Below are 226,448 nucleotides of genomic sequence, written 5' to 3'. Positions count from 1 at the left end.
CACCGACACCCGACACCACCGACCACGCCGCGGACACGGCACACCCTGGGGAGCGCGACTTCGCGTGCCCGGCAACCCGGCCCGCGCATCGCGGAACACCGCGCTTGGGAACCGGCGCGCGCCCACGTGTTGTCGACTCGACCCACCTCACGTGAGGCCTTGGCCCCCGCGGCAGCCGGACGATTCGCCGCCGCCGCAGGCTTTACGCCCCTCACCGGGAGGCAGTTCCAGTCGTTCCAGGATCGAACCGGTCACGATCGAGCGGATCGCGGAGTCGGGCCGGCATCCCGCCAACCGGTGCCGCAGCGCGAACCGTAGTCCGGCCCGGCAGCGGTTTTGTCCCGTGCCGTAGCGCGTCACCCGCAAGCCCGCAGCCGGCCACCGCGGGTCAGCCTCGTCCATGTGGGCTATGTCTTCGCCCGAGGCGTGCGGCCGGCATGCACGTGGGCGCGCGCGCCCTGCATGTCGAACAGGACGAGAAGTTCCACCGCTCCGCCATCCGCGCTTCGCAGCCAATGCGGCAAAGAGGTGTCGAACTCGGCGGCATCGTCCGCTTTCACCGTCAGGTCACGCTCGCCGACCACCAGTCGCAGAGTGCCGTTGAGTACGTACAGCCACTCGAAGCCCTCGTGAGTCTGCAATGTCGGTTCGAGTGGCTCCGGCCGTGCCGGAATGATCATCTTGAAGGCTTGTGTTCCGCCCGGCCGCCGGAACAGGGGTACGAACGTCATCCCGAACCGCCGGATCGGCTTCAGGTGGATTCGGGGGTCGCCGGCGCGCGGGGCGCCCACGAGATCGTCCAGCGGGACGTCATAGGCATCGGACAGACGCAGCAGCAGTTCAAGGGTTGCCCGGCGCCGGCCGCTCTCCAGGCGGGACAGAGTGCTTTCGGACACTCCGGTGGTCACGGACAGATCAGCGAGGGTGATATCGCGCGCGTGCCGAAGCGCACGCAGTCGCGGTCCGACCGCGTCAAGCACGTCTTCCATTGCAGAGTCCATGTGACCAGCTTGCCAAAACGGCAAGGATCGGCGCCACCTTGTGACCCGTCGGCTGAGACTGGCCACACGGAAACAGAGGGGAAGGAACCCAATGGAGCGCTCCGACGCGGCAACGTACTGGGACAAGGTGTACGCAGAGCGGCCCGCGTCCGCTGACCCGCAGCCGAACGACCGTCTCGTCGAGACAGTCACCGCACTGCCCCCAGGGGACGCGCTGGACCTCGGATGCGGTGGCGGCGGCGACGCGCTGTGGCTCGCGTCCCGGGGCTGGCGGGTCACCGCCCTCGACGTCTCGGCGGTGGCGACCACGCGGCTCGCCCGGCAGGCCCGCTCGCGCGGCCTGAGCGATCGGATCACCGCCAGGCAGCACGACGCGAGCGCCTCGCTGCCCGGACTGCGATTCGATCTGGTTACCGCCCACTACTTCCACACCCCCTACGCGCAAGACAGGACCGCCATCCTCCGGTCCGCCGCCCACCTGCTGCGTCCGGGCGGACGGCTCCTGGTTGTCGATCACGGATCGACAGCGCCGTGGTCGTGGAATCAGGACGCGGACCTGCGGTATCCGACTCCTCAAGAGGTCGCGGCACCGATGTGCCTCTCCCCTGCCGAGTGGACAGTCGAACGCGCAGACACGCCACGCCGGATGGCGGTCGGCCCCGACGGGCGCACCGCCGAGGTCGTCGACCACGTCCTGCTCATCCGCCGGACCGCGTGATACCGCCCCGACAAGCGCCACACAAGGAGAACGCCGTGCCCACAGCCTCCCGCCGCAATGACACCCCGCCGCCCCGCACCGCGAACAGCGAGGCCGACGTCCTGCGCGGATTCCTCGACTACCTGCGTGCCTCGGTCGCCACGAAAGTCGACGGAGCCGCAGAACCTCGGGTCCGGACACCGGCAGTGCCCTCGGGCACGAGCCTGCTCGGCCTGCTCAACCATCTGATCGCCGTGGAGAACGTGACGTTTCTCGGCGAGAAGGTCACCGACTGGCAGGCGACATTCCGGCCTGCCCCTCAGGACAGCGTCGCCGACGTCGTCGCTCGCTACCGGGCAACCGTCGACCGCGCGAACAAGGTTCTCGACGAATGCACCGATCTCGGCGCGCCACTCCCCCGGCCGGGGCGTTCAGGCCCGTCGCCGAGCATTCGCTGGGCACTTACCCACATGATCGAGGAAACCGGTCGCCACGCGGGTCACGCAGACATCCTCCGCGAACTCGCCGACGGCAGCACCGGGCGCTGAGCCTCAGTGACTCAAGGCGCCCTGCGGCGCGGTGGGCGCCGGCATCCGCGCTACCGTTTCCGTCATGTCCCGATCCATCGCATCCGAGCGCTCCCCCGTCACCGCGGACGACCTCGACCGCGCCGTCCAACTCGCCGTCGCCACGCTCCGGGAGGCGCCTGCCGCCGCCTGGGAGAGCAAGGCCGGCTCACTGACCTGGGACTGCTGGGAGACCGTCGAGCACCTCAGCGACGACCTCTTCGCGTACGCCGTCCAGCTGGGCCCCCGGACACCACCGTTGACGGGCAACGTCCCCTATGTGTGGGCGAGCCGTCGGCCGGGCGGTCCCTCGAACGCCGTGCACGCCGACCACGCGGCGGGCCCCGCCGGGCTGTTGCAGGTGTTGGAGGCCAGCGGCGCGCTGCTGGTCGCGATGGTGCGCACGTCGCCGGCGGACGTCCGCGCCTATCACAGCCACGGGGTGTCCGACCCGGAGGGCTTCGCGGCGATGGGGGTCGTGGAGACCCTCGTACACACCCACGACCTGGCCGAGGGGCTCGGGCTCGGCTGGACGCCACCCGCCGACCTCTGCGCCCGCGTGCTCGCCCGGCTGTTCCCGGACGCGCCTTCGGCCACCGACCCCTGGCCCACCCTGCTGTGGGCCACCGGCCGCGCCGAACTGCCCGGGCACCCGCGGCTCACCACGTGGCGCTGGTACGGCGCGCCCCTCGCCGAACAGCCCGCCGCCGAGGGCTAGTGCCGCGCCCTAACGGCGGCGCTTGGACAACAGCAACCGCCAGGGCAGCGCGAGCCCTTCGAGCTTGACCTGCATCGACATCTTGGACGAGCCGGCGGCCCGCTCGGAGAACACGATCGGGATCTCGCGGATCCGGGCGTCGAGGTGCCGGGCCCGCCACTTCATCTCCACCTGGAAGGCATAGCCGTTGGAGCGGATGGTGGACAGGTCGACCTTGCCGAGCGTGTCCGCCCGCCACGCGACGAACCCGGCCGTCGCGTCCTTCAATCCCAGGCCCAGCAGCACCGAGACGTAGAGGTTCGCACCCCGGGACAGCAGCCGACGCGGCCACGGCCAGTCCGCGTCCAACTCGCCGCCCTCGGCGTACCGGGAGCCGATCACCACCTCGGCACCGGCGTCCAACGTGGCCACCATGCGCGGCACGGCCTCGGCGGGATGGGACAGGTCGGCGTCCATCTGTACGACGATGTCGCAGCCCAGGTCGAGGGCGGTCTGCATGCCCACCACGTACGCCCGGCCGAGTCCGTCCTTACTGGTGCGACGAACCACGTGCACCCGCCGACCGTCCGGCCAGTCCGCGCCGGCCTGCTCGGCCAGGTCCGCCGTACCGTCCGGACTCCCGTCGTCCACCACGACCACCACCAGATCGGGCAGTGGCAGCTCAGCCAGCCGACGCAACGCCTCACCGATCGTGGCGGCCTCGTTGTACGTGGGCACCACAACGCCCACTCGCGCGCGAACAACTTCCATCGCCGCCTGATCCTCCCCGTCGACCATCACAGCGAACGATGATCACACGCCGCGACGCCTCCCGCACCCGCCCACGCCCTGAGGAGTCGCAAATCTCGAACGAATCGGATCATTCCGCCACAAGGACAGCACCCGCGGGGATAGCGTCGACTACGCCTCCGGCGTGGCGGGGGCGCCGCGGGAGATTGGCGGTGGCCGGGCACCGACACTCCATGACCGGTTGTGGAGGGAGAGTCGTGTCCGTACGACGTGTGCAACAGATGCCGACAGCTTCGTGGCTACTCGGGTATCTCGGCCGCGAGATCCGGGTCCGCCGTGAACTCGGCGGCCTCACTCAAGCCGACTTGGGTGAACGTACCTACTGTTCACCGAAATTGATCAGTGCCATCGAATCCGGTGTGCGCGTTCCCCAACCCGCGTTCATCAGCCTGGCCGATTCGGCGCTCGCCGCCGACCACGCCCTCGTGCGGCTCTGGCAGGAGATGACGGACGGCAGGGTGACCACGCCCTTCCAGTGGTACTTGCGTCTGGAGGAACAAGCCACGCGGGTCTGCCATTTCGAACCCCAGCTGATTCCGGGTCTACTACAGATCGAACGCTACGCCCGGGCCTCGTACGAGATGCACCAGCCCCCGTTGTCCAAGGAGCGCATCGACGAGCTGGTCGAGAGGCGGATCGCTCGGCAGGACGTCCTGACGCGGGAGGACGCGCCGGAGGTCTGGATGATCGTGGACGAGGCGGTCTTCGGGCGTTGGCCGAGTGACCACCACGTCGTCAAACCGCAGCTTGAGCACATGCTCGCAGCGAGCAAGTTGCCGAACCTGACCTTGCAGGTCGTTCCCTTCGTGCAAGGCCACTACTCGGCGATGCAGGGCGTCATGACGCTGCTGGCGTTCGAGGATGGGGACGACTGTGGATATGTCGAACCGGTGTCAGGTGGTCAGATCATCTACGATCCGACAACGGTCGCAACCATGCGGCGCAGGTACGATCTACTTCGGGCGGAAGCTCTGCCGCCCGCTGCGTCCGCACGTCTGATCCACTCGCTGCTGGAGGACTTGTGACCAACATCCGTTACAGCCAGGCGCCTTGGCGCAAGTCGTCATACAGCAGCAACGCCGAAGAGAGCACCTGCGTAGAGGCCGCCCCCCTCCCCCGCACCGTCGCCGTACGGGACAGCAAGCTCGCTCGCAGCCCCATCCACGAGTACGGCACCGCGTCGTGGGCGGCGTTCCTCGGGGCACTCAAGTCCCAAGCCTGACCGCCGACAACGCCCAACTCCCGGCCGACGCCGCCCCGTTCGCGGCGGCGTCGGCCGTTTCGCCGCCGGTCCCATGATCGACGAACGCCCTTGCCTGCACCGGGCGTTCGGCGTTCGAGCGGGCGGGTTACGGGTCGGCCGCGATCGGGGAGTCGTTCGGATTCGTTTCCGCCGGGTGGGTGAAGGGCGGCCTGGGCTCGGTGTCGTCGGGCTGAGGGGGCCGTATGGGAGACGCCGAAATCGCTTGTGGATGCGCCGACTTCGGGCAGATCCCCGGGGCGATCGCCCAGTGGTGGATGAATGCCCTGGCGTGGATCGGAATCGCGGCCGTGGTCTTGCTCGCGGCCGGGATCGTGTCGATCTGGGCGGGCGGCCCCGTACTGGGACTGCTCGACCGCCTACGAGGCGTCGAGGACGAACCCCTCGACGACGAGATCGACGACCCCGAAGCCCTCCTGTCCTTCTTCACCTGGCACGACCCCGAACCCGATCCCGACCCGGATTCCCGCCCCTGACCGGCGCGAGCGTGAACGCGCCGGTCGCTACAGCCTCGCCCTGCCCTGCCCGGTGCGGTGCCGTCACCGCTGGGGAGTACCGGCGGTGGCGTCGGCCCGCTGCCTGTGGAAGGTACGACGGTAGGCGTCAGGGGGCACGCCGACGGTGCGGTTGAAATGTCGGCGAAGCGTCGTCGCCGTGCCCATGCCGGTGGCCTCTGCGATGGCGTCCACGCTGTCGTCCGTGGTCTCCAGAAGCTCCTGGGCGCGGTGGATCCGCTGGGTCAGCAACCATTGCAGCGGAGTGGTGCCCGTCATCGACCTGAAGTGCCGGCCGAGGTGGCGCGAGCTCATGTTCGCCCGGCGGGCCAGATCCTCCACCGTCAACGGTTGATCCAGCCGTTGGGCCGCCCAGGCGAGCAGCTCGCTGAGGGGATGGTCGTGCTGTTCGGGTACCGGGGTGGCGACGAACTGGGCCTGGCCTCCGGGCCGGTGCGGCGGTACGACCAGCCTCCGGGCGACCGCGTTGGCGACCGCCGAGCCGTGGTCGCGACGGACCAGGTGCAGGCACAGGTCCATCGCGGCGGCCTTGCCGGCGGAGGTGAGCACGCTGCCGTTGTCGACGTAGAGGACGTCCGGGTCGACCTCGACCTGCGGATAGCGGGTGGCCAGCGCTTCGGCGTGTGCCCAATGCGTGGTGGCGCGCCGTCCCTCCAGCAGACCGGCGGCGGCCAGTACGAAAGCGCCCGTGCAGAGGGAGGCCACCCTCGCACCGGCCTCGTGAGCTGTCCGAACGGCGTCGACGAGGTCCGCCGGTGGGTCCACGTCGACGTCGGCCCACCCGGGGACGATCACGGTGTCGGCCAGCGCGAGCCGGTCGAGTCCCCAGTCGGGCTCCAGGAGGAAGCGGCCATCGGCCCGCACGGTGCCCGCCCCGCAGATGACAAGCTCGTACCAGACTTCGACCGGAACCGGCGGGGCGGAGCCGAAGAGCTCGTACGCCAAGGCCAGTTCGAAGTGCAGGATCCCGTCCGCGACGGCTATCGCAACTGTGCTCACGTCCGGAATTGTATGCGTCATGTCGTTCCGGACGCTCGCGCGGGGATCCGGGCGGCCGTCACGATGTCCGGGTGGACCTTTCGGCCAGGGGAGAGCCGATGGGAACGGGTCGTACGGCGACGGACTTCGGCATGCACGGGCACACGGGGCCGTTATGGGATCTGCGTTGTGGGAGAGAAGTGACATGCGCGCTATCAGTCAGGACGTATTGGGCGGTCCCGGGGTGCTCAAGGAGGTCGAGCTGGAGCGGCCGGTGCCCGGCCCGAGCGAGGTGCTGGTCAAGGTGCACGCGGCAGGCGTCAACCCGACCGACTGGATACACCGGGCCACGGGCCTGATCCTGGGCGAGCCGCCGTTCGTGCTCGGATGGGACGTGTCGGGCGTCGTGGAGGCGGTCGGCCTGGGGGTGACGATCCATCGACCGGGCGACGAGGTGTTCGGCATGCTGAAGTACCCGTACGGGAACGGGTCGCACGCCGAGTACGTGGTTTCGGCGGCCCGCCACCTGGTGCGCAAGCCCGCGAACCTCGACCACGTGCAGGCCGCGGCGCTTCCCCTGGCCGCGATCACCGCCTGGCAAGCCCTGGTGGACACCGCGGACCTCCAGGAGGGGCGGCGGGTGTTGATCCATGCCGCGGCGGGCGGGGTCGGTCATCTGGCCGTACAGATCGCCAAGGCGCGCGGCGCGTACGTCATCGGCACCGCCCGCGCGCCCAAGCACGACTTCGTCCGCGGGCTGGGCGCCGACGAGGTGATCGACTACACGACGACCGACTTCGCCGAGGCCGTGCGGGACGTGGACGTCGTGCTGGACGGCGTCGGCGGCGAATACGGGCCGCGCTCGCTGCCGACCCTGCGCAAGGGCGGCGTCCTCGTCTCGATCGTGAACCACGTCAGGGATCTGGATGTCGAGCGGTACGGGGTCCGGGCCGAGGAGATGCTCGTCGAGGCCGACCACGCGTCCATGAGGCAGGTCGCGGCGGCGGCCGAGGCGGGGCGGCTGCGCGCCGCGATCGACTCGGTGTTCCCGCTGGCGGACGCGGCCAGGGCACACGAGCGCGGGGAGACCGGCCGGGTCACGGGCAAGATCGTCCTGACGGTCTGATCCACGACCCCCGGTTCGCGGGGATGGGCCGAGGGCGCATCTCGGCCGGCCGACGGCCGACCCGGTGGCGCATTCATGGCGCCACGATGGCTCGTCATGGCGTCGCATCTCTGCCATACTGGCGTCATGGATCTCACGCCCTACGTCGCCGGTCTCCGCCACGAGCTCGCCGTCGCCGCGGACGCCCGCGGAGACGCGGCGCGCGCCCTGGCCGATCAACTCACCGCGCCCTTGGAGTCGGCCGCCCGGCTCACCCTGCTGAACGCGCTCTCCGCCGCCATGGACGAGGTCACCGGCGACCTGGCACCGGGCTCGGTCCACGTCCGACTGCGCGGGCTGGACCCGGAGTTCGTGGTCACGCCGCCGCCGACGCACGAGTCCTACGGTGGGGCGGCCGAGGAAGTCGGGGGCGCGCGGCACAGTGTGCGGGTGCCCATGCCGCCGGTCCCTCCGGACGGCGACGAGGGCGGCATGGCGCGGATCAACTTCCGCCTGCCCGCCCACCTCAAGACCCGGGTCGAGGAGGCCGCGGGGCAGGAGGGCCTGTCCGTCAACGCGTGGCTGGGCCGGGCCGTCGCGTCCGCGCTGGCACCCGGCAACCGGGGCCACCCGCCGATACGCAGCCGCCACGGGGGCGGGCAGGGCTACACGGGCTGGGTCGATTAGGCCCGGTTCGGATGGCGCCACCCGGTACTTCACATCCGCCCGCCCCGGCGGCGGGAACGCACACGACACGCAGCCACGAGAACGGGACAGCCATGCCTGGTTTCGACACGCCCGAACCGATCTCGGCCACCCTCGAATTCGAGGTCGGATCCGCCCGGATCATCGCGAGCAAGCGCACCGACACGGTCGTCGAGGTCTCGCCGACCGACAACACCGAAGGCGCCGACGTACGGGCCGCGGAACTGACCAAAGTCACCTGCTCGGACGGCCGATTGCTGGTCAAGGGACCCAAGAAGCGCTCGCTGTTCGGCAGGAGCGGGTCGATCGACGTGCGCGTCGAGCTGCCGGCCGGCTCCGACGTTCAGGGCACCTCGCCGCTGGCCGACTACACCTGCACGGGCCTGCTCGGGGACTGCCGGCTCAAGACCTCCATCGGCGACGTGCGGGTGGCCGAGGCCAGGACCGTGTACCTCAAGACCGACCACGGCGACATCCACCTGGAGCGCGCGACGGGCGACACCGAGGTCTTCGGAGCGGGCCGCATCGAGGTCGGCAGGATCGCGGGCGCGGTCACGACCAAGAACGTCAACGGCGAGACCACGATCGGCGAGGTCACCGGCGACCTGCGGGCGAAGTCGTCCAACGGCCGGATCTCGATCGGCGTCGCGCACGCCGGAGTTGATGCCAAGTCCGCCCACGGCGGCATCCGGGTCGGCGAGGTCGCGCGCGGCCGGATCGTGCTCCAGACCGCCGCGGGTGACCTCGAGGTCGGCATCCGTGAGTCCACCAGCGCCTGGCTTGAGGTGAACACCCGCCTCGGCAGTGTGCGCAACGCCCTCGAATCGTCCGAGAGCCCCGGAGCCGCCAAGGAGAAGGTCGAGGTGCGCGCCCGCACCGCCGTCGGAGACATCGTGATCCGCCGCGCCTGACCGTTCCCCGCCGCCCTACGGAAGACCGCCCCACCGCACTACCGCCTACCGCCTACCGGAAGGCCGCCACGACCCGGAAGGAGGGACGTCACGGCCATGGCCGCGTCTCCCACAACCACCCGTCCGGCGGCGATCACAGCCGTCGGGTTGGCCAAGTCCTACGGCGACAAGGTGGTGCTCGACGGCATCGACCTGTGTGTCCCCGAGGGCACGGTTTTCGCCCTGCTCGGCGCCGACGGCGCGGGTAAGACCACCACGGTGCGGATCCTCTCCACGCTCATCCGCGCGAGCGCCGGGGATGCCCGCGTTGCGGGCCACCACCTGCACCGCGACGCCGACGCCGTCCGCAAGGCGATCGGCGTCAGCGGACGGTTCTCGGCGGTGGACCGTCTGCTCACCGCCGAAGAGAACCTGATCCTCATGGCGGACCTGCACCACCTGGGCCGGCGCGAGGGCCGTCGGCGGGCCGCCGACCTGCTGCGCCGCTTCGAGCTGACCGGGGTGGCCGGCAAACCCGTCGCCGGCTTCCCGGGCGGTGTGCGGCGCATGCTCGACCTGGCGATGTCCCTGGTCGGCAGCCCGCGCGTGATCCTCCTCGACGAGCCGACCACCGGGCTCGACCCGCCGGGCCGTCGCACCGTATGGGAGCTCATCCGCCGCCTGGTCGCCGACGAGGGCATCACGATCTTCCTGACCACGCGGTACCTGGAGGAGGCCGATCGGCTCGCCGACCGCATCGCCGTCCTGGCTCACGGAAAGCTGGTCGCCGAGGGCACCGCGGACGAGCTGAAGCGGCGCCTTCCCGGCGGCCACATCCGCCTCCGCTTCACCGACGCGAGTCGACTCGCGTCGACGGCCGCCCTGTTCGACCTGATCACCGTGACGCGCGACCCCGAGGCGCTCACCCTGGACATCCCCACCGACGGCAGCGTCCTCACCCTTCGAGCCATTCTCGACATCCTGGACGACGCCTCGATCCAGGCCGACCGGCTCACCACCCACTCCCCCACCCCGGCCGACGCCTTCCTCACCTTGACCCGCCGCCTCGACACCGCCGACCGCTGATACTCCACCAGCGGTTCGCGATCCAGCCTGGTCGGAGGCGTTGCCGGGAGTGTAGGGAAGGTGCAGCGGAGCGCCTCCGGGGATGGTGAACGTCACCGGCCCGAGGTACTTCGCCCCAGTTCCACACAAGCCAAAATGCGCAGCGTCGCCATCGCTGTCCGGATAGTCGTGGCAGTCGGCTCCAGTTCTACTTAGCCCATGATGATCATGGCCGAATCGATGCGGCATCGGCTGGAAACCGACGCCATGCCGTCGCGACTCAAGGACGTGTGAGGTGAGCGGCAGATGGGCCGCACGCTCCCCGCTGCACGTCCTCGCGGCGCTTGCCTGTGCGACGACCCTCGCCCTGGCCGGGTGCGCGGCCGGAGATGACGAAGCCGCGGCCGGGAAAGCGGCAGCGTCGGAGTCGCCCCGCGCCCCGCAGTCCTTGGAACAGGGGCCGCCACCGTCGATCCCGGCGCCCCGGCAGCTCGCCGACATGCACGGGCAGCTCCTTCCGATCGAGCCTTACCTCCTCGACCTCGACCAGATGCGGCTCATCCAGAACGCTCGGAGCGTCCTCGTCTCCACATGCCTCAAGCGGCGCGGATTCGATGTCACCCTCCCCGTCGCGGCGGCCGGCGCCGGTCCCAATACCCAGTCGGAGATGCGGTACGGGGCAGACCGGGCGGCGGCCGCGCAGTACGGGTATCGGGAGCCCGGCGCGGTACAGCAGCCCGTGCCGCCGTCGATGTCGGCCGCCGCACGGGAGGCACTGGCCGGCAAAGGCGGCTGCGTCGAGGAGGTCGACGCCGAGTTCGCCGCCAAGGGCCTGTTGGCCCAGGACCCCGATGTCGTGGTGAACATCAACGTGGACAACATGCAGCACTCGATCCGGGACGAGCGGGTCACCACCGCGTTCCGGGCCTGGTCCGACTGTATGCGCGCCAAGGGCTTCGACTACGCCACGCCCATGGACGCGTCGGCCGACCGGCGCTGGCAGCAGGGATCGACCGCATCACCACAGGAGATCGCCACTGCGGTCGCGCACAGCGATTGCATGCGTGACAACAACGTCGTCGGCACCTGGTTTGCCGTCGAATCCGCGTACGAGCAGCGGGACATCGACGCCCACCAGGCCGAACTCGCGGACCTCAAGAGCCGCACGGCATGACTGTGACCGTCGACGCGAGCGACACCGTCGACATCGCCTGGACCTACGCGCCGCCGATCCGCAGGGAAGCCATCGATCTCCCCTCGAAGCCTCGCCCGCGCACGCGATTGGCCGGCCCCTACTGAACTCTCCTACCGGCCTCTCCTGTGCTCTGGATCAATCCAGCGTCGCCAAGCCCCTCAGGAGGTCTTCGAGGTTCATTACCGGCTGGATGGAGACCTTCGCGCCCATCAGGAAGAACGGCTCCGCGACCTTTGGCATCTCCGAGGAGTCCTGCATGTCGAAGACGATGTAACAGCAGCGGTCGCCCTCGGTGGGGGTGAAGTAGGCCGCCTCCGGTTGGAGTTGCTCGATGATGGCCTTGATCGTGTCCGCCATCGGCTTCCCGGCGCTCGCCTGGTTGTAGGCCTCGCTGTTCAGCCGGGCCCTGATCACCATGCGCATGAAACTCACCTGATCTCGCGTACGGGACGCGCTCGGATCTCGCCCGTCGCACCTCGGGCCGGCCGAAGGCCGATACGCAGTGACGCGCGTCAACCCGTGTCGGCGCACGGCCAAGCGTCCCGGCGTCTCCCAGCGATCGGACGCGGCCTACGCCGTGCCTTCTTCTCGTCGTCTCCTCAAGGAGTACAGCCGCCCGCACTTGCGTTTCGCTTGGCGGCGCCGGCGGCCGCCCGCGCCGATCGCGCCGATCGCGCCCCCGGCGGCGTTTCGCCCGGACCGGCGTGGCAGGCTTCGGCGGTTGGGGACGCGCGGGGGCGGCCGATGGGGACGCGCGGCTTCGGCGCTGCGGGGCAACGGGGAGATGGTGGCAGGTGGGTACGGCGACGCGGGTTCCGCAGACGCGGGACATGATCGGCTCGGAGCTGTCGGCGGACGAGGCGTGGATGACGCTCCGCCGGTACGGAAATTGGGCGTTGGTGCGCGACGCGTTCCTGCGCTTTCGGTACGCCGACGGGTTCACCCACTCGCGCGCGCTCGCGCTGCAGGTGGTGCTGTCCATCCTGCCGCTCGCGATCGCCGTGGTCGGTCTGTCCCGGATCGTGCACACCGAGGACTTCGGTCGAGTGGTGTCGCTCGTGATCGGGCGGCTGTCCTCCGGGCCGAGTTCGAGCGTCGTCGAGGACACGCTGCAAGGCGCGAGCGAGGGCAGCGCCCTGGCGATGTCTCTGGGGCTGGCGTTCGCGCTGGTCAACATCGCCACGGCGATGTCGGCGATCGAGCGCGGCGCGAACCGCATCTACGGCGCCGAGCGCGACCGCCCGTTCCAGCACAAGTACGGGCGCGCGCTCGGCATGACCGTGATCGTGGGCATCCCGCACGGCATCGGGTCGGTTCTGGCGGTGGCCGGCGGCGCGATCGTCGACGCGATGGCGGAGGTCTACGGCTGGGGCGACACCCAGCGGGCGGTGTGGACGGCGTTGTACTGGCCGATCGGCATCACGCTCGCGCTGCTGTCCGCGTGCGCGATCTTCCGTTGGTCGCCGCGCCGGCGCCAACCCGGGTTCACCTGGCTGGCGTTCGGCGCGGCGGTGTATCTGGGGTTGTGGACCCTCGCGACCTGGCTACTCAGCCTGTACGTGCAGGTCAGCGGTTCGTTCGACCGGGTCTACGGCCCGCTGAGCTCCTTCGTGTTGCTGATCCTGTGGGTGTACGTGACCTCGATCGCGCTGTTCCTGGGCCTGGCGTTCGCGGCTCAGCTGGAGGCGGTGCGCGCGCACATCAAGGAGCCGATCGAGCCGGACCCGGGCGTGTGAGCCGGATGGGGTGAGGGCCGGGCGGGTCGAGCGCGGGCCGGACGCGTGGCGCCGGGCTGGGTCGCCCGCCCGTCAGTGGCTCGGTACCAGGTCGCCCACCCGATGCGCGAGCGCGCGCGGCGCGGCACCCACCCGATGGGCCGGCGCGCTCAGCGCGAAGCTCACCTTGGCCGCGCGCTTGCCGATCGCGACGTCGCGGCGGACGGTGTGCGCCGCGTGCCGGCTCCGCCACGCGAGTGAGGGTCGGCCGCGGGTGTCGGCGGCGGCGATCAGCAGGCCGCCCAGCAGCGAGAGGTTCTTCAGGAAGTGGACCCGCTGACCCGCCCGTTCCTTGTCGTCCTCGACCTCCCAGAACCGGTGCCCGGCCAGCGTCGTCGGCACCACCGTGGCCGCGAGCGCGAGCGCCGACAGGCGCGGCATCCGGCCCACTGCGAGCAGCGTCCCCGCGACCAATTGGATGCCGCCGTTCAGGCGGACCGCCGACTCCGGGTCGGCCGGCACGAACGGCACCCGATCGGCGACCCGCCGCACCAGGGGTTCGGCGGCCGGCACCACGCGTTCCGGACGGAGCAGGGTTTCGTACCCCTGCACCACGAAGATCGAAGCGAGCATGGGACGCGCGAAGGTTCTCAACACAGCCATGTCGGAACGAGTGCCCCCGGAAGGCACGACTCGAACCCGCCCATCCGCGCGATACACGGGTATGCGCGTCCGCGAACCGTAGACTGCCGGCATGGCCGAACGGTACGTCGAGAGTGCTCTCGTATTGCTCGTCCCCGACGTGGAGCGGAGCGTCGCGCCCTGGCGTGAACGGCACGACCCGCGGGCCGCCGACGGCATCCCCGCACACGTCACGGTGCTGTACCCGTGGCTGCCGCCCGCGGACATCGGCCCCGCCGACCTCGACGCGCTCGCCGTGATCGCCGCCGGGCAAGAGCCGCTCGAACTGGTCTTCAACCGGGTCGGCCGGTTCCACCGGGGCCTGTGGCTCGCCCCCGATCCGGCGGCGCCGGTGCTGCGCCTGACCGAGGCGGTGACGGCGCGCTGGCCCGACTATCCCCCGTACGGCGGCGCGTACATCGACGACCCCGACGACATCGGCCCGCACCTGACCCTCGCCCTCGGCCAGGGCCCCGAGGAACTACAGGCCCTGGCCGACGAGGTGACGACCCGGTTGCCGCTGACCGCGCGTGTCGACCGCCTCGACCTGGTGGTCGGCGACGCCGACGGGCAGTGGTTCATGCGGGAGTCGTTCCCGTTCGGAGCGGACGCGGCAACCAAGCCGGCGCCGTAGCCGCGCACTTGGTCCGCTTTATGGGGCCGAAGTCGGCTCGGAACCCGGCGTGGAAGTCGGTCTCGCAGTCGGCTTCGGGCCGGGGCGGGGCCGGGGCCGAAGCCGCCCGGAGCCCGGTGGTCAGCTCTCGCGGGTCCACGAGCCCAGGACCATGAGGGTCTTGGTGCCGGTGACGTTGCCGTTGCGGCGCAGGTGGTCGATGACCTGCTGAAGGTGTGTGATGTCGCGGACCCGGACGTGGATGAGCGCGTCGGGATCACCCGCGATCGTGTACACCGCCTGGACCTCGGGCGCGTCGGTGGCGGTGCGGACGATCTCGCTGACCGGCATGCTCCCGGGGTAGCGCAGTTCGGTGAACGCCTCGACGCCCCAGCCCAGCTTGGCGTGGTCGATCTGGACCGTGAAGCCGGTGATCACGCCCTCCTCGCGGAGCCGGTCCACACGGCGCTTGACCGCCGCGACCGACAGGCCGATCTGGCCCGCCATCTCGGAGAACGTCCGCCGCCCGTCCTCGCGCAACATGCGCAGGATGGTGTGGTCGATGCTGTCGATCTCGGCCATGTCGGCGCTCCCACCTCGGCGCTGCGCGCGCAAACGATCAGCCATGACAATGGCTGGTAGGCAAGAATATTGCGGCCGGGGCCGGATTGACCACAAGTTGCTTGCGCGGCCGGGCGGGGCGGGCGCCAACCGGCGGGACCGCTCGGGCGCCGGATGCGGGTGGCTGGGCCCGGTACGCTTCCGCCGGGCTCTCGGACGACGTGTCGACCGGGTCGGGAGGGGCTGCGCCATGGGCAGGACACGAAGGGGTCGCGGCGACGCGGATGACGAAGCCGATTCGCATCGCGGGCACGCGCCCGGGCACGGCCACGGGCACTCGCACGCCCACGCGCACGGTCCGGCCTCGCCGGTGTCGACGCGGCTGCGGCGGATGGTGGCGGCGGTGCTGATCCCGTTCGCGGCGGCGGTCGTCGTGGGCCTGGTGCTGCTTTGGCCGAGCGGCACGCCGGCGCATCAGCGTACGGGCGTGGGCTTCGACCTGGAGACCCGGGACGGACGGGTCACCAGGATCGAGGAGTTGTCCTGCGCGCAGGCCGACGCCGAGGCGTTCGGCGGCGAAGCGAGCGGGACGGGCGGCACCGGCGGTGCGAACGACTCGCCCGGCACCGGGGCCGGCGGCGAAGCCGTATCGCCCGCGGCCGACGGCGGGGCGGGAACACCGGGCGATCTGCCCTGGCCACCCCCCACCCTCGGCGCCTCGCCGGCGACCGGCCCGCCCGCTGCGTGCCGCAAGGCCACCATCGAGGTGACCACCGGCGCCGACAGGGGCCGCCTGGTCACCGAAGTCGTCCGGCCCGAACAGCTCCGCCGCTTCACGGTCGGGCAGGGGGTCGTGCTCGCGTACTCCCCGGAGGCGCCGGAAGACCTCCGCTACTCGGTCGTCGACGTGCATCGCGGTCCACCGATGCTGCTGCTCGCCGGACTGTTCGCGGCCGCGGTCATCCTGGTCGGCCGACTGCGCGGGCTGACCGCGCTGATCGCGTTGGCGATCAGCTTCGCGGTGCTGTCCTTCTTCATTCTTCCGGCCATCCTGCACGGCTCGAACCCGCTGCTCGTCGCGGTCGTCGGCGGCAGCGCGATCATGTTCGTCGCCCTGTACCTGTGCCACGGCGTCTCCACGCGCACCTCGGTCGCGGTGGTCGGCACGCTCGTCTCGCTGTCGCTGATCGGCCTGCTCGGCTCGCTGTTCATCGGGTGGACCCACCTGACGGGCAACACCTCCGACGAGACCGGCCTCGTGCACGTGCTCTATCCCGACATCGACATCCGCGGCCTGCTGCTCGCCGGGTTCATCATCGGATCCCTCGGCGTGCTCGACGATGTGACGGTCACGCAGACCTCGGCCGTGTGGGAGCTCAAGCAGGCGGCCCCGACCATGTCGGCCCGTCGGCTGTACCGCGCGGGCATCCGAATCGGCCGCGACCACATCGCGTCGACGGTCAACACGCTGGTCCTGGCGTACGCGGGCGCGGCCCTGCCGTTGCTGCTGCTGTTCTCGATCGCCCGGCGGGACGTCCTCGACGTCGCGTCCAGCGAGATCGTCGCCCAGGAGATCGCCCGCACTCTGGTCGGCAGCATCGGCCTGGTCGCCTCCGTCCCGGTCACCACGGCGCTGGCCGCGGTCCTGGCCGCGGCCGACCACACCTCCCCCGCCAAGCCGACCACCCCCGACGCACCCCCGACCGGCCGAGGCCGACACCGGGGCAAGGGCCGCTGACCGCGCGGATCATCGCCGGTGTCGTCGGGGTGCGACCGCCGGTCGGGCGCACCCCGGCTTCCGGATCGCCCCGGTGCAGAGAGGTCACTTACCGAGGTCTTCGGTGAGGGTGTGCTTGACGAGGGCGGTGGCGTGGCCGTGCCCCAGTCCGTACTCGGCCTTGAGCCAGGAGACGAGCTCCATGTGCTTGGTCAGGGGAGAGGACCGGATGAGGACCATCCACTCCCCGATCGGGCGGCCGTACTTCTTCTCGATCGAAGGGAAGTAGCTGGCGGGGCCGTTCGCCGATGCGGTCATGTCGCAGTCCATTTCTCTCGATGCCTGGTGATCTCGGATTGTCCATTTTTGTTTGCGCACTGTCGACGGGCGGGACGGGCGGGCCGCCACAGGTCTCGCCTACCGCTGCGCTGACGGTGGAGTGGGTCGCGGTGGAGTGGGTCGCGGTGGAGTGGGTCGCGGTGGTGTGGGTCGCGGTGCGGTGTGTTTCGGTGCTCGCCATTTCGTCGATCGGGCGATGTGACAGGGAACGCTAGGATTCCCTGTCACATCGGCCGATCGACGTGTTGGTGCATCCCGGCGGCAGACCGGGCGAGAGGAAAGCGGGAGTTCCCATGCGCTATCTGATGATGTCCAAGGCGTCCGAGACCGCCCCCGACGAGAAGCTCTTCGCCGAAATGGGCGCCTTCATAGAGGAGTTGAGCGCCGCAGGCGTCCTCCTGGCCACCGGCGGCCTGGAGCCGGCCGGCGTCCGGCTGGTTTCTTCCGGCGGCGAGATCACCGTGACGGACGGGCCGTTCGCCGAGTCCAAGGAAGCGGTGGTCGGCTTCGCCCTGGTCGAGGTGCGCTCCAAGGAGGAGGCGATCGAGCTGGGCCGCCGGTTCCGGCGGATCGTCGGCGACGGCGAGAGCGTGATCCAGCAGGTGTTCGGCCCGTGATCCGGACAGGGGCGGAGCCGTCGCCGTGTCCGTGACGGAGGTCCACCGCACGGTCGACGCGATCTGGAAGATGGAGTCGGCCCGGATCATCGCCGCACTCACTCGCATGGTGCGAGACGTCGGCGTTGCCGAGGAGCTGGCCCAGGACGCGCTGGTCGCGGCGCTTGAGCAATGGCCCGAGTCGGGTGTTCCGGACAACCCGGGCGCCTGGCTCACCACCATCGCCAAGCGCCGCGCCGTCGACCACATCCGGCGGAACCGGCGGCTGGAGGAGCGCGGCGAGCAGCTCGCGCGCGACTTGGAACAGGGACAGGGGCCCGGGGGCGCGGAGTCGGATGCCGCGTCCGATCAGGACGACGTACTGCGGCTGATGTTCGTGTCCTGCCACCCGGTCCTGCCGACCGAGGCGCGAGCGGCGTTGACCCTTCGGCTTCTGGGTGGGCTGAGCGCGTCCGAGATCGCCCGGGCGTTCCTCACCGTCGAGCCGCTGATCGCCCGGCGGATCGCGGCGGCGAAGCGCACCCTGGCCGAGGAACGGGTGCCGTTCGAGCTTCCGGACGGTGCCGAGTTGGCCGAGCGGCTGACGTCCGTGCTGGAGGTCGTCTATCTGATCTTCAACGAGGGATACTCGGCGACCTCCGGCGACGATCTGATGCGGCCCGGCCTGTGCCTGGAGGCGCTGCGGCTCGGCCGGCTGCTGGCCGATTCGGCGCCGCACGAGGCCGAAGTGCACGGGCTGGTGGCGCTGATGGAGATCCAGGCATCGCGTGCGGCGGCGCGGACCGGCCCGTCGGGCGAACCCGTACCGCTGCACGCGCAGAATCGGGGACGCTGGGACCAGCTGCTGATCCGGCGCGGGTTCGCGGCGATGCTCCGGGCCCGGGCGGCGGGCGGTGGCGCCGGCCCGTACGTGTTGCAGGCGGCCATCGCGGTCTGCCACGCGCAGGCGCGTACCGCCGAAGCAACCGACTGGGCACGGATCGCCGGGCTGTACGAGGCGCTGGTCCGACTGCTGCCGACGCCGGTGGTGCGGCTCAACCGGGCCGTGGCCGTGGGCATGGCGCACGGCCCCGCGGCGGGGCTGGCCCTGACCGACGAGCTGGTCTCGGAACCGACGCTGCGGGATTACCACCTGCTGCCCGGCGTCCGGGGCGACCTCCTGCTGCGGCTGGGGCGGAACGAGGAGGCGCGGCGCGAGTTCGAGCGGTCGGCGATGCTCACGCGGAACGTGGCGGAGCGGGAGTTCTTGCGGCGCCGTGCGGAGGCCGTCCCGACGGACGACGTGGACGAGGCGGACGATGCTGCGTGCACGCTCGGGGAGGCGGTCGAGGCGTTCCTGGCCCGGGATGGGATGGCGCCGGGGACGGCTCGCTCCTACGGCCAGACGCTGCGGCGGTTGCGGCTGGCGTTGGGGGACGGTATGCCGGTGGCGTCGCTGACGGCCGATCAGGTGGCGGGCGTGTTCCGCACGGTGTGGGGCGGCGCGGCGGCGGCGACGTGGAATCGGCACGCGGCGGCGGTGCGGTCGTTCGGCGCGTGGGCGAAGGTTTCCGGGCTCGACGCGGGCCTCGGCCGGCGGGCGGGGCGGCGGCGGGATCGGCGGCCGGCGGCGTCGCCACTGGACGCGCAGTGGCTCGGGAAACTGGAAGTGCCGTTGCGGGAGCGGGCGTTGTGGACGCTGCTGCACGAGTCGGGCGCCGTGGTGGTCGCGGTGCTGGCGCTGAACGTGGAGGACCTGGAGCCGGCGGATCGGCGGGCCCGGCGCGGGGGCGGCCGCTGGGTGACGTGGCGGTCGGCGACGGCGGCCCTGCTACCGGAGTTGGTGGCGGGACGGACGCGGGGCCCGGTGTTCCTCGCGGAACGGCGGCCGGGCCCGGCACGGGCGGAGGTATTGGGCGCGCGGGACGTGTGTCCGGAGACCGGGCGGGGACGGCTCTCGTACGAGCGGGCGCAGTTCCTGTTCAAGTCGACGACGGGCCACACGCTGCGGCAGTTGAGGGGCATCCGCGGGTGAGTTGAGAGGCATCTCGATCACCCGGATACGTCGGCGTTTCTGATGGGCCGACCTGCCGCCCGGCATCGCCGCGAGCGGGGAGTCGGCATGCGTTCACCTCCATTCTATTGCAATGAGCTGGCGTTGGTTTTACGGTAATCGCCAATCTCATTGCAAACATCGATCGGCAACTACCTGCAATCTTTCGCCGTTTGACGAAAATAAAGTTTGAAAGAACGGTGAATGCAATGTAGCTTTCGAGTCGTTCCGAAGATCGGTTCGAGGCCACCCGTGCGATTCCGGGACGCAGGTCGTCGAGGGGTCGAGCGATCTCTGTGGCCGTACACCCAAGAAGTGGCCTACACCCAAAAACGAGGAAGAGGACCCAGTCCCATGCGCATCGTGGTCAGTGAGTTCATGAGCCTGGACGGCGTCGTGCAAGCCCCCGGACACCCCCAGGAAGACACCGACGGGGGCTTCGCCCACGGCGGCTGGTCGCAGCCGTTCTTCGACCCGGAGGTCGTCGGCGGCGCCTTCGCCGAAACGATGGCCAAGGCCGACGCGCTGCTGTTCGGGCGGCGCACCTGGCAGGCGATGGCCGCGGCGTGGCCGGCGCAGGCTGGCAACCCGATGGCCGACCAGTTGAACGCCGCTCGGAAGTACGTCGTCACCGACACGCTCGGCGATGCCGACCTGACGTGGGAGAACACCACTCGCATCCCCGGCGGCGAGGCCGTCGCCACGATCCGGAAAATGCGCGAGGCCGACGGTCGCGACCTGGCGATCACCGGCAGCGCCATGCTCGTGCGGACCCTCCTCGAGGAGGACCTGATCGACGAACTCCGGTTCATAGTCATGCCGGTGATCCTCGGCGGCGGAAAGACGGTCTTCCCCACCGACGGTGTACTGCGCTCGCTCAAGCTGACCTCGACAGTGGTCAGCGACGGGGGCGTGCACGTGTGCACCTACCAGCCGGCCGCCCAGGGCTAACCCCTGTCCGGTGAATCTCGTCGGCCCGCGCCGCGTGGCACACACGCGCCACGCGACGCGGGCCGATCCACCGAGATCCGGCTCCGCGGCCATGCGGCGGACGGTGTGGGCATGCGGCGTGGGCATGCGGTTCGGCCATCTCGCCGAAGGCGTCGCGCGTTGGGCACGCCCCGGGCAGGATGCCGGGGGCGTGACCGGGGCGGTGGGGACGCGAACGGTACGTCGTCACACCTTCCAGACGCCGCGGGCCGCGGCTTCGCGGGCGTAGTCGGAGAAGTCGCGGGGCGCGCGGCCCAGGGCCCGCTGCACGCCGTCGGACAGGTGCGCGTTGCGCCCGTCGAGCACCTCGCTGAAGAGGAAGGCGAGCAGGTCGATCACCTCGGCCGGGACCTGATACTCGGCCAGGACGGTCGTGTACGCGTCCAACGGGACCTGGACGAAGGGGATTTCACGTCCGGCGGCCCGCGCGATCTCGGCGACGGCGTCGGCGAAGGTCAGCAGGCGCGGGCCGGTCACCTCGTACACCTGACCGGTGTGGCCGTCCTCGGTCAGCGCGGCCACCGCGACGTCGGCGATGTCGTCCACGTCGATGAACGGCTCGCCCACGTCGCCGACCGGCAGCGCCACCTCGCCGGCGAGGATCGGGTCGAGGAACGCGCCCTCGTCGAAGTTCTGGGCGAAGAAGCTCGCCCGCACGATGGTCCATTCGGTGCCGGCGGCGCGGAGGCGGGCCTCGGCGTCCTGGGCCTCGGGCTCGCCCCGGCCGGACAGCAGGACCAGGTGGCGAACACCTTCGGCGGCGGCGATTTCGGCGAAGGCGCCGACCGCGTCCGCGCCGCCGGGGGCGGCCAGGTCGGGCTGGTAGGAGACGTACACACTGTCGACGCCCTCCAGCGCGGGCCGCCAGGTGCTGCGGTCCTCCCAGGTGAAGGGTACGGCCGCGGAGCGCGAGCCGATCCGGACCGAACGACCCAGCGCGGCCAGCCGCTCGGCGACCCGACGGCCGGTCTTGCCGGTGCCCCCGAGGACGAGCGTGGTGGCGTCGGTGGTGTTCGCGGTGTTGTTCTCGTTCGTCGTCATGCCCATATTCAAGTCGAACAGTATGAGACAGAACATGGTCGAGGATCGCAATTACATGTTCAATCGTCTAAGGATTCGCACAATCCCGGACGAATCGAAGAACTCACGGTCGTCCCCGCGCTGTTGCGAGCCGCGCCGGGCCGCGCCGGACCTCGTCGACCGCGCCGACCGCGCCGACCGGCACCGGCGAAGCGGGGCGGCCTCGTTGGTGCGGTCGGGTGGAGTCCCGGCTCCAATCAGGTGGAGATTCGTGTCGGGTCGCCTGTCCGCAACCGTGACCGCGTATCGGTTGTATATGAACAAAATCAGGAAAACAGTTCTTATTGCCAGTCTCGGCGTCTCGTTGACCATGGTGGGCGCAGGCTCCGCCGCGGCGGCGGGCGGTGAGAAGCCGTGTCCCAAGCCCGGCCACCACTCCAGCGATTGCAACAACAAACCCATGGGCACGCCGGATCACCATGAGAGCGGCAAGCCGAGCAAGCCCGAACACCAGGAGAGCAGCAAGCCCAGCAAGCCCGGTCACCACGAAGAGCACAGCACGCCCAGTCAGCACAGCGAGCACGGCAACTCCGGTCACGGGTCGCACGGCAACACGTGCATCAACCGCGGCGGGGCGAGCGCGCAAGGCGCCGCGGTCGGCTCCCCGGGCATCCTGTCCGGCAACAACATCCAGATCCCGATCAGCATCCCCATCAACATCTGCGGCAATTCCCTGAACATCGGCGGCCTGCTCAACGGCGCGGGCGGCAACTAGAAACCCGACGAAGACCTCGTAGACGGGCCGTCCGGCTTAAGGCCGGGCGGCCCTTCGCGCTGCGTGCGGCCCGAAACCGCGCAGGGACGGGAGCTTTCGGACACCAAAGCAAGGCTCTCATATATGGGATACAGTCTCGAATATGAGAACCGCCGGGGATGGGGAAGGGAACGCGGCATCCCAGAGCCGCGATTCCGCCGAGCACGTGGAGGCGCGCCTAGCCGGTCGGCTCGCGGAGCTTCGGACGGAGCGTGGCTGGTCACTGGATGAACTCGCGCGACGCACGGACGTGAGCCGGTCGACCCTGTCCCGGCTGGAGCGGGCGGAGATCAGCCCGACGGCGGCGCTGCTCGGCAGGTTGTGCGCGGCGTACGAGCGAACCATGTCGCAACTGTTGGCCGAGGTGGAGGCGGAGCCGCCGCAACTGGTTCGGGCCGAACGGCAGGCGGTGTGGCGGGACGAGGTGTCGGGCTTCACCCGCCGGTCGGTATCCCCGCCCCATCCGGGGCTGCGCGGCGAGGTGGTCGAGGGCATCCTGCGGCCCGGCGCGGACATCTCCTACGACGGTCCGCCGGTGCCGGGGCTTGAGCAGCACATCTGGGTGCTGGACGGCGTCCTCGAGGTCACCGCGGGCGGTCGCGCGCACCGGATCCGGGCCGGGGACTGCCTGCGTTTCCGGCTGTGGGATCGATCGCGCTTCCACTGCCCGGGCCCCGAACCGGTCCGCTACGTCCTGCTGATCGTCCTGCCGTGAACGTACCCGCCGCGAACATGGAGAAGGTCCCGTTGCCCACCATCACCCGCCTGACCGCCGATGACTTCCGGAGCCGCATACCGAGCCTGGCCGACCTGCTCGCGGACGTCGTGGCCGGCGGCTCCTCGCTCGGCTTCCTCGCCCCCTTCGACCGAAACGCGGCAGCGGCCTGGTGGGCGGCCCTGGAGCCCGCCGTCGCCAATGGCAACCTGGCCGTCTGGATCGCCGAGAACACCCAGGACACCAACGGCGGCACCGGCATCGCGGGCACCGTCAGCCTCGCCTTGGAGCCCAAGCCCAACGGCCGGCACCGCGCCGAGGTCGTCAAGCTCATGGTCCACCGCGACGCCCGCGGCCGGGGCCTGGGCCAAGCCCTCCTCACCACCGCCGAACAGGCCGCCGCCCGAGCCGGAGCCACGCTCCTGCTCCTGGATACCGAGGCCGACTCCGCCGCGGACCACCTCTACCGCACCACCGGCTGGACCCGATACGGCACGGTCCCGCAATACGCCGCCGGCCCGACGGGCTCCCTCCGGGACTGCAACTTCTATTACAAGCAGCTCTCCTGACCCACACCCACCGGATTGAACGAGCCGTCTGGCTGTCTCGGTCCATGGGCACGGCGGCACGGCGGCACGGCGCGCGGCCCGCGGCCGGTCGAGTATGGCCTCGCGGATGCGGCCCTTGATCGGCCCTTGGGCGCGCGACGGAGGCGCGTCAGCCCCAACATCGCCGTGCCCACCAGCCGTCGTCGAGTGGGGCGAACGGATCGGGCCAGGTCTGGGATATATAGAGGTCGTCGAGTGGTTGGACCATGCCGCGTAGCTCACGAGCGGCTCGTGGCGGCAGCGCGTGGAGGGCGAGTTCGAGCACCGCGCGCTCGTCGGTTGTGTAGTACGGATTGCACAACGGGCAACCGCACCCACCCGAGAGGGCCAGGCCGGGGCGACGGGCCACTCGCGACCACCGCCGAAGTGCCTGGGCGACCGCGCCGGACCAGAGGCGGTCCCGTTCGAGGCGGGCGATCGCGCCGGCGAGCAGGCCGGAGCCATGTGCCAGGCCGCGTTGCGGAGTTCCGGGTGAACGCCGCTGTGAGTAACGACTGGTACGACGCACCCGGGACGGCCGATTACGCGGCATCGTCCCTTCTGATCGGCTTCTTCATGAGCGCAGCATGCCAGTTCGACCCTTTGCTCCGCGCGCGAATTCTCGGGGCGGTAAGGGCGGGCGGAGACGCAACCCGGCGGGGATCCTGCCGCCGGCAATTCGCGTGCGCACTGGGGCCTGCACCCGTGCCGGGTGTGGGGGCAGCCGGATTCTGATGTGGCGTCAACTTCCTTAGGTTCGAGGGAAGTCACCGGCATCCTGCCGAACCGAGGAGACGATCGACGTGCACCGCAAGAGGAACCGCAAGCTCGCCGAGGTCGCCGTCTGTGCCGGGCTCGCGCTCGGCGCCGTGGGTCTGTCCGCCGCGCCGGCGCTCGCCGACGGTCGACCGGCGGAACGTACCGCGGCGGCCGAAACGGCCCTGCCCACCTTCGACTTCAGCGACTGTCCCGAGCTGCCCGCCAACGCCGACCCCGACAAATGGCGGTGCGAGGTGATGATCGCCACCGGTGACATCCGGCTCGGTGGACTCACCGTCCCGATCCGCACGCCGATGACCATCACCCATTCCGAAGGCCCCCTACCCGACGGCACGACCGGCCAGGTCTTCGGCGCGATGCACGCGGCGCCGAGCCCCGCGGCGGGCGGCCTGCTCAACATCCCGGGGCTGCCCGAGCGAGCGCCCCTGCTCGGCGTGAACGTCGAGACCAGGTACGGCGGTTGGTTCGACTTCATCTCCCATGGCACCTCGGCCGGCGGCCTGGACGTGACCTTCGCCCTGAGCGGCCCGCTGCTCCCGAAGGGCTGCACGATCGGCACCGCGGAGCGCCCGGTCCGGCTGACCATGATGCGCAAGGGCAGCAACGAGTGGGTATCCAAGGACCCGCCCATCCTCAAGGGCACAATCTGGGACACCACCCTCACCGTCCCCGCCGCCACCGACTGCGGCCCCTTGGGCCCCGTCCTGAACCACCGCAACGGCCTCCCCGCACCCACCGGCGCGAGCGCCGTCACATTCGACGGCCAGTACACGTTCAAGACCTACACCCAACTACACCCAACCCCACCGAAGTAGAAGTAGAAGCAGAAGTAGAAGCAGAACCAGCAACAACACCACAGCGGAACGGCATCGCCCCGTCGCCACCGGCTCTGCCACGCTGTCCCCATGGAGCACCCGACAGTCCGTGGACTGGCCCTGCCCGCGCAGCTGACCAACCTGCTCGGCCAGGGCCGGTGGCGTCATCCGGGCGATGCCGAAATGGGGCGACTCATCCCCTGGTTCGAGAGCCCACTCGACTTCCTCACGAGCACGGACCAGATGGCATGGGAGTCCAGCTCGCTGGACACCTTCGCCGACGACGCGTCCCGAGCCTTCTTCCGCGAGGCACGAGGAAGCAGCCGAGCAACACCCGTCGAACTGCCCTGGCTGGACGTCGAGCAGGCTGTCCTCATCGCGGTGAACCGCATACCCGGCGACGACGTGGCCCTCGCCCTCGACTACCGCACCGACCCATCCGACCCCCGCGTCGTGGGCAGCGACTTCTGGACCCACCCCCCGATCTGCCAATGGCGCACCGTGACCCCCACCTTCTCGGCCTTCGCCACCGCCCTGGGGCTCCAGTAGAGCTCTCCGGCTGTTCACGACCGGCACGGCCCGGCTTCCACACCCTGCTGCCCTGCCGGGCCGACACCGAACGGTACGGCGGCCGGTGGCCGCAGCCACTGCTGCTGTCCCTGGACGTCGCCCAACGAAGCGAACCCGTCGGGCTCGTGCCCCGACCCGCGCCCTGGCCGCCGTCTTGGGCCCCGCCGGACACCCCCGACAACTGTGGCCCGCGAAGCGGTCGTCGCCTATCTCAACGCCCACCCGCACCCCGCCCTCCGACACGGACCTCGTCGAGGTCGACGCCGAACAGGCCCGGGCCGCTGTCGGTGGTGGGCGGTTCGATGTGGTGTATGGAGATGGGTGCGGGTAGGCGTGGGTTGTTTTGGGATGTGTTGGCGGGGCGGGTTCCGCCGCCGTCTGCGGCGGTGTTGCTCGGGTGGGAATTGGTCGGGGTGGATCCGAAGCAGGGGACCATCGAGGTGGCGTTTCAGGCGGGGGAGCAGTTCGCGAACCCGGTCGGTGTGATCCAGGGCGGGTTCCTGGCCGCGATGCTCGACGACACCCTGGGTCCGGCGCTGGTCGCGACGTTGCCGGAGAATCAGTTCGCGCCGACCGTCGATCTGCATGTCCAGTTCCTCCGCCCCGCCCGTCCCGGACGGCTTCTGGGTCGGGGGCGGATCGTGCAGCGCGGTAAGGACATCTGCTTTCTCGCAGGTGAGCTGATCGGCCCCGACGGCAGGCCGGTGGCAGTGGCGACCGCGACCGCCCGGATCCAGACCGTCCCTTGACGGCCGTAAAGGCCGCAGGCCACCGGGACGCGTCGTCGTTGTCCTCTGGATGCATCCTCGAATCTATTTCTAATGGCTCAATGGATGTGTAATCATTAGATCATAATGAAGGCGTGCCCATGCGTGCGCTTCGAAGCACCCGCATGCCTTCCGCACGGCACCCCAGCCACCCGCACCGCGACACAAGGAGCAACGATGGCCAACATCAAGGCACTTCAGACCGGACACGTCGGGCTGAACGTCACCGATCTGGACCGTTCCGTGGCCTTCTACAAGGCCGTGTTCGAGTTCGAGGTGGTGGCCGAAGGCAAGGAGGACGACCGCCGGTTCGCCTTCCTCGGCCGGGACGGCAAGCTGCTCGTCACCCTGTGGCAGCAGAGCGAGGGAGACTTCGCCGCCGGCCGTCCCGGGTTGCACCACCTGTCCTTCCAGGTGGAGACCATCGACGAGGTGAAAGCCGCCGAGCAGGTGCTGCGCGGGCTCGACGCGCGGTTCAACTACGACGGCGTCGTCCCGCACGGCGAGAACGGGACGTCCGGCGGGATCTTCTTCGCCGACCCCGACGGCATCCGCCTGGAGATCTACGCCCCGTCCGGCGCCGACCCGGCCGACGCCCCCACCGCCGGCGCCCCGACCTGCGGCTTCTTCTAGACCGGCGGGCAAACCCCGCAGCACCGACGCCGCCCCCACCACACCGCAGGACCACTTTTCCGAAGCATCGCCGTGGCGGCCCGCGACCAGCAACCAGCGACCAGAGACCGGCCCGCCGGCCGCCACGGCATTCCCCGACCGGCAAGGGAGTTCGACCATGCGCGTCACCGTGGACATGAACCTGTGCGAGAGCCACGGCCAGTGCGTCTTCGCCGCACCCGACGTCTTCTCGTTCGACGATGACGACTACCTCGTCTACGACGCGACACCCGCCGACGCCCACGCGGAGCACGTACGCGGAGCCGCGGCGATGTGCCCGGCCCGCGCCATCACCATCGCCGCAGAGGGGCCATAAGAAAGGCGGATGGCCCGAATCGTGACCCTCGGCGCCTCACTCACCGGCCTCCGAGCCGGTCCTGCCCGAGCCGGTCCCGCCCGCGCCGATCGACGCCGCCCGCCTCAGTCGGTCGCGGTCGTGCCCGCCGCCCCGCGCAGCAGTCGTTCCAGACTCACCAAGGCCGCATCGGTGTCGGTGTCCGCCCGCCGCGAGATCGCGATGTCGACCGTCGGCGCAGACGGCAGCCCATGCTGCGCGGACAGGCGAACCGCGCCCGGCGGCAGGTTGCCCGGCAGCAGCGCGCCCACCCCGATCCCGGCGGAGACCGCCGCCTGGACGGCGTGCACGCTGGTGCTCTGGAAGGCGATCCGCCAGTGCCGGCCGTGCCGATCGAGCGCGTCCAGGGCCGGCTGCCGCCATTGGCACGGCTGGGAGAACAGCACCAACGGCAGCGGATCGGCGAGCGGATCGAGCCCCGGCGCAGCCGGAGTCGCTCCCCCGGCTCGGTGAGCCGGGTCCCGTGCGCGCCCCTGACCAGGAGGCGTCCGCCCGCCGCCTGTTCCAGGCGTTGGATCCGCTGGCTCACCGCGGGCTGACTCAGTCGCAGAGCCCTGGCGGCGCTGGTGATGCTCCCCGCGCGCACGGTCGCCGCGAAGGCGCGCAGGTCGGAGATCTGGAAGTCCTTCTGCATAAGAATTGATTATGCAAGGCATCGAAATATCGTGATTCCCTGTGATCCACATCGCGCCTACGCTCGGCGACATGGCTCCCATCTCCACCGAATACCACCACGTCGACGTCTTCGCGGACCGGCCGTACACGGGCAACAGCCTCGCCGTCTTCATCGATCCGCCGGCGCTGGACACCGGCCAGATGGTCCGGATCACCCAGGAGTTGCGGCACTTCGAGACGATCTTCGTCACCGGCCCGGACACCGACGGCGTGGCGCACGCCCGGGTCTTCGACCTCTTCGAGGAACTCGCGTTCGCCGGACACCCGGTCCTGGGCGCGGCGGCCGTCCTGCACAGCACGTCCGGCACCCCCGTCGACGAGGAGCGCCGGTGGACGATCGCCCTGTCGGCGCGCACCGTCGGGGTGACCACGCGCGGGAGCACGGACGGCCGGATCTTCGCCCTCCTCGACCAGGGCCGCCCCGAGCTGGCCCCCGATGAACCGGCCGGGCACCGGGCGAAGATCGCCGCCGCCCTGGGGCTCGCCGCACACGACCTCGACGCGACGTTGCCACCCCAGGTGGTCTCCACCGGCCTGCGCTACCTGATCGTCCCGGTACGCGACGCCGACGCCCTCGGCCGGGCCCGCATCGAGCACGCCGACTTCGAGGACTTTCTCCGCGGGTTCGGCGCCGAATTCGCGTACGTCCTGGACCCGGCCGCGCTCGAAGGCCGGCACTGGAACAACGACGGCGTACTGGAGGACGTCGCGACCGGCAGCGCGGCCGGCTGTGTGGCGGCCTACCTGATGCGCCACGGCCGCGCCCACGACGGCCGGGAACTCACGCTGTCCCAGGGCCGTTTCGTCGGTCGGCCCGGCTCGATCACGATCGCCGCGCACGGCAGGCCCGACGACATCGAGCGGGTCACGGTCGGCGGCACCGTATCGACGGTCGGCACCGGAACCCTCCGCGCCCTGCCCCCGCGGCAGCGCCCGTGAGCAGCCCCAGCGCCGTGTGATTCGCCGCGCGCGAGGACCGGCGGCCGGTCGGGTGCCGACGGGCACGTCGCCGAGGAGCGAAGCTACGACTCCGACATCGGCGTCGGCGTCGGCGTCGGCGTCGGCGTCGGCGTCGAGGTCGAGCCGGCCTCCAAGTCCCTTCCATGTGGCTTCCATGATCCCGGGGCGAAGCTTCTCTCAAGGAACACGACGAACGCTTCTTCCCAGCAAGCGTTCCCACCTCGGGAGACTGCGATGACCCTGAAGAACCTCACCACCGGCCTCGCCGCCCTGGGCGCCGTTTTCATCATCTACGTCGGCATCGCCTACCTGCTCGCCCCGCAGTCGAGCGCCTCCGGCTTCGGTGTGCCGACCTGGCCCAGCGAGGACGGCACGGCGTTCCTGGCCGTCAAGGGCGTGCGGGACATCGCGTCCGGCCTGGTGATCTTCGCGCTCCTGCTGAACGGGCACCGCAAGGCGCTGGGGTGGGCGATGGCGGCGATCACCTTCGTGCCCACCGGCGACATGGTGATCGTGCTGGGCCACGACGGCTCGGCCGGGACCGCGTTCGGGATCCACGGCCTCACCGCCGTCGCGGTGGCCGTGACCGCCGGGCTGCTCCTGCGCGAGCGCTCGACCACCACGCAAAGTGATCGTACTGTTACCATCTGATGACATGGACTCGCGGTACGGCCCTGCGTCCGAGCAGTCCCGAAGCCCGGTCCCTTCCACAGAGGAGCCAGTCGATATGCACGCCACCAAGGGTGATCGCCTTGTGACGCACGGCCGGGTCGTCGGCCAACACGACCACGTCGTGGAGATCATCGAGGTACTGGGCCCGGACGGCACACCGCCCTTTCGAGTGCGGGACGCGAACGGGCACGAATCGATCATGTCGCCCGGTCCGGACTCCCAGGTGCTGCACCGCAAGGCCTCCGGCCCCGCGTAGCGCGCGATTCCGACCCGCGCTGTTCGTTGTGCCGTTGTGCCGCTCACTCGTTCGGCGCAGCGGCGGCGAATCTCCGCCGCCGGATCCGCGCGCTTGCGGGCCGTGGACGGGCTCCGGGAGTCAGACTCGAAGAGTCCGTACAACACATGTGATTCGGACCGACCGCGGTCCGGCGAAGGAGCGACATGCTCAGCACCGACTACGTGACCGGCTCGCCGAACTGGCTCGACCTCGGCAGCCCCGACACCGCCGCGGCGGCCCAGTTCTACGGCGCGGTCCTGGGCTGGACCTTCGAGTCCGCGGGGCCCGAAGCCGGCGGTTACGGCCTCCTCCGGCAGGAGGGCAAGACCGTCGGCGGGCTCGGCCCGCTGACCGAGGAGGGGGCCTCGTCCGCCTGGATGGTGTACTTCAAGGTCCCCGACGCGGACGCCACCGCCAAGGCCGTGGAGCGGGCCGGCGGCACGGTCCGGCTGGAGCCGTTCGACGTCATGGACGCCGGCCGGATGGCCCAGCTCACCGACCCGGGCGGCGCCCGGTTCGCGATCTGGCAGTCCGCCGCGTTCGCGGGCTCGGAGGTGGTGGGCACCCCCGGCTCCCTGGCCTGGGCCGAGTTGCACTCCGGTGACCTGAATGCGGCCCTCTCCTTCTACGGCACCCTGTTCGGCTGGCGGGCGCAGGAATTCGAGATGCCCGGCATGAAGTACACCGTGCTCTCCACCGCCGAAGGCAAGCAGGAGGACGCGTCCTTCGGTGGCGTCGTCACGGCTCGGGAGGGCCAAGAGCCGGGCTGGATCCCGTACTTCGAGGTCACCGACCCGGACGACGTGGTCAGCAGGGCCCAGGGGAACGGCGGTTCGGTCGTCATGCCCGCCGCCGACGTTCCGGACGTGGGCCGACTCGCCTGGCTGACCGACCCGTTCGGCGCCACCTTCGCCATCATCAAAAGCGTGGAGCCCGCGGCGTAGTTCCCCGCACGATCCACCTTTCCGCGCACGATCCACCCTCCCCGCACGACCCACCCTTCCGCGCACCGTGCCGATCACCGGCACGGTGCGCGGCGGCGCGAGGACGATGCCGTGATGCCACCCATCCGGACCGGTTCGGCCCGGCCGTCCCGCGGCGCACGGTCCCGCCATATGCTGACCCGGCGACGCCGCGCCAAGGCGACATCGCGACACCCCACCGCCACAAGGGGGCAACGTGGATCTGGCCTCGCGGTACCGAGGTGCGTACCAGGCCGCGCTGTTCACCGCGGAGTGCGTGGAGGACGCGCACCGCCTGGGCGCGCTCGATTCCCTGCTCAAGCCGTGGGTGCGACGGGAGATCGCCCTTTGCGAGCACTCGCTGAACCACTGTGACAGCAAGATGGACCTGGCGGACGCGGTCTCGGGGCTGGCCGCGATCGCGCCGCGGTACGCGCGGCTGCGCCGCGACCTGTTCTCCGACGCGCACCATCTGGGCCGGCCCGAACCGCCGTGGCGAAAGGTCGGACCGACGTTCGCGGTGCGCGCGCCGCTCCAGGTGTGGCGGCAGCCGCCGGCGTACGCCCTGTTGCGCCGCGATCACGGGTCCGGGACGGCGGGCACGCAGTCGTGGGAGTTCACGGTGTTCGCCCGGTCCGGCGATCCGAGCGAGCCCGGCACGACGTTCACCGCGATGCTCTTTCCCGACTCGGGGATCGGGGAGGGAACCGTGCAGGTCGTCAAGGAACTCCAAAACCAACGGGAGTGGTACGAGCAACTCGACTACGCCTTCCTGGCGTTGGGCCGCAACGTCGGTCTGGCCGGCCTCTACGACCCGGACCGGGGACAACACCCGCCGCCGATCCCACCCACCGACTGAGCACACGAGCTCACCGGCGCGCCCGCCCACCGACCGGGACTCGCCGCTCACAGCGGCTTGATCAGCCTGCTCTCGTAGGCGAAGACGACCGCCTGTACGCGGTCGCGGAGGCCGAGTTTGGTCAGGATTCGGCTCACGTGGGTCTTGATGGTGGCCTCGGACAGGTGCAGGCGGGCCGCGACCTCGGCGTTGGACCGGCCCTGGGCGAGTTCGACCAGGACGCCGCGTTCGCGCTCGGTGAGTTGGGCCAGTCGCGGGTCCTCGTCGGTGACCGGGCCCTGCTCGGGGATGCGATGGGCGAAGGTTTCGAGCAGGCGACGGGTGATCCGCGGGGCGACCACCGCGTCGCCGGCGGCCACCGAGCGGATGGCGGCCAGCAGTTCGGCCGGCAGGGCGTTCTTGAGCAGGAAGCCGGAGGCGCCCGCGCGCAGGCCGGCGAAGGCGTACTCGTCGAGGTCGAACGTGGTCAGGATCAGAACACGCGTCTCGGGGCAGCGTTCGACGATCAGGCGGGTCGCCTCGATACCGTCCATGCCGGGCATCCGGACGTCCATCAACACCACGTCGGGGCGCAGGAGTTCGGTCAGCCGGACCGCCTCCTCGCCGCTGTCGGCCTCGCCCGCAGCGGTCATGTCGTCCTGCGCGCCCAGGACCATCGTGAACGCCATCCGCAGCAGCGGCTGGTCGTCCACCACAAGGACGTCGATGGCCACGTCAGGATCCTCCGGGATCGGTCAGGTTCAGTAGGGCGAAGACCCGCCAGCCGCCGTCGGCCAGCGGTCCGGCCTCGACGTGACCACCGTAGACGGCGGCGCGTTCGCGCATGCCGGTGACGCCGCTGCCGGCGCCCGCCCCGGATCCGGGTGCGCGTGCCCGGCCGTCGTCGACCACGTTCAGCTCGATGTGCGCGGGTGAGCACCGGACCAGGATCCGAGCGCTCGCGCCGGGCAGGGTGTGCTTGAGGGTGTTGGTCAGCGCTTCCTGCACGAGCCGGTACACCGCGAGTTGGGCGCCCTGGGGCACGTCGCGGGCGTCGCCCTCGACGGTGAGCGTGGTCGGCAGGCCCGCCGCGCGGACCTGTTCCGCGAGGCCGCCCAGACGGGCCAGGTCGGGCTGCGGGTGGCGGGCGGCCTCCGGTTCGTCCTCCCGCAGGATGCCCAGGAAGCGGCGCATCTCGGTGAGCGCCTGCCGACCCGTGCCGGAGACCTGCTCCATCGCGAGCCCGGCCCGGTCGGGCGTGCTGCGCACGGTCATCGCGGCGGCGTCGGCCAGCGCGACCATCACGGACAGGTTGTGCGTGACGATGTCGTGCATCTCGCGCGCGATCCGCGAGCGTTCGGCCGCCACCGCGAGCGCGGCCTGCTGCTCCTGTTCGCGTTCGAGGCGGTCGGCGCGGTCCTCCAGGGCCAGGAGATAGCGTCGCCGCGTGCGCAGGTTCGCGCCGAGCACCGCGGCCGTGACGGTCATCGCGCTCAGGCCGACGAAGGCGCCGAGCCGGTAGTCGGGCTCGGTCCAGCGCACGGTGACCAACAGGATGCCCGCCTCGACCACCGCGACCGCGTACAGGGTCCGGGCCCGGTCGCAGTGCGCGGCGACGGTGTACAGCGCGACCAGCAGGCTCATGTCGGCGGCGGTGCGCACGTCGAGCGACCATTGCGCGAGGGCCACCACCGCGAGCACCGCGAACACCGGGACCGGGGCCCGGCGGCGCAGCGCGAGCGGCAACGTGAGGGCGGCCCCCAGCGCCGCCCAGGCGGATGCCCGCAGCAGGCTCCCGGCGTCGACGAGCACCAGCATGGCCACCGCGAGCGCGCTGTCGGCCCAGGTCGGATGTCGGCGGGCGAACGTCGTCAGGCGTGCCGGTACGGCGGTGAGCACGGGCCCACCGCCGAACCGTCTAAGGATCGTGCTCACGCGTCGCGCCGCCGAAGCAGCACCGCCGCCACCGCGAGCGTCACCGCTGCGTACAGGACGAATACGGTGATGCCCATCCCCGGGGACAGCGCGTCGGCTTCCGGATGCCATCGGGAGAGCGCCTGTCCGGCCTCGCTGGGCAGGTACTTGGAGATGTGGTCCTGCCACGAGGCGGGCAGGGCGCGCGCGATCTCGGGCAGCACGAGCAGCAGCCCGAACACGATGGCGATGCCGCCCGCGGCGGTGCGCACGATGGCGCCGATCCCGATCGCGAGCACACCGGTGACGGCGAGGTACACCGCCACGCCCACGACCACGCGTGGTACGCCGGGGTCCCCGAGCGAGACGCCGATGTGTTCCCGGGCCAGGACCGCCTGCCCGCTGAGGAACGCGATCAGGCACGTGCCGAGCATCAGGGCGAAGGTCACCGCGCCGAACACAAGGGTCTTGGCCCACAGCACCGGCAGCCGGTGCGGTACCGCCGACATCGTCGCGCGGATCGAGCCGGTGGCGTACTCGCCGGTGACCACCAGGACGCCCAGCACGCCGATGGCCAGTTGGGCGAGGTAGAGGCCGGTCAGGCTCGCGTTCGGCGCGGAGAACCGCGACTTCTCGTCCGCGCTCATGCTCGGCCAGCGGTTCACCGTGCCCGAGGTGATCAGCAGACCCAGCGCGATCACCACGAAGACCGCGGTGACCAGCACCCAGAAGGTCGAGCGCAGGCTGCGGAGCTTGATCCATTCGGCGTTGAGCACCCGTACGAAGGTGACCTTGCCGGAGCCGGCGGCACGGGAGACGAACAGCGGGCCGGTGGCCGACGCGCCGTCGGTCGAGACGGTGCCGGCCATCAGGCGACCTCCCCGTTCGCACGGCCGCCCGCGCCCGCGCTCGTGCCCGCGCAGGCGCCGATGCCGATGCCGATGCCGATGCCGACGGCCGCGCCGGCCGCGCCGGCCGGGCCGGCCGCCCCCGACGCGGACACCCGGTACTCGACCGCGTCCCGGGTCGATTCCATGAACGCCTCCTCCAGGGACGCCTGTTGCGGCACCAGCTCGAACAGGGTGATGCCGTGCGCGGCGGCGACCCGCCCGATGTCGTCGCTGGACAGCCCCTTGACCTCCAGTACGTCCCGTTCGCGGCCCGCGACCCGAACGTCGGGGGCCGGCAGCAGTGCGCGCAGCCGATCGGCGTCGGGCGTGCGCACGCGGACCAGGTCGGGGGCCGCGCCGCGGATGAAGTCCGCGACCGAGGTGTCGGCGATCAGCCGGCCTCGGCCGACCACGATCAGGTGCTCGGCGGTGAGCGCCATCTCGCTCATCAGGTGTGACGACAGGAAGACCGTCCGGCCCTCCGCCGCCAGCGACTTGAGCAGGGTGCGGATCCACAGCACGCCCTCGGGGTCGAGCCCGTTGACCGGCTCGTCGAGGACGAGTGTCGCGGGGTCGCCGAGCAGCGCGGTCGCGATGCCGAGCCGTTGGCCCATGCCGAGCGAGAAGCCGCCGACCCGCTTGCGGGCCACCTCGTCGAGGCCGACGAGGTCGATCACCTCGCGGACCCGGGCGGTCGGGATGCCGCTGGTGGCCGCCATCGAGAGCAGGTGGTGGTAGGCCGAGCGGCCGGTGTGTACCGCCTTCGCCTCCAGGAGCGCGCCGACCTCGTGCAGCGGTGCGGGGTGGTCGGCGTAGCGGCGGCCGTTGACGGTGACGCCGCCGGACGTGGGGTGGTCCAGGCCCAGGATCATCCGCATCGTGGTCGACTTGCCGGCGCCGTTGGGGCCGAGGAAGCCGGTGACCACGCCGGGACGGACGGTGAAGGTCAGGCCGTCCACGGCGGTCTTGGATCCGTACCGTTTGGTCAATGCTCGGGCTTGAATCATCGCTGCCGCCTCCAGGGTTCGGTGCTTCGGCACCTCCGCGAGAGGGGGCCGCCGGGTGGTCGCCCGGTATGACCTCAACGCTAGGCAGCGCGTGTGCTCGCGACGATCGCCGTGCGGGCGAACCTTCGGTCCCGCGATCGTGCGTCGTGCGGGTGAAGGGGTCGTTCCGAAGGATGACATGCCTAACCGGCTCGGTCCTCCGAGCCGACCGCGGTCCCGGCGCCGACCGTGCCGATACCGGTGCCGGTGGCGATACCGGTGCCCGTGCCGGTGCCGCGGTTAAGCGCGGCCTCCGGTGGCACCCAGGCCGGATCGAGGTGGGCGATCGTCACGAAGGTGTCCAGGAGCAGCATGACCAGCAGATGGTGCACCTCGTCGCGCGCCAGGTCGCCGCGGGCGAGCCAGTCGAGGGTCGCGCCCTCGACGCAGTACAGCCAGCCGATCAGTGCCGTCCGGGCGATCGGTGACAGGTCGCTGCGCCCGTACGCGCCGTGCGCGAGCGACGTGAGCATCTCCTCGCGGACCCGCTCGCGGATGGTGAGCACGTCGGTGTCGAAGCCGACGCCGCCGCTGACGACCGTGCGGTACGCGGCCTCGTTGCCCTGGGCGAAGCGCAGGTAGCCGTCGAGCACGTTGCGCAACCGGTCGGCGGCCGGCTGGTCCTCGTCGCTGCGCGCGCGGGCGACCAGGTCGGCGACGGAATCCTCGATGACCGCGAGGTAGTAGCCGCGTTTGTTCTTGAAGTAGTAGTAGAGCAGGCCCTTGGCGACGTTGGCCTTTGCCGCGATGTCGTCCACCGACAGCGCGTCGTAGGACACGTTGGCGAACAACTGGCGCCCGATGGCCACGAGTTCGGCCCGTCGGGCCTGGGAGCGCTCCGAGTCGGGCGGGGTGCGGCGACCCTCCGTAACGGATCGTTGACTTTTGTTCAAAACGAAGCCTAGTCTCTGTCGCGGCAAGGTATATGCACGGCTGGAAGCAACTCCGCTCTGCGTTCCACGGCAAGAGTACTGGCGAGGGTCGGCGCCCCGCTCGCCTCGGCGACGGCCGACTCGGCCCCGCGAACCCCGTGACCTCTCGGCCCCTTTCGGACCCTCTCGGACCCCTTCGGACCCCTCGGCCCGCTCGGATCCCGGGGCGGCCTCGGAGCTCCCGCGGACCTCGCGGACACCTCGGCCCTCGCGGACTCTTGCGCGATCCACGGCACCTCCATCAGCGCGACGGACTCCGAGGAGGACGACTCGACATGGATCCCAAATCGTGGCCGGATCGAACCCTGTCCATGCTGCCGGCAGTGCTGGCCGTACTGATCGCCGCGTCGGCGGTGGGCCCGACGGGCGGTCGGGCCGGCGCCGTCGAGGCGCCCGAGGCGGTCACGGCCGCACCGGCGGCCGGTGTCCGGACCGGCCTCAAGCCGCCCACGATCACCGCGAGCGTGTTCGCGCCGGTCGGGTTCGCGCTCGCCGGCGTGACCACGGTCGACACCGCCCAGGGGTCGCGACGGGTGCTGGTGCTGACGATGCGCAAGGCCCACCTGCGCGATTACCGGCTCAGCACCCGGGACGACGGCGCCAACCTGAAGCTGACCACGACCGATCTCACGCTCGACGGCGACGTCCGGATCTATCTCACCAGGCTGCACGGGTGCATCGAGGGGTTGATCTGCCTCGACTTCGCCCCGGACGCGTTGCCGCTGCCGCCGGTCATCCCGCCGTTCGTCTTCATGACCGACGTGCGGGCCGAACAGGCCTTCGTACACGCGGATCGACTCACCACCGACATCGTCCTCACATCGCCCTGAGGACCGCCCCGACCGGTCGGAGCAGTCGCGCGCGCCATGTATTGACTTTTATTCAACACTCCCTACTGTTGGGTAACAAGAGTCGTTCCCGACCAAGGAGCACCTCCGATGTCCTCGGCTCCTCCCACCACCGCAACGTCCGCCATCGCCTCCCCCGCGAGCCACGACGACCGACACGCCACTCGAACCTCCGTACGGGGCCCGGCCGTTCGCGCCGACGAGCACCGCGACCTCGCGCTCAACCCGCGCGCCGTGCACTTCGACTGGTCGCGCCTGCCGATGCACTGGGTACCGGAGGAGCCCATGGCCACGCACACCATGAACGTGCTGCACCTGCTGCTTCCCGAGGGCGAGCGCTGGTTCGTCCGCACCTTCCAGGAGGCACTGCCGCTGATCACCGACGAGCAGTTGCGCGAGGACGTGATCGGGTTCATCGGCCAGGAGTCCGTCCACGCCGAGGCCCACCAGGGCGTGCTGGACCTCCTGCTCGCCAAGGGCTTGGACCCAGCACCGTACGTCCGCCAGGTCGAGTGGCTCTTCCACCGCATCCTCGGCGGCCGGGACGACCTGACCGGCGCGGCGGGCCGCGAACATCTGGTCGAGCGAGTCGCGATCATCGCCGCGATCGAGCACTTCACCGCGTTCCTCGGCGACTGGGTGCTCAACGCGCCCGGCCTGGACCGGGCCGCGGTCGACCCCACGATGCTCGACCTGCTCCGCTGGCACGGCGCCGAGGAGGTCGAACACCGCAGCGTGGCCTACGACCTGCTGATCCACCTCGACCCCGGCTACCTCCGCCGGATGCGCACCATGGCCGGCACCGGCCCGGTACTCATCTGGTTGTGGGTGCGCGGCGTGCGCTTCCTGATGCTCACCGACCCGGAGTTGGCGGGCCGGGGCAAGCCGCGCTGGCGCGACTACGTGCAGACCTCGCGCCGGGGCCTGCTGCCGGGGCTCACCGCCGCCGCGCGTTCCGCCGCGCGCTACGTCAAGCCGCGCTACCACCCCACGCAGGAGGGCTCGACCCGCCAGGCCGTCGCCTACCTCGCGCGTTCACCCGCCGCCCGCGCCGCCGCGCGGTGACGGTACGGCCCGTTCGACGAGGACGCCCGAAGACGCCCAGAACGCCGAGGATGCCGAGAACGCCGAGAATGCCGAAAGTGCCGAGGATGCCCATGAGCCCCGCAACGCCGCCTACTTCCGCGCCGCCGGACCTGTACGGACGCGAACGCGGCGACCGCATGATGCGCACCCTGACCGTGCTCGGCCGGCTGCACACCGAGGCGGTCGCCCGGTCCGGGCGCCGGCGGGCCCGCTCCGGCTCGCCACTCGCCGCGGCCGCGCCCGCCGGGCCGCTCGCGCTGGTCGTCCGCGAACGCGTCGTCGAGGCCGAGGACGTCGTCTCGCTGCGGCTGACCGCGCCCGCCGGCGGCCGGCTGCCCGGGTGGCAGCCCGGCGCCCATCTCGCGCTGCGCCTGCCTTCCGGGCGACAGCGGCACTACTCGCTGTGCGGGGACCCCGAGGACCGCTACACCTACCGGATCGCGATCCGCCGACTGGCCGCGGGCGGCGGCGGATCGATCGAGATGCACGACGAACTGCCGGTCGGCGCGCGCCTGACCACCGCCGGACCGCGCAACGCGTTCCCGTTCGCCGCCGAGCCGGCCGTGCTCTTCCTGGCCGGCGGGATCGGGATCACGCCGATCCTGCCGATGGTGCGCCAAGCCGCGCGCGCGGGCCTGGACTGGCGGCTCGTGCACGTCGGACGCACCCGCGCGTCACTGCCGTTCGGCGCCGAACTGACCGAGCTCGCGGGCCCGGGCGGTCGATCGGCCGGCCGATTCGAGGTCCGCGCCGACGACGAGGTCGGCCTCCCCGACTGCGCCGAGTTGCTGCGGCGCGCGCCCGCCGGCGCCGCCGTGTACTGCTGCGGGCCCGCGCCGATGCTCGCCGGCGTCCGGGCCGCGATGGCCGCGAGCCCCGCCACCGGGCTGCACGTCGAGCGCTTCGCGCCCGCCCCCGTGCGGGACGGTCGGCCGTTCGAACTGCGCCTGCGCCGCAGCGGCATCGACCTCGCGGTGCCCGCCGACCGGCCCGCGCTGGACGTGCTGCGTGAGGCCGTGCCGGACACCGCCTACTCGTGCCGGCAGGGCTTTTGCGGAGTCTGCCGGGTGCGGGTGCTGGCCGGCGAGGTCGAGCACCGCGACCTGCGGCTGACCGACGACGAGCGGGCCGAGGGCACGATGCTCGTGTGCGTGTCGCGCGCGGCCGAAGGCGAGCGGCTCGACCTCGATCTCTGACCGCCGACCTCTCACCTCCGACTTCCGACTTCCGGCTTCCGACCTCTTACCTCTGACCTCTCACCTCCGACCTTTCACCTCTGACCTCTGACCTCTGACCCAGCGTCACTCGACTCCCACGAAGGCGGAGTTCATGAGCACACGGCTACAAGCCCCGGCAGTGCGCCCACCGCGCGGGATTCCCGCGTTCGCGTTCGACGAGGTCGACCTCGACCGGTTCCGCGAGGTGCAGCGGCTGGCCTACCGCTGCGCCGAACGCGTCGCGGCCTGGATCGAACCGGGCGTGACTGAGCGTCAGACCGCCGCGCGGCTGCGTCGGGAGCTGGTGGCCGACGGCGTCCAGGACTTCTTCCACATCCCGTTCGCGTGGTTCGGCGATCGCACGGCGTTCCGCGGCTTCCACACGCCGCTGCAGTTCTTCGCCGGCAACCGCCGGATGGTGGAGGGGATGCCGTACATCCTGGACTGCGCGCCGATCGTGGACGGGTACACCGCCGACATCGGCTACGCGGGCAAGCTGGGCGAGAACGCGGTGTGGGACCGGATCGTCGCCGACCTCGGCGAGTACCGCGACCTGATCCTGCGCGAGGTCAGGCAGCGCAAACCGCTCGACGAGGTGTACCGCGCGGTCGACGCGCTGATCGCGACGCACGGCTACGACAACCGGCACAAGGTGTATCCGGGCCGGGTGATCGGGCATCAGGTCACCCGGGTGACGCTGCGTCGGCCGGTGGGGGTCAACGTCCTCGGCTTCGGCGTGCGCACGCTGCGTACCCTCGGGCGGGAGCTGATCGGCGAGCGCCTGCACGGGCGTTCGCCGCTGTGGGCAGACGGGCGGGCCTCGCGGCACGTGCCGACGCCGGGGTTGTGGGCGGTCGAGCCGCACATCGCGCTGCGCGATGTCGGGGCCAAGTTCGAGGAGTTGCTCGTGGTCACCGACGACGACGCCCATTGGCTCGACGACGACCTGCCGCACGTGCACCGGGTCCGCAAGGCGGCGCGGCGATGACGGCCCCGGCCGCCGCGCGGCGCGTGGTGGACGTGGTCTCCGGCCCGCGCACCCGCACGGTCACCTCGGGCGGGGTCGCGCTCGCGGTGTACGAACAGGGCCCGGAGAGCGGGCCCGTGGTGTTGCTCGTGCACGGCTATCCCGACACGCACCGGGTGTGGGACGACGTCGCCGCCGATCTGGAGCGCGATCATCGCGTGGTCCGCTACGACGTGCGCGGGGCCGGCGACTCGGGCGCGCCGGCCGGCCGGTACGGCTACCGCCTGGAGCAGCTGGCCGCCGACCTGTTCGCGGTGCTCGACGCGGTCAGCCCGGACCAGCCGGTGCACGTGCTCGCGCACGACTGGGGCTCGATCCAGGCGTGGGAGGCGGTCACCGACCGGGCCGGGCCGCGCCGGATCGCCTCGTACACGTCGATGTCCGGGCCGTGCCTGGATCACGTCGGCCACTGGACCAGGCGGCGCTTCGCGCGGCCCACGCCGCGGCATGTCGGCCAGCTGGCCGCGCAGTCGGTGCGCTCGTGGTACATCACGGCGTTCCACGTCCCGGTGCTCGCGCCCGCGACCTGGCGGCTCGGCCTGGCGGCGGGGTGGGGACGGATGCTGACCAGGGCGGAGGGCGTGCGTCCGCGCGCCGGGCATCCGCAGCCCACACTCGCCGACGACGCGGTGCGCGGCATCGCGCTGTACCGCGCCAACATGCTCCCGCGCATGCTGCTGCCGGGGGAACGCAGCACCACGGTGCCGGTCCAGCTGATCACCCTCGCCGACGACCGCTTCGTGGGCGCGGCGCTGTCCGAGGGCCTGGAGCGGTGGGCGCCGCGGCTGTGGCGGCGCGGCATCGCGGCCGGCCACTGGTCCGCCCTTCTGGAGCAGGGTTCGACCGTGGCACGGATGACCCGGGAGTTCGTCGACCACATCGACAACGGGACCGCGGTGCCCGCGCTCGACCTGGCCCGGCAGCGCGAACGGCCGGTGGGCAAGGACCCGTTCGCGGGCCGGCTCGCGCTGGTCACCGGCGCGGGCGGCGGCATCGGCCGAGCCACCGCGGTCGCGTTCGCCGAGCAGGGCGCGGACGTCGTGGTGTGCGACATCGACGCGGCGGCGGCCGAGCGCACGGCGGTGCTCGCGCGGTTGTACGGGGTCGCCGCGCACGCGTACCGCGTCGACGTCTCGGACGCCGCGGCGGTGGACGCGTTCGCGGCGGATGTCGCGCACGCGCACGGCGTCCCGGACATCGTCGTCAACAACGCGGGCGTCGGTCACTCCGGCACGTTCCTGGCCACGACGAACGCCGAGTGGAAGCGCGTCCTGGACGTCAATCTGTGGGGTGTCATCCACGGTTCGCGCGCGTTCGGCACGCTGATGGCGCAGCGCGGCGAGGGCGGGCACATCGTCAACATCGCGTCGGCGGCGGCGTACACGCCCTCGAAGCAGCTCGCGGCCTACGCGACCAGCAAGGCCGCGGTGGCGATGATGTCCGACTGCCTGCGCGCCGAACTCGCCTCGTCGGGCGTGCGCGTGAGCACGATCTGTCCCGGCATCGTGAACACCGGCATCGTCCGCAGCACCACGTTCTCGGGGTTGGACGACACCGAACAGAGCGCCCGCCGCGAACGCTTCGGCAAGCTCTACGCCCGGCGCAACTATCCCCCGGAGAAGGTCGCCGACCACATCGTCGACGCGATCCGCCGCCGCCGCACGGTCGTCCCGGTCACCCCGGAGGCCAGGCTCGGCCGCCTCGTGAGCCGCCTGTCCCCCGCCACCATGCGCGCGTTGGCCAGACTGGGCACTCGCTGACCGCGACCGCGCCCGAGCGGTGCGTACTCGGGCGCGGGTGGGTGGCGGCGGAGGGCGCGGTGGGCTCTCCCGCGTCCTTCGCCGCCACCGGGCGTGGTGAGGGGGTCAGTTCAGGGTGCCGCCGGTGGCCGGGGTGCGGCCGGCCTTCATGACGACGGCGAGGACCACGCAGATCACGCCGGCCGCGCCCATGGTCCAGAAGCCGATGGTCCAGCCGGAGTCGGTGTACACCTGCGGGATGTCGAACGTCTGGGAGGGAGCGCCCGGTTGGGCCACCGTGGAGACCTGGTAGGTGTGCGCGGACAGGATCGCGGTCAGGACGGCGGTGCCGACCGCGCTGCCGAAGGACTGGGTCAGCGCGAGCATGCCCGCGCCGATGCCCTGCTGCTCCTGCGGCACGGCCTCGATGATCAGGTTGTTGGCGCACGCGTAGTAGACGCCGAACGCGAGGCCGTAGACGATGCCGATGATCAGCAGGACCTGCCACGAGCCGTGGAACAGCGCGTACAGCCCCATCGAGAGCGTCATCACCGCCAGGCAGACGATGTACGGCCGGCGCAGGCCGACTCTCGTGGCCCACTGACCGGCGGCCGGGCCGGTGAACATGCCGGGGATGGACTGCCACGTGGTCAGGTGGAGGGCGAGGGCCATCAGGCTGAAGCCGAGGGCGTAGCCGATGTCGCCCTCGAAGACGAGGCCCTGGCGCATCGTGTCGAGCGGGATGCCGGCCTTGTCCGCGAAGCCGGCTATCGTGCCTTCCTTGACGACCTTCTCGTCGATCTGGGCCATGTAGGAGACGGCGTAGAACTGCACGCCGATGATCATGTTGGAGAACAGGCCGATGGCCAGCACGATCGACACCCGTGGCGCGCGCAGCAGCTTCGGGTCCATGATCGGTTCGGCGGCGCGCTTCTCCCACAGGTAGAAGGCGACCAGCAGGGCGAGTCCGATGACGAGGTAGCTCCACGCGGTGAAGCGGCCCCAGCCCCACTGCTGACCGTTGCTGATGTAGATCAGGGCGAGCGCGACACCCGCACCGAGCAGCACCGAGCCGAGCCAGTCCAACTTCTGACGGGTCCTCAGCTTTGATTCGGGGACGACGAGCCAGAAGATCGGGATGAGCACCAGCATGTAGATGGTCAGGAACCAGAACAGCGACCGCCAGCTCCAGTGGTCGGTGAGCCAGCCGCTGACCAGCGGCGCGGTCAGCGCGGACACGCCGAACCCGGTCGCGATCACGCCGATCGCCATCGGCACCATGCGGCGCGGCATCAGGTCGCGGATCAGGCCCGCCGCCACCGCCGCCATCGCGAACGCCACGGCCTGGAGGCCGCGGCCGACCAGGAACATCGCCCAGGAGTCGGTCAGCGCGCACAGCACGGACCCGGCCAGGAACGAGACGCTGCACGCGAGCAGGACGAGCTTCTTGCCGAACAGGTCGGCGAGCTTGCTGATGATCGGCGTGGTCGCGCCGCCGACCAGGCCGAGGATGATGATCATCCAGCCGATGTTGTTCCCGGCGGACGGGAAGTCCAGGCCGATCTTCTGTACTGCGGTGCCGATCATCGTGTACTGCAGCGGTACGACCTCGGAGAAGAGCACGATGACGCCGAGCACCGAGAAGAGCCGGAGCTTGGACGCGCCTTCGAGTCGGCCGGTGTCGGTCTTGGCGGTGCTGTCGACGGGGTCGGGCTCCTGCGGTGGTGGGGTGGTGTCGACGGTCTCGGTCACGCGAATACCTCCCGAACGCGGCGTCGCACGGTGGCGGCGCGGCCGGCCACGGGCCGGATGGAAGAGCATGGGCGGGCATTCGGAAGCGGATCATCCGCTTCCGGATCGATCACGTCGAGCCCGGCCGACTCGTCGCTCGGACCGCGCTCGACACGTGCTGACCTGCATTTACGGCAACCAACAGGTCCGCCGGGATCGGTTTCGAACCCCGGTGGAACAGGCTCCGGTTCGGCGCTTGGTGCACCTTGGCACGAACCGCCCGCGCTGTGAAGCCATCATGACCAACATGGTCATGATGGCTTCCGGTCCCACTCGCGGCGTCACGGAGCGTCATGGGCTCCGGCGGGTGCGCGCGGTCGACGGCCCGCCGTCAGCAGCCGGCCTTGATCGACTCGCGGCCGGCTTCGTGGCGCCAAGTGGCCAGGGGCACGGACCAGGTCGACGCTCGCGGGGCGGGGGCGGGGGCGGTGTGGGTGGTGCGTGCGGGGGTGGTGGGCGCGGTACTCGCCGGCGCGGAATTGGGACGGGCGGCGCTCGCCGGTGCGGTATCCGGGCGGGCGGTGTTCGGGCGGGCGAGGTTCGTCGCCGCGGAACTCGTCGCCGCGGCACCTGTCGCCGCAGTACACGTTGCAGCGGCAGTCGACGTTGTCGTGCGCGCCACTGCCGGGCTCGTCGGCGCCGGGCTCGTGCGGCTCAGCAGTGTGGTCAGGGTCCGTAGCATCGTCGTCCGGCCCCCGCCGCCGGCTTCGAGCAGCGTAAGCGCGGTCCCGATCGGCACCGACGGTTGCGTCATGAACCTTCCTCTCCGCTTCGATGGGCCAGGAGGCGGCGGGCGGTGGGGCCGGACGTCGACCCGTCAGGCCCGGCGGATCACGATGTCTCCGGAACTGGTTCGCGCGCGCACTTCGACGGTCTCGTCGGACCCCTCGGGCCCGGCGGCGGCGTCCAGCGAGTTGTGTACGGTGCCGGCATGCGACCGCGCGTCGATCCATGCGGCGGTGCCCTTGCGGATCCCGACCTCCAACCCGCCGGAACCGGTCTCCAGCACCACCGATCCGCGCACCACCTCGCCGATCCGCACGCTGCCCTGCGCCGTCTTGGCGACGACGGTCGACAGGGCGCGGCCGACGGTGATGTCGCCCTGTGCCGTGTTCAGCCGCAGGTCGCCGGTCACCTCGCCGACGGTGATGTCGCCGGAGGCGTTCTTGACCACCGCCGTACCGTCGACCTCCTCGATCCTGACGTCCCCGGATCCGGTGCCGACTTCGGCGTGCCCGACCACCCCGGCCACCGAGATGTCACCGGAGGCGGAACTCAGCTTCAGCGTGCCGGTCCGATCGAGCCGGATGCCGCCGGCGGCGACCTTGAACTTGGTCTCGCCGAGCCGACCCTTGGCCCGGAAGTCCGCCGCGGCCGCCTTGCCCTCGGCCCGGGAGCCCGACGGCAGGTCGATCGTCACGTCGATCGAGGCGCCGCCGCCGAAGAACGAACGGGCCTTGTTCTTGGGCGCCTTCACCATCAGCCTGCCCATCGAGTACTCGATGCGGGTCTGCTCGGCGGCCTCCGCGTCGGACCCCTTCAACGGGTCGCTCGGCCGTACCTCGACGACGGTGTCCGAGCGGTCGCTCGCGTTGATCCGGACCTGGCCGACGGAGAGGTCGAGGATGACGAAGATCGGCTCGGGGGTGTCGAAAGTTGGCATGGCTGTGCCCTCCTGATGGCCTGCCGGGATGCCCGGTTGTCAGGTTGCCGGAACGAATGGCGTGGTCGCGGAGCCGCCGGCCAGGGCCTGGTGCCGTGACCGGAAAGGTTCGCCGGTTCTAGCGAACCCAGCCGGTGTAGCGGCGGCCGGACTCGTGCGCGCTTCCCGGCCGTTCGGCGCGGCGGGCCCGGTCGTCGGGTTCGAGGGCGGCTGAGACGGCGCGCACGAGCCACGCGTTGACCGAGAGCCCGTCGCGACCGGCCGCGGCCTCGACACGCGACTTGACGCCCTCGGAGAGCCGCAGCGTGATCCGCGACGTGCCACCTTCGTCGGGCTCCGGCTGTGGCTTCGCACCCGCTGTGGGCGGCGGCGCCGCGAAGCCGTCCGCCGCCGCGCCCTGTCCCGCCGCGTCCTCGAACGACTGGACGGGCGGCGGTGGCGTCACGACGAAGTCGGGGTCGAGGCCACGCAGCCGCACGTCGACCGAACCCGGCGCGAGGTCACGCGTGATCTCGTCCGCGGCGGCGGACAACGCCCCCAGCAGCGCGAGCCTGGTGGCCGATTCGAGCGGCGGGATCAGGCGCTCGGCCAGGGCCCGCGCGTCCTCGCCACCGGCCTCGGCGGCATCCGCGAGGTCGCGGCAGATCTTGTCGACGTAAGGCGTGAGATCCATGACGTCATCATGACGTCACTCTAGTGTCATCGCAAGTCACGAGCGGCAAATTCCGACGCCATCCGACGCCATCAGCCTGGCGACGGGCTCCTCTCGGCACCCTGGCCCTGCCACTGGGCTTCCTTCGATGAAGACCCAAGCCCCCTCACCCGACCGAGTGATGGTGCGGGATGAACGAGGTTTCGGCCCGGCTCCGGGCGATGTATCCCATGCCGAGTCTTCCTGCGGCGGGATCCGAGAAGGTCGACGTCGATCCGCGCGGGCCGCTGCCACGCGTGGTGGTGCGCGAGGCGCGGTCGATGACGGTCCACGCGTTGGGCGAGACGGCGGAGATCCTGGCGGTCTATCCGAACCCCGGGCCCGCGTGGGGGCCCGTGGGGCATCGGCCGGTGGCCGTGGACCTGTCGTTCGCGGTGTTCGCCGGCGCGACCGCCCACCGGGCCGTATCCCGGGACGGACGGCCTTTGTGGACGCGGGAGTTCGGCGACTGGTCCGCGTACACGGCGCGCATCGTGCACTGTTCGACGTCCGCGCTGGGAGCCGGCCACCGGATCGCCATCACCGGTCGCGCAGTGACCGAGCGGCCGAGTCGACCTGTGAGCGTCAGGGTTGGCCGGACCGAGCGCCGAAGTCGGCCCGCACCAATGTGACTCGGCACGCCGAAGCCCCCACCCGGTGACCGAGTGGGGGCTTCGTACCGACCCGAGATCGCTCGTGTGCAAGGGAGTTCGACGACACGCACGGCGTACTCCCGGGCGACGCCGAACACGTATGGCAACCGCAGGACCAGCCCGTTCACCGGGTGCGCCTCAGCTCACCGCCTGCTTCACGAGCTCACCGATCCGCGCCTCCACCTCGGGCGTCACCTCGGTCAGGGCGAAGCCGGCCGCCCACATCGTGCCCTCGTCCAGCTTCGCCTGGTCGCTGAACCCGAGCGTCGCGTAGCGCGCCTTGAACTTCTCCGCGCTCTGGAAGAAGCAGACGATCTTGCCGTCCAGCGCGTAGGCGGGCATCCCGTACCAGAGCTTCGGCGCGAGGACGGGGGCACTGGCCGTGACGACCGCGTGGACGCGCTCGGCCATGACCCGGTCCGAGTCCTGCATCTCGGCGATCTTCGCGAGCACGTCCCGCTCCGCCTCCGCCGCCTTGTCGGCTCGCGAGCTGCGTCGCGCGGCCTTCTTCAGCTCCTGGGCATGGTCCTTCATCGCGGCCCGCTCGTCGGCCGTGAATCCCTCGTGCTTGCTGTTGTCGGTGTTGCCCATGGCAGATCTCCCCCTTGACGATCTTGATGCGCGTGATCTTGAAGGGGACCTTATCCCGGTTCACCGAGCCGCGCGAGGCACGGATGGGAAGCCGCCGACCTCCTCGGGCACGGCCGGCTCAGCCGAAATTGAACTGCATGACAATGCGAGCGTCCGTATAGTCATGCAACACATCACGTCTACGGAAGCGGAGTTGGGCCATGGGAGCCTCCACACTCAAGGGACGCAGTCTGCTCACGCTGCGGGACTTCACGCCGGGTGAGATCACCGAGGTGCTGGAGCGCGCCGCGACGACGAAGGAGCTTGCCGCGCGGGGCGAACGCGAGCCGGTGCTCGCGGGCCGGAACATCGCGCTGATCTTCCTCAAGCCGTCCTGTCGCACGCGGGTGTCGTTCGTCGTTGCGGCCACGCAGTCCGGTGCGCATCCGGAGATCTTCGGGCGTGAGGACATCCGCTTCGGCATAAAGGAGTCCGTGCGTGACATCGCGCGCGTGTTCGGGCGGGTCTTCGACGGGGTGATGTTCCGGGGGTTCGAGCACTCCACCGTGGTCGAGTTCGCGCAATACGCCGGGGTTCCGGTGTGGAACGGTCTGTGCGACAGCTACCACCCGACCCAGGTGCTCGCCGATCTGCTCACCCTCCGCGAGAACTTCGGCGATCTCGAGGGCCTGCCCGTCACCTACGTCGGGGACGGCCGCAACAACGTGGCGATCACGCTGGCCATCGCCGCGGGCAAGCTGGGGTTGGACCTTCGGATCCTCGCGCCCGAATCACTGTGGCCGGCGGCGGAGCGGCTCGCCGAACTGCGCACGGAGGCGGAATCGCCCCGCGCCGCGATCACCGTCACGGCGTCGCCGAAGGAGGCCCTCGCCGGCTCGGCCGCGATCTACGGCGACGTCTGGGTCTCCATGGGCGAGGAGGACCAGACCCGCCAACGCGTCGAAACGCTGCGCCACTTGAAGGTCACCACGGACATGATGGCATCGACGGGCCGGGCCGACACGATCTACCTGCACTGCCTGCCGGCCTTCCACGGCCCCGACACCGAGACCGCGATCGCCCACCCCGACATCTGCGAAGTCGACGACGACGTCTTCGAGGGCCGACAGAGCCGCGTCTTCGACCAGTCCGAGAACCGCATGCACACCGCGAAGGCACTCATGGAACTCACCATCGCCGGCTGAGCCGCCCGGTACGGACCCGGGATCCCGGAGCCGAGGCCGAACCCTGATCGACCTCGGCCCGGCCCCGTCGGGACGCTCAGATCCGCTGCCACAGTGCCGGTACGTTCGGCGGCTCCCAGCCCGGTTGGGCGGTGTGGCCCTGGAGGCACCGGTAGGTCGAGCCGCTGTGGGTGGCCGTGCTGCCGGCGGCGTAGTTCGTGCCGATCCGCCAGGTCCCGCTCGGGGGTTCGGTCGGCGGCTCGGTGGGCGGCTGGGTCGGCGGGACGCCGTTCACGTTCAGGACGAAGTCGAAGGACGCCTGCTTGGCGTTGCCGACCTGACGTACCGTCATCAGCAGCCGCGCGTCGAAGATCGTGTCGGTGTTGTTGCGCGGCTCGCCCGGGAAGTAGAGCTGCGTGGTGAGGATCGGCCGGTTCGGCGCCTGGAGCTTGACGTGCAGGTGGCGGGTCCGGCCGGGGTACAGGCCCGGCACGATCGTGGTCAGCGTGTACGCGCCCTGCGCGTTGGTGAACTGGTGCCCGCGGAAGCCGAACCCCGCGTTGTCGTACGCGCCGTTGGTGTCCGCCTGCCAGAAGTCCAACAGCACGTTGGCGAGCGGCTGACACTGCCGGCCGAAAACGTAGCCGGTCACCGTGAGCGGCACCCCCGGCGTGCTCGGGGTGGTCAACACGGTGCGCGGCGGCGAGTTCGGCTTGAAGTAGGGACCCTCGGTCTGGTCGATCGTCGGGGCGTCCCCGTCGTGACACGACGGCGTCGGGGCGAGCGTGTCGCCACTGGCGCGCTGCGCGCGGGCGAGGGCCGGGACGCCGCCGATCAGCAGCGGGAGGGGTGCGGCCACGAGGGCCGCCTTGAGCAGGTTCTTGCGGGTGATGCCACGCCCGACGGGCTCGTCCTGATCGTTGTTGTCGTGGTCCACAGCGGCCTCCTCGGCGGGGGGACGGGCCGGTCGGGCCGAAGCCCCGACGCCCGCGATTGGTCTGAACCTATGGCCGCTCGCGAGGGACGTCGATGGACAAAGCACGGCCGTCGTGGTGCTTCGCGTGGATGTCACGGCGGTACTCCCCCGGCGTGCTCCCGGTCTCGCGCCGGAAGAACCGACAGAAGTACGCGGGGTCGCCGAACCCCACTCGATCGGCCACCTGGCGCACCGTCAGATCGCTGCCCGCGAGCAGCCGTTTGGCCTCGACGACCTGCGCCTGACGGATGATCCGGCCGGGCGTACGGCCGGTCGCCGTCTTGACCGCGTGGTTGAGGTGGCCGACCGAGACGCCCAGGTGGGCCGCGTACGCGCCGACGGTCCGCTCGACCGGATCCGTCGGCCGGTCCAGCAGTCGGGCGAACCGCTGCGCGATCGCGGCGGTCGGCCCCAGGTCCGGCTCGACGTCCACGACGACATCGGTCACCGAGGCCGCCAGGCGCGCCGCACGCAGGATCAGCACGTGCAGATATGCCTGCAAAACAGGGATGAACCCCTCCCCCTGCTCGGCGTATTCGCGCCGCAGCTCCGCGACCACCCCGGTCAGCCCGGGCGCCGCCTCGGCGGTGGGCCGCAGCCGGGTACACGCGGACAGTTCGCGTACCGTGTCCCGGTCCTCGGGGTGGGCGAGCAGGAAGTCGTCGTTGAACAGCACGACCCAGCCGGTCAGTTCACGCGCCCGGTGCCAGAAGTGCACCTGTCCCGGTGCGACGAAGAACAGGTGCGGGGGGCGCAGCGGGCGCGGCACGAGGTCGACCACATGCGTCCCCGTCCCGCCCGTCACGTAGACGATCTCGTGGAACGTGTGCCGATGCGGGAAGTCCGCCCGCGACATCGGCCCGATCGTGTCGAACGACCCGACCGCGAACGGCAGGATGCTCGGGGCGGGCACGTCGAGCCGGTGCAACGGCACCGCCGGGCGGACGGAGGTCAAGGTCGTCATCCATCCCACGCTAGAACGACGGCCCGTACCGTCGAAGGGAGTTCGCGGTCCGGCACGAATTGGCAAGGCCGATGCCGGGTCGGCGCGATCGGGCAGCACCCGCGGGGGTCGTGCGGGCGACACCTGCGGGTGCTGCCCGATCGCGCCGAACGGTGGCATGGGGCCGGCTCGGTCACCCGGTCAGTCGCCGCGGCCGGCGGCCCGGGAGAGGTATAGACCATTGGCTGCGGCAGTACTCAGGGTCGCCGCGCGCGTACGGTCGCGCAAGAGTGCGGAGGAGGTCTTTCCGATTCGACCGCGCCCACGGGGCTTCATTACTCGCCAACCGAATCATCGGCCGACCCACCGAATAGTCGGGTTGGCCTGCACGGCAAGGTTTCTGACGTGACGTCAGATGTATCGTCATTGTGCCGCCGAAAAATTCCCGCAATCACATCGACCCCGTCGGCCCATCCGGATCCGGTCGAGAAAGTCCGGCCGAAGCTATGGACGAAACCGGGGTTGGTATAGACCATTGGCCTGGTGAGGACGGTCGTCGCCGTGCGGACGACGACCGCCCGGCGGCATGCGCGTGGGATGTCCCGAACCGTTCGCGTCCCGCCTCTCCGGCCCACGAAGTCCGACGTCGACCTCAAGCGCGTGCTCGCGGTCACGCCGATGCTCGGGCGCAACGCCCAGAGCCTGCTCGATGGTCTCCGGGCCGCGGAAGTGGACGGCGTGCCAACCGAAGGAGCGCGCCGCATCGGTGTTGCCGAGGTGGTCGTCGATGAAGAGGATCTCGTCGGGGACCGCGTCGAGTCGACGCGTGGCGGCGGCGAAGGCGGCGGGCCCGGGTTTGCGGTGTCCGAGGCGGTGGCTGAACAGCAGCTGCCCGAAGCCATCGAACAGCTCCGGATGCAGACGAGGCAGCGCCTCCTCCTCCAGGGGACCGTTGTTCGTGAACAGCGCGAGGCTGCGCGACCCGCGGTGGCGGTGCAGCGCCTCCCGAACGGCGTGGTCGGGGCGGAAGGCACTGCACCACTCCGCGTCGAGTTGCTCGTCGCCGCCGGTGAACCCGGTGGCAGCACGGATGGCAGCCCGCACATCCACCGCGGACGCGAATGCGCCCCGGTCGCATTCGGCGCTGAACCCCGACTTCCACAACAGCGCGTCGACCCGGTCCGGCGCGAGCGAGAACGCCGCGGCGAGTCGTTGGAGGCGATGCGCGTGGTCGAAGCGGAACAGCACGCCGCCGAGGTCGACGACGACGCGCCGGATGCTCATGAGGTGGTGCCGGGCGCGGGGGTCTCGCTCGCGGTGATCTCCGCTGCGGCGAGCCGGATTTCGTGCAGCAGGACGGCGAGGTCGGCCTCGGTGGTGTCCGGGTGGAGGATGCACGCGCGCAGCGCTGCCGTGCCGGCGAGCCGGGTTCCGGTGAGGAAGGCACGCCCGCGATGCTGCACGGCGGCCGGAATTCGCTCGTTCAGCGCTTCCGCTCGGCTCGGGTCCGGTGCCGCCGATCGGCCTCGGAAGCGGAAGGCGACGACCGATGTGACGGCCGGGGCGAGCAGCTCGAAATCGTCGGCGGCGTCGACCATGGCCGCGAGCGTGCGCGCGAGTTCGGTGCCGCGCCGCACCAGCCGGCCGACCCCCTCGTGTCCGAGGTGCGCGATCGTGGCCCACACGCGCAGCGCGCGAAAGGGACGGGTCTGCTCGGGGCCGTACTCGGCGAACCAGCCCAACTCGTCGCTGCCGTCGTCGCGAAGATAGGGCGGCACGAGGCTGAAGGTGTCGCGCGCGCCCGCCGGATCGCGGAAGAGGACGCAACCGCAGTCGACGGGAACACCGAGCCACTTGTGCGGGTCCAGCACGAGGGAGTCCGCGAGCCCCAGCCCGGCGTAGCCGGGGTCGGCTTCGTCGGCGAGGATGCCGAACGCACCGTAGGCGCCGTCGATGTGGAACCACAGTCCGTGCTCGCGCGCGATCTCGGCGACCTCCTCCAGCGGGTCCACGGCGCCCGTGTTCACCGTCCCCGCGCTCGCCGCGACGAAGAACGGCCGCACGCCCGCCTCCTTGTCCGCCGTGATCAGGCGGCGCAGCGCGGCGGTGTCCATCCGGAAGGCGTCGTCGACCGGGACCGTGCGGAGGTGGCGGCTGCCCAGGCCGAGGAGTTCGGCCGCCTTGCGCAGACAGCTGTGTCCCTCGGCCGACAGGTAGATCGCGAGTGGACGTTGCCCGTACAGGCCGGACTCCCGGACGTCCAGCCCCTGTTGGCGGAACACCCGCTGCCGGGCCGTGGCCAGTGCGATGACGGTGGCCATCGAGGCGCCGCTGGTCAGCAGCCCGGCGCCCGGCGGGTGCGGATAGCCCACCAGTTCCGCCAACCACCGTACGGCGGTGCGTTCCAGCAGGACGCCGGCGTGTTCGCCGCCGGCGCAGCTCGGGTTCATGGCCGCGGCCAGCGGGGCGACCAGGACGCCGGCGGGCGAGGGTGGGGAGTTGACCCAGCCGAAGAACCGCGGATGCCCGTTGCCCATCGGGTAGGGCAGCACGTGGTCGCGGATCTCGTGGAGCAGGTCCGCCAACGGGCGGCCCGAGGCCGGAAGTTGCTGCTCGGTGAGCCACGCGCGATCCGCATCGGGCACCGCCCGCCACACCGGCCCGCCGGGTACGGCGGCCAGGTGATCGGCCGCGAGGCCCGCGGCCGACCGGCCCGCTCGGCGCAGGTCATCCATTGTGTCCCCCATGTTCCCCGTGCCCTCCGTGCCCTCCGTGCCCGCCGTTTCCATCGTGTCCGCCACGTCCCCGCGCCTCGGCCGCCGGCGTCGAGCGGTGTTGGGCGTCGACCGGCCGGCCGAGCGCCATCGCCAGGTAGTACACGCATTCGTCCGCCGCGTCGTTCGCGAAGGCATGCCGACGGTCGCCGGGAAAGTAGGCGGCGTCCCCGGCCGCCAGCAGGTGCGGCGTGTCGTCGACGGTCAGCCGCAGACACCCGGACTCCACCACCACGTACTCGTGCGATCCCGCAGCATGCGGGGAGAACTCCCCGGCGTCGACACCGGATCCCAGGGTGGTACGCATGAACTCGAACTCCACGCCCGGCAGCACCGGGGAAAGGATGCGCCGCTCCCACCCCGAGGGATCGCGCACGACGTGCTGCCGATCGTGCGGCAGGATCACCACCTCGGCGCGGACGGGTTCGTCCAGGAGCCGGGCGATCGACGTGCCCAATGCGGTCGCCAGACGGTCGAGAACCAGCACACTCGGCGTCTTGGTGCCGCGCTCCACCTCGGAGACCATGCTCCGGCTCACGCCACTCAGCTCGGCGAGCCGCTCCAGACCCAATCCGCGCGCTCGCCGCTCGGCGCGAACTCGGGCCCCCAACTCACCCATCGACAGACCACTGGACAAGGCATTGTTCACACCACCTTCACTCATGCCTCCACTATAGCGATGAGATTCCTCTATAGAGGAGCCCCATTGCGGAGTTCAGGCGCGGACTCCTGCCACAACCTCAGCGATACCGAGCCGAGGCTGAACCGTGGGGGCTCGCGGCCGACTTGTCGGGCCACGGGTCCGATTCCGGCAAATCGTCTGTCCGAAGCACTACTCATTTCAGCGAGCACGACCCGAGCCGAAAGACGCTCTGGGAGCGAGATGGTCGCATGATCCGTCGGAACCGAGGTCTGGCTGCTGAGAGCGATCGCCCTGACGGTCGCTGATCATCCTTGACGGCTATGCCCTGCCGGTCTTTGCCCGATCCGGATGGCTCTCGTGCAGGAGCGAGCGCAGTTCGGCGGTGTCGATGATGTGGGCCAGTCTCGGGAAAATGCTGGTCATCAGGGTCTGGTGGACTTGCGGGTCCGGGTCGGTGACGCCGTCGGAGAGGACGTAGAGCCGGTAGTCGCGGTCGGCGGCGTCGGTGAGGGTGGACAGTACGACGCCGCTGGTGGTGATGCCGGCGATGACCAGGGTGGTGATTCCGCGATCCCGCAGTTGCCGGTCCAGGTCTGTCGTGGACAGCGCGCCGTAGCGGGTCTTGCGGACGGTGATGTCGCCGGGTTCGGGAGCGAGCTGATGGTGGAAGTCTGTGGCGGGATCCTCGTGATGCATGAGGCGCTGCCGGCCGAGGAAGGAGAAAGTCTCGTTGGCCGGCGGGATCGCCGCCCAGTCGGCTTCGGTGAATCCGACTCGTACGTAGGCGATGGCGGCGCCGTGCGCTCGCATGTCGGCGATGGCGCCGGCCACCCGTGACAGCAGCGCTTCCGGGTCGGCCGGGCCGGGGAGCGAGGCCAGGATTCCCTGCTGGTAATCCATGACGAGCAGTGCGGCCGCCCGGGGGTCCAGCGCCGGGGTCGTGACGGTCATTTTCTCTCCTTGGGTGATGAGGGCGCCCTGACACGCGAGGCCGCGCTTGGGCCGACTACACATTGGGCAGGTAAGCCACGATTTGCCGCGCCGCGACCCCACCGGCCACGGCAAAGGCCATCGCGCTCATCTCCGAGCCACGCGGAGGGGTGGTGCAGCCCGATCGCGGTGGCGGCCGTGGCGGCCCGTCAGGCGCGGCTCGGTGCGGGCTTGGGCTCGGCGAGGGGCACCGCGGCGCGTCGGGGGAGCAGCAGCGGGGTCGCCAGCAGGAGCATGCCGGCCAAGCCGATGGCCGTGCGCGGGCCGAGCAGGCTGCCCAGCACGCCCCAGACGGCTGTCAGGAGCGCGGTCGTGGCCTTGGTCGTCACCGACCAGGCGGACAGTGTGCGGGCGACCCGGTCGGTTGCGGTGCGTTCGAGGCGGTAGGTGCTGTAGACGGGATTGAAGACCCCACAGCAGAAGATGAGCCCGAGTTCGACGCCGATCACCAGCAGCAGCCCTCCGGCGCCCGGCCCCAGGAAGGCCAGGCCGACGGGCCAGAGCGCGCGCAGCGTACCGGCCACGATGAGGACCCGGTGCTGTCCGAAGCGGGTGACGAGCTGTCGGGCCAGCCGCGATCCGAGCAGCCCGGCGATCGCGGGCGCGGCGAAGGCGAGGCCGTACTGCCACGGTGTGAACCCGAGTCCGTCGAGCATCAGAACGGCCAGCAGCGGCTGGGTGGCCATCACCAGGGCGTTGAACAAGGCGGTGTTGAAGAACAGCGGTCGCAGCGTCGCGTCGGCGAGGATGTACCGCCAACCGTCGAGCAGGTCCCCGGCCCGCATGCGCGCGGCCTCCCGACGCTTGGGCCGCGGCTCCCGGCCGCCCGTCGCGCGGATGCCGAGGGCCGAGAGCAGGTAGCTGACCGCGTCGGCCGCCACCGTCACCACCGGACCGAGGAGCCCGATCGCGGCACCGCCCAGCGGCGGTCCGATGATGGTGCTCGTCCAGGTCGTGGACTCGAATCGGGCGTTGGCGACGAGCAGGTCCTCGGCCGGCAGCAGTGTCTTCAGGTACGCGCCGGAGGCCGCGCCGAAGGTGATGTCGGCCGCCGCGACGACGACCGAGACCAGCAGGAGCTGGACGAAGGAGAGCACGCCGAGCGCGAACGCGGCGGGGACCGTCAGCAGCGCCGCGAACCGCACCAGGTCCATCCCGATCAGTACCTGCCGCTTGCGGCGGAATTCCACCCACGGGCCCAGCGGTACCGCCACGGCCGCGCCCACCGCCGCCCCTACGGAGGACAACGCCGCTACCTCCGCCGGCCCGGCGTGCAGCACCTGGATCGCGATCAGCGGGAACGCGCCGAACGCGAGCCACGTGCCGAGCGCACTGGTTCCGTACGCTGCCCATAGCCACCCGAACCGCCGCCCCAACCGGTGCCCGTTCCCCATGTCCGACGCCCCTTGTCACTCGCTGCACAACCGATCTGTGATCGGAAACATCAAAGCGAGCGCCATGCCCGGGGATCAAACAACCATAGGGCCGTCTGGCCACAACCAATGGTTGTACCCATAGGCTGCCCGTATGGACCTCGACACCGTCCGGACCTTCGTCGCCGCCGCCGACGCGGGGCAGTTCCAGGAGGCCGCCGCCGAGCTGGCGATCACCCAGCAGGCCGTCTCCAAGCGCATCGCCGCGCTGGAGCGCAATCTCGGCGTGCGGCTGTTCACCCGCACGCCGCGCGGCGCCGAACTCACCATCGACGGGCAGGCGTTCCTGCCCCATGCCCGCAAACTACTGCGCGTCGCCGAGCGCGCGGACGCGTCCGTGCGCGCCGGCCGCCGTCCGCTGCGCGTCGACGTGCTCGCCTCGCGCAGCGCGGCGTCGGGACTGATGCGCGGCTTCCACCGTGCGCACCCCGAGATCGAGCTCGACGTGGTGTGGCTGTTCGACATCGAGACGGCCGTCGCCGCCCTCCGGTCCGGTGCGATCGACGCGTCCTTCCGCGCCGTCGCCATGCCCGGCCGGCCCCTCCCCGAGGACATCGAATCCGTCCGCGTGCTCGACGAGCAGCTCCAACTCCTCACCGGCCCCGCCCACGCGCTGGCGCGCGCCCGATCGGTGCCCCTGGCTCGACTCGCCGGGCACCGGATCTGGATGCCCGGCATCGTCCCCGGTACCGAGTGGGCCGCCTACTACGACGACCTCGTCGCCGAGTTCGAACTCACCATCGAGGCGACCGGTCCCAACTTCGGCTCCGACGCGCTCCTCGACACCATCGCCGACACCCCGGCCCTGGCCACCTTCATGGGTGAGCAGACCCGCCTCGTCTGGCCCGTCGGCCACGGCCTACGCCGCATCCCGGTGACCGACCCGACGCCCGTCTACCCGCACTCGCTCCTGTGGCACCGAGACAACCCCCACCCCGCGCTGGCCACCCTCCGCGCCCACCTCGCCGCCACGGCGGGCAGCCACGCCGCCGCGGGGACCTGGGCGCCGGACTGGGCAATCCCGCGCTGACCCCCGCCGCCTCGGCGAGCCGGCCCGATGGACCGGAAGCCGGCAGGCAGGCGCGACCATCGGCACACTCCGGCCCTGCACTGCGGACACGCGGCCGTGCCCGAGCACTCCCCGCACGCGGCGTCGCCCCCGCCCGGCCAACCGCAGATCCTCGGCACCCGGGTGTTCGTGAACGTCGGCCGTGCACCCCCAACCGGGACAGAGCCGCCGCAACCGGAGGCACGACCTCCTCGACGAACGGCAGATCCCCCCACGCCTTCGCGCCGACCCGCCGGCATGGCACGCGCCACGCGACCACACCCCGCCAACCGAACAACGGACGAGGACGTACCGAACCGCGCCACCCGACAACCCGGGCTCAAGTCGTTTGCCGACTCGGCCGACGCCCGTGTGGGCGCCATGGGGACCGGCCGCGTGGTTCACCCCGAGTCGACGTCAAGCCATCCCACTCCGTCCCGCCCTCGACCATCGGTGAGCGGCCGGGCCAACGCACAACCGGGGCCGCCGCATTCGCAGGGCGGGTACTTGTCCCAACCCACGTCGCGCGAGAAGCAGAAGCTTTCCTCGGGCTCCTTGACGACGTGCGCCCCGTCCTTGTCGATCCGATAGACCGCGATGGTGATCCCGCTGCCCAGGGGACGTTGCGGGTCCCAGCCCCGCCGCGAGGGGTGATTCATCGATACGCCCTTCTCTGTCGCTATTCCGTATTACCGTCTGTGTACAGGAGAATTCCCGCCGTAATGGTCGGCGGATAGACGGTCCCCTTCCGCAGCGACGACTGCGGAACGAAGGAGCGATGGACATGGCCACCGACAACGACGAACTCGACACCTCCACAGGGCGTGGGCTGTACGGGTCCGAGCTGCGGCGCGCCCGCAAGGCGGCGGGGAAGACCATCGTCGGCGTGGCCGACGACCTGAACATGAGCAAGACCCACCTGTGCGACATCGAGCGGGCAACCCGGGTGCCCCCTCCGGGATTTTCCGAACGCGTCGACCACTACTTCGGAACCGGCGACTTCTTCGTCCGGCACTGGCCGGCCGCTCGACGGGAGATGCATCCGGACAAATACAGGATGTTCATGGAACGCGCGGCGAAGGCGATCCTGATCGCCGAGTACGCAGGCCACACCGTCCCGGGTCTGCTCCAGACCGAGGAGTATGCCTACGCACTGATCCGTGCCTCGAAGCCGCGTGCGACCGACGCGGAGGTCGAGAACCTGGTCTCGGCGCGCATGAGCCGACAGGAACGACTGACGGAAAGCAATCCGCCGATTCTGTGGGCGATCCTCGACGAGGCGGTGATCAGGCGCCCGGTAGGTGGACCCGACGTGATGCGGGCCCAACTCGCCGCCCTGCTACCGCAGATGGACACGGCTCGGACGACGATTCAGATACTGCCGTTCGCGCACGGAGCGCACCCGGGATTGGGGGGTTCGCTCACGCTCCTGACACTCCCCAAGCAGGACCGGTTCGCCTATCTTGAAGGCAGTGACAGCGGCGCGTTGATCGAGGATCCGGAAGACGTCGAAGAGCGCCAACGCACATACGATTTGCTTCGGGCGTACGCCCTTTCCCCAAAGGAGTCGGTGGCCATGATCGAAGCCGCCATCGATCAGTACGCGTCGTGGCCACCGGCAAGGAGTCGAGCATCATGATCCACATTCCTCAGGGCGACATCATCACGCAGTGGCGCAAGAGCACCCACAGCAACGGCGACGGCGGCAACTGCCTCGAAGTCGCCGACGGGTTCGCGGTCGTCCCCGTCCGCGACTCGAAGGACCCCGGCATCGGCCACCTGACCATCACCCCTCGGGCGTGGTCGACGCTCGTCGCCGCGCTGCGGACCGCCTGACCCGAACCGCCAGGAGCCCCGGACCACCGAGCGCACGAACCCACCAAAGACCGGGGCTCGTTCGCGCCGCGCGCTGCCGTAATCGCGGATCGTCCCCAGGGCCCCACACGCGCGGTACCACGCGCGATGCTCTCGGGAGCGCGGGCAGGGTGGGCCGGACCGACCGGGGCCCCGGTGGGGCTCGAGGCGTCGGGAACGGGTGGCCTGGGGTCTGAAGGACGGCGTCTTCGAGAGGCTCAACGGAACCCTGCGGCGCGTCGTGCGGGAGCGGGAGGGCCGCGACGCGGAGCCGAGCGCGTGCGTCCTGGACGCGCAGAGCGTCAAGACCTCCGCCAACGTCCCCGCCGCAGGTCAGGGCATCGACGCGGGCAAGAAGATCGCGGGCAGGAAACGCCACATCGGCGTCGACACCGTCGGTCTCCTGCTCGCGGCATGGTCACCGCGGCGAGCGTCTCCGACAACGTCGGCGGCATCCACCTGCTCTCGGCGATCGCCCACTACCGCGTCACCAAAGTCTGGTTCGACGCCGGCTACCGCACCAGAAGCCCCTTGCTGAGCTTGCCTGTCAACGTCGGAGCAGCGAGCTGCTCGGGTGCGCCGGTTCCCTGCGCCGCGACGGTGATCGGGCCGCAGGCGCTTACCGAGGGCCGCTGTGGGCTTGATCCATTTTCTTCGGACAGGATGGAACGCTTTCGCGGTGACGCGGCTCTGGAGGGGGTGACAAGGTGAAATCCGAAGGGGAGGACGATGCCACCGGAAATCCGACTGGACTTCGAGGCGTACGCGCGAGCCAGACAGCAGCAGCTCTACCGCATCGCATATCTGCTGTGCGGCGACACCCACCGCGCGCAGGACCTGACGCAGACCACCCTCACCAAGCTGTTCCAGCACTGGCGACGGGCAAGCCGCGCGGACAACCTCGACGCGTACGCGAAAACCGTCCTCATCCGCACATTCCTCAGCGAGCAACGCTCCCGCCGCCGTGAACGCGAACTGCACACCCCCATCGCCGCGGGGCCCGGCGCCGACCAGCCCGAAGTACGGATCGCGCTCCTTGCGGCGCTCGCCGAGCTCGCGCCGAAGGCGCGGGCGATGGTCGTCCTGCGCTATTGGGAGGACCAGACCGTGGAAAGTGTCGCGGCTCAACTGCGCTGCCGCCCCGGCACGGTCAAAAGCACCTGCTCAAGGGCTTTGACACGGCTGCGCGAAATCCTCGGCGACGCGGCCATCTACGTGACGGAGGGATGAGGAAGTGCCCACGGAACACCCCGAGACGACCATGAAGTACGCGATGGAGCAGACGACATCGGCGCTTCCGCCGGTGCCTGACCTGGTGCCCGCCGCGGTCGTCGGCGGCCGCCGACGCCGGCGCCGGACCCGCGTGCTCACGGCCACCGCCGCGGCATGCCTCGCCGTCCTGGCCGCAGTCGCGGTCCCCGCCGCATGGCCCGACAACTCCTCCCCCACCAAGACCGGCCCCGCCAAGCCCGACCCGGCAAGGCCGTCGGGGTGGCTGCCCCCGCTGACCGAGCTCACACCGGCCGCGAAGTCCTATCCGGTATGGGCCAACCCCAACATGCCCTCGGAGGGCCTGCCCGGCATGCCCGGGGACCAGAAGTTCTCGGCCGAGGAGGAGCGCCTGCGCGGCATCTACCGGAACCGTGTCGCGGCGGCGCTGGAGCGACTGCTGGCGATCCCCGGGGCAACCTGGGAGGTCGACCGGGGCCTCGTCAGCGGATACGGCGTGGTGATGCCGGACGGAACGCGCCATCCGTTCACGGTCGACATCCTCGCGACCGGACGCGCGCACTCCCTCCTCGAGCCCGAAGCGCTGCGCTGCGACGTGCCCCGCATGCGCGAACCCGACCGCGCCTCCTGCGTGGAACACGTGCTTCCCAACGGCACGATCGCCCGCACCTACAAGTCCGTCTCACCGATGGCCACCTCCCCCGCCGGGGACATTCGCTACGGCGACACCGACGTGACCATCAACACGGGCATGCTCTACCCGCTCCCCGTACCGCTCACCGACACACAGATGTTCACCATCCTCACCGACCCCGAACTCCTCCAACTGACCGAGTTCCTGGTGACACACAAACTCTACGAAGGCGCGAAACAGAAACCCCAGAAGAAGTGACACCCCCCTCGGCACCGCATCAGGCAGTGCCACATTCGGATCGGATTCGATGACGATCCGGACGGCGAAGCAGCAACGAGAAGCGCAGAGAGCAGCGATCCACCGGAGATTCACACGACCGAGTCCTCAACCCATCGCGTCCGCCCCGGTCAGAGACGACCCGGCGCACACGATTCGTTGAGAGCCGGTCCGGTCTCCGACCTGCCCCTCGATACCGGGCGGGTGTCAGAGGCGGCGCACCCCCATGCGGGATGCTGGTGGCGAATTTCGGCTGCGGCCTCGAAGTCGGCTCCCCGGGAGTGGTTCTCGGGGAGCCGACGGCGTGTTGACAGCGGCGTGTGGCGTCGTTTCCCGAACGGGTCCGCAACGTCGGTGGGGGCGTTTCCGAGACGAGCGCTGAGCCCCGGGTGGGGACCCGTACAACAGCCGATGGCGGGAACGAAACCGGCGACATCGGGGGCGCCGGTTCCCGCGGCACACCGGGGGCGGCCGGCGTCACCGCCAACACCGCCGGCCATGGCCAATGCAACCGCCCGAGAAAGCCCAACGGCCCCACAAGCCGACCGCGTGGCCATTTCCAGCGCCCATCGCTCCAACAACACTCTGAACGCCGGCATCACGGCCCCACGACGAACGCAGCTCCGACCCGGGCCGGGCAGCTCCGAGACAAGCACTGACCGACCCTCGGAGCAGGGCAGATCAGCCGTCGGCCCTCTCCTACTGGGCTTGCGCCCTCTCTGCGCAGGCCGCTACCCCTCCTTGGCCTGGGCCGCCACCCGTGCCTGACGCCGGGCCTTCTCCTCGCGCGCTGCGGGCGTGTCCCGAATCCGCTCCAGCGCCGCGCTGACCGGGAGGTCGATCAGGCCTTCGGTCAGCGGGACATGGTCGGAACAGAACCACACCGCGTTGGACGGGTGGCCCTTCCAGCCCGGGCGATGGTGCACGGCAGGCCCGAAGCGCACCAAGGTGAAGTCTCTGAAATCTCTTGCCTCGGCCCATGGGGTGTCCCGCATCGATACGGAGCAGACGAAGCACCGTGGCGGTTTCATATGGTTCCCCCTTGTTCTGTACCGGACTTCGCGTTCCCAGCCTAGTTTGTCTCCTCGTGGCCTGGAGTTGCTCGAGGATGTGCTTCCACGTGCCGTCGCACCCAGGAGCGGCCACGTGCAACAGATCCTCCCTCGTCCCGGCCGGGTCCCCCGCGCGGTGTTCGCCGTGCGGGCCCGGTGCGGCCCGGGGATACGTCATGACCGCCCGCACAGCAGAGGCGTTGGCGGACCGGGCACAATCGCGGCATGAGTGAACGTGCCGAAGCCGTGAGCCGCCCTCCCGTCCGGCCCGGCCGTGCCGCCGCCGTATGGGGATTCGCCTTTGCCGTTCCGAGCTTCGCCTGGGCGATGGGCAGCCTGGTCGGGGCCTCCTCCACGCTCGCGCCGGCGCTGGTCGAACTGGCCCGGGACCGGGATCCCGGCTTCATCGCGCTGTTGTGGGTGACGGCCGTACTCAAGGTCGTCGGCGGGCTGTTGGGTCTGGCGTTGGCGCACCCTCGCGCCCGGGGACGCGGCGTGGAGCGACTCCTGCAACTGATGGGGTGGGGCGCGGGGGTCCTGCTCGTCTGGCACGGCGTGGAATTCATCGGGCACGGACTGCTCGTGGAGACACACGTCATCGGCGTCGACCCCGACCTGCGGTCGGTCAGCCGGTGGTACACGTATCTGTGGGGCCCGTGGTTCGTGGCCGGCGGGGTCGCCTTCATACTCGCCGCGCGAATCCACCTGAACCGGGTCGCCGATCGTCGGGATGCGCGAACCGCGGGCGTGGTCGGTGGCTTCGGCGCCCTGGTGCTGTCCGCCACGGCGCTGATCGCGGGGATGGGGTAGCCCGGGCCGAACGCGCCACGGTGCCGGCCCGGCCAACGGGCCGCGGATCCGCCCGATGCTCGATCACGTGTGCGATGCCCGTGTGTGGGGTAGGGGTCGGCTGCTTGCCTGCCAGGCTGCCGAATCGAAAGGATCCGTCCGGTGACATCCGAGTCCCCGACTCCCGCTCCCGCGACAACGAGTGCAAGCACAAGCACGGGAACAAGCACCACAGTCCGGATCACGACGACTGAACAGGCCATCGAGGCAGGGGAACGCCTGTCGATCGAGGACATCGGCACGGCGACCGCCACGGACGCCCGCGCGATGTCCAAGGTGCTGTTCGCGCGGATGCGCGTCCTCGAAGAGGGCACGCACGAGTACCAGTACGTGCGCAACACCCTGATCGAGCTCAACCTCTCGCTCGTGCGGTTCGTCGCCGGCCGATTCCGGGCCCGCCCGGAGACGACCGAGGAGATGGTGCAGGTCGGCACCATCGGCCTGATCAAGGCCATCGACCGGTTCGACGCGACGATGGGTGTCGAGTTCCCCACGTTCGCCGTCCCGACCATCTCCGGCGAGATCAAGCGGTTCTTCCGGGACACCAGTTGGGCCGTGCACGTCCCGCGCCGGCTCCAGGAACGGCGGCTGGAACTGGCCAAGGCCCGCGACGCGCTGACCGCCGAACACGACCGTGAGCCCACGCCGGCCGAACTCGCCGAGTACCTGGGCCTGAGCGTGCCCGAGGTCATCGAGGGCCTGACCGCCGCCAACGGCTACACGAGCGCCTCCCTCGACGCACCGGCCGGCGAGGAGAGCGGTGGGGACGCCTACGCGGGGCGCGCGTCCTTCGTCGACACCGGATTCGAGGCCGTGGAGAACATCCACGCCCTGAAGCCGCTGCTCGCCGAACTCCCCGAGCGCGAGCGCACGATCCTGTCGCTGCGCTTCGGCGCGGAACTGACGCAGGCGCAGATAGGCGAACACCTCGGCCTCTCGCAGATGCACGTCTCGCGACTGCTCGGCCGGACGCTGACCCGGCTGCGCGAGTCGATGCTCGCGGAGTAGCCGGAGTAAACGGAGCAGCCGGGGTGGCCGGAGCAACCGGAGCAGGCGTCCATACCGACGCATATGCCGCCATTCGTCGGCGTGGCGCCCGCCCGGTTGCGGCAAGTCGCCGACCCGCCGGCGGATAGTGGAGACCCGGAGGCAATACCCCCGGTCACCCGGTCCCGGCGGCAGCGCAAGCCCCCCTCCCACCGCCGGGGCCGGGGCTCGACGCGGCCGGTGTCCGCCTGCACTCCGAGATGCTCAAGGGCGTCTCCGAGGGCTGGCCGATGATTCTGTCCAACCTCAAGACCCTCCTCGAAACCGGCGAAACGCTACCCTCGCTCCCGCCCGAGGAGGAGTAACGGGAGCGGGCGAGCACAGCCGTCCGGCGCGTACACCCACCACCTCACGCTCCCGTGGTGGACCCCGGGCGGACGATCATCAGGACGACCACGATCGCCCACAACAGGTTGAAGATGCCGGTGAGCATGCTCAGCCGAGTCGCCGCCGCGACGATCGCCCCGTCGTCGGCGGCCGAGGCCGAGTCCCCCGCGGGCGCGAGCAGGCGCTTCTGGGCGGGCAGGATGGCCGTCGCGAGGATGGCCGCGGCGATCATGGTCAATACGAGCGACACGATCAGCCAGGTGTCGCCCAGGACACCGAGTACGGCGCCGGTGGCGAACCCGAAGAACGGCACGGCGACACCCGCGACGGCGTAGCCGTGGCAGATCCGGTGCAGCAGCGCGGCGATCCCGGCGGCCCGTCCGCCCGGATCCTCGTCGCCGGACGCCGCCTGCCGCGCATACCGCGGGAACAGCGAGGCGGCCACGGCGATCGATCCGACCGCCAGGATCGCCGCGAGGACATGTATGGACAACAGCACCTTGGCCACTGCGGGCGCCTCCAAGCCGATGCGCGAATATGTTGGCTACCAATACATACCCTGTCGACACCACTCTTGGGTAGGCTGCCTACTCATGAGAGCAGACGCGGTACGAGGACACCTGGACGGACTGTTGCTGGCCGTGCTCGAATCGGGCCCGCTGCACGGCTACGCGATCATCGCCGCGGTCCAACTGCGCAGCGAAGGCGCGCTCGAGTTGCGCACGGGCACGATCTACCCGGCCCTGAACCGGCTGGAGCGGCTCGGGCTGCTGGACAGCAGCTGGCAATCCGTCGGCGAACGGAGACGGCGCTGCTACGAACTGACCGACGCGGGAAGGCGCAGCCTGGCCGGCGAGCGCACGGCGTGGAACGAGTTCACCACGGCGATCGGCTCGGTCCTGAACCCCGCCGCACCGCCCCGGCCGGCCACATGAGCGCCATCGGTCGGGAAGCCGACCCCATCGAAGGCGACCCCATCGAGGACTACGTCGCGACCCTGACCGCCGCCCTGCACGGCCCGGCCCGAGCCAAGTCCCGGCTGATCGAGGAGATCCGCGGCGGCCTCGCGGACACGGTGGCGGCACACACCCATGACGGCGTGCCCTACGAACACGCCGCCCACGAGGCGGTACAGGAGTTCGGGGCGCCCGACGAACTCGTACCGAGCTGCCAACGCGAACTCACCATCGCCCAGGCCCGACACACCGCCCGGGCCCTCGCCCTCACCATCCCCCTCCTGATCGCCGGCTGGTACCTGATCTGGACCACCGGCCACGATCAGGCTGGGCAACTGCCCCGCACCGCACAGCTGTTGGCCGTTCAGCTCACGGGTATCGCGGCCACCGTCGCACTGCTCGCCGCAGCCGCACTGGCCGCCACCGGCGCCCTCGCCCGCCGGCTGCCCCCACCGCACCGACTGCCACTCGCGGTCGCCTGGACCGGCACCACCGCCGCGGCGGCCATGGCCCTGGCCACACTCGCCCTCGCCGCCGCGTCCCTCCTTGCCGCGAACTGGCCCCTGCTCGCCCTCGCCGGCTCACTCGCGGCCGCGTCCCACGCGGTGGTGGCCACCTCCGCCCGCAGCTGCCGCCGCTGCGCGCGCCTGTCGACCACCGAGCCCACCACGTCCGCGCCGCGAAGCCGCTAGGGCGTGTCTTCAAACCCCCGCCGGGTCCGCGACGCCTGGCGCCGCACCTCGCCGCACCGGAGAAACAGCCGAATAGAACCACTATGCGGCTGCTTCTCCGGCACGCCGAGGCACGGCACCAGACGCCGCGGCCTATCCGACGGGGGTTTGAAGACACGCCCTGGCACACCGACGGCCCACCGACCGCGAGTTCGCCGTCGGGCCGCAGTCGCGGCCGCGCGGGTGGGGTCAGCGTGGCTGGGTGCGGGGCGGCGTCAGGAAGGCCAGGACGACCTCGATGAACGCGGTCGGTTCGGCGGCGTGGACCAGGTGGCCGGCCGGGATGGTGACCACGCGGGCATCGGGTAGGCGCCGCGTCCACTCGACGACCCGGTGCTGCGGGATGTGGCTGGCCGAACCGCCCGCGACGACGAGGGTCGGGGCGGTGATCCGGTCGAGCCGGTCCGACCAGGCGGGGTCGGGGGTGTCGATCTGCTTGCGGATGGCGACGACCATGTCCCAGTCGAAGGTCAATTCGCCCTCGGGCCGCACCGGGGCGACCGGCTTCCGCGGCTCGGGGACGGAGACGTCTTCGAGGACCAACCGGCCGACCCGCTCCGGGTGTTCCTGAGCGAACAGGTAGGCCACGAGGCCGCCGAGGGAATGCCCGATCAGGTCCACCCGACGCAGGCCGAGCGCGTCCAGGACGCCGAGCACGTCGTCGCGCATCGACTCGACGGAGTAGTCGCCCGGCCAGTCGCTGCGGCCGTGGCCGCGCAGATCGAGGGCGTACACCCGCCAGTGGGCGGCGAAGGCCGCCGATATCTCGGTCCAGTGCGTCGCGTCCTCACCGAGTGCGTGGAGCAACACGAGGGGCGGGCCTTCCGGGGGGCCCGAGACGTCGTGGACCAGACGGATGCCGCCGACTTCAAGTGTGCTCGATTCACCCATAATCGGACCTTAGTGGCGGGACACCCCGCCTGGAACACCTTTCGTCGCCACGGGTCGGGCGGTCATGCGCGGGGCTTCGCCCGGACGTGCATGCGCTCCCCCTGTCTCCCGAAGAGGCTGAGGATCTCCACGGGCCGCCCGTCCGCGCTGCCGAACCAGTGGGGCAGCCGGGTGTCCCACTCGGCCGCCTCGCCGGGGCCGAGGACCAGATCGTGCCCGGCGAGCACGAGCCGCAGCCGGCCGTCCAGCACGTACAGCCACTCGTAGCCCTCGTGCGTGCGGAACTCCGGCTCGACACCCCGGTCGGGGATGACCAGCTTGTACGCCTGGAGCGGGCCCGGACTCCGGGACAGGGCGACACACGTACCGCCGTTCGGCAGGGTGCGGGGTGTCAGCCGTACCCGGGGATCCCCCGTTTCGGGGACGCCCACCAGGTCGTCCAGGGCCACGTGGTACGCACCGGCGAGTGGCAGCAGCAGTTCCAGGCTGGGGCGGCGCTGTCCGGACTCCAGCCGGGAAAGGGTGCTCTTGGAGATGCCGGTCGCCTCGGAGAGCGCGGCCAGGGTGAGGCCGCGTTCGGCGCGCAGCCGTCTGAGCCGGGGGGCGACCTCGTCGAGGACCGCTTGGTGGGGCGGTGGGGTGTCCATGCGAGCATTCCACCCCGCTGTCCCAGGATTGGCAACAGAAGTTGCCATCGCCGTTCGGCGGGTGCACTCTCCTCGCCATGAGCCCACAGAGCGATTCCCGACACGGCAACGGACACGGCCACGCACACGGACACGGACACGGACACGGACACGGACATTCCGACATCGACTGGGAGGTCATGGCCACCCACCTGGAGAACAACGGCGAACTGCAACTCCCGATCCTGCGCCGAACGGCGGCCCGCCTGGGCGAGTTGCTCGGTCCGGCGAAGGCGGTCCGGCGCATCCTCGACATCGGCAGCGGGCCGGGCGTGATGACCTGCGTGTTCGCCGAGACCTTCACGGATGCCGAGACGGTCGCCGTGGACGGCACACTTGGGCTGCTGGAGCGCACGCTGGCTCGCGCCGAGCGGCTCGGCCTCGGCGGCAGGGTGGCCGTCCGGCACGCGGAGTTGCCCGAGGGACTGGTCGGCGGTGACGAGCACGGGGAAGGCGGCCTCGGCACCGCGGATCTGGTCTGGAGCAGCAAGGCCGTGCACCACCTCGGCGATCAGCAGGAGGCACTGAACGCGCTCGCCGGCGTGCTGCGACCCGGCGGGCTGCTCGCGGTGGCGGAGGGCGGGCTGCCGATGCGCTACCTCCCACGCGACATCGGCATCGGCACGCCGGGTCTCCAGGCCCGGCTCGACGCCGCCCAGGAGCGCTGGTTCGCGACCATGCGAGCCGAACTGCCCGGCAGCACCAGCGCGGTCGAGGACTGGCCCGCGATGCTCGGCCGCGCCGGGCTCACCGACGTCGGCAGCTTCACCTTCCTGCTCGACCTGCCGGCACCTCTGGGCGAAACGGCCCGCGCCTTCCTGCACGCCCACCTGACCCGGCTGCGGGACTCGATGAGCGAGTCCCTGGACGACGACGACTGCACCACACTCGACGTGCTGCTCGATCCCGAGGCGCCTGAGGGCATCCTGCGGCGGCCCGACGCCTTCCTCCTCTCCGCCACCACGGTCTGCACGGGCGTGCGCCCGGCTCGGTGACACACGCACCACACGCCGGCAACGTCCGGCCGCCCTGCTCGCTGTCACCTGACGACCGCGCATCGGGAGTCACCAGGGAACGGAGTTCATGTTGAAGCCGGTCAGCGCACAAGAAGTCGAGGCAGGTGCGGAAAGTGCCGAAAGCGCCGAAAGAGCCGATAGCGCCGAAAGCGCGGAGCGGGCGCCGGCGGTTCGGTGGGCGCTCGCCGCCCTTTCGTTGTCGATGCTGCTGTCCTCGCTCGGCACCAGCATCGCCAACGTCGCCCTGCCGACGTTGGCGGAGGCGTTCAGCGCCTCTTTCCAAGCGGTCCAGTGGATCGTCCTCGCCTATCTCCTCGCCATCACCACCGTGATCGTCGGCGTCGGACGGCTCGGTGACATCATCGGCCGCCGCCGGCTGCTGCCGGCCGGGATCCTCCTGTTCACGGTGGCCTCGGTGCTGTGCGGCGTCGCGCCCACGCTCGGACTGCTGATCGCCGCCCGGGCGGCGCAGGGCCTGGGGGCGGCCGTCATGATGGCCCTCACCATGGCGTTCGTCGGTGAGACGGTTCCGAAGGCAAGGACCGGTAGCGCCATGGGGCTGCTCGGAACGATGTCCGCGATCGGCACCGCTCTCGGCCCGTCGCTGGGCGGCGCGCTGATCTCCGGGTTCGGTTGGCGAGCGATCTTCCTCGTCAGCGCACCGCTTGGGGTCCTGACTCTGCTGCTCGCGCACCGCCATCTGCCCGTTGATCGGCGGGAACCCACGACCGACCGGATCCGCTTCGACAACGTGGGCACTCTGCTGTTGGCCCTGACGCTCGCGGCCTACGCACTGGCCATGACCATCGGGCGCGGCAGTTTCGGTCCGCTCAACGTGGCTCTGTTGTCGGCCGCCGCCTTCGGAGTCGCCCTCTTCGTTCGCGCCGAGGCGAGAGCGGCCTCGCCTTTGATCCGATTGGCGATGTTCCGCGATCCGGTGCTGAGCGCGAGCCTCGCCATGAGCACGCTCGTCTCGACGGTGATGATGGCGACGCTGGTGGTCGGGCCGTTCTATCTCGCTCGTTCGCTCGAACTCGACGAGGCTCTGGTGGGACTCGTCCTGTCGGTCGGTCCGCTCGTCGCCGCGCTGACCGGGGTGCCGGCCGGTCGCGTCGCGGACCGTTTCGGCGCGCAACGCATGACCGTCGTCGGGCTCATCGCGATGGCGGCCGGTGCCTTCATCCTGTCCATGCTGCCGTCGACCCTCGGCATCGCCGGCTACATCGCCCCCATCGTCGTCGTCACCGCCGGCTACGCGGTGTTCCAGACGGCCAACAACACCGCCGTCATGACGGATGTCCGCCCGGATCAACGGGGTGTCATCTCCGGCATGCTCAACCTGTCGCGCAACCTCGGGCTCATCACCGGGACATCCGTCATGGGCGCGGTCTTCGCGCTCGCATCGGCGACAAGCGACGTCACGACGGCACGCCCGGAGCCCGTTGCCACCGGTATGCGAATCACGTTCGCGGTCGCGGGGATTCTGATCGTCCTCGCCATCGCCATCGCGATCGGCGGCCGTGCTCTCTCGCGACGCGCTTCGAGTGCATGATTGTTCACGCCGTACGCCGCGCTCGGGGCGATCGTGCGGAACGTACGGCGCGGGACGAGGGCCGGGCGGGGCCGAGACCGTCGGGTGTGCGGGTCGGTCGGGCCGGGTCCGGACCGGTCCGGTCCGGGTGGTCAGATCCAGCCGTCGAGGGACTTCATGAAGGCGTCGAAGTCGTCGCGGTGGATGCAGTGTCCGACGTTCGGGACCACGCGCACCTCGAAGCCGTTCGCCCGGAGTTCCTCGTTCAGGGCGGGGGTCACGATGAAGCTGTGCTCGGCGGACTGGATCAGGCTCGGCACCACGGGGGCGGCCGGGACGTAGTCCTGCACGATTCAGCAGATTGTCGCCGATCGTACTGCGCACCCCGCACAGAGGCCAGAGGCACCGGAAGCGGCCCGGTTGTCGCCGGGGTCAGTCCCGCTGCGCCGCTGTCCGCAGTTCGGCGGTCAGGGCCTCGACGTAGGGCTGGGGGTGGCGTCTCGGCGCCGTGGCGATGCCGACGTAGCGGGTGGGGCGGGGCGGGTCGATCGGGATCACCGCCACGTCCGTCGGGAGGCCGGCCAGCGACACGTACGGCACCAGGGTGACGCCGAGGCCGGCCGCGACCAGCGAGACCGCGAAGAAGTAGTCGGTCGTGCTGCCCGAGGTCTTGAGCTCGAAGCCGGCGATCGCCGCGTAGCGACGCAGGAACACCTCGGTCTTGCGGCAGCCCATCACCCAGGAGTCGCGGGCGAGTTCGGTGATGTCGAGCGAGGCGCGGTCGGCGAACCGATGGCGGCGCGGCACCACGACCGACATCGGGTCGTCCATCAGCGGTTCCCAGGCCAATCCCGAGCGGTCGCCGATCCGTGCCGGGGCCGGGCCGTCGAAGTGGTAGGCGATGGCCAGGTCGGCTTCGCCCTGGCGGACCAACGGCAGACTCGCCTCCGGCTCGTGTTCGACCACGTGCACCTCGACGTCGGGGTGCGCGACGGAGAAGCGGGCGAGCGCGCCGGGCAGCAGGTGGCGACCGCCGCTGGTGAACGTCGCGACGGTGAGCCGGCCGCGCCCGGCGACCAGGCGTGCGATGCGGTTGCGGGCGTGGCTCAACTCGGCGGAGATCGCCTCCTCCGCCTCGACCAGGAGGCGTCCGGGTTCGGTGAGGACGACGCCGCGCGGGCTGCGCGAGACGACCGCGGTGCCCAGGCCGCGTTCCAGGGCCGCGATCTGCTGCGACACGGCGGAAGCCGTCACGTGCAGCGCCGCCGCCGCCTTGTTGAAGCTGCCGTGCCGCGCCACCTCGCGAAGCACCCGAAGCCGCTGCACATCAGTCATCGGCGCTCATCGGCGCTCGCCGGCAGTCGTCGGCAGTCGTCGGCGCTCGTCGACACTCATCGGTCGCCAGTTCTCCTTACAACCAGGTAAGCAAGTGGTCAGTTCCACTGATGACTCTAGGCGACCAGACTCTGAGCCATGCGAGAGACATGTGTGATCGGGGGAAGCCGATACTTCGGCCGCCGGCTGGTCGAGCTGCTGCGCGACGGCGGGGACCGGGTGACGGTCGTCAACCGCGGATCCGTCGCGCCGCCGCCCGGGGTCGAGCAGCTGATCGCCGACCGCGACGACGCGGCGGCCCTCGACGCGGCCCTCGGCGGGCGCGACTTCGACGTGGTCCTGGACCAGGTCTGCTACACCCCGGCCCAGGCCGCCGTCGCCCGTACGGTCTTCGCGGAGCGCACCGGCCGCTACGTGATGACCTCCACGATGGAGGTCTACGACCCGGCGACGTCCGACGCGATCGCACCCGCCCGGGCCGGGGAACCGGTCGTCGAGGAGCGGGTGGACCCGACGGCGTGGCCGGTCGACGCGGCGCTGTGGCGGGACCCCGAGCGCGCAGCCCGGTCGCTGACGCCCGAGGCGCACTACGCCGAGGGCAAGCGCCAAGCCGAGGCGGTCTTCTCGGCCGACCCCGTCTTCCCGTACGTCAGCGTGCGCAGCGCGCATGTGCTCGGCGGCGGCGCCCGGGACTTCACCGGCCGCCTCGCGTACTACACGGAGCGGATCGCGGACCGGCGCCCGGTCGACGTCCACCGCGATCCGATGCCGACATCGTTCGTCGACTGCGACGAGATCGCCGATTTCCTGCACTGGGTCGCGGGCGCGGACTTCGTCGGCCCCGTCAACGCCTGCGCGCACGGCGAGTTCACGGTGACCGACCTGTGCGAACTGGTCGCGGCGCGGGTGGGCGTCGATCCGGTGTACCGGGTCGTCGACGACGTGCGGGCGTCGCCGTACTCGTTCGACCGCTACTACGCGATGGACAACGGTCGGGCCGAACGGCTCGGTTTCACCTTCCACGACGGTACGACCCGGCTTCGCGCGGCGATCGCCGCGGCCGTGGCCCGGACAGGGGCATGACATGCGTACACGCGCAATCGGCGGCGTCGACGTCGGCGTGATCGGCCTCGGGGCCATGCCGCTGTCGATCGAGGGGCGCCCCGACCCGGAGCGGGCCGTGGCCACCATCCACGCCGCGCTCGACGCCGGGGTCACGCTGATCGACACCGCGGACTCCTACCACCGCGACGCCGACGAGGTCGGCCACAACGAGCTGCTGATCGCTCGGGCGCTGGCCGAATACGGCGGCGACACCTCCTCCGTGCTGGTGGCCACCAAAGGCGGACGCGGTCGACCCGGCGACGGGTCCTGGACCGTGACCGGCACACCCGAGCATCTGATCCGAGCCTGCCACGCCTCGGTGGCCCGGCTCGGGGTGGACAGCATCGGGTTGTACCAGCTGCACAAACCGGACCCGTCGGTCCCCTGGGCCGAATCGGTGGGCGCACTGCGCGAGTTGCTCGACGCGGGCACGATCCGGGCGGCCGGGATCTCGAACGTCGACGGCCCGCGGATCCGCGAGGCTCGGGCGATCCTCGGGGACGGGTTGGTCTCGGTACAGAACCGGTTCTCGCCCGGCTTCCGCGCCGGCGAGGAAGAGCTGCGGCTGAGCGAGGAACTGGGCCTGGCCTTCCTGCCGTGGAGCCCTCTGGGCGGAATCTCGCGCAGTTCGCTCGACGGGGCGTCGGGCGCGACCTCGGCGGGCACCGCGTTCCACGAGGTCGCCGCCGAGTACGGGGTGAGCCCGCAGCGGGTGTGCCTGGCCTGGCTGCTCGCGCACAGCCCGGCGCTGGTCGCGGTCCCCGGGGCGAGCCGCCCGCAGACCATCCGGGACTCGGCCGCGGCTGCGGATCTGGTGCTGGATCCGGACAGCCTGGCGCTCCTGGACGGCGCCGCGGCACCCGCCGCGTAATCGGTGAGCCACCACCGACCGCCTGCCGATACCCCGCGCCGCGCGATACGGCCGACCCGGCGGTGACCGGACCGTGCCCGCCGAGGCGCCCGCCGTCGCGCGCGTGCAGTCGTCCGTCGAGTCGGTGTTCCCTGAGGAGCGCGGCCGACTGCCGGCCTCTCTCGTGCGCCGCTTCGGCGACCTCGACCCGGCCGAGAAGGTGACCTCCGAGGCGATCGGGGCGGCGCTGGTGCACTGGCCGTCGACGGTGTTCCGGCCAAGGCCGGGGCCTGGTTGCCGACGAGCTGCCGGAGCGCCTGCCGGGAGTGCTTCAGGTCCTGTACTCGATCTTCACCCAGGGCTACGCGGCCGGCTCGGGCCCGGACCTACAGCGGCCCGACGTGGCCGAGGAGGCCATCCGGCTCGCGCGGATCCTGCGCCGGTTGCTGCCCGCCGAGCGGAAGGTGGCCGGACTGCTCGGGCTGATGCTGCTCATCCACGCCCGACGCGAGGCCCGGACCGGCCCGGACGGCGAGCTCGTGCCATCCGCACCGCGTCACCTACCCGCGCCGTTGGGCCCCGCCAGGGCGATCACCGACCCCGCGGGCAGCCGGAGCGAACAGCCGTGCAACGCCCGGCTCTTCCCGTACCGCTTGCCGAGGCCCGCGGTCTCCGGGGCCGGTCTCCCGCTCGCGCCCCCGAGCGGAAGACCGGCCTCTTCTAAGTTGCGGCTCGAAACTTAATCGGTACAGCGGAGCCACGCCGCCGGGTTCGACAGCCGAAGTCAACGGACGCCAACTACGTGCCGTGATGTTGACTCTCGAAGACTAAACGGGCATCCAACCATTTTTTCGCCCGATTACGTTTCCCAACTGTTACCGAAGTCGGCATTTCTCGCGGGTTCCAGGGTCTAGCGAACACCCTGCCGGGCTATTACGTTGTCGCCCACAACATTTAAAGGCGAGGTCGCCTTCAGTCACACCAACGCGCAGTCGCAGCAAGCCGCACCACCTCCGCGATGCCTCCACGTTCCCCCCGCCGGCTCCCCGGCGCGCGCCCGAAGGGATCCACCATGCGCAAGAGGTTCCTCGTGTCCGTCTCCGCCTGCGCCGTGCTCGCCGCAGGCACCCTGTCCGCGTGTTCGGACGACTCCGGCTCCGGCTCCGGCTCCGGTTCCGACGGCAACAAGAAGGCGAAGATCGGCGTGATCCTCCCGGACAGCAAGACGTCCGGCCGGTGGGAGAACAACGACCGCAAGTACCTCACCGACGCGTTCAAGGCGGCCGGCGTCGACTACGACATCCAGAACGCGCAGGGCGACAAGTCGCAGTTCCAGACACTCGCCGACCAGATGATCACCAACGGCGCCACCGTGCTGGTGATCGTCAACCTGGACAGCGGGACCGGCAAGGCCGTCCTCGACAAGGCCAAGTCGCAGGGCGTCGCGACGATCGACTACGACCGACTGACCCTCGGCGGCAGTGCGCAGTACTACGTCAGCTTCGACAACGTGAAGGTCGGCACCCTGATGGGCCAGGGCATCGAGAAGTGCCTGTCGGCCGCGAACGCGCAGAAGCCGACCATCGCGATGCTCAACGGCTCGGCCACCGACAACAACGCGACCCTGCTCAAGCAGGGCTACGACGCGGTGCTCAAGGCCAAGTTCGACTCCGGTGAGTACATCAAGGGCCCGGACCAGGCGGTGCCGGAGTGGAACAACACCGAGGGCGCCAACATGTTCGAGCAGATGCTCACCCAGTCGCCGAACATATCCGGCGTGGTCGCGGCCAACGACGGACTCGGCAACGCCGCGATCTCGATCCTCAAGAAGCAGAAGCTCAACGGCAAGGTGCCGGTCACCGGACAGGACGCGGAGACCACGGCGCTGCAGAACATCCTCGCCGGCGACCAGTGCATGACCGTGTACAAGGCGATCAAGAAGGAGGCCGACGCGGTCGCCGGGCTCGCCGTCGCACTCGCCAAGGGCGAGAAGCCGGCCGTGCCCGCGGTCGTCCGCGACCCCGAGGGCAAGCGCGACGTGCCGTCCGTGCTCCTGGAGCCGGTGCCGATCTACAAGGAGAACGTCAAGGACGTGATCGCCGACGGCTACGTGACCAAGGAGACCCTGTGCACCGGCGCCTACGCCGCCAAGTGCACCGAAGCCGGCATCAGCTAGCGCCATACGCAAGGTGGTTCGGCCCGGAGTCGGCGCCCACGAGGGGCCGGCTCCGGCCGCCGCACCGCCCCCTGCCGCCCACCCCACCGGCAGCATCCCGTCGAGGTCAGCGAGGAGCCCGCATCGTGGCCCTGTCCCCCACCCCCGCACCGCCGCCCGCATCGGCACCGGTGCTCGAACTACGCGGTGTCAACAAGAGTTTCGGCGCCGTACACGTCCTGCGCGACGTCGACCTGTCCGTCTACGAGGGCCAGGTCACCGCACTCGTCGGCGACAACGGCGCGGGCAAGTCGACCCTGGTCAAGTGCATCGGTGGAATCCACTCCGCCGACTCCGGCGAGTACTTCTTCAACGGCGAGCCGGTCACCGTGCACAGCCCGCGCGACGCGGGCGATCTCGGCGTCGAGATCGTCTACCAGGACCTCGCCCTGTGCGACAACCTGGACATCGTCCAGAACATGTTCCTGGGTCGCGAGAAGCGCCGCGGCTGGGTCCTGGACGACGACAGCATGGAGCAGATCGCCGAGGAGACCCTCGCCGGCCTGTCCGTGCGGACCGTCTCCTCGATCCGCCAGCGCGTCTCCAGCCTGTCCGGCGGCCAGCGGCAGACGGTCGCGATCGCCAAGGCCGTGCTGTGGAACAGCAAGGTCGTCATCCTGGACGAACCCACCGCCGCGCTCGGCGTATCGCAGACCGCGCAGGTGCTCGAACTGGTCCGCCGACTGGCCGACAACGGCCTCGCCGTCGTGCTGATCTCACACAACATGAACGACGTGTTCGCCGTCGCCGACCGGATCGCGGTCCTGTACCTGGGGCGCACCGCGGCGCAGGTCAGCACGAGCGAGATCACGCATTCCCAGATCGTCGAACTCATCACGTCGGGACAGACCGAGGCAGTCGGACCCGCCGCGGGCCGGAACGGAGTGAACCGATGACCAGCAGCGTGCTGCCTCTCGCCGAGAAGAAGGACACATCGGCGGCCGAATCGCCGGTCGTCACGCACGTCAAGGGCTACCTCGCCCGGCTGCGCGGCGGCGACACGGGCGCGATGCCCGCGGTGCTCGGACTCACCGTGTTGTGCACGGTGTTCTCGATCATGCGGCCGCGCTTCCTGAGCGCGGGCAACTTCGCGAACCTGTTCACCCAGGGCGCGGCGGTCACGGTGATCGCGATGGGCCTGATCTTCGTCCTGGTGCTCGGCGAGATCGACCTGTCGGCGGGCTTCGCGAGCGGGGTGTGCGCGGCGGTGCTCGCGGTGCTGATGGACGAGCACGGCTGGCCCTGGTACTTCTCCGTGCTCGCCGCCCTGGTGATCGGCGTGGTGATCGGGCTCGTGCTCGGGATCCTGGTCGCCAAGGTCGGCATACCCTCGTTCGTGGTCACCCTCGGCGCGTTCCTGGCCTTCCAGGGCGTGGTGTTGCTGCTGGTCAAGGGCGGTACGAACGTCCCGGTGCGGGACTCGACGATCCTGGCCGTCTCCAACCGCAACCTCGCGCCCGTCGTGGGCTGGCTGCTGGCCGCGGCGGCCGTCGGCGGGTATGCGGCGCTGCAACTGCGCCGCAATCGCAGCCGGGTGCGGCGCGGCCTGAGCGCCGAGCCGATCGCGATCACCGGAATCCGCGTCGGCGTGCTGGCGGTCGCGGTCGGGCTCGCGGTGTTCGTGCTCAACCAGGAGCGCAGCCGCAACGTGGTGATCTCCTCCCTCAAGGGCGTCCCGATCGTGGTCCCGGTCCTGGTCGTGCTGTTGCTGGTGGGTACGTTCGTGCTGCGCCGCACGCCGTACGGGCTGAGCCTGTACGCGGTCGGCGGCAACCGCGAGGCGGCCCGGCGCGCGGGGATCAACGTGGACCGCGTGCGCATCTCGGCCTTCGTGATCTGCTCCACCATGGCCGCGATCGGCGGGATCGTCGCCGCGTCGCGCGCCAACTCGGTGGACTCGAACACCGGCGGCAGCAATGTCCTGTTGTATGCGGTGGGCGCCGCGGTGATCGGCGGCACCAGCCTGTTCGGCGGCAAGGGGCGCGTCCTGGACGCCGTGCTCGGCGGCGCGGTGGTCGCGGTGATCGACAACGGGATGGGGCTTATGGGGTACAGCGCGGGCGTCAAGTACGTTGTGACCGGCGTCGTGCTGCTCCTCGCCGCCGGGGTGGACGCCCTGTCGCGGCGGCGGGCCGAAGCCGCCGGGCTGCGGTGACGCCGCCCTCCCCCTCGAGCGACGCCACGGATGAGAAAGGCAGGGTCCGCAGCCCCATGCGCGCAGCGCCCACCCAGGAGGACATCCGCAGGCAGAACCTGGGGGCGCTGCTTCGCCACGTGCACGTGCTCGGACCCACCACCCGGGCCCAGTTGACCGCGGGCATGGGGCTCAACCGCAGCACGATCGGCGCACTCACCGCCGACCTGGCCGCCGCGGGCCTGATCGTCGAGGAGCAGCCGCGCGACACCGGGGGCGCGGGGCGCGGTCGGCCCTCGCTCGTGGTGCGGGCGCAGTCCCGGCGGGTGTACGTGTACGCGTTCGTGATCGGCGTGGACCGGGTCGTCGCGGCCCGGGTGGGGCTCGGCGGGATGATCCTGGACCGCCGCGAACTCCAGCGCCCCGGCGCCCGGTTCTCGCCGAAGGAGGTCGCCGACGCGCTCGGCGGCTTCGTCGCGCAGATGCGGCTGACCACGCCGCCCGACGGGGTGTGCGTGGGCGCGGGGGTCGCGGTGTGCGCGATGGTGCGGCGCTCCGACGGGACGATCCCGGAGGGCCCCACCCCGGACTGGCGCGACGAACCGCTGGGCGAGCGGCTCACGGCGGCGGTCGGCACGGTGGTCATGGTCGGCAACGACGCCGACCTCGGGGTGCTCGCCGAGCACACCCGCGGCGCCGCCGTGGGCTGCGACGACGTGATCTACCTGCACGGCGACGTGTGCATCGGCGGGGGCATCCTGTCCGCCGGGCGGCCGGTCACCGGCGGCGACGGATACGCGGGCGAGGTCGGCCACCTGGTGGTCAACCCGGACGGCCGCCCGTGCCGGTGCGGGTCGCGCGGCTGCTGGGAGGCCGAGATCGGCGAGTTCGCGTTGACGCGCGGCACCGCCAAGCACGCGATAGGCGGCCTGGCCGACGCGGCGGCGCGCGGCGATCAGGACGCCGAGGAGGGGCTGCGCCGGGTCGGCGACCGGCTCGGTCTGGGGGTGGCCAACCTGGTCAACATCCTCAATCCACAGATGGTGGTCTTCGGCGGGACGCTGCGCGAGGTCTACCTCGCCACCGCCGCCCAGGTCCGCAGCCGGCTCAATCGCACCAGCCTGGCCGTCACACGCGAACACCTCAAACTCCGCACCGCCGCGCTCGGCGACGACGCCCCGCTGTACGGCGCCGCCGAACTCGCCTTCGCCCGGCTCCTGGAGAATCCGCTGGAGCCCGCCCTGGAACCGGCCGACTGACGGGCCTCGGCCCAGGGGGCCCGAAGACACACCCCGGCATCGACGGCGTGCGTCCGGTCCGCGAACCGCGTGCCGGGCGTGCGCCGGACAGCGCGCCGGGGGGCGCGCGGTCACGCGATCGAGTGGACTCGTCCGCGCGTACGCCCATTCGAGTGGCGCCGATGCCCGAGCGGCGTGGGGCGCCCTGTTTCATGTCCCCGTATGGACCGCCGCGTCCGACGTGGTGCATCGCGCCCGAGCATCATCCGGACGTGGCGGTCGGTCACACCTTGCTCGCGTCGTCGAAAACCCGTGATCGCCCCGGGAGCGAATGCTGACCGGCAGGTGTCAGGAATTGCGGTCACCATGGTGGGGATGGGGCTCGGACACGACACGAACGTGAGGTATTCGCATGTCGACGACGACACTCGGCGGCAAGGTCGCCCTCGTGGCGGGAGCGACTCGGGGTGCGGGGCGCGGTATCGCGGTCGAGCTCGGGGCGGCCGGCGCGACGGTCTACGTCACCGGGCGCAGTACGCGTAGCGCGCGCTCGGAGTACGACCGCCCGGAAACCATCGAGGACACCGCCGACCTGGTCACCGCGGCGGGCGGGCTGGGCATCGCGGTGCCCACCGACCACCTGGTCCCGGAACAGGTGAAGGCCCTGGTGGACCGGATCGAGGCGGAGCAGGGCCGGCTGGACGTGCTCGTCAACGACATCTGGGGCGGCGAGCTGCTCTTCGCGTGGGACGCCCCCGTGTGGGAACACGACCTCGACAAGGGCCTGCGGCTGCTCCGCCTCGCGGTGGAGACGCACGCGATCACCAGCCACCACGCCCTGCCGCTGCTGCTGCGCACCCCCGGCGGCCTCGTGGTCGAGATGACCGACGGGACCACCGAGTACAACCGGGACACCTACCGGGTGTCCTTCTTCTACGACATCGCCAAGTCGTCGGTGCTGCGGATGGCCTTCGCCCTCGGCCACGAGCTGGGCCCGCGCGGCGCGACCGCCGTCGCGCTGACGCCCGGGTGGCTGCGCTCGGAGATGATGCTCGACAACTACGGTGTGACCGAGGCCAATTGGCGGGACGCGCTGAAGATGCAGCCGCACTTCGGCATCTCCGAGACCCCGTTCTACGTCGGGCGCGCGGTCGCGGCGCTGGCCGCCGATCCCGAGGTCGCCCGCTGGAACGGACAGTCGCTGTCCAGCGGACAACTCGCCGGGGTGTACGGCTTCACCGATCTGGACGGCAGCCGGCCCGACGCCTGGCGCTACCTCGTCGAGGTACAGGACGTCGGAAAGCCCGCCGACCAGACCGGCTACCGCTGAGCGCGTTCGCTCCCGGCCTCAGCTCAGGGTGAGCACCGCCTTGCCGCGGACCTGCCGCCCGAGCAGCAGCGAGGTGGCCTCGGCGATCTCCGCCCAGTCGGCCTGCCAGTCCACCGGGGCGTGCAGGAGTCCCTCCGCGAGCAGACGGACGACGTAGGCGAGATCGGCGGCCGAGTCCCCGCCGCGCCGGAAGCCGATGATCGAGGCGCCGGGGCCGATCAGGTCGTAGGACGAGAAGCTCGCCCGCGCGCCGGACGCGGCGCCGACGCTGATCACCTTGGCGTCCGGCGCGAGGTGGTGCACGAGGTCGGTCAGCAGCGGGCCGCCCACGTTGTCCACGAGGACGTCCAGCGGCTCGGCCGGTTTCTCGTCGGCGCCCAGGACGTGGTCGGCGCCGAGCTCGGTCAGGCCCTGCCCGCGTTCGGGGCCGCCGACGAACGCGTACACCTCGGCGCCCGCGAGGTGCGCGAGCTGTACCGCGAACGTGCCCACGCCGCCGGAGGCGCCGGTGACGCCGACCCGCATGCCGGGCAGTACCTCCGCCCGGCGCAGCGCGCGCAGCGCGGTCACCGCCGCGACCGGCAGGGTCGCGGCCGCCGCGAAGGAGACCTCGTCGGGCAGCACGGCCAGTTCGTCGACGTGGACGGTGCGCAGCTCGGCCCAACCGGCGGTCCAGCCGAAGGTGACCACGCGCTCCCCGACGCGCGGTCCGCGCCCGGAGGCGGCGGCCCGCTCGACGACGCCGGCGGCGTCCCATCCGGGGATGGTGCCGTTCGGCGTGTCCCCCTCCACCTTGGGCAACTCGCCGAGGTTCAGCGAGATCGCGGCGACCCGCACGACCACCTCGTCGGGTTCGGGAATCGGCTCCGGCACGGTGTCGAGCCGGATTCGGCCGGGCTCGGCGTGGTCGACGACGAGAGCGCGCATCGGTCTACTCCCCGGGTTGGGTTCGGTTTGCTTCGATCCGCAACCCGCGTGCTCCCGAAGGCATTCCGCCGTTCGGCCGAATCTTTTCGGCGAAGCGACGGGGCCGGTGGGCGGTGTCGGTGGGTGGGGCCGGTGGGGCGGCCGGACGCCCACGTCAGCCGTGTGGCGTAGCTGGAGGTGGGGTGGATCGGGAAAGGGCTCGGTGATGAGTGCGACCCCGATCGGCGGCGAGGGCAACGGCAGCGTGCTGCGGCAGGCGATTCCGCTGCTGCCGGGCGTGCTGTTCGTCGTGCTGGTCGTGGTCGACTTCACCACTCCCGACGAGTTCCGAACCGACACGATGTTGTGCCTGGTACCGATGACCGCCTCCAGCCTGACGTCCGTGGGCGCGACCACCATCTACGCGATCGTCTCGGCGCTGACCTTCTCGCTCCTGGACCCGCTGCTGAACGAGGGCGGGGACGCGCGCGACTGGGCCGGGTTCGTCGTGGTCATCCTGGGCGGCGTGATCGCGGTGGTGACCGCGCTGTTGCGGACCCGGTTGCAAGAGCGGGTGTCGCGGCTGGGCAACGTGGTCGAGCACGTCCAACGCGCGCTGTTGCCACCGGTCCCGCCGGTGGTCGGCGGAGTGCGGGTGGCGCGCGGCTACCTGGCGGCGGAGCGGGACGCGGAGGTCGGCGGCGACGTGTACGACATCGTGGACACGCCGTACGGGACGCGCGCGTTCATCGCGGACGTGCAGGGCAAGGGCCTGACCGCGGTGGGCGCGGGCGGAGCGCTGGTGGGCACCTTCGGCGAGTCGGCGTGCGCCGAGCCGGACCTGTGGGCCGCCGGGGGTCGGATGGGTGACCGGTTGGAGCGCTTCGGCCGGACCCAGATCCAGCTGGGCGCGCCGGACACGGACTGGTTCGCGACCGCCCTGCTCGCCCAGTTCGGCGCGGACGGCTGGGTCGAGCTGGTCAACTACGGCCACGAGCCGCCGGCGCTGATCGGCCCGGACGGCGTGCGCTGGATCGATGTCGATCCGGCGCTGCCGCTGGGGCTCGCGGGCCTCGTGCCGAAGGAGGGCCGGCCGCCGGTGTTCCGATTCCGGATGAAGCCCACCGAATTGCTGTTGCTGTACACGGACGGCACGACCGAGGCCCGCGACGACGCCGGCCGCTTCTTCCCGCTGCGCGAGTGGATCGCCGAGCATGTCGACGCGCACCGGTCGGGCGAGGCCCTGCTGACCGACCTCCAGCACGCCCTGCTCGAACACGGCGGCGGCCGGCTCACCGACGACGCGGCCCTGATGGTGCTGCGCCCGGGAGCGTGAGCGCTCCCGGGCGAGCGGCTCACACGGGCCGATCGATCGTCGGTCGATCGATCGTCGACTCCGCCGGCGCGCAGGTCGACCGACTCGTCGAGGCAGCCGTTCATTCTTGTGCGCATTCAACGGATCGCCGCTCACCCGAACGAGTTCGGGTAGGGCTCTAGCCTTGATACCGACCGGTCGGTACCGTGACAGACGCAGGATGAAACCCGTTCCCCGTTACCGAAGCACGTGCAAACCGACCGGTCGGCACCTCGTTCACCGGGCTCGCGGGACGTGCGTCGGGGCGGTCCGAACGCGGCATTCGACGGCCGACCAGTGCCGGTCACCGCACCACCGACGGTGACCGGCGACGACCCGGAGGACCCCGTACCCATGACCGAGAACACTCCCGTGCCCGCGAGCGCTCCGCGCGTGGCCATCGTGACCGGCGCCGCGCGTGGGATCGGCGCGGCCACCGCGCGCCGGCTCGCCGCCGACGGCATGGCCGTGGCCGTGCTCGACCTCGACGAGGCCGCGTGCGAGGACACCGTGGCGGCGATCGTCGCGGCCGGCGGCCGGGCCGTCGCCGTGGGCGCGGACGTCACCGTCGGCGAGCAGGTCGACGCCGCCGTCGCGCGCGTCGTGGACGAGCTCGGCGCCCCCACCGTCCTGGTCAACAACGCCGGTGTGATCCGCGACAACCTGCTCTTCAAGATGTCCGACGGCGACTGGGACACCGTCATCGACGTACACCTGCGCGGCGCGTTCCTGATGTGCCGCGCCGTCCAGGCGCACATGACGGCAGCCGGCTACGGCCGAATCGTCAACCTGTCCAGCTCGTCGGCACTCGGCAACCGCGGCCAGGCGAACTACTCCGCGGCCAAGGCGGGCCTCCAGGGCTTCACCAAGACGCTCGCGTTCGAACTGGGCAAGTTCGGTGTCACCGCCAATGCCGTCGCACCCGGCTTCATCGTCACCGACATGACCGCCGCCACCGCGGCCCGGGTCGGGATGGGGTTCGAGGACTTCCAGCGGGCCGCCGCCGAGCAGATCCCGGTGCGGCGCGTCGGTCGGCCCGAGGACGTCGCGCACACGATCGCGTTCCTGGCCGGCGAGGACGCGGGCTTCGTGTCCGGACAGGTCGTCTACGTCGCGGGCGGCCCGCTGTGCTGACCGCCCGGGAACTCGACGAGCGGGTCGACGCGTTCATCGCGGCCCACCCGGACACCACCGACCCGCTCGGCTACCTGCGGGACCGCTTCGACGCGGGCCTCGCCTGGGTGCACTACCCGGTGGGCCTCGGCGGCCTCGACGCGCCGCGCGCGCTGCAACCGGCCGTGGACGCGCGGTTCGTCGCGGCCGGCGCGCCGTCCAACGACCCGGGCCGGATCGGCATCGGCCTGGGCATGGCCGCGCCGACCGTGCTCGCGTACGGCACCGACGAGCAACGGGCCCGCTGGCTGCGGCCACTGTGGACCGGCGAGGAGGTGTGGTGCCAACTCTTCAGCGAGCCCGGCGCCGGCTCCGACCTCGCCGCGCTCGGCACCCACGCGGTGCGCGACGGCGACGAGTGGGTGGTCGACGGCCAGAAGGTGTGGACGTCGATGGCACACGAGGCCCGCTGGGCCATCCTGGTCACCCGCACCCATCCCGACCTGCCCAAGCACCGCGGCATGACGTACTTCGTGTGCGACATGACCGCCCCCGGCGTCGAGGTCCGACCGCTGCGCCAGGCCACCGGCGAGGCCGAGTTCAACGAGGTCTTCCTCACCGGCGTGCGCATCCCCGACGCGCACCGCCTCGGCGAAATCGGCGACGGGTGGAGCGTCGCGCGCACCACGCTGATGAACGAACGCGTGGCGATCGGCGGCGGCGCGTCCCCGCGCGAGGGCGGCATGATCGGCATCGCCGCCGACACCTGGCGCGAGCGTCCCGAACTGCGCACCGCCGGCCTGCACGACCGGCTCCTTCGGCTGTGGGTCGAGGCCGAGGCGGCCCGGCTGACCTCGGAACGGCTGCGGCTGCACCTGGCGGCGGGCGACCCGGGTCCGGAGGGTTCCGCGGCCAAGCTCGCTTACGCGCACCTGAACCAGGAGATCTCCGGCCTGGAGGTCGACCTGCTCGCCGAGGAGGGTCTGCGGCACGACGAGTGGACGATGCGGCGCCCGGCCTCGGTGGACTTCACCACCCGCTCGCCCGGCTACCGATACCTGCGCGCCAAGGGCAACTCGATCGAGGGCGGCACCTCGGAGATCCTGCTCAACGTGATCGCCGAGCGCGTCCTGGGCCTGCCGTCCGAGATTCGCGTCGACAAGGACGCCGCGTGGAAGGACCTCCCCCGATGAGCCCGACCAGCCCGACCGGCGTGACGAACCTGACCGGCGTGACGAGCCTGACGAGCCCCATCGAGCACCTGATCCACAGCGCGGAGGAGGACGAACTCCGGGCCGGGGTACGGGACCTGCTCACCGAACGGGTACCGCTCGCGGCGCTGCTCGCCCGGATCGAGACCGACGAGCCGTACGACCCCAAGCTGTGGCGCGTGCTCGCCGAGCAGATCGGCGCGGCCGGTCTCGCCATCGCCGAGGAGCACGGCGGCAGCGGCGCGACCTGGCGCGAAACCGCCGTGGTCATGGAGGAGTTGGGCCGCGCGGTCGCACCGACCCCGTTCCTGGGCAGTGCCGTGCTCGCGACGGCGGCGCTGCGGCACGTGGGCGCCGGCGAGCCGCTCGCCGACCTCGCGTCGGGCCGGCGGGTCGCGACCCTCGCGGTGTCGTTCGCGTCCGTGCCGGGAGCGCGACTCCCGTACGAGGTGCGGGCCGACGACGACACCCTGGTCGGCACCGTGCGGTCGGTCGTGGACGCGGGCGGCGCCGATCTGCTCGTCGTACTCGCGACCACCCCCGACGGGCCCGTCCTGTACGCGGTCGACTCGGGTCACCCGGGCGTCGATCGGCGGCCGGTGGTCTCGCTCGACCTGACCCGGCCGCTGACCGACCTCGTGCTCACCGGCGTACCGGGCACGCCGCTCGCGCGCGGCGCGGACGCCGAGGCGGCGGTCGCGACCGCGATCACCACCGGCGCCGCGCTGTTGGCGTCCGAGCAGCTCGGCCTGGCCGACCACTGCCTGGAGAGCACGGTCGCCTACATGAAGACCCGGCACCAGTTCGGCCGCCCGGTCGGCTCGTTCCAGGGTCCCAAGCACCGACTGGCCGCGCTGTGGGTGTCCGTCACCCAGGCCCGTGCCGTCGCCCGGTATGCCGCCGCGTGTGTGGCCGCCGGAGATCCCGACACCGCGATCGCGGTGGCCGTCGCCCAGGCGCACTGCTCGGAGATCGCGGTCCGGGCCGCCGAGGAATGCGTCCAGTTGCACGGCGGCATCGGGTTCACCTGGGAGCACCACGCACACCTGTACCTCAAGCGCGCCAAGGCCGACTCGCTCGCGTTCGGCACCCCCGACCGCCACCGGGCGTTGCTCGCCGATCTGGTGAACCTGCCCGCCTGAAGCCGTGACCGGGACCGGGACCGGGACCGCCGACCCCGGCGGCACCGCACTTCCCCAGCGCCCAGCCCGCAGCCCGCAGCCCGTAATCCGGAAGAGGAAGGAGCATCATGCGCGTCTTCGAGAACATCACCGAGGTGTTCGCGGCCAAGGGTGAGTCGCTCGGTTCGAGCGACTGGCTCACGATCGATCAGGACCGGATCAATCGGTTCGCCGACGCGACCGGCGATCGGCAGTGGATCCACGTGGACGTCGAGCGCGCCAAGGACGGCCCGTTCGGCACGACCATCGCGCACGGCTATCTGACCCTGTCGCTGATCCCGGTCCTGGCCGCCGAGTTGTTCCAGGTGCGCGGGGTGCGGATGGGCGTCAACTACGGCACCGACAAGGTTCGCTTCCCCGCGCCCGTCCCGGTCGGCGCGCGGATCCGGGACAACGCGGTGCTGGTCGACGTCGCCGAGGTCGCGCAGGGCGTGCGGCTGACGGTCCGGCACACGATCGAGATCGAGGGCCTGGCCAAGCCCGCGTGCGTCGCGGACACGCTGTCGCTCGTCGTCCCGTAACACCCGACCGGCCGACCGGCCGACACCCGACCGCCCGGTCCGCCCGACCGCGCGATCCGCCCGGCGGGACGACCGCGCGCTCCGCGTACGTCGGGACGATCCGCGCGTCGCGGCGAGCCCCGCATCCCCCGGAACCACCCGACCAGGAAGGATCACGCGTGAGTTTCAACCTCGCCGCCATGCTGCGCGAGTCCCGCCTCGCGACCCCGGACACGGCGTGTCTGATCCACCAGGGCAAGCCGGTCACCTACCGCGAACTCGACGACCTCAGCACCCGGTTCGCGCGCGGGCTGAGGGCGCGCGGGCTGGGGCCCGGGGACGTGTTGGCCATGACCCTGCCGAACGTGCCCGAGTTCGTGGTCGCCTACTTCGGCGCGCTCAAGGCGGGCGTGACGGTCATGCCGCTCAGCCCGCTGCTCAAGGCGACCGAGATCGAGTTCCACCTGACCGACTCCGGCGCCCGCGTCCTGATCGCCTTCGACGTGTTCGCCGCCGAGGCCCTGGGCGCGGCCGGAAACGTCGCGGGCACCACGGTCCACATCGTCACGATGACCGAGGGCGGCCCGGTGCCGCCGGGCACGGTCCCGTTCGGCGAACTGCTGCCGGACGGGCCGCCGGATCGGGCCGAGTGGGTCCGCGGCGACATCGAGCCCACGTCGAGTGACGACACCGCGGTCCTGCTCTACACCAGCGGCACCACCGGACGGCCCAAGGGCGCCGAGCTGACGCACTTTCAGCTGTACATGAACTGCACCGTCTCGGGCGAGCTGTTCGGCGTGGTGCGCGGCGACGTGTCGCTGGGCGCGCTGCCGCTGTTCCACGTGTACGGCCTGTCCGGGGTGCTCAACACGTGTGTGCGCTACGGCGGGACGGTGTCCCTGGTACTGCGGTTCGAGGCGCAGAGCGTGCTCGACCAGATGGTCCGGGACGGCGTCAGCGTGGTCGTGGGCGTGCCGACGATGTACGTCGCGCTGCTGGGCGCCGACCGCACCGGGCGCGACCTTTCCCGGCTGCGGGTGGGCAGTTCGGGCGGCGCGTCGATGCCCGGCGAGGTCCTCCGCGCGTTCGAGGAGGCGTTCGGGATCGTCATCCTGGAGGGCTACGGCCTCTCCGAGAGCGCGAGCACCGCGACCTTCAACCAGGGCGTCGACGCCCGGCGCGTACTGTCCGTCGGCAAGCCGATCTGGGGCGTGGAACTGCGCGTAATCGGTCTCGACGACCTGCCGCTGCCGCCCGGCGAGGAGCACGTCGGCGAGATCCTGCTGCGCGGGCACAACATCATCACCCGCTACCGCGACAACCCGGAGGCGACCGACGAGGCGTTCCGCAACGGCTGGTTCCACACCGGCGACCTCGGCTACCTCGACAAGGACGGCTACCTGTTCGTGGTCGACCGCAAGAAGGACCTGGTCATCCGGGGCGGCTACAACGTCTACCCGCGCGAGGTCGAGGAGGTGCTGTACACGCACCCCGCGATCGCCGAGGCCGCAGTGATCGGGACACCCGACGAAAGACTCGGCGAGGAGGTCCTCGCCGTCGTGTCGCTGCGCCCGGGCGCGGCGGCCGAGCCCGACGAGGTCATCGCGTTCTGCAAGGAGCGGATGGCCGCGTACAAGTACCCCCGAATAGTGCGCATCGTCGAGGAGCTGCCGAAGGGCGCTTCCGGCAAGATTCTCAAGAAGGAGTTGCGTTCCGCATGACCGTGCCCGCCGACCTGACCAATCGACAGATCCGACTGGCGGCCCGCCCGTTCGGGCTGCCCAAGCCCGGCGACTGGGAACTCGTCACCGAAGCGGTGACCGAGCCCGAGGACGGCCGGCTGCTCGTGGAGGTCTCACACATCTCGCTCGACCCCGCGATGCGCGGCTGGATGAACGACGTCCGCTCGTACATCCCGCCGGTGCGGATCGGCGAGGTCATGCGCGCCGGGGCGATCGGGCGCGTCCTCGCGTCGCGCCACCGCGACTTCGCGGTCGGCGAGCACGTGTACGGCGAGTTCGGGGTGCAGGAGTACGCGGTCTCCGACGGCCGCGGCGTGCGGCGCGTGGATCCGGACGCCGCACCGCTGCCGACCTACCTGGGCACGCTCGGGATCACCGGCCTGACCGCGTACTTCGGCCTGCTCGACATCGGCGACCCACAGCCGGGACAGACCGTGCTGGTGTCCGGCGCGGCGGGCGCGGTCGGCAGCGTCGTGGGGCAGATCGCCAAGCTCAAGGGCTGCCGGACGGTCGGCATCGCGGGCGGCGCCGAGAAGTGCCGTTTGCTGGTCGAGGAGTTCGGGTTCGACGCGGCCGTGGACTACAAGGCCGAGGACCTCAAGGACGCGCTGCGCAAGCACTGCCCGGACGGCGTGGACGTGTACTTCGACAATGTCGGCGGCGACATCCTCGACGCCGCGCTGGCCCGGTTGGCGCGCGGCGCGCGCGTGGTGATCTGCGGCGCGATCTCGCAGTACAACAACACCGAGCCGACGCCGGGCCCGTCGAACTACCTGTCGCTGCTGGTCAATCGCGCGTCGATGACGGGCATGGTGGTCTTCGACTACGCGGACCGCTACGCGGTGGCGGCGGCGGAGATGGCCGGCTGGCTCGCGGACGGTCGGCTGCGCTCGCGCGAGGACGTCGTCGAAGGTGACGTCACGGCCTTCCCCGAGACGCTGCTTCGGCTCTTCTCGGGCGCGAACGTCGGCAAGCTGGTGCTGCGGATCCGGTGACGCCCGGCCTCGGCCTCGATGCGTTCGCGCGCGGCGAGTAGCCCGCGCTCAGCGGCCGGTGGGGCGGCCGGTTTTCGCCTGGTTCGGTCACGGTGGGGCGCCCTGCTCCGCGCCGCCGCGGGCTCGGGGCGGGCCTGCGGCGAACGTCGCGGGGTCGTCGATGATCCGCCGGATCGTCGCGCCGGCCGCGCCCAGGAGCGGGGCGCGGCGGCCGAGCCGGGACGCGGTCAGGGCCTCGGGAGGCCACGGGCGTACGGTCACCCGCGCCGCCAGTTCGCGACGCATCGCCGGGAGCAGCCACTCGCCCAGCTCGGTGACCGCGCCGCCCAGGACGACGCCGGCCGGGTCGATCAGGTTGATCGCGCCGGCGAGGGCCGTGCCGAGTGCCGATCCGGCGCGGTCCAGGGCCGCGCGCACGGCCGGGTCGCCGTCGCTCGCGTGCCGGGCGAGGAGGGCGATCGGGTCGCCGGGGCAGGCGGCGGAGTCGGGGGCGTCCGCGAGGCCGGCCGCGGCCAGCACGGCCGCCTCGCCGGCGTACTGCTCCAGGCAGCCGCGCGCGCCGCACGGGCACGCGGGGCCGTCCGGGTACACGGGGACGTGGCCCAGTTCGCCCGCGAAGCCGCGCGCGCCGCGGAAGAGCCGGCCGTCGGCGACCACGGCCGCGCCGATGCCCGCCTGCGCCGAGACGTAGACGAAGTCGGTCGCGTCGGGGTCGTCCCACAGTTCGGCGAGGGCCCCGAGGTTGGCCTCGTTCTCGATCGTCAGCGGCAGCGCGCGCAGGCCGGCCGGCAGCAGCGCGCGCAGCGGTTCGGCCACCGGTTCGCCGCGCCAGCCCAGGTTGGGCGCGTGCTCCACCGTGCCCGGTACCGCGCCGACCAGGCCCGGCACGCTCAGCACGAGCGCGGCCGGGCGCAGCTCGTGCGCGGCGGCCGCGCGGACGGCCCGGGCGGCCACCCGGGCGAGCGCGGTCAGGGTCGCGGGCGCGGGGCGGTCGCGGTTGGCGGCGTCGGCGCGCACCCACGCGCGGACCTCGCCGCGCAGGTCCACCACGCACGCGCCGACGTGGTCGACGCCGATCTCCAGGCCGAGTCCGGCGGGCCCGCGGTCGCCGACCATCAGCGCGCGGCCCGGCCGGCCCGGGCGTCCGCTCGGGGCCGCGCCCACCTCGGTGACCAGGCCCGCGGCGCGCAGTTCCTCGACCAGGCTGGAGACCGCGGCGCGGGTGAGCCCGGTGCCGGCGGCGACGTCGGCGCGCGAGAGCGGGCCGCGTGCGGCCACGTCGCGCAGCACCAGGGCGAGGTTCTGCCGACGCATGCCCTGTTGGGAGGCCGGGGAGGGGTCGGGCCTCGGTGGTTCGGTCGCGCCGCGCACTTCGGCCTTTCTCGTCAGGGCCGGCCGGGCGCGGCGTCGAACAGGTTCCCGGCGTTGTGCAGGGTATCCGCGATGCGTTGAAGGGCCGCGTCGTCCCTGGGCAGCGGCTCGAGCAGGGGTCCCTCGGCGGTGCCCCAGCGGCGCGCGACGGCGTCGGCGGCCTCGCCGGTGAGCAGCCCGGCGGCCTGGGCCGCGGCGCCGAGGGCGACGAGTTCGTCGGCGACCGGGATCCGGACCGGGCGGCCGGACAGCCGGTGGACGGTGTCGCGCCACGCGTTGCCCCGGGCGCCGCCGCCGATCAGCAGCAACGGCACGTCGCGGTCGATGGGTTCGCCGCCCGCGCGGAGCACGTCGTCGAGCGCGGTGAGCAGTGCGTGGGCCGCGCCGTCGTAGGCGGCCTGGAGCAGTTGGCCGCCGGTGGTGTCGTGCCGCAGGCCGTGGATCAGGCCGGCCGCGTGGGGCAGGTTGGGGGTGCGTTCGCCGTCGAGGTAGGGCAGGACGACGGTGTCGCCGGCGGGTTCGACGGCGTCCCGGTCGCGGCCCAGGAGGTCGGCGATCCGGTCCACGGCGCGCGTGCAGTTGAGGGTGCAGGCCAGGGGCAACCAGCCGGCGAGCGCGTCCGCGAAGCCGGCCACGGTGCCGGTCGGGTCGGCGGGGCGGCCTCGGGTGACCGCGTACGCGGTGCCCGAGGTGCCGAGGCTGACCACGGGCACGCCGGGGGTCAGGCCCAGGCCGAGGGCGGCGGCCATGTTGTCGCCGGTGCCCGGGGCGACCGGGGTGCCCGGGCGCAGCGGGGTGCCGGGGCGGGCGGGCACGGCGGTGCCGGGCGCGACCACGGTGGGCAGGAACTCGACGGGCAGGCCGAGGTGTTCGAGCAGGGCGGTGTCGTAGCCGGCCGGGGTCCACCAGCCGGTGCCGGAGGCGTCGCCGCGATCGGTGCGGGCCTCGCCGGTGAGGCGTTCGGTGAGGTAGTCGTGCGGCAGGCGGACGGCGGCGACGCGGCGGGCGGCCTCGGGTTCGTGTTCGGTGAGTCGGCGCCACTTGGCGGCGGTGAACGCGGCGGTGGGTACGCTGCCGGCCCGCGCGGCCCACGCGGCGGCGCCGAACTCGGCCACCAGGGCGGCCGCCTGGGGCGCGGCGCGGACGTCGTTCCACAGCACGGCGGGGCGGACCGGGGCGCCGGCGGCGTCGAGGGTGACCAGGCCGTGTTGCTGGCCGGCGATCGAGACGGCGTCGGCGCGGTGGGCCCAGGTGGTCGCGGCGAGGGCCGTGGACAGGGCCTGCCACCACTGCTCGGGGTCGCTTTCGCGGGCGGCTCCGGTGGTGACGTGGTGGGGCGCGCGCCCGGTGCCCAGGACCGCGCCGGTGTCGACGTCCACGGCGACGGCCTTGGCGGCCTGGGTGGAGCTGTCGACACCGATGACCACGCGCCGTGCGCCCATGCTGCCTCCCGTTGGTCTCGACCGGGCCGGGGTCGGCTCGGAGTCGGTCCGGCCCGGGGTTCCGCCCGGCTCGGGTTCCGTCCGGCCCGGGGTTCCGTCCGGCATCCGGCTCGGGTTCCGCCCGGCTCGATTCGATACTAGTTTGTTTTCCGCGTTTACTAATAGGCTTCGCAGCCTTCGGCGTGCTGCGCGCGCCTCGACCCGGGAGCGGCGACCATGACGGACCCCTTCACCCCGACCCCCGACGATCGCTTCACCTTCGGCCTGTGGACCGTCGGCTGGCCGGGCCGCGACCCGTTCGGCGACGCGACCCGGCCGGCCCTCGACCCGGTGGAGTCGGTCACCCGGCTCGCCGAGCTCGGTGCGTACGGCGTGACGTTCCACGACGACGACCTGATCCCCTACGGCAGCGGCGCGGGCGCGCGCGAAGCGCACGTCAAGCGGTTCCGGCAGGCGTTGGACGCGACCGGCCTGAAGGTGCCGATGGCGACGACGAACCTGTTCACCCACCCGGTGTTCAAGGACGGCGCGTTCACCGCCAACGACCGCGACGTGCGGCGGTACGCGCTGCGCAAGACCATCCGCAACATCGACCTCGCGGTCGAACTGGGCGCCGAGACCTACGTCGCCTGGGGTGGTCGCGAGGGCGCGGAATCCGGCGCCGCCAAGGACGTTCGGGTCGCGCTCGACCGGATGAAGGAGGCATTCGACCTGCTCGCCGACTACGTCCTGGGCCAGGGCTACGACCTGCGCTTCGCGGTCGAGCCCAAGCCCAACGAGCCGCGCGGCGACATCCTGTTGCCCACCATCGGCCACGCGTTGGCGTTCATCGAGCGGTTGGAACACCCCGAACTGGTCGGCGTGAACCCGGAGGTGGGCCACGAACAGATGGCCGGCCTCAACATCGCGCACGGCGTCGCGCAGGCGCTGTGGGCGGGCAAGCTGTTCCACATCGACCTCAACGGCCAGACCGGCATCAAGTACGACCAGGACCTGCGCTTCGGCGCGGGCGACGTCCGCCAGGCGTTCTGGCTGGTCGACCTGCTCGAATCGGCCGGCTACCGGGGCCCCCGCCACTTCGACTTCAAGCCCCCGCGCACCGAGGACATCGACGGCGTCTGGACCTCGGCGGCGGCCTGTATGCGCAACTATCTGGTGCTGAAGGCGAAGGCGGCGGCCTTCCGCGCGGACCCGGAGGTTCGTGCCGCGCTGACCGCCGCCCGCCTGGACCGACTCGCCGTGCCGACCCTGTCCCCCGGCGAATCCGTGACCGACCTGCTCGCGGATCGCTCCGCGTTCGAGGACTTCGACGTCGACGCGGCGGCGCGGCGCGGGATGGCCTTCGAGCACCTGGACCAACTCGCCATGGACCATCTGCTCGGCACCCGCTGAGCCGGGCGCGCTGCGGTCGGCGGCCGGCGGCTACACGGTCAGTACCACCTTGCCCTCGGCCCGGCGGGATTCCAGCGCGGCCTGGGCGTCGGCGGCGCGGCTCAGGGGGAACCGGGTGAGCAGTGGGGTGAGCCGGCCCGCGGCGGCCTCGGCGAGGGATCGGGTCTGCAACTCGCGCCAACCGCCCGCGGGAAGCATGTTCGGGCCGATCGCCCAGGTGACGGTCAGTTGGCGCTCGACGAGGTCGCGGGTGGTGATCTCGGTCGGCTCGCCCGCCGCCCAGCCGTGCAGGAGGAAGCGACCACCGGGGCCGAGCAGTTCCAGGGCCTGCCGGCCGGTGGTCCCGCCGACGCCGTCGAGGACGGCGGTCACCTCCCGCCCGTCCAGTGCCGCACGCACCCGCGCGGGCCAGTCGCCCGCCCGGTAGTCCACCGCGACGTCGGCGCCCAGCTCCCGGACCCGCGCCACCTTCGCCGCGCCGCCCGCCACGCCCACCACGACCGCGCCGGCCCGGTGCGCCGCCTGGACGAACAGGCTGCCGAGGCCGCCGGCCGCCGACATCACCAGCACGACGTCGTCGGCGGACAGTCGGGCGACCCCGAGGACGCCCTGGGCGGTGGCGCCGGTCGTGATCATCGCCACGGCGGTGTCGGCGTCGACGTGATCGGGGATCGGATGAAGCAGGTCGACGCCGGCGAGCGCCCGCTCGGCGTACCCGCCGTGCGTCCCCAGCTGCGCCACCACCCGGCGCCCCAGCCATCGGGCGTCCACGCCAGGGCCCACCGCCCCCACCACGCCGGCGACCTCCGCGCCGGGCGTGTACGGCAGCTCGGGCGGCTCGTGCGGGCCCACGCCGACACCGCGCCGGAACACGGTCTCGATGAACTGGACGCCGCTCGCCTCCACATCGACGCGCACCTGCCCGGCGCCGGGCACCGGGTCGGGCACGATCTCGTGGCTCAGGTTCTCCGCGGGGCCGAACGCGTGCAGTCGGGTTGCGTACATGTGATCTACTCCCAAGTCCGCCCGTCGGCCCGTGCCGTCGAGTACGAAGATCACTATGGAACCTCAAGTCGACTAGAGGTCAAGCGATGGACATCGCCGAGTGGGATCCGCGAGCGCCGGGAGGCGAGGCGTTCCACGCCCTGGAGCGCGACGACGCCGACGGTGTGCGCGAACTGCGCGAACTGCTCGCCCGGGGCGCCGACATCGAGGCGCCCGATCCCCGCTCGCGGTACTTCGACGGTCAGACCCTGTTGATCGCCGCGGCGGGACGCGGGCGCGCCGACCTCGTGCGGCTGCTGTTGGCGCTGGGAGCGGACGTCGACGCGCGATCCGCGTCGGGCTGGACCGCGCTGATGCGCGCCTGCAACGGCGGGGACCTGGAGTGTTCCCGGCTGCTGCTCGACGCCGGCGCCGACCCGGAGCTCCGCAACGACGAGGGGTACACCGCCTACGGGCGGATCCCGGGCACCCGGGTCGAGCTGCTGCGGCTGCTCCGCGAGCGCGGCGCGCGCGACCCGCGACCGGGCCGGGCGGGACCGCCACCCGGCGGCGCGTGAGCTGGTGCCGCGCCCGGCAACGTTTGCCCCGTCGCGGTGTTCGGTGCGGTGCCTCGGCGTGGCGCCGGAACGTTCTCGTACTGGAGTACTTGGACGTTTCGGCGGTGCGGCGAGGGGCCGTGCCGGGCGCCGCGACGGGGTGAACGTTGCCGGGCGCGGCACCAAGCACCAACCACCCGTGGTCACCTCACCGTTCGACCGTCACCGGCTCGCGAGATGATCACCGCATGCACGAGATCATCCTGATGTCCGACCCGCGCGTCGCCGCCGTACCCGTCCGGGAGTCCGGCGAGCCCCTCGTGGACGTCCGCCTCGACGGCTCGCTTCTCGTCGACCACCGCCAGGCCGAAGAGGCGACGACCTTCGCGTTCCTGCGCACCGGCGTACTCGACCGGCTCGTCAAGGCCCAGGCGACGCTGCCGCCCGGGCTGCGCCTGTTGTTCGTCGAGGGCTACCGGCCACCGGCATTGCAGGCGCACTACTTCGAGGAGTACGCGAACGAACTGCGCGCCGCGCACCCCGACCGGTCGGCCGAGGAAATCCGCGTCGCCGCGAGCCGCTACGTCTCCCCGCCCGAGATCGCCCCGCACAGCGCCGGCTCGGCGGTCGACCTGACCCTCGCCGACGCGGACGGTCGCGAACTCGACCTCGGCACCCCGATGAACGCGAGCCCCGAGGAGAGCGCCGGCGCCTGCTACACCGCGGCCGACAACATCACCGACGAGGCCCGCGCCAACCGGGGCATACTGGGCGCCGCGCTGACCGAGGCCGGCCTGGTGAACTACCCCACGGAGTGGTGGCACTGGTCCTACGGCGACCGCTACTGGGCGCTGCTCACCGACTCCCCCAGCGCCCTGTACGGCCCCCGCGAACTCGACTGAACCCCGAGCCCGACCGGAACCGGCGGCGGAACTCTTCTCCACCCTCCGCACGGCGCTGCGACTGCGCTGAGTCGGATCCGATCGGATTCCGATCCTGATCGGACCTGTCGGACCTGATCGGACGGGACCGGACCGGACCGTACCGATACCGCCGCAGGCACCCGACCATGTGGCCCGGGAACGCCCGAGCCAGTCGGGGACGGGCAGCCGACACGCGCCGGCCAGCATGCGCTCCAGCGCGGTGAACGCCTCGTCCAGACCGCGAACCCGGGTCACCCATACGGCGATTCCGGCGTCCCGCAGTGCGGCCAGGTCGGCCGCGCGGTTCTCCTCCTCGTTGGCGAGGACGACGTCGGGGGCGAGCGCGCGGATCGCGGCGACGTCGGGGTTCTTGGTGCCGCGGATCCGCACCACGTCCAGGTCGGCCGGGTGCGAACACCAGTCGGTCGCGCCGACGAGCAGACCGGGCGCGGTCGCCGCCACCGCCTCGGTCAACGACGGCACGAGGGAGACGACGCGGCGGACGTCCGCCGGCACGGACACGGTCGAGCCGAGATCGTCGAGCATGCGCCGACCCTACGCGGGCACACCACCGGACGCCGCGTCGCGCGGGAGCCTCGGCCGGAAAGACCCACTCAGGACCGCCGCCACCACCGGCGCGGGCGGGGCGGGGTCGGCGCTTCGGGCTCGCCGTACTCGCGGGAGACGATGGTGACCTGTCCGTCGGTGGGGTCGGCGCGCACGGTGTCCAGACCGAGTGCGTCCAGTTCGGCGATCGTGTCCGCCTCGGCGACCGGATCCAGGACGCGAACGCCCACGCCCGGGTCGTCTTCGGCCAACGTGACGTCCGCCGCGAGCAGGGTCTCCATCAACTGCGATCCCACGCCCGACGGCGCGTCCTCGTCGACGACGACATGGAGCATCAACCCCGTCATGCCGGTCTCCGCCCACCGTGCCTGCGCGATCCATACCGTCCGGATCTCGGGGAACTCCGGCAGGCGTTCACCGATCGCATCCCGCAAAGCCACCGCCAAGGGGTGCGTGGACCATGTGAGTGTGTACGACTGATCGCTCTGGGAGATCGTGCCGCGCACCCGAAGGGTTTCGGCCACCGTGGCAAGCGGAACCTCGGCCCGACCGGCCGTGGAGTACACCGTCAGCGTCTCGAACGGGGTCTCCCTCGCGATGTCGAGCAGGCGCACCGCGTCGCAGTGCACGGCATCGGCCGCCTCGGGCATCCGCTCCCGAAGGCACTCGGAACTCACCGCACCGGCGATGGCCACAGCGCCGCCGTCGGCACCGACGAGGATCACCGCGCCTTCGTCGTCCACGGGTACGAACACCCCGAAGTCGACGATGGCGGCCAGGAGTTCGGCTTCCTCCGTGTCCTCGGCGCCGCGATCGAGGATGTCGGCGAGCTTCGCGTTCAGGGTCGTCATCGGCCGAGCATAGAAGCCGGGCCAACCGGTCGGCCACGCCCGGGGCTTCGGGAGACGGGTCGGCCGTCGATGGTCGATGACCGGCCTTTTAGGGTGACGTCATGAGTACAAGCACCGAAAGCACCACCGGCGCGAACCTGTTCGACGCGTTGCGCGCCGACTCGATAGGCGACGTCGAGGGGCTGCGCGCGCTGTACGCGCAGCCGAGCCCGCCGGCCGTCGCCAAGGAAATGGGCCACCTCACGGACAAGACCCGTGAGCTGATCGGCTGCGCGTCGCTGGTGTTCGTCTCCAGCGCGGACGCCGAGGGCCGTGCCGACGTCACGCCGCGCGGCGGCCCCGCCGGGTTCGTCGCCGTCCTGGACGAACGCACCCTGGTCATCCCCGACGCCACCGGCAACAAGCGCCTGGACACGCTGCACAACGTGCTGGCGACCGGGCGGGTCGGGCTGCTGTTCGTGATCCCGGGACGTACCACGACGCTTCGGGTCAACGGCCGCGCGTGTATCTCCGCGCGCCCGGAGCTGCTCGAGCAGCTGACCGCCGTGGGCAAGCCGCCGGTCAGCGCGCTCGTCGTGCAGATCGAGGAGGTCTACCCGCACTGCCCCAAGGCACTGCTGCGCAGCTCGGCGTGGAAGCCCGAGGGCTGGCTGCCCGCCGACGCCCAGCCGGAGTCCGCCGAGGTGACCCTCGCACAACTCCGGATGCCCGGCCTGACCATCGAGGCCGTCCGCCAGGCGGAGGCCGACTCCCTGAAGTACCGCTACGAGTAGGCCGCGCGGTCCGACCGACTCGCGGACCGGGCACCGTCCACGACCGGCCCGCTAGTGCCGCGCCCCGCACTAGGTCGGGAGAAGTGCGCGGCCGCAGTGTCGGGGCAACTGCGGCCGCGCGTTCGGGGGCGGCGACGTTCGGGACGACCGGCCGGGGGCCGGATCCCGGATCGCGCGCCGAGGCCAACCTACCCGTACCGGCCGCGTGTTGCCGGCGATTGCGGGGCGGCGCCGGATTTCCACCGGCTTCTCCCGAAGCTCGGGGCGGCACCGGGGCCGGGCGACCATGCCGACGGTCGAGGGTCGGCGCTGATCGACACGGTGGCCCCGATCGCCCCGGAATCGGCGAGACCTGTGAGGATGTCCGTCGAGTGCGGCACGAACAGGCCCCACGTCGCGGTGCGGCAGCCCCTGGATTCCGCCGGGTTTCCTCGGGGCGCCGGACCGGTACGACCACGCCGTGGGGTGTCCCCGAGGCTGTCCCCGTCGCGGCGGGCGGCCCGCTGCGACCCGCCACGACGGTCGGCCCGGAGCCGCATCGGACGGCGGGGCAACGGTGGGGCGGGGCCGGGAGGCGACAGTGGGCGAGACGTGCGGATCGGACCGGTCGGACACAGGGAAGGACCCGTCCGCCGGAACCGAGACGTCGCTGCGCCCGCGCGGCCTCGTGGACCTGCGCGGGCATCCGCACGGACCCGCCGTCCTGGGCTATCCCACCGGCGCCGTCGTGGTCGTCTCCGGGCTGCCGGGAAGCGGCAAGAGCACGCTGCTGCGCCGCTGGTCCGGGTCGGCGACGGTGATCGATCCGCGCACGGTGCACGTCGAGTACCAGGACCGGATGCCGGCGTGGTTGCCGTACGCGGTGTACCGCCCGTGGGTGCGCCTCCAGCACGTCCGCCGGTTGCGTGCGCACGTGCGCGGCGGCGGTCCGGTGCTGGTGCACGACTGCGGCAGTCGGCCGTGGATGCGGCGCTGGTTGGCCCGCTCCGCCGGGCGCCGGCACCGCGAGCTGCACCTGGTGCTGCTCGCGGTGGACGCCGTCGAGGCGTTGGCCGGCCAGGAGAAGCGCGGTCGCTGGGTGCCGGGGCGGGTCTTCGCCCGCCACCGGCGCGGCCTGGCCCAGCTCCTGTTGGCGCTGTCCGTGCAGGGCGGTGCCGTGGTCCCCGAGGCCGCGTCGGTGCTGCTGCTCGACCGCACTCTCCGCGAACGCGTGGTCGCGCTGGAATTCGGCCCGGGCCACACCCCGCGCCCCACTCCCGTGCCGCCCGCCCCCACCGAGCCCCCGGCCCTGCCCGCCCCCGAGGCCGCCCGCGTCGTCTCGCGCCGGGACCCGAGGTCGCCGGAGCCGACGGCGTAGGGCGTGTCTTCAGGCCCCCACCGGGGCCGGACGTGCGGCGACCCCGAGGGACCGTCGTCCGCTCGGGGTCGCTGGGGGGTGTTCGGTTGTGGTGTTTCGTTGGTCGCGGTGTCCGGCCCCGTGGTCCCGACACCGCGACCGGCGAAACACCACAACCGGGTGTCCGCGCCGGTGCATCCCGGGGCTCACCGGGCCAGGAGGTGCAGTTGCCGGTGCATGTCGCCCGCCTCGAACACGGCGATGGTGGTGAGCGCCGCCAGCCCGGCCCGCTCGGCGCGCCGGGCCTTGGCCTCGGCGCGGCGACCGCGCAGTACCGACAGCACCATGCGGTCGCGCTCCGCGCCGGCGAGGGTGTCCTGCTGACGTGCCTTGAACAGCTCGTACTCGATCATGTCCGTCTCCCTGTTTCCGGTTTCCCGGTTTCCCGGGCCGTGTCCCCGACCCGGTCTCCCCGGCTCGTGGTAACAGCCTCGCGGCCCAGTGGGCCTCCGGGCATGGGGCGGATGACGGATCTATCCGGCCGCCCGGCCTCAGGCTCGGCCTAAGGTCCCGTAAGGCGACCTAAGGTGGGCCAAGCCGAACCGAGGCGCCGTCCCGATGCCGGCCACCGACCAGCGAGCACCGAGCACACAGCGCCGAGCACACAGGCTTCCGCCACTGACCGAACGGCCGGGGACGGGTCCCGGGCCGGGCCTGGGCTAGCCCAGGCCCAACTCCCGGTCGGCCGGCGGCGCGAAGAACGCCGCGACGTCGGCCTCGGTGACCTCCGCCAGGCTCGCGGGCGACCAGCGCGGGTCGCGGTCCTTGTCGACGACCTGCGCGCGGATGCCCTCGACCAGGTCGTGCGTCGACAGCGACGCGCACGAGACCCGGTATTCCTGGTCCAACACCGCTCCCAGCGAGCCCAGTCGCCGGGCCCGCCGCAGCGACGCCAGGGTGACCTTGAGCGCGGTGGGCGACTTGGCGGCGATCACCTCGGCGGCCTCCTTCGCCGCCGGCTCGCCGCTGCCCAGGAGCCGGTCCACGATCTCCTCGACCGTGTCCGCCGCGTAGCACGCGTCGATCCACGCCCGCCGCCGCGCGAGTTCGCCGGCCGGCGCGGGCCGGGCATGTCGGGCGAGCACCTCGGCCGGATCGTCGGCCGCGAGTTCGCCGAGCAGCGCGGGCAGCCGTTCGGCCGGCACGAAGTGGTCCGCGAGACCGCACAGGATCGCGTCGGCGGCGCCGATCGCGCCGGCGGTCAGCGCGAGGTGCGTGCCCAGTTCGCCGGGCGCGCGCGAGAGCAGGTACGTCCCGCCGACGTCGGGCACGAAGCCGATGCCGGTCTCCGGCATCGCGACGGCCGAACGCTCGGTGACGATCCGGATGTCGCCGTGCGCGGAGACGCCGACCCCGCCGCCCATCACGACGCCGTCCATGATCGCGACGTACGTCTTCGGGTAGTCGGCGATCCGCGCGTTGAGCAGGTACTCGTCGCGCCAGAAGTCCCGGGACGCGTGCCCGCCTTCGAGCGCGTCCGCGCGGACGGCGCGGATGTCCCCGCCCGCGCACAGCCCTCGTTCGCCAGCCCCGGTCACCACCACGACGGCGACATCGTCGTCGTGCTCCCACTCGGCGAGCGCGGCCGCCATCCGCCGCACCATCGCGTGGTCGAGCGCGTTGATCGCGCGCGGCCGGTTCAAGGTGATCCGGCCGAGCCGGCCGACCCGGTCGAGCAGCACGGTCTCCTCGGACGGCACGGTCTTCGCGGGCGTCGGCCCGGCCGGCCGGGCCCGCTCCGCGGCGGGGCTCATCGGCGGGCTCCTCGACGTGCTTCCCGGCGGTCCCCGACCGGTGGGCGGGCGACGACGATGCGCATGGTCTCGTCCATTCGTTCCGGATTCCGGCAGGCTCCGGCCGGATGATCTCCACCGGCACCGTACCCCGCCCGCCCACCCGGACGGTCCTGGGGATTCTCGTCGACCTCGGCCGTCGGGCTTGACAATTCCGCGCAATTTTTCGCTATACCTGCCGAGGCCGGGTCGATCGACCCGTCACGATTCACATCTTTTGTGGGGTTGGCTCCATGGGACGGTCATCGCTCGTTTCCTACCTGCGCACCACCACCGTCGGCCGGCTGACGCCGCACATGGCGCGCGTGACCTTCACCGGCGAGGGCCTGGACGACTTCCGCACCTGGCCCGATCAGCAACTCAAGCTGTGCTTCCCACGACCCGGGCAGACCCGGCCGCGACTGCCCGAGGCGGACGCGGACGATGTCATGGGGTGGTATCGGGCCTACCTGGCGATCCCCGAGGCCGAGCGGCCGTGGATGCGCAGCTACACGGTCCGCGCGTACGACCCCGAGCAGCACACGATCACCGTCGACTTCGTGCTGCACCCGGACGCCGGACCGGCCACCCGCTGGGCCCGGGCGGCCCGACCCGGCGACGTGCTCGGCCGATACGGACCGTCGGCCGACTACGCCCGACCGCTCGGCGACGCCGACGTGTACCTGCTCGCCGGCGACGAGAGCGCGCTGCCGGCGATCGGCTCGATCCTGGAATCGCTGCCCGCCGAAGCCCGGGCGATCGCCTACGTGGAGGTACGCGACGCGGCCGAGGAACAGCGGTTCGCCGCCCGCGCCGACGTCACGGTGCACTGGCTGCATCGGGGCGAGGTCCCGCCCGGCCACGCCGACCTGCTGCTCGACGCGGTCCGCGCCGCCGAGTTGCCCGCCGGCACGGTCCGCGCCTGGCTGGCCGGGGAGGCGGCGACGGTGCGCGCGCTGCGCCGGCACCTGGTCGGCGAACGCGGGCTCGCCAAGCGGTCGATCGAATTCGCCGGGTATTGGCGGCGCGCCCTGACCCAGGACGACGCGCCGACGGAGGACGACCGGGCGGAGGCCCGGGAACGCATGGCGGAGGCGGGGGCTGTGGCAGGGACGGAGCCGAAGACGGAGACGGGGTTCGGAGCGTACGAGTCCTGACCCGCGTCGGGCTCGCGCCGAGGCCGCCGCCAGGGCCGGGGTCGGGGCGGTCGTCGCTCAGGCCCGGACGGCCGCCTCCAGCTTGGTCACCTGCTTGCGGACGACCTCGGTGTCGGGCAGCACGGGCGTGCTGCCGCCGAGGTCCGTCTTCGAGACGATCACCAGGTGCGCGCCGACCCGCACGATCACCGCGCTGGTCACCCCGCCGTCCTCGATCAGGCCGTGCACCGCGAGCGCGTCGTCGCCCAGCTTGGGCCCGTCGGCGCGGGTGTACGTCATCGTGGACTTGGGGCCCTGCTCGTCCGTGGTGTCGATGTCCTTGCACGTGGCGAGCGCCGTCCGGCCCTTGGTGAGCAGGCTCGCGGCCTCGCCGGGCCCGAACGCGTACAGCTCGACGATGTCGATCGAGGCCGGGAACGGGTTTTCCACGGTGGTCGCGCCTCGCGACGTGCCGGCCTTGATCCCGGCGGCGGGCGCGGTCTTGCCGTTGCCGGGGAGGGCGAGGTCCACGAACGGCTGGCACTCCGGGCGGACCGCGGTCTCCTTGCCGCCGAGCACCTTCGGGTCGGGGGCGTCCTTCTCGTAGTCCGTTCCCGTGTTCAGCTCCGTCTCGGTGAGCACGGCGGCGGCAAGTTGATCCTGCGTCAGGGTCTTGCCCGCGGGCTTGGTGGGCGAGGTACCGGCGTCGGCGGGCTTCCCGCCGTCGGACGGCTTCGCGCTGCCGGGCGCCTGGGGTCCGGTCGAGTCCGACGCGAGCGTCCCCGTGGAGTCCGAAGCCGAGTCCGAATCCGAATTGCAGGCGGACGCGAACAGCAGCGCCGAGGCCGCGAGTACGCCTGCCGCCAGTCGCGTCCGGATCCGTGTGGTGCGCATGAGCATGCTCCTCCGATGGGGTGCCTGGCCCCGGAGTCTGTCGTCGGCCGCATGCGATCGGTACCGATTCACCCGGCAACGAGGGTCCCTCACCCGGATCCGAGGGTCCCGCAGGCCCCGCCCCGAAGAGATGTCGCGCGGAAAAAACCGGTCGCATCCGCGCCGCGCGCTTGTTAGCGTGGCCGGCATGAAATCTGCAGCTCTGACGACGACGCCGGACACCGTCCCGGCGTACTGACAGCAGCTGTCACAAGCCCGGGGCGAGTGCCCCGGGCTTCGCCATGTGGTCACTCGCCTCGCCCCCCGTGAGGAGACCACCATGCACGACCACCGCCGACTCGGCCGCGATCTGGACCTGTTCGATACCGATCCGCTGATGGGCGCCGGGCTGCCCTACTGGCTACCCGCCGGCGCCGCCGTGCGGCACGTCCTGGAGGAGTACGTCCGCGACGTCGAGCGCCGGGCCGGCTACCGGCACGTGTACTCGCCGGTGCTCGGCAAGCGCGAGCTGTACGAGCTCTCGGGGCACTGGTCGCACTACAGCGAGGACATGTTCCCGCCGATGGACCTCGGCGGCGAGCAGGTCGTGCTGCGCCCGAGCCTGTGTCCCCACCATGCGCTGATGTATCGGTCCCGCGCGCACAGCTATCGCGAACTCCCGCTGCGGATGGCCGAGTTGGGCGGCATGTACCGTTCCGAGCTCTCCGGCGTGCTCGGCGGGCTGACCAGGGTGCGGGCGATCCAGCTCAACGACGCGCACGTCTTCTGTACCCCGGATCAGGTGGCGGCCGAGGCCGGGGCCGCGCTGGCGCTGATTCGCGACGTGTACGCGGCGCTCGGCATCCGCCCGGTCCGCTACCGGCTCTCGCTGCGCGGGGAGGGCGGGAAGTACGTCGCCGCTCCCGCGATGTGGGCGCGCGCGGGGGAGCTGTTGGTCGAGGTGCTCGACGGGCTCGGTGTGGAGTACGAGGCGGTCGCGGGGGAGGCCGCGTTCTACGGTCCGAAGATCGACGTACAGATCGCCGACGGGGCGGGCCGCGAGGCCACCTTGTCCACCGTGCAGATCGACTTCCACCAGCCGGAGCGATTCGACCTGCACTACATCGGTGCGGACGGCCGCAAGCACCGCCCGGTGATGGTCCACCGCAGCGTGATCGGCAGTCTGGAACGCGTCATCGCGCATCTGATCGAGCTGTACGGGGGCGCGTTCCCGGCCTGGCTCGCGCCCGTGCAGGTACGGGTGTTGCCGGTCGCCGAGGAGCAACGACCGCAGGCCGCCGCGCTCGTCGAACGCGCCCTCGATCAGGGCCTGCGGGTGGAACTCGTCGGGCCCGAGCACGGCACCCTGGGCGCGCGGATCCGGGCCGGCCGGCTCGTGCCCTACCAGGCGATCATCGGCCCGCGCGAGGCCGACGACGATCGTGTCGCGCTGCGCCTGCGCGCCGGCGACGGGCCTGGCCCGCTGCCCATCGCCGAGGCGCTGGCCGGGATCGGGGCCGCGGTCGCGGCGCGGGGAGTCGATCTGTGGGACGCGTGACGCGTCGCCGTGGTGGGGCGGGTCTGGACCCGCCCCACTTCGGGGTACACGGCTAGCTCGGCGGGGTCCAGGACGGCCGGCGGCCGGCCAGCGCGACGACGCGGTCCAGCATCGGGGCGTCGGCCGGGACGGGGACGGCGGGGGCGAACAGGCCGGCCTCGTCGGCCCCGTCGGCCGCGTCGGCGTCCGGTGCGGGGGTGAGCAGTGCGAGCGAGGCCTCGAGGTTCGCCGCGTCCACCTTGTACTCCTGGCCCGTGGCGCGGGCCAGGTCCCAGCCGTGCACCAGGAGTTCGTTCTGCGCGACCAGGCCCATGATCTCGGCGGGCAGGGTGATCCCGCCGGCCTGGGTCTCGCCCTCCCACGCCTCGGGCTTGCGCCAGGTCGCGACGAGTTCGTCGAGTTGGCGGGGCAGGACGGTACGCCAATCCGGGTCGAGATCGGGCATCACCGGGCCCGGCGCGGTCGTGGTGCTCGGGCCGAACTCCTTGCGGCCCGCGTCCCGGAACGCGGCGGTCAGGCCGACCAGGTGCGAGAGCAGGTCACGGACCTTGTACTTCGCGCACGGTGTCGGGTCGGCGAGCCGCTCGTCCCCGACCCCTTGTACGAGCAGCGCGATCCGGGCGGCGGGCGATTCGAAGTCCGGGGTCGCGGTCATGATGGGGCTCCTCTTGTCCTGTGCCGGGTCCTGTGTCGAGTCGTGCGTCGACTCGTGTTCCGACTCCATGACAGGTAGACCCGAACCGCCGGCGGAACTCATCGGTGCCACCCGGACGCGCCGCCCTACGCGCCGCCCGCCGCGCCGTCCTGCGCTCGGTAGGTGATCCGGCGGACGGCCGGGGCGGAGACGATCTGGACCACACCCGTGCCGGGGATGTCGAGATGGGCGAAGCCGCCTTCGAGGGCGACTCGGGCGGTCGGTACGGACGTGGTCGGGCGGCCGTCCGAGCCGGTCACCGGGTAGGGGTCGAGGAGTTCGACGGACGCGTCGTGCCAGTCGCGGGTCATGCCTGTACCTCCGGGAAGTCCAGCTCGGGCCGGGCCACGTGGTTGTAGTAGTTGGACAGCGTGTTCAGCGCGATGTGCGCGACGACCTCGGCCGTCTCGGCGTCGGTCACCCCGGCCGCACGGGCCGCCGCCCGGCCCGCCTCGGAGACGCGGCCGCGCGTGCGCACGATCTCGCGGGCGAGGATCAGGACCGCCGCGGTGTGCGGGTCCGCGTCCCGGGCCTCGCGGGTGTGCCGCAGCTCGTCCTCGGTCAGGCCCATCAGGCCGCCGCGGAGGGAGTGCGCGCTGACGCAGTAGGTGCACTCGTTCTCCTGCGCGATCAGGAGCGCGAGCTGCTCGCGCAGGCGCGGCCGCAGCACGCCGCGGGTGAGCTGCTCGCGCATCGCGAGGTAGCCCTCCAGCGCGGCGGGTCCGCTCGCGAGCGCGGCGTACAGGTTCGGGACGCGCCCGAGCTGCTTCTGTACGCGCCCGAGCAGCTCGTCGGTGTCGGTGGTTGTCCCGGGTGTGGGCGTGGGCGTGGGCGTGGGCGTGGGCGTGGATGGCATCCGGGCTCCCGATGGCCTCGATCTCAAAAACGGTACCGGTCGGTGCCGTTTTTGAGACGGTACTGATCGGTACCGTTTTTGGTCAAGGGGGGATACGATTGGAGCGTGCCCGTCAAAGCCCGTGACCGCCTGCTCGCGACCGCCGAGGAACTCTTCTACGCGGAGGGGATTCGCGCCGTCGGGATCGAACGGATCCTGGCCGAGTCGGGGGTCGGTCGGGCGTCCTTCTACCGGCACTTCCCGAGCAAGGACGACCTCGTGGTGGCCGTCCTCGCGGATCGCGATCGCCGCTGGCGGGCCTGGCTCGCGGAGCGGGTGGACGCCCTGGGCGGCGATCCGCTCACCGTGTTCGACGCCCTCGCCGAGCGCTTCGCGCGCGAGGACTTCCGCGGTTGCGCGTTCATCAACACGATGATCGAGACCGCCGACCCGGACAGCCCGGCACACCACGTGGCGGCCGAGCACAAAGAGCGCGTGATCGACTACCTCGAACAGCTCCTCGGCGCCGCCGATGCCCCCGAACCGGCCGCCCAGGCACGGCAGTTCGCGCTCCTGATGGACGGCGCCATCGTCACCGCCCTCCGCGAGCGCACCCCGGCCCCGGCCACCCGAGCCCGCCGGGTGGCCGAGGCGCTCATGACGGCGGCAGGCTCGGATCGCCCTCCCGGGTCGTGACGGGTGGTCGTCCGGGGACTGTCAGCTCACAACGACCATCCACGCAGGAACGCTGCACCCGGCCCAGCGAGATGGTCTCCATCAGTTTGATCGCCCAGCACGCCGGGCACCCGCGCAGCGCCACCAGGCCGACCGGCGCGAGCACCAGGGCGACCGGCCCGAATACCGGCATGAGCGCGAGCGAGCCGACCAGCGTGCCGAACCCCACGGCGCCGCGCAGCAGATGGCGGGACAGCGACGTACTCGCCTGGCTTCGATCCTCACGCATCCCCGCCTCCCAGGGCCGAGTCGGCGGTGCCGCGCAGCGTTTGGTGAACCGCCGCGCGAGCACGGTGCAGCCGCGACTTCATCGCGGCGGTGCTCAGCCCCAGGGCCTCGGCGACCATCCGCCCGCTGTAGCCCTGCACGTCGCGCATGATCAGCACCCGCCGCTGATCGGCGGGCAGCGCGGCGATCGCCGCTGCCACCCGGCCGGCTTCCAGGCGTTCCAACACCTCGTCCTCGGCCGAGCGCGCGGCGGTTTCCGGAGCCGGCGCCGAGTCCCGCAGGATCAGCCGCGACCGCCGTAGGCACTCGTTGCGGACGATGCGGAACATCCACGACGCCAGGGCGCCGGAAGCACGCAGCATCCCGATCTTGCGGTACAGGATGATCAGCGCCTCCTGCGCGGCGTCCTCGGCGTCCTCGGGGGACGCGCACAGGGAGTGGGCGAAGCGCCGCACATGGGGGTGCGACCCGGACACCAACGCGGCGATCGCCTCGACGTCCCCTCCCTTCGCGGCGACGATCAACCGCTCACCGGGCCAGCTCGACTCAGCCACGACCACGACCACGACGACGCACCACGGTGACAGTGCACGCACAAATGAGCACGCCCACGATGGCTACGACGACACCAACGACCATGACAACCTCCCATTCCCGTCCCGACGATGTTGTCGGCACACCCATAAGAGGCACGAGCACCCCCAAAGGATTCACCCGATCCAGCCCCGCCCGCCGCTTGCCGACAAACGAGCCGCAGACCGGCCCTCATCCCCCGAGCCCTCTCCAGCCTTCCGGCGTTCAAATACAAGCAGGCCGCAAGCCAAGCCACCCTCAGCCCGTCCGGCGCTTGAGGACATGCGGGCCGCAGGCCGGCCCTCATCCCGCAGGCCCAGGGCTCCCCAGCCCGTCCGGCGCTTGAGGACAAACGAACCGCAAGCCCAAGCCCCATCCAGCCCGTCCGGCGCTTGAGGACAAACGAACCGCAAGCCCAAGCCCCATCCAGCCCGTCCGGCGCTTGAGGACATGCGGGCCGCAGGCCGGCCACCGGCGACGCCGGCTCCGGCAGCGGCGGTACCGCGAGCACCTCGTCGATCCGCTCGATGTCGTGCGCCGCGAGCCGCAGCGCCGCGCCGGGAAGTTCCCGCTCGGCCCGAAGGGCGTATGGTGGGCCGCGCAGAAGGTTCGTCCTGCTTGCCAGGCAGGAGCGTCGTAAGAGGGAACCCGGTGGGAATCCGGGACTGCCCCGCAGCGGTGAGTGGGAACGACCGCCGTCATCAGCACTAAGTCCGAGTGATCGGACCAGGGAAGCGACGGCCAGTAGGTGCCGAGTGGTTTGTCACGGCGCGCCCCGAGTCCGAAGACCTGCCTCTGTCCGCGTGCGATCTCGCACGTGGTTTCTCGGTGACCTCGAGGGCGGGTCGACGGTACGGGCGCAGCCTGCCCGAGCACGCTTCGCCGCGTGTGCGCCGATCTTTCGCGACCCTTCCCGCGGGGCACCACCGCGACTCGCGAAGGAGAGTTCCGTGGCAAACAACGCAGGCGATTCCACCCGCTCCCCCGGCTTCCCCGGTTCCGCCGCCCCACGTGCGCAGGCGACCGTGTACGGCCATCCGCGCCAAGGCCCCGACCGTGAGCTCAAGAAGGCCGTCGAGGGCTACTGGGCCGGCCGCGTCACCGCCGGGGCCCTGTACGAGACGGCCGCCGAGCTGCGCCGGGACACCTGGCGCCGGCTCGCCGACGCGGGCATCCACGAGGTGCCCACCGGCGACTTCTCGCTCTACGACCACGTCCTGGACGCCACCGTCATGGTCGGCGCCATCCCCGCCCGCCACCGCGCCGCCGTCGCGGCCGACTCGCTCGCCGGCTACTTCGCGATGGCGCGCGGTACGCAGGAGGTCGCGCCGCTGGAGATGACCAAGTGGTTCGACACCAACTACCACTACCTGGTCCCGGAGTTGGGCCCGGACACCGCGTTCGAGGCGGACTCCACCAAGCCTGTCGACGAACTGCTCGAAGCGCTCGCGCTCGGCCACGCCGCCCGACCCGTGCTGGTCGGCCCGGTCACCTACCTCCTGCTCGCCAAGCCCGCCCCCGGCGTCGCCGCCGACTTCGCGCCGATCACGCTGATCGACCGGCTGCTGCCGGTGTACGCGAGCGTGCTCGCCGATCTGCGCGCGGCCGGCGCCGAGTGGGTACAGCTGGACGAACCCGCCCTGGTCCAGGACCGGACGCCGGCCGAGCTGAACGTCGCGGCCCGCGTGTACCGCGAGCTCGGCGCGCTCACCGATCGCCCCAGGATCCTGGCCGCGACCTACTTCGACCGGCTCGGCGAGGCCCTGCCGATCCTGGCCAAGGCCCCGATCGAGGGCCTGGGCCTGGACTTCACCGGCCCGGCCGCGGCGAACCTCGCCGACCTCGCCAAGGTCGGCGGACTGCCCGGCAAGCGCCTGGTCGCCGGTGTAGTGGACGGCCGCAACGTCTGGATCAACGACCTGGAGAAGTCGCTGGCCACCCTCGCGACGCTGCTCGGCCTCGCCGACCGGGTCGACGTCGCGCCGTCCTGCTCGCTGCTGCACGTCCCGCTCGACGCGAGCCGCGAGCGCGACGTCGACCCGCAGATCGCGCGCTGGCTCGCGTTCGCGCGGCAAAAGAGCACCGAGGTCGTCACGCTGGCCCGCGGTCTGGCCCAGGGCCAGGACACGATCACCGCGCAACTCGCCGCCAACCGGGCCGACTTGGCCTCGCGCGCCGCGTCCGCGCTGACCCGCGACCCGGCGGTCCGAGCCCGCGCCGCGGCGGTCACCGCCGCCGACACCCGGCGGGCCACGCCGTACCCCGAGCGCGCCCTCGCGCAGCGCGAACGGCTGGGCCTGCCCCTGCTGCCGACCACCACGATCGGCTCGTTCCCGCAAACCGGCGAACTGCGCGCGGCCCGCGCCGACCTGCGGGCCGGACGGCTCGACGCGGCAGGCTACGACGAGCGGATCGCCGCGGAGATCGACGACGTGATCGCGTTCCAGGAGAAGGCCGGCCTGGACGTCCTGGTGCACGGCGAGCCCGAACGCAACGACATGGTCCAATACTTCGCCGAACAACTCACCGGCTACCTCGCGACCCGGCACGGCTGGGTGCAGTCCTACGGCAGCCGGTACGTGCGCCCGCCGATCCTGGCCGGGGACATCTCGCGGCCCGAGCCGATGACGGTGCGCTGGACCCGGTACGCGCAGTCGCGCACCGAGCGCCCGGTCAAGGGCATGCTGACCGGCCCGGTCACCATGCTCGCGTGGTCCTTCGTCCGCGACGACCAGCCGCTCGGCGACACCGCCCGGCAGGTCGCGCTGGCGCTCCGCGACGAGGTGCTCGATCTGGAGGCGGCCGGTGCCGCGGTGATCCAGGTCGACGAGCCGGCGCTGCGCGAGACGCTGCCGCTGCGGGCGGCGGACCGGGCCGACTACCTGGCGTGGGCCGGCGAGGCGTTCCGGATCAGCACCGCGGCGGTGCGGCCGGACACCCAGGTGCACACCCACATGTGCTACGCCGAGTTCGGCGAGATCCTGGCCGCGATCGACGACCTGGACGCGGACGTGATCAGCCTGGAGGCGGCCCGCTCGCACATGCAGGTCGCGCACGAACTGACCGGCGCCGGCTACCCGCGCGCGGTCGGCCCGGGCGTGTACGACATCCACTCGCCACGCGTGCCGAGCATCGAGGAGGCCACCGAACTGCTGCGCGCGGGCCTGGCCGCCCTCCCGCCCGAACGCCTGTGGGTCAACCCGGACTGCGGCCTGAAGACCCGCAACTGGCCGGAGGTACACGATTCCCTGGCCAACCTGGTCACCGCAGCCCACACGGTACGGTCCGAACTGACGGAACATCCGACCACCTGACACCAAGGCGGGCGCCGGCCACCCAAACCCCCGGCGCCCGCCGCCCTGCGGCGGACATCGATGACGGCGGTCGACCGCAGCGCTACCTAGATGTCGATCGTGTAGTCCAGGATCGTTCGGTCCGCCGGTCGCACGATCGGGTGCGCCACCTCGACCACGCGGCCATCGGCCGTCAGCATCCGGCGGGTGATCGCGAACACGGGCACACTCGACGAGATCTTCAGAGCGTCGGCCTCGCCGGCCGTGGGCAAACGCGCGGTCACCGCCTCGGTCACCTGCGCCACGACGATGCCGAGCGACGCGAGTTGTGCCGGCGTGCCACCCGGCCACGGCTCGTGGATCGGGTCCGCCACCGGTGTGCCGGCGACGTCGGACCAGCGGACATAGCTGGAGCTCATCTGCTGAGGCGCGCCATCGTCATAGAAGAGGAAGTGCCTCGCCAACAGCGGCTCACCCGGCTCGACCTCGAAGAGAACCGCGAGCTCATCGCCGGCACGGACGTGAGTGAACCGCTTGTCCAACCGGTACTCGGACCACCCGATCCCCTGGTCGGCGGTGAACGCGGTAGACGGCACCGGCCGCTTCTTGTAGCGGTCGCCCGCGACACGGTGAATCGCGGGCGATGACCGGACGATCGTCCCCGCTTTCGTGCGGGTCTCAACTCGGCCTTCGGCCAACAGGACTTTGATCGCCCCGCGCACCGTCGACACGGATACGTCATATTGGTCGGCGAGTTCGGCCAAGGTGGGCAGCCGGGTCTCTGCCGGGTAGGTGCCCGCCTCGATCCCGGCGCGCAGGTCGTCGGCGATCCGCAGGTACCCCGGCCGCTCCACTGCGCACTCCTCGCGTTGACCGTTCGAGTGGTTCTCACGCCATGTTGCACGAGTAGGTTGACTGTGACCAATCACAAGGTGATTCTGTTAACACAATCTTGATTGTGTTGGCAGAAATGTGGCGCGATGAATGAGCAGGGCCATACGTGGCAACGCCGGTTCGAGGGCCGGCCAGAGCAGGCGCGAGCCGTCCGCGCCTGGGTTCGCAATCTGCTCTCGGACTGCATGGGCAACGAAACCGTGCGCGCCGCCGAGCTGGTCGCGTCCGAGCTGTTCACCGCCGCCGGCCTTGACCGAGACGCGGCCGACATGACCGTGTCCACCGCAGGATCCCGAATCCGCGTCTACGCCACCAGTCCCGAACTCCTCGGCGTCATCGACACGCACGGACCCTGGCGCGCCCTGGTCGACGGCCTCACCGACACCACCGGATCCGACACCCACACCTTGTGGGCCGGGCTGCACGACACCCCAGCCAACGGGGCGAGTCCTTCACCACCGCCACACAGGAGGCATCCATGTCCCTCTCGACCGTGACCATGCCCGTGTGGTGGGTCGGCCTCGAACCCGCCCAACACCCCACCCGACGCTGGGTCCTGGCCTTCGTCTCGGCCGACGACGTCGACCCCACGCGCCGGGTGGACCACGGCGCCGTCCACCTCACCGACGACGACGCGGCCGCGCTCGCCGAGACGCTCCTGCGGCCGCCGCGGCCCGACGTACCCGCCCTCGGCCGGGCCCGCGTGGTTCGGGACGGAGCCGGGCTGCGGATGCGGCTGTTCGTCGCCGCGACCGACGCCGCCGGCAGCCTGCCCGCCGAGCCCGGCGCGGTCCTGTACATCCAGGACCGCCACCGCCAACGCCTGCTCGACGACCTCGCCCGCCACCGCCCCGACCTGATCCCCACCAGCGCGCCGCCCGAACCGCGCCTGTGCCTCGATCCGATGCCCGTCACCGGGCTCGACCTCGACCAAGTCGCCGAGCTACACGACCGGCTCGGCCGCTGGCTCGACAGCGAAGGGGCCCGCGCGGCGTTGGCCGACCGCGCCGTCGCCCGCCGCGCCCGGATCTCCGCGGCCGGGCGGTAATGGGAACCCCCGACGGGCTCGTCGTCCCGGGACCCGAGAGCCGCCGGACGCGGTTCGACACTTCACTCGACTCACGCCCGCCCACGCCCCGGCCGGCGGCCCGCAATGTCCCGTAGCGGTGAACCTTGCGAATTCCGGTTCAACCTTGCGAGGGCACTTGCGAATGCGGGCGTGACCTTGCGAATCGCCATCCCGTTGGCTCCGTCGTGGCGGTTGGACTACGCGGTGTACACGGTGGGGTGGCGGGCCCGCTTCCGTCGGCTGCGGTCGGTGGCGGCAGGTGGGCGCGACGCCGGTATGAGGCCGTACGGCTGACGACGTACGCGGATCGGTGTACGTCGAAGTCGTGCCTGCGCGTGACGCTCCGGATACCCGCCGCGGGGAGTCTGGACGTGTGCTCCCACCGTGGGGAGCGATACCTCGATCCGGAGACAAAGACATGCGTTCTCTCACTCGTTCTCGCCGATATGTGTCCTGGACGGCGACCGCCGCCCTCTCGCTCGCGACCGCCGGCGGCCTTGCGTTCGCCGCACCCGCCGCCACAGCCGCCGTCCCCGCCGTGGAACCCTTGGACTGCGCCGTGATCGTCAATCAGGACACCCACGTCGGGTTTCCCACCTGGCGGTGGGCGGACGTCCGCAACGACTGTGGGCGTCGCATGAACCTGAGCGTCCAGGTCTCGGGCTGGCCCGACCCGGAATGCCAATACCTCGCTGCCGCTGAGACCAAGCGTTTCCGTTGGGACTCGACCGGAGGCCCGGCCAACTACGTGTGGGACTGCGGCGGCTGACGCTGCCCACCCTCCTCGCGCGGTAGACAAAGGGCCCCGGACAGCTCGCGATCCGGGGCCCTTCGGCGTTCCGAGGCCCCGGGCGCCCCTTCGCTCCGGATGCCTCCATCGCAACCGAACCACCGACATCAGCACGTGGCAGGAAATGCTGACATGCTCCCGCGGCGGCCGACACCGGGCCAGGTGCACGGGTTTCGCAAGGTAGGTCCGGAGAACCTCGACCAACCACGTCCCGATCCACCTTGCGAGTCGCAGGTCACCGCTCCGGCCGTGGCAAAGTTGGTCCGCATACGACACGCAAGAACGGATGGCGGCGCACACGATGCCCGAACTCGAGCCGGCCGCCATCGACCCCGTGGGCATCCCCGAGCTGCGCTCACCGTGGGCTCGGAAACGGCCGGTTGTAGGGTCGGAGGGTCCAGGTGTCGAACCCGAGGGGCGCGGCTGTGAGCGGTACCGTGACGGCGGTCGGGCGTAGTGCGGAGCACAGCTTCAGCAAGCCGACCGAGAACAGCATCCGGCTGCTCGCCGGGCTCGGCGTCGAGGGGGACGCGCACCTCGGCGTGACCGTCAAGCACCGGTCCCGGGTCGCGGTCGACCCCACGCAGCCCAACCTGCGCCAAGTACACCTGATCCACGCGGAGTTGCACGAGGAGCTGGCGGCGGACGGCTACGCCGTCACCGCGGGCGACCTGGGCGAGAACGTCACCACGCGCGGCGTCGACCTGCTCGCGCTGCCGACCGGGACGCTGTTGCACCTGGGCGAGGAGGCCGTGGTCGAGGTCACCGGACTGCGCAACCCGTGCCCGCAGATCAACGCGTTCCGTTCCGGCCTGCTCAAGAAGGTCCTGGTCCGCGACGAGGCCGGCGCCGTGATCCGCAAGGCGGGCGTGATGGGCGTCGTCCGCGCCGGCGGCGAGATCCGCCCCGGCGATCCGATCCGAGTCGAACTCCCGGCACCACCCCACCGCCCCCTCGAACGCGTCTGACCGCGTCCGACCGCGTCGAGGGCCACGAACTCCAGGCCGGCGGCGCCGAATTCGGATGCCGATCCTGCCGGCCGCCGGCATCATGAGCCGCCCCTACCACGGAGGTTCGCTTGATGTCCGACACCCCATTCGTCATCGATCGTGTGCTCGGCAACGGGCCATTCGCTCAGATCGGCGACCCGGCGGTGGTGGCCCGGGACGACGCGCGGGGACTGATCGCGGTCGGTGGCAATCTGGGGCACCTCCAATGGTCGGGCCGCGACGTGGGGGCAAGGCGCCGGAATCACCGGGTCGGCGTCTACGCCGCACGGGATCTGACCTGCCGCCGAATCGCGGCCTCGCATTGGCCGATCAACACGCTGGACTTCCATCCCACGCTGCCGTTGTTGGCCATCGGCACCGGCTGCTACGACGGCGGCTACCTCTTCGAAGGAGAGCTGCTGCTCCTCGATCTCGACTCGGGGCGGCTGGTGTCCGCGTTGAAGCACCCCCGCGAGGTGCTCGACGTGCGCTGGCGCCACGACGGGGTGCTTGATCTGGTGCTGTCTCCGTACGACGACTACCGCGACGAGCGGGCGCACCACGAGGGGCACCCGGTCGCGATCGAGCGCGACGACTGGCTCGCCGTCCCGGAGCGCTCGATCATCGGGCCCGAGCAGGCCTCGGCGCGGATCGCCCGGGAACGACGGCCCTGGCTCGACGACTCCGCTCGGCGGCAGGTCGAGGAGCTGGCCGCGGCGTGCGGGGCGACCTGGACGCCGCGCCGCAAGGTATGGGCGGTGGAGGAATTGCCCGACGGACGGATCCTGGCCGTGCTGGAGGGCACGAAACTGGAATCCTGGCTCCCGGACGGACAGCCCCAATGGTCGGTGCCCGGAGGACGTGGCGGCCGACAGATCCTGCTCGCGGCCGACGGCGAATCGGCCTGGGTCACAGTCGAACCCCCACGGACTTGGACCGGCTCCGGGTGGCGCGACGAGCCCACCGACGTCGAGCGGTTGTCCCTGGCCGACGGCCGCGTCCTGGCGACGCTGAACGCCCCGACCCGCACGGCCGGCACACTCACCGCCCGCGCCGACGGCTGGTTCGGGCTGCGCGACACGTCTCGGCAGGGTGACCGGCCCATGCTGACCCTCGTCCCGCCCGCCGGAGCCCAGCCGGCGATCCGCCTGCCGTTCGGCGGCTACGACCTGTTCAACCACTACTTCGCGGTGCGGCGCAGCCCCCGGCTGCTGTTCCTGGTCGGCGACAAGCAGGAACCCCATCTGAACAAGTGGATCGTGGCCGTGGATCCGCCGCGTGCGGGCGGCGAATCGCCCGGGGTGCACCGGCTGTTCCCCCTCGAATGGGACACCCGTCGGCACGGCCATCTGTACGGCGGTCCCGCGGTACACGTCGACGACGCGCGGGGTCCGGCCCTGATCCACGCCGGCGCCGGACTTGGCGGCCAGGGCCTGCTGCCCGACGGCGCCTTCGTCGTCCGCCGCGCCCTCCCCGGCGGTGCCGCCCACTGGGTCTTCACGGCCGACTTCCCGGTCACCGCGCTGGACCTCGACACCGCCACGAACACCCTCTACGCGGCGTTCAACTCCGGCGAGATCGTCGCCTTGGACGCCGCCCACGGCACGGTCCGCCGGCGCGTCCGGCTGCACGTCGACGACATCCCCGCCGAGCCCCTGTCGCTGACCGTCCCGGCCCCGAACCGTCTGATCATCGGCACCACCGACGGCCGGATCCTGCGGTGCCGCACCGCGTAGCGTGCCGAGTGGGCGGACGGTCACCCCGACTTCGCCTCGTCAGATCTGGCGCAACGCGCCGCCGTCCACGCTCCATTCCGCGCCGGTGACCTGGCCGGCGAGTGGCGACAGCAGGTACGCGACGATCCGCGCCACGTCCTCGGGGGTGCCGATCCGGCCGGTGGGCAGCGCGCGGACCTCGCGCACGAAGTGGTCCACGGCCTCACTGCTCAGAGGCCGAGACCGAGGCCGAGACCAGGCCGAAGCCGAGGCCGAGGTCCGGGGTGACGTGCCGTCAGTACACGTCGCGCACATACCGCTTCTCGGTGGCGAGCTGCTTGACGTACACCGCGGCCTCGTCGTCGGACAGGCCGCCGTGCGCGGCGACGATCTCGCGCAGCGCGCGGTCGACGTCCTTGGCCATCCGCCCGGCGTCGCCGCACACGTAGAAGTGCGCGCCGCTCTGCAGCCAGTCCCACAGGCGCGGACCGTGTTCGCGCATCCGGTCCTGGACGTAGACCTTGGACCGCTGGTCACGCGAGAACGCGAGGTCCAAGCGATCGAGGTGGCCGGTGCGCCGGAACTCGGCGAGCTCCTCGCGGTGGTAGAAGTCGGTGGCCTGCCGCTGCTCGCCGAAGAACAGCCAGTTCGGGCCGGTGTGGCCGCGCGCCCTTCGCTCCTCGAGGAAGCCCAGGAACGGCGCCACGCCGGTGCCGGGACCCACCATGATCGCGGGCGCCGTCGGGTCGGCGGGCGGGCGGAAGTGCGGGGATCGCCGAACGAACACCGGCACCGGTCCGTCGTCGGCCGCGTCCGCGAGGTAGGTCGAGCACACGCCCTTGCGCTCGACGCCGGCCTCGTTGCGATACCGGACGACCGACACGGTCACCTTCACCCGGCCCGGATGCGCGAGCGGGCTGGAGGAGATCGAGTACAGCCGCGGCTGCAGGCGCTTGAGCGCGCCCGCCCACTCCAGCGCACCGGCGCGAACCGGGAACGCGGCGATGACGTCGACGGCCTGGCGTCCCCAACTCCACTTCGCCAGTTCGCCCTTGTTGTCCGCGCGAAGCAGCCGCCTGAGGCCCCGGTCGTCGGTGCGTTCGGCGACGAACCGCAGCAGTTCGGGGGTGATCCGGGCGATCTCCAGGCGCGTCCGCAGCGCCTCGCCGAGCGGGATGTCGCCCAGGTCGGGGACGGGTATCGGTTCCGCCGGATCGAGGCCGGTGGCGGCCAGCCACTCGGCGACGAGTTCGGGGCAGTTGGCCGGCCACACACCCAGCGCGTCCCCGGCCTCGTACACCAGGTCGCCGTGGTCGCCGCCGCGGGTGTCGAAGGCGAACTCCCGGACCTCCTTGCCCGATCCGGGCAGGCTGAGCAGCCGATTGCCGATCAGGAGAGTGGGGAAGGGCGACGCCTTCGAGTAGCCGGCCGCCCGGGTGATCGGCGGGGTCGGGGTCGGGGTCGGGGTCGGGGCGGAAGTCGGGTTCGGCGTCGTGGGGGCCGTCGCGGGTCGAGCCGCGTGCGGTGCCTGCGGGGCGTCCTCGGTCGCGAGCGCGGCCAGCACCCGGTCGAGCCACTGCGCGGCGGCGCGGTCGTAATCGGGTTCGCAGTCGGCGCGCGGGACCAGCCGGGTGGCGCCGAGTTCGGCTAGGCGCTGGTCGATCCGCCGGCCGTGACCGCAGAAGTCGTCGTAGCTGGAGTCGCCCAACGCCAGTACGGAGTACCGGAGTTCGCGCAGCGTGGGAGGCCGGTCGTCGACGCTGAGGTCGGCCCAGAAGCCGGCTCCGTTGTCCGGGGCCTCGCCGTCGCCGAACGTGCTGGTGATGACGAGGACGGGCACGCCCTTCGGCAGCGAGTCGGGGGTGCAGTCGGCCATCTCCAGGACGCGCGGGCGGCGGCCGGCCGCGGCGAGTCGCCGCGCGGTCGCGGCGGCGACGTCCTCGGCGTTGCCGGTCTGCGAGGCCCATAGGACCACCACGTCGGGATCGTGCTGCTCGGTGTCCGCGGGGTGCGAGGGATGGGTGGCGGGGGCGGCACCGGCGGTGGCAGCGAGACCGGCGCCGGATATGGCTCCCGCACCGGTCGCGGCTCCCCCGCCGGTGGCCGGGGTCGGGACGGTTCGGGAGAAGATGCCGGCGAGGAGGCCGTTGACCCACAGGACGCGGTCGACGGCGATGGGAGCGTGTGCGGGCAGTACCGGTACGGCGGCGTGGACGTCGGCGGACCGCGTGGCGCCGGCCAGGAAGCCCGCCAGGTACTGCCGTTCGTCGGCCGTGAACACGGGTGGCGCGACGTCCGCGACGCCGATCAGGGCGGCCGGTCCGGCGAGGTCGATCGGCCCGGGCGCGGCGTCGGCTCCCGTGCTCGGTCCGGCGGAGCCATCGGAAACGGTCGGGACCGGCGCGGCCACCTTGGTCAACGACACGGCGCAGGACTTGAATTCGGGCTGGAAGGAGATCGGGTCGACGGCGTCGTTGGTGACCGCGTTGATGCTGAGGTATTCGCCGAAGAGGTCGTTCCAGTGGAACGGCGCGAAGCAGTTCCCCGGCCGGACGCGGTCGGTCACGACGGCCGGGAGCACGGCCCGGCCACGCCGGGAGGCGACTTCGACGTGGTCGCCGTCCGCGATGTCCAGCGTCCGCGCGTCCTCGGGGTGGATCTCCACGAACGGGCCGGGGTTGAGCTTGTTGAGCTTGGCGATCTTCCCGGTCTTGGTCATGGTGTGCCACTGGTGCTGGAGTCGGCCGGTGTTCAGCACCATCGGGTAGTCGTCGTCCGGGAGTTCGGCGGCGGGCAGGTGCGGTCGGGCGAAGAAGGCGGCGCGGCCGGTGGGGGTGGGGAAGAGCAGGCGCGGGCGCGTACCGTCGGCCCGGTCGGCGGCGGCGTCGTCGTCGAGGTCGAGGTCGAGGTCGAGGTCGAGGTCGAGGTAGCGGATCGGGTTGCGGGCCGGGCCGTCCGCCGTCGCGCTGGGCCACTGCACCGGTGTCTCGCGCAGCCGCTCGTAGCTGACGCCGCGCAGGTCGTAGCCGGTCTTCGGGTTCCAGGCCCGCTTGATCTCCTCGAAGATCTCCTCGGCGTCGGCGTAGTCGAAGGCGTCCGCGAAGCCCATCTCGCTCGCGACCCGGGCGATGATCCGCCAGTCGGGCAGTGCTTCGCCGATCGGATCGGCCGCCTGGCGGGCCAGGGTGAGGTTGCGTTCCGAGTTGACCATCACGCCCTCGGCCTCGGCCCACATCGCGGCGGGCAGGACCACGTCGGCGTACGCGTTGGTCTCGGTGTCGGCGAACACGTCCTGGGTGACCACGAATTCGGCGGCCTCCAGGCCCGCGATCACCGTCCTGCGGTTGGCCACCGACGCGACCGGGTTGGTGCAGATGATCCAGCACGCCTTGATCTCGCCGTCGGCCATCCGGGAGAACATGTCCACGGTGCCCCGGCCCGCGTCCGTGCGCAGCGTGCCGGCCGGCACGCTCCACAGGTTCTCGACGAACTCCCGGTCCTCGGCGACCAGTACGGACCGCTGACCGGGCAGGCCCGGGCCCATGTACCCCATCTCGCGCCCGCCCATCGCGTTGGGCTGGCCGGTCAGCGAGAACGGGCCGCTGCCCGGGCGGCAGATCGCGCCGGTCGCGAGGTGCAGGTTGCACAGGGCGTTGGTGTTCCAGGTGCCGTGTGTGCTCTGGTTGAGCCCCATCGTCCAGCAGCTCATCCACTCCCCCGCCGCGCCGATCCAGCGCGCGGCCTGCCGGATGTCCGCCTCGGGGATGCCGGTGACCTCGGCGACCTTGGCCGGTGCGTAGTCCCGCAGGAAGTCGGGCATCGCGTCCCAGCCGTCGGTGAACTCGGCGATGAACTCCGGGTCGGTGTCGCCGTTCTCGACGAGGAGGTGCAACAGCCCGTTCAGCAGGGCCAGATCGGTCCCGGGCTTGATCCGCAGGAACAGGTCGGCCTTGTCGGCGGTGGCGTTGCGGCGGGGGTCGACGACGATCAGCTTGGCGCCCGCCTTGACCCGGTCCATCATCCGCAGGAACAGGATCGGGTGGCAGTCGGCCATGTTCGCGCCGATCACGAAGAAGACGTCCGCGCCCTCGAAGTCCTGGTACGAACCGGGCGGCCCGTCGGCGCCCAGCGACAGTTTGTAGCCCGTGCCCGCGCTCGCCATGCACAGCCGGGAGTTGGACTCGATGTGGTTGGTGCCGACGAAGCCCTTGGCCAGCTTGTTGGCCAGGTACTGCGCCTCCAGGGTCATCTGGCCCGACACGTAGAAGGACAGCGCGTCCGGTCCGTGCGCGTCCAGGATCTCGCGCAGCCGCCGCGCGGTCTCGCTGATCGCCGCGTCCACGGCGGTCGCCGCGGGCTCCGCGCCGCGCTCGGCCCGGACCAGGGCGCTGCCGAGCCGGCCGGGCGCGGCGAGCAGGTCCGCGCTGGTGGCGCCCTTGGTACAGAGCCGGCCGAGGTTGGTCGGGTGGGACTTGTCGCCGGACGCCTTGACCACCGTGCGTCGTCCCGTCCCGGTGTCCACGGTGACGTCGAGCAGCATCCCGCAGCCGACGCCGCAGTAGGAGCAGACGGTCTTGACGGTGGTGCGGGTCGCGCCGGTGGTGTCGGTGGTGTCGGGCGTGCCGGGCCTTTCGGGCGTGCCGGGCGTGCCGGCGCTGTCGCTGGCGTCGGTGCCGTCCGGCGTGCCGGTGGTGCCGACGACGCCGGTGGCGCCGGCGGAGCCGGCTGCGGCCTGTGCGTCCGATGTCGTCACGGACACCCCCTCGGAACCTGTGCGCGCCGTCCGCGGGGCCCTGCGCTGACACGGCCGCGACCGGCGGTGGGCGGATCCCACGTTCCGGACGCTAGAGAGCGGCGGTTTCGCGGACATCACGCCGCCCGGCAGTGGGCGTTACGTCGACCGCACACCGCCTCCGCGCGGCTGTGAACCGCCCGGTTCGTCGAGGCCGGGCGGGCTCGGGGCGCATCCGCGAGGATCTCGGTGCCGCGTTCGGGGCATTTGCGGGCCGCTGCTCGTGCCGCCGCGATCTGCGCATTCCCCTCGAATAGGGTCGAAAAATACCCGGTCGGGGATCCGCTTTCGGCCGCCGATGTGCGAGGTACCGCCCATGACGCTCAGCATCCGCAACCAGCTGTCCGCCACTGTGATCTCCGTGACGGCCGGCGAGGTGATGGCGACGGTCGACGTCCGCCTGGTCTCCGGCCGCGAGCTCACCGCCGCCGTCACGATGGACGCGGTGCGCGAGCTTGGATTGGCCGAGGGCAGCGCGGTCCGGGCCCTGATCAAGTCCACCGAGGTCGCGCTCGCGACCGGCCCGGTGGCCGGGTTGAGCATCCGCAACCGGATTCCCGGCACGGTGAGCGAGCTTGTCATCGGCGGCGCCATGGCCGGCGTCAAGGTGATCGTGGACGACGGCGTACTGACCGCCGCGATCACGGCCGACGCGGCGCAGGAGCTGGGCCTGAGGATCGGCTCGCCGGTGGTCGCGCTGCTGAAGGCGACCGAGGTCTCGCTGGCCACGATCGGGTGACGTGGCGGCTGGGGTGCCGACGCGCCGACGCGCCGACGCGCGGTGGTCGGGCGTCGGCGCGTCGGCGGTCATCGGGTCGATTCACGAGTTCTCGGCAGGTCACGTCCAGGGCGCCCGCACCGGTGCGGGCGCCCGACGGACGAGCAGGCCGGCTCGCCGTGCCACGGCTAGGTCCTTACCGCGGCTCCGGGGTGGGGCGGCCCAAGCGGGCCTCGATGGACTCGATCGCCTCGATGACCCGTGGGCGCAGTTCCGCGGCGCGAATGACGGCGTCGACGGAGCCGACCTCCACCGCACGCCGGATGTTGTGCACGCGGTCGAACTCCGTGGCCACCTCGCCCAGCTTCTCCGCGCGGACCGACGAGCGGAGTTCGTCGAGCTCCGCGGTCAACGCGGCGCGGTCGGTGCCGAAGGCGGCCGCGACGCGGGCCTCCAGGTTGCGCACGCGCGGATCGGCCGCGGTACGGGCGTTGACGTCGCCGGAGAACACCACCGCGGCGGCGGGGGCGCCACCCAGCACCGAGGCGAACGAGCCTTCCAGCGCGAGCACGGTCATGTTCGGGTTCAGCGCCTTCGAGAACACCACGAACGCGCCGCCGTGGTACCGCGAGATCACGCAGAACACGATGGGCCCACGGAAGTTCACGATCGCGCGGCCGATCTCGGCGCCGTACTCCAGTTGGAGCTTGCGCATCGACTCCGGCGAGCCGTCGAAGCCCGACAGGTTCGCCAGCACCACCAGCGGCCGGTTGCCGCTGGCCGCGTTGATCGCCCGCGCGGCCTTCCTCGACGACTGCGGGAACAACGTGCCCGCGGTGTAGGTGTCCGGCCCGTCGGTGGGCGGGAAGCCGCGCCGCGGCACCGCCCGTGACTCGATGCCGAGCAGGCACACCGGCATACCGCCCAGATGCACGTCCTGCACCGCCGCGGTGTCCGCGTCGGCCATGCCCGCCCAGCGTTCCAGCACCGGGTGGTCCTGGTCGGAGAGCGCCCGCATCACGGTCCGGATGTCGAACGGCTTCTTGCGGTCGGGGTTGGCCTCGGCGGAGAAGATCTCGCCGACGGTGGTGAAGTCGCTGTCCGCCACGGCGTGCGGGAAGCCGGAGATGTCGCGGTCGACGGGGTCGGTCGTCCCCACCCGCCGCGGCGCCTGCTCGCCGGGGGCGACGTACGTGTGGTCGTAGTACGACATCAGCACGTCCCGCGCGGCGGCCAGGTTCGGCGCCCAATACTGCGCCTGCCCGTTCGGACCCATCACCCGGTCGTAGCCGCCGATGCCGAAGTTGTCCTCGGCCGACACGCCGCCGGAGAAGTCCAGCGACTGCTTGCCGGTGAGCACCATCGCCGAGTCCGGCGTCATCACCAGGATGCCCTTGGTGTGCATGAGCATCGTCGCCTCGGCGTTCCAGTACGGCTGCGCGCCGACGTTGATGCCCGCGACCACGATGTTGATCTCGCCGCCGTCCTGGGTGAACTCGACGATCCGCTTGAGCGCCGCGGCCACCCAGTCCATGTTCTCGGTGCCCGACTCCATGGAGATCCGGGCGCCGGCGGACAGCGCGTACCACTCCAGGGGCACCCGCATCCGCTCGGCCAGGTCCAGCGCGGCGATCACACGGCGGCACTCCGGCTCCGACAGCGCGCCGAGCGCCTTCGTCGGGTCGCCCAGCAGCACGACCCTGGTGACGCCCTGGGGGTGCGGCCGGGTCGGCGTGGTGACCACGCCCGCGACGATCGCCGCGGTGTTGTGCCCCTTCGGCCGGTCGACCGGCACCAGCGCGTGGTTCTCGTCGAGGTCGTGCTCGACGAAGTCGCCGAGCAGACCGGTCAGCTCGTACGGGTACACCGTGTTGCGGCTGCTCGCGCGCAGCACCTTCTGCCGGTAGTCGTCGACCGGCTCGACCGGCTCCTCCGACGGCTCGCCGATGGTCAGTTCGGTGCCGCCGGTGGCGTCGAAGGAGATGCGCACGGCCATCTTGGTCAGCTCGCCGGTACTCCGGTCGCGCTGCCGCGCGATGAACAGGATCTCCTCCAGCCCGGCGCCCGCGGTCGTCGGCCGCACGCGCCCGGCGATCATCTCCAGCTCCGCACGGGTGAGGTCGCTCGGCGGCCAGACGTAGACCACGATCCGGTTGGTGTTGAACCGGGTCTTCGACGGTCGCCGCGACTGCGCGCGACGGATCGAGTCGAGGCAGGTGGCGACGATGTCCTCGGCCGTCGGCAGCGCGACCAACCTGCCGTCGTGCTCGCGCAGCTCGGTCAGGTCGCGCACCTGTGCGAACGCGACGAGGCGGTCGTCCGACGGGTTCTCCCGCGCCACGCACTGGAAGAGGTAGACCTCCTCGTCCGAGGACGGCAGCCGGGTGAGGTCGAACCCGCTCAGCCGCTCCATCTGCATCCGCTGCGCGATGTAGGGGTGCAGCCCGCGGATCAGCCGCTCCTCGGCCATCCCGGTGCCCGACGGGCGGAACGTGAAGTGGTGGTGCATCACCGCGCCGCCGCTGCCCGCGACGGTGGCCGTGAGCCTGCGGACCCGGCTCGGCAGCGGGTGCGCGCTCACCACCTCGTGCAGCGCGGCCGCCGTCGCGTCCGAGTCCTCCGGTTGGTTCTCCCAGGCCAGATAGATGTCGGCGTCGATGTCGTCCTCGCCGCTCCCCAGCTCCGCGAGCCCGCGCAGCGCGCTGCCCAGCGCCTCGAAGCCCACCGCGGCGGAGACCACGCACGAGCCCGCACGCTCGGCGACCACGTACGTGCAGCCCGCGACCTCGCTGGTGCGGACGCCGGTGAGGCCCTTGTTGCCGTAGTAGCGCCGAGTCAGCACCTCCAGCATGATCGCGTTGTCCAGGTCGCCGCGGACGAGCCGCTGGCCCAGCAGCCGCACCAGCGGCTCGGTGCTGCCCACCATCTCGGCGATCCGCTCGGCGCGGTCCGGCGTGTCCGGGTGCGCGTCCAGGTGGCGCAGGTGCTTGCGGACGCCGGCGTAGACGCGGGCGCGGTTGCGGCGCAGCAGCGGCCGGCCGAACCAGGCGAACACCACGCCGCGCGCGAGGTCGGAGACCACGGGGAAGCGCACCTGTGTCGCGGCCACCAGCCGCTCCAGCGCGAGACCGGCGGGCTCGCGCAGCGTCTCGTCCGGCGGCGCCTCGCGCAGCCACGCGCGCAGCAGCGTCGCGACGACCGTGGCGTCGACCGACGCGCGCTGCTGGGCGAGGAAGATCCGGAACACCGCGGCTTCGAGCTCGGGGGAGGGCTCCAGCTCGGTGACCCCGTAGTGCGCGAGCGCCTTCGCGAGCTTGGCCCGGAACGCCTCCGGCAGCCCGGCCCGCTCGACGTCGAGGCTTTGCAGGTAGCTGTGGAAGTACTCGCGGGCGCTGTGCAGGTGGCCTTCGCCGCCGCCGTCCTCGCCCGCCGGCCGGTTGCGGCTCAGCTCGGCGAGGTCGGCGAACATGTCGACGAGTTCGAGTTCCTGGGCCAACGGCCGGTGGCCGTCCTCGATGGCCGCCCGGCGCGCGGCGAGGTAGTCCTCGAGCACCCGGCGTTCGTCGTGCGGATCGACGTCGAAGCCCAGCAGCAGGCTGCGCAGGTCCTCCCGACCGCGCTTGGTGCGCTCGCGCACCGGGATCTCCCCGGGCGCGGCGGGCAGGTCCAGCTCGACGGACTCGCCGGCCGAGGTGTCCTCGGCCTCGGCGTCGTCGGCGGCGAGCGGCTCCAGCCGCAGCAGCGGCGCACCGGTGTCCACCTGGCTGCCCACGGACACGACGCATTCCTTCAGCCGCGCCCTGAACGGCGCCCGCAGCACCGTCTCCATCTTCATGCTCTCCAGCACCAGCACCGGGGCCCCCGCCTCGACCTCGGCGCCGACCTCCAGCGGCGTGGCGACCACCAGCGCGGGCGCGGGCGAGCGGATGACGCCGCCCTCGTCACGGCTGACCCGGTGCGTCACGCCGTCCACCTCGGCCAGGTGGATCGGCCCGTGCGTGCCGGTGAGCAGGCGGTACCGGGTTCCGTTGACGACGATCTGCCCGGTGTGCCGGTCGAAGCGCTCGAGCTCGACGTCGGCGGTGCGGACGTCGGCACCCGCTTCGATGCCGACGCGGAACCGATGCGCGCCGACCCGCGCGACGCGCACGCGGTAGCCGACACCACGCAGCTTGAGGTCCAGCGGGCGGCCGCTCTCGTGCTGCACCTGCGGGCGTCCGCCGAACGCCGTCGACAGCAGCCGCTGCCGCTCGGCGCGTTCCTCCTCCTCGTACGCCTCGATGGCGGCGGCCGCCAGCGCGACTGCGGAGTGCCGGTGCGAGACGAGCCGGCCCTCGCCGCGAACGCGGTCGATCCAGCCGGTGTCCGCACTGGCGTCGATCACCTCGGGCTGGTCGAGCAGGTCGAGCACGAAGCTCTTGTTCGTCGCGCCGCCCTCGATGATCACCGTGGTCCGCGCCATCGCCCGGCGCAGCCTGCCGAGCGCCTCGTCGCGGTCGCGGCCATAGGCGATGATCTTCGCGATCATCGAGTCGAAGTCGGCGGGGATGGTGTCGCCCTCGCTGACGCCGGTGTCCACGCGGATGCCCGGACCGGCGGGCAGGTCCAGCCGCACGATGCGGCCCGGGGAGGGCGCGAAGTCGCGGTCGGGATCCTCGGCGTTCAGCCGGGCCTCGATGGCGTGCCCGCGCTCCACCGGCGGCTCGCCTTCGAGCCTGCCGCCGGAGGCCACCCGCAGCTGCGCCTTGACCAGGTCGAACCCGGTGGTGGACTCGGTGATCGGGTGCTCGACCTGCAGGCGGGTGTTGACCTCGAGGAACGCGAACAGCTTGTCGCCGGGGTGGTAGAGGAACTCGACGGTCGCCGCGCCGCGGTAGTCGACCGCGATGGCCAACCGTTCGGCCGACGCCTTGAGCTCGGCCGTCTGCGCGGGGCTGAGCACCGGCGACGCCGACTCCTCGATCACCTTCTGGTTGCGCCGCTGCACCGAGCAGTCGCGGACGCCGAGCGCCCACGCGGTGCCCTGCCCGTCGGCGATCACCTGCACCTCGACGTGCCGGGCACCGGTGACCAGGCGCTCCAGGAACACGATGCCGCTGCCGAACGCCCGCGCGGCCTCCTGGCTGGTGCGCTCGTAGGCATCCGCCAGCTCGGCCTCGCTCGTGACCACGCGGATGCCGCGCCCGCCACCGCCCGCGGTCGCCTTCAGCATCAGCGGGTAGCCGATCTCGGCCGCCGCCGCCAAGGCCGCGTCCAGAGTCTCGACCGCACCGCGGCTCCACGGCGCGACCGGTACGCCGACCTCCTCGGCGAGCAGCTTCGCGCCGATCTTGTCGCCGAGCCTGCGCATGGCGTCCGCGCTCGGTCCGACGAAGGTGACGCCGACCTCCTCGCACAGCTCGGCGAACGCCGGGTCCTCCGCGACGAAGCCCCAGCCGACCCACGCGGCGTCGGCCCCGGTCTCCACCAGCGCGCGCTCCAGCGCCTTCAGGTCGAGGTACGGGCGCGCGGACGCGGGACCGAGGTCGTAGGACAGGTCGGCCTCGCGCACGAATGTGGCCGTGCGGTCGACGTCGGTGTACAGGGCGACGGTCTCGATCCGGGTCCCGGTCTCCGCGGCCAGCTCCCGGACGGCGTGGATGAGCCGCATCGCGGCCTCACCACGATTGACGATGGCGACACGACTGAACACCCGATCGAGCCCTTCTGTAGACCAATAATGCGCGCGCCGTGACACGGCGCCCCCCGAAGTCTTCACCATTTCGTCTACCGGGCGGCGACGCCATGTCGCAGACGGTGCACACTACGCGCCGTCAGTTGTGGGAAACGACCAAAAGCCGCCGGCCACCCGCGCCTGACCAGCGCATGTACGAACACACCGGTGGCAGGCGTTGGCGCCCTTCGACTGTGACACGAGGCGGGCTCGACGCGGATACCAGTACATGTCGAGAGGTGCGGGACATCGGGTACCCCCCGGGGGATCCCGCCCATGGCCCGCGCCGATCCCGTCCGACGGCACCGCGGCCCAGGGCTCATCCCCCGTCCCACGCCGCACCTCCGGCAGTCGATGCCGGGCGGCCGACTCCGCAGCCTGCAGAACAGCGGCGCGCAGCAGCGCGAGCAGCTTCGCGGAGGAAAAGGCGCGGAGGAAGAGGAGGGGGCAGGAGGTCCGGACATGGATCGCCCGACCCACTGCTGCACGGCAACGGCTTTGCCGGAGAGCGAAGTTCGCGGAGGAGGCGGCGACCGGCCTCGTGGCGGAGATCGGAGCGGGAGCCGCTCCCGATTCCCACCAGAAGGTCAGAACACGTCGTGGCTCCCCCAGTCGTGGCCGCATGGGGCCGGGGAGAGCCGCTTGCACTTCCCCAGACCATTCCTGCCGAGGACGAAGGAATCGCAGCCGCACCGGCGGCACGACGTCCCACCGTCCTCGTTGGGGTCCACGCCTGCCTCAAGCACCCGGGACCGCGCGTCGTCGTAGGCGCGGGCCGTCCACTGTCTTCCACGCGACCCGCTGGTCGGGTCGCTGTTCGACGATCTCGGCGTCGAACTCCCGGGTCACCCCGGCGATCTTGCGGCCGGGGAGCGTAACGCGGCGCGCGGCGCGGAACCTTCACCCCCTACAGCGGATGTCGGCGGTGGGCCCGGCCGGCCCGACGGCGACCGGAATCACCAGCCCAACGGCCAAAACGCCACGAGCGCGAACGGCGGATACGTGAACGGATCACCGTTCTCCGCCACGTACTCGTACAGCGGCACCCCCTCACCCACCGCACGCACCGCACGCACCGCACCGATGTACACATGCAGGTCCATCTGCCGATCCCACGACGGCAGATGCCACAACGAAAACCCGGACACACGAAGCGTCTTGCTGCCACAGCGGCAGCCCACCATGCCAACGACGGCCGTCACCCGTCGTACCACCAATCACGGGACAGGGCCCACCGGCCCGTATGCCGGACCGTCATGTCCGGATGTGACAGCAGACCGTCATTGTCGCCGCCGAGTAACGCGGGTCAAGATGGACCCATGTCCAGCACCCGCCGTGTCGTGATCGCGGTCTTCCCCGGCGTCGACCTCCTCGACGTCACCGGCCCTGCCGAGGTCTTCGCGCTGACCAACCGGGAGACTGGGGGCGCCGCCGGCTACCAGGTCGAGCTTGCGGGGCAGACCCGCGGTGAGGTGGCCACGTCGGCGGGGCTGCGGCTGGTCGCGGACCTGTCCTTCGATGAGGTGGACGGCGTGTTGGACACGCTGCTGGTCCCCGGGGCGGTCGATGCCGGCCCCGGCGGCCAGGTCGCCCGTGTGGACGACGACGTGGTGGCGTGGGTCGCCAGGGTCACACCGCTGGCCCGGCGGGTCGTGTCGGTGTGCATGGGCGCACATCTGCTGGCCGCCGCCGGGCTGCTCGACGGCAAAACGGCGACGACGCACTGGTCGACCGCGGCGCGGTTGGCGGCCGAGCATCCCGAGATCACCGTCGACCCCGACCCGATCTTCGTGCGTTGCGGCAGCGTGTGGACCGGCGCCGGGATCAGCTCCTGCATGGACTTGGCCCTGGCACTGGTCGCCGAGGACTTGGGCGACGAGGTCGCCCTGACGGTGGCCCGGCAACTGGTCATGTACCTCAAGCGCCAGGGCGGCCAGAGCCAGTTCTCGGTCCCGCTGAGTCGACCACCCGCGACCCGCCGCGACATCGACGATCTGCGGATGTTCATCGTCGACCACTTGGACGGCGACCTGTCCGCCGGCGCCCTCGCGGTACGGATGTGCCTGAGCGAGCGCCACTTCGCGCGGGTCTTCCGTCAGGAGACCGGGACCACTCCGGGCGCCTACGTCGAGGCCGCGCGGGTGGAAGCGGCCCGCCGCCTCCTGGAGGGCACCGACCAGCCCTTGGACCAGGTCGCCGCCGTGTGCGGGCTCGGCTCGGTGGAGACGCTCCACCGCGCACTGCGCAAGCGGATCGGCACGACGCCTGCGGCCTACCGGCGGCGGTTCCGCATGACCGCCTGACGCCTTTCTCCCCGATCCCGAGCCATACACGCGGGACGGCGATACTCGCTGACCGGCAACAACGCACGAGGCAGAACCACCATGACTGCCTCGCGGACCTCCGCGACGCCATCGGCCTGGACACCCGGTCGCCTTGCCTGCCGGCACCACCCTCGTCCTGATCGACTTCCAGACACCTACCGGACGGGCGTCATGGCGCTGGACAGCGCCCCCGCCGCCGGTGCCCGCCTCCTGGCCGCCGCACCCGTCAGCACCCAGGCCGTCGACGACGGCGGTGCGGGCACGCCCGACGACATCCGCGCGATCAGCGCCGAGCCCGCCGCGATCGTGGGCGAGGGGAACGGCATGACGGTCGACGACATCGGCGGGTTGTTTCTCCGCGAACCCTTGTCAGTTCAGCGAAACCCGATTACTCGGAAAAGGACAGCCGCCCATGCCTTTGCCAAAATCGTTGAGCCCGCTGCGGGAGCGCCCCTACCGACTCCTGTGGACCGCGCGCAGCATCTCCGCCATGGGCAATGCCCTGATACCGGTAACAGCGGTCTTCGCCATCTTGCGCTCGGGTGGCAGCGCCCTGGATGTCGGCACGGTGCTGACCTGCCAGGCAGTCGGCCAGGTGGTGATGCTGCCGGTGGGCGGGGTCTGGGCGGACCGACTGTCCCGCAAGCTCGTGCTGATGGCGGCCGACGCCATCCAGGCGGTCTGCTATGGCCTGCTCGCCGTGATGATATTCCTGGATCAGGCAGCGGTTTGGCAGTTCGCCGTCACCTACACGATCGCCGGCATGGCCTTCGCCTTCTTCACCCCGGCGTCCAGGGCCGTCCTACCCGAGCTCGTCGGCGCTGAGCATCTGCAGCCGGCGAACGCCCTGCTCGGCCTGACCGACAGCACCACCAAGGTGCTCGGCCCAGCCCTCGCCGCGCTGCTGCTGGCGATCTCCAGTCCAGGCACCGCGATGCTCATCAATTCCATCAGCTTCCTGCTGAGCTTCGCGCTGATCTCCCGAATGCACCTGCGCAGGCAGGCGCAGCGGTCCCAGAAACAGCACTTCTTCGCAGACCTGCGCGACGGCTGGTTGGTGGTGGCCCAGCGCCGCTGGTATCTGGCCAACCTGCTCTGCTGGGGCGTGTGGAACTTCGCGATAGCGTTCTTCTTCGTCCTGGGCCCGGTCGTGATGCAGAACGGCCATGGCGGAGCCACCGCCTGGAGCGTGATCATGATCACCGGCGCGGTGGGCTCCATCGCCGGCGGGCTGGCCGCGCTGCACTACCGGCCGCGCCGCCCACTGGTCGCCACGAACGCGGCCGGGGTGATCGGCTTCGCCCCGCTGGCGCTACTCGCTCCCCCCGCCCCGCTCTTCGCCATCGCTCTCGGCGTGGCTGTGGCCTTTGCCATGACCTCGCTTGTCGGCGAGGTCCTGGCGACGACGCAACAACAGCTCTTCCCCGAGGAGATGCTGGCCCGCGTCAGCTCACTGGACTGGATGATCTCGTTGATCGCCATGCCCGCCGGCTACGCCGCCGCCGCGCCAGTCGCCCAATTCCTCGGGATGCGCACGACCCTGCTGGCCGCCGCGGCCCTCATCGGCACACCTTGCCTGCTGCTGAACCTGCTGCCCGGCGTGCGCTCGGTCCAGCGCTTCCCCGACGGCACCATCGGCATCACCGGCGCGCGAAATACCGATGCGCCCCTCCCCGGAGCCCCATTCGCTCCCTCGCCGACGGTCTCGACCGGGACTCCTGGTCCATCGGGTCAGTGAGCCGGCCCGTTGCGCCCCGGTACGAGGTCCCGTCGAGATACCGGGCTTCTACGGTGCGGACCAACCGGTGGGCAGCTTGCCGGCATCTGTGTGAGCAGAAGCGACCCTCCGGCTCAGGTCCAGGTGCTGAACCACATGCGGTCCAGCCACGCGCTTCGACCGATCGTCTCGCCGGCGAGGATCGGATAGAAGTACAGGAAGTTCCAGGCGATCAGCGCGATGATCGCGACCACGCCGGCGGTGCCCCACGCGCGTCGCCGTTCGCCGGCCCCGGGTGGGCCGAGCAGTGCGCCGAGCATCATGGTCACCGCCAGGCACAGGAACGGGACGAACGCGACGGCGTAGAACAGGAAGATCGTGCGCTCTTGGAAGGCCATCCACGGCAGGTAGGCCGCGCCCAGGCCGCACAGGATCGCGCCCGCGCGCCAGTCGCGTCGGCCCGCCCAGCGGAACAGCATGTAGCCGACCGCGATCACGCCGGTCCACCACAGCAGCGGCGTCCCGATGGCCAACACGGTCTGGTAGCAGTCCTGCTCGGTGCACCCGGCCGTGCCCTGGTGCACGATCTCGTTGGAGTAGAGCACCGGCCGGCCGAGCACCGGCCAGCTCCACGGGTTCGACTGGTACGGGTGCGGAGCGTCCAGATGGGTATGGAACGACCACATCTCGGCGTGGTAGTGCCACAGGCTGCGCAGCGGCGCGGGCACCCACGTCATGCCGAACCGAGGCAGCGGGATCCCGAGGACCTCGTCCGGGGACAGGCCGGCCCGGTCGTCGGCCCAGTGCCGGAAGTAACCGCCGTCGGTCATGAACCAGCCGGTCCAGGACCAGATGTAGATGGCCGCGGCGATGGCGACGGTGGACAGGAAAGCGAACAGTGCGTCGTGGCGTAGTGCGGCGCGGTAGGGCCGGCGCGCGCCGCACGCGCGGCGCGTGCCGACGTCCCATAGAACGGTCATGACGCCGAACGCGGCGACCACGTAGAGGCCGCTCCATTTGGTGCCGCAGGCCAGGCCGAGGCAGATGCCGGCCATGATCCGCCAGGGGCGGAGACCGAAGGTGACGGTGGCGGCGTGGGCGGCGTCGGGGCCGGTCTTGAAGAGGTGGGCGGCCATCGCCCTGGTGTCGTCGCGGTCGATCAACAGACAGCCGAACGCCGCGAGGATCCAGAACATCAGCACCAGGTCGAGCAGCGCGGTGCGGCTCATCACGAAGTGCAGGCCGTCGAGCGACATCAGCAGTCCGGCGACGCAGCCCAGCAGCGTCGAGCGGAACAGTCGGCGGCCGATCCGGCACAGCATCAGCACCGACAGCGTACCGAGCACCGCGAGCGCGAAACGCCACCCGAATGGCGTCAGCCCGAAGAGTTGCTCGCCGAGCGCGATCGTCCACTTACCGATCGGCGGGTGCACGATGTACGAGCCCTGCGTTTGCAGGACGTCGGTCTGCCCGGCCAGGATCTGGTCGTTGGCCACCTTGTCCGGCCAGGTGCCTTCGTAGCCGAGTTTGAGCAGCGACCAGCCGTCCTTGGCGTAGTACGTCTCGTCGAATATCACCGCACGCGGCTTGCCGAGGTTCCAGAACCGGATGAAACCCGCGAGCAGGGTCACCAGGATGCACGGCAGCCAGCCGCCGCCGGTGTACGCGCTGTTGTCGGTGTACGACGGCACGAGCCGCTCGCGCAGCGACGTCGGCCGGTCCCCACGCCGTAATCGGGCCGGCGACCAGGCCCACCCCCGAGCCCCGGCCTCGGCACGTGCGGCACCGGTGCTGTCGGGGAACTCCGCATCCCTCTCCGGTAGTTGCTTGCGGGTCGGCTGACCGGTTGCCACGTCACTCGTCACCCGGGCATCGTATTGATGTACGAACCAGCCGATTGCCGGCCGATGCCCGGGATGCGCCATGCCTACGTGGGGCCGTCCGCCTCCGCAGGGGGGCCGTCCAGGGCGCAGCGTGCCGAGCGGACCTCCCTGCGGACGTCGGTGAGGGCGTCCTCGGTCTCCTCCGTCGGTTCCGGCTCGAGCGGTGTGGCCGGATCACCCGTGCGCATCGAGGCGGCCAGGGACCGGAGTTCGGCCGCGATGTGGGCGGCGGCCTCCGGGGATGCCGGCGGCGCGCCGTGGGCGGTGCGTACCGCCGCGGCCGTGCCGGTCTCGATCACCCGCTCGACCGCGACCATCAGCGGCCACCACGCCGCCGCGCGGGCCCCGGCGGGCGGGGGTTCGCCGAGGGCGCGTTGGAACTCGGTGCGGACCGCGGACAGGTCGCGGTACAGGCGGCGACGCATCCGGGCCCGCGCCGCCTGGTCGGTGGCCTCGTCGAAGGCGCACTCGATGTAGACGGCCGTGTCCTCGACGGCCGTGGCCAGCCGCGCGCCGACTCGGGTGTGCCAGCTCTCCGGCCACAACGCGTACCCCGCGACCAGCACGATCGCGCAGCCGATCAGGCTGTCCAGGAGTCGCGGCGCGAGCAGGTCGACGCCTTGGTGCCCGAGCATGTCGGACAGGAGCAGGACCAGCGGCGTGATCACCGCGGTCTGGTAGCCGTAACCGCGCCGGGACAACACCGGCAGCGCCGCCGCGAGCACGCACACGACCGGCACCTCCCACCCGCCGCGCGGGACGAACTCCAGGATCACGCCCGCCACCACGAGCCCCGCGGCGGTGCCGAGCGCGCGCAGCAGGGCGCGCGAGAAGACCGACCCGAAGTCGGGCTTGAGGACGAACGTGACGGTCAGCGGCACCCAGTACGACCGCGGTACATCCACCGTGGACACCAGCGTCTGGGCCAGCCCGATACACAGCGCCAGGCGCAGCCCGTAGCGCCACGACTCGGCCGACACCAGCAGGTTGCGCGCCCCGGCGGCCACTCGCTCGGGCAGCGCGACGGGCCGGCCCACCCGGTCGGGCGCCCTGCCCGCGCCGGACAGCGTGTCCAGCACATGCGCGATGGCCGCGTCGACGGCGCGATCGGTGGGCTCGGTGGGGGTGGGCTCGGTGGGGGTGGACTCCGTCGCGGCGCGCTCGGTCGCAGTGGGCCGCTTCGCGCCGATCCCCGGCGCGTCCCCGGCGGGCACCGTACCCCCGCGCACCGCCTCGGCGATCCCGCGGACCGTGCGAACGTCCTCCTCGGGCACGCGGCGACCCGCGGCGTGCACCGCGGTGGCCGCCTCCACCAGCAGCGTCACCGCGTTCAGCAGCGCAACCAGGCGCGACATCCCGCGACTTCGCCCCGGCGCCAGCGCACGGCGGCCCAGCAGCAGGTCGTACGCGTGGTTGAGGGCCAGCGTCACCTCGGCCCGGGAGTCGTCCCAGCGATCGGTCCCGGCCATCGCCAACAGCTCGGCCGTCACGTCGTACGCGTCGGCCACGGCGGCCCGTTCGGGGATGCGCGAGCGCGCCGGCCACGCGAGCAGCGCCATGGCCAGGATCAGCGCCGATCCGACCAGGGTCAGCATCGGCGCGCGCCACCACGGCGTGGGCATCTGCAGCCCCGCCCCGATCACCGCCATCAGCAGCAGGTTGAGCCCGGACGCGGAGGCCACCGCGCCGATCGTGCTGATCATTCCCGCGACCAGTGCCACCACGGTCAGCACGACGACGGCCGTCCAGCCGTGCCCGTACTGCGCGCTGCCGAGCGCGAGCCCGATCGCGCCGACGATCTGCGGCACGGCGATGTTGAGGACACGCAACCTGTACGCGTCGGCGGTGTCCCCGAAGACCGCACCGAGCGCGCCGAGCGCCACCAGCGCGCCGGACGTGGTGTCGCCGACGATCACCCCGATGGCGACCGGCAGCCCGATGCCGATCGCGGCCCGCACGGCGGCGGCCTTGGGCATCGGTCCGGGATTCGCCCGCAGGGTCAACGCGAGCCACTCGGGCGGCGCGAAGCGACTGGGCCGCGTACCGCTCGTATCGTCACGTTCGGTCATGGTCATCACAGGATCCCGAGCGCGGCGAGGTGGGCTGAACAGGCGCGCGGAGCCGGACGAGTACGGCATTCCACGCGCAGAACACGATACCGACCACGACACGCACGCCGACGACCGCCCCGGCCGCACCCCGAGTCAGTCCGTGGCGCCGCCCTGGGGGTCGGCGGACCTGCGCGCGTACACGTACAGCTGCTCCTCCGGGCCCGTGTCGGGGTGGTTCGGGTGGAACACGCTGACGCCCTGGTGGAGGATCTCCAGGCCGGTCGCGCGCAGCCGGTCCATCAGCACGTCTGTCCCGTGGCTGGTCACCCTCGCCCGCTGCCCCATCCACTCGATCTCGACGCCGTCCACCTCGGCCGGCACCGTCGCGAACACCAGCAGTCCCCCGGGCGCGAGCCGCTCGCCGAGTCGGGCCAGCTGCGCGTCCAGGTCGACCCTGGGCAGCTGGAGGAACGAGAAGAACGCGCACACCGCGTCCCACGCACCGGCGTCGTCCGCCAGATCGCGCGCGTCCAAGTGCTCGAACGTGGCACCGGGAACCCGGGCGCGAGCCAGCTCGACCATGGTCGCCGAGACGTCGATCCCGGTGACCCGATGGCCGGCGGCGGCCAACCGCTCGGCGGTCGGCCGGCCGGTGCCGGAGCCGATGTCCAGCACCTTCGAGCCGGGCGCGAGGGTATCGATCAGCCAGTCGAGCGCGGCCAGTTGCTCGGGAAGGCCCGCGAAGGCCGTCTCGTACGTGGCACCGATGGCATCGAAGAGGACGGCGGCCGGGGAGGCCGCGCCGTGCGCGAGCGGGGACGGGTGGGCGGGTTCGGAAGTCATGCCGGACGGCGTCCTTTCTCCGGTGGAACACGGCGAACAGGGCGATGGGGGCCGCACATCTGCACGCCTGCATCTCTACACACCTACGTACCTGCGTACCTGCGTACCTCATACCTCTGGGTGCTGCGTACCTGCTACCTCATACCTCTGCGTACCTACCGCCGCAGCAGCAGGCCCCGAATGAACGCGGCCTGCCCGGCGTGCTGCAGGTCGTCCGAGATCACGCTGACCAGCCGCACACCCAGGGTGACCGCGGGGGTCCATCCCTCGTCCACGACGCGGTCCAGGTCGGCGGCCGAGAGCCCGCGGACGTAGCCGATCGTCTGCTCGTGCACGGCGTCGTAGTAGCCGGTGAGCAACGCGGCCGAGTCCACCCGCACCGCGGCCACGTCCTTGGGGCGGTGTCCGTAGCCGGTCGCCCCGACCCTGAAGGGCAGTTCGAACCGGCCGTGCCAGTCCTGCGCCGTCCACACCTGCTCGATGTCCGCGACATCCGAGACGTGGTCGTCCTGGACCCGGGTCAGATGCCAGATCAGCCACGCGATCGAGTTCGCGTCGTCGTCGAGCCGCTCGGCCAACTGCGCGGCGGTCAACCCTTCGACCGCCTCGTGGACGGCCTCCCGCACCCGGCCGAAGGCATCGACCAATAGATCCGCGCTGTTCATCGAACTCCTCGTTGTCATCGATCTCGGCGAAATCCCCGGCATCGTCGGAACCTTCGATTCGATCTCGTCGACCTCGTCGATCTCGTCGTCGCGTGGCCGGCGTCACCGGGCACGGGTGACCGCTCGATTCTGTCGCTCCTCGGCGCCGTCGCCGGGCGGACGCGCCGGACCGGTCGGCAGTTGGGGTCGAGGTCGGGGTCGAGGTCGGGGTCGGGGTCGCCGTCGGGGTCGAGGTCGGGGTGGTGCGGCCGCCTCTACTCCTGCCCCGCCTGCTCCCGGTCGTACACCTCGCGCGCCGCCGCGATCGTCGGGCCGTGCCGCTCGGCCCAGCGGACCAGGCCGGTGAGCGACGCGGTCAGCTCACGCGCGACGTCGGTGAGCGTGTACTCGACCTTGGGCGGCACGGTCGGGTACACCGTGCGCCGCAGCAGGCCGTCGCGCTCCAAGCGGCGCAGGTTCATGGTGAGGATGCGCCGGCTGATACCCGGAACGGCGCGCTCCAGTTCGGTGAAGCGGATCGGCCCCTCCGCGACGGACACCAGGATGCCGATGCTCCACTTCCCCGCGACGTGGTCGAGGGTCCCGACGACCTGGCAGGCGTTCGCCCAGGTGATCTCGACGGGGTCGGTCGAATCCTGCTCCGGCGCACCCGCGCGCGGATCGAGAACACCCGTGACCTGGACGGGAACCTCCGTGTTACTCCGGGACATGAAAGTGCCTCCTTCCGCGAACGGCCATGGTCACAAACAATCACCTCAGGAACAACAAGGAACCGACCGGACGCGAGGACGAGATCCCATGAACGCCATCGAAGCACCGCAGCACGCATCCACCGCGACCGACACCACCGTTGCCGACGGCACCACCACGACGGGCGCCACCACGACCGGCGCCGACGAAGCCCCCGCCGGCCCCCCGCCCCGCCCGCTCACCGAGGACGAGGTGATCGCGATCCTGGCCCGCGAGCAGTTCGGCACGCTCGCGACGATCAAGCGTGACGGCCGACCGCACCTGTCGAACATGCTGTACACCTGGGACTCGGCCGAGCGGGTGATCCGCTTCTCCACCACCGCCGACCGCGCCAAGCCGCACCACGTGCGCCGCAACGCCAACGCCGCGCTGCACGTGTCCGGGGGCAACGTCTTCTCGTTCGCGGTCGCCGAGGGCGACGCGGAAGCCACCGAGCCCACCACGACGCCGGGCGACGCCACCGGCCGCGAACTACTGGCCATGGTCGCACCGGAGTTCCGGCCCGCGGACGAGGCGGTGTTCTTCGCGGGGGCGGTCGCCGAGCGGCGCCTGGTGATCCGACTGACGGTCACGCGGCTGTACGGAACGGCGCTGGACATCCCCAACGCATAGGCTGCGCGTGCGCGGGTGTCTGGTGGGCGGCCTGCGGCCCGCTTGTCCTCAAACGCCGGACGGGCTGGATGTGAACGCTCCTTCCAGGATCAAGCTGCGGTCCGAGGATCAGGTCGGCGGCCTGCGGCCCGCTTGTCCAGCACGATGTTCTGCCGGACCGTCAGCGAGGGCAGCAGGTTGAACGTCTGGATCCTGGCCGTTCGGTTGTCGCCCCGTGCTCGTTCGGCGCGGCCGGCAAGGGCGCCGGGCAGGCCCCGTTCGGGTTGGGTGTGGATCCTTGGGGGCTTTCCGTATGCTCCTGATCATGGTGAGGTTGGAGCGACTCCGGGCTGATCACGCGCCCGCCCTGCTGGCCTTCGAGCGGGAGAACCGGGAGTTCTTCACCCGCTCCATCCCGGATCGCGGGGACGCGTATTTCGCGGAGTTCGCCGTCCGTCACCAGGCCCTGCTCACCGAGCAGGACACCGGTCTGATCCACTTCCATGTCGTCCTGGACGAACACGGTGCCCTCGTCGGCCGCGTCAATCTCGTGGATGTCGCCGACGGCGCCGCCGAGTTGGGCTACCGCGTCGGCGCGCGAGCCGCCGGCCGGGGTGTCGCGACGGCGGCGGTCGAGGAAGTGTGCCGCCTGGCCGCCGCCTACGGACTCTCGACGCTCACGGCGATGACCACCCTGGACAATCCGGCCTCCATGGCCGTGCTCGGAAAGAACGGCTTCGCCGCAGTGGAGGATGTCGAGATCAACGGCCGACCCGGCGTCCGATACCGGAAAGTCCTCCGGGACCGAGGCCACGGAGCCGATTAGGATCGCCCCCGTGCGAGTGGTGATCGCCGAGGACCCGGAGTCCCCCGACAACCCGCTGTTGTCCGCGAGTGCCGGGCGGGCCGATTCCGGCCGCAGAGCGGGCAGCGGTACCCGCAGGACCATGCGTGTGCCGGCGAGGGTCGCCGCCCGAAATATCACCAAAGCGACGTTATGCTATAGAGGATTCCCGTAGGAGGCGTCCACATGTCGCCGTTCAGCGAACAAGGCCATCCACGTGATCTCGTCGTCGGCTACGAAACCCGCGAATTCAGTGGCGCGGCCCTGGAGTTCGCCGCCGCACTGGCCCTGCGGCTGAACGCCCGACTGAGTGTCGTCCACGTCGAGAACCCCTTGGACCATCCGTCGGACGCCGACCTCGCCGGATCGGACCTGGAAACGGAGTACGTGCGGATCTCCCTCGGCCATCACCGCGCGTGCGTGGACCGCATCCTGGCCGACTTCCCCGGTGAATGGTCCTACCGCAACGAGACGGGCGACCCACTCCACCGCCTCAACGCGATCGCACGCGAGTGCGACGCCCTCATGATCGTGATCGGCGGCCCGGGGGTCGGCCCCGGGACCCTGGTGCACCGGCTGTTGGACCGCTCCGTCGCCAAGGAAATGGCCAAGCACGCCGACCGGGCCGTCCTCATCGTCCCCGGCCACCGCGTCGACAGGGACACCACCGGGACCTGAACACGAGCACGACCACGCCGGCACCGAAGCCGGCCCGCGACCTCACTTGGCCTCCGCGTACGAGTTCACCACCACCGGCACCAGCGGCAACCGCACCGGTGTGTCCCCGAAGACCAAGCCCCGGGCCTCCTCCGCGGCCTCGCCGATCGCGGTCGCGACCTGTCCCGCGAGGGCGAGCGGAGCGTGCACGATGATCTCGTCGTGCTGGAAGAACACCAGGTGCGGGCGCCCCTCCGGGGACCCGTCCAGCGGCGTGAGCCGCCTCCGCAGCGCCGCGAGCAGCGCCAGGGCCCAGTCGGCCGCGCTCGCCTGGATGACGAAGTTGCGGGTGAACCGCCCCCGAGCCCGCGCCGACCGCGCCCCCGCGTCGTCACCGGCCTCGCCCCCGCCCGCACCGCTGACCCCCTCGGCGAGGTCGAGCCATTCCGACGACGGCGGCGGGCAGGTGCGGCCGAGCCGGGACCGCACGATGCCGCCCTCCTCGCCGGTTCGGGCCGCCGCCTCGACGTACCCCATCGCGTCCGGGTATTGCCTGCGCAGCGTGGTCAGGAGCGGGCCGATGTCGCCGCTGGTCTGGCCGTACATCGCGCCGAGCAGGCCGAGCTTGGCCTTGGCGCGGTCGCCCTGGAACGCCGCCTTGGCGAGCGCCTCGTACAGGTCGCCGACCGCCGCGGAGCGGGCCAGGCCGGCGTCCTGGGAGAGCGCGGCCAGGATGCGCGGTTCGAGCTGGGCCGCGTCGGCGACGACCAGGCACCAACCGGGGTCGGCCACGACCGCGCCGCGCAGCACGCGCGGGATCTGCAACGCGCCGCCGCCTCGGCCGGCCCAGCGGCCGGTGACCACGCCGCCGACGACGTACTCGGGGCGGAACCGGCCGGCCCGTACCCAGGTGTCCTGCCAGGCCCACCCGTGGGCCGCGTGCAGGCGGGCGAGTTCCTTGTACTTGATCAACAGGTCGGCCGCCGGGTGGCCGATGTCGCGCAAATACCACGTGCGGGTCGAGGTCAGCCGGACGCCCTGATCGGCGAACGCCTTGAGCACCTGCGTGTGCGAATCGGGGTTGAACGGCCGACCGCCCAGCGCCTCGCGCAGTCGCTCGGCCAGTTCGGCGATCCGCTGCGGCGGTGCCCCGGACACGCGTGGGCGCGGCCCGAGCAGCTCGGTCAGCAGCGCGTCGTGCACATCGATCCGCCACGGCAGCCCGTCGGCCGCCATCTCGGCCGCGACCAGGCCGCCCGCCGACTCGGCGGCGACCAGCAGCCGAAACCGCGACCGGCGCCCGTCGTCCTCGATCGCGCCGATCCGGCGCAACTGGTCGGCGTGCACCGCGACCACCGCGTCGAGCGCGTCGGCCCCGGCCGGGAGCCGCAGTCGGTCCGGGACGAACAGGCTGTCCTGCGCGTCGGCGACCCCGATCGGCAGGTCGTCCGGGACGGGGAGGCCCTTGAGTCGCGCCCACGCCGCGCCGAGCGAACGCGGTTCGCCGAACCGGCCCTCGTGCGCGAGCAGCAGCGACTCGACCAGCGCGAGGTCGTGACAGCGCGCCACCCGGGCCGGCAGCAGCGGCGCGTACGCGTTCTCCGCCGAGGCCCACACCCACCGCGGCGGCACCGGCAGCGCCTCGTACCCTGCGACCGCCCCGACCAGGTCGTCCACGTGCACGGCCGGTCCGAGCGCGGCCCCGTCATCCCGCAGCGGCCGCAAACGCCCGCCGTGCCCGTACGCGTCGGGCGCCACCGCGACTCGCGGCGCGAGCGGCGTCACCCCGTGCCCCGGACACCCGACGGGGAGCGGCCGACCCACGCGGTACCTCCGAAGCCATCCACGGCGACCCTCCTCTCGACGCATCCGATGCGGACGAATCACCCACAACCGACAGACCCGTCGACCGGCAAACACTACTCGCCGCCCCCGACACGACCAGGCACGACCAGGCACGACGCGAATGCGGCCGGGCGCTTGCCGGGTCGGGCGACGTCCACCCGGACGTGGATGGCCCGGGCGGGCCCCGTGGGGGATGGTGGTGGCATGGACCAGGAGCGGCGGTTCGACACGTGGGCGGCCGGGGACGCGTACGAGCGGTACATGGGCCGGTGGAGCCGTCCGGTCGCCGAACGGTTCGTGGCGTGGCTCGGCTGCGGAGCCGGCTCGCGGTGGGTGGATGTGGGCTGCGGCACGGGGGCGTTGACCGCGACGGTGGTCGGCCGGTGCCGGCCCCGGACGGTGGTGGGGGTGGACCGGTCCGCCGGATTCGTGGCCCGGGCCCGAGCGACCGCGCCCACGCCCGCGTGCTACGTCGTGGCCGACGCGCTGGCGCTGCCCCTGCGCGACGCGACGTGCGATGCGGCCGTCAGCGGACTGGTGCTCAACTTCTTCCCCGCGCCCGGCGCGGCGCTGGCCGGTACGCCCACCGCCGCCGCGCTGACCGGCCTGTACACGGTCGCGTTCGGCGCGTCACACCCGTTGGCCAAGAAGATCGGCGCCTGGCCGTCGGTGTTCGCCGTCGCCGGTACCGTCGCCGCCGCGTCCTACACGCTCGCGGACCGCAAGGCGTAGGCGAGCCGGCACTTCGTGGCGCGACCCGCGCTCCGGGAATGCCTCGAGTTGTCCGGTGGATGGGACGGTCGGGTGGGTTTCCGGCACCCGACCGCCCCTCCATGGACATCGGACGGTCGGGCCGAAAACCTGAGCGCTCAGCGCCGAACGGGTGACCGAGCATCGGGATGGCCTGCCCGCGATGCGGCCGACACGGGGAGCGGACATCAAGCCGTCGAGGGACGAGGATCCGGCCCGGCAACGTCGAGGGCAACAGGAATCGATCCGTAAGAATGTTCGATGTCCGGGTCTGGTTAGGGGATTTGCTCCGCATTACGCTCGACGTGCGGCGTTGCTCAGGGGGGCGCGATGCAGTCGGCGGGTGGGTCGATGGGGCGGCTGGCGCGGGACGCGCGGGCGCGGGAGCGGGAGTTGTACCGCGAGTGGGTGGCCGCGCGGCGGTTGGCGCGGCGATTCGAGGCCGCGTCGGAGGCGGAACAGCGGGTGGCCGCACACCTGTTGATGCTGACCGGGTACGGGTGGCGGCTGCTGGTGGATCGGCGTTGGCCGGGTACGCGCGCGGCGAACGTGGACCTGCTGCTCGTCGGGCCGGGTGGCGTGTACGTCGTCGACGTCAAGAACTGGCGCGCCGAACCCCGGGTGGTGGGCGGCCGATTGCTCGCGGGAGGCGACGGTCGGGACCGCGAGGCCGCCAAGCTGCTCGCGATCACCCGGATCGCCGAGGAGGCGGTGGGCGCGCTCGGGGTCTCGCCGGTGGCGGTCGTCCCGCTCATGGTGTTCGCCGGGCACCGCGTCGACACCGCGCTGCGCCGGATCCGGCTGCTCGGCGAAGCGCAGGTCGCGCCGCATCTGGCGGGGCTGCAGCCCAGGTTGGGCGCGGAGTTGGTGGCCACGATCGCGGATCACCTCGAGGAGGTGTTCCCGGTGTACGAGGAGACGCCCGAGGACGCCGCCGGGCTGCCGTCCGCGCTGCTCGCACCGCCCGATCGGTCCGATCCACTCGACCGGTCCGGCCTGCCCGACCCACCCGGCCAGTCCGACCCATCCGGCCCACTCGACCCACCCGACCGCTCCTTCGATCCGCGTGCCCTGGCCGCCGCGACCCTACGGGCCGCGCTGCTCGCGCCGATCGAGCAGTGGATGACCTACCTCGATCCGGGCCAGTGCGCGCTGGTCCGGACCGACTGGGCCGGACCCGCCCGGATCGCCGGCGCGGCCGGGACCGGGAAGACGGTGGTGGGCCTGCATCGCGCCGCGTACCTGGCCCAGCGCGGCACCGGCCGCGTGCTGTACGTGACCTTCACCGCCAACCTGCCCCGCGTACAGCGCACGTTCCTCGCGACGATGGCGCCCGTCGCCGTGGACCGGGTGGACTTCCGGCACATCCACGCGTGGGCGCTCGCGTTCCTGACCAGGCGGCACGGCGCGCCCGGCCGACTCGACCCGGTCGGCGCGTCCGCCGCGTTCGACCGGGCCTGGGCCGAGATCGGACGCGACGGTCGACTCGCCCGGATCGCGACCTCGTCCGCCTACTGGCACGACGAGATCGACCACCTGATCAAGGGCCGCGGGATCACCGAGTTCGCGGAGTACCAGCGGCTGCCTCGGCACGGGCGCCGGACCCGGCTGTCCCGCGACGGGGATCGCGAGGCGGTGTGGCGGTTGTACGAGCGGTACGAGCTACTACTACGTACGGAGCGGATCTGCGACTTCAACGACGTCCTCGCCGCCGCGCTCCGCGAGGTCCTGCTCCGCCGGGAGGCACCGGCCTACGCCGCGGTGATCGTCGACGAGGTGCAGGACCTGACGCTCGTGGGAGTACGCCTGTTGCACGCGCTGGTCGGCGACGTCCGCAACGGCCTGTTGTTGATCGGCGACGACCAGCAGGCGGTGTACCCGGGCGGGTTCCGGCTCGCCGAGGCTGGGATCGTGATCCCCGAGGAACGCACGCACATACTGCGCCGCAACTACCGCAACGCCCCGGAGATCGTCCGCGCCGCCCTCGCGGTCGTGGCCGGGGCCGGGGCCGGAACCGACTCCGCGGATCTCGATCACGACGCCGAGCCCCCACCCCGCGTCACGCACTCGCACCACCCCACACCCGCCGCCCACGACGCCGCCTTGATCGCGGCTCTCCGGGACCGCCCGCGCGCGTGGGCCGACACCGCCGTGCTGTGCCCGTCCCGCGACGAGGTCACCCGCTGCGCCGAGCTGATCGAGCGGGCCGGAATCCCCGTTTGCCTCCTGGCGGAGTACGACGGCCACCCCACACCCGGCGTCAAGGTCGGCGGCTACATCCGAGCCAAGGGCCTGGACTTCAAGCACGTACTCCTACCGAGGTACGACCGGGCCTCCCCCGGGCCCTTCCGAACCGGCGCCGCGGCCCGCGAACGCGCCGAGCTGGCCCGCCGTCGCCTGTTCGTCGCCATGGTCCGAGCCCGCGACACCCTGTGGCTGGGCAGCGTCGACCAGCCGACCGCGGCGCCCTCTCGTACGCCGTCGCCCCGGCCAGGTCGCCCGAAGCCGGACGACTCCCGGTCGTGACGACCGAACGCGGCCCGTGACCCGGGACCGGCCCGACACGGACGTCGGGGAGAATGGGAGATCGACCCGAGCGCGCCGAGCACCCGGTGCCCTCGACCCGACGGGAGCACACACACCTTGTCCGAGCAGCGCGAACACGCGGAATCCACCCCCGACCGGGGGCTCCCGATGCTGCGCGGCGACTGCGCGAACTGCTTCGCGCTGTGCTGCGTCGCGCCGGCCTTCGCCGCCTCCTCGGATTTCGCGATCGACAAGCCCGCCGGCAAGGCGTGTCCCAACCTGCGGCAGGCCGACTTCGGCTGCGGCATCCACACCCGCCTGCGTCCGTCCGGCTTCGCGGGCTGCACCGTCTACGACTGCTTCGGCGCGGGCCAGAAGGTCGCCCAGGTCACCTACGGTGGCCGGGACTGGCGGCAGGCGCCACGCACGGCGAAGCAGATGTTCGAGGTCTTCCCGGTCATGCGGCACGTGCACGAGCTGCTCCACTACCTGAACGAGGCGCTGACACTGCGCCCGGCGGAAGCGGTGCACGCCGAGCTGCGCGCCGCGTTCGACGAGACCGAACGGCTCACCCACGGCGAGCCCGAAGCCCTCCTGCGGCTGGACATCGGGGCGCTGCGCGCCGGGATCAACCCGCTGCTGCTGCGTGCGAGCGAACTCGTCCGGGCCGGTGCGCCCGGCAAGAAGAAGGACCGCCGGGGCGCCGACCTGATCGGGGCCAAGCTGCGGGGCGCCGACCTGCGCGGCGCGAACCTGCGCGGGGCATATCTGATCGGCGCCGACCTGCGTGGTGCGGACCTGCGCCTGGCCGACCTGATCGGCGTCGACTTCCGCGACGCGGACCTGCGTGGGGCGGACCTCACCGACAGCCTCTACGTCGTCCAATCGCAGCTCGACGCGGCCAAGGGCGACACCCACACCAAGCTCCCGGGGTCGCTCACCCGCCCCGCCCACTGGGCGGCCTGAGCCCATCTCCCCGTGCGGGTCCCGGGCGGTGCGGTGGCGGTGGCGGTTCCGGTGGCGGCCGACGGTGGCGGCCGATCGTCCGATTAGTGCGTCGAGCGGCTGTTCTCGACCCACCTCGACGACCCTGCCGTGCTGCTGCGCGAATGGCTCGCGCTGCGGAGCGCGCTCGGCGGCGGCGAGGGCGGCGGGCCGTACGTATCGCCAACCCCTGACCTGTGCGAGGACATCCGGTGCGGCCAGGGTCAACTGCGCGGCGCCGGTTGGACGTTCGATCGGGCCCCCGGGCCCACGGCGTCGTCGTACGAGCGGCGGTACGCCATCCAGAGTGCGATCTCCGAGCTCTGACCCGTCAGCCGCCCGGCGGCCCAGCCGCGGGCGGCGTCCCACCGCGGTTCGTGAGAACCGGCTGAGGCCGTGAACACCCGCCGCCCGCGGGTCGACTCCGCCCTCCCGGACCGGAACGGGCCGAGTCGGCCCGTTCCGGTCCGGGAGGTCTCGGCGGCCGCCCGTCAGCCGCGGGTCCGCCGGACCTGGTACACGCCCGCCGCGATCCGATTGGAGCGGGCCCTGACCACCTGCGCCATGCCGTGCGGCCATACGGTCGTGTCGGTCCACACCACGCCCACGAGGATGCCCGGATCGGTGAGATCGAGTCGGGACAGGTCCACCCCGGACGCATCGACGGCCTCCGCCCGCACCTCCGCCTCGAGGCGGGTCGCGATCCGGATCGCCGTCCGCGCCGCGGCCAGGGCGTCGGCGGACGGGATTACCGCTTCGGGTGTCGGGCCCGCCGGTTCGGCCATCTCGCGCAGCCGGCTCCGGGCGGCTTCGAGGGCCCGGCCGCTCCCGTCCAGGGCGGTGACCAGTGCCGCTGCGAGCGCCGCCGGTCGCGGCAACGCCTGCACGGGTAGGCCCACGAGCCGATCGCACAGACAGCGCGCCTGGTCGGCGGCGAGCGACAGCGCGATCACCGCCTCCGCCCTCCGGTGCCAAGTCCCTTGGCGGCACAGCGATTCCAGCACACGGAACGCGCGCCGCACGGCCTCGTCGTGCCCGAGCACCCGGTCGCGAATGTCCCGGGTCCGCGCGCGCAGCACGATCGCGGTCTCCACCGGCCCCTGGCAGTCCGGGACGGATGTCTCCGCCATGGACGCCACACCATGCCGGAAGGGGCCGTCCAGCACCGAGCCCAGCACCTCGCCCAAGTGCTCCCAGGCCCGCACCTCGCTCGGTGGATCGGCACCGTCGAGGTCGAGGAGGGCCCGCATGTCGTGCTCCGTGAACGCGCGTCGTTCCTCGTCGGAGATGCTCATCGGCCGCCTCCTGCTGTCGGACCGCGTGGCTCCGCCACGCGACTCGGTGGGGGTGTCGCGGCGTGGCCGGCACGGCCGGCATGGGTGGTGGCACGAGGGGCGCCCGGATCCGGCCGCACGTCGTCCGATTGCCGGGCGGTGGAGGTACCACGGGTCGGGATCACGGGGATGAGAAGGGCGCTTTATGAACAAAGCTGCACGCTTATCCGCGTAGTTCACCGTATCAGTCCGGTACCACAATTCTCCATGCGCGCGACACCGAGTGTTACGCCACAGAGCTCTCCTGTGACGCCCGGCGACGCCGCGTGTACGCGTGGCTCGCACGGCGTACAAGCCGTCGCCCAGCGCAACACACGGACCGGAGCGGCCCAACCGGCCGAAACCGGCCGAACCGGCCGAACTGCGGCCCACAGACCCGCCGCTCCTCCCCAGCCCATCGCTTCAGAGCGTCAGGATCATCAGAATCTCGTCCCGATCGTCGCCGTCCCCTGCCCCGACCCCGTTCCCAGCTCCGAAACGCAGCGCGCCGGGCCAACGGCCGATCTCCTTCCAGCCCAGCCTGCCGTAGAAGTCCTCGAGCCCCATGCCGGCGCGCGCCGTGAGCCGCAGCTGCTCCAGGCCCATGTCGTCCCGAGCCATCGCACACGCACCGCGCGCCAACGCGGCCCCGATCCCCCGGCCGCGGACGTCGGGACGGGTCTGGACGTGGTGCAGCGTGCCCCAGTGCGCGATCAGCGGATCGAGCCCACGGCGCACGTTCAGCCAGCCGATGGGCTCCTTGTCGGCGACGGCCACCAGGAGCCGGCTCCGGGCCGGATCCAGGTCGGCGATCAACCGCTCGGCGACCGGCGCGACCTCGGCCGCGGTCACCGGCGGGAACGGGAAGCCCGCTGCCCCGCCCGCATTCGTGACGGCCACCCAGCACTCGACCAACGCGTCGCGGGTCGGGGCGTCCACGTCGTGTGCGCGGCTGTACTGGCGAAATGTCACGGCTGCGGGTTCGTACATGAAAGCCAGCCTATGAAGCCCGGCCGGCGCAACGGCACCTCGGGTTCCGCCGGCCCGGGTGCTCGAACGCGCGGGCGGCCTGGCGTTCCGGCCGCAATCGGTGTGACGCGAGGTCACAAGTGTCCCGGGCTCGGGCGTTCGGGCCCGGGCCGGCGACCCGGACGTGCCGACAGGCGTGCCGCTTCCCCCGGCTTCCGTTTCCGTGCGGTGGATAACCCGAACGACATGTGCGGTGACGGATCGTGGCACGCAATCGGGCGCCTCGTGGGCAAGGGAGCCCGTGCGGGGCCCGGGAACCGACGCGTGGCGATGGGTTTCGGGCGCGGTCGCGGGCTTCCTCGCACAGACTGGAACTGGAGTACGAACCCGGAACCGACCGGGAACGGCCGGCGCACGAGGAGGCGATCCCCATGGGATTGGTCGTGGCCGAGAAGACGATGTCGCTGGACGGGTTCATCGCCGACCCGTCGGACGGCGTGGACAACCTGTTCGGGTGGTACTCCAACGGTGACGTGGAGACGCCCGCGCCCGGCGCCGACATGACGTCCCGCACGTCCGAGGCGAGTGCCCGCCACCTGCGGGAGGTGATCGTCCGGACCGGCGCGATCATCTCCGGGCGGCGCCTGTTCGACCTCACCGACGGATGGGACGGCAGTCACCCGATCGGCGTACCGGTGTTCGTCGTGACCCACCACGTGCCGACGGACTGGATCGCCGCCCACCCGGGGGCTCCCTTCACGTTCGTCACCGACGGTGTCGAGAGCGCCGTCGCGCGGGCCAAGGCCACGGCAGGAGACCTCGACGTCTCGATCGGGGGCGCGGACATCGTGCGCCAGTGCCTGGACGCGCGGCTGGTCGACGAGATCTGCGTCAACCTCGTGCCGGTCCTGATCGGCGAGGGCATCCGCTTCTTCGACCACCTCGCGCACACCCCGATCGAGCTGGAGGCGACCCGGATCATCGAGGGTCGGCGGGTCACCCACCTGTACTTCCGGGTGTTGGAGCGCGGCTGACGGCGCGTCGCTGCCCCGCCCGACCACCGCCGCTCACCCCTCGCGCAGCACCGCCGCCAGCGCGTCGAGCGTCGCGGGCCAGGCGTGTTCGGCCGGGGCGGCGAAGCCCACGAGCAGGCCCTGGCGCCGGGGCGTACCGTGCCACAGTTCGCGGGTGCCGCGCAGCGCGATGCCGCGTTCGGCGCAGGTCGCCAGGAGGTCGGGCTCGGTCGGGCCGTCGGCGGGGAGCGTCACGAGCACGTGCAGTCCGGCGGGCACACCCTGGAACCCGTAGGCGCCGAGCGCCCGTTCCGCGGCGAAGCGGCCGACCAGGTGCTCGCGCCGGCGCCGATAGCTCAGCCGCGCGGCTCGCACGTGCCGGTCGTAGTCGTGCCGGACGATCAGGTCCGCGAGCACGAGCTGGCCGAGCGTGTGGGTGTGGAAGTCGGCCCGGAGCTTGGCCGTCACGACCGGCTCGACCAGCCGCCGAGGCAGCGCCAACCAGGCCAGCCGCAGGCCCGGGCCGAGCGTCTTGGACACCGAACCGCAGTACGCGACGTGCTCCGGGGCCATCCCCTGCAGCGCGCCGACCGGCTGTCGGTCGTAGCGGAACTCGCCGTCGTAGTCGTCCTCGACGATCAGCCCGCCGGTCTCGCGCGCCCACCCGCACAGCTCGTGCCGCCGCCGAGGCAGCAACGGCACGCCCGTCGGGTATTGGTGCGCGGGCGTGACCACGACCGCGCCGACGCCCCGATCGGCCAACCGTTCGAAGCGGGCGCCGTCGGTATCCACCGGTAGCGGTACGACCGTGCGGCCGGCCCGGCGAACCACGTCGCGGTAGACGTCGTGGCCGGGGTCCTCCATCCCGACCGCGTGCACCCCGGCGTCGCCGAGCACGGCCGCGAGCAGCCCGACCGACTGGTAGAACCCGGACGTGATCACGATCCGGTCCGGCGTGGTCAGCACGCCGCGGGTGCGGCCGAGATGGTCGGCCAGCGCGGTGCGCAGCTCGATCCGGCCCTGCGGGTCACCCACGCCGTGGATTGCCGCCGGCGCGCCGCTCAGAACCCGCCGGGTCGAGCGCAGCCACGCCGCGGCCGGGAAGGCCGACCCGTCCGGCAGCCCGGGACGCAGGTCGAACCGGGGTACGGTCGCCGCCGCCGGCGACGCGCTCGCGGGGGTCGTGGGCGCGGGGCGGGGCACGTCGGCGACCCGGGTGACCGCACCGGGGCGCGCGGTCAGGTAGCCCTCCGCCACCAGCTGGTCGTACGCCGCGGTCACCGTCCCCCGCGCGAAACCGAGCCGACCGGCGAGCCCACGTGTGGACGGCAGCGGCGCGCCCGGGACCAGCCGCCCGTCCCGGATCGCCGCCCGCAGCGCCCGCTCCAGACCGACCCGGCGACCGTCGACGGTGTCCACCTCGACGTGCAGATCGACGCGGGGGTCGGGGTGTGGGTCGGGGTGTGGGTCGGCGTGCGAAGCGGCAGGCGGATCGGCGAGCGGGCCGCCGGGCGGCGGGTCGGCGGAGGGATCGACCCTGGGGTCGGCGGCGGAACCGGACCAGTATTCCAACATTTCACTGGATCTTAACGATGGTCCGATGCGCCGCGTAGCTTCGGCTTCAGCACGGCGCGGTACACCGGAACCGCCGCTTCCCGCTCCCCTGTCCCCTCTCTCCCAAGGACCGCCCGCATGATCGTGTTCGCGCATCTCAGTGACACCCACCTCGACGGCAGCGCGCGCAGCGCCGAACGCACCCGGGCGGTGATGGACCACCTGAACGCGCTCCCCTACGACCTCGACGCGGTCCTGGTCACCGGCGACATCGCCGACACCGGACTGTCGGCCGAGTACGACGAGGCCCGTACGCTCCTCGAATCCCGGCATCCCGTGCTGGTCCTGCCCGGCAACCACGACGTACGCGGGCCGTTCCGCGAGACGCTGCTCGGCGAGGCCGCCGCCGACGGTCCGATCAACCGCGTCCACCGCACCGACCGCGCCGTGTACGCGCTGTGCGATTCGTCGATCCCGGGCCGTCCCGACGGTCTGCTCGCCGACGAGACGTTGTCGTGGTTGACCGAGGTCCTCGACGAAGCCCCGCCATCCGTACCGGTGTTCGTGGCCTTCCACCACCCGCCCGTCGAGTTGGGCGTGCCGGACCTCGACCGGATCCGCCAGTTCGACGCAGAACGGCTCGCGGCCGTGGTCGCTGATCGGCCCAACGTGGTGGGCCTGTTGTGCGGGCACGCGCACACGCCGGCGGCCACGGTGTTCGCCGGGAAGCCGCTGATCGTCGCCCCGGGCGTGGTGTCCACGATCAACCTTCCGTGCGAACGCGCGGACGAGAACGCGCCGTTCGTCGACCCGCTGATCCCGCCCGCGTTCGCGTTCCACATGCTCGACGACTCGGGCCGTTTGACCACGCATTACCGCGTCGTGGTCTGACCGGAGCCCTACCGGACTCGCAACCACCCGATACCGTGCGTGTGCGCACCAATCGGAGGAACGGGGATTCGGTGATGTTCGGTCGACGTGGGCAGGACACGGGAGAGGCGGCCACGGCCGTACTGGAGTCGGGGGCCGTGCGTGTGCCCGCGGCGGCCGGAACGGTCGTGGGCAACAAGTACCGGGCGAACTTCGACGTGCTCGGTCTGGCGGCGGACATCCGGCTGGCCGCCGTCGCCGACGGGATGGGCGACGGGCCCGGCAGCACGGCGGCGGGGCAAACGACGATGGCCGAGTTCACCGCCGCGATCCGGCGAGCCGCGGTCGCCCGGGTCGCGCCCGGCCCGGCGCTGCTGCGCGAGACGGTGGCCCGGATCCAGGACCTGGTGCTGGCCGAGGCGGCCGGCCTGGAGGGCTTCACGGGCTGCACGCTGACCGCCCTCGTGGCCGAAGCGCCGGGTCCGGGGGACGCGGCGGCCTGGATCGTCCAGATCGGCGACTCGCGCGCCTACCGCCTGCGGGCCGGGCAACTCGACCTGCTGACGGTCGATCACACCGAGGCGTGGCTGGCCGCGGTATACGGCTGGTATCCGGCCGACTCCCCACAGGCCGCGGCGGCCCGCTACCGGTTGAGCCGTTACGTCGGCCACCCGGCCCGGCCCGAACCCGACGTGCTCAACGTCGTACTGCGCCCCGGCGACGTGTACCTGCTGTGCACCGACGGCGTCGCCGAGCAGATCCCCTACCACCTGCTCTCCGACCTCCTCGCGGCCCCCGACGCCCCCGCGGCGATCGTCTCCCGCCTGCTGGCCGCCACCCTCGACGCCGGCGGGAACGACAACGCCACGGCCGTGGTGTTGCGGGTCGACTGACGCGAGCGTCGGCCCCGCGTCCCACCTCCCGCTTTCCGGCCGGAGGGTGAAGCCGTGCGAGGATTCCGGACGTGCGGTAGCCCACCGACCGAAGGACGAGCGCTCATGCGCGACGAGAAGATCAGCGATTTCCTGACCCGCCTCGCCGACCGCGTACCGGCCCCGGGCGGCGGCGCGGCGGCCGCTTTGCACGCCGCCCAGGCCGCGGCGCTGTTGGGGATGGTCGCGCGCTACTCGACCGGCGACAAGTACGCCGAGCACGCCTCGGCGATCGCCCAGGTGATCGCGCTGACCGACGAACTTCGGGGCGTGGCACTGCGGTTGGCCGAGGAGGACGCGGCCGCGTTCACGGCGGTGACGGAGGCGTACAAGCTGCCCAAGGACACCGACGCGGCCAAGACCGTGCGCTCGGCCACGATCACCGCGGCCCTGGTCGGCGCGGCCAAGCCGCCGGCCGAGGTGGTCGTGGTGGCCGCGGCGTGCGTCGAACTGGCCGAGAAGCTGCTGCCGATCGGCAATCCGAACGTGATCACCGACGTGGCCGCGGCCGCCGAGGCCGCCCGCGCGGCGGCGACCACCGCCCGGGTGAACATCGAGATCAACCTCGGCGGGATCAAGGACGAGCAGGCCCGGATCGAACTCACCGCGCAGGCCGGGCGGGTCGACGACATCGCCGTGCGCGCCGACCAGGTGACCGCCGCCGTGCGCAAGGAGATCAACCGATGACCGCGACCATGCTCTCGGGCAAGGACCTCGCCGCCGCGATCCGTACCGAGACCGCGACCCGCGCCGCCGCGCTCGCGGAGGCCGGCACGCCGGTCACCCTCGCGGTCGTGGTGGCGACGGCCGACGAGTCGAGCGCGTGGTACGTGCGCTCGATCGCCAAGGCCGCCGAGAAGGTCGGCATCACGTGTGACATCGTGCGGTTGGGCGCCGACGCGACGCCGGACGCGATCCGCGCCACGCTGGCGGGCCTGAGTGCGGACGACGCCGTGCACGGGATCATCCTGCAGACGCCGCTGCCGGCCGGCGCGGCGCTGGAGGACCTGGCCGGCGCGATCGCGTTCGGCAAGGACGTCGACGGCGCGAACCCGCTCTCGCTCGGCCGACTCGCCGCCGGGCTGCCCGCGTTCGCGCCCGCCACGGCCGAGGCGGTGGTGACGATCCTGGACCACTACGGCATCGAACTCACCGGCCGGCACGTCGCGGTGGTCGGCCGGTCGACGGTGGTCGGCAAGCCGGTCGCCCATCTGCTGTTGGACAGGCACGCCACGGTGACCATCTGCCACTCGCGCACCAAGGACCTGGCCGCGATCACCTCGACCGCCGACGTGATCGTCGCCGCGGTCGGCCGGGCCGGCCTGATCACCGCCGAACACATCGCCCCGGGCGCGGTGGTGATCGACGTAGGCACCAACCCCACGCCCGACGGCGGCCTCGCCGGCGACGTAGACCCCGAGTCCGCCACCCCCACCGCCGGCGCCCTCACCCCGGTCCCAGGCGGAGTAGGCCCGGTAACCACAGCCCTCCTCCTAAGCCACACAGTCCAGGCAGCCACCTCACCAAACACTTGACCCCCCTCCGCAACCAATCCCACCCCGCCCGGCCCTTGAGGCCCCCCGCAACCATCCAACGCAACGCAACCAAATCCAGCCCGTCCGGCGCTTGAAGACCCCCGCAACCATCGAACGCAACGCAACCAATTCCAGCCCGTCCGGCGCTTGAGGACCAAGGCACCAGGCCACCCCCAGCCCGTCCGGCGCTTGAGGACCCCCGCAGCCATCCACCGCAACACAACCAAATCCAGCCCGTCCGGCGCTTGAGGACAAAGGCACCAGGCCACCCCCAGCCCGTCCGGCGCTTGAGGACCCCCCGGCCGCAGGCCCACCCGCGCCAACCCCGGCCCTGTCGGGCCCCCCGACAAGTCGTACCGTGAAAGACATGGGCACCAACAACCCGGGCGGCGTCAACCGCGGTGGTGCGACCCCCTCCGGACCGGTCCCGTCGCAGCGGCGCCGGCGCAAGCGCTACTTCGCGATGATGGCCGCCTGCCTGGTGCTGTTCCTGCTCGCCGGCACCGTCGTGTACCGCTGGTCGATCGCCGCCGCCGCGGTCATGACGATCGTCGCGATGGCGATCCCACCGTTCGCCGCCATCGTCGCCAACCGCCGCGAACAGGGCGACCGCTGGTGGGACGAGTGACCCCGGCGGGCCGAGCGATCCCGGGTGCGCGCCCACGCGCGAGGACGCGCCGTCGGTTCGCCCGATCGCGGTCGATCCGGCGGGCCGAAGCTACTGTCGGTGCTCGGGTGGCCGCGCGCTGCCGCCGGATCACCGAGAGGACATCGTCATGGGCCCAGTCATCGCCGTCACGGGAGCGAGCGGTCAGGTGGGCGGCCGGGTCGCCCGGCGGCTCGCCGACGCGGGCAGCGCACTGCGGCTGGTGGGTCGCGATCCGTCTCGGCTGCCTGAGCTGCCCGGTGCCGTGCCTGCGCCCGCGGCGGCGTACGGCGACGGGGAGGCGATGCGGCGGGCGTTCGACGGCGCGGACACGTTGTTCCTGGTCTCCGCGCACGAGAGCGCCGATCGGGTCCGCGACCACATCACGGCCGTGGACGCGGCGGTCGCGGCCGGCGTCGAGCGGATCGTGTACGTGTCCTTCCTCGGCGCGGCGCCGGACGCGACCTTCACGTTCGCGCGCGACCACTGGCACACCGAGCAGCACATCCGGTCCACGAGGCTGCGATACACGTTCCTGCGGGACAGCTTCTACCTGGCCGCGCTCCCGGCCATGGTCGGGGCGGACGGCTTCCTGCGCGGCCCGGCCGGACACGGCCGCGTCTCGGCGGTCGCCCACAACGACATCGCCGACGCCGCGACGGCCGTGTTGCTCGGCCGGGCTCACGACGGCGTCACCTACAACCTGACCGGCCCCGCCGCCCTCACCCTCGCCGAGGCCGCGGCCGAGATCGGCCGCTTCGCCGGCCGCCCGATCACGTACGTCCCCGAAACCCGCGACGAGGCCTACGCGTCCCGCGCCCAGTACAACGCCCCGGCATGGGAACTGGCCGGTTGGGTTAGTTCCTACGAGGCGATCGCCACCGGCGAGATGAGCGCCGTCTCCCAGGCGATCCCCACCCTGACCGGCCACCCCGCCCAAAGCCTCACCACGTACCTGACCACCCACCCGAACTCCTGGCAGCACCTGAAGCCCTGACCATCCGCCCCCGCTCCATGTGCGAATCACCCCGCGAAGGGGTCTCCTGGCCCCATGGAACCCAATCACCCGATCATCGATCTGACCGAGCAGCTGATGCGGGAAACCGATCTGCCGCAGGCCAAGGCCCGCGCCCTGGTCCAACGAATCTGGGACGCCGGCGTCGCCGAAGGCACCCGTCGCATGACGGACGACCTCGCCGCCGCCAACCGGGAAACCGAGGAACTGCGCCGCACCCTCGACAACGAGTGACACCACCGTCGACCCCTCGCGGCGCATAGGGTCTTGGGCACGCTGCGACGTGATCAGGGGGCGCGATGGCACGGGTGGTCTGTGTGCACGGGGTGGGCAGGCAACAGCTCGGTGAGCGGCAGTTGGCGCAGGAGTGGGTGCCGGCGCTGCTCGACGGGCTGACCCGGGCGGAGCAACCACATCCGGATCCCGACGACATCGCGATGGCCTTCTACGGCGACCTGTTCCTGCCGCCCGGGGGCACGCCCTCGGCGGGCGACGAGTGCTACACGGCGACCGACATCGAGGACGGCTTCGAGAGCGAACTGCTGCTCGCGTGGTGGGTCGCCGCCGCGCAGGTCGAGCCGCAGGTGATCGCGCCGAGCGCGACGGGCACGCTGAATCGCACACCCGCGGTGGTGCAGGCGGCGTTGCTCGCGCTGTCGCGTTCGCGGTTCTTCACGGGGCTCGCCGAGCGGGTGCTGATAGCGGACCTCAAGCAGGTACGGCGATACCTGACCGATCCGGCGCTGCGCGCGGCGGCGTGCGAACGGGTGCGAGCGCTGATCGGACCGGACACGTCGGTGGTGGTCGCCCATTCGCTCGGCTCGCTGATCGCGTACGAGGCGCTGTGCGCACTGCCGGGACACCAGGTCCGAGCCCTGATCACGCTCGGATCGCCACTGGGCGTCCGCCACCTCGTCTTCGAACAACTGCGCCCCGCACCCGTCGACGGCACCGGAGCCTGGCCGGGCCCCACCCGGGCAACCCACCCCGCCTGGACCAACCTCGCCGACACCCGCGACGTCATGGCCCTGGTCAAGGACCTACGCCCCTCCTTCGGCCCAGAGGTGAACTGCCACCTCGTCCCCAACGGCTCCCACGCCCACACCCCGAAGCACTACCTGGCCAAACGAGAAGTCGGCGAGGCAATCGCAACAGCCCTGGCATAGCCGACCCGACGAAGCCCAAGCCGAGCCGGCGGCCCGCCCACGGCCCTGGGCGATGAATTCACAAGGCCGACGGCGGTTGTTGGTGGTGCGGATGATCTGTGTGGGTTTTCGGCGCAATACCGTGCGCATGCCCCCCATCAGCCGGCGCCGGAGAACCATCATGTGTCAGCAGCACGACGATTGCGATCAGCCCGTCACACCGCTGTCAGGGCCCGCGCGGCGAGCGTTCCTGCGCTCTGCCGCGCTGGCCGGGGCCGGGGTGACGGCGGCGGGTGTGGTCGGCGCCTCGCCGGCCGCCGCGGATGCCGACGACGCGGCCGTCGACGCGCAGCGCCTGCCGGCGTGGCGGCCGGATCGCGACAGTCGGCGGTTCACGCTGGTCGTGATGCCCGACACGCAGTACATGTTCGACGAGCCGAGCATCACGGCCGCCCCGATCGAGGCGTCCTTTCGGTACATCCTGGAACACGCGCACGACGACAACATCGTCTTCATGTCGCACCTGGGCGACCTCACCCAGAACGGCCGCAAGACCGAGTTCGACGGGATCGGCCGGGCGTTCGAGCTGCTCGACCGCAAGGGCGTCGCGTACAGCGTGCTGGCCGGGAACCACGACATCGAAAACTCGAACACCGACGACCAGCGCGGCCGGTCGGCGTACCTGGACACGTTCGGCCCACAGCGCTTCCGCGGCAAGCGCTCCTTCGGCGGGGCGACCCCGGACGGCTACAACACCTACCACCTGTTCCAGGCGGCGGGCCGGGAGTGGCTCGTGCTCGCGCTGGACTGGCGGCCCTCTCCGGCGGGCATCGCGTGGGCGAAGAAGGTGCTGGCCGACCACCCGCACTCGCCGGTGATCCTGACGACCCACGAACTCGTCTCGGCCGACCGGCCGGGCCAGGAAGCGGAGTTCTCCGAGCACGGCGGACGGCTGTGGAACGAGCTGATCAAGGGCAACGACCAGATCTTCCTCACGCTCAACGGCCACTACTGGCCGGCCGGGCGCACGACGCGGAAGAACGACGCCGGGGGTGACGTGCACCTGCACATCACCAACTACCAGAACCGCTACTTCGGCGGCGCCGCGATGATCCGGCTCTACCACTTCGACCTCGACCGCGACACGATCGACGTCGAGACGCTCTCCCCGTGGATCCTGGGGCGCGCCAACCGCGACCTCAACGAACTCGAGCGTCGGGAGATGGAGTTGACCGGTCCGGACGACTACTTCTCGGTGGGGATCGACTTCGACGAGCGCTTCTCGCGCTTCGCCCCGATACCCGTGCGCGCGGCCCGCCCCGCCCAGCGCATGGTGGTGCCCGGCACGGTCGCCTACTGGCGCTTCGACGACTCCCGGCCGGACGGTGCGCCGGTGCCCGGCGCGCAGCGCTTCCCGGACCTGTCCGGACGCGGCAACGACCTCACCCTCGTCCCGGCACCGGGTTCCGCTCCCGGCGCGGTCAGCTGGTCCCACCAGTACCACCCCGACCAGCCCGGACACGGCAGCATTCGGCTGACGGGCGGCAAGTCCCCGCTGCGCGGCGGGCACCTCCAGACCGCCGTCGGCGCTCCGCTGAACACCGCGACATTCCGCTCGGGCTACACGGTCGAGGCGTTCTTCAAGCTGCCCGCCGACTGGGACGGGGGCCGGGACGGCTGGTCGGCGCTGCTGAGCCGCTGGGGCATGAGCGGCGAGGCCGGCAAGCCCGAGGGCGACGCGCAGGAGCCGGTCGTCACGCTGAGCCTGTCCGGTGGCCGGGAACTCCAGTGGTGCGTCTACCCGCTCAACAGCGGCGGGTCGGCGACCAGCTGGGGGCACGAGCTACAGCTGGACACCTGGTGGCACGTCGCCGTCGTCAACGACTCCCGGCAGACCACGATGTACGTCGACGGCTGCCCGGTGGTACGCAACCCGACGGCCCGGTCGATCGGCCTCACGACGCTCAACCTTCCGTGGATGCTGGGCGGTTACGCGTACGACGGCAAGCTCGACCAGACGCTCAACGCGTGGGTGGGCGACGTCCGCATCGTCGACCGCGCACTGCGACCCGACGCGTTCATGATCGGCCGCTAGGCCCTGTCGCTCGGTGGATCCTCCTCCCGCCGCGTGGCCGGCGCCATGGCCGGCGTGGTGTCCCGGGTCCGGGTCGGGTCCGGGGCACCACGCCTGGTTCGGTCCGGCCGGCGGGCCTACAGGGACAGCGAACTCGTCATCTGGTTCACGTCGTTCAGGTTGTTGAGACCATCCGGGTAGATGCTCGTCGGCACGCCGGTGACCCCGCCGGTGTTCGGGTTCGGCGACTCCGCGGCGGACGCGGCGCCGGCGACGGTCATGGCGAGGGCGGTGCCGGCCAGTGCGACGGCTGCGATGCGCTTGATCATGCCCCGACCAACGACGGCGCGACGACTTGGTCACCGCGATGGCCCGTGACCCGGGTCGGTTCACCTGTTCGCCGTTCGTAGGCCGCGCCGTATCGGGAACAGGAGCACGGACGAGGAGGAGGGCGCGGATGGCCGCCGAACGCACGTTGGCGGGCGAGTGGACCGACACGATGCTCGATGCCGGCCGACTGCCGATGACGCTCGCGTTCGCGGCGCTGCTCGTGACGTTCCTGGTCACCCGGATGATCACCCGGATGATCCGGGCCGGGCGCGGGCCCTTTCGGAACATGGACACGGGCGGGGTGCACATCCACCACGTCGTGCCCGGCGTCGTGCTCACCCTGGTCGGCGGCTTCCTCGGCATCGGGGCCGGCGAACACCTGGTGCTGCGGTCGATCGCGGGTGTGGTGCTGGGGGTGGGCGCGGGGCTGGTGTTGGACGAGTTCGCGATGATCGTGCACCTGGACGACGTGTACTGGTCGGAGCAGGGCCGGGTGTCGATCGAGGCCACCGTCCTGGCGATCGCGGCGGTCGGCCTCGCGGCGAGCGGGTTCGTACCGTTCGAGGCGTCTCCCGAGGGCGACACCGTCGACGACCGGATCGGGTGGTTGATCGCGCTCCTGGTGGATGTCGCGGTGGCCGCGATCACGTTCGCCAAGGGCAAGTTCCGGATCGGCGTGATCGGCATCTTCATCCCGATCGTCAACGTCGTCGCGGCCATCCGCCTGGCTCGACCGGGCTCCCCCTGGGCGCACCGCTACTACCGCGACAAGCCCGGAAAGCTGCACCGCGCCACGTTGCGGGCAGCCCGCCACGACGCCCGGTGGGACCCCCTGCGCCGCCGCTTCGAGGACGTCATCGGTGGTCGCCTCGCACCTCTGTCCGCCCCGCCCCCGGACCCGCGGCCCCGCTCCCGCCCCCGTCCGAGGGTCACCGGCACCCACCACACCCTCACCCGCGCGCCCGCGGGCCCTCGCTGAGCCTCGCGTCGTCCAAGGAATCCCGACCCGGATCCGCGGCGAACTCCCGGGTGTCGGCCGTGTCCCTTCGGGGGGATGACGGAGGGCGACCGTAGGGTCTTCGGTATGACTGATGCCGCATATGTGCTTGTGCCCGGGGCCGGTGGGGCTGCCTGGTATTGGCACCTGGTCGAGGCCGAACTGCGAATCCGTGGGCGGGATGTGGTCGCGGTCGACCTGCCCGGTGAGGACGAGGGCTACGGGCTCGCGGAGTACGTCGACCTGATCGTCGCGGCGGCGGCCGGGCGGGAGCGGGTCGTGCTGGTCGGGCAGTCGCTCGGGGGGTTCAGCGCCTCGCTCGCGTGTGCGCGGCTGCCGGTGTCGGTGCTCGTGCTGTTGAACGCGATGATCCCCAAGCCCGGCGAGACCGCGGGGCAGTGGTGGGGCAACACCGGGCAGGACGCGGCGATGCGGGAGAACGACGAGCGTGACGGCCGGGCCGTGGACGCCGGCTTCGATCCGCTCGTGTACTTCCTGCACGATGTGCCGCAGGTCGTCGTGGAGGACGGGTGGAGCCATCAACGCGGCCAGTCCGGCACCGTGTTCGACACGCCGTGGTGGCTGCCGGCCTGGCCGGACGTGCCGACCCGGGTGCTGGTGGCACGCGAGGACCGGTTCTTCCCGGTCGCGTTCCAGCGCCGGGTGGCCCAGGAGCGGCTCGGCTTCCTCCCCGACGAGATGCCCGGCGGCCATCTGGTCGCGCTCAGTCGGCCGCGCGAGTTGGCCGACCGCCTGGAGGCGTACCGCGTCGAGGCCGAGGTCCGGGAGGGTCGCTGACACCGCGGCGGCCGGGTCGGTTCAGCCGGTCGGCGGCCGCTGTCGGGCGGCCAGGACGGCGATGTCGTCCTCCGGCTTGTCGATGATCATGCCCGCGATCAGGCGGTCGACGAGCCGCACCAACGGGGTCTCGGCGGTCAGCCCGACGCGCAGCAGCCGCTGGAGCGATTCGCCGATGTCCTCGCCCCGGCGTTCGACCAGGCCGTCGGTGTACATCACCAGCACCCGCTCGGGCTCGCTCGCCTGGCGCACGGAGGTGTATCCGCCGAACCCCGTTCCCAGCGGCGGCCCGACCGGGACCGCCACGAGCTCGGCCGCGTCCCCCGGGCCGACCAAGAGCGGCGGCAGGTGTCCGGCGCTGGCGAAGGTGCTGGTGCCGGCCGCCGGGTCGACCAGGACCAGCAGACACGTGGCCACCCGCTCGATCCCGGCATCGGCGCCGGTCCGGTCCACCGCGGCCAGGATCTCGTGCGGTTCCAGGTTCGCCCGGGCCTGGACCCGCAGCAACGCCCGGAACTGGCTCATCTCCACGGCCGCCTCGACCCCGTGTCCCATCACGTCGCCGACCGCGAGCAGGGTCCGCCCACCGCTCAGCGCCACCGCGTCGTACCAGTCGCCGCCCACCTCGACACTGCTGCCGGCCGGGCGGTACCGCGAGGCCAGTTCGATGTCCGGGTGCGGCACGTCGGGCGTGGCCAACAACGCGTGCTGGAGTGCGAGGGCGATGTCGTGCTCGTGCGCGTAGCGGCGCGCGTTGTCCACGCTGATGGCCCCGCGCCCGGCCAGGTCCCGGGCCAGTACGACGTCCTCCGGCGAGAAGGCCGGCGAGTTCCCGGTCCGGGCGAGGGTCACCATCCCGATCGCGCTTCCCCGGGCGAGCAGCGGCAGCGCCACCGCGGAGTGCAGGCCGACCGCGCGGAACGCGGCGACCCGGTCCGGGTGCGACACCTGTTTGTTCAGATCCCGGTCGGAGAGCCGGTTGAGCACCACCGGACTGCGCTCCTCCAGCGCGCGCGGCACCGCCGACCCCTGCCGGTAGTCGACGTTCTCGCCGGGCCGCCGCAGCACCGACGCCTGGGGTTCCATCCCGGATCGTGCGGCCAGCGCGGCGCGCCACATCCGGATCGTCCCCTCCGGCACGTGCGGGGTCCCGGACGCGCCCTCCACCGCGAAGACGTCCACCGCGGCCACGTCGGCGATCTCGGTCACGAACAGGTCGGCCAGCTCGTCGCAGGTCTCGACCAGGTCCAGCGTGGTGCCGACCCGGACCGCGGCGGTGTCGAGCAGCGCCAGCCTGCGCCGCGCCTCGTCCAACTCCAGCTGGGTCCGCCAGGACGCGGAGACCTCGAGCAGCACCCCCACGAGTCCCACGACCTCGCCGCCGTGCTCCAGGCGGTGGTACGCCCCGTGCCACCAGCGACGACCGGGCGGGCCGGCCCGGGTCTGCCCGCTGGACGTGGTCTCGCGGGGGACGCCGTCGCGCAGTACCGCCCACAGCACGTCCTCCTTGGCCTCCAGATCGGGCAGCACCTCCGCGATCGTGCGGCCCAGGTGATCAGCGGCCGGGACCCCGTTCATCCGGGCCAGGGCCGGGTTGACGTACAGGTAGCGAAGGCTGGGGCTCATCACCCCGACCGCGGCCGGGGTGCCGGCCAGCAGGCCCCGCAGGACCGCGTACGCCCCGCCGTCCCACCCGCCGTCGTCCGTCCCGATCAGGTGCGCCACCGCGCAGGCCAAGGGGTCCACCTCCGGCACCGCCCCCGGGCAGCCCGTGTCCTCGTCCAGCGCCACGCCCTGTCCTCTCCGGTCCGAAGCCCCGTCCGGGGCGTGGGTCGGAGGCCACGCGCCGACTTCCAGTCTGGACAAGCCGGCTCGTGAGCGCGAGCGGTACGCCTCAGATCATCGTCGCGAGGATCTCCTCGACCATCGCCATCGTCGTACCCGGGTGCAGGAACGCGAAGCGCGCGACGGTCTCGCCCTCCCAACCGGTCGGCGTGACGAAGCCGACCTGGCCGGCGAGCAGCCGCTGCGACCACTCCAGGTAGTCGGCGGCGGTCCAGCCGGCGCGCCGGAACAGCACGGCGGACAGCTCCGGGTCGCGGATCAGTTCCAGGTGCGGTGTCGCGCGGATCAGCGCGGCGGTCTCCCGGGCCAGGGTCAGCGCGGTCTCGATGGCCTCGGTGTAGGCGTCGGTGCCGTGTACCGCGAGCGAGAACCACAGCGGCAGGCCGCGGGCGCGCCGGGTGAGGTGGTACGCGTAGTCGGTCGGGTTCCACTCCTCGGGCGCGTCGGTGTGCAGCACGTCGAGGTAGGACGCGTCCTGGGTGTGCACGCCGCGGGCCAGGCCCGGGTTGCGGTACACCAGCGCGGCGCAGTCGAACGGGGCGAACAGCCACTTGTGCGGGTCGACCACGAAGGAGTCGGCGAGTTCGATGCCGTCGTACTTGGCGCGCACGCTCGGCGCGAGCAGGCCGGCGCCGCCGTACGCGCCGTCCACGTGGAACCACAGGTCGCGTTCGCGGGCCACCGCGCCGATGCCGGCCAGGTCGTCGATGATGCCCGCGTTGGTGGTGCCAGCCGTCGCGACCACGCCCACGACGTCCGCGTCGGGGTCGGCGGCGAGCGCGGCCCGCAGCGCCTCCCCGGTGAGTCGGTGGTCGGCGGTCTTCACGACGAGCGCGTCCACGCCGATGATCCGCAGCGTGTTGCCGATCGAGGAGTGCGCCTGGTCGCTGACCGCGATCCGCAGGCGGTCGCGGGCGGTGGCCCCGGTGCGCCGGCGGCCCATGTCGCGGGCGACCACGAGCGCGGACAGGTTGCCCGCCGAGCCGCCGCTGACGAAGCAGCCGCCGGCGCTCTCCGGCAGCCCGGCCAGGTCGGCGATCAGCCGCAGCACCTGGTTCTCGGCCGCGACCGCGCCGGCCGCCTCCAGCCACGAGATGCCCTGTAGCGACGCGCACGAGACGACCATGTCGAACAGCAGCGCGGCCTTGGTCGGCGCGGCCGGGATGAAGGACAGGAAGCGCGGGCTGTCGCAGGAGATCACGGCCGGCGCGAGCTGGTCCGCGTAGATCGACAGCACGTCGCCCGCGTCGTTGCCCCCCGGCCCGATCAGTCCGTCGAGCGCGCGGTCGAGCTTGTCCTTGCGCCCGGGGTGGTCCAGCGGGACGGGGTCGAGCGCCAGCCGGTCGCGCATGTAGTCGAAGACGAGGTCGGCGAGGGCAGGGTCGTACTGGTGCATACGCATGGCGGGGCTCGACGTTCTCTCGGCGTTCTCACGGAGATAAATGAGGGCGCCGGGATGGTCCACACCGGCAATTCAAACCCTACGTACGGGTGTGCGACCGGCCAAGGGGGTGATCTTGCGCGTCTCCGCCGATCTATTGCGTCTCGATGCCCTGCCAACTCGTTCCGTTGCGCCTGACCAGGCGAGAAAGCACGACAGAGCTCTTCGAGCGGACCACGAACGCCTCCGCGTTGATCCGTTCCAGGACCCGCTCGAAGTGCTGCACGTCGGCCGCGAGCAGGTGGATCACCGCGTCCGCGTCGCCGGTTACCGTGCTGGCCGACACCACCTCGGGGAACTTCGCGAGCGCGCGGCCGATCTCGGTCGGCGAGGTCCGGCCGACGCAGTACAGCTCGACGAACGCCTCGGTCGTCCAGCCGAGCGCGGCCGGTTCGACCGACGCGGAGAAGCCGGTGATCACGCCGGTGGCGAGCAGCCGGTCCACCCGGCGCTTGACCGCCGACGCGGACAGCCCGACGCGGGTGCCGATCTCTGCGTAGGTCGCGCGCGCGTCGTCGATGAGCGCGGCGATGATCCGGCTGTCGAGCTGGTCCAACGCCATCGGTCGGGTCTCCTGGGGTACGGATCGGATACGGGGCGGGTACTTGGCGGGTGCGGGGCGAGTACGGGTCGGGCGTGGCGGGTCGGCTGGGCGGCCCCGACGCCGGGTCGGGGCACAGTGACGGTAGCCCACAGTGCGGCCGATACCCGATTTGTGCGCGTCCGCGCCGGGGCCGGAGGAGCTGCCGGCGAATGCTGCGCCGGTCGGTGCCGCGTGTTGTCCCGGAGTTCACTTCGCGGACGCTCCCGTGGGCGTTAATCGAGGCCGGACCCGGGGGCCCGCCGTCGCGTCGCGCGTACACCCGCCGGGACGGGGGTGCGGTGAGGATGAACGACACGAGAAACGACCCGGCACGGATCGAGTCGGTCGAGCCGATGGGGCCGGTGGGGCCGGGCGGGCCGGTCGCGGCGGCCGGGCCGGTCGCGGCCGACACGCTGCCGCCGCTGCCCGCCGGATACACGAAGGCGCGCGTGCTCCGGGACGAGCCGTGGGGTACGACGGTGCGCTGTCGGGACGGGGACGACGCCGAGGTCGTGCTGACCGTCCTGCGGGTGCGCCCGGTGGACCCGCGGAGCCGGCTCACGCTGCACACCGAGTTGCTCGCCGCCGCGACCGCCGCGCGGCACGCGTGCGCGGCCGAGGTGGTCGACGTCGGGTTCACCGCCGACGACGCGCCCTACCTCGCCCGCCGGCACCATCCGGGCGAGGTGCCGCGGGTCGCGGGCCTCGCGGGCGGGCTCCCGGTCGAGGACGTGCTGGTGGTGGGGGTACGGCTCGCGCTCGCGCTGACCGCCGCGCATCGGCGCGGGGTGCTGCACCTGGGCGTGCACCCGGACTCGCTGGTGGCGGGCCCCGACGGCGAGGTGCTGCTCGCCGACCTCGGCCTGGTGCACGCGCTGCGCCGGGCCGCGCCGGAGGCGGCGCCCGCCGCGGATCTGCGGTACGCGCCGCGCGAGTCGGCCGGGTGGGAGACGCCGGGGCCGGCGTGCGACGTGTACGGGCTGGCCGCGACGTTGTACGCGCTGCTCACGGGCGCGCCCCCGCACGCCGCCGCCGCCGAACGGGGTGCGGCGGCGCTGTACCTCGCGATGCTCGCCGGCGAGGTGCCGGCGCTCCGGCGCCCGGACGTGCCGCCGGCCCTGGTCGCGGTGCTGCTGCGCGGGCTCGCCGCGCACCCGGAGGATCGCCCGTCGATGGCCGAGTTGCAGGGCGTCCTGCGCGCGCTGGTACCGGCCGGCGCGCGCTCGCGGCTGCCCGAGCCGGATCCCGAGCCGGACCCGGTCGGCCCGCTCGGGCCCGAGCCGGCGGAGGTCCCGTACGCCGACGACGAGGACGACGACGCCGGCGCGGACCGGGCCCGGCGGCGGCGCCGGTGGATGCTGGCGATCGCCGCGTCGGCGACCGTGTTGTTCGTCGGCGGCGCGTTCGCGTTGACGCAGGTGCGCGGCAAGGACGACAAGCCCGCCGCGAAGCCGGGGCCCACCGCGCCGGCGCCGGTCAACTCGGCCCCCGCGCGGTTGTTGTCCGCGTCCGCGGCGCAGTCGTTCGTGGTCGGCGACGTCGGCACGGCGGCGTTCGGGGACAGTGTGCAGGTCGCGTGGCAGCCGCCGCGGGACGCGACCCGGATCGTCGGCTATCTGGTGCTCGCGGTGGACGCCTCGGGCGCCCAACTCGACCGCCGGCAGACCCCCGCCGGCACCGCCAACGTCGTGTTCGCCACCGCGAGGGTGGGCACCGACGCGTGCTTCACGGTCGCGTCCCTGGTCCGCACCGACGACGGCTCGCTCGGCCTCGCACCGGCACCCGCGGTCTGCCTGGCGGGGAGGGCGAGCGCGTCGGCGACGCCGCGCGGCACGTCCCGGAGTTGACGTACCCGGCACGCGTCGTCGAACCCCGCGGGTCCGCGGCCTCGGGTGCCATGCCTCGCCGTACCGCCGCGAAAGCCGCATGGAACCACCATGCGGCTGCTTCGTCGGCGCGCCGAGGCAGGGCACCGGAGGCCGCGGCCGGTCCGGCGGGAGTTCGAAGGCCGCGCCGGCGCGGGCCCGGCGGGAGTGTGCTCCGCCGGGCCCGCGTCGTCAGTACTGGCTGGGCGTGTTCACCCACTGGTCGTAGGTGGCCTCCATGCCGGGGACGGCCTTGGCCACCCGCTTGGTGCCGATCTCGATCGCGCGTTCCAGTTGCCACTCGGGCTTGGGTCGGACGTGCGCGAGGTCGAAGCGCGTGCCGTCGGGCAGGCCGTGCGGTCGGCCGTTGAGCGGCGCCGACCCCCAGGTCCGGAACGGCTGTTGGTGCAGCCGCTCGGTGGTGTGCTGCATGCCGCCGCCGGCGAATCCGGTGCCGGCGCTGACCGCGACGTCGGTCCACTTGACGTTCTTGTGCTCGATCTCCTGGAGGTAGGCGAGTTCGGCGGCCTTGCCACCGGCGCTGGAGACCATGCTGTTGATCCCGGTGCCGATGAACGAGCGTCGGGTGCTGAGCGTGTCCGCCACCCGGTTGGTGACCCGGTGCCCGCCGTCGTAGCGCGGCCGGCCGTCGGCGTCGCGGCCGTTGGCCAGGTGGTTCCGCTCCTCGGCGCGGGCGTCGTGTCGGGCCTCGCGGACCTGTTCGCTCGGGCTGTCCGCCCGGTCCTGGGCCCTGGCCGCGGCCCGGTCGGCGTCGTCGGCCTCCTTGCGCGCGGTGGCGGCGTTGTCCCGGCCGGTCTGCGCGTCGTCCCGGGCCCGGTCGGCCTGGCGCCCGCTGTTGTCGGCCTCCCGCTTGGCGTCATCCGCCTTGCGGGTCTCGTCGGCGGCTTCCCGCTTGGCCGTATCCGCCTTGTCCTGCTCGGACTTGGCAGCGGTCTTGGCGTCGTCGGCGGCCGTACGGGAGTCGTCGGCGTGCCGGGTCGACGCGTCTCGGTCGGCCTGCGACTTCGCGGCCGCGTCGTCGGACCGTTGCGCGTGCTCGCGCGAGGTCTGCGCGTCGTCGCTCGCGGTCCTGGACTGGGTGCGCAGGTCGTCGGCCCTGGTCTGCTCGGTGCTCGCGTGCCGGTCCTGCTCCTGCGCGTGCCGGCTCGATTCGGCGGCCTTGGCGCGGTGTTCGGCGGCGTTGTCGGGGTCCGTGCGGGCCCGCTCCTCGTGCCTGGCCGCGTCGCGGGCGTGGTTGTCCGCCTCGGTGCGGTGGCCGGCCGCCGCGCGATCGTGGTCGTCGGCCCGCGACTTGAGGTCGTCGGCCCGCCGGTCGTGGGTGTCGGCGTCGTTGCGGTGTCCGGTCGCCGCGTCCTGGTGCTCTTTCGCGTCGGTGCCGTGCCGCGCCGCGTCCTTGTCGTGCCCGGCCGCGTCGCTGCGGTGTCCGGTCTCCGCGTCGCGGTGCTCGCCGGCCCTGGTGCCGTGGTCGTCGGCGGCCTGCTGCCGCCGCTCGGCCTCCTCGCCGTGCCTGCGCGCGGTCTCCTGGTGGCCGTCGGCCTTCGCCTGGTGTCCCTCGGCGGTCCTGGTGTGCGTCTCCGCGTCCCGGGTGTGTGCGTCGGCGGCGGTGCGCGAGGTGTCGGCGGCGGCGCGCTGCCGGGTGGCCTCGGCCTCGTTGTCGGCGCGCCGCGTGCGGATGTCGTCGGCGGCGGTCCGATGCCCGTCGGCCCGGGCGGCGTCGCGCTCGCCCGCGCGGGTCGATCGGGGCGTGGTGCGCGGCGGTGCGGCGCCGACGTCGCGACCGCGCCAGGTGCCGGTCTTGAGGCGGTTGGTCAGCGCCTCGCCGAAGCCCTTGCCGCCGACGCTGATCAGCCCGCCCACGGTCGCGTTGATCGCGTTCTTGATGCTGAACAGATCGACCGGCTTCCCGTTGAGCTTGTCGGCCGCGAGCGTGGTGGCGTACTTGCTGCCGAAGTTGGACGCGAACTGCAGGCTGTACTTGGCCTTCCAGCCCTTCTCGCCCTTGTACGCGGCCTTGAGCGCGGTGCCGAACCGGCCGCCGAAGTTGATCCCGCGCATCCCGGCGGCCATCCGCTCCAGGCCGCGGGCGGCCTTGGCGAGTCCGACCGCGCGGGTGGCGACCTTGATGCCGTCGATGGCCGCGGTGATCCCCTTCATGCCGGGCAGCACGTCGAGCACCGCCATGAACAGATCGCCCCACCCGGCTCGGCCTCTGGTCATCTCGACGATCGTGTTCAGCAGGATCACCGCGCCGATCGCGAGCACGATCCACACCAGCGGGCCGCCGAGGATCAGCGCGAGGATGCCGAGGACGGCGGTGGCGATCTGTAGCCACGGCACGACCTTGTCGTGGAACCAGTCGTTGAGCTTGGCCCACCAACTGAGGTTGCGGATGCCCTGATGCGAGGCGTCGTGCAGTTGTTTCGACGCCGTCTTGGCGGCGGTGTCGCGGATGCCCTCGGCCTGGGTCAGGAGTGTTTGGGCGGCCTTGAACTGGTTGTCGGCCTGGTTGAGCGCCGTCTGCGCGGTGCTCTGGCGGGTGTCGGCGCTCTGCACCGCGTCGGTGGCGGCCTTCATGTCCTGGGGCGGGACCGTCGTGCCGGCGGCGGCCTGCTGTTGCAGGGTCTGCACGTGGGACTTGGCGGTGGTGACGGCGGCGCCCGCGTTCTTGACTTCGGTGCGGTGTGTCGCCTGCGCGGACTTGGCGGTGCCGCCGTTGGTGAGCGCGGTGCCGGCCTGCTGCTGGGCCTTGTCCAGTTCGGCGGCGTAGGCGGTGAGCGCGGCGGCGGCGGTGTGGTGCGATTCGGCGATCTTGCGGAGGTCCTCCGGCACCTTGTCGAAGCGCTGGGCGTAGACCTCGACGCTGTCGCCCTTCCAGGTCTTCGAGATGATCCCGTCGCGCAGCGAGGCCACTTGGCGCTCGGCGGTCTCGGCGCGGTCGGCGAGCAGCTTGAAGTGCGCGGCGAGCGCGGTTACGGCGGCCACATCGCCAGGGACGGGATCGGTGGTGCGGTCGATGCCGCTCCAGTCGATGGGACGCCCCATGTTCTTTCCCCCATACGGTGTGTACGTCTGCGCTTGCGCTTGCGCTTCCGCTTGCGCTTGCCGGGTTGGTCGACCTGCGGTCGGCTGTCCTCAAACGCCGGACGGGCTGGATCCGCTTGGCCTTTGGGCGGCGGCGCCGAGACGCCGACTGGCTGGGCTTGGCGACCTGCGGTCGGCTGTCCTCAAACGCCGGACGGGCTGGATCCGCTTGGCCTTTGGGCGGCGGCGCCGAGACGCCGACTGGCTGGGCTTGGCGACCTGCGGTCGGCTGTCCTCAAACGCCGGACGGGCTGGAATTGCTTGGCCTTTGGGTGGCGGCGCCGAGACGCCGACTGGCTGGGCTTGGCGACCTGCGGTCGGCTGTCCTCAAACGCCGGACGGGCTGGAATTGCTTGGCCTTTGGATGGCAGCGCTGAAGTGCTGGGCTTGGCCTCAAGCGCCGGACGGGCTGGATTGGCCTGGTCTTCGGTCAGCGGCGGCGAGCGGCCGACTCGCTGGGGTTGGCCGGCCCGTCCGGCGTTTGGGGAGTCAGCCGTGGAGGCCTGCGCCCAGGGACTGGTCGGCCTGTTCGAAGGTTTGGGCGGCCTTGTTCAGGTAGTCCGACATGCCCTTGAGGCCCTCGAGGGTCTGGGTGACGCCGTGGTTGAACTCGGTGTACGAGGTCTCGAACTGCTTGCTGGAGCGGTCGGTCACGTAGCCCTCGGCGACCAGGCTCTGGATCAGGCTCTGGAGGCCGGTGAGCTTTTCGAGGATCTCCTGCTGGCCGCCCACGAGTCGGGTGCCGGCCGAGCGCATCTGCTCGTAGGTGACATTGACGTTCGCCATCGGGTGGTTCCTCTCCCCGTACGGGCCCCGGGGTGGTCCCCGAGGCATGGGTGTCGCGGTGTGCTGCGGATGGATGTCAGGCGCGGGTGCCCACGCCGTCGAAGCGGAACGTGGACGTGATGGCGTCGAAGAGTTCGAGCATGGGGTCGGCCAATTCGACGGTCGGGCTGCTGCCGCTGATCACCGCGACCCGGTCGGTGATCCCCGGGATCGGGACGAACGTCTGCATCGAGACCAGTCGCACGGACCGGCCGGACGACGCTGCCAGGGCCGTGACGCCCTCGCTGCGCGCGACGGTGCCGACGTCGGTGATCTCCACTGTGCGCACCGACTGCCAGGTGTCCTGGGGGTGTTCCTGCCGTTTGGGTTTGAGTTGCGCGGCGATCGCGCGCGGATCCCCGTCGGACAGCTCCCCGTCGGGCCCGCGCAGCGACGCGGCGGCCATCGTCATCGTCGCGCTGACCTGGATGCCCTCGATCTCCTCGGCCAGGCAGCCGCAGTAGATCGCGCCCGCGTCCCACGCCTGGCCGGCCATCGTCCGCAGCGCGCGCACCAGGTCGCCCCGGCGCTCGGCGAGCTCCGGGAGCTCGCGCACCCGGGCGGCGACGGCCCGGCGGATGTTGTCGTCGCGGGTCGCGGGATGCAGATCGAACTCGTACCAGGATGCCGGGACACTCAGCGACATACCCGGCGCGATTTCGGGCCTTGGGCGCGGTCGAGGTACCCCGTGAATACCTCGTCCGGATTTTGCCCGGGTAGTCACCATGTCCCCCCTAGGTCGGCTCATCGTAATATTCGGCGACCTCGGCGAAGAAAAGGAATCCGTCAGGTGAACAATCGTCAAACACTCTTCTGTTTGCTCTTGTCGATGGCGTCCCGGAGTTTTTGGTCGGTGTCCTGGAGGCCGGTGACTATCCGTTCGGCCATCTGCACGAGGGCGTCCAGGGTCTGGTCCATGCGATGCCGGCCGTCCTTCCAGTTGTCCTCGAAGTACTCTAGTGCAGACCGGAGTTCGCCGGATCCGACGTCGGCGACCGACTGGTCGACCCGCTTCGGCGCGTCCAGCAGACCCTGCCGCACGGCCGCGAGTCGGCGGCCGAATATCTCGAGTTCCGGCAGATCGACAATCAGTTGGTTTGCCATGATCGGCATCCTTTCGGTTATCGGTCGGGACAAAGTCGCACTTCGACGATAGGAGACGATCGGGGCAGACGTCGACCGTTCTTTCTCGCTACGGTGTGGGTGTCCCGCGATATTGCATTCGGATAAATCGGGCGGGCGTAGGGAAAGAGGACGGTCGGTTCGTGGAAATTCGACTCACCGTGGCTGCGACGGATCCGGACGTTCCCGATGCCTCCGGAACGGTCCGCGCCGACCTGCTCGTCGACGTCGACGGCACGTCCTCGATCGCCGATCTCGGGCGCGAACTCGACCGTGTGCTCGGCCGGGGCGAGGGGGCGCCGGCGGACCTGTACATCGCCGGCCACCGGGTCGCGGCGGACCTCGCGGTGGAGTCCTCCCCCGTACGCGACGGCGTCGTCGTCGGTCTGGGTTCGCCGGCCGGCTGCGCGCCGGCGCGGGCGCAGGGCACGGCCGAGATCCATGTGACCGGCGGCCCCGACGCGGGCGGGGTGCACCGCCTCGGGCCCGGGGTCGCGATGCTCGGCTCGGGAGCCGACGCGTGGGTCCGGGTCGCGGACCCGGCCGTGCCGGACGCGGCGGCCGAGGTGGACGTCGCGCTCGACGGCGCGGTCACCGTGCGCGCGGCCGAGCCGGGTGCGGGCGGTGCGGGCAGTGGGGCCGATGGCGAGGGTGCGGACGGCACGGGCGGCGCGGGCGGCACGCTGGACGGCGAGGCGCTCGACCGGGAGTGGCGGCCGTGGCCGCCGGCCGCGGTGCTGGCCTGCGGCCACAGCACGTTCGAGCGAGTCGTGCCCGGCTTCGCCGACACCGCCCTGCGCCCGACGGCGGGAGGCGGCGGGCTGGACTTCAACCGCCCGCCGCGGCTGCGACCGCCGCCGCGCAAGCGCCGTTTCCAGATCCCCACCCGGCCCGAGCAGGGGGATCCGCAGCCGCTGCCCTGGATGATGGCGCTCACGCCGATCGTCGGCGCGGTGGCGATGACGTACATGACGCACAACACCCGGATGCTCTACCTGGCCGCGCTCAGCCCGCTGGCGATGATCGCGATGTACGTCACCAACCGTCGGCACGGCCGCAATTCGTTCCGCCGCCGACTGGCCGCGTACAAGCTCCGCAAGGAGTCGATCGAGGCGCAGGCCACGTACGCGATGCGGGTCGAGACGCTGCACCGGCGGCGGATGGCGCCCGACCCGGCCGCGCTCGGCCTGATCGCGACCGGGCCGCGGCAGCGGCTGTGGGAGCGCCGGCGCGCGGACGAGGACCACCTGTCGCTGCGGGTCGGTACGGGCGCGCTGCCCACCGACGTCGAGTTGATCGATCCCCGCCGCGAGGAACACCGGCGCGAGGAACGCACGTTGCTGGCCGATGTGCCGGTGTGCGTACCGCTGGCCGAGTGCGGGGTGCTCGGCGTCGCCGGGCGCGGTCGCGGCACCCGCGCGCTCGGGCGGTGGCTGGTCGCGCAGGCCGCGACGCTGCACCCCCCGGGAGACGTGACGATCTGCGTCCTGACCGACCAATCCGGCGCCGCCGACTGGGATTGGGTGCGCTGGCTGCCGCACGCCGCGCCGCCCGAGCCCGGTCAGGCGGTCGCCTTCGTCGGCGCGGACGCGGACGCGATCGGCCGCCGGATCGCCGAGCTGCTCGCCCTCATGACGGCCCGTCAGGACGCCGAGCGGAACACCGTGTCGAGCGACGCGGAGCCGGCCGGCCCGGCCGTCGTGGTCGTCTTCGACGGCTCGCGGCGCCTGCGCGCGCTGCCCGGGGTCACCCAACTCCTGCGCTCGGGCCCGGCCGTGGGCGTGTACGCGGTGTGCCTGGACACCGACCGCAGGACCCTTCCCCAGGAGTGCGGCGCGGTCGTCGAGGAGGACGCGCGGGGCCTGCTCCGGGTATCGCGCACCGGCGCCGAGCCGGTCGAGGACGTGCGCCCGGACGGGGTTCGCCCCGACTGGTGCGAGGACCTCGCCCGCGCGCTGGCGCCGCTGCGGGACACCCGCGAGGAGGACGACGCGATGGTCCCCGACAGCAGCCGACTGCTCGACGTGCTCGACCTCGAACCGCCCACCGCCGACGTGATCGCGGCCCGGTGGGCGCTCGGCGGGCGCTCGACGCAGGTCGTGCTCGGCGAGGCGTTCGACGGCGCGTTCGCGGTCGACCTGGTCCGGGACGGCCCGCACGGCCTGGTCGCGGGCACCACCGGGTCGGGCAAGTCGGAGCTGTTGCAGACCATCGTGGCCTCGCTCGCGGTGGCCAACCGCCCCGACGCGATGACCTTCGCCCTGGTCGACTTCAAGGGCGGCGCCGCGTTCAAGGACTGCGTGCACCTGCCGCACACCGTCGGCATGGTCACCGACCTCGAGGCCAGGCTGGTGGAACGGGCGTTGGACTCGCTCGCGGCCGAACTCAAGCGCCGCGAACACATCCTGGCCGACGCGGGCACCAAGGACCTGGAGGACTACGTCGTGGCGATGCGGAGCGACCCCTCGCTCGCGCCGCTGCCCCGGCTGTTGATCGTGATCGACGAGTTCGCCGAGATGGCGAGCCAGATGGGCGAGGCGGTCACCACGCTGGTCAACATCGCCCGGCGCGGGCGCTCGCTCGGCATCCACATGCTGCTCGCCACCCAGCGCCCCAGCGGCGCGGTCTCGCCCGAGATCCGGGCGAACACCAACCTGCGGATCGCGCTGCGGGTCACCGACTCCGCGGAGAGCGCCGACGTGATCGACGCCCCCGACGCGGGGCGGATCTCCAAGTCCACGCCGGGCCGGGCGTACGTACGCCTGGGCGCGGCCTCGCTGTTGCCCTTCCAGTCCGCGCGGGTGGGCGGCCGGCGCAATCCGACCGAGAGCACCGGCGCCCAGGCGGTGGGCGCGATCCCGGCGCCGCACGCGGTCCGGATCGGCTGGGCCGACCTGGGCCGACCCGCGCCGCGCGCCGCGAGCACCACGCGCGAGAGCGACGACCTGGTCACCGACCTGGGCGTGCTCGTGGACGCGATCCGCGCGGCCAACGACCACCTGGGCATCCCCGCGCAGCACAGCCCGTGGGCGCCGGCCCTCGCCGACTCGCTCACCCTGGCCGAACTGGAGGCCGAGGCGGGCGAGTCGCCCAGGATCGAGCAGCTGTGCCCCGCCCCCTACGCGATCGAGGACCTCCCGCACGAACAGCGCCGACGGATCCGCTCGATCGACCTGGCGACCTTCGGGCACCTGCTGGCCGCCGGGGCGCCACGCACCGGCCGCTCGCAACTGCTGCGCACGATCGCCGGGTCGCTGGCCCGGCACAACTCGGCCGCGGACGTGCACCTGTACGGCCTCGACTGCGGCAACGGCGCACTGCTCGCGTTGACCGAACTCCCGCACTGCGGCGCGGTGGTGCGCTCGACCGACACCGAGCGGGCGATCCGACTGGTGGGGAAGTTCACCGACGAGATCCGGCGCCGGATGGCGTTGCTCGGCGAGCACGGGCACACCGACATCGGCGAGCAGCGCGCCGCCGTGCCCGCGGACGAGCGGCTGCCGCACCTGGTGCTGTTCCTGGACCGTTGGGAGGGCTTCACCGCCACCCTCGGCGCGGTCAACAACGGCGAGATCGCGGACACGGTGCTACAGATGATCCGCGAGGGCGCCAGTGTCGGCGTGCACCTGATCGTCTCCGGCGACCGCACCCTGCTCACCGGCCGGATCTCGTCGCTGACCGAGAACCGGCTCACGTTCCGGCTGGCGGACCGCGCGGACTACTCGCTGATCGGCCTCAGCCCGCGCAAGGCCCCGGAGACGATGCCGCCGGGACGGGCGTACGGGCCGGGCGTGGTGGAGACTCAGGTCGCGCTGCTCGGTCCGGACCCCACGGGGCAGGGCCAGGCGGGCGAGCTGCGCGAGATCGGCCGGGTGGCCGCCGAACGCGACGCGGACGTGCCGCGGGCGCGGCGGGCCTTCCGGGTCGACGTGCTGCCGACGGCGATCGACTTCGCGACGGCCTGGGAGCTGCGCGAGCCGGGGCGCGGGCCGCTGTGGGCGATGGTGGGCGTCGGCGGCGATCAGCTCGCCGCGCTCGGCCCCGACCTGGCGAGCGGTACGCCGGCGTTCGTCGTCGCGGGTCCGGCCCGGTCCGGGCGCAGCACCGCGCTGCTCGCGCTGGCCCGCTCGTACCTGGACGCGGGCACCGAGCTGGTGATCCTCGCGCCGCGCGAGTCGCCGCTGCGCGACTTGGCGGGCACGCCGGGCGTGGTCGAGGTGTTCGCGTCGGCGCAGGTCGGGGCGGAGGACTTCCGCACCGTGCTGGACAAGCTGACCGGCCCCGGCGTGGTGATCGCCGACGACGCCGAGCTGCTGCGCGAGTGCGACGCGGCGGCCGATCTGCTGCTGCTGGTGCGCCGGTCGCTGCGGCCCGACCTGGGCCTGGTGGTGGGCGGCGACGCGGACGGCGTGTGCGCGGGCTTTTCGGGCTGGCAGGTCGAGGCGAAGAAGGCCAAGCGGGGGCTGCTGCTGTCGCCGCAGAACCTGGTCGACGGCGAGTTGTTCGGCGCCCGGCTGCCGCGGGCGCTGGTGGGGCAGCCGGTGCAGGCGGGGCGGGGCGTACTGCATTTGGGGGGCGGAGATCTGACGGCGGTTCAGGTACCGGTGTCGGTGCCGTAGTGGGGCGCGCGCGGCGGAAGACGGCCGGGAACAGCGAAGGAGACGACATGACCATCAAGGTCGCGGTGATCTACCACGACACCGCCGAGTGCGTGCGCGCGTTGGCCGACGCGGTGACGGCGGTGGCCTGGAACACCGGCGCCGACGTCCGGCTCCGCCGGCTTCCGGGCGTGGCGCCGGCCCCCGCGCCGGGCGAGCCGCCGGGAGACCGGAAGGCCGATCCGCTCGCGTCGGCGGGGGATCTCGCCTGGGCCGACGTGGTGCTGCTCGGCGCGCCGGCCCGGGACGGCGACGTGGTCGGGCTGCTCCGCCGGCTGTCCGGGTCCGCTCCGCGGGAACCGCGCCAGGGGTGGGAGCGGGAGCCCGACCGGCAGGTCCTGGGCGTCTTCGTCACCATGCCCGAACCGGGCAGCGCGCACGGTGGGTTGCTGCGCAGCTTCGCGATCGTGTACCCGCGCCCGGCCGAGGGGCTCGGGAGCGGGCCGCAGCGTTCCGTGGCCACTCTCGCGGCCGCGCTGCCGGGCGGCACCGGTGATCCCACGCTGCTGTCGCTCGACCTCGCGCGGCAGCAGACCAGGCGCTGCGTCGAGATCGCGGCGGAGCTGCGCGCCGAAGGGGCCGTGGCCGCGTGAGCCGGGGCGGGCGCGGTACGGGGGTCCGCGCCCGCCCTGCGGCGCGGCCGGCAACCACCGATCAACCCCGTCGGCGCTCCTCGCGCACCCGCAGGATCTCCGCGGTCGCCTCGTCGGCGGGCAGGAACGCCTCCAGGTGCAGTTCCGCGAGCGTGATGTCGGTGGCCGTCGCGAACGAGGTCAGCGTCGTGAGCAGCCGCAACTCGCCGTCGCGGCTGTCGAGTCGGAGCGGCACCGCGAACCCGAGGTAGTCGGGTCCCGGCACCGAATCCGGTACGTAGCCCGCGAGTTCGGCGATGAACGCGTCCAGTCGCGGATCGGGGCTGCGCAGTGCCTGGGCCCGCATGTTCGCCAGCACGTGGCGGCCCCAGTCGCCGAGGTTGTGCACCCGGCGTCCCATCCCGCGCGGGTGCAGCATCAGCCGGAGCATGTTGACCGGGCCTTCGAGCAGGTCCGGATCGGCTCCCTCGGTCAGCACCGACACGGCGTCGTTGGCGGCGACCACCCTGCCGTACGGTCGCAGCACGAGTGCCGGAATCGGCATGTGGCCGTCGAGGATTCCGGTGAGCGCGTCGCGGACCGGGCGCAGCAGGGCCTCGTCCAGGCCCGATTCGGTGAACAGCGGCGTGTAGCCGGCGGTGTGCAGGAGCGCGTTGCGTTCGCGCAACGACAGCCCGAGGGACTCTGCGAGCCGAACCACCATCGACCGCCCCGGGCGCGATCTGCCGCGCTCGATGTAGCTGACGTGGCGCTGCGTCGTGCCGGCCCGGTCGGCGAGTTCGAGCTGGCTCACCCGGCGGGCGGTGCGCCATCGGCGCAGTTCATCGGCGAATACGGTCGATTCGATCATCGTGGTCACGGGGCAGTTCTAACCGGCGGCGCGCCCCCGCGCCATACCTCGTGAGGTATTGCCGGGTGTCCGGAGGTCGCCGCATGATCATGCCCTGACTTCGAGCAGAGGGAATGAATTCATGTCGAACTCCCAGGTTTCCGTCGATTACCCCGTATTCGAGGCGTCCACCACCGCCGACGCGAGCGTGACCGCCGACGTGATGCGCCGCTTCAACACCGCGTTCATCGAGCACGATCCGAGCGGGCTCGCCGACCTGGTGGGCGAGGACTGCGTGATGGATTCCGTGCAGCCCGCCCCGAACGGCACCCGCTACGTGGGGCGCGCGGCCTGCGTCGAGTTCTGGGAGGCGCTGGCGCTGGACCGGAACACGCAGTTCACGCCGGAGGAGGTGATGGTCGCCGGCGATCGCGCGGTGATCCGGTGGCGGGTCCGCTTCGGCGGCGACGACGTCAACGCGGTCTTCGGCGACATGGACGCGAATTCCGTGAGCGGGGTCAACCTGATGCTGGTGCGCGACGGCCGGATCGTCGAGGCCTTCGGCTACACGAAGACCCCGTAACCCGCCGCCCCCGCCGCACCTCCTTCCCCACCCCCATCCCCACCTCCATCCTCACCTCCATCCCCCTCATCCCCCCATCCCTGAACCGAGGAAGACGATGAAGAGCTACCACCTCACCCCGGGAACGGGTCTCGCGGGCCTGACGATTCGCGAGCACAAGGACCCCGAGCCGGGTCCGGGACAGGTGCTCGTCCGGATGCGGGCGAGCGCGCTGAGCTATCGCGAACTGCTGGTCCTCACGGGCGACTACCCGCTGCCCATCCGCCCGGACGTCATACCGGGCTGCGCCGGGGCCGGCGAGGTGGTCGCGGTCGGCGCCGGGGTCGACCGGGTGGCCCCGGGCGACCGGGTCGCCGCGAGCGTGTTCCCGCACTGGATCGACGGGCCGTTCGCGTGGGAGTACGCGGCCCAGTTGGGCAGTTCGCTCGACGGAACGCTGACCGAGCTGGGCCTGTTCGGCGAACAGGGGCTCGTCCCGATCCCCGACCACCTCTCGTACGAGGAGGCCGCCACGCTCCCGCTGACCGCGCTCACCGCGTGGAACGCGCTGACCGGCGGCCGCCCGTTGCGCGCCGGCGAGACCGTGCTGACGCTGGGCACGGGTGACGTGTCCCTGTTCGCGGTGCGTTTCGCCAAGCTCTCCGGCGCCCGCGTGCTGGCCACCACGTCTTCCGCCGACCGGGCCCGGCGGCTGCGCGAACTCGGCGCCGACGAGGTGATCGACTACGCCGAGACCCCGGCCTGGCACGAGGCCGTTCGCGCGCACACCGGTGGCCGCGGCGTGGACCACGTCGTGCACGTCGCCGGCTCGCTCGATCAATCCGTGCGGGCCACCGCGATCGAGGGCGAGGTCGCCTTCGTCGGCAACTGGCTCGGCCGCGAGACCGCGACCCCCCTGTCGGAGGCGACCCTGTTCGCCTCGGCCGCCCGCATCCGTCCCATCGCGGTGGGCAGCCGGGCCCAGTTCGCCGCAATGAACGCCGCCGTGGCGGCGCACGACGTCCACCCGTCCATCGACCGTGTGTTCCCGTTCGCGGAGGCCCATGCGGCCTTCCGCTACCGCGAGACCGCCGGCCCCTTCGGCAGCGTGATCATCGCCCACCCCTGACCGCCGACGGGACGTGACCTCGCGGCCCTGACGTCCGCCGACATCAGGGCCGCGAAGTCGTGCGACGCGCAAGTCCCGGTCAGTCCGCGGCCGGCAGCAGGCCGGTCAGCGCGTCGGCGTGCTCCGCGCCGCTGTCGGCGACCACCTCACGGATGGTCTGCGCGGTCCGGATCGGCGCGAACGTCACCTTGCCGGTCGGGTCGGTGCGGTAGCCGTGGATCGGCGGGCGCGGCAGCGAGTTGTACGAGAAGTGGGTGGAGAGGGAGTACGCACCCGTGTCGTACAGGGCGACGATGTCCCCGGGCACCAGGACGGGGAGTTCGCGGTTCACGGCGGTCAGGTCACCGGCGTAGCACAGCGGGCCCGCCAGGTCGTGGGGCTCGGTCGGGCCGTCCTTGGGCCGGCCCTTGGCGTCGAAGGTGCCCACCCGCAGCGGCCACGCGTCGGGCATCGACATCGCGCGATTGAGGATCTGGGCGCCCGCGTGGGTGACGGCGATCCGTCGACCGCCGGTGGTCTTGGTGTACTCGACCACGGAGGCCACGGTGCCGCTCTTGGCGAACAGCGCCCGGCCGAACTCGGTGACCAGCGCGTAGCGGCCGTCGAACAGGCCGGGTACGGCCGTACGCAACTCGGCGACGTAGTCCGCGAACGTCGGCCCGTCCTCGTCGTCGACGAAGCTCACCGGCAGGCCACCGCCGATGTCGAGGCTGGTGACCTGCCGGCGCCCGAGCACCATGTTGACGTGCTCGGCCAGTTCGTACGCCGCGGCGATGCCCGCGGCGATCAGCGGCAGCGGGCAGCCGAGCGAACCCACGTGCGCGTGCACCCGATCGAGCCACGGAGAACGCGCGAACGCCTCGACGAGGGCCTCGGTCGCGCCCTCGTCCCGTAGCGCCACGCCGAACTTCGAGGTCGCGGTGGCCGTGCTCGTCGCGTCCACCGACCCGCCGCCCACCTGCGGGTTCACCCGGATCCCGATCGGGCCCACGGCCGGCCTCCCGGCCAACAGCGCCTCGACGCGGGCGAGTTCCTCGAAGTTGTCCACGTTGACGGCGATGCCGTACGCGAGCGCGAACCCCAGCTCCTCGACGGTCTTGGCCGGACTGTCGAACACGAGCCGTTCCGGGCTGAACCCGGCCGTGAGCGCCAGTTCGAGTTCGGCGCGGGAGGCCACCTCGCAGTCCATGCCGGCCTCGGCCAGCAACCGCATCACCGGAACCAGCGCACACGCCTTGGCCGCGAACGTGTGCTGTACCGCGACCCCGCCCGAGTCGAACGCCGCACGCAGATCGGCGACCGAGGCCAGGACACCGTCCACGTCCAGGAGACCGATCAGCGGTGTGTCCGGACCGCCGAGCAGACCCTCGCTCACCGCCCCCGCAAGCGCCGCGTCCCGCGCCGTCCGCCGCCGCCTGGCCACACCGGAGTTCACCCGCACCACACCTCGTTCCGTCAACCGTCCACGACCGGATCCGGCCACGCTCACATCCTCCCGGCGATCGGGCCCGGTTCGGGGGACCTTGGCCGTTCCCCCGAATCGAAATCAGGCGCGCAGGTGCTCGATCGCCGCGCGCGCCGCGAGCCCGATCGAGGCGTCGGCCTTCGGAAGCCGGTTCGCCATCGAGTCCGAGCGCAGGAACACGCCCACGGCGTAGCGCTTGCCGTCGGGGTACTCGACGACGCCGGCCTCGTTGCGGACGCCCCACAGGGTGCCGGTCTTGCCCGCCACCTTGATGCCGTCCTCGAACCCCGACGAAAGCCGGTGCGGCCAGATCTGCCGGCCCATGATCTCGCGCACCTCGGCGCACGCCTCGGCGGAGCCGGCCTCGTCCCGCCAGATCGCGGCGAGCAGTTTGGTGATCTCGCGCGGGGTGCTCGAAGCGGTGCGCTCCGGATCCCGGTGCGACAGCGCCCGGAGCCGCTCGGGCGTGACCTTCGCGAGCTGGGCCTGGAGATCGCCCGCCACGTCGATGCCGAGTTCGGACCACACCTGCCCGAGGAGCTCGCGACAACTCGAGATCCGGGTGCGCCGGCAGTCCAACGCGTCCAAAGTCGCGCGGACGTTGTCGTGACCGACGAGGCGGAGCAGGACGTCGGTGGCCGCGTTGTCGCTCATCGACATCATCATGAAGGCGACGTCGCGCGCGCTCAGTTCGACGTCGTCCCGGCAGCCGTCGGTGCCGACGCCGTCGCCCTCCCGGTCCGCGTCGGTGATCAGGTGTCGCGCCGCCCGGTCGAGCGTGCCCGCCGCCGCCTGCCGGGCGTACTCCAGGACGATCGGGATCTTGAAGACCGAGGCCAGGACGACGGGGGCCTCGCCCTGGAACGAGAACTCGGCGTCGCCGTCGATGTCGCGTACGTGCACGAACCCCTCGACCTCTGCGGCGTCGAAGATGCCCCGGAGGGTGCTCGTCGGTTCGCCGATGGCGGCCTGTTCGGGTGCTGTGGTCATGGTGTGCCCTCGGGTCGTCGTCGGGTCAGCGCTTCTTGGGGGTGGCTCGAACTCCGTAGTGCACGTAGTTCGTACCGTCCCGGAGTTCGTAGAACACGGCGACGTCGTGAATGGCGGCGCCGTCGGCCAGGCCGACGAAGGTCTTGTCGTCGACGGGGGTCAGATCGATCACCCGAGGCTTGTCCAGGTACGCGAACTCGCCGAGCGACTCGGAGACCATGCGCAGTCCTGTGTCCTCCTTGGTGACGGTGATGCGGGTGCCCTCGCGCTCGTACACCCCGACGTGGCGCTCGATGTCGACCGTCACGGGCTGGTCGGGCGGGCCCAGCGGAGTCGGCATGGTCAGCCCGACAAGGGCCTGCAGCAGCTCGCTCATGACGGCGAATTGGAACTCGCGGACCTTGCCGCCGTTTGCCAGCAGCGTGATGACGGTGCCGGTGTCGGGCACCGTCCACAACATCGCGTCCTGGCCGAGGGTGCTCCCACCGTGCCCGACGATCAGATGCCCGTCCCACTCGTTCAGCATCCAACCGATGCCCCACTGCGCGCCGATCGTGTGCGGATTGGGCAGGTCCACCTGCGGCTCGCGCATCACCTCGGGCGCGGCGAGCAGGGCGCCGGGGGTGAGGTGTGCTCGGGCGAACGCGACGACGTCGACGGGCCGGGCGCAGATCAGCCCGGCGGGTCCCACGGAGCGCATCAGACCCCACATCGGGGCGGGCTCGCCATTGAGGTGGCCCATGGCCGCGCCGAACCGCAGGGCGTCCTCGGGCAGCGTCCACGTGTGGGTCAGGCCGAGCGGTTCGCAGATCTGCTCGCGCAGTGCCTGGTCCCAGACCTTCCCGGTCAGCCGCTCGATGATGCGTCCGGCGATGACGAAGCCGGAATTGCAGTACGCGTGGCTCTCCCCGACCGGAAATATCTGTTCCAGGTCGGCGCAGGCGGTGACGTACTTCTCCACGCAGTCGTCGCCGCGCCCGGTGTCCAGGAACAGGTCGCCGTCCACGCCCGAGGTGTGGCTGAGCAGGTGCCGAACGGTGATCGTCGCGGTCGCCTTCTCGTCCCGCACCCGGAACTCGGGCAGCACGTCGACGACGGGCGTGTCCAGGGTGAGCCGGCCCTGCTCGACCAGCAGCATGATCTGCGTCGCGGTCCAGACCTTGGTGATCGACCCGATCTGGAACAGCGAATCCTTGGTCACCGGGGTTCCGGTGGCCCGGTTGAGCACGCCGGTGGCGAACTCGTACACCTGTCCGTCGTGCCAGAACGCGAGGCCGGCGCCGGGCACCTCGAACTCGGTGGCGAGAGCCGCGAAACGGCTCGTCCAGTGATCGACATCCACACGTGCGCTCATGGAACCGTCCTTCGGGGCAAGGGGCTGGATGCCCTGCACACTATTTCCGGGTCGTCGCGGGGTTCTTGGCCGTTGCGACGAAGCCCTCGGGAGGGACTTGTCGGGACGTACGAAGACGGTGGCGGCGACCTCGGGGTCGCCGGCGGTCGGCGGCGTCCTCAGCTGTCGTAGTCGACGGCGAGCGACGCGGAGACGGGGTAGGTCTGGCAGGTCAGCACGTAGCCCTCGGCCACCTCGGCCGGCTCCAGGGCGAAGTTTCGGCGCATGTCCGCCTCGCCGTCGGTCACCAGGGCGCGGCAGGTGCCGCAGACCCCGCCCTTGCAGGCGAAGGGCAGGTCGGCGCGGACCCGCTGGGCACCGTCCAGGATGGACCGCTCGCGGGACAGGACGGCCCGGGTGGATCGTCCGTCGAGCGTGAGGGTGACGTGACTGACCGGGCCGTCGGGGGCGGTGTCCCGGTGGTGGACGGTGCGGGCGGGGTCATCGTCGGCGTGGAACAGCTCCTGGTGGACCCGGTCCGCCGGCACGCCGAGATCGGAGAGGACCCCTCGCGCGTCGCGGACCATGCCGTGCGGGCCGCACAACCACCAGTGGTCGGCGCCGGCCGGCTCGATCAGGGCGGCGAGGAGGGCGGCGAGCCGCTCGGCGTCCAGGCGCCCCGACAGCAGCTCGGCCTCGCGGGGCTCGCGGGAGAGCACGTGGGCCAGCCGAAGGCGGTCCGGGTACAGGTCCTTGAGGTCGGCGAGGTCGTCGGCGAACATCACGGTGTCGCTGCGCCGGTTGCCGTAGAACAGGCTCACCCGCGATATCCGGTCGGCGGCCAGCACCGACGCGGCGATCGACAACATCGGGGTGATCCCGGAGCCGGCCGCGATCAGGACGTGGTGGCCGGGCGCGGTCAGGTCCGGGGTGAAGGTGCCCGTGGGTCCCATCGCCTCCACGGTGTCGCCGGGGCGCAGGTCGTTGACCAGCCAGGAGGAGAACAGTCCGTTCGGGACCACCCGCACACCGATCCTGGGCGGGGCGCCGACGGGGGCGCAGATCGAGTACGAGCGCCGTTCGTCCCGGCCCTCGATCTCGCGGCGCAGGGTCAGCGACTGGCCGGGGGCGAAGGCGAACTCGGCGGCGAGCCGCTCGGGGATCTCGAAGGCGACGGCGGCGGCGTCCGCGCACAGCGGCTCGACGGCGGCGACGCGCAGGGTGTGGAAGGCCGGCCGGCGGCGGGCGCGGGCGGCCCCGGCGGCGGGCCCGGGCACGGACCGGGGCGGCGTGCCGGGCGGGGCCGTCGGGGCGTCGGACGGGGCCATCAGATCTCCTTGAGGTACTCGAAGGGCTCGCGGCAGCGGCGGCAGCGCCACAGCGCCTTGCAGGCGGTGCCGGCGAAGCGGGAGGTCTCCTCGGTCTCCGCGGATCCGCACCGCGGGCACGGTACGACGGGCCGGGTCGCGGACAGGACCAGCGGCACCGGCCCGGCGGCCGCCCGCGGGGCCGGTCCGGGTGGGGCGATGCCGTGTTCGGCCAGCACGCGCCGGCCTTCGGGGGTGATCCGGTCGCTGGTCCACGGCGGGTCGAGGCGGGTCCGGATCCGCACCTCGGGGAAGCCCGCCGCGTACAGCCTGCGGGCCATGTCGGCGCGCATCTCGGCGATCGCCGGGCAGCCCGAGTAGGTGGGCGTGAGGGTCGCAGTCACCGTGCCGTGGGCGTCGACCTCGACGCCGCGCAGCACACCGAGGTCGGCGAGGGTGAGCATGGGCAGCTCCGGGTCGGGCACCTGCTCGGCGATCCGCCTGGCCCGGACGCCGTCGAGGTGGGCGTCGGTGCGCAGGTCGGTGCGGGGCGCGGTCACCAGGTCGCCGCCGGATCGGCCCGGGCCACGCACTGCAACTCGGCCAGCAGCGCGGCCAGATGCTCGGTGTGGTGCCCGTCGCGGCCGCCGCCGGTGCCCGATGCGGGCTCGGTTGCGGGGCCGGACTCGGTCGCGGGACGGGGCTCGGGCTCGGTTGCGGGCCCGGGTACGGACTCGGTTGCGGGCCCGGGCTCGGACTCGGTTGCGGGCCCGGCTTCCGGTTCGGGTTCCGGCTTCGGGAGCTCCAGTCCGGCCGCGTCCACGACCTGGCCGAGCACCGCGATCACCTCGTCTCGCACCGACCCGGGATCCACGCCGAAGTCCGCTCGGACAGCCAGGAGTTCGCCCAGGTGGGGAGCCACCTCGGCCAAACCGTCCCGCATCCGCCGGTGCGACTCCGCGGTGCCGTCGCCCAGCCGCACCACCCACTCCGCGGCGTACAGCCGGTGGTAGGCGAGTTCCTTCACGCCCTTGGCTGCGATCGCCGCCAGCATCGGGTCGGCCGCCTCGGTCAACCGCTCGAACAGTGCCAGCCGCCAGGCGGCGAAGACCAGGAGTCGGGCGATGGAGAAGGCGAAGTCGCCGTTGGGCAGTTCGGCCAGCCGCACGTTGCGGAACTCCGAGGCGTCGCGGAAGTACGCGTACGCGTCCTCGCCGCGCCCGGTGCCGTCGGCCTGTCCGGCGCGGGCGTACAACAGCCGGGCCTGGCCGAGCAGGTCCAGGCCGATGTTGGCCAGCGCGACCTCCTCCTCCAGCTCGGGGGCGCGCGTGCACCATTGGGCCAGTCGCTGCGCGGCGATCAGCGCATCGTCGGCCAACGCCAGGCAGCAGCGGGCAAGTTCCGCGCCGTCCACCCCGTCGGGCACGGTGGTGTCGGCGCCGTGGAGGGGGTCCTCGAACCCGGTGCCGAAGGCCCATTGGCCGTCGCCCTCGGGGTGTCCCTCGGCCAGGGACAGGTAGACGTGGTCGTCGTTCATGACCGCTCCCGGCGGCTAGATGTGCGGGACATCGGCGGGGATGTCGTAGAACGTGGGGTGGCGGTAGACCTTGTCGCCGCTGGGCGCGAAGAAGGGGTCCTTCTCGTCCGGCGTCGACGCGGTGATCCGGTCCGAGCGCACCACCCAGATGCTCACGCCCTCGTTCCGCCGCGTGTACAGGTCGCGGGCGTGGGTGAGCGCCATCCGCTCGTCCGCCGCGTGCAGGGAGCCCACGTGGACGTGGTTCAGCCCGCGCTTGCCGCGCACGAAGACCTCGTACAGCGGCCACGCGGCCCTCGTCGCACGCTCGTCGTCGGTCATGCCGTCGCTCCTTCCCGGGCGCGGGCGGCCTGCTTGGCCGCGTACGCGCTCGCCGCCTCGCGCACCCAGGCGCCGTCCTCGTGGGCCGCGCGGCGACGCGCGACACGTTCGGTGTTGCACGGTCCGTCGCCGCTGATCACCCGTTGCAGCTCGGCCCAGTCGGGGGTGCCGAAGTCGTGCCGGCCGCGCCGCTCGTTCCAGCGCAGTTCGGGGTCGGGCAGTGTGACGCCGAGCTTGGCCGCCTGCGGCACGGTCATGTCCACGAAGCGCTGCCGCAGCTCGTCGTTGGTGTGCCGCTTGATCTTCCAGGCCATCGACCGCTCCGAGTTGGGCGAGTCGCCGTCGGGCGGGCCGAACATCATCAGCGACGGCCACCACCACCGGTCGACCGCGCCCTGCACCATGGCCCGTTGGGCGTCGGTGCCGCGCGTCATCGTCAGCAGCAGTTCGTAGCCCTGCCGCTGGTGGAAGGACTCCTCCTTGCAGACCCGCACCATCGCCCGGGCGTAGGGCCCGAACGAACTGCGGCACAGCGGCACTTGGTTGCAGATCGCGGCACCGTCGACGAACCAGCCGATCACGCCGACGTCGGCGAAGGTGGGCGTGGGGTAGTTGAAGATCGAGGAGTACTTCTGCCGGCCCTCGATCAACCGTTCGGTCAGGTCGGTGCGATCCGCGCCCAGCGTCTCGGCCGCCGAGTACAGGTACAGGCCGTGTCCGGCCTCGTCCTGCACCTTGGCGAACAGGATGGCCTTGCGGCGCAGCGACGGGGCCCGGGTGATCCACTCCCCTTCCGGCTGCATGCCGATGATCTCGGAGTGCGCGTGCTGGGCGATCTGGCGGATCAGTGTTCGGCGGTAGCCGTCCGGCATCCAGTCGCGGGGTTCGATCCGCTGGTCGCGGGCGATGGTGTCGTCGAAGAGCTCGTGCAGTCGCGCCTCGGCGAGGATCTCCTCGGCCGAATCCGCCCGCGGCGTCGGGTCGTTGCTCATTCCCACGGATAGAACCCCTGTCCGGTCTTGCGGCCCAGCTCGCCCCGGGCGACCTTGTCGCGCAGCAGTCGCGGCGGGGCGAAGCGTTCGCCGAGCGTGGCGTGCAGGTGGTCGGCGATGGCCAGGCGCACGTCGAGGCCGACCAGGTCGGTCAGGCGCAGCGGTCCCATCGGATGCTTGTAGCCCAGGGTCATCGCGTCGTCGATGGCCTGCGGGTCGGCGACGCCCTCCTCGACCATGCGGATCGCCTCCAGGCCCAGTGCCACGCCGAGCCGGCTGCTGGCGAAGCCCGGGGAGTCCCGGACGACGACGTCCTGCTTGCCGAGGGCCCGGGTCCAGTCCAGCGCGGCGCGCAGGGTCTGTTCGCCGGTCGCCGGTGCGACGACGAGTTCGATCAGCGCCGAGGCGGGCACGGGGTTGAAGAAGTGCATGCCGAGGAACCGGCTCGGGTCGGTCAGGACGGAGCCGAGTTCGGCGATCGACAGCGAACTGGTGTTGCTGGCCAGCACGGTTCGCGCCGCCACGACGCGTTCGGCCGCGGCCAGCAGTTCGGCCTTGAGGGCGGCGTCCTCGAAGACGGCCTCGACCACGAGGTCGGCGTCGGCGGGCAGGTCGTGGACCGAGGCCGCGGTGGCGATCCTGGCGAGTACCCGGTCGGCGGGCTCCGCGAGCCTGCCGCGTTCGGCGGCGCGGGCGAGGCCGCCGGCGATCCGGTCCAGGGCGGCGGCGGCCGCGTGCGCGTCGCCCTCGACCACGGTGACGAACGAGCCGGCGGCGGCGAAGGACTGCGCGATGCCGGCGCCCATCCGGCCGCCGCCGATCACGCCGACGACGGGGGGTGCGTTGGTCATGGCGTACTCCTTTCCTGTTCCGAGGGCTTCCGGGTCGAAGCCGGCTGTTTCGGGGCGGGCAGTTGCGGGGCGGGCCGTTCCGGGGCCGGCCGTTCCCGGGTCCCCGGCCCCGGGTGGTTTCTCGCCAGGAACCGGGTCATGCGTTCCTGCTTGTCCTGCCCCTCGAACAGCACGGCCTGCGCGAGGTCGTCGACGGCCGGGTGGCCGCCGGGCGCGTCGACGACGAGCTTGGTCAGGCGCAACGCGACCGCCGAGGAGCGGGCCATCCGGTCGAGCAGCGCGTGCGCGGCGTCGAGCAGCGTCGCGGCCGGTACCACGTCGATGACGAGTCCGGCCGCCAGCGCCGCCGGGGCGTCCAGGTTCCGGCCGGCCAACAGCACCTGCTTGGCGAGGGATTCGCCGATCAGCTCCGGCAGCCGCCAACAGGCGCCGGCCGCCGCGAGGATGCCGAGGGCCGGCTCCGGGTTGCCGAAGACCGCGTCCGGCCCCGCGATCCGGATGTCGCACGCGTAGGCCAACTCGGCGCCGCCACCCAGGGCCCAGCCGTCGACGGCGGCGACCGTGGGCATCGGCAGCCGGCGCACCCGCTCGAACAGGCGGCTGTTGATGCCGCGCAGCGCCTGGTCGCGGCCGCGGCGCAGCAGCTCGGCGATGTCCGCGCCGCCGGCGAAGACGCCGCCGTGGCCGGTGAGCAGCAGCAGCCGCGGGTCCCGCTCCAGCAGGTCGCAGACGTCGTGCAGCTCGGTGATCATCCGGGCGTCGATCGCGTTGCGGGCCTCGGGGCGGTGCAGGGCGACCACGACCCTGTCCGGGCGTTCCTCCACGAGGAGGGTCTCGTAGGGCCCGGTCATACCCGTTCCACCAGCATCGCGACGCCCTGCCCGACGCCCACGCACAAGGTGGCGAGGCCGCGGCGGGCCCGGGCGCGTTCGAGGCGCCCGAGAAGGGTGAGCAGGATGCGGGCGCCGGAGCAGCCCAGCGGGTGGCCGAGCGCGAGGGCGCCGCCATCGGCGTTGACGCGCTCCTCGTCGAGCTTGAGCCGGCGGATCACCGCCAACGCCTGGGCGGCGAATGCCTCGTTCAGCTCGACGGCGTCCAGGTCGTCGCGCTGCCAACCGGCCCTGGCGAGGGCCTTGTCGGTGGCCGGTATCGGGCCCAGGCCCATCAGGTTGGGCTGTACGCCGGCCGAGGCGGACGCCACGATGCGGGCGCGCGGGACGAGGCCGTGCCGCACGACGGCCACCTCGCTCGCCACCACCAGGGCGGCGGCGCCGTCGGACAGCGGGGAGGCGGAGCCGGCGGTGACGATGCCGTCGGGGCGAAAGAGCGGGCGCAGGGTGCCGAGTCGATCCAGGGTCGTGCCGCGGCGCGGCCCCTCGTCGTGCTCGAATCGGCCGGTGGCGGTGGGCACCGGGACGATCTCGCGGTCGAAGTGGCCGGCGTCTCGGGCCGCGAGCGCGCGCTGGTGGCTGCGCAGCGCGTAGGCGTCGGATTCGGCGCGGGTGATGCCGTCCAGGGCGGCGACCTCCTCCGCGGTCTCCCCCATCGACAGGGTCGTCTTGGCGGTCCACGGCCCGGCGTCCGCCGGCACGGCGAGGTCCGCGCAGGCGAAGCGCGGATTGGTGAACCGCCAGCCGAGCGAGGTGTCGTGCATTTCGCCGGGCTTGGCCCAGGGAGTGCCGGGCTTGGCCATGACCCAGGGCGCGCGGGTCATCGACTCCACGCCGCCGGCGACGACCAGGTCGGCCTCGCCGGCGCGGATCGCCTGGGCGGCGGAGGCGACCGCGGTCAGTCCCGAGGCGCAGAGCCGGTTGACGGTGTAGCCGGGCACGGTGTGCGGAAGTCCGGCCAGCAGGGCGGCCATTCGGGCCACGTCGCGGTTGTCCTCGCCGGCCTGGTTGGCCGCGCCGAGGATCACTTCGTCGACCGCCCCTTCGGGGATGCCGGCGCGGCGCACCGCCTCGGCCACGACCAGGGCGGCCAGGTCGTCGGGGCGTACCCCGGCCAGCGCGCCGCCGTAGCGGCCCTGCGGGGTGCGGGCTCCGTCGATCAGATAGACCTCAGACATCGCCGCCCTCCGCGACCCGGGCGGGCCGGCGCGACTGGAGGGTGGCGAAGCGGCCGGTGACGAACGCGGGGTCGGACAGGGTGGCGCTCGCGGCCGGGTTGGCGGCGCTGCCGTGGAAGTCGCTGAACGCGGCCGACTGGTTGACGAAGACGCCGCCGGTGAGGTTCTCCGACAGGTGCACGCCCACCTCCAGGGCGACCTGCTCGGCGGCGGCCAGGACGTCCTCGTCCGTGGAGTGCACGGTGGCGGTCAGCGCGCCGTGCGCGCGGACGGACTCGCGCAGGATCCGCAGGCTGTGGGCGGTGGAGTCGGTGCCGATGACGAAGGAGACGGGGCCGAACCACTCGCGGGTGTAGGTCCCCCGGTCGGCCTCGGCGTCGAGGCGCACCACCAGGGGCGTGCGGACCACCGCGTCGGGGTGTTCGGGCAGCGCGATCGCCGTCGACGCGTGCACGATGCGGCCCACGGTCGCGGCCTGCTCCAGGCGCTCGCGCACGCCGTCGTTGACGATCGCGCCCAGGGTGCCGGCCGCGCGGGCCGGGTCGCCGAGCAGCTTGTCCAGCGCGCCGGCCAGGTCGGCGGCGAACTCCTCGGCGGTCCTGGGGCCTTGGTCGGTGTCGATGCCGGTGTGCGGGATCAGCAGGTTCTGCGGGGTGGTGCACATCTGGCCGCTGTACAGGGACAGCGAGAAGGCCAGGTTGCGCAGCAGGCCCTTGTAGTCGTCGGTGGAGTCGAGCACGACCGCGTTCAGGCCGGCCTTCTCGGTGTAGACGACGGCTTGGCGGGCGTTGGCCTCCAGCCAGTCGCCGAACTCGGTCGAGCCGGTGAAGTCGATGATGCGCACCTCGGAACGGACCGCCAGGAGCGCCGCGTTGCGGTCGGTCGGCTGTTCGGCGGCCAGGATCACCAGGTTCGGGTCGAAGCCCGCCTCGGCCAGCACTTCGCGGGCGATCCGCACGCTGATCGCCAGCGGCAGGACGGCTCCGGGGTGCGGCTTGACGATCACCGGGTTCCCGGTGACCAGGCTCGCGAACAGGCCCGGGTAGCTGTTCCAGGTCGGGAAGGTGTTGCAGGCGATCAGCAGGGCCAGGCCGCGTCCGACGGGGGTGAACTTCTTGTCCAGGGCCAGGGGTTCGCCCTTGCGCTGGGGCTTGCTCCAGCGGGCGGCGGCCGGGTGGCGCTTCTGCTCGGCCCAGGCGTAGGCGACGGCCTCCAGGCCCCGCTCCTGGGCGTGCGGGCCGCCCGCCTGGAAGGCCATCACGAAGGCCTGGCCGGTGGTGTGCTGCACCGCGTGCGCGATCTCGAAGCTCGCGGCGTTGATCCGGGCCAGGATCTCGGCGGCGACGCCGGCGCGGACGTCGGGGCCGGCGGCCCGCCAGGGGCCGATGCCGTCGGTGGCGGCGGCCACCGCCTCGTCCGGCGTGACGCGGGGATAGGTGACGCCCAATTCGAAGCCGTAGGGGGAGACTTCGGTGGCCGGTACGGTACCGACGCCGGGGTGGCCGGTCGGTTCGAAGGGCTTTCCGAGCTGTTCGCGGAACGCGGCCTCGCCCTGCTTGGGGGCGTCCTCGCCGTACACCGAGGTGCTGGGCGATTCCGGATACGGCGACCAGTACTCGCGGTTCGCGGTGCCGGCCACCGCTCGATCGAGCAACTCGCGGTGGCGTGCGAAGAAGTCGGGCTCCGCGGGGGTGTGCTGCGGCATGTGCTTCACCTCGTGGCAGGAAGGGCGGGCGGTCGGCGGTCGGCGGTGGTTCGGGGGAATGCGGTGGGGATGGGCCGGGTACGCCCGTTCACGCGTCGGCCAACAGGGTCGTGGGGCGCTCGACGCAGTCGGCCACGTAGCGCAGGAAGCCGCCGGCCACGCCGCCGTCGCAGACGCGGTGGTCGAAGCTCAGCGAGAGCTGGGTGACCTTGCGGACGGTGAGTTCGCCGTCGACGACCCAGGGCTTGTCGATGATCCGGCCGACTCCGAGGAGGGCGGCTTCGGGGTGGTTGATGATCGGGGTGGAGCCGTCCACGCCGAACACGCCGTAGTTGTTGAGGGTGAACGTCCCGCCGGTCAGCGCCTCGGGCGGCAGGTTGCCCGCGCGGGCCAGTGCGGTCAGCCGAGCCAGCTCCGCCGCGATCCGCGCGGTCGTCATGCGGTGTGCGTCGCGGACGACCGGAACCACCAGGCCGCGCTCGGTCTGCGCGGCGAAGCCCAGGTTCACGTGCGAGAAGCGGAGGATCTCGTCGTGCTCGGTGTCGACGGTGGAGTTGAGTTCCGGGAAGCGCCGCAGCCCCGCGACGCAGATCCGGGCCAGCAGCGCGAGCAGGCCGATGGCGTGCCCCGGATCGGCGGCCCGCAGCACGTCCTTCGCGTTCAGCAGGGCGGTCGCGTCCACGTCGACCCAGGTGGTGGCGTCCGGGATCTCGGTACGGCTGCGGGCCAGCTTGCGGGCCACCGCGCGGCGCAGGCCCCGCAGCGGTATGCGCTCCACCGGGTCGGCGGCGGCCGCCGGCTCGGCCACGGCGGACGAATCCGCGCGGTCGGCCCGGGCGATGGCCTGTTCCACGTCCTGACGTCGGATCACCCCACCGGCTCCGCCGGCCGGCACCCGGGAGACGTCGAGGCCGTGGTCGCGCGCCAGCTTCCGGACCAGCGGCGAGATCACCAGGTGGGCCGCGAGTCGGTCCGGCCGAGGGGCCGGAACGGCCTCGAACTCGACTATGGGAGGCGGGACTTCGTGTCGGTCGGTCGCCACGGCGCGGCGCCGGCGCCGGGAGGGGGGCGCGTGGCCGGTCCCGTAGCCGATCAGCACGTTGCCCGAGCCGGCCTGTTCCTCCTCGCGGTAGCGCTCCGCGGCCGAGACCGGGTCCGCCGCCGCCTGGACCGAGATGAGCGGCTCACCCACCGCGAGTGCCGCGCCGGCCTCGGCGTGCAGTCGCAGCACGGTGCCCGCGTACGGCACCGGCACCTCGACCGCGGCCTTGGCGGTCTCGACCTCCACCACGATGTGGTCGACCGTGACCGTGTCGCCGACCGCGACCTTCCATTCGATGATCTCGGCCTCGGTCAACCCCTCGCCGAGGTCGGGCAGGCGGAAGACCTGCGCCCGGCACGTGGCGCTCGTTTCGAGCGTGCCGCTGGTCACGCCGCCCCCTTGACCAGGTGCCGAACGTCGGGCACGTCATCGAACTGCAACCGGTCCACCGCGTCGAGGACGCGGTCGACGCCGGGCAGGTGCGCGTGCTCCAGCTTCGGCGGCGGGTAGGGGATGTCGAACCCGGCCACCCGCAGCACCGGCGCGGCCAGCGAGTGGAAGCAGCGCTCCTGGGTCCGGGCGGCGATCTCGGCCCCGACGCCGGCGAAGCCCTGCGCCTCCTGGACCACCACGCAGCGGCCGGTGCGCCGCACCGACGCGGCCACGGTCTCGTCGTCGAAGGGGACGAGCGTGCGCAGGTCGACGACCTCCAGGCTGCGGCCCTCGCGCGCCGCGGCCTCGGCGGCCCGAAGCGCCACCGGTACGGACGGGCCGTACGCCACGAGCGTGGCGTCCCGGCCCGCGCGCCGCACGACCGCCTGCCCGAAGGGCTTCGCGTGGCGCGTGGTGAGGTCGATGTCCTCCTTCGCCCAATAGAGCTTCTTGGGCTCCAGGAAGACCACCGGGTCGGGGTCCTCGATCGCGTCGCGCAGCAACCAGTAGGCGTCCTCGGCCGTCGCGGGGGTGACCACCTTCAGGCCGGGCGTGTGCGCGTAGTACGCCTCGCTGGAGTCGCAGTGGTGCTCGACGCCGCCGATCCCGCCCGCGTAGGGGATCCGGATCACCATCGGCACCGACACCCGCCCCCGGGTGCGGTTGCGCAGCTTCGCGACGTGCGAGGCGATCTGCTCGAACGCCGGGTAGGCGAAGGCGTCGAACTGCATCTCCACCACGGGCCTGAAGCCGCCCATCGCCATCCCGACCGCGAGCCCCACGATGCCGGCCTCCGCGAGCGGGGTGTCGAAGCAGCGTTGCTCGCCGAAGTCCCGGGTCAGGCCGTCGGTGATCCGGAAGACGCCGCCGAGGGGGCCGACGTCCTCGCCGAAGACCAGCACCCGTTCGTCCGCGCCCAACGCGTCGCGCAGCGCGGTGTTCAGCGCCTGTGCCATCGTCACGGTGGCCATGTCAGTCCTCCTGGGCAGTCGACTCGGCCGCGAGCAGCGCGCGTTGCTCGCGCAGCTGCGGAGTGGGTTCGGCGAAGACGTGGTCGAACAGCTCCAGCGGATCCACCGCGCCGTCGGTGTTCATCCGGGTCCGCAGGTCCGCGGCGAAGGCCTCGGCGACCGCCCGGTCGGCCTCGACGTCCCGGTCGGTGAGCACCCCCCGCGCGCGCAGGTAGGTCTCCAGACGGTCCAGGGGGTCCGCCGAGCGCCACTCCTCCACCTCGGCGGCGTCCCGGTAGCGGGTCGCGTCGTCGGCGTTGGTGTGTGCGTCCATCCGGTAGGTGTGCGCCTCCACCAGGACCGGCCCGTGTCCGCCGCGCGCGTGCTCGACGGCCGCGGTCAGCACGGACAGCACGGCCACCAGGTCGTTGCCGTCCACCTGTTCGGAGCGCACGCCGTACCCGACGCCCTTGTACGCCAGGGCCGGCGCCGCGCTCTGCCGGGCCAGCGGCACCGAGATGGCGTACTTGTTGTTCTGCACGAAGAACACCACCGGCGCCTCGAACACCGCCGCGAAGTTGAGCGCCTCGTGGAAGTCGCCCTCGCTCGTCCCGCCGTCACCGATGAAGGCCATCGCCACGCCGTCCTCGCCCTTGCGCCGCATCGCCTCGGCCATGCCGGTGGCGTGCAGGACCTGGGTGGCCAGCGGCGTGCACTGCGGCGCCACCCGGACGGCCATCGGGTCGTAGCCGCAATGCCAGTCACCGCGCAGCAGCGTCAGCACCTCGACGGGGTCGACGCCGCGCGCGACCAAGGCGACCGAGTCGCGGTAGGTCGGGAAGAGCCAGTCCTGCGCCCGCAGCGCGAGCACCCCGGCGATCTGGCAGGCATCCTGACCGCGGCTGGAGGGGTACACCGCGAGCCGGCCCTGCTTGGTGAGCGCCGTGGCCTGGGTGTCGAACCGGCGCCCCAGGACCATCAATCGGTGGGCCTCGCGCAGCAGTTCGTCGGCCGGTGCGACGTATCCGGCCGGCGGCTTCACGGCGGTACCGTCCTCGGCCACGAAGCGCACCGGCGCGAGCGAGGGAAGGAAACTCTGCACCGCTTGGCGCAGGATCTTCACGGACATCGACGACGCTCGCTTTCGTTGGACGTTTGACAGATGAATCGTCCATCCAGCAGCACATCTGTTCAAGGACTTACGAAATCACGCGATAGAGTGCCGATTCTCATGTGATTGGGGAGCCATATGTCATCTGAAGAGTCGTCAGAAAGCTCCGAGCCCGGACGTTTGGCCGGCCCGCTCGACAAGACCGACCGCGCGATCATCGCGGAGCTGTTGAAGGACGGTCGGATCTCGATCCGGGCACTGGCCGAACAGATCCACATCTCGCGGGCCAACGCGTACACCCGGATCGGCCGGATGGTGGCCGACGAGACGATCACCGGCTTCACCGCCCGGCTGAACCCGACCCGCGTGGGACTGGGCACCAGCGCCTACGTCACCGTGACCATCCAGCAGAACGCCTGGCGCGCGGTCAGCGAGAGCCTGAGGAAGGTCCCCTACATCGAGCACTTCGCCCTGGTCGGCGGCGACTACGACGTCCTGGCGCTGGTCCGCACCCCCGACAACACCGCGCTGCGCGAGGTCGTCCTGGAACAGATCCAGAGCATCCCGAACGTCCGCTCCACCCGCACCTGGCTGGTCTTCGAGGAGGCCCAGGGGCACGGCGCCGACTGGGACGACCAGGACGCGCCCGGTCGATCGTAGGAACACGATCGACCGGGCGCGCCGGCCGCCTAGAGCTTGATCCACTCGCCGGCGGTGGTCACGTCGTCGAGGATGTCGGCGATCGGCTCGACGCCCAGGCCGGGGCCGGTGGGGACGTCGAGGTGGCCGTCGGCGAGTTCGAACGGGGTGGTGATGTCGGTGGCGAAGTAGCGGCGCGAGGCGGACGTGTCACCGGGGAGGGTGAAGCCCGGGAGCGCGGCCAGGGCGACGTTGGCGGCCCGGCCCAGGCCGGTCTCCAGCATGCCGCCGCACCAGACGGGGACGCCGTGGGCCACGCACAGATCGTGGATGGCCTTGGCCTCCAGGTAGCCGCCGACCCGGCCGGGCTTGACGTTGATGATCGAGGCGGCGCCCAGGGTGATCGCGGCGGCGGCGTCCTCGACCGACTCGATCGACTCGTCCAGGCAGATCGGCGTGCTCATCAGCTTCGCCAGCGCCGCGTGCTGGATCAGGTCGTCGTCCGCCAACGGCTGCTCGATCAACAGCAGGTCGAACGCGTCCAGCTTGGCGAGCTGCCGCGCGTCCGCGAGCGTGTACGCCGCGTTCGCGTCCACCTGGAGCAGCACGTCGTCGCCGAAGCGCTCGCGCACCGCCCGCACCGGCGCCAGGTCCCAGCCCGGCTGGATCTTCAGCTTGATCCGCACGTACCCCTCGCCGATGAACCCCTCGACCGCGTCCAGGAGTTCGGGGATCGAGTCCATGATCCCCACCGACACCCCGCACGGCACCCGCTCGCGCGAGGCACCGAGGTAGGACCCGAACGACTCGCCCCTCGCCCGCAGTTGTGCGTCCAGGACCGCCGTCTCCAACGCCGCCTTGGCCATCTTGTGGCCCTTGAACGGCTTCAGCGCCCGCTTGACCGCGATCGCGTCGGCCCCTTCCGGTAGGGCCGGGATCAGGAAGCGGCGTAGCACGTCGGCGGCGCCGTCCACGTACTCGGAGTTGTACAGCGGCTCGGTCATCGCGACGCACTCGCCCCAGCCCTCGGCCTCCGGGGTGACCACGCGCACCAGCAGGACATCGCGCGCGGTCTCGACGCCGAAGGAGGTGCGGAACGGCGCGCGGAGCGGCATGGCGATCCGACGCAGTTCGATTCCGGTGATTTTCACGATTATTGGACTCCTGACGGGTTCGGGTTCACGCGCTGGTGCCGCGCGCGACGACGTAGCTGGTCTTGTTGTGGAAGCCGGTGACGTGGGCGCCGTCGGCGAGTAGGCCGCCGAGCACCTCGCGCAGCGCCAGCCGCCAGGCCTTCGCGGCGCCGGGATCGGTGCGGCGCAGCGCCTCGATGTCCGCGGGGACGTCGACGAGCAGGGTGTCGCCGTCGGTGCGGCCGAGCACGGGCAGGCTGTCGCGCTCGTACAGGGCGTGCCGGGCGTCGGCCGGCACGGGCACGGGGATCGGGGTCGAGCGGGCCGCCGCCACCACGTGCGGGTCGTTCAGGTCCCAGGCGACGAGCACGCGGTCGGTGTCGTCGCCGCCGTTGATCGCGTCGTCCATGGTGCCGTAGAACGTCTGCAGGTACTCCGCCGGGCGCCCGCCGAGTTTGGCCAGGTTGAAGTAGGCGTTGCGGCGGATCAGCGGGTCGTAGGTCCAGGTGATCCGGGTCAGGCCGCGCGCCAGGGCCCATTCGCGCTGGTGCAGCTTGAGGGCGAAGCCCCCGGCGTGGCCGGGCAGGGCGCCGGTGACGTGCGAGTGCATGGACTCGCCCACGGGAGAGCCGAAGAACGCGGCGGTGGCGGCCACGAGCCGGCCCTGCCGGTAGGCCCCGGCGATGTAGTTCCCGGCGTGCGAAAGCGCGCGCATCAACTCGACGGTGATCGGCTCGCTGCCCGGAGCGGCTCCCCAGATCTCGCCGAACAGGGCGAATACGGACTGGAGTTCGTCGAGTTCGTGCAGCTCGCGGATGGTGAGGTCGCTCATCGCGGCCGTCCCAGTTCGGCGCCGAACAGGCGCCGCACGTTGCCGCCCAGGATCGCGAGGATGTCGCTCTCGCCGAACCCGCGCTTGACCAACGCCTGGGTCAGCGCCGGGAGTTCGGCCGGTCCGTCCAGACCGGGCAGGGTCGTGCCGCTGTCCAGGCCGGTCAGCGCGTCGACGCCCTCGCAGCACGGCGGGACGATGTCGGCGAGCACCTCGCGCAGGAAGTCCGGGCCGATGCCGACGTGGTCGATGCCCGCCACGCCGACGATGTGCTCGATGTGGTCGACGATCCCGTCGATGGTCTGCTTCTCCCGCTCGGTGGAGAGGAAGTCGGGCACGAAGTTGACGCAGACGACCCCGCCCGTACCGGCGACGCCGCGGAGCTGGTCGTCCGTCAGGTTCCGGTGGTGGTCGCACAGCGCCCGGGCCGCCGAGTGGGACGCGAGCAGGGGGCGGGTCGCGATCTCCAGGACGTGCGCCACGCCGCCGGCGCCGAGGTGGGAGATGTCGAAGACGATGCCGAGACGTTCCATCTCGTGCAGGGCCCGGACGCCGGCGTGGGTGAGCCGGCTGCCGGTGGCGTCCTCGCCGCTGCCGTCGCCGAGCGGGGAGCGGCCCCAGTGCGCGATCGAGGCGACGCGGACCCCGAGCCGGTACAGGGTGCGGAACAGTTCCAGGTCGGCGTCCACACCGGGCGCGCTCTCCAGCGCGAGCACGAGCGCGATCCGGCCCTCGGCCAACGCGGCGTCGATGTCGTTGCCGTTCAGGCACAGCCGTACGTGGTCGGGGTTGCCCTCGGCGATCGCGTGCGCGCACTCGACCATGCGCAGCGTCCGGCGCAGCGCGCCCTCGGGCCGGAACTGGTCGTCGACGAACACGGGGAGGACCTGGATGTCCACCCCGCCCGTGCGCAGCTGCGGGAGCCATCGCTCGCGGAAGAAGCTCGCCCAGCGCTCGGGCGGACGCTCGACCACGGCCATCAGCAGATCGTTGTGCGTGTCCGCGACCACGGCGCGGGCGTGGAGTTCAAGGCTCACGTCGAATCCTTCCTTCCAGGTATGCCGGCGACGCTATGGGCACCCCGTGCACGCGGGCTTCGTCCGAAAGACCAACGCCGGCGCGGCTTTCCGTACAAACGCACGAAGGCCGGCGGTCCACCCACCCGAAGCACGGCGATCGGGCGACCAGACGCAAAGAATGAGCATCTCGATAGGCCGATGCGTCAGATATTTGCGTCCTTGGGCCGACAGCTCGCAAAGCCCTTGTTTACGGAGTGCCGACCCTGCTGTCCTGAGCCACACACCCGGTCCCCTGTCGAAGGAAGCGATCGCCGATGTCCACTCCCGCCGTCGAATTCGCGGTGCGACCGTCCACGCGTCCCCTGCCGGCCGAGCAGCGCGACGCCATCCTCGCGGCGCCCGGCTTCGGCCGGTCCTTCACCGACCACATGGTGACGATCAAGTGGACCGCCGAGCACGGCTGGCACGACGCCGAGGTCCGGCCGTACGCGTCGATCCCACTGGACCCGGCGAACATGACGCTGCACTACGGCCAGTCGATCTTCGAAGGGCTCAAGGCGTACCGCCGGCCCGACGGCACCGTCGCGCTGTTCCGCCCCGACGCCAACGCCGCGCGGTTCCGACGCAGCGCGGCCCGGCTGGCGATGCCCGAGCTGCCGGTCGAGCTGTTCGTCGAGGCGTGCGCGCGGCTGGTCCGGCAGGACCTCGCCTGGGTGCCCCAGGGTGGCGAAACCTCCCTGTACCTACGGCCGTTCATGTTCGCCACCGAGGTCGCGCTGGGCGTCAGGCCGGCGTCCGAGTACCTGTTCGTGGTGATCGCCTCCCCGGCCGGCCCGTACTTCACCGGCGGTGTGGAACCGGTGTCGGTGTGGCTCTCGCAAGAGTACGTGCGGGCCGCCCCCGGCGGCACCGGCGAGGCCAAGTGCGCGGGCAACTACGCCGCGTCTCTGTCGGCCCAGGCCGAGGCCGCCCGGCACGGCTGCGACCAGGTGGTGTGGCTGGACGCGACCGAACGGCGGTGGGTGGAGGAGATGGGCGGGATGAACCTGTTCTTCGTGTGGGGTTCGGGCGACGACGCGACCCTGGTCACCCCGGAACTCACCGGGACCCTGCTGCCCGGGATCACCCGCGATTCGCTGCTGCGCCTGGCCGGCGACCTCGGCCACCGGACCGAGGAGCGGCGCGTGTCGGTGGCGGAGTGGCGGGCGAACGCCGCGGACGGGACGCTGTCGGAGGTGTTCGCGTGCGGGACCGCCGCCGTGGTCACCCCGGTCGGCGAGGTGCGGTCGGCCCAGGGGGACTGGACGGTGTCGGGAGGCTCGACGGGCAAGGTCACCATGCGCCTGCGCGAGGCCCTGCTCGACATCCAGACGGGCCGCGCCGCGGACCCGTACGGATGGGTGCACACGGTCGCCTGACGTGCGAAACAGGGTGTGGGCGGCGCGATCCGGGCCCGGCTCGGCGCGCCCGCGGACACGCCCCCACCCACTCCGGCCCGCCCGGACCGGAACCCCCGACCCGTTGATCCCGCGCCCGGTCCTCCCCGGCCGCCCCTGAAGGAGCGCACAGCACATGGAACTCGCAGGAACCGCCGCCATCGTCACCGGAGCGGCCTCCGGGCTCGGCGCCGCCACCGCGGCGCTGCTCGCCGAACGCGGCGCCGTCGTCTACGGATTCGATCTCGGCAAGGCCGTGGCGGCCGCGCCCGAACCGCCCGCGGGCATCACTTTCGTTCCCGCCGATGTCACCAGCGAGACCTCGGTGCGGACCGCCATGTCGCACGTCCGCGCGAGTGGCGCTCCGCTGCGCGTGGCGGTCAACTGCGCGGGGGTCGCCCCCTCCGCCCGGATCCTGGGCCGCAAGGGAGTGCACGCCCTCGACCTGTTCAGGTCCGTCGTCGACGTCAATCTCGTCGGCACCTTCAACGTGCTCCGCCTCGCCGCCGAACTGATCGCCGAGTCCGCCCCCGACGACAACGGCCAACGCGGCGTCGTCGTCAACACCGCGTCGATCGCCGCGTACGAGGGCCAGATCGGCCAGGCCGCCTACGCCGCGTCGAAGGCGGGCATCGTCGGCCTGACCCTCGCCGCCGCCCGCGATCTGGCGCAGTACGGCATCCGGGTCGTCACGATCGCCCCCGGCATCGTGGACACCCCGATGATGGCGAGCTTCACCGACGAGGTGCGCACCGGTCTGGCCGCGGGCGTTCCGTTCCCGGCGCGGCTCGCCCAACCCGCGGAGTACGCCCGGCTGGTCACGATGATCACCGACCACGACTACCTCAACGGCGAGACCATCCGCATGGACGGAGCCCTGCGGATGGCCGCGCGCTGACGTCGGTCCGTGACAGGGTCGGCGCGGTTGGCGCGGGCGGGGCGGGCGGGGTGGACGCGGGCGCAGCGCGCTACTGCCTGCGGGTGGCCAGGATCAGGCCGGTGGCGGTGGGGAGTTCCGCGGCGAGCAGGTCGGGATGGGTGGTGAGGGTCTCGCGGACCCTCTCCAGGGAGCGCCGATGGTCCGGGCCGTCGACGCGGGTCGGGTCCATGTCGTCGACGATCAGGATGCCGCCGGGGTGCAGCGCGGCGATGGTGGTGTCCAGGCCGGACCACTTGCCGCCCTCGGCGTCGGCGAAGATCAGGTCGAACATGCCGAGTGTGGGCAGCAGTTCCTCGTTGTCGCCGACCCGGAAGTCGATCCCCTCGGGCCAACGGAACCTGGCGTTCTCGGCCGCGAGTTCGGCGTCGCGCTCGACGGTGATGAACTCGATGCCGGCGCCGGGGGCGACGCCCGAGACGATCCAGGCCGCGCCGACGCCGGCTCCGGTGCCCAGTTCCAGGATGCGACCGCCGGGCGGAACGGCCGCCGCGAGCACCGCGAGCAGCCGGCCGGCCTCGGGTGCGCAGGAGAACCGGAACCCGCGCGCCCGCGCCGATTCCTCGGCGACGACGACCGATGCGGGGCGGAACGGCGTGGGGGTGGCATCGGTCATGGTGGACTCCTCGGAGCGGCGGGCGCGTCGACGGGGTGTTCGGATTGCCAACGGGTCAGGTTACCGTCGCCGAACGGCCCTACCGCAACGGGAATTCGAGCCGGCCGCCGCAGCGCGTCGCCGCTCCCGTCGGGCCGGCCGGCCTCACCCGGGTCGGCACCCGCCGCAGCCAGGCCCGGACGGGTTTGCCGGGTGCAGCCCTAACGCACGAGGTCGTCGCACAGTGTCCACGCCGCGGCGACCTCGGCCGGGGTGGGTGTGTGTCCGCCGTAGGCGACCGCGTTCACCCGGTCCGCGAGCCGTTCCAGGGCCAGGGCCTGCTCCTCCGCCGCCCCCGCGCGCAGCCGTGCGGCGCCCAGGGCGGTGGTCTCGCCCACCGTGAGCGCGCCCGTCGCGGGGACGCCGAGGCTGATCAGGTGCGTCGTGGTGAGTGCCCACGCGGCCGCGAGTTGACGGGCCGGGTCGCCTCGGCGCATCCGGCGTCGGCGGTGGACCCGCAGCCACAGGACGGTCGCGGCGGCGAGCAGGGCGGACGCGGTCGCGGCGCCCGCGTAGATCGGCCATCGGGTGGGTGACGCGTCGTCAGTGGCGGTGCCGGAGTCGGCGGTTCGCGGGTCCGGGGCGTTCGGTGTGCTCGGCCGGGTCTCCTCCGTGATGCGCCGGTCGGCCGCCTGTCGCTGGGCCGCGCTGCCGGCGGGCGCGTCGGCGGTCGGCCCGCCTGCACCGTCCGGGGCGCGCGTGCCGGGCAGGCCCGGGGTCGGCTGGAAGGGGACCCAGCCCACGCCCGCGAACTCGACCTCGGGCCACACCAGCGCGTCGCCGCCGGTGACCTGCCACACCCCGTCGCGCGGCGTCCCGTGCCGAAAGCCGACCACCACGCGCGTGGGCAGCCCCAGGCTGCGGGCCAGTACCGCGAACGCGGTCGCGAACTGCTCGGACGTCCCGCTCCTGCTCTCGTTGAGGAAGTACTCCACGTTGCGGTAGGTGTGGCCGGGCGCGGCAGCGGGGTCGTAGCGGTGGTGCTCGCGCAGCCACTGGGCGAGCCGCAGCGCCTGCTGGTACGGGAACCCGCTGCGTGCGGTGGCCTGTTCGGCGATCGTGCGCAGCCGCTCGTACGCCGGGATCGGCGCCCCCGTCGCGTCGGTGGCCGGCAGCACGGTGGCGGCCGGGTCGTCGGCGGCGGACGCGTACCGGGTGCGGTCGGGGTCGTACACGGGTACGCGCGAGTGCACCCGGTAGCTGGTGCCGGGGGTGGTCGGGACGGTCACCGCGAGGGCGCCGCCGCGCGCGTCCACGGCCGGCGCGGTGTGGCCGGGCAGGTCGACGTCGGTCGGCCGGTCGGCGGCGGGAAGCCACACGCCCGCAAGGCGCTGCACCGTGATGTCCTGGGTGAGTTCGATCCGACGGGCCGAACTCGCGGCGGGGTCGGGGATCCGGCCGCCGGTGCGGGTGAGCCGGTCGGCCGGGTGCCAGGTCACGCCGTCGAAGCGGTCCAGGACCGCGAGCCGCCAGTCGTGGTCGGCGAGTACGGCCGCGTCGGCCGCCGACGCGGTGGACTCGGCCACCGTGAACAGCGGCCGGTCGGGGTCCAGCAGCCACGCCGAGACCAGGTCCAGCGGGTTGGCCCCGGTCACCGGTACCGGGGTCGGCGGGTCGACCCGGTCGTGCGGGTCGTACGGCGCGCGGTCGGCGACCCCGGCCACGGGCGGCGCGAGTACGGCCGCCACCAGCACGTGCGCGGCGATCAGCGGCAGGCCCACCGCGAGCGCGGCCCGCGCGCCGCGGGCGCCGCGGCGCGCAGCACGACGAGTGCGCCCGCGGCGCCGGCGAATCCCACGGCGGGCACCGCGGCGGAGCCCGGCCCGGCCGCGCCCAGCGGCAGCGCCAGGCCGAACACGGCGAGCGCGGGCAGTGCGGGAAGCAGCACCGTCCCGGTGCGCAGGGCGAGTTCGGCCCCCACGTAGGCCGCGAGCCACACGCACGCGTGCGCGAGCACGAGCGGCGTGCCCTCCCCCGACACCGGGAGCACGGTGGTCAGGATCCGATGCGGGGCGTCCACGAGATCGTCCGCCATCCGGCGCAGGCCGGCGAGCGTGGGCAGCACCCCGGCGAGCGCGTCGGCGCGGTACAGCGTCGCGCAGCCGGTCAGGATCAGCGCCGCCACGCTCACGAGCAGCGACCGCCACAACGGCACCCGTCGCGGCCCGGCCGCGCGCTCCGCGACCACCAGCAGTACCGGCGCGATGGCCGCGACCACGACCACGGGCACCGTCGAGCGCGTCCCGTAGACCGGGTGCAGCGCCATCCCGGCGCTCGCGGCCAGCAGGAGGACCGGGCCGAGCGACCACAGCCGCTCCCGCGTCGACCGGCTCATCGCGCCACCTCGCGGTGCCAGCCGGCGATCAGGGTCTGCTCGTTCGTGGCGTGCAACACCGGTATGCCGCCCGGCCCGGCCGACGCGGGCACGGCGGACCCGCACACCACCATCAGGACGCGTTCGAAGCGGGCCGCGACCCGAGCCGGCGGGGCCGACCCCGACGGGTCCTCGCCACCGGTGACCACGATCAGCGTTCCGTCCGCACGCTCGCGTTCCAGCGCTTCGAACGCCGCCGCCGAGCCGGCCGGCGTGGTGTCCACGACGGCGAGCAGGTCGAGCAGCGCGGTCGTGTCGCGCCCACCGGGGACGCCCAGGCGGGTGCCGCTGTCGGTCACGACGGCGACCGGGAAACCGTGGCCTGCGATCGCGGAGACCACCGACGCCGCGGTCTCGACGGCGAGTTCGAACGCCTCGACGTCGTTCCCGTAGGCGACTTCCCGGGTATCGAGAACGACGCTGGTGCGCGGCAGGCTAACGTCGACCATCTGGCGCACCATCAGTTCGCCGGTGCGCGCGGTCGAGCGCCAGTGCACGTGGCGCAGGTCGTCGCCGAGCACGTACTCGCGCAGCGCGTGGAAGGTCTGCGAACCGCCGTCGGCCGTCGCCGAGGTCGGCCCCTCGATGTGGTGCGCGCGCCCGGCCGGCAGCAGTGGCAGCGGGTGTACGCGCGGACGGACCAGGATCGAGTCGTGGCCGGCGAGCGTACGGGTGCGCCGGGCCAGCGCGAGCGGATCGGTCCGCACGTGCACGAGCGGCCCGACCGCGATCCGGCCCCGCCGGTCGGTCGGCACCGCGTACCGGACCTCGCGCGGCGTAGCCGGCGGCAGCGCGAGCGTCTCGACCGGGCGCGGTTCGCGCCCGCAGCGATCCTCCAGGCGGACCCGGCCGAGCCGCCGGCGCCCGTGGTTGACCAGCGTGATCACACCTTCGGCCGGCGCGCCGCGTGCGACCCGTTCGGGGTCCAGGCGACGTTCGCCCGAGACCCGCAGTCGGCCCGGCGCCCACGCGAGCGCGGTGACCACCGCGAGCAGGCCGAACGCGCCCAGCAGCACGCCCTCTTCGTAGCCGAACCACCACCCCGCCGCGCCCACCGACCCGGCGACCGCGAGCGTCTGCCACCCCGCCGACGTCAACCGGGGCAGCAGCGGCCCGGCGCCGCTCAGGACGCCACCGCGCCGGGGCGGGGCGCCTCGACCCGGGCGAGCACCTCGGCGACCAGGTCGGCCGGTCGCACGCCCGCCAGTTCGGTCTCGGGCGCGGGCAGCAGGCGGTGTGCCAGCACCGGCTGCGCGAGCGCCTTGACGTCCTCGGCCAGCGCGTAGTCGCGCCCTTGTGCGGCGGCCCGCACGCGGATCGCCCGGACCAGCGCGACGCTGCCGCGCGGCCCGGCGCCCAGGCGTACGCTCGGCAACTCGCGGGTGGCGGCGACCACCCGGACCGCGTAGTCGAGCACGGGCTCGGCGACCCGCACCCGCTCGCGCACGACCCGGGCGAACTCCCGTACCTGCGCGGCCGTGGCGATCGTCGGCAGGTCGTCGGCACCGATGTCGACCGAGCCGTCGACCGAGCCGTCGACCGAGCCTTCCACCAAGCCGTTCACCGGGCCGTTCAGCCGGCCGTCCACCGGGCCGCCGGCGACGGTCATCTCGGCGCGATGATCGGGGTAGCCGACGCTCACGCACATCAGGAAGCGGTCGAGTTGGGCCTCCGGCAGTGGGTACGTGCCGGCCATCTCGATCGGGTTCTGGGTCGCGAACACCATGAACGGTCGCGGCACCGGGTGGGTGTGCCCGTCGACGGTGACCCGACCCTCCTCCATCACCTCCAGGAGCGCGGACTGCGTCTTGGGCGAGGCCCGGTTGATCTCGTCGCCGATCACGACGTGCCCGAAGACGGGTCCGGGCAGGAACTCGAAGGTCCCGGTCCCCTGCCGGTACACGGATACGCCGGTGATGTCGGACGGGAGCAGGTCGGGGGTGAACTGGATGCGCTTGCAGTCGGCCGCGAGCGAGGCCGCCAGGGCCCGCGCGAGCGTGGTCTTGCCGGTGCCGGGCACGTCGACCACGAGCAGGTGGCCCTCGGCGAACAGCGCGGTGAGCGCGAGCTCGACGAGGTCGCGCTTGCCGAGGAAGACCCGCTCGATGTTGTCGGCGAGCGCGCCGAAGCACTCGGCGAACCGCGTGATCGCGGAGGCCGACTCGGTGCCGGCCGGGTGCGGCGGGTGCTGGTGCTGCGGTGGTGCGGTGGTCATGGTGCGCGTACTCCTCCGAGCTGACGGCTTGTCACAAGGCGTGGGGGCGGCGGGTGTTCCGCCGCCCCCGGACAACCGAGGCGATCCGGTCAGCCGGGTCCCTGGGCCGGGACGAGCGGCGAGGTGAGTTCGACCGTCGTGGAGACCTTCTGTCGGCTGTGGCCCGCGGCATTGCACGCCTCGACGGAGACGACGTACGGCTTGCCGACCGTCAGGCCGGTGACCTTCATCTGAGTGGCGAGCGTCTGGTGGTCGGTGCCGGACCAGTTGACGAAGTAGTTGGTGTACGTGGTGGGGCTGACCACGACGTTCGCCGGCGGGGTCCAGCTCACCGTGAAGCTCTTGTCGTCGCTGTTCTGCACCGCCTTGAGGTTGCGCACCGTCGACGGCACCACGCACGGGCGCACGCCCACCGACGGCGCCGACGTCGCGGTCCGGCCGTCGGCGAAGGTCGCCTGGACGCGGAACGTGTACTCCTTGTCGCAACTGCCGCCGGTGACCAGGAACCGGTGGGTCTTGTCGTTCGCGCCCAGCTCGATGGGCTTCGCGGTCTGGTCGGCGGCGACGTCCAGCAGTCGGAATCCGGTCGCGGCCGCGCCGCCTCCGGGGACGAACTTGACCTCGATCGTGCCCTTTCCGGACACAACGACCGGCTGGTTCGGCGGCTTGGCCTCCAGCGGCGGATCGGGCTCCGAGGGCTTGGTGGGGGTGGGCGGTTTGGTGGGGGTGGGCGGCTTGGTGGTGGGCGGGGGTGTGGTCGCCGGCGGGGTGGTGGGGTGTTGCGAGGTGGTGGGGGTGGCGGTGGCGGTGGCCGTTGGCGTGGCCGTCGTGGTGGCCGTCGCGGACGCGGTCGTGGTGGCCGAGGCCGTGGGTGTCGTCGGCTCGGTGGGCGGGGTCGTCGCGGGCGGCGTGACGGGCGCCGCGATTGCCGGCGGCAGGCTCGTCGGCCGCTCGGCCGGCGGCTGCCGGCCCGGCGGGTTCGGCGGTGTATTCGCCGGCGGTACCTCGGCCCGGGGCGGTTGCGCCACCACCGGGACCACGGCCGGCACCGGCTCGGCCGGCGGCGCCTCGCCCGCCCCCGACGGCGCGTCCGGCGCGTACTTGCCGACCGGGTGGACGACGCCCGTACTGTCGACCACCGCCGCGGCGGCGTTGTTCTGGTCGTTGACCCACAGCATGCCGTCGCGCACGAACGCGTCGAGCGGCCCCGGCACGCCGGTCACCTTGATCTGCTGGTCGAACTGGGCGCGCGCGGTGTCGTACACGACCAGATTGCCGTTGCCGCGGTTGGGGATGTACACCTTCGCGCCGAGGATCTGCGGCGGCGCGTACGACGCCCGGTCCAGGCCGAGGGTGACCGCCGTGACCGAGCCGCGGTCCAGGTCGACGAGGGTGAGCGTGCCGGTGTCGCTCGCGAGCACCGGCAGCACGTTGCCGGGCGTGCTCTCCGGGGCGAGCACCGCGGCCGGATCGGCCTGGCCCATCGCGTCGGGGAGCCGGATCGTCAGCTCGGGTCCACCGGCCGCGACCACCATGACGGTACGACTGCGCGCGTTCGTCACCACCGGCCGGTCACCCGCCAGGGTCAGCCGCAGCGGGTCCCCCGGGTTGCCCACCGCGAACGGAACTCCCGGTCCCTCGTCGCGGATCGGCAGCAGCTGACCGCGTTCCGGCAGCGGCACCCACAGCGTCCCGCGCGAATCGGCCTGTGCGCGGCCGAGCGGACGCGTCCCCAGGGCGACCGCCGCGCCGCGCGGCGACAGGTCGGCCGGATTGATCGCCTGGACGGTGCCGTTGGCCTCGTCCACGAGCCAACTGCGCCCGCCGCCGGCCACCAGGCGCAGGCCCGGCAGGCCGTAGTCGTACCGGTTCGGCACGGTCAGTTGGGCCGGGTCGATCCGTGCCACGGACCCGGTCTGCTGGTCGACGACCACGACCGAGCCGTCCTCCTGGACGACCTGGAGCGGATGGCCCGCCGTGTCGGGCAGGACGACCTTGCCGTCGGGCTTGCCCGTGGTGCCGTTGACGTGCACGACGCTGCCGTTGTCCTTGTTCGGCAGCCACGCACCGACGTCGGACAGGTCCGGCAGCGCACCGGCGGCGCCGACGCCGACCACGACGGAGGTCGCGACCAGCGCGGTCAACCCGGCGATCGCGACGGCGGCGGTGGTCCGGTCGCGGCGCGGTCTCAGCCGGGCGTACCAGCGTCTTGCGGTCGTCTGCTCCCCGTCCTTGCCCGGATCGGCGCCGCCGAGCCGATGCGGCCTGAGCCCCATGTCGGGCGGGTCGGTCCGCTCGGCCCTGACGGCCTTGACGGTCTTCTCCGCCTTCTCGACGTTCTCGGCCCTGTCCGGTTTCCCGAACCTGTCGCGTATTGCCATGTGATCGCCCCCATGCCCCGTGCCGGCGTGCGCGCGTCGGAGCCTATGCAGGTGGGAGCGCCTTCCGAACGGTTGGCAGTCAGGATTGGTCGACCCGTCGCCGATCGTTCACCAAAAGGTCATGGCAGGCACCAATTACCTTCCTGGCTAAGCGACTTCGTGACCCGGAAGAGCAAATTCCGGTTAGAACAAGGTGAGTTCGTGATCGGGCAAAGCGATTTCCGTTCCAGACAAGGTGAGTTCGTCGCCGCCGGGCGATGTTGACCACGCGGCCCGCGCCCTCCCGGCTACTCGCCCGCGCCTGCGCTCGGCAGAGGTCACACGCGGCATCCAACCACCCGGGTCGCGGCGCGACCGCCGGCGGCCCGGATGCGGCCCGGGGTCGAGCACGGGCCGGCCGGGAAACCACGCGATGGTGGGGTGTGGGAGTGCGAAAACCCGTTCGGGGGAAGCGCACGCCGGAGCGGTGCTTCCGTACCCGGCTGCCGGCGGCCGGCCGGGGTCGGTTGGGTTGACCCGGGCGCCGTCGAGCGCTCGCGTCATTTTTTCGCCGTCCCCCCACGCGTTCGGCGCGTACGGGGACGGCGTACCGGGGGCGACACAGGGGGTTCGCAGAGCGTGACCGAAACACCGCAGGTTTCACCGACCGCCCGCAAACGTCGTCCGACCCAACGCAGTTGCGCGTCCGGCGCACCCACCCTGTTCGGGCCGCCGGATCCGCCGATCGTGGACGTACCGGCCGTGCTGGCCGCCGAGTTCGCCCGTCGCTGGCCGCGAAACGCGGACGGCTTGGACGCCGTGTACCGCTACGCGCTGCTGCCGACCGGCAAGCTGCTGCGCCCCGCGCTCGTGCTGTACGCGGCGCTCGCGGTCGGCGGCGAGGTCGAGCACGCGCTGCCGGCCGCCGTCGGGATGGAGTGCGTGCACACCGGCAGCCTGGTCCACGACGACATCATCGACGCCGACGAGGAACGTCGCGGTCGTCCGGCGGTACACGTGGCCTTCGGCCCCGAGCGCGCGATCATCGCCGGCAGCAGCCTGTACTTCGCGTGGTTCGGCGCGCTGGCCGAATGCGCGCGCCACGGCGTGCCGGGGGAGCGGATCGCGCGGGCGATGGCGGCCCAGGCCGAGGGCGGCACCGCGATGTGCCAGGGCGTCTTCGACGAACTCGGCTTCGCCGGCGACCTGGACTGCCCGGTCGAGGACTACCTCGCGATGGCGGCCCGCAAGACCGGGGCGCTGCTGGCCACGTCGTGCCGGGTCGGCGCGATCCTGGGCGGCGGGGACGACGCGGCCGTCGAGGCACTCGGCTCGTTCGGCCGGCACCTCGGCCTGGCCTTCCAGATCCGCGACGACCTGCTCCCCTACGACGACGCCTCGGCCGCGGCGATGGGCAAGCCCGCCGACAGCGACGTGTCCAACCACCGCCCGACCCTGCCGGTCCTGCTCGCCCACGAACGCGGCAGCGCCGAACAACGCGCCGAGATCCGGGACGCCCTCCTGCACGAGAGCAACCCGGCCATCGCCCTCGCGCGCATGCGCGTGCTCGTCGAGACCACCGGCGCCCACGCCGAGACCCGAGCCCTGGCCGACCGCTACGAACAAAGCGCGCGCGACGCGATCGGTTGGCTCCCCGTCAACCCGTACACGGACATCCTCGGCCACTGGTCCCGCACGGAGCCGACACCGACGGGCACGTAGTCGTCACGCCCGACGGCACCGACCAACACCGGGATGCTGTTGGTGACTTCGGCCCCTGCTTTGCCCCGTCGAGCATCAGCTCGGCGGGGCAAAGTCGTACGAAGTGGCTGCCGCGGCCCAATGTCACCCGCGCCGCTGCACGCAAATGCCCATGGGCCGACACCGGCCGGAAAGCGTCCTCGGCTTCGTCACGGCGTCGGAGCCCCCTCAACCACCGCATCGCGACCGAGCACAAGGCTGACTCGCTCGAGTGCGGAAGCGGCGTCGGGGTCCCCCGCATCGAAGGCCCGACGGAAGAGCCGCAGCGCTTCTTCGTGCCGACCGGCCTTCTCGTACAAGCGGCCGAGGTTGAACATGGCACTGGTGTCGCCGGCGTCGGCGGCGCGACGGTACTGCTCCTCGGCCTCCGCCATCCGGCCGGCCTCCAGGTACATGACGCCGAGGATGTGCATGGCTTGCGTTTCGCCGGCGTCGGCGACACGAAGGAACCGGCTCTCGGCCTCCGCAGTACGCCCGGCCCTGTTGCACAGGACGCCGAGGTTGTACATGGCATTGGTGTTGCCGGCGTCGGCCGCGCGGCGGTATGCCTCCTCGGCTTCCGCCATCCGCCCCGTATCCACGTACAGGCCACCAAGGTTGAACATTGCATTGGTGTCGCCGGCATCGGCGGCACGAAGGAACAGCTCCTCGGCCTCCGCCGTACGCCCGGCTTCTTCGCACAGGACGCCGAGGTTGAACATGGCACCGGTGTGGCCCGCAGCCGCAGCACGGCGGAATGCCTCCTCGCCCTCCGCCGTACGCCCTGCCTGTTCGCACAGGATGCCCAGGTTGAACATGGCACCGCTGTGGCCCCCGGCCATGGCACGGCGGTAAGCCTCCTCGGCTTCCGCAGTACGCCCGGCCTTGCTACACAGGACGCCGAGGTTGTACATGCCACCGGTATGGCCTGTGGCCGCAACGCGGCGGTAAGCCTCCTCGGCCTCGGCAGTACGCCCCGCCTCTTCGCACAGGACGCCGAGACTCAACAGGGCACCGACGTCGCCGGCGTCGGCCGCACGACGGTACTGCTCCTCGGCTTCCGCAGTGCGCCCGGCCTTCCGGTACAGACTGCCGACGTTGCGCATGGCTTCCGTGTCGCCGGAGTCGGCGACGACACGAAGAAACAGCTCCTCGGCTTCCGCAGTGCGCCCGGCCTCTTCGTACAGGACGCCGAGGTTGTACATGGCATCGGAATCGCCGGCATCGGCCGCGCGACGGCACTGCTCCTCGGCTTCCGCGATCCGTCCGGCGTCCCGGTACAAACTGGCGAGGTTGTTCATGGCGCGGGCGTTGCCGGCGTCGGCGGCGCGGCCGTAGACCTCTTCGGCTTCGGTGGTCCGGCCGCCCAGTTCGTACAGGATGCCGAGGTTGAACATGGCAATGCTGTCGCCGGCGTCGGCCGCGCGACGGTATTGTTCCTCGGCTTCCGCAGTACGCCCGGCCCGGTGGTACAGGACAGCGAGGTTGAACACGGCTTTGGCATCGCCGGCCTTCGCCGCGCGGCGGTATTGCTCCTCTGCTTCCGTGGTACGCCCGAGCTTTTCGCGCAGGACGCCGAGGTGGTACATGGCGTCGGAATCGCCGGCGTCGGCCGCGCGGCGGAAGCTCTCCTCGGCTTCCGCGATCCGCCCCGCCTCCACCTGCAGAAGTCCCAGGTTTCCCAGGGCTGCTGGGTCGCCGGAGTCGGCGACACGGCGGAACAGCTCCTCGGCTTCCGCCGTGCGCCCGGCGTCCAGGTACAGGACGCCGAGGTTGAACATGGCCCAGGAGTGGTCGGCATCGGCGGCGCGGCCGTACTGCTCCGTGGCTTCCGCCGTACGCCCGACCCTTTGGTACAGGACGCCGAGGTTGAACATGGCATAGGTGTCGCCGGCGTCGGCCGCACGACGGTACTGCTCCTCGGCTTCCGCGATCCGTCCGGCCTCTTCGTGCACGAAGCCGAGGTTGTACATGGCTCTGGGGTTACCCATGTCGGCGGCGCGGCGGAAGTGCTCCTCGGCTTCCGCCGTGCGCCCGGCGTCCAGGTACAGGACACCGAGGTTGAACATGGCCCAGGAGTGGCCGGCATCGGCGGCGCGGCCGTACTGCTCCGTGGCTTCCGCCGTACGCCCGACCCTTTGGTACAGGACGCCGAGGTTGAACATGGCATAGGTGTCGCCGGTATCGGCCGCGCGAAGGTATTGCTCCTCGGCTTCCGCGGTCCGCCCCGCTTTCGCGTACAGCAGGCCCAGGTTGCCCATCGCTCGGGGGTAACCCGCGTCGGCGGCGCGGCGGTAGAGCTCCTCGGCTTCGGCGGTCCTCCCGGCATCGCTGTACAGATCACCGAGGTTGGTCATTGCCCGAACGTGACCCTCGTCCGCGATTTGCCGGTACAACGTCTCGGCCTCATCGGGACGCCCATGGTCCTGCAACCAGCGGGCAAGATCGCACACGTCGTCGGCGTCGCCGCCCTGTGCCGCGCGACGGAGCTGTTCCTCCTCCGTGCGGTCGGTTGTCCGCGCGCCCTTCGTGAGTCGGCGCAGCGCCTCCGTGTACGCGATCTCCTCGGCCGCCGCCAACTTCCGGGCTGCGCGCTTGAGTCCGTTTGATCCATATCTCGTCACAGCTCATCCATCCCGGCGGCTACCCCACGCCTCCGCCAGCGATTACCCAGAGCTGGGAGAAGGCCTCCACCGCGGGCCCTTCGAGCCTTGGCCGACAGTGCCGCCCCTGGCGTGGGCAGGGGATGGCAACGGCGATCGGCCTGCGCGTCCGGCCGAAGGCCAGAGTAGCCCGGTCTCTCGGCCCATTTGTAGCCTCGACCGCAGGTGTGCGCAAAGTGGCCAATCGCCGGCGCAAAACGAGCCGGGCGGGCCGGGTGAACAAAACCGGCCGCACCCGGGCAACAGAGCTATGCGGCGCCGCGCGGGATGGGGTGAATCTGTGGGGCGAGTTGTTCGCCGCGTTCGTTCGCGCCGGGCTCGATGCCCTCCGGACAGGGCCTACGCGTACCATCCGAGGGCTTCGGCCGGGTCGGCCTCGGTGCCTGCTCGGAACGCGGCGTCGAACGCGGCCTTGCCGAGCGCTGCCCGGGCGGCTGCGGTGATCCGGTCCACATCGCCCCGCTCCGCGGGCGGCAGCGGCGCGTGCGCGCCGGCTCGCGCCGCGGTTGCCGCGCCCAGGAGGCGGGCGGCCCGTTCGGGCCGAGCGGCCAGTGCCTCGACCCCGGAGAGGCCCTCGAAGGCCAAGGCGACGGCCCTCGGGTCGCCGACCAGGCGGGCGATCGCCAGCCCTTCCAGGTGCAGCGCGCGGGCGGTGTCGGCGTCGCCGCGTTGTTCGGCGATGAACCCCAACTCGGCGAGGACGAGCGAGTTTCCGGCCTCCGAGGACACCCGTCCGTACCAGTCCCGGACCCGCGACAGCCACATGTGGGCGGTGTCGAGGTCGCCCTGCCTGCGGGCGCCGAGGCCGAGGCCGATCTCCGCGTGGATCTCGCCGAACTTGAGGCTCTGCTCGGCCGCCGACCGGCGGGCCCGCTCGTGCAGTTCCCGGGCCCGGTCCCAGTCCCCGGTCAGCAGCGCGATCCGGCCGAGGCCGGACAGTCGTGAGGAGACCTCCGCCGCGAGGCCCAGCTCCTCCGCCACCCGTAGGCCGTCCCGCAGGACGCGCGCGGCCTCGGCGTAGTCGCCGTCGATCTCGGCCAGGGCCGCGAGCGGGACGCTCGTTCGCGACCGGCCCCAGCGGTCGCCCAGTTCGGCGAACAGTTCCGCGCTCCGCGCGCTGTCCCGGCGCAGCGCCGCCATGTCGCCGCGGATCAGGTCGTGGATCGCCCGCTGGCCCAGTGCCGCGGCGATCCCCCACCGATCGTCCAGGGCGAGGAAATCGGCCAGGGCGGCGGCGGTCAGCGCCTCGCTCGCGGCCAGATCGCCGGTGTTGAAGAGGGCGTACGCGCGAAACCGCCGCGCCCGGGCCCGCCGGGCGGGGTCATCGATGTCGGGATCGGGCCCCGGGGACCGGCGTTCGCCACCCAGCAGGGCGAACGAGCCCTGGAGGAAGTGGACTTCGGCCCGCGCGTCGGCCGGCGCCGGACCGTCGGCGGACAACGCGGCGGCGACCGCGCGGCGGGCCTCGCCGAGGCGTCCGCGCAGCACCCAGTACCAGGACAGCGCGGTGACCAGTCGCAGCGCCCGGTCCGCCGCCCCCTGGCGGACGGCGGTGTCGAGCGCCACCCGCAGGTTCGCGGCCTCGGCGTCGACCCGGAGCAGCCAGGCGCGTTGCTCGGATCCGCGCAGGTGTGGTTCGGCCCGTTCGGCGAGTTCGGTGTAGTAGTCGAGGTGCCGCTCGTGGACGGGCTCGAAGTCCACCATCTCGTAGAGGCGTTCCACGCCGTAGGCGGCAACCGATTCGAGCAGTCGGTAGCGCGGGCCGGCCGCGTCCTCGGTCATCACCACCAGGGACCGGTCGACCAGCCGGATCAGCAGGTCGGGGATGTCCTCCGCGCTCACCCCGTCACCCGCGCAGACGACTTCGGCGGCCCGGAGCGTGCAGCCGTCGGTGTGCGCGGCGAGCCGGCGCAGCACGATGCGCTCGGGGGCGGAGAGCAGTTCCCAGCTCCAGTCGATGACGGCGCGGAGGGTCCGCTGGCGGGCCGGGCTGTCGCGTCGGCCGCCCGCCAGCACCCGGAAGCGGTCGTCGAGCCGTTCGGCCAGTTCGTGGACACCCAGGGCGCGGACCCGGGTGGCCGCGAGTTCGAGGGCGAGCGGGATGCCGTCCAGTCGCCGGCAGATCACCGCGACGGCCTCGGTGTTGCCGGCGTCGAGGACGAATCCGGGGGCGACGGCCGCCGCGCGCTCGGTGAACAGGCGCGTCGCCTCGTCGGGTCGCAGCGGCTCGACGGCCCACAGGGTCTCGCCCGCGAGGCCCAGCGGTTCCCGGCTGGTGGCGAGGATCCGCAGGCCGGGCGCGGCGCGCAGCAGCCGGCCGGCGAGGTCGGCGACCTGCTCGACGATCTGTTCGCAGTTGTCCAGCACGAGCAGGGTGTGGCGATCGCGCAGGGCCGCCGCGAGCCGGTCGGCGTGGCCGGTGCCCGCGTCCGCCCCCACGCGGTCGGATCGCCGGCGCCCTCGTCCCGGATGCCCAGGGTGGCGGCGACCGCGTCGACGAGGTCGGCGGTGGCGCCGCGCTGCCCGGCGAGTTCGACCAGCCATCCACCGTCCGGGCAGGCGTCGGCGAGCCGGCCGGCGGTCTCGACCGCGAGCCGGGTCTTGCCGACCCCGCCGGGACCGGTGAGGGTGACCAGCCGGCTGCCGGTCAGCAGCGCGCCCAGCTCGGTGACCTCGCGTTCGCGGCCGACGAGCCCGGCGAGCGGGGTCGGGAGATTGCCGCGGGGACGGGTCGCGGGCGGGGCGGCGGCCAGTTCGGGGGCCTGGACGAGGATCGATCGGTGCAGGTCGGCGAGCTCGGGACTCGGGTCGAGGCCCAGCTGCTCGGCCAGGTGCGCGCGGAGTTCGTCGTACGACGCGAGGGCCTCGCTCTGTCGTCCGGAGCGGTACAGGGCGCGCATCTGGGCGGCGCGCAGCCGCTCGCGCAGGGGGTTCCGGTCGACGAGCGCGGTCAGTTCGGCGACCAGTCGGCCGTGCTCGCCGGCTTCGAGGCGGGCCTCGGCCTGTTCCTCCAGTACGACCAGGCGCTGCTCCTCCAGGCGCTGCGCGGCGGGGCGGGCGAACGCGGCGTCGGCGAAGTCGGCGTAGGCGGGGCCGCGCCACAGGTCGAGCGCGTCGGCGAAGGCGGCGGCCCGGGCCCGGGGATCGGCGGTGCCCCTGGCCCGCAGCACGAGCGTGCGGAAGCGGTCGGCGTCCACGTCGTCTTCGTCGTCGATCCGCAGCCGATAGCCGGCCGCCTGGTACGCGACGCGGTCGCGGCCCACGGTGCGGCGCAACAGCGAGACCTTGGCCTGGAGGGCGTTGGCGGGGCGCCCGGGGGGTTCCTCGCCCCAGAGGTCGTCGATCAACCGGTCGGCGGAAACGGGCCGTCCCTCGTACACCAGGAGAGCGGCCAGCAACGCCCTGGCCTTGGCCTCGGGCAGCTTGACGGACTTCCCCTCGCCCTCCCACACCGCCAGGGAGCCGAGCACGCCGAACCGCATGCCACGACCGTATCCGAAGACCCTCAGTCGACCCTCAGTCGACCCTCAGCGGGCCATCAGCGCAGGTCGGCAGTGTGATCACCACGGCCCGCCGAGCACCGCACAGTGCCCGCGGCCAACCGAGAGCCGGCCGAAGAATCACACGGGAGCAAGCGAATGACGAAGTACGTGGGCAAGAAGGCCGTCATCACCGGTGGCACGATCGGCATGGGTCTGGCCATCGCCAAGCGACTGGTCGAGGGCGGCGCCGAGGTCCTGCTGACCGGCCGCAACGAGCGGAACCTCGAGGACGCCCGGAACGAACTGGGCCCGGGGGCACACGTGGTCCGTTCCGACACCTCGAACATGGCGGACATCGCGGCGCTGGGCACGATCATCGAGGAGCGGCTCGGCCACGTCGACTACCTGTTCGTCAACGCCGGGATCGCCGAGATGGCCCCGGTCGAGGTGGCCACGGAGGAGTCCTACGACCGCCAGTTCGGGGTCAACACCAAGGGCGCGTTCTTCACGACCCAGCGGGTGATCCCGCTGCTGCGGGCGGGTGGCGCGATCGTGTTCACGACGTCGATCGCCGACTCCACGGGGTCGGCCGGGATGGGTGTGTACTCCGCGACGAAGTCCGCCGTGTGGTCCTTCGCCCAGGTGCTCGCCTCCGAGCTGGTCGGCCGGGGCATCCGGGTCAACGCGGTCAGCCCCGGCTTCATCGACACCCCGACGGCGGGCGCGGCGGGCCTCACCGCCGAGGAGCGGGCGGCCTTCCACGCCATCGGCGACGCGGCCACCCCGATGAAGCGGCACGGCACGTCGGACGAGGTCGCCCGCGCGGCGCTCTTCCTGGCCGCCGACGCGACGTTCACCACGGGCGTGAAGCTGCCGGTCGACGGCGGCCTCGCCCAGCACGTCAACGCTCCGCGGGGCTAGTGCGGCGCCGGCAACGTCTGCCCCGCCGGGTCGCCGCCGGTCGCCGGTCACCGGTCGGCGCCGCCGACCCACGACACGAACCGCGTACGACACGAGACGGCCCCCTCGACGGTGGAGTTCCGTCGGGAGGGCCGCTTCGGGAGTGCGGGGCCGGGGGTCGAGGGGGTTCGGATCCCGGGGTTCGGGGTTCGGGGTTCGGGGTTTGGGCTTCGGGTTCGGTCTGGGGCTCCGGCTCCGGCTCGGGCTCGGGCTCGGGCTCCGGCTCGGAGCGTCCGGCTCAGAGCCGCAGACCGTGGGAAAGAAAGTCCAGGTGGCGGTCGTACAGATCGACCAGGTCTTCGGCGCCGCCCCGCTGCACCCAGTGCCGCATGACGGCCGTGGAGACCCCGATGATCGCCGCGGCCACGCAGCTCAGTTCCAGGTCGGCGGGGTCGCGGCCGGTGCGCTGGGCGAGGAGGGCGGCGATGCCGTCCTGGGTGCGGAGCTGTTCGTCCATCGCCCGGGCGCGGAGGGCGGGGATCGTGAAGATGAGCCGGTTTCGGAACAGGAGTTCAGCGCTGTCCGCGGCGAACACGTGCGCCAGTGAGCCGGTCAGCGCGTGGCGGATGGACTCGACGATCGGTTCGTCGGCCGGCCGGGCTTCGAGTGCCTCGCCGAACGCCGGGTCGTACTCGTCGGTGAGGACCACGTCCTCCTTGGTGGGGAAGTACCGGAAGAACGTGCTCCGCGAGACGTCCGCGGCGGCGGCGATCTGGTCGACGGTCGTCGCGTCGTAGCCCTGCTCCGCGACGAGGCGGTAGGCCTCGCGCCGGATGCGCTGCCGGGTCTGCACCTTCTTGCGCTCGCGCAGTCCCGGGACCGACACGGCGGCCGCGGTCGAGGTTTCCTTGGTACTCATACCAGCAATTCTCTGTGTTCCCCGGTCGCGGCGGGCGCGTGCGGGGTGCTCGGGCTCGCAGTCTGCTTGGGCAGGTGGATCGCGGCCAGGACCGCGGTAAGCAGGGCGATCGCGCCGCAGACGACCAGGACCAGGCTCATGCCGTGGGTGAACGCGTCGTGGGCGGAGGCCGACAGCGCGGGATCGTGCAGCCGTTCGGCGACCCCTGCGGCGGCGGCGACCGAGTCGCGGGCGGCGTCGGCCTCGGGCTCCGGGACCCCGTCCACCGAGAGCCGGGCGAGGTAGCCGGCGCCGAGCACACTGCCGAGTCCGGCCACACCCAGGACGCCGCCGAGCTGCTGGACGGTCTCCAGGAGGCTCGCGCCGGAGCCGGTGTTGTTCGTGGGCAACGAGGCCATCACCAGGCTGGTCGCGGGGACGACGGCGAGCCCGAAACCGAGGCCGGTCAGGGTCAACCAGACGGCGGTGAAGGCGTAGCCGTCGGTGCCGTCGGTGGTGGCGCCCAGGAGTGCGCCCGCGGCGAGCATGAGCAGGCCGGTGGTGACCACGGTGCGGGCGCCGAGCTTGGGGAACAGGGGTTCGCTCAGCGTCGCGGACACCAGCAGGCCGCCGATCAGCGGGAGCACGCGCAGGCCGGTGCCGAAGGCGTCGTTGCCGAGTACGGCCTCCAGGTACTGCGGGACGACGAACAGGATGCCCATCACCGCGAAGTTGACGAACACCGCGATCAGCGCGCCCCACCTGAACCTGGCGTCACGGAACAGCCCGAGGTCGACCAGGGGGTGCGCGAAGGCGCGCTGGCGCAGCACGAACGCGATCAGCAGGACCGCGCCGGCGCCGAGCGTGCCCAGGACCGACGGGCTGCCCCACCCCTCGCGCGGCACCAGGATCGCGCCGTAGACCAGCGACGTGATGCCCACCGCGCCCAGGATCGTGCCGAGGCCGTCGAACGGGGTCGGCTCGGCGCCGAAGCGCACCCGCGCGGGGTCCTTGGGCAGCAGGAAAACGCTTGCGATCAGGGCGATCGCGACGACCGGGAGGTTGAAGGCGAAGATCGAGCCCCACCAGAAGTGATTGAGCAACCAGCCGCCGACGACCGGACCGATCGGCATGCCGAGCGCGGTGGCCGCGGTCCAGGTGGCGATCGCCTTGGGGACCTCCTCGGGTCCGAAGATCCTGGGCAGGATCGCCAGCGAGAGCGGCATGATCATCGCCGCGCCCAGGCCCAGGACCGTGCGCACCGCGATCACCTCGCCCGGCGAGCCGGCCCAGATGCCCGCGAGCGAGGCGAGGCCGAACAGGGTCGTCCCGGCGATGAGCACGCGCTTGAGGCCGTAACGGTCGCCCAGCACCCCGATCGGCAGCATCGCCGCGGACAGGGCGAGCAGGTAGCCGCCGCCGATCCACTGCAACTGCGCGCTGTCGGCCCCGAGTTCGTCCGCCAGCGTCGGCATCGCGACGTTGATGATCGTGCCGTCCAAACCGATGATCAGCGCGCTGAGCACCAGGGCTCCGAGTGCCCACCAACGGCGCGGGGAGAGCGCGGGGGCAGGGGTTGTCATGGCGACCTCCGGGGAGTGTTGGCAACTAATGGAATTAAGTCACAAATAAACCGGAGTATCAATCGAACCTGAGGTTCATTTTTATCGTTCGGAGTCGCCGCCTCGGCCACGCGCCAGGAGGTCGCGGGTCTCGCGCGCGATCCACACGTCGGCGACGAACCGGCCCGCGTACACGGCGCGTTCGCCGCCGCGCTCGACGAGGCCCTGGACGAGATCAGCAAGCTCAAGTCCGGCCGGCCCGGGCGCCCCCGATGGCCGATGATCGTCCTGCGCACCCCCAAGGGCTGGACCGGACCGCGCGCCGTGGACGGCCTCCCCGTCGAGGGCACCTGGCGCGCGCACCAGGTCCCCCTCACCGCCGTCCGCGAGAATCCCGAGCGCCTGGCCGCCCTCGAGGCGTGGCTCCACTCGTACCACCCGACCGAACTCTTCGACGCGGACGGGCGGCCGACACCGGCCGTGCTCGCGAACGTGCCCGCCGGCGACGCCCGGCTCGGCGCCGTCGCCGAGGCCAACGGGGGCAGCCTGCTGAGGGAGTTGCCGCTGCCCGACGTACACGCGTTCGCGGTCAAGGTCACCGAACCCGGGACCGGCACGTCGGAACCCACCCGGGCGCTCGGCGAGTACCTGCGCGAGGTGTTCGCCCGGACCGCCGGCCGCCGCGACTTCCGCCTGTTCGGCCCGGACGAGACCGAGTCCAACCGGCTCGGCGCGGTCTACGGCGCGACCGCCAAGGCATGGCAGAGCCCGATCACCGACCTCGACACGCACCTCGCCCCCGACGGCCGGGTCGTGGAGATCCTGTCCGAGCACACCTGCCAAGGCATGCTGGAGGGCTACCTCCTGACGGGGCGTCACGGCGTGTTCTCCTGCTACGAGGCGTTCACGCACATCGTCTCCTCGATGTTCAACCAGCACGCGAAATGGCTGCACGCCTCCCGTGACATCCGCTGGCGCCCGCCGATCGCGTCGCTGAACTACCTGCTCACCTCCCACGTCTGGCGCCAGGACCAGAACGGCTTCTCGCACCAGGACCCCGGCTTCGTCGACCACGTCGTCAACAAGCGCCCCGAAGTGGTCCGCGTCTACCTTCCGCCGGACACCAACACGCTGCTCTCGGTCGCCGACCACGTACTGCGCAGCCGCGGCCTGGTCAACGTGATCGTCGCCGGCAAGACCCCCGGCCCGGACTGGCTGGGCATGGACGAAGCCGCGCTGCACTGCGCACGCGGCGCGGGAGTGTGGGAGTGGGCCTCCAACGACGACGGCGACCCGGAGGTGGTGCTCGCCTGCGCCGGCGACGTACCGACCCTGGAGACACTGGCCGCCGTCGACCTGATCCGCCGTCATCTCCCGGATCTGCGGGTGCGCGTGGTCAACGTCGTCGACCTGATGCGGCTGCTGCCGGAGCGCGAGCACCCGCACGGCATGCCCGACACCGAGTACGACGCGCTGTTCGGCACCGACGTCCCGGTGATCTTCGCCTACCACGGCTACCCGTGGCTGATCCACCGACTCGCCTACCGCCGCCACAACCACGACCACCTCCACGTGCGCGGCTACAAGGAGAACGGCACCACCACAACCCCGTTCGACATGGTCGTGCTCAACGACATGGACCGCTACCAACGGGTGATCGACGTCATCGACCGCGTCCCCGGGCTCGGCGCCAAGGCCGCGACGGTACGTCAGACCATGCTCGACGCCCGCACCAGGCATCACGCCTGGATCGTCGAACACGGCGAGGACCTGCCCGAGATTCGCGACTGGACCTGGGCGAACGACGTGGATCGCCACTGAGGGAACGCGCTCCCGGGTCGGCGAGATCCCGGCCCGGGGCGCGTAGGACGCGGCGAAGCCGAATGGGGGCGTGGGGAGTTCGGGGCAAAGTCGGATGAAGGCCGTGCGGGGCCGGTAGGTTGTACGGCCCGGGTTCGGGGTACGGACCGGTCTCAACGGCGCACAACGCGCACAACGCACCGAACACTGCCCGAACCACCGCGATCGGTGCGGGGCTCGAAAGGTTGACCGACGTGACGGACGAGCCGAATTCAGAACCGGAACACATCCCCGCCCTGATCGCCGACGACGACATCGCCGAGCGGGACCGGGCCACGTTCGCCCCCGCAGCCGCCGACCGCCTCGGCACGGCGCTCGATCCGGCCCGGCCGGCGCGGCGCGCGCCGCACCCCGACCGGCTCACCGATCGCGAGGTGGAGGTGCTGAGGCTGATCACGGACGGGCTCAACAACGCGGGGATCGCCGCCGCGCTGTCGATCGGCGAGGCCACGGTCAAGACGCACATCAACAACGCCTTCGCCAAGATCAACGCGCGCAATCGGGCGGACGCGGTTCGGTACGCCCACCGCCAGGGCCTGTCGCAGCCCTGATCCGCCCGGTTGGGGGACCCGGAGGCCGGGGCCCGGGCCCGGGGCCCGAGAAGCCCAAGGGCCCGCGCTACGCCGCGAGCGGCGCGAAGATCGGCGACTCGGGCCGGTCGGGGTCGTCCGCGAGCGCGAGCAGCGGCGAGGTGATCACGAAGTCGGCGGTCGCGCGGTTGCAGGCCACCGGGATGTTCGCGAGTACCGCGAGCCGCAGCAGCGCGCGCACGTCGGGTTCGTGCGGCTGCGGGCTCAGCGGGTCCCAGAAGAAGACCAGCAGGTCCACGTCCCCCTCGGCGATCCGCGAGCCGATCTGCTGGTCGCCGCCGAGCGGCCCACTGCGGAATCGGGTGATGTCGAGGTCGAGCTCGCCGGCGAGGATGCCGCCGGTGGTGCCGGTCGCGTACAGCCGGTGGGCGGCCAGGGTCTCACGGTGCGTCCGGGCCCACGCGAGCATCTCGGGCTTGCACCGGTCGTGTGCCACGAGTGCGATGCCGCGCTCGCGGACCTCGTGCCGGTGGTTCGGGTCGTGCGGGTGGTTCGGGTCGAGCAGGTGGTTCGGGTCGGTCATCGGCAACTCCTGAGGTGTGCTGAGCTTTCGCATGCCGTAAGTCTCACCGACCGATGTTGCGCGCGTGTGGCCGCGACATGTCGCCCATGAGAAGTCGCGCGGATCTTGTCGCGGTGCCCGTCACCAGCGGTTACGCGTCCCACACCACCGGCAGCCGGACCGCCGTGCGCAGGCCCAGTCCGGTGATGCCCGCACAGGGAACGTCGGGATCCAGGCGCAGCCCCGGCAGCCGCGCCAGGAGCCGTTCGAGCGCGACGCGCAGCTCCATCCGCGCGGCGTGGATGCCCAGGCACACGTGCGGCCCGGCACCGAAGGACAGGTGCCCGAGCCGCGGCCGGCGGAATCGGCGGTGGTCGGGCGGGTCCATCTGCAGGATCGTCCGGCCGATCACGTCGCCGAGACTGGGCTGGTACCAGCCGGAGGAGAAGGTCGTGCCCGGGTCGCGCAGCACCTGGTCGACACCGGCGAAGGTGTAGACCGAGCACTGCTCGTGCTCCGCCGCGAGCAACCGGTCCGCGCCCGGCAGGTCGAACCTCGCCGAGACCGCCCCCGGGTGCAGCGGAGACTGCTCGCGCAGCGCGGCGAGGCCGGGGTACGGACTCGCGAGGACGCCGACCCCACCGAGCCGGTCCTTCGCGGCGAAGGCGTCGAGCGGCTCGCCGGACTCGCCGGGGCTCGGATCCGCTTCCGGTTCCGCTTCCGGGTCGGCTCCCGGGCCCGCACCTGCGGCCACACCGCCCTCCGTCTCCCGCTCCGAGCGGGGTTCGCGCGTCGAGGTCATGTCCGCCGTTCCTCCTTGCGTCGACGTGGTGGGGCCGTGGTGGGACCGTGGTCGAGCCGGGTGGAGCCGCTATGGAGCGCCGTGGCAGCGTGGCGAAGGGGGACGCGGAAAACAAGAGGCCGCGACGCCCGCGACGGCCCGCAGCGACCCGAAGCGGCATGCGGCGACCTGCGGCGGCCTTTCCGGGAACCCCATAGAGCCCAAAAAAGGAATGAACAACGCACAACACACAAAACGTCGTATATACACCACTCGTCTGCCGCGCACCCGTTCGTCGCCGGCCCTCGTTGTGGAGGTATGACCAACGCGACCTCCCTCCCCGCCAAGGTCCTCCGCCGCGCGGGAGGTTCCTCCGGTGCCCG

General features: G+C 72.0%; 210 protein-coding genes, 7 pseudogenes and 1 riboswitch. Of the genes and pseudogenes, 114 read left to right on the top strand and 103 right to left on the bottom strand.

Features of this window, described 5'->3' with window-relative positions; translation table 11 throughout:
* Positions 1–407: 407 nt before the first annotated feature.
* Complete coding sequence (locus OG928_RS41075; protein WP_331767110.1) at positions 408–1,001, bottom strand: XRE family transcriptional regulator; 594 nt, start codon at positions 999–1,001, stop codon at positions 408–410.
* Positions 1,002–1,092: 91 nt separating this feature from the next.
* On the opposite strand from OG928_RS41075, the gene OG928_RS41070 reads away from it, so the two are divergent.
* From OG928_RS41070 to OG928_RS41060, 3 genes are all read left to right on the top strand, one after another.
* Positions 1,093–1,719 carry a class I SAM-dependent methyltransferase gene (locus tag OG928_RS41070; protein WP_331767109.1) on the top strand — a complete coding sequence of 209 codons (627 nt, stop codon included), beginning with the start codon at positions 1,093–1,095 and terminating at the stop codon, positions 1,717–1,719.
* A 35-nt stretch (positions 1,720–1,754) separates the two neighbouring features.
* Positions 1,755–2,246 carry a DinB family protein gene (locus tag OG928_RS41065; protein WP_331767108.1) on the top strand — a complete coding sequence of 164 codons (492 nt, stop codon included), beginning with the start codon at positions 1,755–1,757 and terminating at the stop codon, positions 2,244–2,246.
* Between the two features lie 64 nt (positions 2,247–2,310).
* Positions 2,311–2,982: a hypothetical protein gene (locus OG928_RS41060; RefSeq protein ID WP_331767107.1), complete on the top strand. Its 672-nt coding sequence runs from the start codon at positions 2,311–2,313 to the stop codon at positions 2,980–2,982.
* 9 nt (positions 2,983–2,991) lie between these two features.
* Here the strand turns inward: OG928_RS41060 and OG928_RS41055 are convergent, their stop codons facing one another.
* The gene (locus tag OG928_RS41055) at positions 2,992–3,732 is read right to left on the bottom strand and encodes a polyprenol monophosphomannose synthase (RefSeq protein WP_331767106.1); all 741 of its coding nucleotides are present in this window, start codon (positions 3,730–3,732) and stop codon (positions 2,992–2,994) included.
* A 236-nt stretch (positions 3,733–3,968) separates the two neighbouring features.
* On the opposite strand from OG928_RS41055, the gene OG928_RS41050 reads away from it, so the two are divergent.
* The 3 genes from OG928_RS41050 to OG928_RS41040 all read left to right on the top strand — a co-directional run bounded on the left by OG928_RS41050 (position 3,969) and on the right by OG928_RS41040 (position 5,508).
* Positions 3,969–4,796 carry a helix-turn-helix transcriptional regulator gene (locus tag OG928_RS41050; RefSeq protein ID WP_331767105.1) on the top strand — a complete coding sequence of 276 codons (828 nt, stop codon included), beginning with the start codon at positions 3,969–3,971 and terminating at the stop codon, positions 4,794–4,796.
* Positions 4,793–4,993 carry a DUF397 domain-containing protein gene (locus tag OG928_RS41045; RefSeq protein ID WP_331767104.1) on the top strand — a complete coding sequence of 67 codons (201 nt, stop codon included), beginning with the start codon at positions 4,793–4,795 and terminating at the stop codon, positions 4,991–4,993. The genes OG928_RS41050 and OG928_RS41045 overlap by 4 nt, the downstream gene beginning before the upstream one ends.
* A 224-nt stretch (positions 4,994–5,217) precedes the next feature.
* Positions 5,218–5,508, top strand: coding sequence for a hypothetical protein (locus OG928_RS41040; RefSeq protein WP_331767103.1), 291 nt, complete (start codon positions 5,218–5,220; stop codon positions 5,506–5,508).
* Between the two features lie 63 nt (positions 5,509–5,571).
* On the opposite strand, the gene OG928_RS41035 is transcribed toward OG928_RS41040, so the two are convergent.
* On the bottom strand, positions 5,572–6,546 hold the full coding sequence (locus OG928_RS41035) for a helix-turn-helix domain-containing protein (RefSeq protein ID WP_331767102.1): 975 nt from the start codon (positions 6,544–6,546) through the stop codon (positions 5,572–5,574).
* A 184-nt stretch (positions 6,547–6,730) separates the two neighbouring features.
* On the opposite strand from OG928_RS41035, the gene OG928_RS41030 reads away from it, so the two are divergent.
* From OG928_RS41030 to OG928_RS41005, 6 genes are all read left to right on the top strand, one after another.
* Positions 6,731–7,651: an NADP-dependent oxidoreductase gene (locus OG928_RS41030; protein WP_331767101.1), complete on the top strand. Its 921-nt coding sequence runs from the start codon at positions 6,731–6,733 to the stop codon at positions 7,649–7,651.
* A 126-nt stretch (positions 7,652–7,777) separates the two neighbouring features.
* On the top strand, positions 7,778–8,317 hold the full coding sequence (locus OG928_RS41025; protein ID WP_331768290.1) for a hypothetical protein: 540 nt from the start codon (positions 7,778–7,780) through the stop codon (positions 8,315–8,317).
* A 92-nt stretch (positions 8,318–8,409) separates the two neighbouring features.
* Positions 8,410–9,246 carry a DUF4097 family beta strand repeat-containing protein gene (locus OG928_RS41020; protein WP_331767100.1) on the top strand — a complete coding sequence of 279 codons (837 nt, stop codon included), beginning with the start codon at positions 8,410–8,412 and terminating at the stop codon, positions 9,244–9,246.
* A gap of 96 nt (positions 9,247–9,342) precedes the next feature.
* On the top strand, positions 9,343–10,311 hold the full coding sequence (locus OG928_RS41015; RefSeq protein ID WP_331767099.1) for an ATP-binding cassette domain-containing protein: 969 nt from the start codon (positions 9,343–9,345) through the stop codon (positions 10,309–10,311).
* A 274-nt stretch (positions 10,312–10,585) separates the two neighbouring features.
* On the top strand, positions 10,586–11,464 hold the full coding sequence (locus OG928_RS41010; RefSeq protein WP_331767098.1) for a hypothetical protein: 879 nt from the start codon (positions 10,586–10,588) through the stop codon (positions 11,462–11,464).
* Entirely contained in the window at positions 11,461–11,589 is a 129-nt protein-coding gene (locus OG928_RS41005) for a hypothetical protein (protein ID WP_331767097.1), read from the top strand. Before OG928_RS41010 ends, OG928_RS41005 begins: the two co-directional genes overlap by 4 nt.
* Positions 11,590–11,620: 31 nt before the next feature.
* On the opposite strand, the gene OG928_RS41000 is transcribed toward OG928_RS41005, so the two are convergent.
* Positions 11,621–11,908 carry a DUF3303 family protein gene (locus OG928_RS41000; RefSeq protein ID WP_331767096.1) on the bottom strand — a complete coding sequence of 96 codons (288 nt, stop codon included), beginning with the start codon at positions 11,906–11,908 and terminating at the stop codon, positions 11,621–11,623.
* A 371-nt stretch (positions 11,909–12,279) separates the two neighbouring features.
* On the opposite strand from OG928_RS41000, the gene OG928_RS40995 reads away from it, so the two are divergent.
* On the top strand, positions 12,280–13,221 hold the full coding sequence (locus OG928_RS40995; protein WP_331767095.1) for a YihY/virulence factor BrkB family protein: 942 nt from the start codon (positions 12,280–12,282) through the stop codon (positions 13,219–13,221).
* Between the two features lie 72 nt (positions 13,222–13,293).
* On the opposite strand, the gene OG928_RS40990 is transcribed toward OG928_RS40995, so the two are convergent.
* The gene (locus tag OG928_RS40990) at positions 13,294–13,863 is read right to left on the bottom strand and encodes a DoxX family protein (protein ID WP_331767094.1); all 570 of its coding nucleotides are present in this window, start codon (positions 13,861–13,863) and stop codon (positions 13,294–13,296) included.
* Positions 13,864–13,954: 91 nt separating this feature from the next.
* Between OG928_RS40990 and OG928_RS40985 the strand changes: the two genes are divergently transcribed.
* Positions 13,955–14,515, top strand: coding sequence for a 2'-5' RNA ligase family protein (locus OG928_RS40985; RefSeq protein ID WP_331767093.1), 561 nt, complete (start codon positions 13,955–13,957; stop codon positions 14,513–14,515).
* 120 nt (positions 14,516–14,635) lie between these two features.
* Here OG928_RS40985 and OG928_RS40980 read toward each other — a convergent pair whose 3' ends face one another.
* The gene (locus OG928_RS40980) at positions 14,636–15,076 is read right to left on the bottom strand and encodes an Lrp/AsnC family transcriptional regulator (protein ID WP_331767092.1); all 441 of its coding nucleotides are present in this window, start codon (positions 15,074–15,076) and stop codon (positions 14,636–14,638) included.
* A gap of 229 nt (positions 15,077–15,305) precedes the next feature.
* On the opposite strand from OG928_RS40980, the gene OG928_RS40975 reads away from it, so the two are divergent.
* Entirely contained in the window at positions 15,306–16,793 is a 1,488-nt protein-coding gene (locus tag OG928_RS40975; RefSeq protein WP_331767091.1) for a YibE/F family protein, read from the top strand.
* A gap of 84 nt (positions 16,794–16,877) precedes the next feature.
* On the opposite strand, the gene OG928_RS40970 is transcribed toward OG928_RS40975, so the two are convergent.
* Positions 16,878–17,090, bottom strand: a complete 213-nt coding sequence (locus tag OG928_RS40970; protein WP_331767090.1) for a DUF4287 domain-containing protein — start codon at positions 17,088–17,090, stop codon at positions 16,878–16,880.
* A gap of 314 nt (positions 17,091–17,404) precedes the next feature.
* On the opposite strand from OG928_RS40970, the gene OG928_RS40965 reads away from it, so the two are divergent.
* The 3 genes from OG928_RS40965 (at position 17,405) to OG928_RS40955 (ending at position 20,711) form a co-directional block, all read left to right on the top strand.
* A complete protein-coding gene (locus OG928_RS40965; RefSeq protein ID WP_331767089.1) occupies positions 17,405–17,728 on the top strand; it encodes a YciI family protein in 324 nt (107 codons plus the stop codon).
* A 31-nt stretch (positions 17,729–17,759) separates the two neighbouring features.
* Positions 17,760–19,742, top strand: a complete 1,983-nt coding sequence (locus OG928_RS40960; protein ID WP_331768289.1) for a DUF6596 domain-containing protein — start codon at positions 17,760–17,762, stop codon at positions 19,740–19,742.
* Positions 19,743–20,114: 372 nt separating this feature from the next.
* On the top strand, positions 20,115–20,711 hold the full coding sequence (locus tag OG928_RS40955; RefSeq protein ID WP_331767088.1) for a dihydrofolate reductase family protein: 597 nt from the start codon (positions 20,115–20,117) through the stop codon (positions 20,709–20,711).
* A gap of 225 nt (positions 20,712–20,936) precedes the next feature.
* On the opposite strand, the gene OG928_RS40950 is transcribed toward OG928_RS40955, so the two are convergent.
* Positions 20,937–21,791 (bottom strand): NAD(P)H-binding protein, encoded by an 855-nt coding sequence (locus OG928_RS40950; protein WP_331767087.1) that lies wholly within the window; start codon positions 21,789–21,791, stop codon positions 20,937–20,939.
* Between the two features lie 295 nt (positions 21,792–22,086).
* Between OG928_RS40950 and OG928_RS40945 the strand changes: the two genes are divergently transcribed.
* From OG928_RS40945 to OG928_RS40935, 3 genes are all read left to right on the top strand, one after another.
* A complete protein-coding gene (locus OG928_RS40945) occupies positions 22,087–22,545 on the top strand; it encodes a chaplin (protein WP_406291655.1) in 459 nt (152 codons plus the stop codon).
* 142 nt (positions 22,546–22,687) lie between these two features.
* Positions 22,688–23,299 (top strand): XRE family transcriptional regulator, encoded by a 612-nt coding sequence (locus OG928_RS40940; RefSeq protein WP_331767086.1) that lies wholly within the window; start codon positions 22,688–22,690, stop codon positions 23,297–23,299.
* Between the two features lie 17 nt (positions 23,300–23,316).
* Positions 23,317–23,868 (top strand): GNAT family N-acetyltransferase, encoded by a 552-nt coding sequence (locus OG928_RS40935; protein ID WP_331768288.1) that lies wholly within the window; start codon positions 23,317–23,319, stop codon positions 23,866–23,868.
* Between the two features lie 148 nt (positions 23,869–24,016).
* On the opposite strand, the gene OG928_RS40930 is transcribed toward OG928_RS40935, so the two are convergent.
* Positions 24,017–24,256 carry a hypothetical protein gene (locus OG928_RS40930; protein ID WP_406291653.1) on the bottom strand — a complete coding sequence of 80 codons (240 nt, stop codon included), beginning with the start codon at positions 24,254–24,256 and terminating at the stop codon, positions 24,017–24,019.
* A 433-nt stretch (positions 24,257–24,689) separates the two neighbouring features.
* On the opposite strand from OG928_RS40930, the gene OG928_RS40925 reads away from it, so the two are divergent.
* From OG928_RS40925 to OG928_RS40905, 5 genes are all read left to right on the top strand, one after another.
* The gene (locus OG928_RS40925; protein WP_331767084.1) at positions 24,690–25,481 is read left to right on the top strand and encodes a hypothetical protein; all 792 of its coding nucleotides are present in this window, start codon (positions 24,690–24,692) and stop codon (positions 25,479–25,481) included.
* A gap of 90 nt (positions 25,482–25,571) precedes the next feature.
* The gene (locus OG928_RS40920; protein ID WP_331767083.1) at positions 25,572–26,030 is read left to right on the top strand and encodes a hypothetical protein; all 459 of its coding nucleotides are present in this window, start codon (positions 25,572–25,574) and stop codon (positions 26,028–26,030) included.
* 332 nt (positions 26,031–26,362) lie between these two features.
* A complete protein-coding gene (locus OG928_RS40915; protein WP_406291651.1) occupies positions 26,363–26,800 on the top strand; it encodes a PaaI family thioesterase in 438 nt (145 codons plus the stop codon).
* A gap of 195 nt (positions 26,801–26,995) precedes the next feature.
* Entirely contained in the window at positions 26,996–27,451 is a 456-nt protein-coding gene (locus tag OG928_RS40910) for a VOC family protein (protein ID WP_331767082.1), read from the top strand.
* 157 nt (positions 27,452–27,608) lie between these two features.
* Complete coding sequence (locus OG928_RS40905) at positions 27,609–27,806, top strand: ferredoxin (RefSeq protein WP_331767081.1); 198 nt, start codon at positions 27,609–27,611, stop codon at positions 27,804–27,806.
* A gap of 104 nt (positions 27,807–27,910) precedes the next feature.
* Here OG928_RS40905 and OG928_RS40900 read toward each other — a convergent pair whose 3' ends face one another.
* Both OG928_RS40900 and OG928_RS40895 read right to left on the bottom strand, forming a co-directional pair.
* Positions 27,911–28,231 (bottom strand): LysR substrate-binding domain-containing protein, encoded by a 321-nt coding sequence (locus OG928_RS40900; RefSeq protein ID WP_331767080.1) that lies wholly within the window; start codon positions 28,229–28,231, stop codon positions 27,911–27,913.
* Between the two features lie 110 nt (positions 28,232–28,341).
* Positions 28,342–28,479, bottom strand: a pseudogene (locus OG928_RS40895) (LysR family transcriptional regulator); the annotation flags it as partial.
* Positions 28,480–28,550: 71 nt separating this feature from the next.
* Between OG928_RS40895 and OG928_RS40890 the strand changes: the two are divergent.
* From OG928_RS40890 to OG928_RS40870, 5 genes are all read left to right on the top strand, one after another.
* Positions 28,551–29,459 carry a PhzF family phenazine biosynthesis protein gene (locus OG928_RS40890; RefSeq protein WP_331767079.1) on the top strand — a complete coding sequence of 303 codons (909 nt, stop codon included), beginning with the start codon at positions 28,551–28,553 and terminating at the stop codon, positions 29,457–29,459.
* 255 nt (positions 29,460–29,714) lie between these two features.
* Positions 29,715–30,131 (top strand): DUF4267 domain-containing protein, encoded by a 417-nt coding sequence (locus tag OG928_RS40885; protein WP_331767078.1) that lies wholly within the window; start codon positions 29,715–29,717, stop codon positions 30,129–30,131.
* Positions 30,132–30,207: 76 nt separating this feature from the next.
* Entirely contained in the window at positions 30,208–30,408 is a 201-nt protein-coding gene (locus OG928_RS40880; RefSeq protein WP_331767077.1) for a DUF1918 domain-containing protein, read from the top strand.
* A 185-nt stretch (positions 30,409–30,593) separates the two neighbouring features.
* A complete protein-coding gene (locus OG928_RS40875) occupies positions 30,594–31,373 on the top strand; it encodes a VOC family protein (RefSeq protein ID WP_331767076.1) in 780 nt (259 codons plus the stop codon).
* A 235-nt stretch (positions 31,374–31,608) separates the two neighbouring features.
* A complete protein-coding gene (locus OG928_RS40870) occupies positions 31,609–32,250 on the top strand; it encodes a hypothetical protein (RefSeq protein WP_331767075.1) in 642 nt (213 codons plus the stop codon).
* A 47-nt stretch (positions 32,251–32,297) separates the two neighbouring features.
* On the opposite strand, the gene OG928_RS40865 is transcribed toward OG928_RS40870, so the two are convergent.
* From OG928_RS40865 to OG928_RS40845, 5 genes are all read right to left on the bottom strand, one after another.
* The gene (locus OG928_RS40865) at positions 32,298–32,963 is read right to left on the bottom strand and encodes a response regulator transcription factor (RefSeq protein ID WP_331767074.1); all 666 of its coding nucleotides are present in this window, start codon (positions 32,961–32,963) and stop codon (positions 32,298–32,300) included.
* Position 32,964: 1 nt separating this feature from the next.
* Positions 32,965–34,164 (bottom strand): histidine kinase, encoded by a 1,200-nt coding sequence (locus OG928_RS40860; protein WP_331767073.1) that lies wholly within the window; start codon positions 34,162–34,164, stop codon positions 32,965–32,967.
* Positions 34,161–35,012: an ABC transporter permease subunit gene (locus OG928_RS40855; protein ID WP_331767072.1), complete on the bottom strand. Its 852-nt coding sequence runs from the start codon at positions 35,010–35,012 to the stop codon at positions 34,161–34,163. Before OG928_RS40855 ends, OG928_RS40860 begins: the two co-directional genes overlap by 4 nt.
* The gene (locus OG928_RS40850; RefSeq protein ID WP_331767071.1) at positions 35,012–36,040 is read right to left on the bottom strand and encodes an ATP-binding cassette domain-containing protein; all 1,029 of its coding nucleotides are present in this window, start codon (positions 36,038–36,040) and stop codon (positions 35,012–35,014) included. The genes OG928_RS40855 and OG928_RS40850 overlap by 1 nt, the downstream gene beginning before the upstream one ends.
* 182 nt (positions 36,041–36,222) lie before the next feature.
* Positions 36,223–36,972 (bottom strand): TetR/AcrR family transcriptional regulator, encoded by a 750-nt coding sequence (locus OG928_RS40845; RefSeq protein ID WP_331767070.1) that lies wholly within the window; start codon positions 36,970–36,972, stop codon positions 36,223–36,225.
* Between the two features lie 314 nt (positions 36,973–37,286).
* On the opposite strand from OG928_RS40845, the gene OG928_RS40840 reads away from it, so the two are divergent.
* The 5 genes from OG928_RS40840 (at position 37,287) to OG928_RS40820 (ending at position 42,949) form a co-directional block, all read left to right on the top strand.
* Positions 37,287–37,841, top strand: coding sequence for a hypothetical protein (locus tag OG928_RS40840; RefSeq protein WP_331767069.1), 555 nt, complete (start codon positions 37,287–37,289; stop codon positions 37,839–37,841).
* Positions 37,842–37,949: 108 nt separating this feature from the next.
* Positions 37,950–38,924 (top strand): metal-dependent hydrolase, encoded by a 975-nt coding sequence (locus OG928_RS40835; protein ID WP_331767068.1) that lies wholly within the window; start codon positions 37,950–37,952, stop codon positions 38,922–38,924.
* A gap of 92 nt (positions 38,925–39,016) precedes the next feature.
* On the top strand, positions 39,017–40,141 hold the full coding sequence (locus OG928_RS40830) for a PDR/VanB family oxidoreductase (RefSeq protein ID WP_331767067.1): 1,125 nt from the start codon (positions 39,017–39,019) through the stop codon (positions 40,139–40,141).
* A gap of 133 nt (positions 40,142–40,274) precedes the next feature.
* Positions 40,275–41,150 (top strand): M24 family metallopeptidase, encoded by an 876-nt coding sequence (locus OG928_RS40825; RefSeq protein WP_331767066.1) that lies wholly within the window; start codon positions 40,275–40,277, stop codon positions 41,148–41,150.
* On the top strand, positions 41,147–42,949 hold the full coding sequence (locus tag OG928_RS40820; protein ID WP_331767065.1) for an SDR family oxidoreductase: 1,803 nt from the start codon (positions 41,147–41,149) through the stop codon (positions 42,947–42,949). Before OG928_RS40825 ends, OG928_RS40820 begins: the two co-directional genes overlap by 4 nt.
* Before the next feature lie 105 nt (positions 42,950–43,054).
* On the opposite strand, the gene OG928_RS40815 is transcribed toward OG928_RS40820, so the two are convergent.
* From OG928_RS40815 to OG928_RS40805, 3 genes are all read right to left on the bottom strand, one after another.
* On the bottom strand, positions 43,055–44,680 hold the full coding sequence (locus tag OG928_RS40815; protein ID WP_331767064.1) for an MFS transporter: 1,626 nt from the start codon (positions 44,678–44,680) through the stop codon (positions 43,055–43,057).
* A gap of 856 nt (positions 44,681–45,536) precedes the next feature.
* Positions 45,537–46,382 (bottom strand): DUF4097 family beta strand repeat-containing protein, encoded by an 846-nt coding sequence (locus OG928_RS40810; protein ID WP_331767063.1) that lies wholly within the window; start codon positions 46,380–46,382, stop codon positions 45,537–45,539.
* Between the two features lie 118 nt (positions 46,383–46,500).
* Positions 46,501–47,055, bottom strand: coding sequence for a hypothetical protein (locus OG928_RS40805; protein ID WP_331767062.1), 555 nt, complete (start codon positions 47,053–47,055; stop codon positions 46,501–46,503).
* A 209-nt stretch (positions 47,056–47,264) separates the two neighbouring features.
* Between OG928_RS40805 and OG928_RS40800 the strand changes: the two genes are divergently transcribed.
* The gene (locus tag OG928_RS40800; protein ID WP_406291643.1) at positions 47,265–47,705 is read left to right on the top strand and encodes a hypothetical protein; all 441 of its coding nucleotides are present in this window, start codon (positions 47,265–47,267) and stop codon (positions 47,703–47,705) included.
* A 159-nt stretch (positions 47,706–47,864) separates the two neighbouring features.
* Here OG928_RS40800 and OG928_RS40795 read toward each other — a convergent pair whose 3' ends face one another.
* A complete protein-coding gene (locus tag OG928_RS40795; RefSeq protein WP_331767060.1) occupies positions 47,865–48,317 on the bottom strand; it encodes a DUF1801 domain-containing protein in 453 nt (150 codons plus the stop codon).
* Between the two features lie 200 nt (positions 48,318–48,517).
* Here OG928_RS40795 and argF point away from each other — a divergent pair, with 200 nt between their 5' ends.
* Positions 48,518–49,501: an ornithine carbamoyltransferase gene (argF, locus tag OG928_RS40790; protein ID WP_331767059.1), complete on the top strand. Its 984-nt coding sequence runs from the start codon at positions 48,518–48,520 to the stop codon at positions 49,499–49,501.
* 76 nt (positions 49,502–49,577) lie between these two features.
* On the opposite strand, the gene OG928_RS40785 is transcribed toward argF, so the two are convergent.
* The 7 genes from OG928_RS40785 to OG928_RS40755 all read right to left on the bottom strand — a co-directional run bounded on the left by OG928_RS40785 (position 49,578) and on the right by OG928_RS40755 (position 57,200).
* Positions 49,578–50,417: a carbohydrate-binding protein gene (locus tag OG928_RS40785; protein ID WP_331767058.1), complete on the bottom strand. Its 840-nt coding sequence runs from the start codon at positions 50,415–50,417 to the stop codon at positions 49,578–49,580.
* A gap of 67 nt (positions 50,418–50,484) precedes the next feature.
* Positions 50,485–51,420 carry an AraC family transcriptional regulator gene (locus OG928_RS40780; RefSeq protein ID WP_331767057.1) on the bottom strand — a complete coding sequence of 312 codons (936 nt, stop codon included), beginning with the start codon at positions 51,418–51,420 and terminating at the stop codon, positions 50,485–50,487.
* A gap of 483 nt (positions 51,421–51,903) precedes the next feature.
* Complete coding sequence (locus OG928_RS40775) at positions 51,904–52,683, bottom strand: HAD family phosphatase (RefSeq protein ID WP_331767056.1); 780 nt, start codon at positions 52,681–52,683, stop codon at positions 51,904–51,906.
* Positions 52,680–54,134 carry a pyridoxal phosphate-dependent decarboxylase family protein gene (locus OG928_RS40770; protein WP_406291639.1) on the bottom strand — a complete coding sequence of 485 codons (1,455 nt, stop codon included), beginning with the start codon at positions 54,132–54,134 and terminating at the stop codon, positions 52,680–52,682. Before OG928_RS40770 ends, OG928_RS40775 begins: the two co-directional genes overlap by 4 nt.
* Positions 54,127–54,837: a helix-turn-helix domain-containing protein gene (locus tag OG928_RS40765; protein WP_406291637.1), complete on the bottom strand. Its 711-nt coding sequence runs from the start codon at positions 54,835–54,837 to the stop codon at positions 54,127–54,129. The genes OG928_RS40770 and OG928_RS40765 overlap by 8 nt, the downstream gene beginning before the upstream one ends.
* A gap of 297 nt (positions 54,838–55,134) precedes the next feature.
* Positions 55,135–55,767: a cysteine hydrolase gene (locus tag OG928_RS40760; RefSeq protein WP_331767053.1), complete on the bottom strand. Its 633-nt coding sequence runs from the start codon at positions 55,765–55,767 to the stop codon at positions 55,135–55,137.
* Positions 55,768–55,955: 188 nt separating this feature from the next.
* Positions 55,956–57,200, bottom strand: a complete 1,245-nt coding sequence (locus tag OG928_RS40755) for an MFS transporter (protein WP_331767052.1) — start codon at positions 57,198–57,200, stop codon at positions 55,956–55,958.
* A 133-nt stretch (positions 57,201–57,333) separates the two neighbouring features.
* On the opposite strand from OG928_RS40755, the gene OG928_RS40750 reads away from it, so the two are divergent.
* Positions 57,334–58,269 carry a LysR family transcriptional regulator gene (locus OG928_RS40750; RefSeq protein WP_331767051.1) on the top strand — a complete coding sequence of 312 codons (936 nt, stop codon included), beginning with the start codon at positions 57,334–57,336 and terminating at the stop codon, positions 58,267–58,269.
* 419 nt (positions 58,270–58,688) lie between these two features.
* Here the strand turns inward: OG928_RS40750 and OG928_RS40745 are convergent, their stop codons facing one another.
* Complete coding sequence (locus OG928_RS40745; RefSeq protein WP_331767050.1) at positions 58,689–58,946, bottom strand: hypothetical protein; 258 nt, start codon at positions 58,944–58,946, stop codon at positions 58,689–58,691.
* Between the two features lie 119 nt (positions 58,947–59,065).
* Between OG928_RS40745 and OG928_RS40740 the strand changes: the two genes are divergently transcribed.
* The 5 genes and pseudogenes from OG928_RS40740 to OG928_RS40720 all read left to right on the top strand — a co-directional run bounded on the left by OG928_RS40740 (position 59,066) and on the right by OG928_RS40720 (position 62,263).
* A complete protein-coding gene (locus OG928_RS40740; RefSeq protein ID WP_406291634.1) occupies positions 59,066–59,926 on the top strand; it encodes a helix-turn-helix domain-containing protein in 861 nt (286 codons plus the stop codon).
* Complete coding sequence (locus tag OG928_RS40735) at positions 59,923–60,123, top strand: DUF397 domain-containing protein (protein ID WP_331767048.1); 201 nt, start codon at positions 59,923–59,925, stop codon at positions 60,121–60,123. Before OG928_RS40740 ends, OG928_RS40735 begins: the two co-directional genes overlap by 4 nt.
* Before the next feature lie 211 nt (positions 60,124–60,334).
* Positions 60,335–60,666: pseudogene (locus OG928_RS40730) on the top strand (transposase); the annotation flags it as partial.
* Positions 60,667–60,870: 204 nt separating this feature from the next.
* Complete coding sequence (locus OG928_RS40725; RefSeq protein ID WP_331767047.1) at positions 60,871–61,371, top strand: SigE family RNA polymerase sigma factor; 501 nt, start codon at positions 60,871–60,873, stop codon at positions 61,369–61,371.
* A gap of 4 nt (positions 61,372–61,375) precedes the next feature.
* Positions 61,376–62,263 carry a hypothetical protein gene (locus OG928_RS40720; protein WP_331767046.1) on the top strand — a complete coding sequence of 296 codons (888 nt, stop codon included), beginning with the start codon at positions 61,376–61,378 and terminating at the stop codon, positions 62,261–62,263.
* Positions 62,264–63,012: 749 nt separating this feature from the next.
* Here the strand turns inward: OG928_RS40720 and OG928_RS40715 are convergent.
* Entirely contained in the window at positions 63,013–63,225 is a 213-nt protein-coding gene (locus OG928_RS40715; RefSeq protein ID WP_406291631.1) for a hypothetical protein, read from the bottom strand.
* A gap of 333 nt (positions 63,226–63,558) precedes the next feature.
* Between OG928_RS40715 and OG928_RS40710 the strand changes: the two genes are divergently transcribed.
* On the top strand, positions 63,559–64,143 hold the full coding sequence (locus OG928_RS40710; protein WP_331767044.1) for a DUF3995 domain-containing protein: 585 nt from the start codon (positions 63,559–63,561) through the stop codon (positions 64,141–64,143).
* 141 nt (positions 64,144–64,284) lie between these two features.
* Complete coding sequence (locus OG928_RS40705) at positions 64,285–65,190, top strand: SigB/SigF/SigG family RNA polymerase sigma factor (RefSeq protein ID WP_406291629.1); 906 nt, start codon at positions 64,285–64,287, stop codon at positions 65,188–65,190.
* 388 nt (positions 65,191–65,578) lie between these two features.
* Here OG928_RS40705 and OG928_RS40700 read toward each other — a convergent pair whose 3' ends face one another.
* Positions 65,579–66,064 (bottom strand): hypothetical protein, encoded by a 486-nt coding sequence (locus tag OG928_RS40700; RefSeq protein ID WP_331767043.1) that lies wholly within the window; start codon positions 66,062–66,064, stop codon positions 65,579–65,581.
* An 85-nt stretch (positions 66,065–66,149) separates the two neighbouring features.
* Between OG928_RS40700 and OG928_RS40695 the strand changes: the two genes are divergently transcribed.
* Positions 66,150–66,491: a helix-turn-helix transcriptional regulator gene (locus OG928_RS40695; protein WP_331767042.1), complete on the top strand. Its 342-nt coding sequence runs from the start codon at positions 66,150–66,152 to the stop codon at positions 66,489–66,491.
* Positions 66,488–67,204, top strand: coding sequence for a permease prefix domain 1-containing protein (locus OG928_RS40690; RefSeq protein ID WP_331767041.1), 717 nt, complete (start codon positions 66,488–66,490; stop codon positions 67,202–67,204). Before OG928_RS40695 ends, OG928_RS40690 begins: the two co-directional genes overlap by 4 nt.
* A 228-nt stretch (positions 67,205–67,432) precedes the next feature.
* Here the strand turns inward: OG928_RS40690 and OG928_RS40685 are convergent, their stop codons facing one another.
* Together OG928_RS40685 and OG928_RS40680 are read right to left on the bottom strand one after the other, a co-directional pair.
* Complete coding sequence (locus OG928_RS40685; protein WP_331767040.1) at positions 67,433–68,134, bottom strand: alpha/beta hydrolase; 702 nt, start codon at positions 68,132–68,134, stop codon at positions 67,433–67,435.
* A 62-nt stretch (positions 68,135–68,196) separates the two neighbouring features.
* Positions 68,197–68,781, bottom strand: a complete 585-nt coding sequence (locus tag OG928_RS40680; protein WP_331767039.1) for an XRE family transcriptional regulator — start codon at positions 68,779–68,781, stop codon at positions 68,197–68,199.
* 77 nt (positions 68,782–68,858) lie between these two features.
* On the opposite strand from OG928_RS40680, the gene OG928_RS40675 reads away from it, so the two are divergent.
* Positions 68,859–69,815 carry a class I SAM-dependent methyltransferase gene (locus tag OG928_RS40675; protein WP_331767038.1) on the top strand — a complete coding sequence of 319 codons (957 nt, stop codon included), beginning with the start codon at positions 68,859–68,861 and terminating at the stop codon, positions 69,813–69,815.
* 88 nt (positions 69,816–69,903) lie between these two features.
* Positions 69,904–71,388 carry an MFS transporter gene (locus OG928_RS40670; protein ID WP_331767037.1) on the top strand — a complete coding sequence of 495 codons (1,485 nt, stop codon included), beginning with the start codon at positions 69,904–69,906 and terminating at the stop codon, positions 71,386–71,388.
* A gap of 131 nt (positions 71,389–71,519) precedes the next feature.
* Here the strand turns inward: OG928_RS40670 and OG928_RS40665 are convergent, their stop codons facing one another.
* Complete coding sequence (locus tag OG928_RS40665) at positions 71,520–71,717, bottom strand: hypothetical protein (protein WP_331767036.1); 198 nt, start codon at positions 71,715–71,717, stop codon at positions 71,520–71,522.
* Positions 71,718–71,799: 82 nt separating this feature from the next.
* Positions 71,800–72,702, bottom strand: a complete 903-nt coding sequence (locus tag OG928_RS40660) for a LysR substrate-binding domain-containing protein (RefSeq protein WP_331767035.1) — start codon at positions 72,700–72,702, stop codon at positions 71,800–71,802.
* Between the two features lie 138 nt (positions 72,703–72,840).
* Here OG928_RS40660 and OG928_RS40655 point away from each other — a divergent pair, with 138 nt between their 5' ends.
* From OG928_RS40655 to OG928_RS40620, 8 genes and pseudogenes are all read left to right on the top strand, one after another.
* Positions 72,841–73,785 carry a reductase gene (locus OG928_RS40655; RefSeq protein ID WP_331767034.1) on the top strand — a complete coding sequence of 315 codons (945 nt, stop codon included), beginning with the start codon at positions 72,841–72,843 and terminating at the stop codon, positions 73,783–73,785.
* A 1-nt stretch (position 73,786) separates the two neighbouring features.
* Positions 73,787–74,677, top strand: coding sequence for an aldo/keto reductase (locus tag OG928_RS40650; RefSeq protein ID WP_331767033.1), 891 nt, complete (start codon positions 73,787–73,789; stop codon positions 74,675–74,677).
* A gap of 73 nt (positions 74,678–74,750) precedes the next feature.
* Positions 74,751–75,198 (top strand): annotated as a pseudogene (locus OG928_RS40645) (DUF6596 domain-containing protein); the annotation flags it as partial.
* A gap of 530 nt (positions 75,199–75,728) precedes the next feature.
* On the top strand, positions 75,729–76,832 hold the full coding sequence (locus tag OG928_RS40640) for a substrate-binding domain-containing protein (RefSeq protein ID WP_331767032.1): 1,104 nt from the start codon (positions 75,729–75,731) through the stop codon (positions 76,830–76,832).
* Between the two features lie 131 nt (positions 76,833–76,963).
* Entirely contained in the window at positions 76,964–77,767 is an 804-nt protein-coding gene (locus OG928_RS40635; protein ID WP_331768285.1) for an ATP-binding cassette domain-containing protein, read from the top strand.
* Positions 77,764–79,026 (top strand): ABC transporter permease subunit, encoded by a 1,263-nt coding sequence (locus tag OG928_RS40630; RefSeq protein WP_331767031.1) that lies wholly within the window; start codon positions 77,764–77,766, stop codon positions 79,024–79,026. Before OG928_RS40635 ends, OG928_RS40630 begins: the two co-directional genes overlap by 4 nt.
* Positions 79,027–79,082: 56 nt before the next feature.
* A complete protein-coding gene (locus OG928_RS40625) occupies positions 79,083–80,264 on the top strand; it encodes an ROK family protein (protein ID WP_331767030.1) in 1,182 nt (393 codons plus the stop codon).
* A gap of 391 nt (positions 80,265–80,655) precedes the next feature.
* Positions 80,656–81,573 (top strand): SDR family oxidoreductase, encoded by a 918-nt coding sequence (locus tag OG928_RS40620; RefSeq protein WP_331767029.1) that lies wholly within the window; start codon positions 80,656–80,658, stop codon positions 81,571–81,573.
* Positions 81,574–81,591: 18 nt separating this feature from the next.
* Here OG928_RS40620 and OG928_RS40615 read toward each other — a convergent pair whose 3' ends face one another.
* Positions 81,592–82,500 carry a zinc-binding dehydrogenase gene (locus OG928_RS40615; protein WP_331767028.1) on the bottom strand — a complete coding sequence of 303 codons (909 nt, stop codon included), beginning with the start codon at positions 82,498–82,500 and terminating at the stop codon, positions 81,592–81,594.
* A 205-nt stretch (positions 82,501–82,705) separates the two neighbouring features.
* Here OG928_RS40615 and OG928_RS40610 point away from each other — a divergent pair, with 205 nt between their 5' ends.
* From OG928_RS40610 to OG928_RS40580, 7 genes are all read left to right on the top strand, one after another.
* Positions 82,706–83,815, top strand: a complete 1,110-nt coding sequence (locus tag OG928_RS40610) for a PP2C family protein-serine/threonine phosphatase (protein ID WP_331767027.1) — start codon at positions 82,706–82,708, stop codon at positions 83,813–83,815.
* A gap of 372 nt (positions 83,816–84,187) precedes the next feature.
* Positions 84,188–84,967 (top strand): 3-oxoacyl-ACP reductase FabG, encoded by a 780-nt coding sequence (fabG, locus tag OG928_RS40605; RefSeq protein WP_331767026.1) that lies wholly within the window; start codon positions 84,188–84,190, stop codon positions 84,965–84,967.
* Positions 84,961–86,139: an acyl-CoA dehydrogenase family protein gene (locus tag OG928_RS40600; protein ID WP_331767025.1), complete on the top strand. Its 1,179-nt coding sequence runs from the start codon at positions 84,961–84,963 to the stop codon at positions 86,137–86,139. The genes fabG and OG928_RS40600 overlap by 7 nt, the downstream gene beginning before the upstream one ends.
* Positions 86,136–87,299 (top strand): acyl-CoA dehydrogenase family protein, encoded by a 1,164-nt coding sequence (locus tag OG928_RS40595; protein WP_331767024.1) that lies wholly within the window; start codon positions 86,136–86,138, stop codon positions 87,297–87,299. The genes OG928_RS40600 and OG928_RS40595 overlap by 4 nt, the downstream gene beginning before the upstream one ends.
* A gap of 107 nt (positions 87,300–87,406) precedes the next feature.
* The gene (locus OG928_RS40590; protein ID WP_331767023.1) at positions 87,407–87,859 is read left to right on the top strand and encodes a MaoC family dehydratase; all 453 of its coding nucleotides are present in this window, start codon (positions 87,407–87,409) and stop codon (positions 87,857–87,859) included.
* Between the two features lie 158 nt (positions 87,860–88,017).
* The gene (locus tag OG928_RS40585; protein ID WP_331767022.1) at positions 88,018–89,559 is read left to right on the top strand and encodes a long-chain fatty acid--CoA ligase; all 1,542 of its coding nucleotides are present in this window, start codon (positions 88,018–88,020) and stop codon (positions 89,557–89,559) included.
* Positions 89,556–90,575 carry an NADP-dependent oxidoreductase gene (locus tag OG928_RS40580; protein ID WP_331767021.1) on the top strand — a complete coding sequence of 340 codons (1,020 nt, stop codon included), beginning with the start codon at positions 89,556–89,558 and terminating at the stop codon, positions 90,573–90,575. Before OG928_RS40585 ends, OG928_RS40580 begins: the two co-directional genes overlap by 4 nt.
* An 87-nt stretch (positions 90,576–90,662) precedes the next feature.
* On the opposite strand, the gene OG928_RS40575 is transcribed toward OG928_RS40580, so the two are convergent.
* Both OG928_RS40575 and xylB read right to left on the bottom strand, forming a co-directional pair.
* Positions 90,663–91,889, bottom strand: a complete 1,227-nt coding sequence (locus tag OG928_RS40575; protein WP_331768284.1) for an ROK family transcriptional regulator — start codon at positions 91,887–91,889, stop codon at positions 90,663–90,665.
* A 71-nt stretch (positions 91,890–91,960) separates the two neighbouring features.
* On the bottom strand, positions 91,961–93,388 hold the full coding sequence (gene xylB / locus OG928_RS40570) for a xylulokinase (RefSeq protein WP_331767020.1): 1,428 nt from the start codon (positions 93,386–93,388) through the stop codon (positions 91,961–91,963).
* Between the two features lie 216 nt (positions 93,389–93,604).
* Here xylB and xylA point away from each other — a divergent pair, with 216 nt between their 5' ends.
* Complete coding sequence (gene xylA, locus OG928_RS40565; protein WP_331767019.1) at positions 93,605–94,780, top strand: xylose isomerase; 1,176 nt, start codon at positions 93,605–93,607, stop codon at positions 94,778–94,780.
* A 30-nt stretch (positions 94,781–94,810) separates the two neighbouring features.
* Here the strand turns inward: xylA and OG928_RS40560 are convergent, their stop codons facing one another.
* The gene (locus OG928_RS40560; protein ID WP_331767018.1) at positions 94,811–95,785 is read right to left on the bottom strand and encodes a zinc-binding dehydrogenase; all 975 of its coding nucleotides are present in this window, start codon (positions 95,783–95,785) and stop codon (positions 94,811–94,813) included.
* Positions 95,786–95,871: 86 nt separating this feature from the next.
* On the opposite strand from OG928_RS40560, the gene OG928_RS40555 reads away from it, so the two are divergent.
* Positions 95,872–96,342, top strand: coding sequence for an ankyrin repeat domain-containing protein (locus tag OG928_RS40555; protein ID WP_331767017.1), 471 nt, complete (start codon positions 95,872–95,874; stop codon positions 96,340–96,342).
* A gap of 227 nt (positions 96,343–96,569) precedes the next feature.
* A complete protein-coding gene (locus OG928_RS40550) occupies positions 96,570–97,223 on the top strand; it encodes a M15 family metallopeptidase (protein WP_331767016.1) in 654 nt (217 codons plus the stop codon).
* Between the two features lie 165 nt (positions 97,224–97,388).
* Here OG928_RS40550 and OG928_RS40545 read toward each other — a convergent pair.
* Together OG928_RS40545 and OG928_RS40540 are read right to left on the bottom strand one after the other, a co-directional pair.
* A pseudogene (locus OG928_RS40545) lies at positions 97,389–97,790 on the bottom strand (helical backbone metal receptor); the annotation flags it as partial.
* 68 nt (positions 97,791–97,858) lie between these two features.
* Complete coding sequence (locus OG928_RS40540) at positions 97,859–98,662, bottom strand: hypothetical protein (RefSeq protein WP_331767015.1); 804 nt, start codon at positions 98,660–98,662, stop codon at positions 97,859–97,861.
* Positions 98,663–98,763: 101 nt separating this feature from the next.
* On the opposite strand from OG928_RS40540, the gene OG928_RS40535 reads away from it, so the two are divergent.
* Together OG928_RS40535 and OG928_RS40530 are read left to right on the top strand one after the other, a co-directional pair.
* Complete coding sequence (locus tag OG928_RS40535) at positions 98,764–99,435, top strand: MSMEG_1061 family FMN-dependent PPOX-type flavoprotein (RefSeq protein ID WP_331767014.1); 672 nt, start codon at positions 98,764–98,766, stop codon at positions 99,433–99,435.
* Positions 99,436–100,015: 580 nt separating this feature from the next.
* Positions 100,016–100,792: an AAA family ATPase gene (locus OG928_RS40530; protein ID WP_331767013.1), complete on the top strand. Its 777-nt coding sequence runs from the start codon at positions 100,016–100,018 to the stop codon at positions 100,790–100,792.
* Positions 100,793–100,977: 185 nt separating this feature from the next.
* Here OG928_RS40530 and OG928_RS40525 read toward each other — a convergent pair whose 3' ends face one another.
* Both OG928_RS40525 and OG928_RS40520 read right to left on the bottom strand, forming a co-directional pair.
* Positions 100,978–101,184 carry a hypothetical protein gene (locus tag OG928_RS40525; RefSeq protein ID WP_331767012.1) on the bottom strand — a complete coding sequence of 69 codons (207 nt, stop codon included), beginning with the start codon at positions 101,182–101,184 and terminating at the stop codon, positions 100,978–100,980.
* A gap of 306 nt (positions 101,185–101,490) precedes the next feature.
* On the bottom strand, positions 101,491–102,585 hold the full coding sequence (locus OG928_RS40520; RefSeq protein ID WP_331767011.1) for an enoyl-CoA hydratase/isomerase family protein: 1,095 nt from the start codon (positions 102,583–102,585) through the stop codon (positions 101,491–101,493).
* A gap of 272 nt (positions 102,586–102,857) precedes the next feature.
* Between OG928_RS40520 and OG928_RS40515 the strand changes: the two genes are divergently transcribed.
* The gene (locus tag OG928_RS40515; protein WP_331767010.1) at positions 102,858–103,760 is read left to right on the top strand and encodes a siderophore-interacting protein; all 903 of its coding nucleotides are present in this window, start codon (positions 102,858–102,860) and stop codon (positions 103,758–103,760) included.
* Positions 103,761–103,817: 57 nt separating this feature from the next.
* Here the strand turns inward: OG928_RS40515 and OG928_RS40510 are convergent, their stop codons facing one another.
* Positions 103,818–104,633 carry a hypothetical protein gene (locus OG928_RS40510; protein WP_331767009.1) on the bottom strand — a complete coding sequence of 272 codons (816 nt, stop codon included), beginning with the start codon at positions 104,631–104,633 and terminating at the stop codon, positions 103,818–103,820.
* 283 nt (positions 104,634–104,916) lie between these two features.
* Here OG928_RS40510 and thrS point away from each other — a divergent pair, with 283 nt between their 5' ends.
* Positions 104,917–106,170, top strand: a complete 1,254-nt coding sequence (thrS, locus tag OG928_RS40505) for a threonine--tRNA ligase (protein ID WP_331767008.1) — start codon at positions 104,917–104,919, stop codon at positions 106,168–106,170.
* A 52-nt stretch (positions 106,171–106,222) separates the two neighbouring features.
* Here thrS and OG928_RS40500 read toward each other — a convergent pair whose 3' ends face one another.
* The 3 genes from OG928_RS40500 to OG928_RS40490 form a co-directional block, all read right to left on the bottom strand.
* Positions 106,223–106,825 carry a TIGR03086 family metal-binding protein gene (locus OG928_RS40500; RefSeq protein WP_331767007.1) on the bottom strand — a complete coding sequence of 201 codons (603 nt, stop codon included), beginning with the start codon at positions 106,823–106,825 and terminating at the stop codon, positions 106,223–106,225.
* 125 nt (positions 106,826–106,950) lie between these two features.
* Complete coding sequence (locus OG928_RS40495) at positions 106,951–107,175, bottom strand: hypothetical protein (RefSeq protein WP_331767006.1); 225 nt, start codon at positions 107,173–107,175, stop codon at positions 106,951–106,953.
* Positions 107,172–107,720, bottom strand: a complete 549-nt coding sequence (locus OG928_RS40490; RefSeq protein WP_331767005.1) for a carboxymuconolactone decarboxylase family protein — start codon at positions 107,718–107,720, stop codon at positions 107,172–107,174. Before OG928_RS40490 ends, OG928_RS40495 begins: the two co-directional genes overlap by 4 nt.
* A gap of 105 nt (positions 107,721–107,825) precedes the next feature.
* Here OG928_RS40490 and OG928_RS40485 point away from each other — a divergent pair, with 105 nt between their 5' ends.
* Positions 107,826–108,395: a TetR family transcriptional regulator gene (locus OG928_RS40485; protein WP_331767004.1), complete on the top strand. Its 570-nt coding sequence runs from the start codon at positions 107,826–107,828 to the stop codon at positions 108,393–108,395.
* On the opposite strand, the gene OG928_RS40480 is transcribed toward OG928_RS40485, so the two are convergent.
* Together OG928_RS40480 and OG928_RS40475 are read right to left on the bottom strand one after the other, a co-directional pair.
* Positions 108,355–108,663 carry a hypothetical protein gene (locus OG928_RS40480; protein ID WP_331767003.1) on the bottom strand — a complete coding sequence of 103 codons (309 nt, stop codon included), beginning with the start codon at positions 108,661–108,663 and terminating at the stop codon, positions 108,355–108,357. The genes OG928_RS40485 and OG928_RS40480 overlap by 41 nt on opposite strands.
* A complete protein-coding gene (locus tag OG928_RS40475) occupies positions 108,656–109,216 on the bottom strand; it encodes a sigma-70 family RNA polymerase sigma factor (protein ID WP_331767002.1) in 561 nt (186 codons plus the stop codon). The genes OG928_RS40480 and OG928_RS40475 overlap by 8 nt, the downstream gene beginning before the upstream one ends.
* 607 nt (positions 109,217–109,823) lie before the next feature.
* A riboswitch (cobalamin riboswitch) is annotated at positions 109,824–110,047 on the top strand.
* A gap of 138 nt (positions 110,048–110,185) precedes the next feature.
* Between OG928_RS40475 and metE the strand changes: the two genes are divergently transcribed.
* A complete protein-coding gene (metE, locus tag OG928_RS40470) occupies positions 110,186–112,549 on the top strand; it encodes a 5-methyltetrahydropteroyltriglutamate--homocysteine S-methyltransferase (RefSeq protein ID WP_331767001.1) in 2,364 nt (787 codons plus the stop codon).
* A gap of 86 nt (positions 112,550–112,635) precedes the next feature.
* On the opposite strand, the gene OG928_RS40465 is transcribed toward metE, so the two are convergent.
* Positions 112,636–113,382: a GntR family transcriptional regulator gene (locus OG928_RS40465; protein ID WP_331767000.1), complete on the bottom strand. Its 747-nt coding sequence runs from the start codon at positions 113,380–113,382 to the stop codon at positions 112,636–112,638.
* 126 nt (positions 113,383–113,508) lie between these two features.
* Here OG928_RS40465 and OG928_RS40460 point away from each other — a divergent pair, with 126 nt between their 5' ends.
* From OG928_RS40460 to OG928_RS40435, 6 genes are all read left to right on the top strand, one after another.
* Positions 113,509–113,919 carry a hypothetical protein gene (locus OG928_RS40460; RefSeq protein ID WP_331766999.1) on the top strand — a complete coding sequence of 137 codons (411 nt, stop codon included), beginning with the start codon at positions 113,509–113,511 and terminating at the stop codon, positions 113,917–113,919.
* Positions 113,901–114,470, top strand: a complete 570-nt coding sequence (locus OG928_RS40455; RefSeq protein WP_331766998.1) for a hypothetical protein — start codon at positions 113,901–113,903, stop codon at positions 114,468–114,470. Before OG928_RS40460 ends, OG928_RS40455 begins: the two co-directional genes overlap by 19 nt.
* A gap of 171 nt (positions 114,471–114,641) precedes the next feature.
* The gene (locus OG928_RS40450) at positions 114,642–114,785 is read left to right on the top strand and encodes a hypothetical protein (RefSeq protein WP_331766997.1); all 144 of its coding nucleotides are present in this window, start codon (positions 114,642–114,644) and stop codon (positions 114,783–114,785) included.
* 124 nt (positions 114,786–114,909) lie between these two features.
* Entirely contained in the window at positions 114,910–115,260 is a 351-nt protein-coding gene (locus OG928_RS40445; protein WP_331766996.1) for a hypothetical protein, read from the top strand.
* 446 nt (positions 115,261–115,706) lie between these two features.
* Positions 115,707–116,249, top strand: coding sequence for an MOSC domain-containing protein (locus OG928_RS40440; protein ID WP_331766995.1), 543 nt, complete (start codon positions 115,707–115,709; stop codon positions 116,247–116,249).
* 113 nt (positions 116,250–116,362) lie between these two features.
* Positions 116,363–118,006, top strand: a complete 1,644-nt coding sequence (locus OG928_RS40435; RefSeq protein ID WP_331766994.1) for a hypothetical protein — start codon at positions 116,363–116,365, stop codon at positions 118,004–118,006.
* Between the two features lie 39 nt (positions 118,007–118,045).
* On the opposite strand, the gene OG928_RS40430 is transcribed toward OG928_RS40435, so the two are convergent.
* Positions 118,046–118,204 carry an SDR family oxidoreductase gene (locus OG928_RS40430; protein WP_331766993.1) on the bottom strand — a complete coding sequence of 53 codons (159 nt, stop codon included), beginning with the start codon at positions 118,202–118,204 and terminating at the stop codon, positions 118,046–118,048.
* 76 nt (positions 118,205–118,280) lie between these two features.
* Complete coding sequence (locus tag OG928_RS40425; RefSeq protein ID WP_331768283.1) at positions 118,281–122,525, bottom strand: bifunctional nitrate reductase/sulfite reductase flavoprotein subunit alpha; 4,245 nt, start codon at positions 122,523–122,525, stop codon at positions 118,281–118,283.
* Positions 122,526–123,093: 568 nt separating this feature from the next.
* On the opposite strand from OG928_RS40425, the gene OG928_RS40420 reads away from it, so the two are divergent.
* A complete protein-coding gene (locus tag OG928_RS40420; protein WP_331766992.1) occupies positions 123,094–123,516 on the top strand; it encodes a TOBE domain-containing protein in 423 nt (140 codons plus the stop codon).
* Between the two features lie 175 nt (positions 123,517–123,691).
* On the opposite strand, the gene OG928_RS40415 is transcribed toward OG928_RS40420, so the two are convergent.
* The 3 genes and pseudogenes from OG928_RS40415 to OG928_RS40405 form a co-directional block, all read right to left on the bottom strand.
* Positions 123,692–129,187 (bottom strand): carboxyl transferase domain-containing protein, encoded by a 5,496-nt coding sequence (locus OG928_RS40415; RefSeq protein WP_331766991.1) that lies wholly within the window; start codon positions 129,185–129,187, stop codon positions 123,692–123,694.
* Between the two features lie 792 nt (positions 129,188–129,979).
* Positions 129,980–130,069 (bottom strand): annotated as a pseudogene (locus OG928_RS40410) (cyclase); the annotation flags it as partial.
* Positions 130,070–130,164: 95 nt separating this feature from the next.
* Positions 130,165–130,311, bottom strand: coding sequence for a hypothetical protein (locus tag OG928_RS40405; RefSeq protein WP_331766990.1), 147 nt, complete (start codon positions 130,309–130,311; stop codon positions 130,165–130,167).
* A gap of 216 nt (positions 130,312–130,527) precedes the next feature.
* Between OG928_RS40405 and OG928_RS40400 the strand changes: the two genes are divergently transcribed.
* On the top strand, positions 130,528–131,511 hold the full coding sequence (locus OG928_RS40400; RefSeq protein ID WP_331766989.1) for a DJ-1/PfpI family protein: 984 nt from the start codon (positions 130,528–130,530) through the stop codon (positions 131,509–131,511).
* A 176-nt stretch (positions 131,512–131,687) separates the two neighbouring features.
* On the opposite strand, the gene OG928_RS40395 is transcribed toward OG928_RS40400, so the two are convergent.
* Positions 131,688–131,873, bottom strand: a complete 186-nt coding sequence (locus OG928_RS40395) for a hypothetical protein (protein ID WP_331766988.1) — start codon at positions 131,871–131,873, stop codon at positions 131,688–131,690.
* A 71-nt stretch (positions 131,874–131,944) separates the two neighbouring features.
* On the opposite strand from OG928_RS40395, the gene OG928_RS40390 reads away from it, so the two are divergent.
* Positions 131,945–133,270 (top strand): MFS transporter, encoded by a 1,326-nt coding sequence (locus tag OG928_RS40390; protein WP_331766987.1) that lies wholly within the window; start codon positions 131,945–131,947, stop codon positions 133,268–133,270.
* Positions 133,271–133,383: 113 nt separating this feature from the next.
* On the opposite strand, the gene OG928_RS40385 is transcribed toward OG928_RS40390, so the two are convergent.
* The 5 genes from OG928_RS40385 to OG928_RS40365 all read right to left on the bottom strand — a co-directional run bounded on the left by OG928_RS40385 (position 133,384) and on the right by OG928_RS40365 (position 139,401).
* Positions 133,384–135,114: a phospholipid carrier-dependent glycosyltransferase gene (locus tag OG928_RS40385; protein ID WP_331766986.1), complete on the bottom strand. Its 1,731-nt coding sequence runs from the start codon at positions 135,112–135,114 to the stop codon at positions 133,384–133,386.
* Between the two features lie 62 nt (positions 135,115–135,176).
* On the bottom strand, positions 135,177–137,207 hold the full coding sequence (locus OG928_RS40380) for an FUSC family protein (RefSeq protein WP_406291614.1): 2,031 nt from the start codon (positions 137,205–137,207) through the stop codon (positions 135,177–135,179).
* Positions 137,208–137,336: 129 nt separating this feature from the next.
* Positions 137,337–138,026, bottom strand: a complete 690-nt coding sequence (locus OG928_RS40375; protein ID WP_331766984.1) for a class I SAM-dependent methyltransferase — start codon at positions 138,024–138,026, stop codon at positions 137,337–137,339.
* Positions 138,027–138,181: 155 nt separating this feature from the next.
* Entirely contained in the window at positions 138,182–138,691 is a 510-nt protein-coding gene (locus OG928_RS40370) for a mycothiol transferase (protein ID WP_331766983.1), read from the bottom strand.
* Between the two features lie 254 nt (positions 138,692–138,945).
* Positions 138,946–139,401 carry a helix-turn-helix domain-containing protein gene (locus OG928_RS40365; protein ID WP_331766982.1) on the bottom strand — a complete coding sequence of 152 codons (456 nt, stop codon included), beginning with the start codon at positions 139,399–139,401 and terminating at the stop codon, positions 138,946–138,948.
* Between the two features lie 88 nt (positions 139,402–139,489).
* On the opposite strand from OG928_RS40365, the gene OG928_RS40360 reads away from it, so the two are divergent.
* The 3 genes from OG928_RS40360 to OG928_RS40350 all read left to right on the top strand — a co-directional run bounded on the left by OG928_RS40360 (position 139,490) and on the right by OG928_RS40350 (position 141,554).
* The gene (locus OG928_RS40360) at positions 139,490–140,053 is read left to right on the top strand and encodes a PPOX class F420-dependent oxidoreductase (RefSeq protein ID WP_331766981.1); all 564 of its coding nucleotides are present in this window, start codon (positions 139,490–139,492) and stop codon (positions 140,051–140,053) included.
* Between the two features lie 304 nt (positions 140,054–140,357).
* Positions 140,358–140,858, top strand: a complete 501-nt coding sequence (locus tag OG928_RS40355) for a GNAT family N-acetyltransferase (RefSeq protein WP_406291610.1) — start codon at positions 140,358–140,360, stop codon at positions 140,856–140,858.
* A gap of 204 nt (positions 140,859–141,062) precedes the next feature.
* Entirely contained in the window at positions 141,063–141,554 is a 492-nt protein-coding gene (locus OG928_RS40350; protein ID WP_331766980.1) for a universal stress protein, read from the top strand.
* Positions 141,555–141,596: 42 nt separating this feature from the next.
* Here the strand turns inward: OG928_RS40350 and OG928_RS40345 are convergent, their stop codons facing one another.
* On the bottom strand, positions 141,597–143,402 hold the full coding sequence (locus OG928_RS40345) for a bifunctional 3'-5' exonuclease/DNA polymerase (RefSeq protein ID WP_406291608.1): 1,806 nt from the start codon (positions 143,400–143,402) through the stop codon (positions 141,597–141,599).
* 180 nt (positions 143,403–143,582) lie between these two features.
* On the opposite strand from OG928_RS40345, the gene OG928_RS40340 reads away from it, so the two are divergent.
* From OG928_RS40340 to OG928_RS40325, 4 genes are all read left to right on the top strand, one after another.
* Positions 143,583–144,110: a methyltransferase domain-containing protein gene (locus OG928_RS40340; RefSeq protein ID WP_331766979.1), complete on the top strand. Its 528-nt coding sequence runs from the start codon at positions 143,583–143,585 to the stop codon at positions 144,108–144,110.
* A 348-nt stretch (positions 144,111–144,458) separates the two neighbouring features.
* Positions 144,459–146,654 carry a UvrD-helicase domain-containing protein gene (locus tag OG928_RS40335; protein ID WP_331766978.1) on the top strand — a complete coding sequence of 732 codons (2,196 nt, stop codon included), beginning with the start codon at positions 144,459–144,461 and terminating at the stop codon, positions 146,652–146,654.
* Positions 146,655–146,771: 117 nt separating this feature from the next.
* Positions 146,772–147,620 (top strand): pentapeptide repeat-containing protein, encoded by an 849-nt coding sequence (locus OG928_RS40330; RefSeq protein WP_331766977.1) that lies wholly within the window; start codon positions 146,772–146,774, stop codon positions 147,618–147,620.
* A gap of 129 nt (positions 147,621–147,749) precedes the next feature.
* On the top strand, positions 147,750–147,965 hold the full coding sequence (locus OG928_RS40325; protein WP_331766976.1) for a hypothetical protein: 216 nt from the start codon (positions 147,750–147,752) through the stop codon (positions 147,963–147,965).
* 164 nt (positions 147,966–148,129) lie between these two features.
* Here OG928_RS40325 and OG928_RS40320 read toward each other — a convergent pair whose 3' ends face one another.
* Both OG928_RS40320 and OG928_RS40315 read right to left on the bottom strand, forming a co-directional pair.
* Positions 148,130–148,933 carry a hypothetical protein gene (locus OG928_RS40320; RefSeq protein ID WP_331766975.1) on the bottom strand — a complete coding sequence of 268 codons (804 nt, stop codon included), beginning with the start codon at positions 148,931–148,933 and terminating at the stop codon, positions 148,130–148,132.
* Positions 148,934–149,374: 441 nt separating this feature from the next.
* Positions 149,375–149,941 (bottom strand): GNAT family N-acetyltransferase, encoded by a 567-nt coding sequence (locus OG928_RS40315; protein WP_331766974.1) that lies wholly within the window; start codon positions 149,939–149,941, stop codon positions 149,375–149,377.
* 410 nt (positions 149,942–150,351) lie between these two features.
* Between OG928_RS40315 and OG928_RS40310 the strand changes: the two genes are divergently transcribed.
* Positions 150,352–150,954: a dihydrofolate reductase family protein gene (locus OG928_RS40310; RefSeq protein WP_331766973.1), complete on the top strand. Its 603-nt coding sequence runs from the start codon at positions 150,352–150,354 to the stop codon at positions 150,952–150,954.
* A gap of 33 nt (positions 150,955–150,987) precedes the next feature.
* Here the strand turns inward: OG928_RS40310 and OG928_RS40305 are convergent, their stop codons facing one another.
* Positions 150,988–152,508, bottom strand: a complete 1,521-nt coding sequence (locus OG928_RS40305) for a PLP-dependent aminotransferase family protein (protein ID WP_331766972.1) — start codon at positions 152,506–152,508, stop codon at positions 150,988–150,990.
* A 117-nt stretch (positions 152,509–152,625) separates the two neighbouring features.
* Here OG928_RS40305 and OG928_RS40300 point away from each other — a divergent pair, with 117 nt between their 5' ends.
* The 9 genes from OG928_RS40300 (at position 152,626) to OG928_RS40260 (ending at position 160,725) form a co-directional block, all read left to right on the top strand.
* On the top strand, positions 152,626–153,378 hold the full coding sequence (locus OG928_RS40300; RefSeq protein ID WP_331766971.1) for a metallophosphoesterase: 753 nt from the start codon (positions 152,626–152,628) through the stop codon (positions 153,376–153,378).
* A gap of 74 nt (positions 153,379–153,452) precedes the next feature.
* The gene (locus OG928_RS40295; protein ID WP_331766970.1) at positions 153,453–154,250 is read left to right on the top strand and encodes a protein phosphatase 2C domain-containing protein; all 798 of its coding nucleotides are present in this window, start codon (positions 153,453–153,455) and stop codon (positions 154,248–154,250) included.
* A gap of 105 nt (positions 154,251–154,355) precedes the next feature.
* Positions 154,356–154,976, top strand: a complete 621-nt coding sequence (locus OG928_RS40290; RefSeq protein WP_331766969.1) for a cyclodeaminase/cyclohydrolase family protein — start codon at positions 154,356–154,358, stop codon at positions 154,974–154,976.
* Positions 154,973–155,824 (top strand): bifunctional 5,10-methylenetetrahydrofolate dehydrogenase/5,10-methenyltetrahydrofolate cyclohydrolase, encoded by an 852-nt coding sequence (locus tag OG928_RS40285; protein ID WP_331766968.1) that lies wholly within the window; start codon positions 154,973–154,975, stop codon positions 155,822–155,824. The genes OG928_RS40290 and OG928_RS40285 overlap by 4 nt, the downstream gene beginning before the upstream one ends.
* Positions 155,825–156,191: 367 nt before the next feature.
* Positions 156,192–156,452 (top strand): DUF3099 domain-containing protein, encoded by a 261-nt coding sequence (locus tag OG928_RS40280; RefSeq protein ID WP_331766967.1) that lies wholly within the window; start codon positions 156,192–156,194, stop codon positions 156,450–156,452.
* A gap of 148 nt (positions 156,453–156,600) precedes the next feature.
* Positions 156,601–157,467, top strand: coding sequence for an NAD(P)H-binding protein (locus tag OG928_RS40275; RefSeq protein WP_331766966.1), 867 nt, complete (start codon positions 156,601–156,603; stop codon positions 157,465–157,467).
* Positions 157,468–157,521: 54 nt separating this feature from the next.
* Complete coding sequence (locus tag OG928_RS40270) at positions 157,522–157,719, top strand: hypothetical protein (RefSeq protein WP_331766965.1); 198 nt, start codon at positions 157,522–157,524, stop codon at positions 157,717–157,719.
* A 65-nt stretch (positions 157,720–157,784) separates the two neighbouring features.
* Positions 157,785–158,651 carry a hypothetical protein gene (locus tag OG928_RS40265; protein WP_331766964.1) on the top strand — a complete coding sequence of 289 codons (867 nt, stop codon included), beginning with the start codon at positions 157,785–157,787 and terminating at the stop codon, positions 158,649–158,651.
* A 160-nt stretch (positions 158,652–158,811) separates the two neighbouring features.
* Positions 158,812–160,725, top strand: a complete 1,914-nt coding sequence (locus OG928_RS40260) for a LamG-like jellyroll fold domain-containing protein (protein WP_331766963.1) — start codon at positions 158,812–158,814, stop codon at positions 160,723–160,725.
* A gap of 116 nt (positions 160,726–160,841) precedes the next feature.
* On the opposite strand, the gene OG928_RS40255 is transcribed toward OG928_RS40260, so the two are convergent.
* On the bottom strand, positions 160,842–161,033 hold the full coding sequence (locus tag OG928_RS40255) for a hypothetical protein (RefSeq protein WP_331766962.1): 192 nt from the start codon (positions 161,031–161,033) through the stop codon (positions 160,842–160,844).
* Between the two features lie 128 nt (positions 161,034–161,161).
* Between OG928_RS40255 and OG928_RS40250 the strand changes: the two genes are divergently transcribed.
* Both OG928_RS40250 and OG928_RS40245 read left to right on the top strand, forming a co-directional pair.
* Positions 161,162–162,013 (top strand): hypothetical protein, encoded by an 852-nt coding sequence (locus OG928_RS40250; RefSeq protein ID WP_331766961.1) that lies wholly within the window; start codon positions 161,162–161,164, stop codon positions 162,011–162,013.
* A gap of 105 nt (positions 162,014–162,118) precedes the next feature.
* Complete coding sequence (locus tag OG928_RS40245; RefSeq protein WP_331766960.1) at positions 162,119–162,829, top strand: alpha/beta hydrolase; 711 nt, start codon at positions 162,119–162,121, stop codon at positions 162,827–162,829.
* A gap of 21 nt (positions 162,830–162,850) precedes the next feature.
* On the opposite strand, the gene OG928_RS40240 is transcribed toward OG928_RS40245, so the two are convergent.
* The 3 genes from OG928_RS40240 to OG928_RS40230 form a co-directional block, all read right to left on the bottom strand.
* Positions 162,851–164,620 (bottom strand): SpoIIE family protein phosphatase, encoded by a 1,770-nt coding sequence (locus OG928_RS40240; protein ID WP_331766959.1) that lies wholly within the window; start codon positions 164,618–164,620, stop codon positions 162,851–162,853.
* A gap of 103 nt (positions 164,621–164,723) precedes the next feature.
* Positions 164,724–166,070, bottom strand: a complete 1,347-nt coding sequence (locus tag OG928_RS40235; RefSeq protein WP_406292104.1) for a pyridoxal phosphate-dependent decarboxylase family protein — start codon at positions 166,068–166,070, stop codon at positions 164,724–164,726.
* Positions 166,071–166,209: 139 nt separating this feature from the next.
* The gene (locus tag OG928_RS40230; RefSeq protein WP_331766957.1) at positions 166,210–166,677 is read right to left on the bottom strand and encodes an Lrp/AsnC family transcriptional regulator; all 468 of its coding nucleotides are present in this window, start codon (positions 166,675–166,677) and stop codon (positions 166,210–166,212) included.
* 326 nt (positions 166,678–167,003) lie between these two features.
* Here OG928_RS40230 and OG928_RS40225 point away from each other — a divergent pair, with 326 nt between their 5' ends.
* The gene (locus tag OG928_RS40225) at positions 167,004–168,545 is read left to right on the top strand and encodes a protein kinase domain-containing protein (protein WP_331766956.1); all 1,542 of its coding nucleotides are present in this window, start codon (positions 167,004–167,006) and stop codon (positions 168,543–168,545) included.
* A gap of 210 nt (positions 168,546–168,755) precedes the next feature.
* Here the strand turns inward: OG928_RS40225 and OG928_RS40220 are convergent, their stop codons facing one another.
* The 4 genes from OG928_RS40220 to OG928_RS40205 all read right to left on the bottom strand — a co-directional run bounded on the left by OG928_RS40220 (position 168,756) and on the right by OG928_RS40205 (position 173,594).
* Entirely contained in the window at positions 168,756–171,626 is a 2,871-nt protein-coding gene (locus OG928_RS40220; RefSeq protein WP_331766955.1) for a hypothetical protein, read from the bottom strand.
* 528 nt (positions 171,627–172,154) lie between these two features.
* The gene (locus OG928_RS40215; RefSeq protein WP_331766954.1) at positions 172,155–172,451 is read right to left on the bottom strand and encodes a WXG100 family type VII secretion target; all 297 of its coding nucleotides are present in this window, start codon (positions 172,449–172,451) and stop codon (positions 172,155–172,157) included.
* 76 nt (positions 172,452–172,527) lie between these two features.
* On the bottom strand, positions 172,528–173,136 hold the full coding sequence (locus tag OG928_RS40210) for a hypothetical protein (protein WP_331766953.1): 609 nt from the start codon (positions 173,134–173,136) through the stop codon (positions 172,528–172,530).
* Positions 173,137–173,291: 155 nt separating this feature from the next.
* Positions 173,292–173,594: a hypothetical protein gene (locus tag OG928_RS40205; protein ID WP_331766952.1), complete on the bottom strand. Its 303-nt coding sequence runs from the start codon at positions 173,592–173,594 to the stop codon at positions 173,292–173,294.
* A gap of 161 nt (positions 173,595–173,755) precedes the next feature.
* Here OG928_RS40205 and OG928_RS40200 point away from each other — a divergent pair, with 161 nt between their 5' ends.
* Together OG928_RS40200 and OG928_RS40195 are read left to right on the top strand one after the other, a co-directional pair.
* Positions 173,756–178,231, top strand: coding sequence for an FtsK/SpoIIIE domain-containing protein (locus OG928_RS40200; protein WP_331766951.1), 4,476 nt, complete (start codon positions 173,756–173,758; stop codon positions 178,229–178,231).
* A gap of 47 nt (positions 178,232–178,278) precedes the next feature.
* Complete coding sequence (locus OG928_RS40195) at positions 178,279–178,863, top strand: hypothetical protein (protein WP_331766950.1); 585 nt, start codon at positions 178,279–178,281, stop codon at positions 178,861–178,863.
* A gap of 61 nt (positions 178,864–178,924) precedes the next feature.
* Here the strand turns inward: OG928_RS40195 and OG928_RS40190 are convergent, their stop codons facing one another.
* Complete coding sequence (locus OG928_RS40190) at positions 178,925–179,713, bottom strand: helix-turn-helix transcriptional regulator (RefSeq protein ID WP_331768280.1); 789 nt, start codon at positions 179,711–179,713, stop codon at positions 178,925–178,927.
* A 121-nt stretch (positions 179,714–179,834) separates the two neighbouring features.
* Here OG928_RS40190 and OG928_RS40185 point away from each other — a divergent pair, with 121 nt between their 5' ends.
* The gene (locus OG928_RS40185) at positions 179,835–180,275 is read left to right on the top strand and encodes a nuclear transport factor 2 family protein (RefSeq protein ID WP_331766949.1); all 441 of its coding nucleotides are present in this window, start codon (positions 179,835–179,837) and stop codon (positions 180,273–180,275) included.
* 97 nt (positions 180,276–180,372) lie between these two features.
* Positions 180,373–181,383, top strand: coding sequence for an NAD(P)-dependent alcohol dehydrogenase (locus OG928_RS40180; RefSeq protein ID WP_331766948.1), 1,011 nt, complete (start codon positions 180,373–180,375; stop codon positions 181,381–181,383).
* Between the two features lie 79 nt (positions 181,384–181,462).
* On the opposite strand, the gene OG928_RS40175 is transcribed toward OG928_RS40180, so the two are convergent.
* The 15 genes from OG928_RS40175 to pdhA form a co-directional block, all read right to left on the bottom strand.
* On the bottom strand, positions 181,463–182,818 hold the full coding sequence (locus OG928_RS40175; protein ID WP_331766947.1) for a diaminopimelate decarboxylase: 1,356 nt from the start codon (positions 182,816–182,818) through the stop codon (positions 181,463–181,465).
* A gap of 111 nt (positions 182,819–182,929) precedes the next feature.
* Positions 182,930–183,838 (bottom strand): serine hydrolase, encoded by a 909-nt coding sequence (locus OG928_RS40170; protein WP_331766946.1) that lies wholly within the window; start codon positions 183,836–183,838, stop codon positions 182,930–182,932.
* A gap of 25 nt (positions 183,839–183,863) precedes the next feature.
* Positions 183,864–185,192 (bottom strand): serine hydrolase domain-containing protein, encoded by a 1,329-nt coding sequence (locus OG928_RS40165; RefSeq protein WP_331766945.1) that lies wholly within the window; start codon positions 185,190–185,192, stop codon positions 183,864–183,866.
* Between the two features lie 158 nt (positions 185,193–185,350).
* Complete coding sequence (gene paaE / locus OG928_RS40160; RefSeq protein WP_331766944.1) at positions 185,351–186,499, bottom strand: 1,2-phenylacetyl-CoA epoxidase subunit PaaE; 1,149 nt, start codon at positions 186,497–186,499, stop codon at positions 185,351–185,353.
* Entirely contained in the window at positions 186,499–187,038 is a 540-nt protein-coding gene (paaD, locus tag OG928_RS40155) for a 1,2-phenylacetyl-CoA epoxidase subunit PaaD (protein WP_331766943.1), read from the bottom strand. Before paaD ends, paaE begins: the two co-directional genes overlap by 1 nt.
* A complete protein-coding gene (gene paaC, locus OG928_RS40150; RefSeq protein ID WP_331766942.1) occupies positions 187,035–188,015 on the bottom strand; it encodes a 1,2-phenylacetyl-CoA epoxidase subunit PaaC in 981 nt (326 codons plus the stop codon). The genes paaD and paaC overlap by 4 nt, the downstream gene beginning before the upstream one ends.
* Before the next feature lie 15 nt (positions 188,016–188,030).
* Positions 188,031–188,336 (bottom strand): 1,2-phenylacetyl-CoA epoxidase subunit PaaB, encoded by a 306-nt coding sequence (gene paaB, locus OG928_RS40145; RefSeq protein WP_331766941.1) that lies wholly within the window; start codon positions 188,334–188,336, stop codon positions 188,031–188,033.
* A complete protein-coding gene (gene paaA / locus OG928_RS40140) occupies positions 188,333–189,328 on the bottom strand; it encodes a 1,2-phenylacetyl-CoA epoxidase subunit PaaA (protein ID WP_331766940.1) in 996 nt (331 codons plus the stop codon). The genes paaB and paaA overlap by 4 nt, the downstream gene beginning before the upstream one ends.
* Positions 189,325–190,179: a 3-hydroxyacyl-CoA dehydrogenase family protein gene (locus tag OG928_RS40135; RefSeq protein WP_331766939.1), complete on the bottom strand. Its 855-nt coding sequence runs from the start codon at positions 190,177–190,179 to the stop codon at positions 189,325–189,327. The genes paaA and OG928_RS40135 overlap by 4 nt, the downstream gene beginning before the upstream one ends.
* Positions 190,176–191,030, bottom strand: a complete 855-nt coding sequence (locus tag OG928_RS40130; RefSeq protein ID WP_331766938.1) for an enoyl-CoA hydratase/isomerase family protein — start codon at positions 191,028–191,030, stop codon at positions 190,176–190,178. The genes OG928_RS40135 and OG928_RS40130 overlap by 4 nt, the downstream gene beginning before the upstream one ends.
* Positions 191,027–192,247: a thiolase family protein gene (locus tag OG928_RS40125; protein ID WP_331766937.1), complete on the bottom strand. Its 1,221-nt coding sequence runs from the start codon at positions 192,245–192,247 to the stop codon at positions 191,027–191,029. Before OG928_RS40125 ends, OG928_RS40130 begins: the two co-directional genes overlap by 4 nt.
* Positions 192,240–193,952, bottom strand: a complete 1,713-nt coding sequence (paaN, locus tag OG928_RS40120) for a phenylacetic acid degradation protein PaaN (RefSeq protein WP_331766936.1) — start codon at positions 193,950–193,952, stop codon at positions 192,240–192,242. The genes OG928_RS40125 and paaN overlap by 8 nt, the downstream gene beginning before the upstream one ends.
* Before the next feature lie 88 nt (positions 193,953–194,040).
* Entirely contained in the window at positions 194,041–195,384 is a 1,344-nt protein-coding gene (locus OG928_RS40115) for a dihydrolipoamide acetyltransferase family protein (protein WP_331766935.1), read from the bottom strand.
* Positions 195,381–196,397, bottom strand: a complete 1,017-nt coding sequence (locus OG928_RS40110; RefSeq protein WP_331766934.1) for an alpha-ketoacid dehydrogenase subunit beta — start codon at positions 196,395–196,397, stop codon at positions 195,381–195,383. The genes OG928_RS40115 and OG928_RS40110 overlap by 4 nt, the downstream gene beginning before the upstream one ends.
* Position 196,398: 1 nt before the next feature.
* Positions 196,399–197,505 (bottom strand): pyruvate dehydrogenase (acetyl-transferring) E1 component subunit alpha, encoded by a 1,107-nt coding sequence (gene pdhA / locus OG928_RS40105; protein WP_331766933.1) that lies wholly within the window; start codon positions 197,503–197,505, stop codon positions 196,399–196,401.
* A 120-nt stretch (positions 197,506–197,625) separates the two neighbouring features.
* Between pdhA and OG928_RS40100 the strand changes: the two genes are divergently transcribed.
* Positions 197,626–198,147: an Lrp/AsnC family transcriptional regulator gene (locus OG928_RS40100; RefSeq protein WP_331766932.1), complete on the top strand. Its 522-nt coding sequence runs from the start codon at positions 197,626–197,628 to the stop codon at positions 198,145–198,147.
* A 29-nt stretch (positions 198,148–198,176) separates the two neighbouring features.
* On the opposite strand, the gene menC is transcribed toward OG928_RS40100, so the two are convergent.
* From menC to OG928_RS40085, 3 genes are read right to left on the bottom strand one after another with little or no spacing between them, the layout of a single operon-like run.
* On the bottom strand, positions 198,177–199,277 hold the full coding sequence (menC, locus tag OG928_RS40095; protein ID WP_331766931.1) for an o-succinylbenzoate synthase: 1,101 nt from the start codon (positions 199,275–199,277) through the stop codon (positions 198,177–198,179).
* 28 nt (positions 199,278–199,305) lie between these two features.
* Entirely contained in the window at positions 199,306–200,091 is a 786-nt protein-coding gene (locus tag OG928_RS40090) for a GNAT family N-acetyltransferase (protein WP_331766930.1), read from the bottom strand.
* Positions 200,088–201,128 (bottom strand): membrane dipeptidase, encoded by a 1,041-nt coding sequence (locus OG928_RS40085; protein WP_331766929.1) that lies wholly within the window; start codon positions 201,126–201,128, stop codon positions 200,088–200,090. Before OG928_RS40085 ends, OG928_RS40090 begins: the two co-directional genes overlap by 4 nt.
* 296 nt (positions 201,129–201,424) lie before the next feature.
* Here OG928_RS40085 and OG928_RS40080 point away from each other — a divergent pair, with 296 nt between their 5' ends.
* Both OG928_RS40080 and OG928_RS40075 read left to right on the top strand, forming a co-directional pair.
* A complete protein-coding gene (locus OG928_RS40080; RefSeq protein ID WP_331766928.1) occupies positions 201,425–202,528 on the top strand; it encodes a branched-chain amino acid aminotransferase in 1,104 nt (367 codons plus the stop codon).
* 154 nt (positions 202,529–202,682) lie between these two features.
* Positions 202,683–203,444, top strand: coding sequence for an SDR family NAD(P)-dependent oxidoreductase (locus tag OG928_RS40075; RefSeq protein ID WP_331766927.1), 762 nt, complete (start codon positions 202,683–202,685; stop codon positions 203,442–203,444).
* A 70-nt stretch (positions 203,445–203,514) separates the two neighbouring features.
* Here OG928_RS40075 and OG928_RS40070 read toward each other — a convergent pair whose 3' ends face one another.
* The 6 genes from OG928_RS40070 to OG928_RS40045 all read right to left on the bottom strand — a co-directional run bounded on the left by OG928_RS40070 (position 203,515) and on the right by OG928_RS40045 (position 211,108).
* Positions 203,515–204,099 carry a class I SAM-dependent methyltransferase gene (locus OG928_RS40070; protein ID WP_331766926.1) on the bottom strand — a complete coding sequence of 195 codons (585 nt, stop codon included), beginning with the start codon at positions 204,097–204,099 and terminating at the stop codon, positions 203,515–203,517.
* A 200-nt stretch (positions 204,100–204,299) separates the two neighbouring features.
* Positions 204,300–205,931 (bottom strand): transglutaminaseTgpA domain-containing protein, encoded by a 1,632-nt coding sequence (locus OG928_RS40065; protein WP_331768279.1) that lies wholly within the window; start codon positions 205,929–205,931, stop codon positions 204,300–204,302.
* Positions 205,844–206,473 (bottom strand): hypothetical protein, encoded by a 630-nt coding sequence (locus OG928_RS40060; protein WP_331766925.1) that lies wholly within the window; start codon positions 206,471–206,473, stop codon positions 205,844–205,846. Before OG928_RS40060 ends, OG928_RS40065 begins: the two co-directional genes overlap by 88 nt.
* Positions 206,470–207,609 carry a DUF58 domain-containing protein gene (locus OG928_RS40055; protein ID WP_331766924.1) on the bottom strand — a complete coding sequence of 380 codons (1,140 nt, stop codon included), beginning with the start codon at positions 207,607–207,609 and terminating at the stop codon, positions 206,470–206,472. Before OG928_RS40055 ends, OG928_RS40060 begins: the two co-directional genes overlap by 4 nt.
* 26 nt (positions 207,610–207,635) lie before the next feature.
* Positions 207,636–208,727 (bottom strand): MoxR family ATPase, encoded by a 1,092-nt coding sequence (locus tag OG928_RS40050; protein WP_331766923.1) that lies wholly within the window; start codon positions 208,725–208,727, stop codon positions 207,636–207,638.
* Positions 208,728–208,816: 89 nt separating this feature from the next.
* Complete coding sequence (locus OG928_RS40045; protein WP_331766922.1) at positions 208,817–211,108, bottom strand: fibronectin type III domain-containing protein; 2,292 nt, start codon at positions 211,106–211,108, stop codon at positions 208,817–208,819.
* 618 nt (positions 211,109–211,726) lie between these two features.
* Here OG928_RS40045 and OG928_RS40040 point away from each other — a divergent pair.
* Positions 211,727–212,809 (top strand): polyprenyl synthetase family protein, encoded by a 1,083-nt coding sequence (locus OG928_RS40040; protein ID WP_331766921.1) that lies wholly within the window; start codon positions 211,727–211,729, stop codon positions 212,807–212,809.
* Positions 212,810–212,997: 188 nt separating this feature from the next.
* Here the strand turns inward: OG928_RS40040 and OG928_RS40035 are convergent, their stop codons facing one another.
* Complete coding sequence (locus OG928_RS40035) at positions 212,998–215,451, bottom strand: tetratricopeptide repeat protein (protein WP_331766920.1); 2,454 nt, start codon at positions 215,449–215,451, stop codon at positions 212,998–213,000.
* Positions 215,452–215,829: 378 nt separating this feature from the next.
* A pseudogene (locus OG928_RS40030) lies at positions 215,830–218,972 on the bottom strand (ATP-binding protein).
* Between the two features lie 156 nt (positions 218,973–219,128).
* Between OG928_RS40030 and OG928_RS40025 the strand changes: the two are divergent.
* Positions 219,129–219,893, top strand: coding sequence for an SDR family oxidoreductase (locus tag OG928_RS40025; RefSeq protein ID WP_331766919.1), 765 nt, complete (start codon positions 219,129–219,131; stop codon positions 219,891–219,893).
* A 277-nt stretch (positions 219,894–220,170) separates the two neighbouring features.
* On the opposite strand, the gene OG928_RS40020 is transcribed toward OG928_RS40025, so the two are convergent.
* Together OG928_RS40020 and OG928_RS40015 are read right to left on the bottom strand one after the other, a co-directional pair.
* On the bottom strand, positions 220,171–220,791 hold the full coding sequence (locus tag OG928_RS40020; protein ID WP_331766918.1) for a TetR family transcriptional regulator: 621 nt from the start codon (positions 220,789–220,791) through the stop codon (positions 220,171–220,173).
* A complete protein-coding gene (locus OG928_RS40015; RefSeq protein ID WP_331766917.1) occupies positions 220,788–222,353 on the bottom strand; it encodes an MFS transporter in 1,566 nt (521 codons plus the stop codon). The genes OG928_RS40020 and OG928_RS40015 overlap by 4 nt, the downstream gene beginning before the upstream one ends.
* A gap of 126 nt (positions 222,354–222,479) precedes the next feature.
* On the opposite strand from OG928_RS40015, the pseudogene OG928_RS40010 reads away from it, so the two are divergent.
* Positions 222,480–224,153, top strand: a pseudogene (locus OG928_RS40010) (phosphoketolase); the annotation flags it as partial.
* Positions 224,154–224,386: 233 nt separating this feature from the next.
* Entirely contained in the window at positions 224,387–224,743 is a 357-nt protein-coding gene (locus OG928_RS40005; protein WP_406291603.1) for a LuxR C-terminal-related transcriptional regulator, read from the top strand.
* Between the two features lie 67 nt (positions 224,744–224,810).
* Here the strand turns inward: OG928_RS40005 and OG928_RS40000 are convergent, their stop codons facing one another.
* Positions 224,811–225,338, bottom strand: coding sequence for a methylglyoxal synthase (locus OG928_RS40000; RefSeq protein ID WP_406291602.1), 528 nt, complete (start codon positions 225,336–225,338; stop codon positions 224,811–224,813).
* A 97-nt stretch (positions 225,339–225,435) separates the two neighbouring features.
* Positions 225,436–226,086, bottom strand: coding sequence for a cytochrome P450 (locus tag OG928_RS39995; RefSeq protein ID WP_331766915.1), 651 nt, complete (start codon positions 226,084–226,086; stop codon positions 225,436–225,438).
* Between the last annotated feature and the right edge of the window lie 362 nt (positions 226,087–226,448).

This window comes from Embleya sp. NBC_00896, from assembly GCF_045207785.1.
Classification (GTDB): domain Bacteria; phylum Actinomycetota; class Actinomycetes; order Streptomycetales; family Streptomycetaceae; genus Embleya.
Note: the sequence above shows the minus strand (reverse complement) of the source record. Positions and strands in the feature narration are given on the sequence as shown.

Excerpts from the sequence above, each read along its gene's own strand:
- OG928_RS41075 (WP_331767110.1), bottom strand. The coding sequence starts at position 1,001 with ATGGACTCTGCAATGGAAGACGTGCTTGACGCGGTCGGACCGCGACTG.
- OG928_RS41070 (WP_331767109.1), top strand. The coding sequence starts at position 1,093 with ATGGAGCGCTCCGACGCGGCAACGTACTGGGACAAGGTGTACGCAGAG.
- OG928_RS41060 (WP_331767107.1), top strand. The coding sequence starts at position 2,311 with ATGTCCCGATCCATCGCATCCGAGCGCTCCCCCGTCACCGCGGACGAC.
- OG928_RS41055 (WP_331767106.1), bottom strand. The coding sequence starts at position 3,732 with ATGGAAGTTGTTCGCGCGCGAGTGGGCGTTGTGGTGCCCACGTACAAC.
- OG928_RS41040 (WP_331767103.1), top strand. The coding sequence starts at position 5,218 with ATGGGAGACGCCGAAATCGCTTGTGGATGCGCCGACTTCGGGCAGATC.
- OG928_RS41030 (WP_331767101.1), top strand. The coding sequence starts at position 6,731 with ATGCGCGCTATCAGTCAGGACGTATTGGGCGGTCCCGGGGTGCTCAAG.
- OG928_RS41025 (WP_331768290.1), top strand. The coding sequence starts at position 7,778 with ATGGATCTCACGCCCTACGTCGCCGGTCTCCGCCACGAGCTCGCCGTC.
- OG928_RS41020 (WP_331767100.1), top strand. The coding sequence starts at position 8,410 with ATGCCTGGTTTCGACACGCCCGAACCGATCTCGGCCACCCTCGAATTC.
- OG928_RS41015 (WP_331767099.1), top strand. The coding sequence starts at position 9,343 with ATGGCCGCGTCTCCCACAACCACCCGTCCGGCGGCGATCACAGCCGTC.
- OG928_RS41005 (WP_331767097.1), top strand. The coding sequence starts at position 11,461 with ATGACTGTGACCGTCGACGCGAGCGACACCGTCGACATCGCCTGGACC.
- OG928_RS41000 (WP_331767096.1), bottom strand. The coding sequence starts at position 11,908 with ATGCGCATGGTGATCAGGGCCCGGCTGAACAGCGAGGCCTACAACCAG.
- OG928_RS40990 (WP_331767094.1), bottom strand. The coding sequence starts at position 13,863 with ATGGCTGTGTTGAGAACCTTCGCGCGTCCCATGCTCGCTTCGATCTTC.
- OG928_RS40985 (WP_331767093.1), top strand. The coding sequence starts at position 13,955 with ATGGCCGAACGGTACGTCGAGAGTGCTCTCGTATTGCTCGTCCCCGAC.
- OG928_RS40980 (WP_331767092.1), bottom strand. The coding sequence starts at position 15,076 with ATGGCCGAGATCGACAGCATCGACCACACCATCCTGCGCATGTTGCGC.
- OG928_RS40975 (WP_331767091.1), top strand. The coding sequence starts at position 15,306 with ATGGGCAGGACACGAAGGGGTCGCGGCGACGCGGATGACGAAGCCGAT.
- OG928_RS40970 (WP_331767090.1), bottom strand. The coding sequence starts at position 17,090 with ATGACCGCATCGGCGAACGGCCCCGCCAGCTACTTCCCTTCGATCGAG.
- OG928_RS40965 (WP_331767089.1), top strand. The coding sequence starts at position 17,405 with ATGCGCTATCTGATGATGTCCAAGGCGTCCGAGACCGCCCCCGACGAG.
- OG928_RS40955 (WP_331767088.1), top strand. The coding sequence starts at position 20,115 with ATGCGCATCGTGGTCAGTGAGTTCATGAGCCTGGACGGCGTCGTGCAA.
- OG928_RS40950 (WP_331767087.1), bottom strand. The coding sequence starts at position 21,791 with ATGACGACGAACGAGAACAACACCGCGAACACCACCGACGCCACCACG.
- OG928_RS40945 (WP_406291655.1), top strand. The coding sequence starts at position 22,087 with ATGAACAAAATCAGGAAAACAGTTCTTATTGCCAGTCTCGGCGTCTCG.
- OG928_RS40940 (WP_331767086.1), top strand. The coding sequence starts at position 22,688 with ATGAGAACCGCCGGGGATGGGGAAGGGAACGCGGCATCCCAGAGCCGC.
- OG928_RS40935 (WP_331768288.1), top strand. The coding sequence starts at position 23,317 with ATGGAGAAGGTCCCGTTGCCCACCATCACCCGCCTGACCGCCGATGAC.
- OG928_RS40920 (WP_331767083.1), top strand. The coding sequence starts at position 25,572 with ATGGAGCACCCGACAGTCCGTGGACTGGCCCTGCCCGCGCAGCTGACC.
- OG928_RS40915 (WP_406291651.1), top strand. The coding sequence starts at position 26,363 with ATGGAGATGGGTGCGGGTAGGCGTGGGTTGTTTTGGGATGTGTTGGCG.
- OG928_RS40910 (WP_331767082.1), top strand. The coding sequence starts at position 26,996 with ATGGCCAACATCAAGGCACTTCAGACCGGACACGTCGGGCTGAACGTC.
- OG928_RS40905 (WP_331767081.1), top strand. The coding sequence starts at position 27,609 with ATGCGCGTCACCGTGGACATGAACCTGTGCGAGAGCCACGGCCAGTGC.
- OG928_RS40890 (WP_331767079.1), top strand. The coding sequence starts at position 28,551 with ATGGCTCCCATCTCCACCGAATACCACCACGTCGACGTCTTCGCGGAC.
- OG928_RS40885 (WP_331767078.1), top strand. The coding sequence starts at position 29,715 with ATGACCCTGAAGAACCTCACCACCGGCCTCGCCGCCCTGGGCGCCGTT.
- OG928_RS40880 (WP_331767077.1), top strand. The coding sequence starts at position 30,208 with ATGCACGCCACCAAGGGTGATCGCCTTGTGACGCACGGCCGGGTCGTC.
- OG928_RS40875 (WP_331767076.1), top strand. The coding sequence starts at position 30,594 with ATGCTCAGCACCGACTACGTGACCGGCTCGCCGAACTGGCTCGACCTC.
- OG928_RS40855 (WP_331767072.1), bottom strand. The coding sequence starts at position 35,012 with ATGGCCGGCACCGTCTCGACCGACGGCGCGTCGGCCACCGGCCCGCTG.
- OG928_RS40850 (WP_331767071.1), bottom strand. The coding sequence starts at position 36,040 with ATGATTCAAGCCCGAGCATTGACCAAACGGTACGGATCCAAGACCGCC.
- OG928_RS40840 (WP_331767069.1), top strand. The coding sequence starts at position 37,287 with ATGGATCCCAAATCGTGGCCGGATCGAACCCTGTCCATGCTGCCGGCA.
- OG928_RS40835 (WP_331767068.1), top strand. The coding sequence starts at position 37,950 with ATGTCCTCGGCTCCTCCCACCACCGCAACGTCCGCCATCGCCTCCCCC.
- OG928_RS40830 (WP_331767067.1), top strand. The coding sequence starts at position 39,017 with ATGAGCCCCGCAACGCCGCCTACTTCCGCGCCGCCGGACCTGTACGGA.
- OG928_RS40825 (WP_331767066.1), top strand. The coding sequence starts at position 40,275 with ATGAGCACACGGCTACAAGCCCCGGCAGTGCGCCCACCGCGCGGGATT.
- OG928_RS40820 (WP_331767065.1), top strand. The coding sequence starts at position 41,147 with ATGACGGCCCCGGCCGCCGCGCGGCGCGTGGTGGACGTGGTCTCCGGC.
- OG928_RS40810 (WP_331767063.1), bottom strand. The coding sequence starts at position 46,382 with ATGCCAACTTTCGACACCCCCGAGCCGATCTTCGTCATCCTCGACCTC.
- OG928_RS40805 (WP_331767062.1), bottom strand. The coding sequence starts at position 47,055 with ATGGATCTCACGCCTTACGTCGACAAGATCTGCCGCGACCTCGCGGAT.
- OG928_RS40800 (WP_406291643.1), top strand. The coding sequence starts at position 47,265 with ATGCCGAGTCTTCCTGCGGCGGGATCCGAGAAGGTCGACGTCGATCCG.
- OG928_RS40795 (WP_331767060.1), bottom strand. The coding sequence starts at position 48,317 with ATGGGCAACACCGACAACAGCAAGCACGAGGGATTCACGGCCGACGAG.
- argF (WP_331767059.1), top strand. The coding sequence starts at position 48,518 with ATGGGAGCCTCCACACTCAAGGGACGCAGTCTGCTCACGCTGCGGGAC.
- OG928_RS40780 (WP_331767057.1), bottom strand. The coding sequence starts at position 51,420 with ATGACGACCTTGACCTCCGTCCGCCCGGCGGTGCCGTTGCACCGGCTC.
- OG928_RS40775 (WP_331767056.1), bottom strand. The coding sequence starts at position 52,683 with ATGAGCATCCGGCGCGTCGTCGTCGACCTCGGCGGCGTGCTGTTCCGC.
- OG928_RS40770 (WP_406291639.1), bottom strand. The coding sequence starts at position 54,134 with ATGGATGACCTGCGCCGAGCGGGCCGGTCGGCCGCGGGCCTCGCGGCC.
- OG928_RS40765 (WP_406291637.1), bottom strand. The coding sequence starts at position 54,837 with ATGAGTGAAGGTGGTGTGAACAATGCCTTGTCCAGTGGTCTGTCGATG.
- OG928_RS40760 (WP_331767053.1), bottom strand. The coding sequence starts at position 55,767 with ATGACCGTCACGACCCCGGCGCTGGACCCCCGGGCGGCCGCACTGCTC.
- OG928_RS40755 (WP_331767052.1), bottom strand. The coding sequence starts at position 57,200 with ATGGGGAACGGGCACCGGTTGGGGCGGCGGTTCGGGTGGCTATGGGCA.
- OG928_RS40750 (WP_331767051.1), top strand. The coding sequence starts at position 57,334 with ATGGACCTCGACACCGTCCGGACCTTCGTCGCCGCCGCCGACGCGGGG.
- OG928_RS40745 (WP_331767050.1), bottom strand. The coding sequence starts at position 58,946 with ATGAATCACCCCTCGCGGCGGGGCTGGGACCCGCAACGTCCCCTGGGC.
- OG928_RS40740 (WP_406291634.1), top strand. The coding sequence starts at position 59,066 with ATGGACATGGCCACCGACAACGACGAACTCGACACCTCCACAGGGCGT.
- OG928_RS40735 (WP_331767048.1), top strand. The coding sequence starts at position 59,923 with ATGATCCACATTCCTCAGGGCGACATCATCACGCAGTGGCGCAAGAGC.
- OG928_RS40725 (WP_331767047.1), top strand. The coding sequence starts at position 60,871 with ATGCCACCGGAAATCCGACTGGACTTCGAGGCGTACGCGCGAGCCAGA.
- OG928_RS40710 (WP_331767044.1), top strand. The coding sequence starts at position 63,559 with ATGAGTGAACGTGCCGAAGCCGTGAGCCGCCCTCCCGTCCGGCCCGGC.
- OG928_RS40695 (WP_331767042.1), top strand. The coding sequence starts at position 66,150 with ATGAGAGCAGACGCGGTACGAGGACACCTGGACGGACTGTTGCTGGCC.
- OG928_RS40690 (WP_331767041.1), top strand. The coding sequence starts at position 66,488 with ATGAGCGCCATCGGTCGGGAAGCCGACCCCATCGAAGGCGACCCCATC.
- OG928_RS40685 (WP_331767040.1), bottom strand. The coding sequence starts at position 68,134 with ATGGGTGAATCGAGCACACTTGAAGTCGGCGGCATCCGTCTGGTCCAC.
- OG928_RS40680 (WP_331767039.1), bottom strand. The coding sequence starts at position 68,781 with ATGGACACCCCACCGCCCCACCAAGCGGTCCTCGACGAGGTCGCCCCC.
- OG928_RS40675 (WP_331767038.1), top strand. The coding sequence starts at position 68,859 with ATGAGCCCACAGAGCGATTCCCGACACGGCAACGGACACGGCCACGCA.
- OG928_RS40670 (WP_331767037.1), top strand. The coding sequence starts at position 69,904 with ATGTTGAAGCCGGTCAGCGCACAAGAAGTCGAGGCAGGTGCGGAAAGT.
- OG928_RS40660 (WP_331767035.1), bottom strand. The coding sequence starts at position 72,702 with ATGACTGATGTGCAGCGGCTTCGGGTGCTTCGCGAGGTGGCGCGGCAC.
- OG928_RS40655 (WP_331767034.1), top strand. The coding sequence starts at position 72,841 with ATGCGAGAGACATGTGTGATCGGGGGAAGCCGATACTTCGGCCGCCGG.
- OG928_RS40650 (WP_331767033.1), top strand. The coding sequence starts at position 73,787 with ATGCGTACACGCGCAATCGGCGGCGTCGACGTCGGCGTGATCGGCCTC.
- OG928_RS40640 (WP_331767032.1), top strand. The coding sequence starts at position 75,729 with ATGCGCAAGAGGTTCCTCGTGTCCGTCTCCGCCTGCGCCGTGCTCGCC.
- OG928_RS40630 (WP_331767031.1), top strand. The coding sequence starts at position 77,764 with ATGACCAGCAGCGTGCTGCCTCTCGCCGAGAAGAAGGACACATCGGCG.
- OG928_RS40625 (WP_331767030.1), top strand. The coding sequence starts at position 79,083 with ATGCGCGCAGCGCCCACCCAGGAGGACATCCGCAGGCAGAACCTGGGG.
- OG928_RS40620 (WP_331767029.1), top strand. The coding sequence starts at position 80,656 with ATGTCGACGACGACACTCGGCGGCAAGGTCGCCCTCGTGGCGGGAGCG.
- OG928_RS40615 (WP_331767028.1), bottom strand. The coding sequence starts at position 82,500 with ATGCGCGCTCTCGTCGTCGACCACGCCGAGCCCGGCCGAATCCGGCTC.
- OG928_RS40610 (WP_331767027.1), top strand. The coding sequence starts at position 82,706 with ATGAGTGCGACCCCGATCGGCGGCGAGGGCAACGGCAGCGTGCTGCGG.
- fabG (WP_331767026.1), top strand. The coding sequence starts at position 84,188 with ATGACCGAGAACACTCCCGTGCCCGCGAGCGCTCCGCGCGTGGCCATC.
- OG928_RS40595 (WP_331767024.1), top strand. The coding sequence starts at position 86,136 with ATGAGCCCGACCAGCCCGACCGGCGTGACGAACCTGACCGGCGTGACG.
- OG928_RS40590 (WP_331767023.1), top strand. The coding sequence starts at position 87,407 with ATGCGCGTCTTCGAGAACATCACCGAGGTGTTCGCGGCCAAGGGTGAG.
- OG928_RS40580 (WP_331767021.1), top strand. The coding sequence starts at position 89,556 with ATGACCGTGCCCGCCGACCTGACCAATCGACAGATCCGACTGGCGGCC.
- OG928_RS40575 (WP_331768284.1), bottom strand. The coding sequence starts at position 91,889 with ATGCGTCGGCAGAACCTCGCCCTGGTGCTGCGCGACGTGGCCGCACGC.
- xylB (WP_331767020.1), bottom strand. The coding sequence starts at position 93,388 with ATGGGCGCACGGCGCGTGGTCATCGGTGTCGACAGCTCCACCCAGGCC.
- xylA (WP_331767019.1), top strand. The coding sequence starts at position 93,605 with ATGACGGACCCCTTCACCCCGACCCCCGACGATCGCTTCACCTTCGGC.
- OG928_RS40560 (WP_331767018.1), bottom strand. The coding sequence starts at position 95,785 with ATGTACGCAACCCGACTGCACGCGTTCGGCCCCGCGGAGAACCTGAGC.
- OG928_RS40555 (WP_331767017.1), top strand. The coding sequence starts at position 95,872 with ATGGACATCGCCGAGTGGGATCCGCGAGCGCCGGGAGGCGAGGCGTTC.
- OG928_RS40550 (WP_331767016.1), top strand. The coding sequence starts at position 96,570 with ATGCACGAGATCATCCTGATGTCCGACCCGCGCGTCGCCGCCGTACCC.
- OG928_RS40540 (WP_331767015.1), bottom strand. The coding sequence starts at position 98,662 with ATGACGACCCTGAACGCGAAGCTCGCCGACATCCTCGATCGCGGCGCC.
- OG928_RS40535 (WP_331767014.1), top strand. The coding sequence starts at position 98,764 with ATGAGTACAAGCACCGAAAGCACCACCGGCGCGAACCTGTTCGACGCG.
- OG928_RS40525 (WP_331767012.1), bottom strand. The coding sequence starts at position 101,184 with ATGATCGAGTACGAGCTGTTCAAGGCACGTCAGCAGGACACCCTCGCC.
- OG928_RS40520 (WP_331767011.1), bottom strand. The coding sequence starts at position 102,585 with ATGAGCCCCGCCGCGGAGCGGGCCCGGCCGGCCGGGCCGACGCCCGCG.
- OG928_RS40515 (WP_331767010.1), top strand. The coding sequence starts at position 102,858 with ATGGGACGGTCATCGCTCGTTTCCTACCTGCGCACCACCACCGTCGGC.
- OG928_RS40510 (WP_331767009.1), bottom strand. The coding sequence starts at position 104,633 with ATGCGCACCACACGGATCCGGACGCGACTGGCGGCAGGCGTACTCGCG.
- OG928_RS40500 (WP_331767007.1), bottom strand. The coding sequence starts at position 106,825 with ATGACCGCGACCCCGGACTTCGAATCGCCCGCCGCCCGGATCGCGCTG.
- OG928_RS40495 (WP_331767006.1), bottom strand. The coding sequence starts at position 107,175 with ATGACCCGCGACTGGCACGACGCGTCCGTCGAACTCCTCGACCCCTAC.
- OG928_RS40490 (WP_331767005.1), bottom strand. The coding sequence starts at position 107,720 with ATGCCATCCACGCCCACGCCCACGCCCACGCCCACGCCCACACCCGGG.
- OG928_RS40480 (WP_331767003.1), bottom strand. The coding sequence starts at position 108,663 with ATGCGTGAGGATCGAAGCCAGGCGAGTACGTCGCTGTCCCGCCATCTG.
- OG928_RS40460 (WP_331766999.1), top strand. The coding sequence starts at position 113,509 with ATGAATGAGCAGGGCCATACGTGGCAACGCCGGTTCGAGGGCCGGCCA.
- OG928_RS40455 (WP_331766998.1), top strand. The coding sequence starts at position 113,901 with ATGTCCCTCTCGACCGTGACCATGCCCGTGTGGTGGGTCGGCCTCGAA.
- OG928_RS40445 (WP_331766996.1), top strand. The coding sequence starts at position 114,910 with ATGCGTTCTCTCACTCGTTCTCGCCGATATGTGTCCTGGACGGCGACC.
- OG928_RS40435 (WP_331766994.1), top strand. The coding sequence starts at position 116,363 with ATGTCCGACACCCCATTCGTCATCGATCGTGTGCTCGGCAACGGGCCA.
- OG928_RS40425 (WP_331768283.1), bottom strand. The coding sequence starts at position 122,525 with ATGCTGCTCGACGTCACCGTGGACACCGGGACGGGACGACGCACGGTG.
- OG928_RS40420 (WP_331766992.1), top strand. The coding sequence starts at position 123,094 with ATGACGCTCAGCATCCGCAACCAGCTGTCCGCCACTGTGATCTCCGTG.
- OG928_RS40405 (WP_331766990.1), bottom strand. The coding sequence starts at position 130,311 with ATGGACCTGCATGTGTACATCGGTGCGGTGCGTGCGGTGCGTGCGGTG.
- OG928_RS40400 (WP_331766989.1), top strand. The coding sequence starts at position 130,528 with ATGTCCAGCACCCGCCGTGTCGTGATCGCGGTCTTCCCCGGCGTCGAC.
- OG928_RS40395 (WP_331766988.1), bottom strand. The coding sequence starts at position 131,873 with ATGTCGTCGACCGTCATGCCGTTCCCCTCGCCCACGATCGCGGCGGGC.
- OG928_RS40390 (WP_331766987.1), top strand. The coding sequence starts at position 131,945 with ATGCCTTTGCCAAAATCGTTGAGCCCGCTGCGGGAGCGCCCCTACCGA.
- OG928_RS40380 (WP_406291614.1), bottom strand. The coding sequence starts at position 137,207 with ATGACCATGACCGAACGTGACGATACGAGCGGTACGCGGCCCAGTCGC.
- OG928_RS40375 (WP_331766984.1), bottom strand. The coding sequence starts at position 138,026 with ATGACTTCCGAACCCGCCCACCCGTCCCCGCTCGCGCACGGCGCGGCC.
- OG928_RS40370 (WP_331766983.1), bottom strand. The coding sequence starts at position 138,691 with ATGAACAGCGCGGATCTATTGGTCGATGCCTTCGGCCGGGTGCGGGAG.
- OG928_RS40365 (WP_331766982.1), bottom strand. The coding sequence starts at position 139,401 with ATGTCCCGGAGTAACACGGAGGTTCCCGTCCAGGTCACGGGTGTTCTC.
- OG928_RS40360 (WP_331766981.1), top strand. The coding sequence starts at position 139,490 with ATGAACGCCATCGAAGCACCGCAGCACGCATCCACCGCGACCGACACC.
- OG928_RS40355 (WP_406291610.1), top strand. The coding sequence starts at position 140,358 with ATGGTGAGGTTGGAGCGACTCCGGGCTGATCACGCGCCCGCCCTGCTG.
- OG928_RS40350 (WP_331766980.1), top strand. The coding sequence starts at position 141,063 with ATGTCGCCGTTCAGCGAACAAGGCCATCCACGTGATCTCGTCGTCGGC.
- OG928_RS40345 (WP_406291608.1), bottom strand. The coding sequence starts at position 143,402 with ATGCGTCGAGAGGAGGGTCGCCGTGGATGGCTTCGGAGGTACCGCGTG.
- OG928_RS40340 (WP_331766979.1), top strand. The coding sequence starts at position 143,583 with ATGGACCAGGAGCGGCGGTTCGACACGTGGGCGGCCGGGGACGCGTAC.
- OG928_RS40335 (WP_331766978.1), top strand. The coding sequence starts at position 144,459 with ATGCAGTCGGCGGGTGGGTCGATGGGGCGGCTGGCGCGGGACGCGCGG.
- OG928_RS40320 (WP_331766975.1), bottom strand. The coding sequence starts at position 148,933 with ATGAGCATCTCCGACGAGGAACGACGCGCGTTCACGGAGCACGACATG.
- OG928_RS40315 (WP_331766974.1), bottom strand. The coding sequence starts at position 149,941 with ATGTACGAACCCGCAGCCGTGACATTTCGCCAGTACAGCCGCGCACAC.
- OG928_RS40310 (WP_331766973.1), top strand. The coding sequence starts at position 150,352 with ATGGGATTGGTCGTGGCCGAGAAGACGATGTCGCTGGACGGGTTCATC.
- OG928_RS40305 (WP_331766972.1), bottom strand. The coding sequence starts at position 152,508 with ATGTTGGAATACTGGTCCGGTTCCGCCGCCGACCCCAGGGTCGATCCC.
- OG928_RS40300 (WP_331766971.1), top strand. The coding sequence starts at position 152,626 with ATGATCGTGTTCGCGCATCTCAGTGACACCCACCTCGACGGCAGCGCG.
- OG928_RS40295 (WP_331766970.1), top strand. The coding sequence starts at position 153,453 with ATGTTCGGTCGACGTGGGCAGGACACGGGAGAGGCGGCCACGGCCGTA.
- OG928_RS40290 (WP_331766969.1), top strand. The coding sequence starts at position 154,356 with ATGCGCGACGAGAAGATCAGCGATTTCCTGACCCGCCTCGCCGACCGC.
- OG928_RS40285 (WP_331766968.1), top strand. The coding sequence starts at position 154,973 with ATGACCGCGACCATGCTCTCGGGCAAGGACCTCGCCGCCGCGATCCGT.
- OG928_RS40280 (WP_331766967.1), top strand. The coding sequence starts at position 156,192 with ATGGGCACCAACAACCCGGGCGGCGTCAACCGCGGTGGTGCGACCCCC.
- OG928_RS40275 (WP_331766966.1), top strand. The coding sequence starts at position 156,601 with ATGGGCCCAGTCATCGCCGTCACGGGAGCGAGCGGTCAGGTGGGCGGC.
- OG928_RS40270 (WP_331766965.1), top strand. The coding sequence starts at position 157,522 with ATGGAACCCAATCACCCGATCATCGATCTGACCGAGCAGCTGATGCGG.
- OG928_RS40265 (WP_331766964.1), top strand. The coding sequence starts at position 157,785 with ATGGCACGGGTGGTCTGTGTGCACGGGGTGGGCAGGCAACAGCTCGGT.
- OG928_RS40260 (WP_331766963.1), top strand. The coding sequence starts at position 158,812 with ATGTGTCAGCAGCACGACGATTGCGATCAGCCCGTCACACCGCTGTCA.
- OG928_RS40255 (WP_331766962.1), bottom strand. The coding sequence starts at position 161,033 with ATGATCAAGCGCATCGCAGCCGTCGCACTGGCCGGCACCGCCCTCGCC.
- OG928_RS40250 (WP_331766961.1), top strand. The coding sequence starts at position 161,162 with ATGGCCGCCGAACGCACGTTGGCGGGCGAGTGGACCGACACGATGCTC.
- OG928_RS40245 (WP_331766960.1), top strand. The coding sequence starts at position 162,119 with ATGACTGATGCCGCATATGTGCTTGTGCCCGGGGCCGGTGGGGCTGCC.
- OG928_RS40235 (WP_406292104.1), bottom strand. The coding sequence starts at position 166,070 with ATGCACCAGTACGACCCTGCCCTCGCCGACCTCGTCTTCGACTACATG.
- OG928_RS40230 (WP_331766957.1), bottom strand. The coding sequence starts at position 166,677 with ATGGCGTTGGACCAGCTCGACAGCCGGATCATCGCCGCGCTCATCGAC.
- OG928_RS40225 (WP_331766956.1), top strand. The coding sequence starts at position 167,004 with ATGAACGACACGAGAAACGACCCGGCACGGATCGAGTCGGTCGAGCCG.
- OG928_RS40220 (WP_331766955.1), bottom strand. The coding sequence starts at position 171,626 with ATGGGGCGTCCCATCGACTGGAGCGGCATCGACCGCACCACCGATCCC.
- OG928_RS40215 (WP_331766954.1), bottom strand. The coding sequence starts at position 172,451 with ATGGCGAACGTCAATGTCACCTACGAGCAGATGCGCTCGGCCGGCACC.
- OG928_RS40210 (WP_331766953.1), bottom strand. The coding sequence starts at position 173,136 with ATGTCGCTGAGTGTCCCGGCATCCTGGTACGAGTTCGATCTGCATCCC.
- OG928_RS40205 (WP_331766952.1), bottom strand. The coding sequence starts at position 173,594 with ATGGCAAACCAACTGATTGTCGATCTGCCGGAACTCGAGATATTCGGC.
- OG928_RS40195 (WP_331766950.1), top strand. The coding sequence starts at position 178,279 with ATGACCATCAAGGTCGCGGTGATCTACCACGACACCGCCGAGTGCGTG.
- OG928_RS40190 (WP_331768280.1), bottom strand. The coding sequence starts at position 179,713 with ATGATCGAATCGACCGTATTCGCCGATGAACTGCGCCGATGGCGCACC.
- OG928_RS40185 (WP_331766949.1), top strand. The coding sequence starts at position 179,835 with ATGTCGAACTCCCAGGTTTCCGTCGATTACCCCGTATTCGAGGCGTCC.
- OG928_RS40180 (WP_331766948.1), top strand. The coding sequence starts at position 180,373 with ATGAAGAGCTACCACCTCACCCCGGGAACGGGTCTCGCGGGCCTGACG.
- OG928_RS40170 (WP_331766946.1), bottom strand. The coding sequence starts at position 183,838 with ATGACCACAGCACCCGAACAGGCCGCCATCGGCGAACCGACGAGCACC.
- OG928_RS40165 (WP_331766945.1), bottom strand. The coding sequence starts at position 185,192 with ATGAGCGCACGTGTGGATGTCGATCACTGGACGAGCCGTTTCGCGGCT.
- paaE (WP_331766944.1), bottom strand. The coding sequence starts at position 186,499 with ATGGCCCCGTCCGACGCCCCGACGGCCCCGCCCGGCACGCCGCCCCGG.
- paaC (WP_331766942.1), bottom strand. The coding sequence starts at position 188,015 with ATGAACGACGACCACGTCTACCTGTCCCTGGCCGAGGGACACCCCGAG.
- paaB (WP_331766941.1), bottom strand. The coding sequence starts at position 188,336 with ATGACCGACGACGAGCGTGCGACGAGGGCCGCGTGGCCGCTGTACGAG.
- paaA (WP_331766940.1), bottom strand. The coding sequence starts at position 189,328 with ATGAGCAACGACCCGACGCCGCGGGCGGATTCGGCCGAGGAGATCCTC.
- OG928_RS40135 (WP_331766939.1), bottom strand. The coding sequence starts at position 190,179 with ATGACCAACGCACCCCCCGTCGTCGGCGTGATCGGCGGCGGCCGGATG.
- OG928_RS40130 (WP_331766938.1), bottom strand. The coding sequence starts at position 191,030 with ATGACCGGGCCCTACGAGACCCTCCTCGTGGAGGAACGCCCGGACAGG.
- OG928_RS40125 (WP_331766937.1), bottom strand. The coding sequence starts at position 192,247 with ATGTCTGAGGTCTATCTGATCGACGGAGCCCGCACCCCGCAGGGCCGC.
- paaN (WP_331766936.1), bottom strand. The coding sequence starts at position 193,952 with ATGCCGCAGCACACCCCCGCGGAGCCCGACTTCTTCGCACGCCACCGC.
- OG928_RS40110 (WP_331766934.1), bottom strand. The coding sequence starts at position 196,397 with ATGGCCACCGTGACGATGGCACAGGCGCTGAACACCGCGCTGCGCGAC.
- pdhA (WP_331766933.1), bottom strand. The coding sequence starts at position 197,505 with ATGTCCGTGAAGATCCTGCGCCAAGCGGTGCAGAGTTTCCTTCCCTCG.
- OG928_RS40100 (WP_331766932.1), top strand. The coding sequence starts at position 197,626 with ATGTCATCTGAAGAGTCGTCAGAAAGCTCCGAGCCCGGACGTTTGGCC.
- OG928_RS40090 (WP_331766930.1), bottom strand. The coding sequence starts at position 200,091 with ATGAGCGACCTCACCATCCGCGAGCTGCACGAACTCGACGAACTCCAG.
- OG928_RS40080 (WP_331766928.1), top strand. The coding sequence starts at position 201,425 with ATGTCCACTCCCGCCGTCGAATTCGCGGTGCGACCGTCCACGCGTCCC.
- OG928_RS40075 (WP_331766927.1), top strand. The coding sequence starts at position 202,683 with ATGGAACTCGCAGGAACCGCCGCCATCGTCACCGGAGCGGCCTCCGGG.
- OG928_RS40070 (WP_331766926.1), bottom strand. The coding sequence starts at position 204,099 with ATGACCGATGCCACCCCCACGCCGTTCCGCCCCGCATCGGTCGTCGTC.
- OG928_RS40060 (WP_331766925.1), bottom strand. The coding sequence starts at position 206,473 with ATGAGCCGGTCGACGCGGGAGCGGCTGTGGTCGCTCGGCCCGGTCCTC.
- OG928_RS40050 (WP_331766923.1), bottom strand. The coding sequence starts at position 208,727 with ATGACCACCGCACCACCGCAGCACCAGCACCCGCCGCACCCGGCCGGC.
- OG928_RS40045 (WP_331766922.1), bottom strand. The coding sequence starts at position 211,108 with ATGGCAATACGCGACAGGTTCGGGAAACCGGACAGGGCCGAGAACGTC.
- OG928_RS40025 (WP_331766919.1), top strand. The coding sequence starts at position 219,129 with ATGACGAAGTACGTGGGCAAGAAGGCCGTCATCACCGGTGGCACGATC.
- OG928_RS40020 (WP_331766918.1), bottom strand. The coding sequence starts at position 220,791 with ATGAGTACCAAGGAAACCTCGACCGCGGCCGCCGTGTCGGTCCCGGGA.
- OG928_RS40015 (WP_331766917.1), bottom strand. The coding sequence starts at position 222,353 with ATGACAACCCCTGCCCCCGCGCTCTCCCCGCGCCGTTGGTGGGCACTC.
- OG928_RS40000 (WP_406291602.1), bottom strand. The coding sequence starts at position 225,338 with ATGCGAAAGCTCAGCACACCTCAGGAGTTGCCGATGACCGACCCGAAC.
- OG928_RS39995 (WP_331766915.1), bottom strand. The coding sequence starts at position 226,086 with ATGACCTCGACGCGCGAACCCCGCTCGGAGCGGGAGACGGAGGGCGGT.